The organism is Rhodococcus qingshengii JCM 15477, assembly GCF_023221595.1.
GTDB classification, from domain to species: Bacteria; Actinomycetota; Actinomycetes; order Mycobacteriales; family Mycobacteriaceae; genus Rhodococcus_F; species Rhodococcus_F qingshengii.
The window spans coordinates 1-230,686 of the sequence record NZ_CP096563.1 but is presented as its reverse complement, the minus strand read 5'-3'; the positions used below and the strand labels follow the sequence as shown (position 1 = coordinate 230,686).

Here is a 230,686-nt window from a genome sequence, read left to right as displayed (position 1 = left end):
GGAGAAAGGGCGTCACCGAGATCCTCGACGGCCGGGAATTCACCGCCGGAGCTGTAACCTCCTGTGGACGAGGAGAATTCGGTGGCAACGATCTTGCCGTCATGCGACAGAACGGCGCCGGCGGTGGACCGGACGGCTTCGGTGGTGCGGGGATCTTCCTTGCCCGCTCCGCCGTAGACCTGGCAGTCCTGAGTGTCGCAGGTGTCGGCGTACGAGCTGCGATGCTCGGTCGCAGCGTACGAGCGTGCTGCCACGGCTTGCGCCCGTAGCGCTTCGGCCCCACCGGAATCGGCCCATTCGGCCTTCGCTTCGACCGGCACCACGCCGAGCAGGTAGTCCTCCATGTCGAGGAGATTGACTGTCCGAGCCGAGCCGTTGTCGAGCACTACGCCGAGGGCGCCTCGATAGGGCGCGTCGTTGTTGCACAGCTTCAGGAACTGGTCGGCGGGTCGATCAGGACCGAGGTCCACCGGGTCCACCCACGGATGGTCGGTGACCGCTTCCCAGACAACCCCGCCACCGCACCCGCTGGTGACCACTACCTGCGCACCGCCACCGGGCAGTGCAGTGAGATGGGCAGCCTCGCCGGGCGCGGTGCGCTGACCGTTGACCACGAGGCCGGCGTCGGAGTAGACGTCGAGCGTCGAGTTGTCCTGGGCCGTGAGCCGCACACTCATCTGGGCGGGCGGCATCGAGTCCAGGACGGTTCCGCCGTAGTAGTGACTGAGGATTCGCTCGCCGGACCAGCCGTCGTTCTTGGCGTAGCCGTAAGCGCCCCACTGGCCCATTCCACGGCCATGTCCGTTGCCGTGACCGGAGAGCGTGAATTGCGTGTCGGCAGCGACGGCGTGCAGGATCGACGGCTCGTCAGCGCGGATTTGCGTGAAACCTCCGATCGCGACGCCGAGCGCAAGAGCCGGAACGAGACCGAGGACCGAGATCCGCATCAGCGAGGTTCGCCTCCCGGGCCCGCCCACCAGAAAGCGACCTGCGCGACCGGACACAGGCTTCTTACCTGCAGTTCCGCTTCTTCCGCTTCTCGCCATCAATGCTCTCCTCATCGCTACCGGCCTCACGAGTCCGCGAAGTCGGTACTTCGCGCGCAGGCCAGTCCACAACGATTTAACTAAAGTCTCACCCTAAGGTTGAGCGTTATGGACTTTTGTGACTAGTGTGGCAAGAGTGTTTGGAGTTAGCAACACCAGTCACACGAGTCACATCAGCATCACGAGTTGCAGACGTACGCGTCCGAAAACTGGAGTTCAACCCCAGAACATGGCATCCGACCTGCTCGGATCCGGTTTTGAAGGATTCCGTTCACGGCCGTCATCGGCCCTGAAGTTCGCTCGCAAGTAACTACAACCGAGGAGTAATCCCTTGCCACACCGTCGACCGAAGCCCTCGCTCGTACTCGGGGCTGTAGCCGCAGTGGCTGTCGCAAGTCCTTTTGCGGTCTACGGCTTCACGAGCACTACGTCCGATGTACGTTCCGCGAACGAGACGACGTCAGTAGCAGTGCCGACCCAGATCGCAGAGGTGCTCCTCGCGTCGGTGCCCGACATCATCATTCCGGTCAAGGAGCTGACCGGTCTCGATCTCCCCGACATCAACCTCGGTGATCTGAGAAACCTCAAGCTCCCGACCGAAATCCCGCTACCTCCCGGGATCACGCTGCCGACCGAGCTGTTCCCGGCACCCGCTGCTCCCGGCGCCCCGACCGAAACCGCTCCGGTTCCTTCCGAGGAAGAGCCAGGTGCCGTGGTCAAGGAAGTCACCCGCGACACTCCGTTCAGCATGGTCGCGTTGACCTCGGACACCATCGCCTCGGCGCAGTCCAAGGTCCGCGCCCTGGCCGAAGACGGCACCTGGGGCCCGTGGTTCACCCCTGACGCCATCGACTCCGCCAGCTCGGATCAGGCCACCAACGCCGGTACCGCCACCGAACCGGTCTTCGTCGGCGCCACCAAGTCCATCCAGATCCTCACGCCGCAGGGTGCCGCTGCTCCCGCAGCCGAGGTTGTGCCGGCCCCGGCTCCGGAAGCTGCCCCCGCGCCCGCTCCGGAAGCTGCCCCCGCTGAAGCACCCGCAGCCACCGGCGAACTCGGGTACACACCCGCTTCGGTGTCCAAGCCGCTTCGCCAGGTGACGACGGCAGCAGATGCCGTCACCGCCGTGTTGATCGACCCGGGTGCCAGCGAGGCAGACAGCAATCTGCAGGCCGTCGCAGCGCCGCTCGGCGGCAGCGGACCGTCCGTCATCACCCGTGCTCAGTGGGGAGCAGACGAGTCACTCCGCTGCGACTCCCCCACCTACGACGACTTCATCGGTGGCGCGACCGTTCACCACACCGCAGGTAGCAACAACTACACGAAGGCCGAATCGGCCGGCATCGTCCGCTCGATCTACGCCTACCACGCACAGACGCTCGGCTGGTGCGACGTCGGATACAACGTCCTCGTCGACAAGTACGGTCAGACCTTCGAAGGCCGCGCAGGCGGACTCGACAAGGCAGTTCAGGGTGCACACGCGGGTGGATTCAACGAGAACACCACCGGTATCGCGATGATGGGCGACTACTCCACCGTCGAGCCTTCGCAGGCGACGCTCAACGCCGTCGGCAAGTTCCTCGGTTGGAAGCTCGGCATGGCCGGACTCGATCCCAAGGGCCGAACGACGATGTACTCCGAGGGCACCGAGTTCACGCCGTACCCGCAGGGCGCAGCAGTCGATCTGCCGATCATCTTCGCCCACCGCGACGTCGGAAACACCGCGTGCCCGGGTGATGCCGCATACGCACACATGAACGACATCCGGAACATCGCGGCCGCGAACATCGGGGGAACGTTGAACCCCTCGAACCCTTCCAATCCGTCGACGCCTGCGCCCAAGCCGACCACTCCGGTCGACACGGTCACCGGTGGCACCGGTTCGTCGATCCCGGATCTGGTCACCCAGATTCTGCAGATCACCGACAATTCACCGCTCGCGCAGAAGTGGATCGCCGAAGGTGGCGAGATCGGACGCCTCGGCCAGGCACTGTCCGGAATTCTGCAGGCGAAGCTCGGCAACCAGGGTGCGCTGTTCCAGAACGGCGCTGTCTACACCTCGCCGAACGGCGGAGTGTTCACCGTGCTCGGCGAGATCTTCAAGTCGTGGCAGAGTTTCGGTTCCGACGCGGGTGAACTGGGATTGCCGATCTCGGACGAGTACTCGATCCCGGACGGCCTGCGCAGTGACTTCGAGAACGGTTCGCTGATCTTCAACCAGATCACCGGCATGGTCACGAAGGTCCTCAAGACCTACAACGAGACCTTTGCCCAGGAAATGGCCAACAGCGCGCCTGTCGGCTGACACTCGAGCAGTACACGTCCTCGGGCGCTGGTGGGTTCTACGACCACCAGCGCTCGAGGACTTTTGCGACCCCGTGTGCCGAATTGGTGTCGGTGACCTCGTCGGCTGCGGCTTTGGCTTCGGGGTGAGCGTTGCCCATGGCGACGCCGAGTCGAGCCATCCCCAGCATCGGGATGTCGTTGGGCATGTCTCCGAAGGCCACCAGACCCGACAGGTCGAAGCCGAACCTCTCCGCGGCAGCAACCAGGCCCGACGCCTTCGTGATGCCCGGCGCCGAGAGTTCGATCAGTCCGTTCTCGGTGGAGTACGTCATGTCGGCGAGCGCACCGACGTGCGGAGCGAGCGTGTCGTACATCGCCGTGCTGGTCATGCCTGGACGGCGAATCAGGAGTTTGACGGCCGGCGCCGCAAGCACTTCGTCCTCGGACATCTCGGTGTTGTCCGGGTTGAGCCAGGCATGTTCGTAGTCCGGTGAGCTGACGAACTGTGGGGTGGCGGCGTCATGTGCGCTCTCCCCCACTCGTTCCGCGGCCAAACCTGCGCCCGGGAGTGCAACCAGTGCCAGCTCGGAGAGTTCGGTGAGTGCGTCGACCGACAAGGTCGCGGCGCTGAGGACGCGGTCGGCGTAGCTGTCGTAGACAACGGCTCCATTGGCGCAGACGGCGAGTGGCGCGTATCCCAAGCCCTCGACGACGGGCGAAATCCATCGCGGAGGACGCCCGGTTGCCAGCAGGAACGGCGTGCCGGATTCGACGACGGCATGCACGGCGGCGCGGGTGCGGGCACTGACCAACTCGTCGTGATCGATGAGGGTGCCGTCGACATCGGTCGCAACCAAGGTTGGGCGGTCAGGGCTGATACGACGGTCTGGGCTCACACCGCCATTGTGCCTGCCCGGTACGACGGTCTCGCTCAGCGCGCCCGCTTCGGACATCGCGAAACCGCGAGAGATTCGCGCAAAACGCATTTCAGTCCGACCGGTCTGGTATCTATTGCGGGAGAACAAGACTTTCACAAAGGGAGAAACACCCATGTCCGTGCCGCCCGATCTGCCCCCGCCGCCCTATGGAAACTCCCAGCCTTACGGGAATTCCCAGCCCTATGGCAACTCACAGCCCCAATTCCAGGTGCCTTCGCCGCAACCGCAACCTGAGAAGAAGTCGAAGAAGTGGCCGTGGATTGCCGGTGGAGTCGTCGTGTTGCTTGTCGTCGCAGGCCTCCTCGGTGGACGAGATAAGGACGACTCGAAGTCCACCGCTGCACCGACCACCACCGCTGCACCGACTACCACTGCTTCTACGACGCCTGCAGCTGTCGCACCGATCGTCAGTGCGCCGCCCGCTGCTCCTGCCCCGTCGTCCAGCAAGGTGGCGGCGCCCACGACGACCACATACCAGGCGCCCGCACCTGTGGTCACTACGACAGTTGCGCCTGCCCCGGCCAGGCCGCAGGTCAGCTCCGGTCAGCGGAACGCCGTCCGATCCGCCCAGCAGTACATCGACATGACTGCCTTCTCCCGCAGCGGACTGATCGAACAGCTCGAGTACGAAGGTTTCTCCACGGAGGATGCGACGTACGCGGTAGACAATTTGAACGCCGATTGGAACAAGCAGGCTGCGCTGAGTGCCGAGCAGTACCTCGAGATGACGTCGTTCTCCAGGTCAGGACTGATCGAACAGCTCGAGTACGAGGGCTTCACGAGTGCGCAGGCCGAGTACGGAGCCAACGCCGTGTACTGACCGCATCAGCGCAAGCGCCGTCTATTCAGCGCGCCCGCTTCGCGCGTTCCTGTGCGTCCATGGCCGCAGCTTCCTCCGGCGTCGGTGCGCCACCGCCGAGTCGACGAGGCACCCAGTACGCCCCGGGCTCGTGCACGAACCCGTCCTGCACGTGGCGCAGGATTGCATCCATCTCGATGCGCAGAATCTCGCTCAACGCTTCGGCGGGCTCGACCGGATCGATCGGTGCACCCACCTCCACCGAGATCGGGAAATGATTGCGGCCCAGATTTTTCGGTCCGCCCTTGGTGACGATCCGCTGGGCGCCCCAGACGATCAGCGGAATTATCGGAACGCCGGCGTCGATGGCCATCCGAGCTGCTCCGGATTTCATTTCCTTGATCTCGAAGCTCCGGCTGATCGTCGCCTCCGGGTAGACGCCCACCAGTTCGCCCCGTTTCAGGGCGTCGACTCCGGCTCGATACGCCTGCGCTCCGGCAGAGCGATCGACTTCGATGACACCGCATCCACGCATGAGGAAGCCGAGGACCTTGTTGTCCGCCAACTCGGCCTTTGCCATCACCCTGAGCTTGCGTTTCGCGGTACCGACCGCCAGGGCCGCCGGTATGAAATCGAGGTAGCTCGTGTGGTTGATCGCGATGACGGCACCGCCGGACACCGGGACGTGTTCCGTCCCGGTGCGGGTGACTTTCACGCCCTGGAAACCGCTCAAACCACGCGCGACTACCTCGACAGCGGTGTAAACGGGTTCGAAGGACATCGGTCAGCCTTCGGACTTCCGCGCCTCGCGAGCCTTGGCTTTCGCCTCGGCCTCATCGGCATCCATCTTGTCGGCCTGCTCGAGCGTCGGCGCGCTGCCACCGAGGCGGGCCGGCACCCAGTACTCGCCAGCGGGATGGTCGTAGTTCTTCTGCAGATCGTGCAGCAACTCCTGCATCGTCGACCGCAGCTTCGCCGTCAGCTCACTCGCCGGCTCGAAAGGTGCAATCGGCTCGCCGACGGCAATGGAGATGGGAGTGTTGGTGCGGCCCAAACGCTTCGGATAACCCTTCGTCCACACGCGCTGAGCGCCCCAGATGACGACGGGAACGATCGGGACGCCCGCCTCGATCGCCATGCGGGCGGCGCCGGACTTGAATTCCTTGATCTCGAAGCTCCGACTGATCGTGGCTTCGGGGTACACGCCCACCAATTCGCCGCGCTTCAGGAAATCTACGGCCGCCTTGTAGGAGTCGGCGCCCGCGCCGCGGTCGACCGGGATGTGCTTGAGGGCCCGCATGATCGGTCCGGAGATCTTGTTGTCGAAGACCTCTTTCTTGGCCATGAACCGGATGTAGCGCTTCGGGGTCCGTGCCGGCAGTCCCGCATACGTGAAGTCCATGTACCCGGTGTGGTTGATCGCGATCACGGCGCCACCGGACGCCGGGATGTTCTGCTCTCCCTTGACGGAGAACTTCAGGCCCTCGAAAGCGAAGACGGTACGGGCGATGCCGATGACTGTTCTGTAAACGGGATCCACAGTTCGCTAGCGTAGACGGGAATCCGTGATCTGACCCGCAGCAGTTCTGGGGTGGATGTTGGTCAGAATGTCGCAAAAGGGGCGTACGAACGAATGAAGTCGGCAGGACGAGCGGCAGTGGGGGCAGTCGCACTCGCCATGACGTTGGCGATAACCGCATGTGAGGACGACGGACGGACGGGAATCCTGACGGACGAACCGTCTCCGCCGACGACTGAACCCACGACGACAACCACTCTCGCACCCACGACGACAATTGCGCCCGCTGCGCCGGCCGCGCCACCTCCGGTTGGTGACGTGCCCGGCAATCCGGCTGCTGCGCCGGCCTTGGCAGCTTGGGCAACGGACCTGGTGTCCTTGGACGTGGACGCGCTCACGAACGCATGCTGGACGATGCCGCCCACAACGATCGCCGACCGATACTCGGATGTTCCCGCCATCTTGACGGCCATCGCCGCACCAGGCGTCGACGGCCAGTACGCGGTCACCTGGAGCGGCGGCGGACTCTCCGTCGCCGCCAAGCGCTCGGAGATCGCTTCCGGCTATGCGTGCCCGTTCGTCTTCCCTGCGGGGCAATCAAACTTCTACACCGCGGCCGACGCTTCCCACGCCGTCGTCAGGTTTCTCTCACGCGCCACGGGACGGCCGGTCAATACCCGCGACGTCGAGACGTTCTATCCACTGATCTGCCCCGGCAACAGCCCGTGGGATCCGGACGGCACCGGCGCAACCGGCCAGCCGCCTCTCAAGCTCGATCCGAATCAGCTGGCCGGTATCAAGTCTTTCGACGCCGACGCTGCAACAGTCACTCCGGTTCGCGGCGACTACGTCCGTGTCACCCTGCCCGTCAGCGACGGAACCGGTAACTCGCGCTCGATGCAGTTCACCCTGTCGATCGGCCCCGAGGGATATTGCCTCGGGGCCGCGACCTGAACTGCTTCGGTCAGGAACCGAACGGAAGGAAATCGCTCGAGCCAGCGCTTCCTGAACCGAGGCTGCCCGTGCCACCGCCGGTTGCAGCCTTGATCTGAATTGCGTGGGCCGTCGAGGTGGATCCTGTGAATCCGGTTGCCCCGCTGTAGATTGCCGAAATCGAATGCGTGCCGGTTGTGGTGAAGGTGTGGTTCAGCGCCGCGATCCCGTTGACCACTGCAACAGCGTCACCGATCGGAGTATCCCCATCCATGAACTGAACCGTTCCACCGTTCTGCACCGAACTGACAGTCGCCGACAGCGTCACAGACTTGTTCACCACGGCATCACCAGGCACCGTCACCACAGTCTCCGTGGTGACATCCGAAGGCGCAGGGTCCGTTACATTCACCGTCCGCGCCTGGGCCGAGGATCCGACTACACCGGCTCCTCCCGAATAGACCGCAGTGATGCTGTGCGCACCCGCAGAGGTAAACGAATGCGTCAGGCCGGCAGCGCCGGCCGTAACCGCTTCAGGACCGCCGATCGCGACGCCACCGTCGTAGAACTGCACGGTTCCGACGCCGACAGCATCATCCGACGACGTTCGGACGGTTGCCCACAAGTCGGTCGCCACACCAGTTTTGGCGTCGGTCGGGATATTCAGTTCGACGACGGATTCCTGGTCGGCAACACTGACCTGAACTGACTTCGCACTCGCAACCGAGTTCTTGAATCCGGCACCAGCGGTGAAATCCGCGGTAATGCTCTGTGCACCAGCAGCATCGAAAGAATGTGAGAGGGTCGCGGTGCCACCGGACACCGTCACCGGGGAACCGATCGCAGTGCCATTTGACTTGAACTGCACCGAACCCACAGCGTTGTTCGGAGCTACCGTCGCGGTGAGATCAACAGCAGTACCCGTAACCGCCGTAGCCGGAACCGACAGCGACGTCGTCGTCACCACATCCACCGGAGCCGGATCAGAGACCGTCACCGCCTGAGCCGACGCCGACGAGCTGACAAACCCTGCACCAGCAGTGAAGTCAGCCGTAACACTCTGAGCACCAGCAGTATCGAACGTATGGCTCAATGTCGCAACACCGCCAGTCACCGTCACCGGTGAACCGATCGCCGTGCCGTTCGACTTGAACTGCACCGAACCGACAGCGTTGCTCGGAGCAACCGTCGCCGTCAGATCAACAGCAGTACCCGTAACCGCCGTCGCGGGAACCGAGAGTGACGTCGTGGTCACCACATCCACCGGAGCCGGATCCGACACCGTCACCGTCTGAGCCGACGCCGACGAGCTCACAAACCCTGCACCAGCTGTGAAGTCAGCCGTAACACTCTGAGCACCAGCAGCATCGAACGAATGGCTCAGTGTCGCAACACCCGCGGAGACTGTCACCGGCGAGCCGATCGCCGCACCGTTCGACTTGAACTGCACCGAACCCACAGCATTGTTCGGAGCAACCGTCGCGGTCAGATCAACAGCCGTACCCGTGATGGCAGTCGCGGGAACCGACAACGACGTCGTCGTCTCCACATCCACCGGAGCCGGATCAGACACCGTCACCGTCTGAGCAGGCGCCGACGAACTCACAAACCCTGCACCAGCTGTGAAGTCAGCCGTAACACTCTGAGCACCAGCAGTATCGAACGTATGGCTCAATGTCGCAACACCGCCAGTCACCGTCACCGGTGAACCGATCGCAGTGCCATTCGACTTGAACTGCACCGAACCCACAGCGTTGTTCGGAGCAACCGTCGCCGTCAGATCAACAACCGTACCCGTGACCGTCGTAGCCGGAACTTGAAGCGTTGTAGTCGTACTCAGCGCTGAGCTCGAGATCTCGATGGTCTGAGCTTGCGCGGTCGAACCACCAAAACCTGCAGTACCTGAGTAGACCGCAGTGATCGAGTGTGATCCCGTCGTGGTGAACGTGTGATCCAGGGTCGCCGCTCCGCCAGTCACCGCGATGGGTCCGCCGATGTCGATGCCACCGTCCTTGAACTGGACCGTTCCGCCGTTAGCTGCCGGTGAGATGTTTGCGGTCAGCGCGACCGAGGTCTGCTCGACGGCACTACTCGGCACTGTCAACGACGCAGTCGTCTGTACAACGGCAGCGGCCACGCTCACTGTGCGTGCCGGTGACGTGGATGTCAGAAACTCGAGAACACCGTCGTACACAGCGGTGATGGAGTGATCTCCCGCCGCGGTGAATGTATGTGGCAGTGTGGCAACGCCATTGACGACGGCCACCGGGGCGCCGATGTCAGTCCCGCCATCCTTGAACTGAACGGTGCCGCCTGTCGGCGCCGGGGAGACCTGCGCAATCAAATCCGTCGATTGACCGATCGTTGCCGACGCGCCGGACGTCACTGCGGTCGTGGTCGCCACCTGCGAGACGATGTTGACGGTGGCCAATGCCTGACCACCCGCATTCAATCCCGCGCTGCGTGAGTCATGCGGAGAGCAGTTGTACCTCTCCCAGTATGCGACGGTGAAGACGTCCTTCTCGCGCTGCAAGAAGGTGAAGGCATTTTTCGGAGAATCAAAGGATCCCGAATTGCCATCCGTCACCCTTAACTTCGGCTGCACAGTGCTACCCGCACCACCCGCAATCACCGTCACATCGATCGCCGGCAACCGGAAAGTCTTTCCAGCCTCCGCGCCGATTCCGCCATCATCGTTCTTACTTGCACTCGGACCGTTTCCACCACCGCCATTGGAGTCAGCAGTCTGATTGTTCCCCGAAATACGCAAGTGAGTGCCCGCAGCATCCGGCGAACCACCGTCGTTGATTCGAATTACCGAGGGCGCCGCACCCGACAAATTCGACGACGTACCCGCCACTACCTGAGCATCGACCAACGACACCCCCGTAGGAATGTCGAAGTCGTACTTCATCCGTGTCCACCTGATCGCCGAACGCCCCGCATGACCACTCGTGGGAACAGTCATCGCACCTGGCTGGACTCGGTAGGTGAACGTCGACCCCGCCGCGACCTTCTCCGGAGCCGAGATGGTCACGCCCGTGGAGTGGAATTCGTCGGAGATGCTGCCCAAGCCAGGGTGCTCGTAACCATCGCAACCCAGTTTGAACCCGATCGAGTTCTCCACCGCGGGAGATGACGTCGGAGCTGCCGAAGCAACGCCACCTGCCACCAGCACGCCACCGACCAACGCCGCCACCACGACCGCGGAACTTCTTCTCACCAACACGAACTCTCCTCAGCTAGCAACAGACGTGGATCGGGAACCGCACGGAAGGAGGTCACTCGAACAGAGCGGAAATCGGAATGGAGCTGGACGCTCGTACAGTACCCGTCAAAAGTAGTACTTGTATCAGTTATTTCAGACAAATATTCACGAATTGCCAATAGTTCAGCTAACGACCGATCAGCGATTCCCGAAGAGCAATGCCCCCTTGCACCTATGGGTGCAAGGGGGCATCACATCATCGGAGAATCATGAACCGAACGGCAGCGACAGTGAACCGAGCGAACCGGAGCCACCACCCCCGTTACCGACGTTCACAACCGATGCAGTCGACGTGGAACCCGTGACGCCCTGGGCTCCGCTGTAGACCGCGGTGATCGAATGGTTGCCGGTCGTGGTGAAGGTGTGGCTCAGCACGGCCTGCCCACCGACAACATCAACGGCAGTTCCGATCGGAGTCGTTCCGTCGAAGAACTGGACGGTTCCCGACGTCGCGCCGGAAGAACTGACCACAGCCTTCAGCTGCACCGCCGTGCCGACCTTTGCCGAGGACGGAGCCGTCAACGACGTAGAGCTTTCGACATCCGACGGGGTCGGAACCGTGACATTGACGTCGACAGACTCCGCAGTGGACGACGTGAACACACCGGATCCACTGAATACAGCCGAGACTGCAAAGGTGCCTTCTGCTCCGAACACGTGCGGCAGCTTGGCAACTCCGCCAACAACCGCGACCGGGGCGCCCTGATCGACTCCACCGATCTTGAACTGAACCGTTCCGCCGGACGGCACCAGGGCGTCCGAGGGATCTTCGGACACTGTCGCGAAGAGATCAACAGGCAGTCCGACCTTGGCTTCACCCTGAACACTCAGCACCGTCTTTGTCGCCTTGTCGACCGGAGCCGGATCAGAGACCGTCACCGTCTGAGCAGGCGCCGACGAGCTGACAAAGCCAGCACCGGCGGTGAAGTCAGCGGTAACACTTTGAGCACCAGCAGCATCGAACGCATGACTCAATGTCGCAACACCGCCACTCACCGTGACCGGAGTGCCGATCGCAGTGCCGTTCGACTTGAACTGCACCGTACCGACAGCGTTGTTCGGAGCAACCGTCGCGGTCAGATCAACCGCCGTACCCGTGATTGCCGTAGCCGGAACCGAGAGCGCCGTCGTGGTCTCGACATCCACCGGAGCCGGATCAGAAACGGTCACCGTCTGAGCCGACGCCGAGGAACTCACAAACCCTGCACCAGCAGTGAAGTCAGCCGTAACACTCTGAGCACCAGCAACATCGAACGAATGCGAGAGCGTCGCAACACCACCAGTCACCGTGACCGGGGAACCGATTGCAGTGCCGTTCGACTTGAACTGCACCGTACCGACAGCAGTATTCGGAGCCACCGTCGCCGTCAGATCAACCGCCGTACCCGTGATGGCAGTCGCCGGAACCGAGAGCGACGTCGTCGTCACCACATCCACCGGAGCCGGATCAGAAACGGTCACCGTCTGAGCAGGCGCCGACGAACTCACAAACCCTGCACCAGCGGTGAAGTCAGCCGTAACACTCTGAGCGCCAGCAACATCGAACGAATGCGACAGCGTCGCGGTTCCACCGGAAACCGTGACCGGCGAACCGATCACCGTGCCGTTCGACTTGAACTGCACCGTACCGACAGCGTTGTTCGGAGCAACCGTCGCGGTCAGATCAACCGCAGTACCCGTGATCGCCGTCGCCGGAACCGACAACGACGTCGTCGTTTCCACATCCACCGGAGCCGGATCAGAAACGGTCACCGTCTGAGCCGATGCCGACGAACTCACAAACCCTGCACCAGCGGTGAACTCAGCCGTAACACTCTGTGCACCAGCAGTATCGAACGCGTGCGACAGCGTCGCGGTTCCACCGGAAACCGTGACCGGCGAACCGATCACCGTGCCGTTCGACTTGAACTGCACCGTACCGACAGCAGTATTCGGAGCCACGGTAGCGGTCAGATCAACCGCAGTACCCGTGATCGCCGTCGCCGGAACCGAGAGTGACGTCGTGGTCTCCACATCCACCGGAGCCGGATCAGAAACGGTCACCGTCTGAGCCGACGCCGACGAACTCACAAACCCTGCACCAGCAGTGAAGTCAGCCGTAACACTCTGCGCACCAGCAACATCGAACGCGTGCGACAGAGTCGCAACACCACCAGTCACCGTCACCGGAGAACCGATCGCAGTGCCGTTCGACTTGAACTGCACCGTACCGACAGCAGTATTCGGAGCAACCGTCGCCGTCAGATCAACCGCCGTACCCGTGACGGCAGTAGCCGGAACCGAGAGTGACGTCGTCGTCTCGACATCCACCGGAGCCGGATCAGAAACGGTCACCGTCTGAGCCGGCGCCGACGAACTCACAAACCCTGCACCAGCAGTGAAGTCAGCCGTAACACTCTGCGCACCAGCAACATCGAACGCGTGCGACAGAGTCGCAACACCACCAGTCACCGTCACCGGAGAACCGATCGCAGTGCCGTTCGACTTGAACTGCACCGTACCGACAGCAGTATTCGGAGCCACCGTCGCCGTCAGATCAACCGCCGTACCCGTGACGGCAGTAGCCGGAACCGAGAGTGACGTCGTGGTCTCGACATCCACCGGAGCCGAAGCAATGCTGATCGTCGCGAGTGGACCTGCACCAGCGTTGAGAGGCGTGGTGTCCTTGTTCTCGCGAGGCGAGCACCGGGTCGGAGCCCACTGTGTACCAAGGAAACTCGCCTTTGCGAGCTGAGTGCTGAAGTTTTCGCTGGCACCGAGGTTGCCGGCCGCACCCGCGGTCCTCACCTTCGGCTGGATCACTCCCGTCGCACCAGCGACCATTGTTACGTCGACTGCGGGAAGTCGGAACCAGGTGTCTCCGTTGCCGTTTGTCGAGCCATCGAGGTTCTTCTTGGACTTCGGTACTCGAATTCCACCCTCCGAGTTCGTGCTCGTCGTCGGACTGTTGCCGATCACCTGGTTGTTTCCTGACAACCGCAGGATCCCGCCGCTGCCGTCGACATTGCCAGAATCGTTGACTCTGAGAACATTCGGTGCGACATTGTCGAGTCCGATGGAGGTACCTGCGACGACGGTAGCGGAAACGTACGTCGCATTGCTCGGGATGGCATAGTCGATTTTCAGACGAGACAAGTTCGTAGTAGTCGCTCCGGAGTCCTTGTCCGGATATGACGTTCCGCTCGGCTGAATTCGGTAGGTGAAAGTCTCGCCGGGCTGGACAGAAGCCGGGGCGTCGACCGTGATGAGGTTGTCGGTGACCTTGTGGACGTCTCCGATAATCGATCCGGCAACGCACGCTGTTTTGAAACCGGTGGTCGAGATAGCAGCTGACGCGGGCGTGCCGACCAGCAGCATTCCGGCGACCATGGCGGTTCCGGTTATGGGCACGGCGAATCGCCGCAACTGAGAGATTTGGGGCATGGGCACTTCCTTCGGAAGGGCAAACATGAGCAGTGGATTCGGACAAAACGTGTGCGCGCCGTCACAACATAACGAAAAAACTAGTACGTGTACTACTTTTGGCAAGACACTTGTCCAATTCACCCCGGACTCACCCTCGTATCACCAGACGCGAGATGGAAAAGCAGGGTATGGAAACTCGATTGAACGCAAAACTATCGCCAAAGCGGCCCATCGACAACGCTTTTGGTGGTCACCGCGCCAATCGGCGGGAAAAATTTGATATTTCGTCAGTTCAGAAAAAGTTCCAAACCTACCAGTACGAAAGTACGAAAAGGGCCGCGACGGAGTCCGTCGCGGCCCTGATTGTGTTGGTTCAGCGTGTCAGCGAAGCACATCCGTGCCGACAAACGGCACCAATGCCTCGGGCACTCGCACCGAGCCGTCGGCCTGCTGATGGTTCTCGAGAATCGACACGATCCAGCGCGTCGTAGCCAAGGTGCCGTTGAGAGTGGCGGCCGTCTGCGGCTTGCCGTTCTCGTCGCGGTACCGAACTCCGAGGCGGCGGGCCTGGAACGTCGTGCAGTTGGACGTCGATGTCAGCTCGCGGTAGGTGCCCTGCGTCGGGACCCATGCCTCGCAGTCGAACTTACGCGCAGCCGAAGAACCGAGGTCTCCGCCGGCGACGTCGATCACGCGGTACGGAACGTCGATGGCCGCCAACATGTCTCGCTCCCACCCTAGGAGACGCTGGTGTTCGGCGTCGGCGTCCTCGGGACGGCAGTACGTGAACATCTCGACCTTGTCGAACTGATGGACACGGATGATGCCGCGGGTGTCCTTGCCGTAGCTTCCGGCCTCGCGGCGGAAGCACGAGGACCAACCGGCGTAGCGCTTCGGGCCTTCGTTCAGTTCGAGGATCTCGCCCGAGTGGTAGCCGGCCATGGGTACCTCGGAAGTTCCGACGAGGTACAGGTCGTCATCTTGCAAGTGGTAGATCTCGTCCGAGTGAGCACCGAGGAAGCCGGTACCCGCCATGATTTCCGGACGTACGAGCACCGGCGGAATCATCATCGTGAATCCGTTGGCGATCGCCTTCTGCGCAGCCAACTGCAGCAGTCCGAGCTGGAGCATGGCCCCGTAGCCGGTCATGAAGTAGAAGCGCGAACCCGAAACCTTGGCGCCGCGTTCCATGTCGATCAGGCCGAGCGACTCGCCCAGCTCGAGGTGATCCTTCGGCTCGAAGTCGAACTTCGGAATCTCACCGACGTGTTCGAGAACGATGTAGTCGTCCTCGCCGCCGGCCGGCGCACCTTCTTGTACGACGTTGGAAATCGCGCGGTGTGCGGCGTCGAGCGCGGCCTGCGCCTCGTGCTGCGCGGCCTCGGCTTCCTTGACCTTTGCCGCCAGTTCCTTGGAACCTTCGAGCAGTGCGGGACGCTCCTCCGGAGATGCCTGTCCGACCTTCTTGCCGAAGGCCTTCTGCTCTGCGCGGAGGTTGTCTCCGGTCAGAACGGCAGCGCGTCGGGACGCGTCGGCTTCGAGCAGAGCGTCGACCAGTCCTGGATCTTCTCCACGGGTGCGCTGCGACTCGCGGACGATTTCGGGGTTCTCACGGAGAAACTTGAGGTCAATCACGACTTCGAACTTTACCCACTCACTGCAGCTCTCCGAAGGTCACGTCCACGTCGGAGAGGGGGAGATCACGATTCGAGCAGACTCAGGTAGTCCTCGCGTCCGAACATCCGAGCCGCGTCGACCGCCGTCGGGTGTCCACCTTTCGGGTCGGCTCCCCCGCTCACCAGCGCTTTCACCACCGCATCCTCGCCCTTGAAGACCGCTCCGGCAAGGGGCGTCTGGTTCTTGTCGTTGGGCCGGTTGACGTCGGCGCCGCGCTCGATCAGGGCAACGACGGCGTCAGCGTGACCGTGGTACGCCGCCAACATGACGAGCGTGTCGCCACTCTCGTTGGTCAGATTGACGGGAACTCCGGCATCGACGTACGACGCCAGCCCGGCTGCATCACCGGTTCGTGCCATGTCGAAGAGCCGGCCCGCCAGCTCGACAGCCTCGGGATCGAGTGGGGTGTTTTCGCTCATGACTACAAAATACTCACAGACGCGATTGTGAGTTTTGTAGTGAAGGTTCGATATCGCCACGGCAACAGGCATGATGGAATCGATGTCCGAAGACAAGATCGAGAAGTCGCCAGATCCGGCAGATCCCCAGGGGACGCCGGCGAAGAAAACTGTCTCCGCGAGTCGCACCCGTCGGGTCCTGGCTGCTGTGGCGGTAGGTGCGGTGGTCGCCGCGATCGCAACGATCGCGATTTCCGGTGGATTGAACAAGGACGACTCGTCCTCGGTCAGTGTCAGTGGTGGCGGTCCCGCAGCGACGGGATCTACTCGCGACGACGCCTTCACCGCGGCTGCGGCCGGCGACTGCCTCAACTGGACGCCTGCGACCGAGTCGGGCGGGGACCGCACGGACATGTCGAAGGTTCAGTGCGGAACTGAACACCGCTTCGAGGTTGCCGGACCACTCGACCTCTCGGTGTTCCCCGGCGCCGAGTTCGGCCCCGGTTCCCGGTACCCGGGCGCCCTTCGATTCGCCGAACTACGCGACGAGCACTGCACACCCATCGTCATGTCCTACCTCGATTCGAAATTCGATCCCAAGGGCAAGTTCAGCGTCGGCTTGATGTTCCCGAGCGAATCGGGTTGGGCTTCGGGCGAGCGCGCACTGCGTTGCGGGTTGCAGTTCTCGACCACGACCGGCGAGCTACAACCGTTCGTTGGCCGCGTGGCGGACCAGGACCAGTCGAACGTGTGGGACGTCGGCACTTGCATCGGCATCAACCAGAACCTCCCGACCGATCCGGTCGATTGCGCGAAACCGCATGCATACGAGGTTATTTCGGTGATAGACCTCGGCACTCAATTCCCGGGCGCAATGCCGTCGGTCGAAGATCAGGACCGCTATCTCGAGGGCGTCTGCACTCAGGCGTCCAACGAGTACCTTGGTTCCGCAGACGCGCTTCGCGACAAGACGCTGACACTGTTCTGGGACAACATTTCACTGGAAAGCTGGTTGGCCGGCAGCCGCCGAGTCAATTGTTCGATCGGCAAAGAGGTCGAAACCGGCGGGTTTGCCGCGATCACCGGAAGCGCCAAGGGCGACATCCTGATCAACGGCGCCGCTCCGGTCCCGCCACCCGCTGCACCGGAAGGTCGGTCGTTGCCGACGCCGTTGCCCGGCGCAGCTCCGCCGTCGTAAGCCATGACGGTAACTATGACGCCCGACCGGTTCGAGGAACTGGTCGGCGAGGCGCTCGATCTGATTCCGCCCGAACTTGCCAAGGCAATCGACAATGTCGTGGTGCTTGTCGAAGCACGTGACGAGGAAGAACCGGGGCTGCTCGGTTTGTATCAGGGCGTCGCTCTGACCGAGCGGGATTCTCATTACGGTGGGTACCTGCCGGACACGGTCACTATTTTCCGCGATTCGATACTCGACATCTGCGCATCCGAGGACGAGGTTGTTCACGAGGTTGCCGTGACCGTCATCCACGAGATCGCGCACTATTTCGGCATCGAAGAAGACAGATTGCACGAACTCGGCTGGGGCTGAGGGCAAAGTCGTCCGATTTCGGGGGGAACCAAAAGCGGGCGGTAGGCATCAAAGTATGTGCGGGGGGATATCGACGGCTGTGCGCACGGCCTCCCGACCACTTATCCGCCCTGGTCAGGAAGGAGTTCGGCACTATGCACGTCGACCCTCAAGCCCTAGTTGCCGCCGCAATGGAACTCGAGTCTGCGGCGACGCGATTGCGCGGAATCGTCTCTACTGCGCAGCCGACGCTACGCGTTCTCCCAGCGGGATCCGAAGAAGTGTCCGGTAGCGCGGCAAATTACTTCAACACCATCTCGGGCAGCCTTGCCTCGTCCACCGATCGGGCAATCGAGGAGCTCATCGCGGCTGCGGCAGCTCTGCGCAAGAATGCAGCTGCCTACGAGCTCGAAGACCAGCTCACCAAGTCCAGCCTGGCAGCCGCACCGATCTGATCGACAGAAATCGAGCTCGGTAACTCGGCAACACAGTCACACTTCCTGGGGGGAAGAACAATGGTCGGCATCACCGGCGTCATCTGGTATCCACGGGGCGCAGCACCCAACTCCGCAGCACTGGTCGCCGGAGCCGGGCCGGTCCCTCTCGGCGTGGCGGCCGGGGCCTGGTCCACCGTGTCGTCCGGACTGACCGACACCGCTGCATCAATCTCTCGCGTGATGGCGGACCTTCGCACCGGGTGGTCCGGAGAAGCAGCGGATGCCGCATTGAGCAAGTTCGCGCCGTTTCAGGAATGGGCTGCTGCTGCCGCGTTGCTCGCGGGAGAAACTGCAGGTAAGGCCCATGTGCAGTCCGGTTCGTACACGGTTGCCACCCTCGCCATGCCGTCCCTGGCCGAGATTGCAGCAGTTCAAGCGGCCAAGGTCGCCGCGTATTCCATCGGCGGGGCGCTGGTAGGCGGAGCCGCTGCAGCCGAGGCTGCCGAAGAAGCTCTCAAAATTCGAGCGGCGGTGACAATGGAAACGTACGACGCCGCAACGGCCCATCTGGCCGTGCAGCAGAACTTCGACTCACCACCGTCCATCGCGGAACCCACAGCTGGGGCATCCGCTTCGGCCGAAAGCCCAGGCAGCGCCGCACGACAGTCCGTCGTGCAAGCGGCATCCACGCTCGCTGACGCAATCGCGGATCCCGTGCGCGCCGCCACCGCTGCTGTCGCATCCGTAGTTTCCAACCCGGTATTTGCCGCCGCTGCCTCACAGGCCGGTGCCATCTCCGGTGGAGTTGCCACCGCAGCCAGCGCCACCACCACCGCAGTCACAGGCGCCACCACTGCCGCATCAGCTCTCGCGACGGCAGGAGCAGGACTCACCGGACTGGGCGGCGCGGGACTCGGCGGCGCAAGACTCGGCGCTTCCACACCATCACTGTTCGGCACCCCGTCGGCAAGCCAGGCACCGGCACAGGTCAGCGCAGCATCCGCGACTACAGGAGTCGGAGCAATCGCGGGCTCGTCGTCGAGCAGCAGCAGCACCGGTCGGCACGCTCTTCCTGATCCCTCCACCGGCCAGAGCGCCACGCGCCAGAACCCCGTGACCTCGCCGGTTCAGGGCACCGCGGATACCGTCAAGGTGGATCCGGCCCGAACCGCAGGCGGATCTGCGCCGATCGCCGGCGGCCGTCATGCGGCCCAATCTGAAGACGAGACCGAGCACGACACACCCGATTACCTGAAGCACTTCGAGCACTTCGCCGACGGCCGAACAGTCATCCCGTCCGTGATCGGTGGCGCACTCGAAACTGCAGAGCATTGATGGTGGACCTCGGCACCTCACCTGAGGGGTGGAATTTACCTGTCGTCGCCCTGTCACAGGACGAAATCGACTATGTACGTGAGCGACTCGGACTCGATGCGCTTCCCGTGGTTCTCGGTGGCGCGACGGTTCACGGTAGTGCGAGCGCTCACCGTACGGCGATGCAGTCCGCGGCAGATTCACTCTCCGAGCGCGATCTCCTCCCCGGCGGGGAGATCCATCACGACCTCAGTGCCCGCCTGCGCGTCCTGACCCACCCCAAGTGGGAGTTGGCGCTGCGTCGGCATGTCGGCGGAAGCATTTCACGCCTCTGCGTCGCGCAGGGCGAATTCCTTTGTGTCGAAGCGACTTCAACTGATTCTTCGTTCGCATTGCGCAGCGTCACCGCCGAACCGACTGCACCCGTTGTCACCGCGCTCGGCAGCGCCGAAGCAATGCCGATTGCCGTGATCAACGCACCGACCGAGATGCTCAGCCTGGCATTCGGCGCCGGCCCGGATGCAGGCAGCGTAACCTCGGCCTTGATCAACGCCGGAATACCCGAAGACGACGCGCGCCAACTGGGTAGCGCAATCGTCACATGCACCGCCTTCGCCGAATTGGTCGGAATACCACACAGTTTGGGAGCGACGACGCTCATGACCGGCGCAGTGACTGTGTACGACACCTTGTCGGGTCGGCTGGTCGGTTCGACCACTCGGGCCGCCGACGGCACCGAATGGACGTCCATCAGTTCCGGAACATCCCATCGCCTCCGACAAGCCGTGAACGCTCTGGTAACTGAACTCGAGGAATCGGCGCCGGAGACTTCCGGGTAACCTCGGGGCGTCCCTTCAACGCCCGGAGCCTTACTTCAGCATGCAGTTCTCGCGTCAACCGTCGTCACCGGGCGAACAAGGCTCGGTCGCCACGATCGACCGGCCGAACGAAGAACGGGCAACAACACCGCACCGACAAGACCTGAACGGACTGCGTGGCCTCGCCATCGGTTTGGTGGTCGTGTTCCACGTGTGGTTCGGACGGGTATCGGGCGGGGTGGACGTCTTCCTGGTTCTGTCCGGATACTTCTTCGTCGGCTCACTGGTTCGACGCGCCGAAGCCGGGGGTTCACTCAACCCGGTCCCGGCACTGCGGCGGGTGTTTCTGCGGCTGTTCCCCCTGATCGCGGTGGTCAGCATTTTGACCGCACTGGGGACCGCGTTGCTGCTGCCACGCACACGCTGGGCCGATCTGGGCGATCAACTGATCGCGGTGCTCGGGTTCTTCCAGAACTGGCAGCTCGCCAGCACCGCAAGCGACTACCTGGCCGCCGACGGCTCGGTCACTCCCCTGCAGCACCTGTGGTCGATGGCCGTACAAGGTCAGTTCTATCTCCTGGCCATCGCACTGGTCTCCGTGATCGCTTATGTCGCTTCACGCGTGAATCCCAACTATTTCCGCCCGTCACTCGCGGTCACCCTTCTGGTTCTGACCGCAGGATCTTTTCTCTACGCACTCGCCAAATCTTCGCGTCACCAAGCCTGGGCGTACTACGACTCCGGCGCCAGGTTGTGGGAATTGGCCCTCGGTGGTCTGCTGGCCGTTCTGATGACCAGCACACGCAGTCGGCAGATCGCATCCCTGCCGTTCTCGGTCAGAGCAACGATCGGCTGGGCGGGGCTTTCGTCGATCCTGTTGTGCGGCATAGTGCTCGACGGCGCCCAGCAGTTCCCCGGCCCGTGGGCGCTGGTGCCGGTGCTGGCCACTTTTGCGCTGATCCTGTCCGGAGTCGGCGACGACACGCCTTGGACGTCGAAGACTCTTGCCCATCCGGCACTGACGTGGCTCGGCTCGTTCGCATTCGCGCTGTACCTGATTCACTGGCCGATTCTGGTGTTTGCACTCGTGATCACCGGACGCCCCGAAGCCGGCCTGCTCGGTGGGGCACTGATCATCGCCCTCTCCGTCGCGGGGGCGCTTGCACTCCGGCGCCTGATCGAGGTTCCGGTGGAACGTGGAGGCCGCTCGCGCCGGTACACCGTCCTGGCATGCGTCGTCACCGCTGCCGTGGTCCTCGCCGCTTCGGTCGCCTGGCAGTCGTACGCGAGCAGCCAGACGACGGGCCAGCGGGCAGTCGACACCCTCGACCTCCCGACCCATCCCGGCGCACTCGCGCTCACCGACGGTGCCGAAGTACCCAAGGCGTCGATGGTTCCCTCGATCTTCGATGCGCCACTGGACCTTCCGGCCAGTACGCTCGACGGCTGTATCGCCGATTTTCTCGAGCGGGACGTCGTCCACTGCACCTACGGCGACGCCGATGCAGACAGAACCATCGCGCTCGCGGGTGGTTCGCACTCCGAGCACTGGCTCACTGCGCTCGACGAACTCGGCAAGAGTCACGGGTTCCGCGTCGACACGTATCTGAAGATGGGCTGCCCGCTCACCATCGACTCCATGCAGACGTTGTCGGACAACGACTATCCGGATTGCGTCGACTGGTCGCGTGGAGTACTGACCGAGTTGGCCGACGCCTCACCCGATTTCGTGTTCACGACGGCAACCAGGCCGAGTTCCGACGGCCCTGGCGACGTGACGCCCGAGTCTTACGTACACGTGTGGGAGGAACTGGAGCGCGACGGTATCGACGTACTCGCCATCCGCGATACCCCCTGGCTGCACCACGACGGCGTCGCCTACCGCGCGATCGACTGTCTGGCGACAACCACGTCACCCGATCACTGCGCGATGCCACGGTCCGAAATGCTCAGCGACGTCAATCCGGCGCCGTCGGCAATCGGCGATCTGACCAACGTCCGTCTACTCGACCTCAGCGACGGCGTGTGCGGACCGGAGCTGTGCCGCGTCGTGGAGGGAAATGTGTTGGTGTATCACGATTCCCACCACCTGACAGCCAGCTACGTGAGCACTCTGTCCGCTGAACTCGGGCGCCAACTGAGCGTCCAGACCGGTTGGTGGTGAAGCCGGCCGTCAGCCCATCACGTCGTCGGCACCGGGGATGAGTCGATGCTCGAACGGCGGGTTGACGGTTCCCCAGCGCAGGCACTCCCAACCGCCGTCGACCGAAGGCAACAGTTCGACGGTCTCGGTGTTGGCCAAGTGGTTGTTGGCTGCGAACAGACCGGGGACACCGGCAAGCTGGGCTGCGACAAGACGGATCGCCGCACCATGACTGACCACGACGATGTCGCCGCCGTCTCGTGAGCCTTCGAGAAATTCTTCGCGCAACGCATTGACGACGGGGACGTACCGCTCCAGGACGTCGTATCCCGTTTCACCACCGGGGATGCGAGCGCCGAGGTTGCCGGTGTGCCAGTGATGGAACGTCTCCATGAACAGTCGGTGCGCGGCCTCGTCGGTACGATCTTCGAGGTCACCGGCCTGCACCTCGTGCAATCCGTCCCGCACATCCAGAGTGACACCGGCGGCCTGCTCCACGAAACCTGCGGTCTGCCGGGCACGCAAAGCCAACGACGATACGAGTGCCAGCGGAGGCGCCGAAGCCAGGCCGATGCCCAACGTCTCGGCCTGCGCCAACCCTTCCGGCGTGAGCTTTGCTCCGGGTAGTGCGGTGTCGAGACGTTTGGCGACATTCGCCTCCGTCTGACCGTGCCGAACGAGGATGAGCCTTCCGGTCATCGTTCTCCCCCTCCATGCTTGAGTTCGTCGATCCACCGAATCGCTTCTTCGTCCGAAGGAGGTTGTGGCCCGGTCGAATTCGCTGTCGCCCACGACCCCAGGAAGCGGACTCCGGATTTACGATGCAGCGCACGCATCGCCTCGGCCACCAGCGAGTCCTCGACGTGTCCGACGCAGTCCACGAAGAACCGGTACGTGCCCAATTCCGTTCGCATCGGCCGTGATTCGATCCGAGTCAGATCGATACCGCGAGCGGCGAATTCGGAGAGTGCACGCACCAGGGAGCCGGGCGCGTTGTCGAGGTGAAGCACCAGCGCGGTGCGATCGGCACCGGTCCGCGCCGGAACCGGGGCCGGCTTGGTGACCAACACGAAACGTGTGCGGGCGCCGCCTACATCGGCGACGTTGTCCGCCAGGCTCTCGAGTCCGAGCATCTGACCGGCCAAAGCCGTGGACACACCGGCGTCGACGGTTCCGGCCTGCACATCCAGGGCCGCACCGGCGTTGGACGAGGCCAACACCACCTCGGCCTGGGGCAGGTTCTCGGCGATCCATCCGCGGACCTGCGCGCCCGCATGCGGGTACGCGCCGATCGTTCGGACCTGATCGGCGGTGGTCCCGGCCCGAACCAGGATGGAGAAACTCACGTCCAGATCGGTTTCGGCGACGATCTGCAGCGGCGAACCGAGAGCGAGTGAATCGAGCGTCGGAGCTACGCCGCCTTCCACCGAGTTCTCGAAGGGAACCACGGCTCCGTCCACGGAACCGTCGCGAACCATGTCGAGAGTCGCCGGCGGACTGCCGGCCGGTACTCGCTCGACGGTTTCGCCGAACGCGCCCTCAGCCTCCAACTGGGCGAGAGCTATCTCCGTGAAGGTTCCCGACGGACCGAAATACGCGATTCTTGGCACGCCTAAAAGATTACGCACCGACCCACGCCGGTCACTGCAAACCCGCGGCACGCAAAGCCGTTTCCACTGCAGGCAGATCCGCGACCTCGATCGTGAGCAGCACCTCACGCATGGCCGACGCGGCTTCGGGGATCAGCGTGGCAAGTTTTTCCGGCTTCGGATCGACCATCGCGGCGCGCACGTCGTCGCCGCGCAGTGCAGCGACGGTGCCACACAGCAGGGCGATCACCTCGTCGCCGTCGGCCGCGCGGGCTACGAAACCGACGGACTCGTGCGCGAGTACCGCCAGGAAATCAGCCACTTCGGTGGGCGTAAGACCGGCGGCGAGTCCGGGGATCCGGCCACCTTCGCACAGACGCAGCGCCGCTTCGGCGGGTGTCAGATCCTCTTCGCCGCCGTCGACGTACACAGCGAGCGGAGCGGGCAGGCGCAGCGCGATCGCGTCGTCGATCTGGTCGGTGGTGACGTCGACGTCGAAACGGACGGCCTCGTACGACGCTTCCGTGTCCGCACGCAGTTCTTCCGGATCGATATCGAGACGGACGACAACCCGGCCTGCTGCTTCGCCACCGATCAGAACCGACGCCGGAACAACCGGGAGAAAGAGTGCTTCGAGGAGTCCGCGCGAGTTTCTCGGGGCGGGCAGCCCGAGTGAGAGAGGAATGGCCACAGACAAACCGTAACCCCGGCGCAGGCGGCGGATTCCACGCGAGTTGCGCAAAAGTCTTGCGATTCACACCGAATCGCCTTAGGTTAGGGTTACCTCATCATCCGATGGAGTTCGAGAGAACACCCGCCAAGGGGGCAGCATGGCAACGAAGACCAGCACCGGCCCGTCCACCGCCGAACGCGTCCGCAGCGCCTGTGTGCGCGCACAAGACGCAGTTCTCGCCATCGAAGGCAGCGATCCCACCGTCACGTCGGTGCATCACCTGCGTTCGAACGGTGACGTCGTCGTTGCAGTCCCACATGCCTCCGCAGCTGCGGCCCTGGCCTGGAACTCCGGCGGCGGCGGCCTGCCTGCCGTCCTCGAGATCACCGATCACGCACCACTGCGTCTGCGTGAGCCCGTGCGCTCCCTCGTGTGGCTTCGCGGCTCGTTACACGCCGTGCCCGACTACGAGGCACGCGTTCTCGCCGACGACGTCGCATCCGAACATCCCCACCCGGGGCTCCTCGACATCGGCCACACCTCGGTTCTCCTTCGCTTGAGCCTGGCCTCGGCTGTAGTCGCTGATTCAACGGGGGCAGAACCCGTCGCCGTGGACGAACTGCTGAACGCCAGCCCCGATCCCTTCTGGGAAATGGAGACCGCATGGCTGCAGCATCTCGACGAAGACCACCGCGACCTCGTGGACCTGCTCGTGCGCAAGCTTCCCCCGTACATGCGCACCGGACGCGTTCGCCCACTCGGCATCGACCGCTACGGACTTCGCCTGCGGGTCGAGGATCACACCGGTGACCGCGACGTGTGGATGCCGTTCGCCAACCCCGTCGACGACGCTCCCGCGCTGAGCCGCGCCATCCGCATGCTGGTCGGGTGCCCTTTCCTCAACGGCCTCCGATCGGGCGGCGCATCAAACGGCTAGCGTTGCGCGGGTGAATGCCCGCGAAACCGTCCGCACCTGGTTACGGCCGCCGACTCCCGTCCCGGCCGGCCCGGCCCTCGATCCGGCCGCCAGACGCGGAGTCTGGATCGAGATCACGATCGTTCTGCTGGTCACGTTCGGACTCAGCGGATTGTCCGGGATCCTCTCGCTCGCCGAATCCCTGGCGACGCCGGTTGCGCTCTCGGATCAGACGGTTGCACTCAACCCGTCGCGGGCCGCCATCGACTGGATCGACCTGGCACGCCAATTGCTGGGCGTCGCAAAGCTTCTCGCGTGGGCAGCGCTGGGACTCTATCTACTGTGGCGTTCGGGGATCGGTCCACGTGCTGCGGGACTGACCCCCAAGCCTCGATTCGGGCGCGACATAGCACCGGGATTCGGCCTCGCCGCTGTGATCGGTCTCCCCGGTCTGCTGTTCTATCTCGTGGCTCAGGCACTGAGCATCAACCTCACCGTCCAGGCCAGTGCGCTCGACGATCACTGGTGGCGGGTGCCGATCCTCGTACTGTCCGCGATCGCGAACTCCGGTGCCGAAGAGGTGCTGGTCGTCGCCTACCTGATCACTCGCCTCCGAACGCTGGGTTGGAGCGAGAACAAATCACTGCTCGCGTCGTCACTCCTGCGCGGCAGTTACCACCTCTATCAGGGGTTCGGTGGCGGCGTCGGAAACGTGATCATGGGGCTCGTGTTCGGCCGGTACTGGCAGCGCACCGGGAAACTCTGGCCGCTGGTCATCGCCCACGCTCTCATCGACATGGTGGCGTTCATCGGTTACGCCCTCCTGCGCGATCACGTCTCCTGGCTGCCGTGACCGGTACCGTGAACTGGTGACCGGCGACTCCGAATATCCTCAGCGCCCTCCGCGGCGCCAGCCGCCAGGGCCACCTCCGCGTGGACCGATGCCTCCGAGGCAGAACCCTCCACGCCAGAATCCACCCCGTCAGGGCCCACCCCCGCAGCGGCGTCCACCGATGCCGCCGGAAGGGCCGACGGTCATTCGCCGCGACGGACGCCCGCAGCAGCAGAATCCGGCCAATCAGGCCTGGTCACAGGTCCCACCACACGCGCCGCAGCAGCCCAGGCGTGAGGACTGGGCGCCGACCCAGCGCCCGCAACCGTTTCAGGACGACCCGCGCAGGCAGGGGCCGCCGCGTCAGGATCCGCAGCGCCAGGCGAAGTATGCGCCCGCACCGCCGCGCCGAACCCCGCCGAACGCCCCGCCGCGCCCTCCAGAACCTCCGAAGCAGCGCCGCCCCCGCAAGCGTCGTAGCTGGGGTAGACGTATCGGCATCACGTTGTTGGTCTTGCTGCTCGCGCTGGCCGGCGCGATCTACTACGTCGACAGTTCCCTCAATCGAATCGACGCGCTGCCCGACTACGCGGGACGCGTCGCCGATACTCCGGGCACGAACTGGCTGATCGTCGGCTCCGACAGTCGTGAGGGGCTCACCCCCGAGCAGGAGCAAGCCCTTGCGACGGGCGGTGACACCGGTCCCAAGCGCACTGACACGGTCATCTTGGTCCACGTCCCCAAAAGTGGGAAGACGACCATGGTCAGCATCCCTCGCGATTCGTACGTTCCGATTCCCGGCTACGGCTCCGACAAGATCAACGCCGCCTTCGCCTTCGGTGGCGCTCCATTGCTCGTGCAGACCGTCGAAGAGGCAACGGGGCTTCGCATCGACCACTACGCCGAGATCGGATTCAGCGGGTTCGCCGGCATCGTCGACGCCGTCGGTGGCGTCAACGTGTGCCTGGCACAGCCGATCGACGATCCGCTGGCCGGGATCAACCTCCCCGCCGGATGCCAGGACTTGAAGGGTTCGGATGCACTCGGGTTCGTGCGAACTCGCGCGACGGCGCTCGCCGACCTCGACCGCATGAACAACCAGCGCCAGTTCATGTCGGCGTTGCTGTCGAAGGCGACGAGTCCGACCACGTTCCTCAATCCGTTCCGGTTGTGGCCACTCGTCTCCGATACCGCCAAGTCTCTACAGGTCGACGAAGGCGATCACATCTGGAATCTGGCCTCACTCGCCTGGGCGCTTCGCGGCGGGATGACCACCACGACGGTTCCGGTCGCCGGTTTCGAGGACGTGGACGGGTCGGGCAACGTGTTGTTGTGGGACAAGGCGCGCGCTTCGCAGTTCTTCGACGCCCTGGCCAACGATCAGCAGATTCCACAGGATCTGATCACGACGGGGTAATCGCCCTGAGTTCCGGTAGTACCGCGGGAGGACAAGCCCGGCGAACAAATCGCTTTCCGGCAGGACGCGGAATCGGCGGCCGAAAAATACCGTGAAGGTATGAACACAACACACCGCCGATTCCGCACTCTCGCCGTCGTTGCCGCCGCCGTCGGAGCTGCTGCACTCGTGACGTCCTGCTCCGGAACCTTCGAGAAGTTCGACGACTCCAAGGCGTACAAGAAAACCGAAACCTTCTCTTTTGCACAAGCATCCAACGGAATCGACACACTGCCGAGTTGGGTTCCCGCCGGCGCAACGGGTATCGACGAGGTCATCCGCACCACCGGCAACGAACGCATCCTGCGAATGACTGCGAACATCGCGGAGATAGATCACAACAGCTGCATCGCACGACCCACCGTCGAAACTCGTCCCGCATCGTTGTCCGCACAGTGGTGGCCGACGGGGGTCGAGAAGGGCAGTTCTTTTCAGTGCGGCGATTGGTACGTCGGCGAAAAGGACTCGTTCGTCTACGGGTACCGACCGGAAACTGTGGGCTTCGTCATCGATCAGCTCGACAAGAAGTAGCTCCCTCTCAGCGGCGACGACCCAGTAACCTGTTGGGATGACACAGGCGAAGAACTCGAGCGAATTCACCACTCTGCTGCGTCAGCAGATCCGTAACGAGTTCACTGCATCGCAGCAGTACATCGCGGTAGCGGTGTACTTCGATGCACACGATCTTCCGCAGATGGCCGCGCGCTTCTACAGCCAGGCCACCGAGGAACGCGGTCACGCGATGATGATGATCCAGTACCTGCTCGACAACGACCTCGACGTGGACGTTCCGGGCATCGACGACGTCGTGACGAAGTTCGACAGTGTCCGGGCTCCGGTCGAGTTGGCACTCGAGCAGGAGAAGACGGTCACGGAGCAGATCACGCAGCTGGCACGCACCGCGCGCGATACCGGCGACTACCTGGGCGAGCAGTTCATGCAGTGGTTCCTCAAGGAACAGGTCGAGGAAGTGGCAAGCATGACAACACTTCTCACCATCGTCGACCGCGCCGGCGACAACCTGTTCCACCTCGAAACATTTGTCGCACGCGAGATGAACACCCCGGCCGCTGCCGACGCAATGGCTCCGACGCCCGCCGGCGGCGGCGTCTGAGGGCCACCGGCCTACCGAGTCTCAGGCCGCTCGGCGGCGTTCAGTGATCTGAGGAAATTGTTGTACGCCTCCAGATCACTGTCGCCGTCGATCTCGGCGCGGCGGTCCAGGTCGGCATTCATCCGTTTGTCGTCGCGGTTCCAGCGCATCGCGAAGATCACGACCACCACCAGCGCGACGGGCTCTCCGTACGACCACGCGAGGGCGCCCGCCAGCTGCTGATCCTGCATCACGTCCACGCCCCACTCCGGAGGCGGATCCACGAACGTGGTCAGCAGCGGCTTTGTCGCCATCATGAGTACGACGCCGATGAACACGTGCAGCGGCATCTCCACGAACAGGTCGAAACACCGGCCGAGGTAGCTCTGTCGCACCGGCAGTGGGCCGGTGGCGAGCACCGGCATGATGAAGAGCAGACCGCTGGCGAGAAAGAAGATCTCGAGAAAGACGTGTCCAGCCGGTAACGCCGAGACGGTGTCGAAGATCGGCGACAGGTAGATCCCGTAGTAGCTGAACAGAAATACCGGGATCGTGAACCCGGGGTGCAGCATCCACCGCGCCGGCGGGCTGCGCAATGCCGAGAGGGCAAGCGCGAGAATGCCTTTTCCTATTCCTCGGTGCGGCGTCGAACGTAGTAGCAGCAGTCCCGGCGAGCCCAGTACCCAGAGCGGCGGGATCGCCATCGAGAGCGTCAGGTGTTGGAACATCCAGACGCTGAAGAGTTCGTAGCCGTAGCTCTCGACCTTCAGTCCGGTCACCGCGATCAGCAGCAGGCACCCACCGAGGAAACACGCTGTCCGATGCCACGGCCATGGTCGCCCACTCGCGCGAACTCGCTGAGCGCCAGTCCAATACCAGAGTGCAAGAACAACTCCCAGGGCAGGAAGAAGCGGGAGGGATGAGGTATCCCACTCCAGCATCTGCCCGATCGACGGCGGCGGCGTGTCATTCACGAACGCTTCACCGGCGGGTCCTCCTTCGTCTCCATGCGGGTACCGTCGACTCTACACCTAACTACTATGTTGGATAGTATTTAGGAATTCGACGGAAGGTACAGGTGCACAGCAGTGTCCAGAAGCATGAAGATATCCGCCGCCCTGATCGCGGTGTTCGCGGTAGCACTGATCACGTTCATCACCGTCGATCCGATTCGGGCAGACAACGAGAACGCCGATCGGGCAGCACAATCCACCGCCGTCCTCACCGACGACGCGTACCGATTGACCTCGGCCGCCGACGGCAAGGTGAACCTGGTCGAGTTCCTCGACTTCGAATGCGAAGCCTGCCTCGCGCTGTACCCGACGATGGAGCGGATCAGAGCGGAGTACGAGGATCGAATCACGTTCGGCATCAGATACTTTCCGATTCCGAGTCACACCAACAGCACTCTCGCGGCGCAGGTCGTCGAATCCGCATCTCGCCAGGGCAAATTCGTCGAGATGTACAAGCGAATGTACGAGACGCAGTCGCAATGGGGTGAATCCGCCGAATCACAGGAGGCGCTGTTCCGTTCCTACGCACAAGATCTCGGACTTGACATGGCCCGATTCGAATCCGACCTCGGCAGCCGCGGCGTCCGCGAGCGGGTCGAGCGCGACTTCGAAGAAGGCCGACGCCTCGGCGTCCAAGGTACTCCGACGCTGTTCCTCAACGACGTGAAGCTGGACCAGATGCCGAGCTACGAGCAGTTGAAAGCCCAGATCGATTCGGCCTTGGGAGAATGATCAGGTCAGAACAGCGCAGATCCCCGCGGAGACGGCCACCGTCACGGCTGCGGCAACGGCCGTCGTGACAGCGGCCGGCACACAGGCCGCCACCGCGCAGGTCAGTCGCCGAGGCGACGCCACGTCGCCGTCGACCAGGGAACTCAATCGCACCGCGGTCGCGCTGCCGCGATCGCTCAAGCTCCAGTCCGGCTGAGGAAGCGGCGATTTCGACACCACGGCAAGGGCGGAACGCACCGCAGCCGGGCTGGTGACGCGAGCGGCGTGTCTGTCCGCCGACAGTTCGACGATCGCGCCGACGGCAGCGGGTGCCGCCGCGAACAACGGCACTCGCGGAAGAACAGCGGCCAAGACTTCGCACGCACCGACAATTCGGTGATGACCGCCGCTCAGGTGTGCACGCTCGTGCGCGAGGACAGCATCCCGCTCGCCTCCACTGAGAGCGGATGACAAGCCTTGCGTCGCAACAACAAATCCAGGCTTTCCGGCGACGCTGTACGCCATAGGCAGCGGATGATCCAGCCACAACACGTCGGACTCCGAGTTGTCGCGGCGCGCGACGATCGAGAGAACATCACGATGGAAATCTCGGACCCTCGCGTGCTCACGTGCCTGCTTGCGGCCGGCCAGCACGATCCGAACAGCGATCACACCCACCACAGCAACGGCTGTGCCGGTGATCAGTTCACCCACCCATGAACTCGTGCCGTGCGCGAAGGCGCTGAAACACCGAGCGATACCGTCGACCAGCCCCTCGACCGGCGCGTGGCTCGGCCACACCAGAACCAAGACCGCGGAGAGAGCGAGATACAGAGCCGACGCCATGCTGCCGAGCCACGCCGCGAGCAGCACCGCCGGTGACAACGCCGAGGAAACGGCTCGCAACACTCTCGGAACCAGGAATCCCACGAGCATCGCACCGAGAAACATCGGCAACGCCAATGTCATTGCACACCTTCCCCGGAAAGACCCCGGCGCAGGGCCTCGTTCTCGGCATCTGTCATGGTCTTGGCGAAGTGCAACAGCACGGCAGCGGAATCGGAACTGCTGTCCAACAATTCGCGCAGTGCTCTGGATGTGGCCTCTTCACGGCTGCGACTCGGCCGATAGAAGTAGGCGCGACTCTTCTTCTCACGACTCACCCAGCCCTTGTCGAAGAGATGCGTCACGACGGTCAGGATGGTGGTGTACGCAAGTTGTCGACGCTCACCCAGGGTCTCGACCAGATCCTTGACCGAGAGCGCGTCGTCGGACTGCCAGAGCACATCCATGACCTCGGCTTCGAGTCCGCCAAGCCCCTGCATTGCTCCTCCATCGCGTCGTGACAGAACTTCAGTCGCCCGTGGTCATCTCCCCGAACGACACGCCCCGGGAATTCAGGTACGCGAGCGGATCGGTCTTCTGTCCGTCAGGTTGCCACACCTCGTAGTGCAGGTGTGGTCCTGTCGATTGTCCACGATTGCCCACGGTCGCGATCAGCTCACCCGCCCGCACCTTCTGACCCGCAACCACGAGCGCCTCGTTGATGTGTCCGTAGACGCCGACGGTCCCGTCGTCCTGCTGGATGCGGACCCAGAGCCCGAATCCCGCGGCGGGACCGGATTCGAGCACAACACCGTCGGTCGCCGACACGATGGGCGTTCCGATCGCGTTCGCGATGTCGAGACCGTAGTGGGTGGTTCCCCACCGTGGACCGAAGTTGGACGTCATCGTCCCGCTGACGGGGGCCATCACCTGTGGCTTTTCGGCCTCGTACACCAGCGCCGCTCGCTCGGATTCGAGTTGTCGCGTCTTGCCGAGTTGTTCGGCTATTCCGGCAAGATCCGTCGACCGGACAAGGTCGAGGATCTCCGGCGCCGACACCGCAGATGCATCCTCGACTACGACCGACGGCGGCGACGCGTGCCCGATGGAAGTGCCGGACGCGAGGATTGCACCCGTCGCCACGGAAACCGCGGCCATGCGCCCGCCGGGTCTGATCGGCTCGGATTTTCGATGTCTTCCCACTTCTCGGTCCTCGCGTCGATGACAAATGAAGGTCTACGCCGCCACCTTACAACTATGTTGCATAGTTTTTAAGACATGCACTATTGCGCATATATGCATATGTGTCTAGGCTGGCGTCGACGAAAGGACCTTCGATGTCACACGGACACGGGCACGGAATCTCCCCCGCCGAGGCTGCGACCAGCAACAGCGGCAAGCATGTCAACAAACTGTGGATCGCCGCCGGCCTCGGGTTGGTGACCTTCGTGCTGCAGGTGACGGTCGGCCTCTTCACCTCGTCACTGGCCCTGCTCTCGGACTCGGCGCACGTGTTCACAGACATCTTCGGCATCTTCATGGCGCTCGCCGCGATCCTCGTCGCACAGCGTGCCGCCCGGCGCCCCGACCGTACTTTCGGCATGTACCGCACGGAAGTGTTTGCGGCACTGGCCAATGCGATCCTGCTCTTCGCAGTCGCCGGGTGGGTGCTTTACGAGGCCGCCAGCCGCTTCACGGATCCGCCCGAGGTTCCCGGCCTTCCCGTCGCGACAGTCGCCGTCGTCGGTCTGGCGATGAACGTCATCGCCTTCCTCATGCTGCGCAGCGGCGCGAAGGAAAGCATCAACATCCGCGGCGCCTACCTCGAAGTCATGGCGGACATGGTCGGGTCCATCGGCGTCCTGGTCAGCGGCTTGGTCACGCTTGCGTTCGGTTGGCGCTACGCCGACCCCGTCATCGGCGTCGCGATCGGCCTCTTCGTCTTGCCACGTGCCTTCAACCTGGGCCGCCACGCCGTTCGCATCCTCCTCCAGCAGGCTCCCGACCGCATCGACGTCACCTCGATCATCGAGAAGATCAACGCTCTGCCGGGAGTCGTCGACGCGCACGATCTGCACGTCTGGACACTCACCTCGGGGATGGAAGTTGCTTCCGTTCACGTCACCGCGGTCAGTGACGCCGATCCCACAACGGTGCTCGCAGCAACCCGAACCTTGCTTGCCGAGGTATTCGAACTGGGGCACGCCACCGTACAGGTGGAACTACAGGGAAGCGACGGTAAATGCGCGGAACTCGCCTGGTGAAATGGACATTCCTAAATGAAACATTCGAATTCACCGGGCTCGATAACCTCACCGAATTCGAAGAAAAATTAGGTCTTCTTTAGTTTGGGAACGCTTACCACAATAAGGTCATACTGGGATGACAGGGCCTCTGACCTGCACTATCTTGGAATTCATGACTTCTGGGGAGACTCACATGACCAAATTCCACGCACTACTCCGAGACCAGATTCGCAACGAGTTCAACGCTTCGCATCAGTACATCGCGACAGCGGTTTACTTCGACAATGCGGATCTGCCACAGCTGGCAAAGCACTTCTACAAGCAGGCTGTGGAAGAGCGTAACCACGCAATGATGATCGTTCAGTATTTCCTCGATCGCGACATCAATGTCGAACTCACCGGCGTCGACGCCGCGAAGGCCGACTTCAAGGATGCCCGCGAGCCCATCGCTCTCGCGCTGACGCAGGAGAAGACGGTCACCGAGCAGATCGTCCAGCTCGCGAGCACTGCCCGCGAAGAAGGCGACTACCTCGGCGAGCAGTTCATGCAGTGGTTCCTCAAGGAGCAGGTCGAGGAAGTTGCAAGCATGACAACACTTCTCACCATCGCGGACCGCGCAGGCGCCAACCTGTTCGACCTCGAAGACTTCGTGTCCCGCGAGATGAGCACCGTCGGTGACACCACCGGTGCACCGAGCGCAGCCGGCGGAACCATCTAGCCTGCAGCACTCACGGATTTTGCCCTCGAGCCGAACGGTTCGCTTCCTGCCAGCAGGATCGAACTGATCAGCTCGGGGGCATCTGTCATCGGTACGTGCCCAAGGCCGGGCAGAACCATCAACTTTGCCTGCGGGAACGGCTTTTTCACGCGCTGCGCCTGATACACGGGCAGGATGAGATCGCGTCGACCCCACGCAACCGTCACCGGCACAGTGGGATCCACGATGGGCGGCAGCACGAAGTCCATCTCGAGACCGAGATCGACGAGTTCGTTCGACACGAGCGAACGGCAGTCGGCCAACGCCGCTGCATAACCGACATGACTCGGATGAGCGAAGAACGCGGCGAGCGCCGGATAGCGAATCAGCTTGTACCGCAATGCGCGTGGCAATCCGTCACCCATGAGCTTGGCTGTGCCGCGCAGTGCACGGAACGTGTTGATCGCTCGCACCTGATCGAGGTGATTGACAAAGAACCCGGCCGGCGAAAGAGCTGTCGCCGACGCGACATCGCCGCGCGCTGCCAGCGAGAGGGCAATCCAGCCGCCGAGGGAGTTTCCCGCGACGTGGGCACGCTCCCCCGCCGGCGTCACTTCCTTGACGAACTCACTGACATCGTCGATCAGCTGTCCCATGACGTCCGGACCGAGTTCGGGCAGCAGCGACTCTCCGTGACCCGGCAGGTCGACGGTGACGACGCGGCGGTACGGCGTCAGCTGGTCCAAAAGCGAATCCCACGCCTGCCGTCGATGGACGATGCCATGGACGAGCACAAGCGTGGGACCACTACCGGAGATGTCATGCGACAAGGTCATGTCACCAACATTAACCGTAACTTCGCGTAACGCCTATAGTTCGGGCGAAAAAATCAGCGCAGCGTGACCTGACGACCACGAAGTCCGTCGCGCGAGCGAAGCTCGGCCGAGGTCAGCGGAGCATCGACGGCCAGAGCCTCGGCAAGACGCTCACCGAGCTCGACGGTTGCCGCTACCCACTCGTTTGCATGCTTTTCGCGGTCGAGGTCGAAGACGGGAACCAACAGGCCGTGGGTGCGGAACGAGCCTGCGTAGCGCGAGCCCTCACCCAGATGCAGTCCACCGGTCGCGTGCACGCGCGCCAGCGCGAGCATCAGGTCGTCTTCGCTCTCGGGACGAACCCAACACAGGTGCGCCTTCTCGCCGGCGTCGACCCACCACGCGGCAACGAGGCCGTCGCCTTCGAGGCGTGCAGAGGGCATGATCGCCGAGTTGGCGTGCTGCACGGTGGCGGCAACCTCGGGATCGGTTTCGACGCCCTCGGGGATCCACCAGTTGAAGTTCTGGTGCACGGTGATGTCGAGCAGGGCCGAGGGATCGACGACAGCGGTGACTGCGGGGGTCTCGGAATCGGGGTTCGCGGCAGAAAGCGCGTCGCCGGGGGCCGCGTCCTTGATCCAGTTCACCGAAGCGGCGAGGTCTGCGCCGAGGTCGGCCGAGTGCGCCTGAACCTGGACACCGACAAATCCAGTGGCCGTCTCGCCCTCGTCGCGGACGAGTGCGGCAACAGCGCCGGGGAGGACCGTTGCCAACGTGACGGGACGGTCGGAGCCGATGACCGGCAACGGAGCCGTGGCGGACGGAACGAATTCACGCAGCGCGACCAGATCGCACTCGGCGGCAAGGCCCTCGAACGGGCGGCTGACTACGCCGGCAGCGGCTTCACGCTCTGCTTGGCGTGCCGCCAGCTTCTCTGCGCGTGCGCTGCCCTGCTTCGGTCCACTGTTTCTTTTGCTCTTCTTGGCCACGAGGGCAAAATCTACACGCTGCCCAGCCATTGCTTCGTGCGCCCGGGATGGTTGGTGGCAACCCAACTGACCCCGAGCTCACGACACAGGTCCACATCCGCCTTGTCGTCGACGGTCCAGCAGTACGTCGCGCGACCCGCAGCGGCGGCCCGATCGACCAGATCGGGATGTTCGCGCAGCGCCTTGATCGACGGCCCGATCGCCGTAGCGCCCACAGCCGTCGACGCACCGCCACCGAGGTACCGCGACGCGTCACCGAGCAGGACCGTCGGCAGCAGCGGTGCCGAACGACGCACCCGCCAGACCGCACTCGCCGAGAAAGACATGACCACTGCCCGCGAGTGATCGGCCGACGGCGGCGACGCGATCCCGAAGCGGTGCAGTTCCGCCAGGAGTTTGGCTTCGACCAATCCGCCGAACCTCACGGGGTGCTTGGTCTCGATGAACAGCTTCACCGGGCGCGCAAAATCCAGAGCGAGGGTGATGAGATCGGAGAGAGTCAGCAGTTCGGCCGGTTCGCTCGTCGACCCGTAGTCCAGAGCGGTCAGCGAATCGAGCGTCATCTCGCTGACGATCCCCGTCCCGCTGGAGGTGCGGTCGACCTTGCGGTCGTGAACGCAGACCAGGTGTCCGTCGCGGGTGAGCCGGACGTCGCATTCGAGCCCGTCGGCACCCTCCTCGAGGGCCAGTTCGTAGGCGGCGAGGGTGTGCTCCGGCCGCGCAGCCGACGCACCTCGGTGCGCAACGACGAGTGGACCTCGACGATCTGGGCTCACAGGGCAGCGGTCTCCTTCTCGTCCAGCACCGTCTTCTCGTCCAGCACCGTCTTCTCTTCCAGCACCGAGCGCGGCACTGGCACCCACCGGGTTTCCGATTCCGGTTCACCGCGCCAGCTCTTGCGCTCGATCCGGCGGATCACGACGAGTGTCAACGCCGCGGTGACGGCAGCGATCAGTGCGATGAAAGCGTTCAGCAGAACCCCGTCGGCCATTGCCTGAATCCCCGGGCGTGATCGCCAGTACGCGTTGACCACCAGCAGCAGAGCGCTGAATGCCCAGAAGCCCCACCAGATCTTGACCAACAGGGTTCCGCGCGGATCGCGGCGGACCAACTCGAAGAGATAAACGGCCGGCATCACCAGGTTGAGGATCGGCACAGCGCAGCCGACGACAACTTCCGACGCTGTGCGTGGATCGGATTCCCGGGCACCTGCGAAGTGTTCACGACGCCGACGAAGCAGCCAGCACACAGCGGCGATTGCCGCGAAGACCGAGATCAGCAGTCCACCCAACTGAGTGAAGTACACGGCGGCGTCGGAGACCGTGAGCAGCGGCTGCGGGATCAGCCTGGTGCGGTTGCGGACCAGGATCGCGTATCTGCCCAGTTCGGCGAACACCGCCAGTCCGTAGAGGATCGTTGCGAGCGTCAGCAACGGCCCGACTCGGTCGGCCATCCGGTCCGCTCGCGAGGGCGGCACCGGTGAGGTGTCGACGACGTCCTGGAGTCCCCACTGCGGGACAGCGTCGTAGCGCGGAGTGGAGAAGCTACGACGCACTGGTGCGTCCCCCACGCCGCGGGGGTCGGACGGGGAGCGCGCGATCCAGCGGAAGCCACGGCGGTTGGGCGGTTGGTAGATCTCGGTGCGGGTGGGGATCAGCAGGACGCCGCTGCAGCGCGGGCACCACTGCGTCGGGCCGCCGACGACAGGCCAGCGTGCGGCGCACCGGGCGCAGACCTGAACGACACTCACAACTTCGATTCTGTCACGCCGTATCGGTAACGGCAGCAAATGGATTCACTCCCGATTTGTGATCGAACCTCCACCGCGTTCACCTGCATTGTTCGAATAATGTGACCTCCGCCACTTAAAAACTCGAGTTATCCACAGTTTCCACAGGTTCATCCACAGTTCTGGATGAATGAATCGGGCTTTATCCACAGGTCACGGGCAAGACCCTGAGAATTTGCTGACAGGTGTTAGCGAACGATGCACAGGCTCGAGGATGAATTTGACACCGCAGGTCAGTGAACTTTCGGGCGTCGACGTCATTTATCCCGGCAAAGTTCACAATCCATTCAGAAATTGCTCCCGAAAAGACAGAAAAGACCGGTATCCCCTTTTTATGAGAAGTCGGTTTTTGACACACCTGGAAGCATGACCGTCGATGACTTCTCCACAGCCCGAGCCAACTCTGACGTTCACCCCGAGACGGGTCACGCAGCTCGCGTTCGTGTTGATCGGATGTCAGCTCGTCATTCGCATCTGGGTTGCCGCGAGCAATTACTTCTACTGGGACGACCTCATCCTGATGGGCCGCGGAGGACGCTTCCCACTCTTCTCGAGCGAACTCCTGCTCTACGACCACGACGGTCACTTCATGCCCGCGGCCTTCTTCTTCACCGGGTTGATCGCCCGTTTCGCGCCGTACAACTGGGCGCTGTCGGCGGCACTGCTCGTCGTCGGTCAGGCCGCCGCGTCGTTGGCGCTTCTGCGCACTCTTCGGTTGGTCCTCGGCCGGCGACCGGCACTGTTGATTCCGTTGATCCTGTATCTGTTCGTCCCGCTGACACTTCCGGCGTTCTCGTGGTGGGCAGCCGCGCTCAATGCATTGCCGCTCCAGATCGCGCTGGCCTGGGCATGCGGCGACGCGATCAAGCTGTACCGCACCGGGCAGGTGCGCTACGTGTTCTCGGGCACCGCGGTTTTTGTCGTCTCCTTGCTGTTCTTCGAGAAAGCAGTGCTCGTTCCGTTCGTCGCACTCGCTTTTCTGGTGCTGTACTTGCGCACACAAGGTGAAGGAACGCCGATACGAAGTGCGGTCACGAAGTGCCGACTCCTGTGGACGGCCTCCGCCGCCGTGCTCGCGTTCTGGATTCCGGTGTATCTGACAACTGTCGAATCTCCGATCACCGGATACGGCCGTTCGATGTCCACCGAACTGCTGCATCACGGAACGTCTTTGGGGATGCTTCCCACTCTTCTCGGCGGCCCCTGGCGCTGGGAGCGGTGGATCCCCAGCCCCGCCTGGGCCGATCCGCCGACGCTTTTGGTGGTCGCAGCCTGGGCCGCGCTGCTGACGACGGCCGTGATGACAGTGCGTGCCCGACGCGGCGCTGCCTGGATCTGGGCTGCCGCGGCGCTGTACTTCCTGGCCTCCGTGGTGGCGATGACCGCTACCCGATCCGACGCCGACACCACGTACGAGTTGGCGCAGACCTTGCGTTACTTCACGGATTCGGCGACGGTGTTCGCCCTCGCCGCCGCTCTTATTCTCGCTGCGCCTCGGCGACGTCCGGCCCGTTTGCCCGTCGCAGTCGCCGCCGGCCTGTCAGTGCTCTTCGTGATCAGTTCGCTCGTCTCGACCGTCACGTTCGTCGACATCTGGCGCGAGAACCCGACCCGCGACTACCTCGCGAACGCGCGAATGTCGTTGTCACAGAATCAGGATGCTCCACTGCTCGAGCAACCCGTCGCGATCGAAGTGCTCCTTCCCGTCGCCTTTCCGAACAATTTGGCAAGCAACGTTCTCGCGCCGCTGCCTGATCGCCCCGAATTCTCTTCCAGCACTCCGATTCTGCGCACCATCGACGACAGCGGTCAGATCGTCGATGCCGAAGTGACCTGGACGAGAAGGATTCCCGAAGGAACGGCGCCGAACTGCGGCACCCGTGCCGAAGGCCCGACCGAGCTCCCCCTCGACGGTCCCCTGGCCGGCTGGGAATGGACGGTTCAGCTCAATTTCCTCGCGAGCACCGACGGAACGATCGATGTTGCGTTGGAGTCCGGTGACGCAGTATCGGTACCCGTGACCCAAGGTTTGCACTCGGCATTCGTGCGCCTGGTCGGCCACGGAAACAGTGTGAAGATCACGCCGACAACGCCGGGACTGACGCTGTGTTTCGGCGCCGGACAAGTCGGTGCCGTCGTCCCGACCTCCACAAAATAGTGGCAGAGTGGAAGTCATGGAGCTGCGTATATTCACCGAACCCCAGCAGGGCGCTACCTACGAACAACTACTGACTGTTGCCCAGACCGCCGAAAAACTCGGCTACGGCGCATTTTTCCGCTCGGACCACTATCTCGCCATGAATTCCGACGGCCTTCCCGGGCCTACCGACGCGTGGATCACGCTCGCCGGAATCGCCCGCGAAACATCCACCATCCGCCTCGGCACTCTGGTGACGTCGGCTACGTTCCGTCACGCCGGACCGCTGGCCATCTCGGTCGCACAGGTCGATCAGATGAGTGGTGGCCGCGTAGACCTCGGCATCGGTGCCGGCTGGTACGAGGAAGAGCACCAGGCGTACGGCATCCCGTTCCCGGCGCTCAAGGATCGCTTCGAACTGCTCGAGGAAACTCTCGACGTCGTGACCGGTCTGTGGCGTACGACGGTCGGCGACACGTTCGACTACGACGGTAAGCACGTGCAGATCAAGAACTCTCCCGCGCTTCCCAAACCGCACCAGGTCGACGGTCCGCCGATCCTGATCGGTGGCACGGGCAAGAAGAAGACTCCAGCGCTCGCCGCTCGGTTCGCAAACGAGTTCAACATCCCGTTCAAGTCCCTCGAGGAAACGAAGGACATCTTTGCGCGGGTTCGTCAGGCTTGCGTCGAGCACGAGCGCGATCCGAACGAATTGGTGTACTCCAACGCTCTCGTCCTGTGCTGCGGCCGCGACGAGGCGGAGATCAAGAAGCGCGCCGAGGCTATCGGACGCGACGTCGACGAGCTACGTGAGAACGGTCTGGCCGGAACACCTTCGGAGCTGGTCGACAAGATCGGCACTTTCGCCGACGCCGGTTCACAGCGCGTGTATCTGCAGACTCTCGATCTCGCCGATCTGGATCATCTCGAACTCGTCGCAAGCGAGGTCATGCCCCAACTGCAGTAAGGAATGGGCCGGGATCTACAGCGCGTTCGCGTCGAGGAACGCGCGTAGGTCTCGGTCCCACTGGGCCGAGCGGGAACGGTCGAGAAAGACGCGCACCAGCATGAAAGCGATGACCAGCAGCGACATCACGCTGAACCAGGTGAAAACCCCGGTCACCACGGCTGCGACGTCGGCAGCGCTCTGAGTGATCGGAGCTACGGTCTTGTCGCCCTGATCATTGACGTAGATGGGGACCTCGGTGCCGGCGGGCGTCGCCGAGTCGACAGTGACATCACCCGTGTGAACCTGGCCGTTCCAGTTCCACTGCGCGCTGGCCATTTCGGTGGTCGGCGCAATGTAATCGGCTGTCGAGGCGGTGGTCTGCGTCGAATCTGCTGTCGTCGTCGCCGAAATACTGTGTAATTCGGCGGATTGTTTGGCGATCAGTGCGTTCTGGCTCGAAGCAGTCGCAGCCCCTGCCCATACCGCGAGAGGCAGGAGAAGAATCGCGAAAATGATCAGACCGAAGGACATGAACCCTTCGATCCGATCACTGCGGCGAACCATCGGATCGTGGCCTACATGAATTGTGCGTCGGAGCAGCGACGCAGTTCCTCGCGTACTACCTGACATTGTGAGCTCAGTTCTCTCGACGACACACTCTTACATCGAGATTCCCTTTGTTTCCATCTAGTTGCAAGTGTTAACGAGCTGAATCACATGTGTCCTCCAACACCTGTCCAGTTATTCGCTCGGCGGAAGGATGTCCGTCTGCGCCGGAACCTGATCCTGACGGAGCAATCCGACCGGGCAACTGACGCCCGTGGCATGCACCGGGCAGTAACCGCCGGGATTCTTCGCCAGATACTGCTGGTGGTAATCCTCCGCGTAGAAGAAGTCGCGCAGCGGACCGATTTCGGTGGTGATCGCTCCATATCCGGCTTCGGCAAGCCGTTCACCGAAAGCGACGGCCGACGCATGAGCGATTTCTTCCTGCTCCGCGGACGTCGTGAAGATCGCCGAACGGTACTGCGAGCCCTGGTCGTTACCCTGACGCATCCCCTGCGTCGGATCGTGGTTCTCCCAGAAGTGCGCCAGGATCTGCTCGTAGGAGATCACTGCGGGATCGAAGACCACCAGCACGACTTCGGTGTGACCCGTACGTCCGGAGCACGTCTCTTCGTACGTCGGGTTGGGCGTGAAGCCGCCCGCATAACCCGCAGCGGTCGTGTACACGCCGGGAAGCTGCCAGAACTCCTTCTCGGCGCCCCAGAAACAACCCATCCCTACGACGACGGTCTGCAGTTCGGCCGGAAACGGCGGCGTCAACGGATGCCCGTTGACGTAGTGCGCGGTCGGAACCGGCATTTTCTGCTCTCGGCCCGGGAGTGCGTCCTCAGGCGCGATCAGCGTGGATTTTGCGGACGCTCGTCCCAGAATGTCGTCGTACCAGCTCATGCTTCGATGCTACGCGCGAGCGACTGTTTCGCCACGCCGTGATCGCGCGGGCGCCGGGCAACTCCACCCACCGGTAGCCGATTTCTGCTACCGCGGCCGTGGCCAGAAGGAAGAGTGCAAACGCCAGCGTCGGTCCGACGTACAAAACGGTGTTCTCGACGACGCGGTACAGGATCAGGGTGTGCACGAGATAGATGACGTAACTACGCGTCGAGAGCCACTTCACGACCGGCCAGCGCGTCGGGACGCCGTCGTAGCGGCCGATGAGAACTACCGCTGCAGCGACTACCGAAATGGTCCACAGATAGTGCTCACCGGCCCAGTAGACGCGGAACTGGGTCGCCACGATGATGACGTGCATCTGGACGAGGACGGCCGCGATCAGCCAGCGGCCGGGAGCGAGCTTCGCCCACGCGAGGTACATGATCTGGCCGAGGAAGACGGCCGGCAGCGTCGCGGCGATCTTGGACAGCATCGGCACGGTGTACGGCAGCGGCGCGTAGACGTTGTAGAGCAGCACCAGCGAGCACAGCGCACCACCGGCGAGCGGCATGACGATCGGTCGCAGCCGCAGTATCGGGCGAGCCGCGACACATGCGAGATAAAAGAGGAATTGAACGGTGAGTGTCCAGGTCACTCCCAGAACTGCTACCTCGGGCTTGAGAAAGAATCCGCCGAGAAAAAAGCTCATCAACGCTTCGGTATCGGAAATACCTTCCTGACCGCTGAACATTCCGTTGATTCCGAGGCGGACCAGAAGAATGGCAATCGCGGTCGCCACCCAGAATGCGGGCAGCAGTCGACTGAATCGGTTGGTCAAGAACTTTCCGGGGCCGTCGCGAATCGCGGATCGCGTCACCAGAGCACCGGTAAGCATCATGAATACTGCGACGCCGACAAAAGAGAGGTGCTGGTTGAGTTCGGCAGGCTCGATCAAAACGCCGTAGACGACGTCGATCACCCACCAACCCGAGCCGAGATCGTCGATGACGTAGAAAGAGATGTGGGAGTAGATCACGGCGGCAACCGCCAGGGCTCGCAGCAGGTCAGCGCCCGGAAGATTCACCCGAGGCGCGGCCGCCTCTGGTGATTCCGGGAGGAAAACTGGTGCGGGCATCGCGCAAGTTTAAGGTTCCGTTCACCTTTACGACGAATTTGCGCATATTAGCTTACCCTTAGATCGGGGCAAGTTCGGTTTCCCAAACTTTATTCTTTGGTGATTACTACCTGAGCCGGACTGTTGCGGACGGTGTACGAATGTTATTGGGTGGAAACCCGAAGAATGATTTGCACATACGCGAGTGACGTCACGCCGTGACCGGTGATCGACGCACTCTAAAGCACCAGGGCTCACCAGCCCGCAAAGAAGGGACCCTCGTGTCTGTTTACACGCTGCCGGAACTCCCCTACGACTACGCAGCCCTCGAGCCGCACATCTCGGGCAAGATCATGGAGCTGCATCACGACAAGCACCACGCGGCTTACGTTGCCGGTGCCAACGCTGCACTCGAGAAGCTGGCCGAGGCTCGTGAGAACGACACCATCGCAGCGCAGGCCAACCTGCTCGAGAAGAACCTGGCGTTCCACCTCGGTGGCCACACCAACCACACCGTTTTCTGGAACAACCTCAGCGCTGACGGTGGCGACAAGCCCGAAGGTGAACTCGCCGCAGCGATCGACGACAACTTCGGTTCGTTCGATCTCTTCCGCGCTCACTTCTCCGCGAACGCCAACGCCATCCAGGGCTCCGGCTGGTCCATCCTCGCGTGGGACTCGATCGGACAGCGTCTGATCATCGTCCAGCTCTACGATCAGCAGGGCAACATCTCCATCGGCCTCACGCCGCTGCTGCTCCTCGACATGTGGGAGCACGCTTTCTACCTCGACTACCAGAACGTCAAGGGCGACTACGTCAAGGCATTCTGGAACATCGTCAACTGGAACGACGTTTCGGCTCGCTTCGACCGTGCACGTACCCAGACCGCAGGTCTGATCGTCTAGTCACGCTCTTCTTGCGAACGGCGGCGCCTCACCAGGGGCGCCGCCGTTCGTGTCAGCAGAGCACCACCGAGCAGGACCGTCGTGGCTCCGAAGACCAATGCCAGTGTGCGAGTTCCGGAGTCACCGCTGCCCGCGGTGGTCTGATTCACGGCCACCGGATCCGACAGCACCGAGGTCAGCTGAACCTGCTGCGGGGTGGTCATCGCGGGAATACCGGATTTTGCGCCGTCGAGGCCCGTGACCAGTGACTTGGCGATTCCTTGCAGCGTCGTGAATCCCTGGGTGATCTGATCGGTCACGTCACCGAGCATCTGCGGCGCCTGATCAGCGATGGGAATGAGGCCGTCGTTCAATTGTCCGGCAGCACTGCTCAGTTGATCGCTCGCGCCTTGCAGCTGCCCGACAGCGGTGCGGACTAGATCACCGAGCTCCGTATCGGGCCCGACCGAGCCACCCAACAGCGCCGGAACGGTGCCCAGTTGCGCATTCAGCGCACCGAGATCCGAACTCACACCGGCCAGTTGCGTTGTCACGTCAGGCGGGATCGGAAGGCCGTTCAGCGCAGTCTGCAGCGTGTCGATTCGTGTCTTCAGTTCCGCGGTCGAGGACGACGCCTCCCCAAGCGTCAGGCCCAGTGAGTCCGCGCGCGTGGCCAGCTCTTCCGCCGACCCCGACGCCTGATCGACAACACCGGACACCTGATCCGCGACGCTCATCAGCTCCAACGCCCCGGACCGTGCGGTCTCGAGGTACGGCAGCAGAGTGCCTGCGCCTGCTTTCACCTGATCGATGGACTTTCCGGCCTCGTTGGTTCCGGCGACCAGAATCTGTGCGGTGGTGAGGTTTTGATCGATCGAGCGTCTGGCGGCCGACGTCTGAGCCAGCAGGCCCTTGATGCCGTCCGCGCCGACCTGCGCCGACACGGCCCGAGTCAACTCGGCCGACTTCTCCGAATCCGAGCCCTTCACCTCGAGGTCGACGCTCGCCTGCCGTGGATCCATGCCGAACATCGACGCGACGGTTTCGCTGAAGTCCTCCGGCACGGTCAACGTCGCGAAGTAGTTCCCGCCGGGGTTGTCGACCACCTGGAAGTCGAAGTCTTCGTTCTTGCCCAACGTGTCCACCAGCGTGTCGCCGGCCCGAAGTTCCTTGCCGTCGAGCGTGGTTCCCGCGTCGGCGTTCACGATCGCGACGGTGTTCGAGGTGTCGGCACCGCCCGCGAAGATCACGAACCCGATCCCCGCCACCGCAGCCGCGACGATCGCGGCCACACCACCGACTGCCAGCCGTCGACCGAGTCGTGACGGCCGGCGATGGGAGTTTTCTGTGGTGTTCTCGGCGCTCATGGGCGAGACGATAAAGCAACAACTTGTAGAAACACTGAGAGCCCTAGCCTGCGGGCGTCGCCGGCTTCTCAGACTCCTCGGGTTCCTCCTTCGGCATGTCCCGAGGGCCACTGATCAGGATGTCGGCCCAGCGCGTGGCTGGGTCGATGTCGAGCAGGACGGCCTTCACCAACAACGAGAGCGGGATCGCCAGCAGCGCTCCGAGCGCCCCGAGAACCCACGACCAGAAGACAAGTGAGAGGAACGTCATCGTCACCGACAGTCCGACGGCGTCGCCGACGAACTTGGGTTGGATGATGGACTGGATCACGAAGTTGATGACGGAGTAGACGACGATCACCCACAGCATCAGCCACGGCCCGCCCTGCAACAGTCCCAGGAGCGCCGGTGGAATCACGCCGATGACGAACCCGATGTTGGGGATGTAGTTGGTGATGAAGGACAGCAACGCCCACAGGACGGGCAGCTGAATGCCCATGAGCCACAGCGCGCCACCGTCGAGTACCGCCACGATGAGGCCGAAGACCGTCGAGACCACCAGGTATTTGCGAGTTCCGGCGGCAAAGGTGGAGAGCGCGTAGGAGATTTCGGGACGTTGCTCGGACAGCACATGCAACCGCGAGCGGATGCTCATGCCGTCGAAGGCCATGAACAGCAACAACGCGAGAATGAACACCAGATCCGACAGGATGCCGAGCAGGCCCTCCAGCCCGCTTTCGAGTACGCCCACAACCTTCGTGAGATCGACACTGCTGAGCGTGCTTTGGATCTGTTCGGTACTCACTCCGAAGTCGGCCAACTTGTCGCGGCCCTCGTTGAGGAGGTTGGTCATCTCCTCGGAGTACTGCGGCAGGATCGTCGCCAACTGAGCCGTCGACACGATCAACGACGCCGCCAACCCGAGCAGGATCAAGTACACGGTGACCAGTGAGCCGAGCATCCCGACCCACTTGGGCCACCCTCGGCGCTGTGACCAATCCTGAATGGGCTGAACGGCAATCGTCAGCACCAGGGCCAGGAATACCGGTCCGAGGATGCCGCCGAACACCTTCATTCCGCCGACGGCGACCACGGTGGCGGCAATACCGAGCAGGACGATCAAACCGCGCGGGATCGACCAGTTCTCGCTACCGGACAGCGTGGGGATCGGAGTGGGAGCCTCGACGGCCGGCTTTCCCTTCTTAGAGAACACCGGCTTAGAGAACACCGGCTTCCTTTGCCCGGCTCCTGATCTGGAATGCTCCCACGATCATGAAGAGGCCGAACAGGATTGCGTACCAACCCAACAACCAGATGAGGCTGATGATGCCTTCGCCGGGCGCGATGAGAAGAATGATGCCGAAGATGACAGCAAGCACCGATGCGGCGAGCAACCATCCCCAACTGGATCCGGGCAGCGCCTTCATCTTGAAGGCGCCGACAATTCCGAAGATTCCGAACATGATGGCGTAGAAGGCAATTATGTACAGCAGCACCAGCGCAGTGATGCCCGGCCAGACCAGCGCGACGATGCCGGCTCCGACCGAGACGACGCCCGTGAACACCCACCAACCCCACGAGCTCAGATGCTCGCGGTCCCGGATGGCGCGAACTATCGTGATCAAACCGTCGGCGATGGAGTAGATACCGAACAGGAAAACCAAGGCCACCACGGTAATTCCCGGCCACACGAGCGCGATGATTCCGAAGATCACGCCGAAGATTCCGCGGATCAGGATCATCCACCAGATCTCTTTGCCGTACTGCACGAACGGATTCTGCGTGACCATCAGTAGCCTCCGAAACAAGCGGGTGTCTCTGACCGATTCAACAGCTCTTCAAACAGGGCAATACCGACAGATCGTATGACTCTTGTGACCTTTCCGCCCATCGAAACGCGCGGCTGATACCGAGTTGTGCTCTTCGGGTACGAAGCGAGGGGACTTTCAGCCTGCTTCTCGAATACTTGCTTCTCGAATACCGGGCGCAGTCCACGATCCCGACAGCACTGCCGCCTTCGGCCAGTACAGGCGCAGAAAGACGTTGAAGTCGCCGGACGGAGCCGGCAGCCAGTTCCGCTCCTTCTCACCACCAGGGGATTCGTGCTGGAGATAGATGTCAAGGGAACCGTCGTCGGCAAACACCAGATCGCTTCGATCGCCAATCGCGTATCGGTCGATCGGGTTGTCCACGAAGAACTGCCGCTCGTTCATCATCGTGAGCGACCAGAAGCCCTCGACCGGTGGCAGCTCGTCCTTCTCGAAGTGCAGGACGTACTTCTTCGCCCCGGTCAGCGGCTTCCCGTCGACGTCCGTCGTGGCATGCGGGTACACGGCATCAGCGTCGAGATTGGCCCCGAAACCGAGCCAGACGATCAGAGCCCGCTGAGCGTAATGGGTTCCGTAGTGCCCCAAGCCGCGGTGCATCGTCCAGCCGTTCTTCGGACTGCCCTCGGCCTCTTCGGCGATCTCGCTCAGCACGTCCATACCGGTTCGCGCAGCTCTATCGAGGGCATCACGTACCTCCTGCGGACGCGACCTCCAGGGCAAGGAGGAGCCGATTCCTATGTCGGACAGTTGTTTCATCATCTCGGTGTCCTCCGGACGCGGAGGATTGTCGTCGAGAAGTGCGTCGAGTCTGGTGAAGAATGCCTCGCCGTCCATGGCGGCCACCTGGTCCACCGGCGGCGTCCGCGTGTCGACGGCAGGGTTCACCGGCATTTCACCAGGCGTGTAGTCCTGCGGGTCACCCGTCCACTCCGACAGAGGAGTGAGTCGCGTCCGGTCCTGCAGGCTGTGCACTTCTGCCAGGTCTGTTCCCCCCGACGTCGCGTAGCGGGCGACTATCCAGTTCATCGCCGTCGGAGACCGCAGCAGCGTCAAACCCTTGGGCACGTTGCCTTTCCAATTCGGCCCGGCCACCAGGTACGGTCCCCCGGTCCGCCCGACTGTCCGAGATCCCGGAACCGTGAACACGTCGCTCCACGCGTCGAGGATGGGGACCAGCCAGTACCGCGTGCCGAAGTCCGGCAGTGCGAGCACCTGCGGTTCCGTCGAGACGTCCAGCCACCCCGACGAGTAGAGAGTGTCCGCGTTGGGTGAGACGACATCGGTGAAGGTCGCATCCGGCGTCGTACGCGCGTATGCGAACTGGTTGAGCGGGGCTTTCATCGCCACCGGCGAAGGCACCGCCGTCATGACATCCCGCGATACCGCAGCAATCAACAGGGGATATCCGAAGATCCACGCCTGCGTTGCCAGGTCTTCCAGCCGAGAACGGTTCTTCGACAGAGTCATGTCTGCGCATACCACCGCCCTCACCAGCGCAAACCTGGCTGGCACTCTCCCTCTCTTGTGTGCCAGTACCGAATGGGTGCATATTTCGATTACCCAACGAGGTGTGCCGGACCGACGCATGCGCGTCTGCCCGAGATTTGCCCCAGCACCGAGGGAGGAACAGAAATGAACAGAAACGAAGCAATAGGCATTTCTCCGTTCCAAGCCGCTGGGTCTTTGCAGGGGTTCGTCATTTCCGGTCGTTGGCCGGACACCACCCAGGAGTGGGCGCAGCTTCTCGCATTGGCTGTCCGCGTGGCCTCGATGCCAGGTTTGTTGCCGACCACGACGGTCTTCGGGGTCCGTGAAGACGTTCCCGAAGATCCGCAGCCGGGCACCGTCGGTCTGGTGGTTGCCGAAGGTCCGGTACTCGGCGATTTCGCCTTGACACCCGGCCGTTTCTCCGACCATCAGCCACCGGCGCTGATCATGCTGCACCCACCGTCGGAAACCACGCCCAGCCTGCCGGAATGCGAGGGCAGCGCGTCGGGGTGCGTACTGCTGCCAGGCCTTCCCTATCTGGGTTTGGAGCATCGTGCGGCGTGGGTCGAGGCTGAGCCGGACGGCACAGTCGTCTCCATGATCAGTCGTGTCGGCATCGATCCGATCAGCGATCCCGACACCGCTGTTTTGGCCATGCTCCTCGCCTCGTGACGGCCCCGGTAAGCGATAAGTTCGGACTCCCAAACTTGCTGTGCGCTTTGCCAATTCGTTTCAGGCGCGCTAACGTGGGCAGCAACGAAGGGGAGTAGCCCCCAATCGCCCGTGTCGACATACTGGTTCGACGCGCTCCGCCTGGTGCGGATCGCGAAGCACCCGGCCTGGCGAACCGAAGGTCCTGTGGCCTCGGTGGGCGAGACCTTCGGCCGGACAAGCGCACCCACTGCGCCTGCCCAGGCCGGAGGCTCGCATTTTTCCTCCGACCTACACCGACCGGAGGAGTAAATCTTGCTTGCCGCAATACTTTTGAGTTTCGGCGTCATTTTTGTCGCAGAACTCGGTGACAAGTCCCAACTGATGGCAATGACGTTTGCCTTGCGCTATCGCTGGTGGGTCGTCCTCGGCGGAATCACCGTCGCCACCACCCTTGTTCACCTCGTCTCGGTCGCCGTCGGCCACTACCTGGGCGTCGCCCTCCCCACCGCGGCGATTTCCATCGTCGGCGGTATCGCTTTCCTGATCTTCGGCCTCTGGACCTTGCGCGGTGACGATCTCACCGACGACGAGCAGAACAAGGCCGGTCGCGTCACGCGATCCGCCTTCATCGCCGTCGCCTCGGCCTTCTTCCTGGCAGAACTCGGCGACAAGACCATGCTCGCCACCATCACCCTTGCGACTGACAACGACTGGATCGGCGTCTGGATCGGGTCGACGGTAGGCATGGTGGCGGCCGACGCTCTCGCCATCATCGTCGGCTCGGTGCTGGGCAAGCACCTTCCGGACGGATTCATCAAGATCGGCGCCGCGGTGCTGTTCTTCGTCTTCGGTGTCTGGCTGCTGCTCGAGGGCATCTTCCCGGACTCGTCGGCCGGCATCATCGGCGGTGGCGTTGTCCTGGCAGTGTCCGTACTGGGTGCGCTGGCACGGATGATCTGGAAGCGCTCCCGTGCGACCGACTCCGCTACACACCTCGTCGACGACAATCGGACGCCGATCGACTGACGCTCAACGAATAACGTCGCCGGCACCCCAAATTGCGACCGGGACATGACCTTCCGCCACTCCGCTCGGTCCGAGTAGCTGCCCGAACCGCTTCATCGGGTACAGCGAGACACGTCGATCGAGGATCCGCACACTACCGATTCGGCGGAGTCGATCCTCGACGACAAGACTCTGCGCGAGGCCGCTCAGCCACACGCTGATCAACATGTTCGCTGTTCCGGTAGTCGCCACCAACAATCTGATCTCCGGCCAACTCGACACAAGATTGCCGAGTTCGTCGGTGGAACCGTCCACAGCGACATCGAAGATCACTTCGAACGGTGAACCGACAGCCTGTTGCGAGACATCGCAGCGGAAAATCAACTGTTGCGACGCAGTCAGTTGGGCCAAGCGCCGTCGAATCGCAGTCTCGTTCGTTCCACAAATCGCGGCGAGGCGCGCGTAGCTGGCACGTCCGTCACGGCCGAGCGCCTCCAACAGGGCACCGTCGGACTCGCGGAACTCTGTCGGATCTGCCGGCACCGCAGCGCCCTTTGTCGATGCCGTTGCCAGCCGAGCCCGACCCGCTTGCCCCAGAGCGCCCGGCTCCCAGCTGAACCCGTCCCGGTACACCTTCACCCCGACCCGGCTTCTGATCGACAGAATTCCAGGATCGGCGGCAAGGTGCTCACACACCAAGGCGTCCAAACTCTTGTGGTCGGCGGCCACGACTCCGACGAAGTACTCGTACTCGCCTTCCGTCCTGGCCAACAGATAGGCACAGGAGAGTTGACGTAACAGCTCCCCCACGTCGGCAACGGAATCCTGTGTGGTCCTGATCAGGAGATAGCCGAATATGTGGGTTCGACCGATTGCGACCGCGTTGACCCACGAATGACCGTTCGAGACGAGGCGACGCCACCGGCGGGCGATCGTCGTCGAATCCATGTCGAGCACTGACGACAACTGCGTCCACGACGCGCGGGGGTTGAGCTGAAGTGCATTGATGATCTCCAGATCAGATTCCGCGATCACGAATGTGTCGGATTCCGGCTTCATCAGGCCAGTATTGCCGGATTACTGCATTCTGGTCGGTGATCCCTGCCTGTTTGCCAAAGATGTGTGAATCACTTCACAGGTTCACCACTTGGAGGCCCAGTGCTTCGCTCCACCAAAGTCACGGTCGCGTTGCTGTTCGTCGCGTACGCGATCGACTACATAGATCGGCTGGCGATCAACCTCGCTCTCCCCTTGCTCGGTGAGGAGTTCGATCTCGACTACTCCCAGCGCGGATTGATCATCTCCACGTTCTTCATTGCATACACGCTGGCCCAACTGCCTGGTGGACTGCTCGCCGATCGATACGGCGCAGTCCGGATGGCTCTGATCGGATTGGTGGCGTGGAGTGTCTTCACCGGCCTCACTGCCCTTGCCTGGTCGTTCGGGACGCTTCTGGTTGTTCGCTTTCTCTTCGGTCTCGCGCAGGGCGTGTTTCCGGCAGCTGCAGTAAAGCTCGTTGCCGAGCGGAGCATCCCGGAGCAACGTGCCACTGCCACAGGATGGATGAACAGTTCCAACGCCGTCGGTACGCTTCTCGCCATCGTTGTTGCGGCAGCTCTTCTCCCGTTGATCGGCTGGCGTGGAATGTTTCTGGCCGTCGCGGCGCTCGGCGTACTCTCGCTCGTCAGCATCAAGTTGTGGCTCCCGCCGGCACTTCCGGCGGAGAACGACCACGGTCCGGATTCCTCCTGGGACAACATGCGCACCGTACTTCGCTCCCGCGCGATGTGGCTCTTCGCCTTGATGTTCTTCGGATACGACTTCGTGATCTGGGGGATGTCGTCGTGGGTTCCGTCCTACCTCCATGACGAACGTGGAATCGCCCTCTCGAGTGCAAGCCTCCTTCTGATTCCGGCTACCGTGGTGGCCGCCGTGACCACCGTCATCGGCGGGCGAATCTCCGATCGACTGGCTGGCAACAGTCGTGTCGTCGTGGTGCCGTCCATGCTCGCGTGCATCGTGATGCTCGTTTCGATTCCTTTCGTCTCCAACACGGCCTTGTTCGTCGTTCTCGTCACCCTCGGATCTGCCGCTGCCTCTTTCGCTTTCATGCCGTGTTTTGCACTTCCGCTTCGTAGCCTGCCTTCGTCGGTGGTCGGAGCAGCCTCGTCGATGATCATTTTCGGCGGCATGGTCGCCGGAATAGTCGCGCCGTTGGTATTCGGATTCATCGTGGACCACCTCTCCTGGTCAGCGGCGTTCGTATCTCTCGCGCTCGGGCCTGTCGTGGCGATCGTCGCGGTCATGGCAGCACCACAAACCCGGGAAAAGATGCTGAACCTGGTGCAACTGAAAACCGCCAACTGAAAGAAGATCAACCATGAATCAACTGCTTTCGAATCTCGAGTTCGGAGACCCGTCGCGGTTGCGAACCGTCGAGCCGCACTGGTTCGAGCTCTACCGGGACCTACACGCACACCCCGAGTTGTCCGGCGACGAAACTCGCACCGCCGCAATTGTTGCCGAGGAACTTCGGCGAATCGGTGGCTGGGACGTCACGGTCGGGGTCGGCGGTACGGGTGTCGTCGGTGTTCTCGAAGGGAGCAGCGGTCCGGTGATCCTGCTACGCGCCGACATGGACGCGTTGCCGGTGGCAGAAGACACCGGGCTGTCCTACGCCTCCAGAACTGATGGAGTCATGCATGCGTGTGGCCACGATGTCCACGTAACCGCGCTACTTGCCACGTGCGCAGCACTTTCCGCGGATCCGACATCGATCACCGGGACTGTTGTCGCGGTCTTCCAGCCTGCTGAGGAGACCGGCTCCGGCGCGCGTGCGATGGTCGACGACGGAATCTTCGACCGCTTCCCACGACCGGACCTCTGCCTGGGACAGCACGTGGGCCCGACTCCGGCGGGGATGTTGGTCAGCAAACCCGACATCTTGATGGCAGCATCCGACACGATACGAGTGGTCTTTCACGGCCGTGGTGGACACGCGTCATCACCGTACGCATGCATCGACCCTTTGTTGATGGCAGCGTCTTTCGCGCTGCGCATTCAAAGTCTGGTCGCTCATGAAGCGGCAACCCCGACAGCACCTGTGCTCACGGTGGGAGCCTTGCACGCCGGCACAGCTGCGAACATCATTGCCGACGACGCCGAACTGCTACTCAGCCTGCGAACTTTCAGTGCGTCGTCGCGAGATCACATGCTCGAATCGGTGGGCAGGATCGCTCGCGCAGAAGCTGACGGGGCAGGCGCCACCGACGCGCCGGACGTTCATGCGTACAACGGCTTTCCGGCCACGGTCAACACTCCGGACGCCACGTCCACGGTGATGTCCGACCTGCGACAGGCCGGCTTGGGAATGCATACTCTGTCACAACCACTTTCGGGTAGCGAGGACTTCGGCATCTTCGGCACCGCCGCCCAATGCCCCTCCGTATTCTGGCATTTCGGCGGAACGGCACTTCAAAGTTTCGACGGAACCGCCCTTGCCGCGCTCGCTGAGGGACGGATACCACCCGGCACGCCGTCCAATCATTCACCGCGCTTCGCCCCAGATCCCGCCGCGGCCCTACCCGAAGGTGTTACAGCCATGACCGCGGCCGCGCTGGGAGCCCTTGCGCGGAGCGCGTGATTCCCACACATACTGTCCCAGGGAGATAACGTCATGTCAGACGAACTGCACTACCTCAGCGCCACCGAAGCCATTGCTCACTTTCGCGCGCGGGAATTGTCTCCGGTCGAACTGCTAAAGGCAATCATCGACCGAACCCAGAAGCTCGAACCTCACATCAATGCCTTCACCGAAGAGATGTTCGACGAGGCACTCGCAGGCGCCCGGGATGCCGAGAGCCGGTATCGCGGCCAAGGACCCGACCCGCGGCCGCTGGAGGGAATTCCGGTAGCTGCCAAGGAAAAACACTCCATTGCCGGAAAGTCGCTGACCGAAGGCTCTCTGGCGGGACGCGGCAACATCGCCCGCGAGAACGCACCCGTGATCGACCGAGTTCTGGCAGCAGGCGGCCTGATTCACGCACGCACGACGACACCGGAATTCTGCGTCGCGGCGTTCACACACTCTCCTTTGTGGGGCGTGACCCGCAATCCCTGGAACCTCGATTACAGCCCCGGAGGTTCATCCGGAGGTGCGGGCGCCGCACTCGCCGCCGGAACTACCACTCTGGCAACAGCATCCGACATCGGCGGGTCGACACGAGGCCCGGCAGGCTTTACCGGCACCGTCGGCCTCAAGGCATCGTACGGGCGTATCGCCGGGGTCGCCCCGCTGTCCATGGATTCCTACCGTGGCGACGGTCCGATGGCCCGAACTGTCGACGACGCAATTCTCTTGGCCAACGTTCTGATCGGGCCGGACCCGCGTGACCATTCTTCCCTGAGGCCGGCGATCACGCTGCCACACGAGTACCCGTCGGTCGAGGGAATGCGAATTGCCCTGTGCCTGCGGCTCGGTGACTTCCCCATCGAGCCTGACATCGAGGCGAACACCCGGGCTCTCGCACAGTCGTTGGTCGATGCCGGCGCGATCGTCGAGGAGATCGAGTTGCCGTGGACTCGTGATTCGATGGCAGCAGCGGTGGAAGTCCATTTCGGAACGATCATGGGTGCATCCGTCGCGGAAGTTGCTCGCGTCCACGGTGATCTTCTTGCCGACTACACGCTCGACAACGTCGCGATCACGTCGAAGGGCGCTGCGGAAATGTCATTTCTGGACGGCCTTCGCAAGGAAACCCAAATGCAACGAGAGCTCGCCGAGGCGATGGCTCCCTTCGATGCGCTGATCTGCCCGACTTCGGGCACCATCGCCTTCCCGGCAGGCGAGTCTTTGCTCGACGGCCTCACCGTGGCGGGTCAGCACGTGAACACCACCGCCGAAGCACTTCTCACTTTGCCGTTCAACGTCGCCAATCGGTGTCCCGTACTAGCGGTGCCCAGTGGACACGCACACAACGGCGTTCCCACGGGCGTCCAGATCGTCGGCCATACGTACGACGAACCGACCGTGTTCCGGATCGGCAAAGCACTGGAGAAGATCCGCCCGTGGGCATACACCGACCAGCATCAACCGCGGCTGGATGTGGTGACACCGGCTTCCTCTTGATCGCTGAGGAGATCAGAGCTTGGCTCTGATCTCCTCAGCAATCGGCTGGAACTGCTCGAGGAACGTCAGGGCCCAACCGAAAGACGCGACGCCTTCGTAGTCGAACGAGTACACCTGATCGTTCTTGACGGCGCGCAGACGCTGGAAGATGGTGTCGTTCGCCAACTTCTCGTTGATGGGACCCTTGCCACTGTTGGTGATGATGACGTCGGCTTCGTCGAGTAGCTCCAACTGCTCCTTCGGGAACCACTCGTTGCTGCCGGCGGGAATTGCGAGTGAGCGGTCGTTGAACTGGAACCCGGCCTCGCTGATGACCGTCGTCTGATACTTGGTCGGCGAGTACAGCGAGAAACCACTCTCCTCGAAGTACGTGGTGTAGACGACCTTAACCTTGCTCAGCACATCAGCGTTGTCGCTGCGGAACTTGGCGATCCGCGCCTCGTACCGATCTGCCAACTCTTGAACCTTCGCGCTCTGGTTCAGCGCGTCCGCGACTCCGAAGGCGCGCTCCTTCCATGCGTACTGCCCGTCTTCGGCAAAAACCGCGGTCGGTGCGATCGACCGGATCTGCTCGTAAAGATCCGGGTTGTTCTCCGACAGCAGGTTGGTCATCACGATCAGGTCGGGAGACAAAGCCGCTATCGCCTCGGCGTTGGGCTCGTACCAGCGTCCCACCTTCGGGAGAGACCGCAGAGCGGACGCATAGGGTTCCGGGACGCCGTCGGCGTTCTCGTAGTCGACCGGCAATCCGACCGGTGTGAACCCGGCGTCGAACATCGCGGGGCCCGTGTAGTAATCGGCGCTGACCACCCGTTGCGGGTTGGTGGGCACTTCCACCTGCCCCAGAGCCGTGTTGATGGTGCGCATCGAACCCTCGGCCGATTCACCGGAGCTGGTTCCACAGGCCGTGAGCAATCCGATCCCCGCCAAGGCACCGGCTCCGAGGAAACCGCGTCGGGTAAGTGCTGCGGTGATGCGAGCGAATTCGGCATCGGTGTCAGCGGTGGGCAATAGAAGTGATGTCATGAAAGTGCCTCCAAGGCGCCGGTTTCGAGTTCGTTGAGCCAGTTGATTGCAGTGCCGTAGTCGGTGACCTGAGTGCTGATTCCGAATACCCGGCCCGAAGCTGCTGCCGGAATGCGGCTCCACAGCGGGCTGGCGAAGACGGATTTCATTCCTGCAGAATCAGTTCCGTTCGGCTGCTTCGGGTAGATGACGACGGTGACGTCCCGCAGCATTTCGAGTTGTTCGAGCGGGAAGGCTTCGAAGCCGGTGGCTGGGCGCAGGTCCGGGATGAATTCGCCGCGGGTCACGTTCAGGTCGGCGAGCATCGCGCCGGTCACTCCGGTTGGATACAGGATGGAGAAGAGCCCTTCGGAACCACCGATAGCAACCTGGGCCCAACGATTCTCGCCAAGCTGCGCGGCGTATTCGGTGCGGATTCGCTCTTGCATCGCCTGATACTTCTCACGATTCGACGTCAATGCCGAACCCTTGTTGACCGCGTCTGCGACACCCTCGGCGACAGCGCGCCAATCCGATCGGTTCGTGCCCGAATACACCGCTGTCGGAGCAATTTTCGAGAGCTCGCGGAACATGTCCTCGTCGATCTCGTACGCATCGCCGACGATGAGATCAGGCGCGGCAGCCACGACGGCTTCGCGGTTGACCTCGAGGAAAACCCCCACCGTGGACAAGCCGTCGATGAACTTCTGCTGTGTCGGGGTGAACTGGTCGATGTACGCGCTGTAGTCGAGCGTCGCGACGGGTCGGGCGCCGACGGCTTGCAACTGCCACGGGGTGTTGTATGAGACGGCGACGATGCGCTGCGGATCGACGGGAACATCCACGGATCCGTAGTGCGTCTGCACAGTACGAGTTGCGCCGTCCGCACCGTCACCGCCCTCCCCACTACTGCATCCGACGAGAGCAAGTGTGGACAGCGGTGATGCGAGCGAACTCTGCATCGGTATCTGGAGTCGGTAACAGGAGCGATGTCATGGGTTTCCTGACGGTTATCCGAATTAGGGCTACCTAAAATTACTCTCACCTGCGCCGTTACGGTGAAGCCTCTTGGCCAAGACGTATCTCTTTCGCGCCAAGCCGCCAATCGTTGAACTGGTATTACCACTTGACCTCTTACCGATACGCGCGTTACGGTCGGTACATGTTTCAACCCGTTGCACGTACCTCGGCCTCCGGCGCAGTCTTTGACCAGATTTCGGTGAAAGTGCTGGCCGGAGAGCTGGCTGCGGGTGAGGCACTACCCAGCGAGCGCAAGCTCGCCGAGGCATTCGGCGTCTCGCGGCCCGCAGTCCGCGAGGCAATTCAGAAGCTCGCCCAAGCCGGACTCGTCGAGGTCCGCCAGGGCGAGTCCACGTCGGTGCGCGATTTTCGACGCCAGGCCGGACCCGAACTTCTCCCCCAGCTGCTGGTGCGCGACGGCGTCCCCGACCTGAGCGTGGTGCGCAGCGTCCTGGAAACTCGCGAGTTGATGGGACCGCAGATCGCTGTGCTGGCCGCCCGACGCATCTCCGCGGAATCCGCCCGAGAACTCGACACGGCCGTTGATCAACTAGGCGCCACCGAAGATCCAGTGGAGTTGCAAGACCGCGCTCTGGCGTTCTGGGACGTCGTCGTCGACAGCGCAGATTCCATTGCCTTCCGTTTGATCTTCAACAGCCTTCGGGCCGCATACGAGCCGGCTATGACTGCACTTGCATCCGTCATGGTCGGCGAAGTCGGCCAGACCGACCTGTATCGAAAACTGGCCTCCGCCATCACTTCACACGACGAGCCAACTGCCGAGACGTCAGCCGCACAGCTCCTTCACACCGGCACGACGGCAATCGGCGACGCTCTCACCTTCCTGGAAGGACTGAAACCATGAGCAAGCCTCTCACTCTCGCCGATGCCGCACGGACGTTCCGCAAGTCACCGACGCCGTGGATGATCGGCACCATGCTGCTGGCCGCCGCGGCGGCGCGCATCGCAGTGGGCAACTGGCAGATCACCGACGCCCTCGTTCCGCTCGTGATGCTTGCCGCATTCCCCTTCGTGGAGTGGATCATTCACGTCTTCGTTCTCCATTGGAAGCCGCGAACCATTGCCGGCGTCACACTCGATTCACGGCTGGCGCGCAGCCATCGGGAACACCACTTTGCGCCGCGAACCGTCTCACTCATCTTCATCCCGTGGCAGACGCTCCTGATCGTGATTCCCGTTCTGACAGCCGTCGCCCTCCTGGCATTTCCCCGCGTCGAACTCGGTCTGACGTTCCTGACCTTCATTTCCGTGCTCGGCCTCGGTTACGAGTGGACACATTTCCTCATCCACAGTGACTACAAGCCGAAAACTGCTCTCTACCGGTCGGTTTGGCGCAATCACCGCAACCACCACTTCAAGAACGAGCACTACTGGTTCACCGTCACCACCGCGGGAACTGCCGATCGCGTACTGGGCACGTACCCCGATCCCAAATCCGTCGAGACCTCCCCGACAGCCAAGAACCTGCACGGCGCAGCGTCCAAGCTGTGAAGGAAGACCGATTCCTGGCCCCCAGCTGGCAATGAACTTGAACTTGACTGTGTATCAGTGATTTTCGTTGAAACTCGCCAGAACTGTGCTTAGTGTCGATGGAGTCAGAAGTTCGAAAAACGCTGTAACCGAAGGACACAACACATGTTCAACGATGTATTCAACAACGTCATCCACCCGATGGTCACGAACTTCCAGCAGTTGGGCCCCCAGCAGTTCATTCCGCAGCAGTTCATCCCCCAGGGAGTGTTCCAGCAGGCGCCGCAGGCGGCCGAGCAGGCAGTGACGATCTTCGGTAGCTGATACCGCAATCCACAGATAGCGCCACTCAGGGGTCGTCCGTCCAATATGCTGGACGGACGACCTGAGTGCCTCCGCCTGACAAGGATCCCCATGACCGCGAACACCCCCATCCACGCTTTCACCGACGACGCCCTGGGCGACCTCGACGCCACCGCCGTCGCCGCCCGGATCGAATCAGGCGAGGTGACCGCACGGGAAGTCATGGAGGCATCGATCGCCCGCGCCGAGGCAGTGCAGGGGCAATTGAACGGTCTAGCCTGCACTGATTTCGATCGTGCCCTCGCCAGGAGCAACCGGCCCGCCAAGGGCGTCTTTGCCGGTGTCCCCACCGCGATCAAGGACAACACCGACAGCGCCGGCCTTCCCACCCAGCAGGGCAGTACCGCCTTCACCGCGATCCCCGCCAAAGCCGACAGCGATTTTGCGAAGCAGTTCCTCTCCACCGGGGCCATTTCGATCGGCAAGACCCGACTGCCCGAGTTCGGATTCAGTGCGTCCACCGAATACATGACGGAAGAACCCGTCCACAACCCGTGGAATCCGGCGTACTCGTCGGGCGCTTCCTCGGGAGGCGCAGCCGCGCTTGTTGCTGCCGGCGTACTCCCGATCGCGCACGCCAACGACGGCGGTGGATCGATTCGCATTCCCGCCGCTGCCTGCGGACTCGTCGGACTCAAACCCACTCGCGGACGCACCATCGCCGATCCAGCCGACAAGTCGATGCCGATCCGGTTGATCGCCCAGGGCGCCGTTACTCGCACTGTTCGCGACACTGCACGATGGATGTCTGCGGCTGAGAACTACTACCGCAATCCGCGACTCGCACCGGTTCGCTTGATCGAAGGACCCAGCTCAACCCGCCTGCGCGTCGGCGTGATCGCCGATTCCGTCACCGTCACCAAGACGGACGACGAGACGCGCAAGTCCGTCGAAGCTACGGCCGAACTCCTTGCAAGCCTTGGCCATCATGTCGAGGACGCGGCACTGCCCGTCGGCCCCGAATTCATCGACGACTTCAGCATTTACTGGGGCTTTCTGTCGTTTGCCATCTCCACCGGTGGCAAACAAATGCTCGGACCCGACTTCGACAAGTCCGGCACCGACAATCTCACCAAGGGCCTCTACACGCTGTACCGGAAGAACCTGGTGAAGACGCCGCGCGTGCTCTACCGTCTGCGACGGCTCCAGCAGCAATACAGCGCCATGTTCTTGAAGTACGACGTCGTGCTCTCGCCGGCTCTGGGGCACACCACCCCCGAGCTCGGATACCTCTCTCCCGCTCAGCCTTTCGAGGAGCTTTTCGACAAGTTGATCGCGTACACGTCGTTCACACCGCTCAACAACATCTCCGGTGGTCCCGCGATTTCGCTACCGATGCATCAGACCAGCAACGGTTTGCCGTTGGCTGCGCATTTCTCCGCCGATCTCGGCGACGAGCGCACGCTCCTCGAATTGGCCTTCGAACTGGAAGAGGCTCAGCCCTGGAGAAGAATCCAGGACTGAGCCTCACCGGTAAGTACCCTCAGTCTCGCGGCAATCCGAGCATGCGCTCACCGATCACGTTGAGTTGCACCTCGGTTGTGCCGCCGTAGATGGTGGTGGCACGGCCCGAAATGAGCTGCTCCATCGCCTTGTCGCTTGGCTGACCTGGGATGCTGACCGCTCCGGCAGCACCCAGTTCGGCGACGACGAACTCGGCGATCGACTGGCTGATCTTCATCGCCAACAGCTTGCCGACGCTCGACGTCGTACTCACGTCGATCCCCGAAAGTTGCTTGAGCACAACGCGGGAGCCGATGAGGTCGATCGCCTGACTCTCCGCAACCAGCTCGCCGACACGGTAGCGTCCGATCGGGCTCAGGTCTGCCGACTTCGCGAACTTCAGCAGATCGGAGTCCGAGGCGTACGCCTCCATCTTCTGGCTGAGCGCGACGCGCTCGCCGGCCAGCGTCGTCCGGGCGACGTTCCAACCGTCGTTGACCTCGCCGACCACGTTCTCGTCGGGGATGAACACGTCGTCGAGGAACACCTCGTTGAACAACGCCGAACCCGTCATCTCACGCAGCGGGCGGACGGTGATGCCCGGTGTCGACATATCGAGCACGAAGTAGGTGATGCCCTGATGCTTCGGCTTGCCGGCGTCCGTACGGGCGATCAGCATCGCCCAGTCGGAAAACTGAGCAACCGTGGTCCAGATCTTCTGACCGGTGATCTTCCAACCGCCGTCGACCTTTTCGGCCTTCGTCGACAGTGATGCGAGGTCGGAACCAGCACCGGGCTCACTGAAGAGCTGGCACCACACCAGCTCACCCTGCAGGGTCGGTACTGCCAATTCCTGCTTCTGCTTGTCCGAACCATGCGCTACGACGGCCTGCACGGCCCAGGTGCCCATCAGGAGCTGCGGCATCGAGATACCCGCAGCCTTGATCTCCTGGGAGATGACGATCTGCTCGAGCGGAGCGGCGCTGCGCCCGTACGGCTTCGGCAGGTGCGGCTGAACCCAGCCGCCGTCGCCGAGCGCGATCAGCTGGTCGTCCTCGTCGAGCTCGACCAACTTGGCAAGCTCGGCCGCGATGCCGCCGCGGATCTCCTCTGCCTCCGGCGGCAGTTCGAGAACCGAAGCCCGGCTGACACCGTCAAGTGCTTGCTGCGCAACACGATTGGCTCGATCCTCGCGGGTGCCGAGAATGCCGCGGATCGAGAGCGCGCGGCGGTAGTACAGGTGTGCGTCGTGCTCCCACGTGAATCCGATGCCGCCGTGAACCTGCACGCAGTCCTGCGCTACCTGCACTGCGGCGTCCGGCACGATGACTGCGGCGATGTCGGCGGCAAAATCTGCCGTGTCGTCGCCCTTGTCCAATGCGCTTGCCGCATCCCACACAACGGCGCGTGCCTGCTCGAGCGCAATGCCCATCTGCGCACACTTGTGCTTGACGCCCTGGAACTGGCCGATGGGTCGCCCGAACTGCACGCGTGTCTTGGCGTACTCCGACGCAGTGGAAACACACCAGGACATGACGCCGACGTCTTCGGCGCCGAGAACGACTGCGGCAATGGACCGTACCCGCGCCTCGGTGAGACCGTCGAGTATCCGTTCGGCGCTGATCTGAACATTGTCAGCTTCGATCCGCGCACTACCGCGCAGCACGTCGATGCTGTCCTGCACGGTGATCGAGACTGCGCTGCTCTCGAGCACGGCGTAGCGAACGCCCTCGGGCAACTGGATCGGAACCAGCAGTACGTCGGCATGTTCACCGCCGAGCACACCGTCGAGTGCGCCCGTGATCTTGTACCCACCGTCCGACGACTCGGCCGCCAACGGTGCACCCAAGGCGACTGCTGCCGTACGACTTCCGTCGATCAGACCGGGCAGGAACTCGGGTCCCGCCTTGGAATCGGCGACACCGAGAACGGCACTTGCCAATACCGTCGGAACGAACGGGCCGGGAGAGACTGTGCGGCCCAATGCTTCCAGTGCCACCGCCAAGGTCAGCAGGCCGGCGCCGTGACCACCTTGCTCTTCCGGAACCGCGAGCCCGAGAAGGTCCTGCCCGACGAGTGCCGTCCAGAACTGGGGGAACTTGTCCTCGGTCCGCGACTCCACGGCCGCGCGCACCTGCTCGGTGGTGATGGTGCGCTCGGCGAAGGAGCGCACCGAATCTGCAAGCGCGGTGTGCTCCTCACTCAGCCCGAGGCCGAGTTCGTATGCGTTGCGTGCCATGCGCTTACAGTCGTTCTGCGAGGTCAGCGGTGGTCCAGGGACCCTCGCTCTCGATGGTGTTCACACCGTGCCAGCCGGCGAGTTCCGTGATGGCCCCACCCTGAACGGCATACACCTTGCCGGTGAGCTTGCAGTCCGCCGCCGCGAGATAGACCACGAGCGGCGAGATGTTGGACGGCGCAAACGCGTCGAACTCACCCTCGGGGACCTCGGCCGCGAAGAGCGCACCCATACCGGGTGTCGCCAGCGTCAGTCGAGTACGCGCGATCGGCGCAATTGCGTTGACGCGCACGCCGTATCGATCGAGCTCGTCAGCGGCCACCAAAGTCAGAGCTGCGATGCCCGCCTTGGCGGCACCGTAGTTGCCCTGGCCCGCATTGGGCATGAAGGTACCCGAAGCCGAAGCAGTGTTGATGACCGAAGCGTTGACGGTCTCGCCTGCCTTGCTCTGGTCCTTCCAGTATGCGGCAGCGTGGTGCAGTGTCGCTGCGTGCCCTTTGAGGTGCACGGCAATGACTGCGTCCCACTGGCTCTCGTCCATACCCGCGATGAAGGCGTCACGAAGAATGCCGGCGTTGTTGACCAGGACGTCGAGTCGGCCGAACTCACTGACGGCCTGCTTGACGAGGCCCTCGGCACCGTCCCAGGTGGCGATGTTGTCGGTGTTGGCAACGGCCTTGCCGCCTGCGGCAACGATCTCGTCGACTACCTGCTGCGCGGGGCCGGCATCTGCACCGGAACCGTCGTTTGCGCCGCCGAGGTCGTTGACCACGACGCTCGCACCCTCACGAGCGAAGAGCAGCGCATGCTCACGGCCGATGCCGCGTCCTGCTCCGGTGATGATCGCTACGCGACCGTCGAGACTTCCCATCAGTTCAGATTCCCATCAGTTCAGTTGTCGGACATGAAGACTCATTTGTCGGCGATGACCGCGAGGCCGTCCTTGATCACGAGGTCACCGACCGCACTGGTTTCGTACGAGTACGACGTGGCTCCGTCTGCCGAACTCGACTTGTAGAACACCGTCTCGATGTCCTGTGTCGGGAGTACGGGTTTCGCGAATCGCACTGCGAGACGGCGCAACCGCTCGGTCTCGCCGCCTGCCAGTTCGGTCAGGGCTCCCCACGACGTGAACGCCATCGTGCACAGTCCGTGGTTGATGATTCCGGGGAGCCCGGACATCCGAGCGATCTCCTCGTCAAGGTGGATCGGCATCGGATCGCCGGAAGCCGGTGAGTACCGGAACGTCTGGTCCTCGTCGATATGCTGGTTCACCACCGCTGCGGGACTACCAGCGCGAAGAGCGTCGTCGAATCGGTGTTCGGGAGCCTTCTCGCCAAGTCCGGGGCCCGCGTCGACCTTGCGGAAGAAGGCCGTCATCCACTGCTCGTTGACCAATTCACCCTTGTCGGTTTTGGTTTCGACGTAGATGACAACGGTGGATCCGTTGTCCCGGCCCTCGAATCCGATGGGCTTGGCGCGAGCGACCAGATGGTCGCCAGGGTAGATCGGACGGTGGAACAGGAAGTCCTGCTCACCGTGAACGAGCTTCATCAGCAGTTCGACCGGCGCCACCGACAGCGCAGCGGGTGCCATCGACATGAAGACGGGTACCACCGCGAAGACCGGTGGAGCGATCTCGCCTTTCAGGTGTCGCTCGATGGGGTCGTTTGTGGCAGCGGCATATTCGGCGATGCGCTCGGCTGTCACCTCGAAGTGCTCCGGATCGGTCCATACGTCCAGCCCGGACGTATCGAATTCGACCGCGTTGGTCTTCGGTGTCGTCATCGAGCCGTTACCCGACCAGCTCGGCGAACTTGGCCAGCGAGGCCTCGAGATCAGCCTTGGCGTTCTTGGCAACTGCCTTGCCGATCGGCCCGACGATCATGGTGCCCTTGAAGCTGGCGTCGACGGTTGCCTTCGAACCCGCACCGTCGGCCTCGACCGAGAGAACGAATTCGACGGTGACGCCGGCCATTCCGGTACCGGCAATCTTGACCATCTTCGGCACCTCGACCTCTTCGACGGTCCACTCGATCTTGTTGGCCATACCCATCACGGAGACGACCTCGGTGAACTTGGCGCCCAACGCGACCTCGGTGGGGAGTTCACTCTTCCAGCCCTGGTGAATGGTGAGCCACTCCTCCCAGCGCGACAGGTCGGAGAGCGCATCCCAGGTCTTCTCGGGGGATGCGGGCAGTACGGCGGAGACGGAAACGGAAGCCATGATGAAACTCCTAGTGGGTAGCTAGCGGGTTGAGGGTGTGATTCAGCGTGCGTAGGGCTTGTATGCGGTCACGACAACTGCACCGCCGAGTCCGATGTTGTGCTGGAGGGCGACCTTCGCGCCGTCGACCTGACGCTTGTCCGCGGTTCCGCGGAGCTGCCAGGTGAGTTCGGCGCACTGCGCGAGGCCTGTTGCTCCGAGGGGGTGGCCCTTCGAGATGAGGCCGCCGGACGGGTTGACCACCCAGCGTCCGCCGTAGGTGGTGTCGTCGGCGTCGACGAGCTTGCCGCCGTCACCTTCTGCGCACAGTCCGAGCGCCTCGTAGGTCAGCAACTCGTTGGTGGAGAAGCAGTCGTGGAGTTCGATGACGTCGACGTCGTCGGCGGTGATCCCGGCCTGCGCGTACACCTTCTCAGCGGCCTTACGGGTCATGTCCGCGCCGACGAGACTGATCGCGCTTTTGTCCTCGAAGGTGCTGTTCATGTCGGTGACCATGGCCTGCCCGACGATCTCGATCGCCTGAGCAGTGAGCCCGTGCTTCTCGACGAATGCTTCGCTGGCGATGATCGCCGCGCCGGATCCGTCCGAGGTAGGCGAGCACTGGAGCTTGGTGAGCGGGCCGTGGATCTGGCGTGCTTCGAGGATCTGCTCGAGGGTGTACTCGTCCTGGAACTGGGCATACGGGTTGTTCAGTGAGTGCTTGTGGTTCTTGACGGCGATCTTCGCGAACTGCTCTGCAGTGGTCCCGAAGCGTTCCATGTGCTCGACGCCCGCGGCGCCGAACATGTACGGAGCGGGCGGCATCGCGAACTCCTGCAGCTCGGCGAGAGCGAGGAGGTGCCGCATGAGTGGCTGTTCACGGTCGTCGTAGGTGGATCCGAGCGACCCGGATTGCATCTTCTCGAAGCCCAGCGCGAGTGCGCAGTCGGCCTGACCACTCTTGACCGCCTGCGTGGCGAGGTAGAGCGCGGTCGATCCCGTCGAACAGTTGTTGTTCACGTTGACGATGGGGATACCTGTCAGACCGAGCTCGTAGACAGCGCGCTGACCTGCGGTGGACTCGCCGTAGACGTAGCCGACGTATGCCTGCTCGACCTCGGTGTAGTCGATACCCGCGTCTTCGAGCGCCTTGGTACCCGACTCGCGTGCCATGTCGGGGTAGTCCCACTCGCGGGCTCCCGGCTTCTCGAACTTCGTCATGCCGACGCCGACGACAAAAACCCTGTTACTCATTGCCACTCCTGAAGAGAACGGTATCTGTGTGTGACACGCTGTCCCACCAAAGTATGTGAGACATCTTGTCCAGTCAATGGCGGGGTGAGTATCGTTCGATTTATGACAAAAACAGCCGAGTCGGCGCAGCCCGACGGGCGCAGCACTCGCTGGAACGATCACAAGGAGCAGCGCAAAGCGCGGATCCTCGACGCAGCACTCGATGCAGTCAACGAAGGTGGCGCCGACGTCGGCGTCCAGCAGATCGCCGAGCGCGCCGACGTCCCCCGTTCCGTTGTCTACCGGATCTTCAAGGATCGAGCCGACCTCGACGAGCAGCTGCGAGTCCGCATCCTCGAGATGATGATGACCGACCTGACCCCCACCCTCACGCCACAAGGCACCGTCGGCGAGGCCATCTCACGGGCCGTCGAGACCTACCTCCAGTGGATTGTGAAATATCCACGACTGCACCACTTTTTAGGCAAGGGCTCGCCGAGTACGCGGGCCACCGGTTCGAAAGTGGTGACCGGAACCAAGACGGCAATCGCCGTCCAATTGGGAAATTTGTTGGGCACGATCCTCACCAGCCGTGGCAAACCGTCGAAGATGGCTGAGCCCTTGGCTTTCGGCGTCATCGGATTGGTCGACGTCAGCGTCAACCGTTGGCTCAGCCAGCCGGGTTCCGATGTGACCAGCGCAGAATTGGCCGAGTTCCTCGAACGCTCCATCTGGCAGGTTCTCGACGGCAACCTCCGGAGCATCGGCGTCGACATAACGCTGTCGACGCCGATCGCCGACCTGTGACAGTCACCGAACTACCCTGGACACTCGGCGGACGTGGACTTCAACTGGTCCAGGTTCCATCACTCGCCCTCCACGCACTTGGTGAAGACAACGCCACTCTTGCAATGGAACTCGCACCCGACCTCCTGACCCCGTATCTCCTCGGCGAAGAATGCCAGGGCTTGTGGCGCTACCGTAGCAAGCAGATAGCAGAGAATCCCCTCGACAGCTCGTGGATCACCCGCATCGCAGTCGATGCCCGCACCTCGACGCCGGTGGGGTTGGCCGGATTCCACGGTCGCCCCGATGCGCGCGGGATGGTGGAGGTCGGATATCGCATCGACCCGGCGTTCCGGCGCCAGGGCTACGCACGGGCCGCCCTCGAGATACTTCTCGACGTCGCGAGTCGCGAATCCGAAGTACACACCGTTCGAGCGACCATCAGTCCGGACAACATCGCATCACGAAATCTGATCAGCCAGTACAATTTTTGCGAAGTCGGTGAGCAGTGGGACGAGGAAGACGGTCTGGAGACCATCTTCGAAGTCAGATCCTCTCCGGAACCGTGACAGCCGTCAACCCGCGGGTTTTATCGGTCCAGTGAATGGCACGGTCCTCCAGCATCACCGGCGTCCACAACCTGTATGTCTTCACCTGATGGTGATGACGACACAGGCATTGGAGGTTGCTCGCAATGGTCCACCCACCGCGTCTCGGATCGGAAGGATCGAACTCGGTGATGTGGTCGAGTTGGCACCTGTTCGCGGGCACCGAACAACCAGGGAACCGGCAGTGACCGTCGACGGCCCGCACCAATGCGGCCAGAGCCGCTCCCGGAGCATAGGTCAGCGCGCCGGGAGGCGGATCGGGTTGGGTGCCATGCCCATCCGATCTTCGAACGATGTCCGGGGATCGCGCGACCAACCGTTGCATCGCCCGAATCCGATCCCCGCAGCCGTTCGGTTCGCGACTTGGGCGATCACGTCGGGTGACAAGCGGCAGGACAGTCGGAGCATGCTGCCGACGCGGTCGGTTCCCCGCGGCCTGGGCGCGGAAATCGACGAACAAGGCCTGCCAGGTGGAATCAGCGGCGAGCTCGCGAGCAAAATCAGGATCGATCGGCCCGTATCCGTCGATGCTCGCGGGATCTGACGTCAATCCGAGGAGCGTCGCCAGATCACACACGATGTGCAACACCGGCTTCCGACGTGAGGGCGCAGTCGATCGAGCTGCTGGGGATACTGCCTCGCACGTTTCGCTGCCACACTGGCACGTCAGCCCCTGTTCGCCGTGCAGCAGAGCGACCAGTGCGTCGGCCCTACGGGTCGAGACATTTCGTGGATCGTGGTTGCAGACGCTTCCGGCGGCCTCGTTGATCAGGCCAAGCGCTTCGACGGCCTCGGTCGCGCTGAGTGTTGCCTGCAACTGGGCGAGTCCGTGACGGTCTGCACGCGTGCGAACATCGCGGTGTTCCAGCATCTTCCGGCGACGTTCGGCGGCAGCATCCGGATCGTAGGCAAAGAGCTGGCGCTCGATGTCGCGCTCCAGTTGCCCGGGCGGAAGACGGTGCGCCGAGGCAAGTACCCGGCGCTCGAGTGCTGCGATCGCCTCCGGGTCGGCCCCGGTGAGTCCGTCGACAATCTTGCGCACGCGCGCATAGTCCAGCTCGCCGGCAGCGAAGGCGGCCTTGGTGAACGGAAGGAACTCCCGCAGGGCATCACCGATCTCGATGTGGACTTCGGCAGTACGACGCGAGCACGTGAGCATGACCGCGATCTCGTTGCATGCGATCCGCCACGCCTTGTCGACATCACCGGACACGTCGAGTTCGGCGTTGAATCTCGACTCCGACAACATGGATGCACCGAGCACCTTTTGCGCGGCAAGCATGTTCTCGCTCTGCGCCGTCGCAAAGAGCATGTCCGGCAACACGAGTGGGTCGACGACAGGACAGCCGTCATCGACGGATGTCCCCACACCGCTCGTCAATCCCTTATCGAACATACATTCGACAATAGACCTGCCCACCGACAAGAAAGCTAGAGTGCCGGTTTGTATCCCTTACCCTGCATCCACGCCAGCACGTCCAACACCCTGATGACCGGAACGGATTCGTCGAGACCTGCTCGTGCACGTAGATCGAGGAGTCGACTCTGCAACTCGTCTTCCCGCATGGCTACGCGAACGGGTTCCAGGTGGGCCGACTTCGTTCCCAACTCCCGCCCGACGACGTCGTCGTAGATCGGGAAGAGTCGCGGACGCTTGCGCGCGATCAGTTTGGACGCCGTGGTTCGCCCGACACCGTGAATCTCTCGAAGCGCCGTCTCCAACCGCCACACCGGAGATTCCGGAGTGAAGGGATCGGGTTCGTTCGACAGATCGCGATCCGGGCCCACGTCCGCCAGGAGTCGGTTCAGTTCGGCATTGTTCTCCCCGAGCAGGAAGAAGGCTCCTTGCGCCGGAACCTGAACCGACAGAAGCGTCACCGCAACAAGATCTTCCGCGGTGAAGATGTTCGCATCACGATCGCGATTGCCACTGGGATCCCAGGAATCCCACAACGCACCGGTTCGGAGATAACCGGTCTTTCGGAGCGGCCTCGTGAAATATTCCTGCAGCACGTCGACCGCGCCGTCATCGTCCCCGTCTCGCAGCACACGCGGGAGTCGGATGGGCAACTGATCAAGCATGGTCGAGCGACCTTTCCAGTACATATTTGGCGAACCCGGCGTTGTGATACTGCCGAAATGGGCCCTTGCCCTTGGCAACAAGATGCTCCGCGAGCGGACGAACCGTCGTCACGTCGACGGGCAGTTGGGCGAACTGTTCCAACGCATCCGAGTCCTCGAGACTGCAGTCGATCACGGTCCCGTCGCCGTCGGCGGACGCCAACTCGGTGCGTCTGATGGCGACCAGATCGTGCTTGGCGTCGAGTTCTTCGATGCTGCATCCGGTTCGCGATTCCAGTGCCGAACTGGATACGTACACGGACATGACGTGCTCGATCGGCTTACCGCCGACCAGATGGCACTCGACGCTCAGAATCTCCATCGGACCGATATTGAGCGTGAACAAGCGATGGCGCTCCGCCGATCGGTTGGTCGACGGCAGGCAACTGATCGTCCACTGTTCGATCTCGACGGCGGCCGGAGCGTCGAACGCGTAGGAGAGAACCTCGGCAATCAGTTCGGCAAGATCTTCGAAGAGAGGGTCGCGCTGCAACCGCTCGAAATTCTCGACAGAAGCGGCGGGACGCACAGGCGCCTTGCTCACGCAGGTCCCCTCTCGTCCGGTGCTTTGCTCTCAGACCTCGCGTCCAAGGTACCCAGCCCTACGCGGGTCTCGCGCGTTCGCCCTCACATACACCCTCGCGTTATGGTTCTCGACACGTACCACCGCCTTACCGATCGCTAACTCGAGGAGCACACGAAGTGGAAATCAAGGGAACCGCAGCACTGGTCACCGGAGCGGCATCAGGCCTCGGCGCCGCAACAGCCAAGCGCCTCGCCGACGCCGGCGCTACCGTCTTCGGCCTGGATCTGCCCGCGTCGATCGAGCGCGCAGGCGACAACGTCCCCGCCGGCGTCACCCTCATCCCCACCGACGTGACCAGCGGCGAAGAGGTCGAAGCAGCGATCAACCAGATCGTCGAGTCGGGCTCCCCGCTGCGCATCGTCGTCAACTGTGCCGGTGTCGGCTGGGCCGGACGCATCCTGTCCAAGAAGGGTCCGCACGACCTCGAGCTGTTCCGCACGGTCATCACCGTCAACCTGCTCGGCACCTTCAACGTCATGCGCCTGGCCGCCGACGCCATCGCCAAGACCGAGGCCGTCGACGAGTCGGGCCAGCGCGGCGTTGTCATCAACACCGCTTCCGTTGCTGCCTTCGAAGGCCAGATCGGCCAGATCGCGTACTCCGCCTCCAAGGGCGGCGTGCACGGCATGACGGTTCCGGCTGCCCGTGACCTTGCGCAGTTCGGCATCCGCGTCAACACGATCGCTCCCGGCATCATCGACACCCCGATGCTCGCAGGCGTCACCGACGAGTACCGCAAGGGCCTCGAGGCCGGCGTTCCGTTCCCGTCCCGCCTGGGCCAGCCGTCCGAGTACGCGCAGCTCGCGCAGATGATCGTCGAGCACGACTACCTCAACGGCGAGACCATCCGCATGGACGGCGCACTGCGCATGGCGCCGCGCTAACCTCCCTGCTGTGCGCCTTTATTAACCGCCCGCGGTTAATAAAGGCGCACAGTTGTCAGAACGAATGAAAATACCCACCGTTGGAGTGGGCAGTTGCGCTGAGGTACTCGGCCACTTCCTTCGCCGGCATCGGTCGGCTGACGTAGTAACCCTGAACCAATTCGCAACCGGCGGTAAGCAAGAGCCTCAGCTGGTCGGCCGTCTCCACGCCTTCCGCCAATGACTGCATACCGAGCGCCTTCGCCACCTCGACCACCGAAGTGACAACTGCCGAATCACCCTCGCTCAGTTCGGTGATGAACGACCGGTCGATCTTGAGGATGTCCAACGGCAGTTTCTTCAAACTCTCGAAAGACGAATAGCCGGTTCCGAAGTCGTCCAGGGCAATCGCAATTCCGGTGGCACGCAGGCGATCCAACTCGGCGACGGCAAGCTCCTCCACTGCTCCCGTCTCTGTGATTTCCAGCTGAAGCCGTTTGCCGGACAGACCGCTTGCCTCCAGCGCATCGTTCACGGCCGATCCGAAGCCGGACGACATCAGTTGCACCGGAGAGACGTTCACCGTCACGTAAGTGTCGTCGGGCCACGTCGCGGCTTCGGCGCACGCCATGTTCAGTACCTGAAGCCCCAGAGGGACTATCAGGCCGGTCTCCTCCGCGACATCGATGAAAATGTGCGGTGCAAGCACGCCCCGCACCGGGTGATTCCAGCGAAGCAGTGCCTCGAAACCCTCGACGCGGCCGGTGTCCGCACGAACCTGCGGTTGGTAGTACAGCTCGAACTGCCGAGACTCGATCGCAAGCCCAAGTTCTTGCAGGGCCGATGCTCGCTCCCTGGCCCGCGCCCGCAGCACCGGCGAGTATCTTCCTACCCGGTTCTTGCCGGCGGATTTTGCCGCATACAGCGCCAGGTCGGCGGACATGACAAGCGTGTCCGCATCTTCGGAATCTGCGGGTGCGCCGGCATAGCCGATCGATGCACGAACCTCGATGCGATTCCCCCGCACGTAAAACGGCTCACGCAATGCATCCAGATAGCGAGCGAACACCTCTCCGCCGTCCCCTGTTCCCCGCAAGACGACGCCGAATTCGTCACCACCGATTCGCGCGCACATGGCGCCGTCGACCACCCGATTGAGCCGTGCAGCAACGGAAATCAACAATTTGTCACCGACAGGGTGCCCTAACGTGTCGTTCACCGACTTGAAATTGTCCAGGTCGAGGATTCCGACAAGGACTTCCTCGCCGGTTCGGACGGTGCCGAGCGCGTCGGACAGCTCCGAGCCGAACGTCCGGCGATTCGGGAGCCCGGTCAGTCCGTCGGTTGCAGCAAGCCACAGAATTCGCCGCTCGTAGTTGTACTTCTCGGTGATGTCCGAGCCCACGCCTCGCCAACCCACGAACTCCGTGGCCTCGGATAGCCTGGGATGACCCGACAGAGACCACCATCGGTCGACGCCGTCGACACGAACGGGAATGACGACCTCTCGAAACGGCATGAGGCGGTCGAGGTGATCTCCGATGACCTGGACCGCGGCTCGGCCACTCTTCGTCGAACCCACGTCGAGCCGATCCAACAATCCGCGCAGCGACAGGGTTTGCAGGTCGGAGACGGGAACTCCCGAGATCTGCGACAGCCGAGCGGAGGTGTGCGACAACGTCCCGGTGGTGTCGACTTCCCACAGCCAGTCGCGTGACCCACCCTCGAAATCGTCGAGAAGCAAACTGACCGTCTGGCGCTCGGCAGCAGCCTCGAACTCGGCGAGACAACGACTTCGGAACGACGCCCAGAGGTACACGACGCCGATAATCAGTGTCACCGAGTAAACGACCAACTGGAACGAGAGGACAGCATATTCTGTAGTTCTCTTGGGCAGGATAACGACGAGCAATCCGATGCTGTGCACCAGAATCCACGCTACCGCTATCGACCGAACCGTCGACAACGCTACGGCGCCGGCGCCCATGACTCCGGCGAATGTCGCTAGAAGCACAAGCTTTCGCGAGTTGTCCGTCACGGGAAGCATCGCGGCGGCGAGAACGACAAGCAGAAGCCCGAGCAGGATCACCTCGAGCATGAGCGCCCAGTAGTCGTACCTCGTCGTATGTTTGGGCGTGTACCGGCCCTTCAGGACGACTCGCGGTATCCAGACGCGCACCGAATTGAGGACGACCAAGAAGGCCGCAGAACCCCAGATCACCCGAAACTCGTTGTGACCGGGGGGTATGACATACACAAGCAAAGCGCACACGCTGAGTACATTGACCATGTTGGCCAGTGGCGCGACCGTCGTCACCTGCAGTATCTGGCGTGCGAAGAGGTCGCGCCGCTCGACGTCAGACAGTTCGGCGTCACTCGCACTCGAAGCCAGCCTGCTCAGCATGCAACACCCTCCATCGTGGAGCCGACCAGATGAAGGTAGCGCGGATGCGGGTTCCGGACACACGATGACGAGAAACTACGAGTTGAAACATACTGTTAAATAGGATGTTTCAGACAATCGCGACAGAACGGATCAGCGCTACAACTCGGAAGCCAGCGGAATTTCCTTCTCCGCGCGGTCCGTCATCCACTCACGGAGGACCTTGGTGGCAATGACGTCGTCCTCGTTGTACTGCAGGATGCGAGTCCGCTGCGTCTCGTCCGGCTCACCGTCGTAGCCGACCGCCTCGCGGTACCACGCCATCGACGCTTCACCCCCGGCCTCGGCGTCACGCCAGTTGAAGCCGGCGACGGGAGCAATCTTCTTGAGTCCCTTGCCGTTCGGGCAGATGAACTGATCACTCACCGCTTGATAGATGTCGACCCACTGCGGACTGTCGATGAACTCGCGGATCTCGTCCTTACTCGGAATCCCGGGTTCACCGGCAAACCTGCGCGCCGAGTCCAACAACCACTTGTCCTCGGCCGAACGCGAATAGCAGTACGCGGCAAAGGTTTTACCCGAAGCGGCGGCCGCGGCACGTTCCGCCATCAGCCAGCCCCAGAACTCTGCGAACGACCGCGCCTCGTCACGTGTCGGCAACGGATCCCACGTCGCAAATCCTCGATACATCGAGAAGCCACCGACATTGAGCAACGTCCCCCACAGGTAGGCGCCGTGCTCCTGATAGCTCTCCATGTCGACGTCGATCTCGATGTCCGCCCGAGTCACCGAGATTTTCTCGAACCGCCGCACCAACGGAGCATCCACCAACCACGCCTTGGCGATCACGACTGCGTCGTCGAAATTTCCGTGCGGCCAATCCTCGAGCGGCTCACCGTCCCAGGCGGCCAGCTGATCGATCGTGTTGCAGCCCACGTCGCGCAGAAGCTCGGCCCGCGATCCGACAGCGACGAGGCTGACGTCGCGGTTGCGAACCAACTCCTGCTTGCATTCGGTCCACCACGGGCACGACTTGCACTCGCTCACCTGTGACGGAGACGTCAGCACCTCACCGCGGGCCACAGCGATACGGTCGGCGAAACGCTTGTCGTAATCGTCGAGAATCGCGCTGAGGTCGTGGACGAGGATGCAGTCTCCGTTGTATCCGATCGCGCCTGCCGTCAGCGACGGGCTCGCCAGCCCACGACGCTCGAGCATCCGATAGACCTGCGCGACGCGCATCTGATCGCGGACCTGACTGCGGACCTTGCGTTTGGGATCGGCCGCGGGCTCCCATTCGAAGAGCCCCGAGGTGATCGCGCCCTGGCCGGGATCGGTCACCTTGTGATTGACGACAATGACGGGGATGTACCCGCCACCCTCGTCGTCACGGATGAGCATTTCGCAGCGACCCTTGCGTCCGGTGTCGCGCTCGACCGGCAAGACCGCGCCCCAGATCCGGTCCGCGCCGGCCTCACAGGCAGCCAAGGTGTCGCGAGCCTGAGCCGACGCCGATTGGTCGGGGTTGATCTTCACCCAACGCTCGGGAGCAGCACCGATCACGAGTTCGGCGATCTCCGCGCGCTTCGCGATCGCGGCATCCTGGCGCTGCTTGACGCCGGTGTCGACGGGTTCCGAAGCCGATTTCCCGGGAAACAACCCGTCCAGACGCACCCGATGACGGCATCGGGTCAACGCCCCCGAATCGATGATCGGGAGCTGGGGCGCGGGGTTGTTAACGGAACACACGATGACGAAGATTATGTGCTCCCCTAGGCTGAAGCCGAAGCGCAGGTACCTGGCAACACACAAACACCTGGAAACGGGGTCCTTTTCGATGGGGTTGTTCAAGAAGCGAAAGTCTCGTGCCACCCGCAAGGCGGAGGCAAAGGCTCTCAAGCACAAGGCTGAGGTCGAGGCGAAGCTCAACGCCAAGAGCCAGCGTAAGCGCGACAAGGTCGAGACCAAGTCGCTCAAGAAGCTGGAGAAAGCCGAGATCGAGTCACAGCACAAGATCGAAAAGGCGCAGATCGCGACCCTGAAGGCGCAGGAGAAGGCCGCTGCGAATCAGGGCCTGACCGTCGCCAAGGTGCGTAAGTACCTGGGAGTGGCACGTCTGCTTGCCCCCGTTCTCCTGCCGATCGCTTACCGCGCAGCCACGGCGGTGCGCGCCCAGCTCGACACCACGCGTGCACAGAAGATGGGCATCGCCGTCGACCAGCTCGGTGACTACACCGGTCACGGCGCGAAGTTGAGCGCTCGTATCGCCGGCGCCGAGAGCTCGGTCACCGAGATCCTCAGCCGCAAGCCCGACGACGCGGAGACGCAGCGTTTCGCCGCCGCCATCCGTGAGCGCCTCGGCGACCTCAGCACGGCAGTTCGCGCTGCCGAGCAGATGCCGCAGGCTCGCCGTAAAGCAGCTCACCAGGCGATTTCTTCCGAACTCGACGGCGTCGAAGCAGATCTGCTCGCACGTCTCGGCGTGCGCTAGACCTGAGAACGCCAGTGAGAGCAGCCGAGCAGACCTCGACCCTCCGGGGGACAGCTGTCGGTTCCGCTTCGGCTGCTCTCGCTGTCGCCGCGCACGGGATCGGCGGAGGCGAGCTGCCACAGTCGTCGTCGCTGACCCTGTTGCTCGCCGTCTGCGCAACCGTCGGCGCCGTGACGGCCACCCTTCCCGCCCTCTCACGGGGGCCCGCTGCCTTGATCGTTGCTCTGGGTCTGGGTCAGTTGGCCGCGCACACCACCATGACGCTCTCCGAGCACGCTCATTCGCCCGCTCCGGGATTGGTGATGCTCGGTGCTCACGCCAGTGCCACCGTCGCTTGTGCGGTGGCGGTCCTGGCCGCCGAGCGCCTCTACCGAGTTGTCACCCACGCTCTCCACGTCGTCCTGGCGTCTCTGGCTCCCGCCGCTGTCACTTCCCGCGGCCACACCGTCTCGACCGGAATCCATCACGGACCTGTCGACGCTCTACTTCGCGCCAGCATCTCGCGGCGCGGTCCTCCTGCCCTGGTCTGAAGATTCGTAGAATGCCCCCCTTCACCAGACCAAGAGGACACTTCCCGACATGAAGAACACCCTGATTTCGCGCGCGGTTGTCACGACCGTCGCTACCGGCAGCGCCGTGCTGCTGGCCGCCGGAATTGCTTCAGCACACGTCAGCGTCGTCGCACCAGGAGCTGCGCAGGGCGGATACTCCGTTCTCACGTTCCGCGTGCCCACCGAATCCGACACCGCTTCGACCACCAAACTGACGGTGGCGCTCCCCGACCTCAAGTCGGCACGCACCGAACCGATGCCCGGCTGGACCGCCGTCGTGGAGAAGGACCCCACCTCGTTGGTCGCCAAGTCCGTGACGTGGACCGCCGACCCCGGCGTCGGAATCGCCCCCGGCCAGTTCCAGCAGTTCGTCCTTTCTGCCGGCCCGCTGCCGGAGCAGGAAGAGGTCGAGTTCAAGGCCGTCCAGACGTACAGCGACGGCAACGTCGTCAACTGGGATCAGGAAGAGCTTGCCGACGGCAGCGAGCCGGACAAGCCCGCCCCGACGCTGACTCTCGCCGCGTCCACCGGCGATGCCCACGGAGCCCCCTCTGCCGATAACACTGCCGAGACGTCCGCCGCATCCGAAGCCTCTGACTCTTCGTCGGACAACACCGCCCGCTGGCTCGGCGGCGTCGGCCTGGTGCTCGGCGCGTTGGGCGCTGCACTCGGCCTCGGCGCACTGGTCAGGAGCAAGCGCTGATGAGTACCCGGATCAAGGTCATCACCGTCGGCATGCTCGCGATGCTGGCCACGATGCTCGGAATGGGCACGGCCAGTGCACACTCCGCGGTGGTCGGCTCCAACCCGGAAAACGGTGCGTCCATTCAGGTTGCGCCTGACACGGTTTCGGTCACGTTCAACGAGGCTCTGCAGGCACAGTTCGCGGCGCTGACCGTCACCGGTCCGGACGGCAACCTCTGGACCAAGAGCGATCCGTCCGTCGAAGGACCCACTGTCAGTGCAGACCTCGGCGATCTCGGGCCGACCGGCGTCTACACCATCGCGTACCGCGTCACCTCCGCTGACGGTCACCCCGTCAACGGAACTCTGACCTTCACCCTCACCGAGGCGGGGTCGGGCACTCCCGGCGCTGCTGCTGCGTCGAGTACGGGTGAGTCGGAGTCCGGCAGCATGCCGGTGTGGATCTTCATCGTCGCCGGCGTCGTCGTGTTCGGCGGTGCGCTGTTCTTCGTGCTGCGTAAGCCGAAGTCGAGCTGATCGCGTGACGGGTACGGCAAACAGGTGGTGGTTGCTGTTTGCCGTACCCACAGCTCTGCTGGGAGTCCTCATCGCCTGGGGCCTCGCGAGCCCCTCGGGACCCGAATCGTCGAGCACTGTCCGCGTTCTCGCGATCGGATGCGGCTCGTTGACGCTCGGCATCGCGACGCTTGCCTGGATGGGCCGCAGTGAACGCCGCCCGGCAACAACCCCCGCGATCATGTGGACTCAGCTCACCGCGGCGGCAGCGGTTTGGCTCGTCGCCGAGATCACGCTCCTCGTGCTCAATGCCGCAGCCGCAGACGGCGCCCCGGTCACCTCACTGACCATCGGGCACTTCGGCGCATTCGTCTCCGAGGTCAACGTCGGCCGCGTCGGTGTCGCGATCATCGCGTGCGCGTTTGCCGTGGTCTGTTACGGCATCTACGGGTTCACCAATCCCGAGACGGTGCCCGTCGCACCGGCATTGGTCGTCTCCGCGTTGGCGCTCGCTGCCCGCCCGATCACCGGGCACATGGCGCAGCAGAGCTTCGGATCGATCCTCGACGCCGTTCACGTCCTCGCTGCGGCCTTGTGGTTCGGCGTGCTCGCCGCACTCGCGCTTGCCGTACCGTCGCGCGGTGCCTGGGCGATCTGGTTGCCCAAGTACTCCGCTCTCGCCTGGCGATGCGTCCTCGCGCTGGTCGTCACCGGTATCGTCAACGCCGTCGTGCGACTCGACTCACTCTCCGCCTTCTACGACACCGCATACGGCCGGGTGATCCTCGCCAAGATCGTGGCGATCGGACTGCTCGTCGCCCTGGGATGGTGGTGGCGCCGGACATGGGTGGTCGCGAGCGCTGCACACCGCATGAGTTCGGACGGATCCCTGCGTCGCGCCATCGGTGAAGTTGTCTTCATGGCCATCGCATTCGGGCTTGCCGCGGCCCTTGCGACAACTGCGTAAGACGTGCCTCAGCGCGACATTTCGTGACCCGCACATTTAACGTTTCACGTCGAGATTTAACCTCTACGTGAGTTTATTTTCCCAGCTTGCGGCGGTTTCCGGCCCCCCTTAGCGTTGCTCGCATGACGGAGGCCCAACGCTCGTTTCTCGTCTGCGCTTCGCAGCGCAGCGGCAGTACTTTGCTGGTCGAATCCCTGCGAGCAACCGGGGTCGCGGGTGAGCCGGAAGAGTTCTTCCAGTACCTCCCCGAGACCTCGCGATCGCCGCAACCGAGGCAGTGGTTCGAAGACGTCACGGACGAGTCCGTCCTGGGTCTGCTCGCCCCGTTCCACCCGGGCACGCCGGACACTCGCACCTCCGAACAGTGGCGCACACAACTTCTCGAACTCGGCCGAACCCCCAACGGAGTCTGGGGTGGCAAGCTGATGTGGAACCAGACGCCGCTCCTACTCGATCGCGCGGCCGGATTGCCCTGGCGCAGTGGGACGGACCTACGTTCCGCACTCCACGACACCCTCGATCACGACCTGCAGTTCATCCACGTCTATCGAGAAGATGTCGTCGCTCAAGCTGTGTCGATGTGGCGCGCCGTGCAGACACAGGTTTGGCGCGACGACGCGACTCCACCGAATCTCTCGGACGGTGCGCAGTACAACGCAGTCGGAATCGCGCACCTGGTGACGATTCTCGGTGAGCAGGAACGCCAATGGAAGCGCTGGTTCGAGGAAGAGGACATCTCTCCCATCGAAGTCGGGTTCCGCGATCTCACCGAAGACCCGCAATCCGTGGTCGCAAAAACCCTCATCTCCCTCGGCCTCGACGGACAACTGGCCCCGCCACCGCCGCTGCGTCGTCAGAGCGACGGACGATCCCGCGAATGGGTGCAGCGTTATCGCATCGACGCCGAACAGAACGGATATCCCGTCACATGAGCACCGTCACCGATGTCGTCGACGAACTCCGAGTTCTCGAATCCGAAGCGGTTCACATCATTCGAGAGGTGGTGGCAGAACTCGAGAGACCGGTCCTGCTCTTCTCGGCCGGCAAGGACTCGATAGTCCTGCTTCGTCTGGCCGAGAAGGCGTTTCGGCCCTCCCCACTCCCTTTCCCGGTCCTGCACGTCGACACCGGTCACAATTTCGAGGAGGTCATCGAATTTCGCGACCGTCGAATCAAGGAGGGCGGGCACACACTTCTGGTTGCTTCCGTTCAGGATTCGATCGACCAGGGCAGAGTGCAGGAGTCGACCGAGACCAGCGGATCGCGAAACCGCCTGCAGACCAGAACCCTGCTCGACGCTCTCGAAGCTGGAAGGTTCGACGCCGCGTTCGGCGGCGCCCGCCGGGACGAGGAACGTGCGCGCGCCAAGGAAAGAGTCCTCAGCTTCCGTGACGAGTTCGGCCAGTGGGACCCGCGAGCGCAACGGGCCGAACCGTGGTCGCTCTACAACGGTCGGATCAGACGCGGCGAGTCCGTTCGTGTCTTTCCGCTGAGCAACTGGACCGAGCTCGACATCTGGCGCTACATAGCCCAGGAGGAACTGGAACTGCCGTCCATCTATTTCGCGCACCAGCGGAGGGTATTCGAGCGCGACGGAATGCTCCTCGCTGCTTCCGAATTCAGCACCGACGCCGAGAACGCCGCGGCAACGACCGAGTGGGTGCGATATCGAACCGTCGGCGATCTGACCATCACCGGCGCCGTTCGATCGCACGCCACCACTATCGACGACGTCGTCACCGAAATCTCGGCCGCGACGGTTTCCGAACGAGGCGAGACTCGCGCAGACGACCGAACGTCGGTCGCCGCGATGGAAGACCGAAAGCGTGAGGGCTACTTCTGATGACGACCACCATCACTCGCCAACTCCTGCGGCTGGCAACGGCGGGTAGCGTCGACGACGGCAAGAGCACGCTGATCGGACGACTGTTGCACGACACCGACAGCCTGCCAACCGATCACCTCGATTCCGTGACCGACGAGCACGGTGTCGCCGACCTGGCTGCACTCTCCGACGGACTACGTGCCGAGCGTGAACAGGGCATCACGATCGACGTCGCGTACCGATTCTTCTCCACCCCGACAAGAAGTTACGTACTCGCCGACACCCCGGGGCACGAACGCTACACGCGCAACATGTTCACCGGAGCATCCAACGCTCACGTAGCGGTCCTGCTGGTCGACGCGAGGACCGGCGTGTTGCGTCAGACGCGCCGGCACGCCAGAATCGCCGCACTGCTCGGTGTTCCGAACCTTGTAGCCGTGGTGAACAAGATCGATCTGGTGGACTTCGACGAAGCGAGATTCGCTCAGGTGCAGGAAGAATTGCGGGCCTTGGCACGGCAAGTCGGACGCGAGGACGTACTCGCCATACCGGTCTCCGCGAAAGCCGGCGACAATGTCGTGACGCGGTCCGAGAACACCGCGTGGTACGAGGGGCCGACGCTCCTCGAGTACCTCGAAGGCGTCGAACTCCATGCGCCCGCGACGCACATCGAGGAGCTTCGGCTTCCCGTGCAATGGGTTTCGCGCCCCGATCCGCAGAATCGTCGCCGGTACACCGGCCGGATCTCGGCAGGCACACTGAGCGTCGGAGACGAGGTAGTGGTCCTGCCGTCCGGATCGAAGAGCACCGTGATCAGTCTGGACACTCTCGACGACAACCGCAGTACTGCCGTTGCACCACTGTCGGTTTCGGTGGAACTGGCCGACGACATCGACGTCGGACGTGGCGACGTTCTGGTCAGTGGCGGTGCGCAGGCTCATTTGCCGGTTCTGGCCCGAGAACTCGAAGCCACCATCTGCTGGTTGTCCAACACACCGTTGCGCGCGGGCGATCGGATAGCGCTCAAACACACGTCCCGGACCGTGCGAGCGACCGTCCAAGAACTGCACACCCGTCTCGATCCTGAAACGCTCGACGAGCAGGACAGCCCAGTCGAATTGGGACTCAACGACATCGGAACGGTCACGCTCCGAACCAGTTCCGTGGTGGTCGCCGACACCTACGACCACAATCGGGACTCTGGCGCCTTCATCCTGATCGACGAGCAGAGCAACGACACCGTCGGCGCCGGCACCATTCTCGAACCACGCGTCGTCGTTCCCGGCGAGCAGACCCGCAACGACATCAAGTGGCATCCGTCCTCACTCGAACGTCAACGGCGATGGGCGTCTACCACCCAGAGGGGCGCGACGATCTGGCTGACCGGCCTTCCTGCCTCCGGAAAATCCACCGTCGCTGTGGCTGTCGAACGTGCGCTCGTCGACGCGGGACGCACCGCGTATCTCCTGGACGGTGACAACGTCCGCCACGGTATCTCCGACGATCTCGGGTTCTCGCCGGGAGACCGGGCCGAGAACATCCGGCGCGTCGGGCATCTCACTCGACTGTTCGCCGACGCCGGCGTCGTGGCCATCGCGTCGATGGTTTCGCCGCTGCGTTCGGATCGAGCAATTGCGCGCGCTCTCAACGAAGCTGCCGGGCTCACTTTCCTCGAAGTTGCCGTCACCACTCCCGTCGAAGAATGCGAACGCCGCGATCCCAAGGGCCTGTACGCACGTGCGCGGGCGGGTGAACTGAAGGGGCTCACCGGAATCGACGCGCCTTACGAGACGCCGGAGGACCCGGACCTGGCATTCGACACAACCGGCGCTGACATCAACGAGCTGGTCGAGCGGGTCATCGCATTGTTGGAAGAGCGCGAAGCCGCGAGGCCCTAGGGGTTTTCGGTGTCCGACTCGAGGTAACCGCGGTCCGCACTGTAGGCGGACCGCACGTTGGGTCGGACACCGATCTTCTCGAGGTACGCCGCCATGCGGTGCACCGCCATCGCGCTTCCCAATGCCTCGTCCGGGAGACGATCGTCGGTTTCGGCGCGCCACGTGTGAAGCTGCGAGGACAATTCCGCCTGTATTGCCGAGACTTCCGGTCGATCGATCAGATTGATCTTCTCGTCCGGGTCGGCACGGAGGTCGTACAGCTCCCGGGGTGCGCGTACCGCAAGATGCTCGGTGCCGAGCGCTTTTCCGGAAAGACTGTCCTCGATGTCGAGCGGTAGATCCAGAGCGGGGCGGACGGCGTAGTTCTCGATGTAGCTGTAGTCCTTGGTACGCACCGCTCGAATGGGATCGAAGCTGTCGTGAAAGGTCTTCTCCGTGAACAGGGAAGTACGAACGGGTTCGGACGGTTCAGTTCCGCGGTCGACGAGGGCATCGGCGTGCGAGCGCCCTTCCACCTCGGTGGGGACGTCGATTCCGAGCAGATCGAGAATGGTCGGAACAAGATCCACACCACTGAACAGTGTCTCGTATTCCTTTCCGCCACTGCGATACCGCGCGGGAGGCCGAGCGATCAAGGCAATACCGGTACCCGGGGCGTAGAGCGTCGACTTGGCACGCGGGAACGCCGCGCCGTGATCAGTGAGGAAGAAGACCCAGGTGTTCTCGTCGAGCCCCTCTTCCTCGAGGGTCGCGAGCAGTTCCCCCACCGCGGCGTCGGCCACCTCTACGCTGCCGTGGAATTCGGCCAGATCCTCGCGCACCTGTGGCACGTCCGGAAGGTATCCGGGGACCTCCAGGGCTGCGGTGTCCGCCGGGGTATAGCGATCGGCGGGGTACGGGCGATGCGTTTCGAAGAATCCCGTGGTGAGCAGGAACGGCTCGGGCGGGAAGCGTCGTAGCCAGTTCTGGGCACGCGGAACCACGTAGTCGCAGAACGAGTTGGTGACGTCGTACTCGTGGTAGCCCAGTCGCTTCGGATACGCAGTCTCGTGCTGCATGCCGAAGAGCGAGGTGTACCAACCGTGGTCGGAGAGGATCTGCGGGAGCGTCTGCACCTCAGCGTGGTACTCCCAGCCGTGGTGCGCCAACCCGATCAGACCGTTGTTGTGCGGATACCTGCCCGAGAAGAGCGATCCGCGCGAAGGCGAGCACAGCGGCGCCGTCGCGTGTGCGTCGGTGAACCGGATGCCTTCTGCCGCCAGCCGGTCGAGATGGGGGCTGTTGACCCCGGCGACACCGTAACTCGCGAGGTGCCGCCCCAGGTCGTGCCAATGAATGATCAGGACGTTATCTCGCGCAGCCGACACGTGGGCAAGGCTAGTTGCCCCGCCCACGTGCGGCAACAGCTCGAATCAGCAGGATCTCAACTGTTTCTGCAGAGTTGTCTGATCCATCCGCGGGTATCGGCCGGATCGATGACGTCGTCCAGTTCGAACGTGGTCGCCGCCATCAGCGCCTTGCCCTGTGCGTAGGCCAGTTCCACGAACTGACCGAACAGCGTTTCCCGAGCCACCGGATCTTCGACGGACTCGAGTTCCTTGCGGAAACCGAGACGCACAGCACCTTCCAGACCCATCGGCCCGATCTCGCCCGTCGGCCACGCGACCGTGAACTCGGGGGCGTGGAAGGAACCACCGGCCATTGCCATAGCGCCCAACCCGTAACCCTTGCGCAGGATGATCGTTCCGAACGGCACGGTGAGGCGAGCACCGGCAACGAAGAACCTGCCGAACCTTCGAACCGTCGCCTCCTCCTCCGAATCCGGGCCCACCATGAATCCCGGTGTGTCGCACAGCGTCACCAGAGGGATGCGGTGCGCTTCGAGCAGTTCCAGGAAATCCGAAGCCTTGTCCGAGGCTTCCGCGTCGATCGCGCCGCCGAGATGCTCGCTGCTGTTCGCCAGCACACCGTACGGAACTCCTTCGACACGAACGAGTGCGGTTACTACACCGCGTCCGTAGTCTCGACGCAGTTCCAGGACGCTGTCGACGTCCGCGATTGCGTCGATCGCTCCACGAACGTCGTACGAGCGCAGGCGATTCTCCGGCACCACATGCCGCGAGAGCCGCGGATCCGGAGCGGTCCACTCTCCGCTCGCACCCTGGAAGTAGCCGAGGTACTGCTTGGCCAGCGCCACCGCATGAGCGTCGTCGTCAGCGACCAGGTGTACGACGCCGTTGCGGCGCTGCACGTCGATGGGGCCGATGTCCTCGGGGCGAAAGTTTCCGAGCCCGCCGCCCTCGACCATGGCAGGACCACCCATCCCGATGTTGGCGTCCGGTGTCGCGATCAGGACGTCGCACGCGCCGGCCAGGGCCGCGTTGCCCGCGAAACAGCGCCCGGACACGACGGCGACCATGGGCACCCGCCCGCTCAGCGCCGCCATGGCGCGGAAGGTTCCCAGCTCGAGGCCCGCCCCGGCGCCGGCGTCGGTGTCACCGGGGCGACCGCCGCCACCTTCCGCGAACAGCACCACCGGAACTCGCTTGCGATCGGCGATCTCGAGCAGGCGGTCGGTCTTGGCGTGATTGCGCATGCCCTGGGTACCGGCGAGCACCGAGTAGTCGTACGAGATCACGACGCTCTCGCCGCCGCTGATGGTCGCCACTCCGCCGATCAACCCGTCGGCAGGAGTGTTGGCGATCAGGTCTTCCTCGCTGCGTCGACTGCGCTGCGCCGCCAGCGCGAGCGCGCCGTACTCGACCAGGCTGTCGTCGTCGACCAGGTCGTAGACGTTCTCGCGAGCAGTCCGGCGTCCCAGCTTGTGACGCTTCGCCACGGCTGCGGGCCGGGCCGGGTCCAGGGTCACCTCGTGGCGAGCGATGATTTCGGCGAGGTCGGGACGGACGTCGTCGAGGTCCACCTCGTCGACCTCGGCGAGCTTCGATCCTGCGCTTGCACTACGGACGACGAGCAACGGTTCGCCCGCGCCCACCGACCTGCCCGGTGACGACAGGACCCGGACCACTTCGAGATCACCGGGCGCCGAGAGAACATGCTGCATCTTCATCGCCTCGAGGACGGCAACCTGGCCACCCGCATGGATACCGTCACCGACTGCCGCGAGTTCGACGACGATGCCCGCCATCTGTGCACGGACCACATCCTCGTCCGGTGCCACGTCCACAGACGAGGAGGGCGTTTGTGGGCCCACTTCGGGGACAAGGTCCGCCAATCGAGAACCCAACCAGTCGACGTCGACCAGGCCGTCGCGGAAGTCCTTGTCCGACAGTATTGCCTGCAGAAATTCGAGGTTGGTCGCTACACCGTCGATGGCGAACTCACTGAGAGCAGCAATCGACTTACGCACCGCGGCAGGGAAATCCGCTCGACGCGTGTGGGTGATCACCTTTGCCAGCAGCGAATCGTAACGCGCACTCGGCGAGAGTCCGACCGTACCGAAGGTATCCACGCGCACGCCGGGTCCGCCCGGAGGAGTGAAGTTGTCGAGCGTGCCGGAGGACGGCAGCGCATTGCCGTCCGGCGTCATGGTTTCCATGTTGACGCGGGCCTGTATCGCAATCCCCGAAGCGTTTGCCACGGATCCGACTGTCTCCGAGCCCTTCTCGACAGCGATGATCCCTGTTGGCAGGTCCAGGTTCTCGAACGGAACTCCGTCCGCGATCGCGAGCTGCACGGCGACGAGATCGACTCCGGTGACCTCCTCGGTCACCGTGTGCTCCACCTGAATTCGGGGATTGACCTCGAGGAAGACGAACCCGCGTTCCTCGACCAGGAACTCGACCGTCGCGATGCCTCGATAGCCGACCTCGGCGCACAGCCTCGCCGCCGCAGCGTGAAGACGCTCGCGCAGGGCCCCCGACAGCCCCTGCGCGGGCGCAACCTCGATCAACTTCTGATGGCGACGTTGGACGCTGCAATCGCGGTCACCCAGAGCGAGCGCGTGGGTTCCACCTTGCCCCGGTGCCGCCACGATCTGCACTTCGATGTGCCGAGCGTGCTCACTGAGTACCTCGGCGAACAGTGCCGAACTGCCGAATCCCGACTGGGCTTCGGCCGCACACACACGGTACGCGTCGTCGAGCGCTTTCGGGTCGCGCACCGCGCGCATGCCGCGGCCACCGCCGCCGCTGAGCGCCTTGATCATGATGCCGCGGGAGTTGCGCTCGAAGAATTCACGCACCTCGTCGAGGTCGGCGTTCGCCGATGTCGACGGCAGGACCGGCACTCCTGAGTCGACCGCCGCAGTGCGGGCGCTGGCCTTGTCGCCGAAAGTCCGGAGAACCTGGGCGTCCGGGCCGACGAAGACGATGCCCGCCTCGGTACACGCCTGCGCGAATTCGGCATTCTCACTGAGGAATCCGTAGCCCGGGTGCACGTGCGTGGCGCCCGTTTCGGCCGCGATCTTCAGCAGTGCGCTCTGATCCAGGTACGCGGATGCGCCCGACGCTCCGAGCGGCACCGACTCCGTGGCCGCCGCGACGTGCGGACTGGACGCGTCGTCCTCGGCGTACACCGACACCGTCTCGATCCCGAGTTCACGGGCAGTTCGAATGATCCGCAGCGCAATTTCGCCGCGGTTCGCAATCAGCAGTCTCACTTGTCCCCCTGAGTGCGCTCGAACAGATCGCCCTTGCGCACCTTTCCTGTCGCTGTCATCGGAAGCGCCTCGAGCACTTCCACTTCGGGCACCTTGTACGTGGCCATGTTCTCCTTGGCCCACGAGACGATCTCGTCGGCCGCAGTGTCGGAACCCTCGACCAGTTGGACAAACGCAAAAGCCACCTGCCCCTTGTCCGGGTCCGGTTTCGGCACCACCGCAGCCTTTTCGATCGCCGGGTGCAGCATGAGCAGCGCTTCCACCTCGGAGGGAAAGACACTCATGCCGTTGGTCTTGATCATTTCCTTGTTCCGCGCCAAATAGTGCAAACCGCCACGCTCACTGAACTTTCCGACGTCACCGGTCTGCAGCCAGCCGTCACGGATGGCGTCGGCGGTGGCCGCCTCGTTGCGGTAGTACGCGGAAAGGATGGACGGGCTGCGCACGATGATCTGCCCGTGCTCGCCGACGGGAACCGGCCTGCCGTCGTGATCGACGATCAGAACGTCGGTGCCGGGCACCGGAATTCCGCAGAACACCGGCTCGCTTTTCAGGTCGTAGTCGCCGTCCTGGAAGCCGAGGGTGATCGTGTCCGCGGTGTGGGTTTCGGTCATGCCGTAGCTCGCTTCGCGCAGAACGCCGCCGGTAGCCTCGCGCCACCGCTGGCGCGTGGCCGGATCGAGTTTGAGAACGAACGAAACTGCCATGACGTTCTGGAGTGTCGAGAGATTTCGCTCCGCGAATCCTGGCGTGTCCATCAGTTCGACGTAATTGTCGACAGTTCCGACCAGCGAGGTCACGCCGTAAGCCTCGACAGCGTCGAGCGTGGTCTCCGCATCCCAACGATTCAGCAGGACCACGGTTCCGCCGTTGACGAGCGGAACCAGGATGCCGAAGTCCTCACCTGCGATCCAGAAGATCGGCAAGAACACCAGGGACACCGGCGGATTGGCACCCACCTGGTCGCCGCCCGCAAGCGTCGCGGTGGCCGCGGTGTAAACCATGTGGCGCTGAGTGTGCTCACAGCCCTTGGGCATTCCCGTCGTTCCGCCCGTGTAGTTCAGGGCGGCGAGGGAATCGAGTTCGGTGGCGACAGGAGTCGCCCGCTCACTGGTGATGATCGACTGCCAGTCGCTCAGGCGCGGATCGTCGACCTCGAAGGGCAGTTCGACGGTCGGGATCGCCGTCAGCATGTCCGACACTGCAGTCTTCGCGACGTGTTCGAGTGGAGTCTGTGAGCGAACCTTCTTCACCAACTTCGAGAAGGTGTTCTGCGTCAGTAGGACCTTGACGCCGGCATCGTTGAGTTCGTGAATCAATTCATGTTCACGGAAGAGTGGATTGATCGGCACGTGAACCGCACCGACCTTGAGAATGCCGAGCATCGCGATATGGAACTGAGGGCAATTGACCAGGTGAACGCCGACGCGATCGCCGCGTTCGACTCCGAGTGACAGCAGCCATCCGGCAAAACGATCCGAAAGCTCGTCGTATTCGGAATACGTAATGACCCGGCCGTAGAAGACGATGGCAGGAGTATCCGGCCGCTCGATCGCCCAATGCCGCAAGTAATCGACAAGTCCCCCACCTTCGAGCGGATACTCGACGGCGCGGGGAATGCCGGCGGGCCAATGCGCGTGTTGCAGCGCAGAGATCTCCGCCAGAGCCGCTTCGAGCACGTCTTGTTCTGCCACCGATCACTCCATTCGTAAAAAAATCTATTTCGACTCTTCGAACCCGATCAACCGCTCGGACATCGTCGTCATATCTGCAATGAACTGGTTCTGCTCTTCGACACTCGCCTTACTCAGTCGTGCTCCACCGGCCATCTGTGCGTCCGAGATCATCTGAACGAGCACCGGGGGCGAAACACAGGGATCTACGTCGTGAACCTGTCGAATCCGTTCGACAAAGCGGACGTAGCGGCTCACGAGCTTTTCGCGAACCGCCGACCAACTGCGCTCGACCTCGGAATCCACCCGCGCCCGATGCTCGATCACCGCGAGCAGGTCACCGTAGGTGTACACGGCCGTGATGAACGCCGACGTGGTCGTTCGGAGAACTTCGCGTAGATCCTCGGCCGCCGGGCCCTCCATGTGCTGAGCGTCGAGGAAGCGTCGGCACATCATTTCGGCGACGGCGCGGAAGACCTCGTCCTTCGACGAGAAGTACGCGTAGAAGGTCGCCCGGGACACATCAGCCCTGGTCGTGATCGTCTCGACCGTCACGGCGTCGTATCCGAGTTCGCCGAAGCAGAGGGCAGCGGTGTCGAGCAGTCCGGCACGGCGTGGACCGTCGCCGAGTTTGCGGGCTGTCCGCGCTCGCTCCTGCGTTTCACTGGTGGTCACCGTCACAGTGTGTGTTGACGTTGACGTCAATGTCAAGAATCGTGAGCCCGGCGCCCCACTTCGGCTTTTTGTTCGGGTCACCCTTTCACACCCCGCATATCGGGTGTAAGACTCTGCCTCTAATGTTTTTCGCCTTTCCCAGAAGGAGTCAATTCCGTGCCGGAAGAATCCGCCTCGCCCTCCTATTTCACAATCAAGGAAACAGTTGCAGCTTTGATGCCGGCACTGGAGTCGGAACTCGTCGAACTTGTTCGTATTCCGTCGATAGCAACAGAAGGTTTCCCCAGCGAGCCCCTGTTCGAGGCTCACGACCTGATCGTTTCTCTATTGGAGAAGTCCGGAGTCACGAAGATAGAGAAACTCGAAATAACAGGTAAAACTGCGCCGGTCATCATTGCAACAGTTCCCGGTCCAGAGGGAGCCCCGACCGTATTGATGTATTCGCATTACGACGTCGTTCCCGCCGACGACGTCGAACTCTGGGATTCACCGCCTTTCGAACCGAGCAAGCGTGACGGCGCGATTTACGGCCGCGGTACGGCAGATTCGAAGGCAAACGTCATCGGCATGATCGGCGCGCTTCGCGTCTTCGACGGAAAGCCGCCAGTGACGGTCAAGCTCGTCATCGAAGGCCAGGAAGAATTCGGCAGCCCCTCTTCGACAACTATCCTCCGGAAGCCCCCGAATTGTTTGCGGCCGACGCAATGGTCATCGCCGACGTCGGGAGCGTTCGACCCGGATCACCGACCCTGACCGTCGCACTGCGCGGATCGGCCCAGGTGATCGTCGAACTCACCACTCTCGGAGCCGACAAGCACAACGGCCTCTACGGCGGCGCCGCACCGGACGCCCGCCTCGCGCTCATCCGCGCACTGGCGTCGCTGCACGACGACAACGGCGACGTGGCGGTCGACGGCCTCATGCGCGAACCGTGGACCGGCAGTTCATACACCGAGGACGAGTTCCGCACCCTCGCCGAGATCCGTGACGGGCTTCCGCTGCTCGGAACCGGCGGCATCGGCGAACGCATCTGGTCGGGCCCGGCCATCACCGTGACGGGAATCGACGCTCCCCCTGTGGACGGTGCGGTCAACGCCGTCGCAAGCACGGCCCGCGCCGTGATCAATCTGCGCGTACACCCGCGCCAACCTGCCACCGAGGCGCAGGCTGCTCTGGTCCGGCACCTGGAAGCCCTGCGCCCCTTCGGTTTGCAACTGACCGTCACCGCGGGAGAAACCGGCGACGGGTTTGCGGCAGCCGAAGGTGGACCGGCCTTCGACGCGGCATTGTCTGCACTATCGCAGTCGTGGGGTGAGCCGGCCGGGCTGATGGCAGGCGGCGGCTCGATCCCCCTCGTGATGGCCTTGGATACAGCAGTGCCCACCGCCGAGAAGCTGTTGTTCGGCGCCACCGACGGTTACGCGAACATCCACGGCCCCAACGAACGCGTCCTGCTCGACGAGCTCGAGAAGGCCGTCGTCGCCAAAGCACTGTTCTTCCAGGAGTACGCCGACACCTTCGAGGGGAAGAAATGAGCACCGAAACCGACACGGGGTCCGCACCTACTCCGGCCAAGAAGAAGTTCGAGTTCCCCGGCGCGGTCACGATGCTCGCGATCGTCACCGTCCTGGTATGGATTGCAGCACTGTTCATTCCGGCCGGACGCTTCGGCGTCGACGTGGACGGCTCACCCGTTCCCGGCAGCTTCGAAACCGTCACGTCTCCGCTGTCGTTCTGGGAACGAATCCAGCAACTGATCCTCTCCCCCGTCAACGGCCTCTACGGCGTACAGGATTCGATCACCGGGTTCGTCGACACCGACAACATCGGACGGCTCTTCGGTTCGGTCGGCGTAGTCCTCTTCATCATGGCGCTCGGTGCGTTCATCTCGGTCAGCTTTGCCACCCGCAGTCTCGAAACCGCTGTCTCCCAACTCGCTACCAAGCTCAGCGACAAGGGCTGGTTGCTCATCACCGTCATCATGGTGCTGTTCTCACTGCTCGGTTCGACAATGGGCTTCTCGGTCGAGACGTTCGGCTTCTACGCCCTGCTCATACCGCTGATGACGGCACTGGGCTACGACCGCATGGTCGCGGCCACCATGATCATCCTCGGCGCTCTGGTCGGAAACATGGCGTCGACCGTCAATCCGTTCTCGATCGGCGTCGCCTCCGGTGAGGCAGGCGTCTCCATCGGTGACGGCATCGTGCTGCGCGTGATCCTGTGGATCGTATTGACCGCTGTGGCAGTGGTATTCGTTCTCCGCTACGCCGCAAAGGTGAAGAAGGATCCGTCCAAGTCGCTTGTCGGCTTCGACATCGCGGACGACGAAGACGAAGAGCCGGCCGAGCCGGTGGACATCGACGGCAAGCTCACCGGAACTCAGAAGCTGGTACTGCTCATCACCGGACTCACCTTCGGACTGATGATCTTCTCCGTCATCCCGTGGTCGAGCATCTTCGGCGCCACCACCGGTCCGGCCGAGTACGACGCGTATCACGTCACGGCAACCGAGCCCTACTGGTTCGAGTTGAACTGGTGGTTCCCGCAATTGGCGATGCTGTTCATCCTCGCCGCCGTTCTCGTCGGCATAGTCGCGAAGATGGGTGAGAAGAAGATCGTCTCCCTGATCACGCGTGGAGCCGGCGACATGGTCGGACCGGCGATCGTCATCCTGCTCGCTCGCGGCGTCTCGGTGATCATGACCAACACCGAAACCCTCGACACCATCCTCAACGCGATGGAGCAATTGGTCAGCGGCGCTTCGGCGGGGGTCTTCGCGATCCTGGTGATGCTCGTCAACATCCCGCTGGCGTTCCTGATCCCGTCCAGTTCCGGTCACGCCACCCTGGCGATGCCGCTGCTCGCGCCGCTGGGCGACTTTGCCGGAGTCAGCCGAGCACTCGTCATCACCGCCTTCCAGATGGGCCACGGCCTGATGCTGATGGTTGCCCCGACCAACGTCGTCGTTGTCGGCGGGTTGGCCATGGCGAAGGTCGGCTACGACAAGTTCCTGCGCTTCGTCTGGCCACTGCTACTGATCAACTTCGTGATCGTTGTCGTGGTGATCGGCGCAGCAGCGGTATTCGAGTAGTTCAGGCGTGGTGGGCCTCGCGTGCCGCCGTCTCCAGACGGTCGGTGTACTCGGCCCACCACGCCTCATCACCGGGAGCCAGATTGTTGTCGCCCGCCTTCATCCCAGCGGCGCCGTCGATCAGCTCCCGCACGATGTCCGCGTGGCCGGCGTGCCGATGGATCTCGGTGACAACGTGAACGAGTATCCGGTGCAGTGTGACGTCGCGACGATCCTCCGGCCAGTGCTTCACGAAGCCGGGGGCGTCCAGATCGTGCTCCTCGATCGTGGCGTCGGCGAAAGCCCAGGTGCGGCGATAGGTTTCGACGATGTCGGCAGTGGACTCGTCGGCGCGGGCCCACATGTCGACGTTGAGTTCCTCCGAACGCAACCACGCGGGGAGATCGGGAACCCGACGGCCGAACGTAGGACCGAAATACCCGAGCTCGACGCCGATCATGTGTTTGACCAGACCCAACAAGTTGGTCCCTGTCCGGGTCATCGGGCGCCGAATGTCATACTCCGACAGCCCGTCGAGCTTCCAGACGAGCGCATCACGTGCTGCCTGCAGGTACCGCTGGAGATCTTCCTTTTCCGAGTTGGTGGTCATGAAACCAACCTAAACCGAGTGGAGCAGACATTGACAGCGGTCGAGGATCTGACCGAGGTTGCCTCCCGGGCCGTCGCCGCCGAGCGTGACGCCCGGTCGGTGCGCTGGCACAACCCGGCAGCCGTCCGCAAGGCTGTCGCGGCCGTCCGTGATTCGCTCGACGACGAACGATCAGCGCTGAGCCGACCGTCGTACAGCGGGTTGTCACCGTCGCCGCACATGGCGCGTCAACTCGAACTGATCACGACGTTGCAGCCGCCACTGCCCGCCGACGCCGGCATCGGCACCGCCACGCAGGCCGAGGCCGACGCCGTCGCCGCGGTGACCACCGCACGGATAGCCTTGCGCGCCGCCCACCTTGCGGTTCTCGAAGCACGCGTCGCCGCGCTCGATGCCGGTGACACCGATACCGTCGCCGCCGCGATCCGCGGTTACGTCCCGCTGAACTCGGGCAACCCCGTCGTCCGGCACGTGCAGGATCTCGGCTCCCGGATCCGTGAGGAAGCACGGCACGTGGTGAGTGGTAAGCCTCGGTCGATCGCATTTCGGCTGGGGCTGAGCCTCGGAATGGGCTTGGCGTACCTGGCATTCATTCGCCTCTTCCAGTGGGACGCCAAGGAAGATCGACTGCCTTATCTTGCGCTGTACGCACTCTCGGGTGTGGTCGGAAGCGTCGTGTGCACCAATGCGCTCAGCTTCGACGCCGGCCGCGTGCGCGCTGCGTTGTCCGGTGGAACGAGGCTCTGGCACGTGCTCGTCGCGAAAAACGCGGTGATGCTGCTCCTCGTCGGCAGCGCCGGGTTCCTGCTCAGCGCCGTCCTCGCGTGGCGCTCCGGAAGCAGTGCCGACCTGGTGAAGGCGTGCGGCCAGGTGCTGACCATGATCCTGCTCTGGTTGGGGGTCGCGAACGTGATGTCGGTGAGCTTGCCGCTGCGGGCAGAACCGATGACGGCGCGGCGCCACGACGGCACGTGGAAGCAGTTCCTGCTGTCCTTCGTCATCTCGTACGGTGTCGGACTGATCGTCAATCTGATGCTCTACTGGCGCGTCTGGGCAAAGACGACGCTGCTCGAGCAGATGGGCGGTCCGTGGATTCCGGTCCTGCTGCTCCTCGCGAGCGCGGCCGCGACGTGGCTGTTGCTGACCGTGCTGGCGGTACTGCTGGCCGAGCAACCGCGCTTCCGGCGCGCCTTGCACCGGGAGATGGTGGTCTACCGCGAAGAAACCAACCACTTGCAGGCGACCATTCAGCACAATTCCGGCTAATGTAGCCGTGCGTGGCTGATCCGGGCACGTCGCGAGTACACGCAGTGTCGAGGAAGGCGTGACCCATCATGTCCGTAAAGCCTGGCGCGGCCGCCACAACGGCCGCCGTGAGCACCGCCTCCTGGCTACCACTCATCGTGGTGGTCCTCACCCAGATTCAGGCGTCGTTCGCCGTCAACGCCCTGACCGTCTCGATGGCCGGCATCACCACCGATCTCGACACGCCCGCAACAAGTGTCGGCACCGCGATCACCGCGGGCACCTTCGCCATGGCTGCCTTCATTCTGTTGGGGGCCAAGATCGGCGCCCGTTACGGAACGCGTCTGGTCTTCCAGATTGCCGTCGCGATTCACGGCCTCGCAATGGCCGCGGTCGCCCTGAGTCAGAGCCCGGCAATGCTGTTCGTGGCCCAAGCTGCATCCGGCGCCGTGATCGCCCTCATCGCTCCTGCGTTGACGGTCTTCATCGCCACGAACTTCAGTGGCGATCAGCAGGCAAAGGCCATCGGTTACCTGGCAGCAGCAATCCCGGCGGCCGGTGTGCTGGCGCTGCTCATCGCCGGTTCCTTCGCGACGACGATCGGGTGGCGATACTCGTTCGCCCTCGTCGTGGCTCTCGCGGTGGTCAACCTGATCCTGAGCTTCCGGGTCAAACCTGTTCCCCCGCAGAAGGACATCACCATCGACTGGGCCGGCGCCGCCATTGCTGCCGTTGCCGTCATCCTGCTCAGCTTCGGTTTCAGCGGCCTGAACTCGTGGGGCGTCATCCTGGCCACCGACGCTGCGCCGTTCTCGGTCATCGGTGTTTCACCCGCGGCCATCCTGATCGTCCTCGGCACCATCTGCGCGCAGGGATTCTTCCAGTGGACGCGAAGCCGCAAGGCGCAAAACAAGCCTCAGCTCTTCAACCTCGACGTCCTCAAGACCGGCGCCGAGCGCGCCACCACGATTTGCATGGCGACGATGATGTTCGTGGGAACCGCGGCCAACTTCCTCATTCCGCTGTACATGCAGATCATCCAGGGCCGCAGCAGCTTGCAGACGTCGTTCTCGATCATCCCGTACACACTTTCGATCTTCATCGCGAGCACCGTCGTCGCGCGTCTGTACAAGACGTACTCCCCGCGTCTGATCGCACGAGCCGGGTTCGTCGTCGTTGCCGCTGGACTCATCTTGTTGGCCTTCACCATTCGTGGCGACTGGCATCAGATCTTTGTCGTCATCGGACTGATCACCCTCGGCCTCGGGCAGGGCGCCATCGTTGCGCTGGTGTTCAACACCCTCCTCACCGCAGCTCCCAAGGAACTGGCCGGCGACGTCGGTGCCTGGCGGGGACTGGTACACAACATGTCCGGCAGCGTCGGCATCGCGGTGGCCAGCGTCTTCGCCGTCGGAATCCTCGGTTCCCTCGTCAGCTCGCAGCTGATCGACAACCCCACCATCCCGGCATCACTCAAGGTCGAGTCCGGGATCAATCTCGACCAGGTCAACTTCGTCCCCAACGATCAACTCGTCGTGACGCTCGAAAACACCTCGGCGACACAAGCACAGATCGACGAAGCCATCCGGATCAACACCGAAGCGCGCTTGCGCGCCCTGCGAACCTCGCTACTCGTCCTCGCCGGACTCTCCCTGCTCGCCATCATTCCGGCCGGCCGCATGCCCGACGAAGTACCTGCTCTGGAAGAACCGCAACCCACGAAGGGCAAGAAGTAACCGATGTCCAACCAAGACCAATTCGGTCCGATCGAATACGTTGCCGTCGAGTTTCCCGGCGGTGCACCGACTTCCGCAGGATTCGAGCAGCTGCTCACTCTCGTCGACTCCGGCGTGATCCGCATCCTCGACCTCGAGTTCGTCACCAAAGCCGCCGATGGATCAGTGGCCGTCGTACCGGCATCGACCTTCGAACTCGCAGATTTCGATCTGGCGCAGTTCGACGGCGCAGCCTCCGGACTGCTCGACGCCGGCGACCTCGCTGCCGTTGGTGACGAGTTGGCCGCCGGAAGTGTTGCCACCGTACTCGTCTACGAGGAACTGGCAATACTGCCGGTGATCGACGCGTGGACCCGCAGCGGCGCAAAGATTGTCACCGAAGGTCACCTGAGCTTGGACGAACTGGCTGCTGCACTGGACAACACCGCACCAGGCAATACGGAGAAGGACGCATGAGTTTCTTGAGGCGAGCCGGCCGGGTAGCCGTCGCAAGCTCCATTCACGGCAATGTTCAGCGCCGTCAGCGGACCCGTTGGGCCGCCGAAGATCAGGCTCGCGCAGCGCAGGCCCAGCCGGTGCCACCGATTCCCGATCTACCACCCCTGCCACCGCAGGCAGCTCCGGCAGCATCGATGGACTTGAAGCTCGAACAGCTCACCAAGCTGGGCGAACTCAAGAATGCGGGAGTATTGACCGAGGCCGAGTTCGAGACCCAGAAGGCACGTATTCTCGCCTGACCTAGCTGCGCCTCCCGAGTGCAAAAGCCATGACGGGAAGCTGCGTCGTCGCGAGATTCAACAGAGATGCCACTCGCGTATCCGTGAATCCTGCGATGGCGCAGCCCGCAAGTCCCATCGCCTCGGTCACGAGGTACAGATTCTGAACCAGCACACCGGCATCCACGTGCATCGTGCGGTAGTGCCGCATCGCGTACTTCTCGAGCGGCGCTTCAACGTCGGCGACCACAAACAAAAGAACCGGGAACACGTCGACGAACTCGGGTTGGAGAAGGCTCGCTCGAAGGTGCTCTCGCACGTCGCCTGGCCGGACAGCTTCGGCACGGCCTCGGGCATATCGGTATACCCCGGCTCCGAGCTCGTCTCCGGGTCGGCTGAGAACAAACGACAGCGTCAGTTCGCGCATCCCGCCCGCCGTCGGGCTGCTGACAACACTGTGGTGCAACACGTTTGACAGCTCGCCTGCTCGGAGTGCCGTCTGTGCGGGGTCGTAGCGGCTCCGCCGTGCCTGCAAGACGTCCGCGAACCCGCAGGCCGGCAGTGGCGTCGCGGCCGGCAGTTCCACGGATTCACACGTCACCGGCGGCAGTGCGTGCTCGTCGAACGGTAGCTCCGACGGACTCACCGTCCGGTCCAACACTGCATGCAGCGATACGACGGCCTCGATTCGCTCGAGTGCAGTCACGAACCCGGGTGCAGCAGGCGAGACACCTCGCCGGCCCCGTCGATCGAGACCAACTCGCCGGCGAACCACGCCTCCGGAACGGCAAAGATCGCATTCGATGTCGCGGCGGGGGTTCCGGCAAATGCCGTCCGCGCAGCATCCAGGGTGGATTCCCGAGCCGACTCGGTGGAGTAGACGACGAGGACAGCCTTCGGCGACTTCGCGAGCACCGATTCCGTGGCTACCTGGCCGAAGTACTTTCCGTCGGGAAGGTCGTTCTCGAAAAGATTGCTTCCCCCGGCGGCCTCGAGCACACTGCTGTAGAGGCCCCTGGCCAGAGCATAGGACTGTCCCTCCGAAACCTGAACCATCACAGTGGGAACCGGCTCCTGCCCGGCGACAGATGCCTCGGTTGCTGCGAGGGACTTCTTGCCGTCGGCCAGGAGGGTTGCTGCCGCCTCACTTGTTCCGGTCAAGGCGCCGAGACCGTCGAGGTCGGACCAGACGTCGTCGATCCGCCCCTCGGTGACGGCCTTGTGGCAGTAGCCGCTGTTCACGAAGATCGGGATGCCGAGGTCACGCAATTCGTCCATGGTCTGCAATCGGTCACCGTCGAACCAGTATTCCCCGTCGGAGACGATCAGATCCGGACGGGCGTCGAGCAATGCTTCTTTCGCGGGAACTCCGGTGCTCAGTACCGGCACGGCCGCGAACTGATCAGCGAGTTCGGGGCTGGGAGGAGAGAGGTCGGTATTCGATTGTCCGACAATGCGGTCGGCGGCGCCGAGCTGAATGAGAAGTTCCGTCATCGACGGATACAGCGAGACAATCCGCTCCGCCGTCTTGGGCACCGTGACCTCGCGATCACAATTGGTGACGGTGATCTTCTCGGACGACGACGCCGCCGAATCCGCCGTGGAGTTTCCGCATGCGGTCAGTACTGCGGTGGCGGTAACGGCCGAGCACAACAGCGCGGCAGTACGTATCGAGGATTTCAAGACACTGCTTCTTTCGTGTGTAGGAGCGGAGGGGCGAACGAGAGCAGGGGGCGCCCGGTCAACGGATGAGTGCCGAGATGCACCTGAACCCCGAATACTTCGGACAGCAGGTCCTCGGTGAGGACCTCGGCCGTCGGTCCTGTCGCGACAACTACCCCGCCGGAGAGCAGACAGACGTAGTCGCAATACGCTGCGGCCAAGGCGAGTTCATGGATCGCGACAATCGTCGTGGTACCGAGTTCGGCGACCAATTCCATCAATTCGAGTTGAGCACGGATGTCGAGGTGGTTGGTGGGCTCGTCCAGGACCAGCACCGACGGTTGTTGAGCGATCGCCCGGGCCAACATCACACGCTGTTTTTCTCCGCCGGACAGTTCGGCGAAGAGACGTGATCCAAAGCCCTGCATGCCGGTTCGCACCAGTGCGGCGCTGACGATGTCTCGGTCGATCTCGCCGAGTCGAGAGAACGCGCTGTGATGCGGCGTCCGACCCGTTGCAACCACCTCGCGGACACTGAACGAGAAATCGGATGAATGCTCCTGCCCCACAACACCGATGATGCGTGCCGCCGATCGAGGCGAGAGATCGTCCCAAACATTCACCTCGTCCACCTTCACGATTCCGCTTCGAGGCTTCATCGAGCGATACAACGCGCGCAGGAGGGAGGACTTTCCACTGCCGTTCGGTCCGACGAGTCCGACCACGCTTCCCTCGGGCGCTTCGAGGTCTACACCCGAAACCACGAGGCGTCCGCCCCGAACGACGTGAATTCCGCTGGCCGACAATCTCATGACTGCGCACCGCCGTCCCGTCGAAGCAACCAGAGGAAGAACGGTGCACCCAATCCGGCGGTGATGATCCCGAGTGGTAATTCGTTGGGCGCATCCAACATCCGAGCCGCAAGATCGACGATCACCAGGAAGGTGGCACCAACCAACGCGGTCGCGGGGAGCAGCTTGCCGTGATCGGAACCGACCAGAAGTCGTACGGCGTGCGGCACGAGCAGCCCCACGAAACCGATTCCCCCGGCGACGGATACGACAACCGCGGTCAGCAACGACGCGATCACCAGTAGTAGCAACCTGGTACGGCGCACGTCCACGCCGACCGATTGCGCGCTCTCGTCTCCCATGGCCAACGCGTTGAGTTGGCGCGATTGTGTCAACAGAATTGCCGCACAGACGGTGATCACCGCGGCGGGCACACCGAGATCCGACCAACTGGCCCCGCTCACCGAGCCCAGCAACCAGAAGAGCACTCCCGAAAGCTGACTCGGATCGGCGCGCAACTGCACAAAACTTGTTGCAGCCGAGAGCAGATAGCCGATGGCAACTCCGGCCAGGACCATGCGCAGCGGGACGAGCATTCCCTCTCGCCGACCCAGGACGAGAACCGCGATCAGGGAGATCATGGCCCCCAGGAAGGCTGCCACCGGGACACCGATCGACAGGCCGGTGCCGATGCCGGTCGTCATGATCAGTACTGCACCGAAGGATGCTCCGGAACCCACGCCCAGAATGTACGGATCGGCAATCGGGTTGCGCACCAACGCTTGCAGCACGGCGCCGGCCAACGACAATCCGGCGCCCGCCAATGCCGCAATCAGAATGCGCGGTACCCGCAATCCCCACACGATCCGATCGAGCAGCGGGTCGACCGGCGGACCGCCGACGTGTGCGTACAACACCGCGAACACGTCGGCAAAGGACACCGACGCGGCACCCGACCACACCGCGACGGTGGAGACCGCGACAAGCACAACCGCCGTGGCCAACAGAAACGGGACGTACCCGCGCTCGCCGACGGGATGTGGACGCGACGGCACTCGTGGTGCTGCCTCGCTGGTCAGCGTCATCGCACTCCTGAGTCGGTGGGGTTCGCAGTCATGAACAGGTGGATCTAACCATAACGACAGTCGTTTTCATTAATAGTCACATGCTCATCTGTGCGGGTAAGGGTCGGTCCGCAGCGCGCTCGCCCACGCGAAGAGCGCCCCGACCAGCGCAAAGATGCACGCAACGAGGTAGGCGGTGCCGATGTCCCAGCGTCCTGCGATTGCCCCGGCAATCAAGGCGCCGACCGGCGAACCACCCCAGGCGACCATCCTCGCCGTGGTGTTCACGCGCCCCTGCAGACGATCCGGAGTCAGGCGCTGACGTGCACCGATGCCATTGAGGATGGTGACGGTCGCACAGCCGGAGTAGACGACGAGCGCCGTGATCGCGGCGCCGGTGTTGCCGGTTGTCGCAACGACGAACAGCACCACCGGGGCGATGGTCAGCGCCCCGACAGTGATCGCCCCGACCGGCCACTGCGCCGGTAGGCGTGGAAGCACGAGCGCCCCGACCACTCCACCCACGGAGACGGCCGTCCACACGGCGCCGATCATCGGACTCGACGTCGAAATCCCAAGCCTCTCGGATGCGTACACCACCAGGAGCGCCGTAACCGCACCCTGCGTCAGGGAATTGACGAAGCCGACGCCGGTCAAGGCTCGCAGAAGCGGCGACCGCCAGAGGAAGCTGAGGCCCTCGCGTATGTCACGCGCAATTCCGGTTCCCGACTTCTTCGGCGCCGCAGGAGTAATCGAAAACGAGGCTCCGATCGAGGCCATGGCCAGCCCGGCCAGTACGTAAGCCAGTGCATCAGCACCCAATGCGTAGGCCGGGCCGATCGAGGCCACAAGCACGCCGGCTATCGCCGGAAAGACAACATCGATCAGCGTGCTGGACGTCCACAGCGCGCTGTTGGCCGCCGGTATCCTCTGCCGACCGACCAGAGCAGGCAGCGCTCCGAAAGCAGCGGCGTCGAACCACACGAAACACGTTCCGATGCACATCGATACGCCGACGGAATGCCACGCCGTCAATACGCCGAGTGCCTGCGCTGCCGGAATACTCGCCAAAGCAAGTGCAGCTACGGCCTGCGCACACAGGATGACCGTCCGCCGGTTGACTCGGTCTGCCACGGCGCCGGCGAACAAGCCGAACACGATATACGGCAGAACCGTCCCCGCAGCCGCGAGCGAGGTGAGAAACGGAGACCGGCTGATGTCGAACACCAGGATCGGCATGGCCACTCCGGTGACCGCCGCACCGGCTACGGCAATCGTACGAGCCGTGAAGAACAATCGAAACGATCTGTCCCGAAAGACATGTGGTTGCGCTTCGACGGATCCCGTCGTCGGGGTCTCGCTCATGTATGCACTCTCTTGTACCTGTTGCTCTCCGTGGCGATCTTTCGTACGGTGGCATCGTAATGGAAATGGTTTCCATTACGGAAGGGATGACAATGAGCAACATTTCGTTCGACAGCGTCTCCAACTCGGCTCCGGCCAATGCACTCCAGGGCGTCGGCACCAACGCTCTCGTCGACAACCCGTTCACCTTCGAGCCGGTTGCCGAGGCAACGTCCGCACACGCCCTGCAGGGTGTGGGCACCAACGCCCTCGTCGACAACCCGTTCAGCTTCCAGAGCTGAAACCTCCCCTGATCCAGACTGTTTCGACAGTCTGATCAGCCGATGACCCCGCCCGCATCCGACTCGTCGGGTGCGGGCACCGACAAGGAGATCCGTGTACGCCCTCGCCGACGGACACCAGCTGTATCCGACCCCGGACGGTGTTTGGCATTACCTGACACCGGACGAGAACGCGGTCACGATCGGCGCGCCGGCCGAAGACCTCGCGGAACTCGACAACTTTCTCAGGCGCTCTGGTTCGGTGCTCGGCCCGGGAGCTATCGAGATCGCCGACGCCCTCGTCTCTCGCGGCGTGCTGGCTGTTCCAGGTCAAGTGCCAGAGATTCCGCGCCCACAGCGTGTGCTGATGGACGGGATCGGGCCCGTTGCCGATGCTTGCATCGCCCTGCTCTCCAAGGCTCTTCCGCATCTCGAGGTCGTATCCACCACTGCGCCAATCGAAGACGATGTTGCGTCGTCGGACCTCGTACTGTCGGTTGCCGACGCTCCTCCTCACGACGCGTGGTCGGAACTCGATACCTGGTGCCGCCACAGCCGAACTCCGTGGCAACGCGTCCACACGGAGCTGGGTGAGATCTGCATCGGTCCCTTCTTCGACGGCATCGACAGCGCAAGCTACCGGGACGTCTGCGGTCGACGGCTTGCTGCGTCGCGCGTCCCGGATCATCTGCAGGCACTGTGGAATCACCTCGCCGGCAGCGAACCTCGCCCGCTCGAACTTTCACCCACCGCAGCCGCAATGGCCAGTGCGCTTGCATGTTCGGACGTCGTGGCTGGTGTGCATGGCGCACCGCCATCACACCTTCACCACCAGATCCGGATGAATCCGCGAACCCTCATGATGACTCGCCATCCCGTGCTACCACTGCCCGGCGGCGTTCTCGAACCCGCGCCGACGCTCCGGTGATCTCACTCGGCGTGAAGATCCCGGCAGCAGACGGTTCTTCGTTGGCTACGGATGTGCTTCTCCCACCGGATTCTTCACCGCGGGGACTGATCGTGATCCGCACCCCGTACGGGCGTGGATGGCATCTGGCGGAGGGGATCGAATGGCGATCACGAGGAATTGCATTCATCTCGCAGGACGTACGCGGACGGCACGATTCCACCGGCTCTTGGGTACCGTACGTCCACGAGCGCGAGGACGCCGCCGCCCTGGCCGAGTGGCTGCAGGATCAGCCGTGGACACCGGAGTGCGTCATCGCGAGCGGGGCTTCGTATGCGGCCGGAACCGCCTGGGCATTTGCTGCCGAGACCAACAGCGCCGATCGGTCATTTCGTGTAGACGGCGTCGTCTCCAAGGTGCCGACCATCGGAAGCGACCGCGTCAAACGTGATCCCTCGGGGATACTCCTCCTCGCCGAGCATCTGGCGTGGTGGGGCGAGCACGGAGATTCGTCTTCCTCCCGTGAGGGTTTCATCCCTGAACTGATGCGTTCGGATTCAGCTTTGCTGGAACACCTCCCGGTGCAGTCGATGATCGAGAAAGTCGGTCTGACCTCCGATTCACCGGGCTGGTTGACGCCGATCCTTCGCGCTCGTAAACGCGAAGACTTCGGTGGCGATGATCTGGTGTCCGCGGACGAACTCTCCGAACTCGACATCGCCGGGCTGCACATCGGCGGTTGGGACGATGCGATGATTCGGGAGACACTGCGGCACTTCACGTCCGTGGGGCGCGGGCCGCAGAGTTTGATCGTGGGCCCCTGGGCGCACGACCTCCGCCCGGGAAGGGTCGGCGAGACAAGTTTCGGCCGCCTTCAGGTCGAGTGGATGGAATCGGTATTCGCTGCGCGGCCCCTGACCATCAATCGGGTATTCGACCGGGGTGTCGGCGAATGGTCGACCGAACCGTTTGTCACGGGTGCGAATCGCGTTCATCTCGAACCAGATCGGAAGGATGCGGCCTACAGCTTCCTGTATGACGCCTTACGGGACCGAAACAACTGTGTTGTCTTGACTTTCGATATCAAGCACGACTCCGTACTCTCCGGAACACCATCGGTGGAGCTGAAAGTGTATTCACCCGAGGGCGAAGCCGATTGGATCGCCGAACTGAGCGTCGTCGATCCCGCTGGAGTTACCAGATCGATCGCACGGGGCGCGGGTGTCAGCCTGCAGCCGACGATGGTGACCATCGATCTGGATCCCGTGTTGCACACTGTGCGCGCGGGTGATGTCTTGACGCTGCGGATCGCCGGCTCGGACTTCCCACGACTCGCACGCAATCTCGGAGACGGTGATCGCTATCGAGGAACACGCAGTACCGCACTGCACCAATCATTTTCCGGGTCGTTGACCCTGCCGATACTCGGAGGAACTGCCGGTGGATGACTTGCTGGTCGACGCCCGGAGCGGCGTGCTGACCTCACTGGAACCACACATTCGCTCGGACATGCCGACAGGCTGGGTCGGTTGGGCCGCGAGGGTGGCCGACACCAGAAACTTCGGCGGCAGCGGTTCACTGTTTCGCGCGGACCCTTACGGATTCGGGGCTTCGATACGCGACGATGCAGCAGCTCGCGGGGCGGCGACCGGTGAGGCCGTCGAAAGATATTGCGGCAACGTGGTCCCCGAGGATCTGGTCCGCAGCAGTGCATCAGCGCTGGAACTGGCCGGCTCACGGGTCGTCGATCCCGCTGAATTTGCGTTGTACAGCGAGGATCAGTACCGCCTTCCCGGATTCCCCTTTGTTCCCTTCACCTCTGATCTGAACATTCGCTGGGCATTGGGTCACACCATGGACGAAAAGGTGCCCACCTACGTGCCTGCGGCCCTGACTTATCTCGGGTACTACACAGGCACCCGTCGCTGCGAGCCACCGATCGCGTCGTTGCAGTACGCCGGAATCGCAGCGGGACGCTCACGCGACGAGGCCGAGATGTCAGCTCTGCTGGAACTTCTCGAACGCGATGCCACCGCGCTGTGGTGGTGCGGGGACCGGTCACAGCCGGCGATCGAGCTTTCCGACTGGGAGCGGTTGCCTGCGCACCGCCAACTCGGGGATCTGGAGAGCCAGACCCGGAGCGTTCGAGTGCTTCTGCTTCCCTCCCCCTTCGGCATTCCCGTCGCCGCAGCGTGGATCCGCGATGACCGACGTGGACTGGTCGCGCTGGGCACAGCTTGTCGACCGACGGTGGAGGCGGCAGTCTCGAAGGCGCTTGTCGAGGCGTGTGCCGTACTTGCCATCACGATCGACCTCGCCGACCCCGACGGGCCGACCTGGCGCAGCGTGGCGGACGGAACGCTGCCGGCGCACCTGTACAAACCCTTTCGGGCCGACCGTCGTTACCGGGACGAGTTCGATCCGCAATGGAAAGACGTCGTCGATCTGCCGACCGTTGCCCAGCTTTATCTTGATCCCACGATGGCCCTGGCCGCGGAGGAACATCTCTTCGACTACACCGAAACACTCTCGGTATCAAAGATTCCCGACGAAGCGCCGTTGGATCTGGCTTCTCTCGTAGCGCTTCTGACGTCACGGGGACACCAGCCGATTTCCGTCGATCTCACCACCGGCGACATCTCGATTGCCGGGTTGCACGTCGTCCGCATCCTGACTCCGGGCCTGTACAACAACGCCCCGGCAGCCTTTCCCCTTCTTGGAGGTAGCAGATTGACCAGCGCATCGACCACCCATCTGCATCTGCCGGTCCCCCTCGCATGACATCTTCGCTCGTCGACCGCCGAACTGGGATCATTCGAGAGCTGGTCGACGCCGTTGTTCCCCAGCACTTTCCGCCCGAGTTCAAGCTGATTCACTCGTATGTCAGTGATTCAGCACGCTTTACACCCTGGTCCAGTGACTCGGCCGGCGCCGGATATTGCTTCGATCTGGGTGACCGTGCGCGGCCTACCGCAGCTGCGATAGGCGAAGCGGTGGAACGGTATTGCGGCAACATCGTCGCCAAACCGATCGTCCGCGGGTCCGCCGAAGCGTTGATCGGAGCAAGCATCGAGCTGTCACAACTCGCGCGTTTCGACGCTGCCCAGTACGCGCGGCCACAGTTCCCGTTCGTCGAACCAACCGACGATCTGGAGATGGACTGGACTCGCGGAGCCGACCTGATCACGGGTTCGGATATCTGGGTACCGGCCGAACTCGTCTGGGGTTCGTATCCTCATTTCGTCGCCCGGACGGGTCCGGCGATCTCTCCGGTGGCTCAGGCGGGTCTCGCCGCCGGTCCCACGACGGAATTCGCGATACGGAATGCACTGCGCGAGATAGTCGAGCGCGACGCGATGACGTTGTCCTGGACCGGAAGACGCGGCGTTCGGATCGTCACCGGCATTCCCGAGGTGCTTCGGCGACTGGGGAATCACGGCACCCTCTCGACCAGGTGGTTGTCATTCGACAGCGATTTCGGGATCCCGGTGCTCGGCGCCCTCGTCCACGACGGACTCACCGGATACTCGACCATCGGTACCGCCTGCCACGAAGAAGCGCAGACGGCTGCGTTCAAGTCACTCGGCGAAGCGCTTCAGCTGCAGCTGCTTTCCGCCGACTACGACAACCCGGAGAGCGGCATCGGTCGAGCCGCGGCCTCCCCGACCAGTCCGCTTGCGCCGTGGCGAGCTGACCGAAGCTACGCAGGCGCCTACCGATCGGATTTTGCCGACGTGATGGACTACGGATGCCACTTGCAACTTCACCTGGACCCGGAGATCCAAGCACGATTCGAGAGTGAGCTGGTCGGTGCCGTCGTCGGCGAGGTGGGACTCGACTCTCTGACATCAGCCGCCGGCACCGAAAGCGCTCTGACGGCAGCCGGTTTCCGGCCGGCATGGGTCGATCTCACCACAACTGATGTTCTCCACGCCGGCCTGCACGTCGTCCGCGTCGTCGTACCCGGTTGTCTCACCAATGCGGCCGCCGGATTGCCGTTTCTCGGCTCGCCCCGACTAGTGGACTGTCTTGCCGGACGATCGGCTCGCACCATCCCATTGCCGCACTGACAGTTCGGGAACCGCCGCTTGCAACGACTCGGTGGTTTCCACCGCGTGGAACCACGTCGGCTTCGAGATCGCGGCATCCCGAATCACCTGCACGGCGCGCGCGGCGATAGCTGCCGTCGCGACCGACTGGCTACGCCCCGAAACCCACAGCGCCGGGCCGGCATCCGCTCGGGCCATCGCTACCCAACGATCCGAGCCCCACAGCTTCTTCGGCACGACCTTCTGTAGCGCGGGTGCCCACGTCATGGCCGCAAGTCCGAGCGTCGCGGTGGACGTGTCCAATCGCAGGTACGTCCTGACCGGAACACCGAGGTCTCGCGTCAACGCATGCTGGTCCGAAAAGTCGGCCCGCACAGCAGGACCGGTGCGGTAGCCGGTCACATCGGCCGGTATTCGAAACGTCTCCATCCCGGTGTAGTTGCGGACCGATCGTCCGTCGGGATCAGGAAACCTCGTGCCCAACATCCCGTACGTCCACGCCGTTGCGGCCGGCCCGTGTAGTTCTCCACCGCCGAGGCCGATCAGGATGTCCACGGGTCGGTCGCCGAGTCGATGCGCCTCGGTTGCAAGGACACTGGTCAATCCCGGCGCCAACCCGACGCCCATCAGAACGGGTCCGTCGACCGCTTCCAATTCTTCGCAGTAGCTCGAGGTCGCCGTGATGTCGACGAATGCCGCCCCACCGCGTACCGCTTCGTCTGCCAGGCCAACGTCCTCGAAACCCGACGCATTCACCACCACATCGAAGTCTCGAACCACAGTCGAATACGCGCCTGGTTCTTTAAGATCAACGACGACGTCCGCGCGGGCAGGATCACGGCCGGCGGAGTACGCGGAGATTTCGGGGACCTTCGCGAGTTGTTTCATCAGGGGAATCCCGACGGCACCGTAGCCACCGAGTACAAGAACCTTCGTCATTATTTCGCCTCCCGAGTCGCTAGAGTTCGACTCTAGAGTTAAACTCTAATCATGACTGAGGTTCTTCGGGAAGACACGTCGGCGCGGCGCAAGATCATCGAGGCAGCGCGTGAGGTTTTTGTCGATCCCGGCTACGCGGCCGCCACGATCAAGCAGCTTGCCGCGGCGGCGGGCGTGTCGGTGCAGAGTGTCTATTTCGTGTTCGGCAACAAGCCGAGCGTGCTGTCAGCACTACTCGACGTGGCCGTTGCGGGCGACGAGGAAAAGACGGCAACTCTCGACCGTCCGTGGGTGGCGGCAGCACTCGGCGCCCCACATCCACTCGGGCAACTCCGGATTCAGGTTCACCACGGACGGCTCATTCTGGAACGCACCGCAGACATCCTGCTGGCACTGCGGGCCGCCGCTTCCGCCGACGAGGACGCCGCCCGTCTGTGGCAAATCAACCGCACTCAGAGACGCACGGTGCAGGAACATCTGATGGTCGGCATCGTCGAAAAAGCGCCAACCGTCGACCTCGAAACAGCCGTGAACGTCGCACTCACGCTGCTCAGTCCCGAGACCTACACAGACCTCGTGGTCGGCGCGGGTTGGACCGGCCAACAGTACGAAGAATGGGTGGTCAACACCCTTGCCGCCACCCTCGGTCTGGACCGAACCGTCAAATCCCGGAAGTAGCTGGGATTACTTGGTGGGCTTGTCGTCGATGTGCCGTGGGTTGTTCCACAGGCGCTCCGTCAGATCGTGGAGGACGGCAAGGGTGATCGTGTCGTCGTCCCGTCGGAGCAGAGACTGACTGACCGTCGCGCGCACCAACGTGGAGTCGGAGTGCACGAACTCCTTGACCGAGCCCGGCTCGGAACTCAGTTCACGATGGGCCTGCTCTGCACTGACGTCGTCGGCATCCTTGTCGTAGAGGATGTCCTGCAAACGCAACGCCGAGACGGCCTTCTTGGGATATCCCAGCATGTCAGCGAAGGACGGATTGGCAAAAACGATGCTGCCGTCGCGGTGAACGGCCATGACCGGCACCGGAAGCCTGTCGAGGAGAATCAGGGCAGGCATCTGCTCCAGATCCGCAATCGGCGATTGTGGCGGCTGCGCAACGTTGCGGCGGCGTTCCATAACACGTCCTCTCAAGTTGCCCGAGTCGACAACAGTCTAACTGCCCAGCAAATCGCGGGTTGACTTCCCGCCCGGATGCAGTGACGAATGCCCGAATCGTGCCCGCCTGAGTCACGCCGCGAGCGCCTCCTGATCCTCCGCCAAGGAACCGTCAACAACACGATAGACAGTATCCATCCGAGACAGGTGACTTCGGTCGTGTGTCACGAGAAGGGTTGCCGCCTCGCGTTCCCGCACCACCCCGATGATCAGATCCATGACAGCGGCACCGCGCTCCTGATCGAGCGCACTCGTGGGCTCGTCGACCACGAGAAGCTGCGGATCGTTCATCAATGCTCGCGCGAGATTGACGCGCTGTCGCTGTCCGCCCGACAGCTGGGACGGCCGTTTTCCGCTCTGATCCGCGAGCCCGACAGCGTCCAGCAAATCCATCGCTTTTGATTTCACGGCCTTGCGACGGGTCCGTGACGTGAACACGGACTGCCCCAGATGCGCCATCACCTCGAGCTGCTCCAGTGCAGTCAGCGAAGACACGAGGTTCGACTGTTGGAAGACGATGCCGATCGACGAGCGTCGCAGCTCCGACGCCGCCCGCCGACTCAGCGCAGCGATGTCGGTGCTGCCTTCCGGCGTCCGGAGATAGACGTGCCCGGAATCCGGACGGATCAGCGTCGACGCCACCGCCAACAGGCTGGACTTGCCCGAACCCGAGGGCCCGGTGATCGCGGCGATCTCGCCGCGGTGCAGTCGCAGAGACACGTCGTCCAGCGCCGTCACCCGCGATTGCCCATCGGGAAACGTCAGATCGACGTTCTGGATGTCGAGAACTGTGGTGCCGGTTGTCATGGTCATCGTGCGCTCCCCAATGCTGTGAGTGGATCGGTGGTCGAGAGGAATCGAAGTGCAAAGGCCGCGCCGAGCAGACCGAGCCCGATCAATGCCACGGCAGGTACGACGGTGGTGGATGCGTCCAGGACAAACGGCATGGCGTCACCGATCAGCGATCCGGCCACGGCCGTCAGCCCGATTCCGACGGTGACACCGGCAATCAGAACGATGAGCGCCTGACCCAGTGCGTCGCGCACCAGCGAACCGGTAGTCGCACCGAGCGCTTTCAGCGTCGCGATGTCCGGAGTTCGCTGGATCGTCCACACCGTGAAGAACGCACCGATCACCAAGGCTGAGATCGCGAACAACATGAGCGTCATCAACGTCAACGACCCGTTCTCCGACTTGTACGAACCGATCGCGTCGAGCGAACCGCTGACCGTCGTCGACGTCGTCGCAGCCGCCTTGTCCGTTGCGGAAGCGTCGGAGGCTCCGGTGACAGCCAGTACTGTCGCAACTCCGCCGCGCGGATTGGCCGCCTGCCAGTCGTCGAGCGTCATCCAGACGACGGGCGAATGGCTGTACCAGTCGTCACCGCGAACGGCGCTGACGGTGAACTGCTGCGTACCGACACTCACCTGATCGCCGGCGCCCGCCCCCAGATCGCGAGCGGCACCTTCGCTCAACACCACCGTGCCTGACGCCGACGGCGTCACGTCACCGAAACCGCCATCAGCGCCGAACAGGGCCACCGACTTCTGATTTCCGTCGGCCAATCCCGCTTTCCCGCGACCGATTCCGATGGGATCGACGTCCTTCGACGTGGAGGTCCAAGCGTTGACCTGGTCCTGCGTGAGCGCCGACTCGTCGAACGACGCCCCGGCTCCGGTGTCGGCGAACACCACCGTGTCGGCATTCATGGCCTCGATGGCCGACACGTTCTGATGGCGAAGTCCTGCAGTCAACCCGCTGAGAAAACTGACCAGAAGTGCAACCAACAGAACCACGACGGAGATCAGCGCGAAACGACCTCGCGCTGCCCGTAAGTCCCTCATTGCGACAAACACTGTGAATTCCTTTCCTGTGCTTGCCTCTACGCTCTCGCGGATGCAGACTCTTTCCATCGCACCTCGGATCGACATTCCAGCGCTCGAAAGAACCATCCCGGTTTACAACTTTTGATGGATGAACGAGGCCCGAACCTCGCTAAGCTGGGCGAGATGCACCGATCTCCGCTCACGCCTGTCTTCGCCGGCCTACAACTGGGCCTGCATGTCCTTGTCATGGCGCTGGCCGGTGTGGTGTTTCTTCGAGCGCTGCTCGACGAATCCGACCTGACCGCAACAATCATCGCGTTGGCCGTGATCTTTGTTGCCGTCTATCTTTTCGGGGTCGCCAAAAGGCTGCGCGGCAACGCTGCCCGCTGGTGGCTGGCCGTGCTGACCCTCGTCTGGATCGCGACGATGGCGGTATCCGCCGACGCCGCCTACCTCGCGTTCGGACTCTTCTTCCTCTATCTCCATATTCTGCGACGCCCCTGGAGTCTTCTCGCCGTCACCGCGGCAACGGCTGTCGCCGTGGTCGGCACCGGCCTGCATCGTGGATGGACGATTGCCGGCGCCGTCGGCCCGATCATCGGCGCTGCCGTAGCGGTTGCAATCGGCCTCGGATATCAAGCGCTGTACCGCGAGGCAGCCGAGCGCGGTCGTCTCATCGACGAGTTGATGAATACTCGTGAAGAATTGGCGTCGACGTCTCGCGACGCCGGAAAATTCGCGGAACGTGAAAGACTCGCCGCCGAGATTCACGACACCGTGGCCCAGGGACTTTCGAGCATCCAGATGCTCCTTCACGCTGCCGAACGCGCCGATCCGGACAGCCCGGCCATCCGTCAGATCAGCCTCGCACGGGAAACTGCCGCGGACAGTCTTGCCGAAACCCGCCAACTCATAGCCGAATTGACGCCCGCGGCCTTGGACGGTCAGTCGCTCGCCGACGCGCTTCGTCGAATCTGCGAACGCGCGAGCAGTCCTGAACTGGAAGCGCGCTCCGTGGTCGAAGGCGAGGCAGTGCGGCTGCCGATGCCCCTCGAAGCAACATTGGTACGCATCGCTCAGGGCGCGGTGTCCAATGTTCTCCGCCATGCCGATGCAACCAGAATGGCTGTGACACTGACCTATTCCGATGACACCGTCAGCCTCGACGTGGTCGACAACGGTCACGGTTTCGACGTGGCAGTTCTCGAACGTGGCCCGGCGGAATCTTTCGGCCTCAATGCAATTCGCCGGCGCGTCGAACTGCAGGGCGGGACTTTCTCCATCGAGTCCGAGCCGGGACACACGGCCGTCGCAGTGACGTTTCCTCTCGAAGTCGGCGAACCGTGATCCGCCTGCTGCTCGCCGACGATCACGCGATCGTGCGCGCCGGGCTACGAGCGCTGCTCGAAAGCGAAGCCGACATCGAGGTAGTCGGCGAAGCGGGCACCGCCGAGGAAGCCATAGCCTTCTGCGCCACCACGCCGGTCGACCTCGTGCTCATGGACCTGCGATTCGGCCCCGGGAAGACGGGCGTCGACGCCACCCGCGCGGTGTGCGCGCTGCCGAATCCGCCGCACGTACTCGTCGTGACCAACTACGACACGGATGCAGACATCTTGAGCGCTGTCGAGGCCGGGGCCAGCGGGTACCTACTCAAGGACACACCACCGGTCGAGTTGCTGTCAGCCGTCCGCGCCGCTGCGAGCGGGGACAGCGTTCTCTCCCCCGCCATCGCGTCGAAGCTCATGACTCGGGTACGCAAACCCGAAACCAGCCTCAGCCCAAGGGAAATCGAAGTTCTGAAGTTGGTGGCGGCGGGTCGCTCCAACCGAGAGATCGGCAAAGAACTGTTCCTGAGTGAGACCACGGTCAAGTCGCACCTGGTTCACATCTTCGGCAAGTTGGGAGTGAAGTCGCGGACGTCGGCGGTAGCTCGTGCGCGCGAGTTGGGTTCAATCTGACATTTGCCCGAATTGTCGAAAGTAGCTGGACAGCAGCAATTTTCGCCTGCGATTCTCTTGTGTTCGAAACTTTGTTCGATTAGACTTTTAGCATGGACAGTCGGGAAGCGTGGCAACTGGATGGCGAGGACCTCAAGAGTGAGGTTCTGGATCTGGTGCGTGTCCGGCACGAGTTGCAGTCGCGGATGGTGTTGCTGATCGTGGAGATGTTTTCCCGGGAGGTTCTCGGTGGGAAGGGTTTTCGGGCGATCGCGCAGTGGTTGCATGGTTCGACGAATCTGGAGATCGGTGAGTGCAGTCTGCTGGTCGGGTTGGCGCGGTTGTTGATGCTCGAACCTGTTGTCGCGGATGCGTTTCACCGTGGTGATGTGGATGCGTTGAAGGCGCGGCAGGTTGCGTCGTTTTGTCAGCATCCGCCGAAGAACATGACCCTGGCAGATGTGGACAAGGCTCGCGGGATTCTGTTGGGGTTGGCGTCGAAGAACATCGCTGATTGTGATGCGGTGCGGGCGGCGATCCGGCGGATCGAGAAGCAGTACGGCAAGCGTGAGGACGGTGTTCCGGTGGGTGAGGATTCGGAGCGCAACGAGTTCTATGCCTCGAAAGGTTTGTACGGGCGGGTGTCGGTGAAGGGTGATCTGGATGCTGTGAACGGGGCGCGTCTGATCACGTTGTTGTCGAGTCTGTCTGCTCCGACGCCGGAGAAGGACGGCGTCAAGGACACCCGTACGCCGGCGCTACGGCGGGCGGACGGGTTCTGCGAATTACTGCGGCGGTGCGAGCGGGCGGGGTTGGGTCCGATCGAAGGCGGGGTGAAACCGCACATCACGGTCACCGCGTCCGCGAAAGACATGACGGATCTGCAGGCTTTGAAAGACCTCCTGCCGTCGACGGAGGAACTCGGGTTCGCGTGGGCGGATTGGGTGGGCCCGATCAGCATCGACACCGCACGGATGTTGGCCTGCGACTGCACCGTGACGCGGATTTTGTTGGATGAGAACGGGGTTCCGCTCGACTGCGGCAAAGAAGCAAGGACCGCGACGGTACCCCAACGGCGGGCGTTGGCGGTTCGTGATGGTGGGTGCGCGTTTCCGGGGTGCGGAACGCCGTCGGGGTGGTGCGATGCCCATCATATTGTTCACTGGAACGATGGCGGCCCAACAGATCTCGACAATCTGATCTTGTTGTGCGGTCATCACCACCGGACGCTGCACCACACGGAGTGGCGGGTGGAGATCGGGCCGGATCGGAAATCGGTGTTCTATCCACCGATGTCGATCGATCCGTATCAACAGCCGATCGGTGGGAACAGCCCACCGACAGCGGCGTGAACCGACATAACTGAAAAGGCCAGCGTGTACACCAGGGAAGAATCATGCCCCGGGGCATACGCTGGCCTTTTCGGCTGCGCTCGATGTCCGTCTTGCGACAGCATCTGTCTCCACTTCGACACGCCGGACCCATAGGGTCGAGGCATGTCTTTCTGCGAACCCGCCCGCGTTGTCACCGTCACGTCCCTGACCCCGCACATGCGGCGAATCAGCATCGAGGCAGAAGGCGACTGGCACTGGCCGACCGGCGGACAAGGCGACGAGCGCATCGACCTCGCGTTCCCGAAACCCGGTGAAACAGAAGCAGAATACGACTACTTCAACAATCCCGACTACGGCAAGGCCGATCTCGGAACCGAGCCACCGTGGCGGCACTACACCGTGCGCAAGGTGCACGACGGCGGCCGACGTCTGGAAATCGACTTCGTCGTGCACCCTGGCGGTATTGCAGCGGATTGGGCCCTGCGGGCCGAACCAGGTCACCTACTAGGCGTCTTCTGGTCGGACAGTTCGCGGTCCCACTACCAAGCACCGGCGGGTCCTCGCTGGCAGCTGCTGGTCGCAGACGCCACGGGTCTCCCCGGACTGGGCAGGATTGTCGAAGAACTTCGTGAAGGCGATGTCGCACAGGCGATCATCGAGGTCGAAACCGAAGAGGATCGACAGGAATTTGTCACTCGCGGCGACGTCACGTACACGTGGCTCGTGGGGAGTGGCCTCGGAAAGGCGCCGAGCGCGCTGTTCGAAGCTGTGGAGAAGGTCGAGTTTCCCGAATCCGAAACGGCCGACGTCTACGCGTGGGTGGCGTGCGAAAGCGCAACCAGCCGTCGTATTCGCAAGCACCTGAGGGAAGTTCGAGGAATTGCTCGCGACAAGCACAATGTTGTCGGGTACTGGCGAGAGGGCGCCGACGGCCACGTTTCCGGCATGAACAGCGAGGAAGTCACCGTCGGCGCCTGAGCGCCGTGATCACTCTGCCGGCAGCGTGTCGGTAGATTCTGTGTGAGCCTGCTGCGCGTCAGCCGACTTTTCCGCCAGCATCTCGAACAGTGCTCGGCGTGCCTCGGCGAGAATTGCCTCGGCCTTGGCTACCTGCTCAGCGGTCCCACCTGCGGCTACCGCGACAGCGGCACCTCGGAGTAGGCCCATCGCGGGACGGAGCGCTGCGCCGGCTTCACCGAAACCCGGCCGACCGTGTCCGCGCTGGTCAGGTCGACCGAATCCGCGCTGGTCAAGTCGACCGCGCCGGCCTTCGGGGCGTCCTTCTGCTCGATCTTCGAAGCGACCCTCGGGTCGCTCTCCCTCGAATCCTCGACGGAAACCGTGTCCACGATGCGGGCCTCGGCGGCCATGCTCGCGACGTTCTTGCATTTCTGGGTTGTTGTGTGGGGCGTACATGTTGTCCTCCTGGACTGTCTGTGTTTATTTGACATATCGACGATATATCGACAATAGATCGAACGCAAGGGTTCGTAGAATAATTCCCGCACCCTCGTCCGGATACGCTGAAGCCGTGAACACGGATCTACAAGCCCAGGCCGCGGACGTCCTACGCCGCCTCGCACTCGACGAATCCCTGAAAGAACGCACCATGGCGGACGCCGCGACGGCAGCACTCGCACGGAAAGTCGCCGCTCGCTACATCGGCGGCGAAACCATCGACGACGCTTTCGACCGACTCCCCTCGATCTTCGCGCGAGGACACAAGGCGAGCATCGAATACACCGGGGAAAGCGTCCGGGATCCCGAACTCGCGAACGCCGAAACCGATGTGTTCGTGGAATTGGCGGAACGGATCGGAACGTCGGGCGTCGACAGCACCGTGTCGTTCGACCTCTCGCACATCGGCTTGGTCATCGATCCGGAGCAGTGCTTTCGCAATGTCGTGCGCCTGGCCGAGACCACGGAACGCGCAGGTGCCGAGCTGATCATCTCTGCCGAAGCGTCCGACCGCACCGACCTGGTCCTCGACATGCACGCGCGACTGGCCGAGCGCTTCACTCATGTGGGGATCACCGTTCAGGCCCGACTGCACCGCACGGCAAAGGATCTCGCCGCTCTGCTGGACCGACCCGGCCGCATCCGTCTCGTGAAGGGCGCCTTCCTCGAAGCCGAGTCCGTCGCCTACCCACGCGGTAGTGCCGAACTGCGCAGCGCGTATCTCGACTACGCAGCCCGAATCGTCGACTCGGGTCACCAGGTCTCCATCGCGACACATGACCGCGACATCCTCGAAGCACTACGCGCCGAACATGATTCGAAGCTCAGAGGCGAGCACGTCGAGTTCGAGATGCTGCTCGGCCTCGGTACCGAGCAGTTGGACGCCCTCCGAGCAGAGGGCTTCACCACACGCGAATACGTCATCTTCGGAACACAGTGGTGGCTGTACGTACTCAATCGCATCGCCGAAGAACCAGAGCGTGTCTACACCGCGCTCATCGACGCTGCGCTCATCAGCACTGCAAACTAGATCTCCAACAACACAAGTGGGGCCGCACTCGATTCGAGTGCAGCCCCACTTGTGTAAGTTTCTAGCTCTCCAGAAACGCCTTGATGCGCGCCAGAGTGGTTTCCATTCCGGTCTGCATCAGCTGATCTCGACCCCGACCGAGTAGGCCGCTACCCGACATCATGCGCACGTAAAGCGCTGGCGTCGCATAGATCTCACGAGTCTCGGTAAGCACGGTGCCCGTTCCCGAAGGCTCGAGCACAAAGGTCCACCGCGCTTTCGGCTCGTCCGATTCGAAGGAGAACCTCCGGCAGTCGACCACGTCGACCACCGTGCAGTGCGTGCTCCACCGAATCAGACCATGCTTGTTGGTGCCCTTGAACTTTGCACCCACAGTGCCCGGAGTTCCGGAAGTCCATGTTCCACCGGTGTTTTCAGGGCTGAAGCGACCCATACCTTCGATGTCGCTGACAACCTTCCACACCGATACCGGCGTTGCCTCGATGTACGCGCTGGCGGTTTCCACCCGTTACCGGCCCGGAACCCAGGACATGATCTTGATGGCGTGAGGCATGAGCTTTGCCCACACCTTGGCCGGAAGTCCGCGCGGTCCACCGAGATTCATGACGCGAGTGGTGGCAACGGTCTGCGGTTCGGTGTACTTGATCAGCCCCTCGGCGCCGTGACGACGACCGACGCCCGAGACACCCATACCGCCCATCGGTGCTGCGGTGCTGCCCCAGGTGGGTGCGTAACCCTCGTCGACGTTGACAGTGCCGGCGTGGATGCGCGCTGCGATGGCTTCGCCGGCAGCCTTGCTTCCCGCCCACACACTGGCGTTGAGGCCGTACTCGGTGTCGTTGGCCGCAGCGATGGCCTCTTCGACGTCCTTGACGGGGTAGATCGAGACGAGCGGCCCGAAGGTCTCGTCGCGGTAGCACTCGGCGTCTTCGGGAACCCCGGTGAGCAGGGTGGGCTCGTAGAACAGCGGTCCGATGTCCGGCCGAGCCTTGCCACCGGCAATGACGGTGGCGCCCTTGACCACTGCGTCGTCGACATGAGCAGAGATTGCCTTGACCTGCGCCTCGGAGACGAGGCTGCCCATCTCGATTCCGAATTCGTATCCGGCGGCGAGGTTCATCTTCTTGACGCGGTCACCGAACATGCGGATGAACTCGGGTGCGATGGACTCTTCGACGTAGATGCGCTCGATGGAGATGCACAGCTGACCGGAGTTGGAGAAGCACGCACGCACAGCGGCGTCGGTGACCTCGCGCAGGTCTGCGCCGGCGGCAACGATCATCGGGTTCTTGCCACCGAGTTCGGCGGAGAAGCCGATCAGTCGACGGCCGGCCTGCTCGGCGAGGAGCTGACCGGTCGCGGTGGAACCGGTGAACATGAGGTAGTCGGTGTTCTCGACCAGGGCGGTGCCGACGACGGAGCCCGGCCCGGGAACCACGGCGAAGAGGTCGCGAGGCAGACCCGCCTTGTAGAGCAGTTCGACGCAGGCGAGCGCGCAGTACGGCGTCTGGCTGTCCGGCTTGAGGACAACGGCGTTACCGGCGAGCAGCGCGGCGATGGCGTCGGACACGGCCAGCGTCATCGGGTAGTTCCACGGCGAGATGACGCCGACTACGCCCTTGGGCTGGTAGCGGACGACGGTCTTCGTCAGACCCGGGAGCATGCCGGAGACGCGACGCGGACGCAGCAGCTTCGGAGCCACACGTGCGTAGTGCCGCGACGTCATCGAGATGTCGAGGACTTCTTCCTGAGCTGCGGTACGCGACTTTCCGGTCTCGGCCTGAGCCATGTCCATGAGGGCGTCGCGGTTCTCGAGGATGAGATCGCGGTAGCGGTGGAAGACGGCAGCGCGGTCGAGGACGGAGCGCTTGGCCCATTCCTTCTGGGCGACGCGGGCACGGGCGATGGCCGCAAGTGCGTCGTCGGCGGTGCCGACGGGGATGGTCGCCAGCTCCTTGCCGGTGAACACCTCGGTGATGGACTTCGTCGGGCGGTCGGCAACATTGTCGATGGCGATCAGATCGGCGAGCCGCGAGAAGGTCGCAGCGGACGGAGCAGGCATTTCAGCACCCCTACTGGTGAGTAGTTCTTGGAGTTACACACAACTTACCCCGTCGGTGGTACCGATCACAGTGCCGAATCAGACAGAGTCAACCAATACTGCCTCTTTCGGACGTTTTGCGATCAACAACGACATGACTGCGGCGATCGCGCAGAGCGCGCCGGCCACCAAGAAGGCAGCGTCGTACGAGCCGATCTGATCACGAACGAGACCGGCCAAGAAGGCCACCAGACCCGCACCGATCTGGTGCGATGCCAGCACCCAACCGAACACGATGGGGGCGTCGGCGCCGAAGTGTTGACGGCACAGCGCGACGGTCGGCGGAACCGTCGCCACCCAGTCGAGCCCGTAGAAGATGACAAACGCGATCATCGGTGGATTCACAGTGTTCGCGAGCAGCAGCGGCAGGAAGAGCAGCGAGATTCCGCGGAACAGGTAGTAGATGCCGAGAAGTTTTCGCGAGTCCATCCGGTCGGTGAACCAACCCGAAGCGATGGTGCCGACCATGTCGAGGATTCCGATCAACGCCAACAGGGACGCGGCCGTGGTGATCGGCATTCCGTGGTCGTGCGACGCCGGGACGAAGTGCGTGCCGATCAGGCCGTTGGTGCTCGCGCCGCAGATCGCGAAGGTACCGGCGAGAAGCCAGAACACCTTGGTCTTCGACGCCATCACCAGCACCGAGATCGCCCGGCCTCCGGCGCCGCCGCGCTGGTAGACAGGCTTGGCGGGTGGGGCGTAATCGCCGGGCGCGCCGTACGGCGTCGTACCCACGTCTGACGGATAGTTACGCAGGAACAGCAGAACGAACGGCACAACGGCCAGTGCGGCAAACGAAACTGTGAAGGCGACGCTCTTCCAGTCGTACGTTTCGGCGATCTTCGCCAGGACCGGGAGGAACACCAGCTGACCGGCAGCACCACCGGCCGTCAGGATGCCGGTCACGAGACCACGCTTCTCGACGAACCAGCGATCGACGACGGTGGCGACAAACGCCAGCGCCATCGAACCGGTACCGAGACCGACGAAGACACCCCACAGCAGAATGAGCTGCCAACTCGAGGTCATGAAGATCGTGAGACCACTGCCGAGCGAGATGAGCGCCAACGCCGAGGTGACGACCGCCCGGATACCGAACCTCTCCATCAAGGCAGCAGCGAACGGCGAGGTCAACCCGTACAGAATCAGGTTGACCGAGACGGCCGCCGAGATGCTGGCGCGCGACCACCCGAAATCTTCGTGCAGCGGATCGATCAGCACCGATGGGGCAGCGCGGAAGCTCGCCGCACCGACCAACGCCAGGAATGCCACGATCGCGACGGACCAGGCGCGGTGAAAGCGCGGCGGGCTCACCTGCTGTTGGCCTGATTCGGGGAGAGCGGTCTCAGAAGTCACAGAGAGAATTCTGCAGTTCGGATTCGATCGAGAACAGTGGCCAGATTGCCAATATATGAAAGAATCAAGCCATGTCTGGTCCGCATCGCGTCGTCGTACTGGCTCTGAATGGAGTCATCCCCTTCGAACTCGGCATCCCGGCGCGCATCTTCGGACGTGCCCTCGACGTCGAGGATCGGCCGCTGTACGAGATCCTGACGTGCACCGTCGACGGCAATCCCGTGCAGACCGACGCAGACTTCAGCATCTCGGTCGACCACGGGAGCGAGTTGCTCGCCACCGCCGACACCGTCGTCATCCCCGCGTCGTACGAGTTGGGTCCGGCCTACGAAGACGGCTACCTCTCCCCCGAGTTGGCCGCAGCTTTCCAACACATCCAGCCGGGCACTCGGCTGGTCTCGATCTGCACCGGTTCGTACATCCTCGCCGCGGCGGGTCTGCTCGACGGACTCCGCGCCACGACGCACTGGCGCAACACCGACCATTTCCAGCGTGTCTATCCCAAGGTGAACGTGGATCCGGACGTGCTGTTCGTCGACGAAGGCCACATCCTGACCTCGGCCGGGGTGGCGTCGGGAGTCGACCTCTGCCTGCATATCGTCAGGCGTGACCACGGCATGGAAGTGGCGAACACCGTCGCGAGGCGTTGCGTCGTACCGCCGTGGCGCGACGGTGGCCAAGCTCAGTACATCCGACGCCCCCTGGCCGACAAGCCTTCGGAATCGACTGCCGACGCTCGGCACTGGGCCCTCGAACATCTCGACGACCCGATCACCCTGGCGGACCTGGCGACGCGCGCCAACATGAGCGTCCGCACGTTCAGCCGTCGATTCCGCGACGAAGTCGGAACCACACCGAACCGCTGGTTGACCAGCAGACGTGTCGATCGGGCGCGGGAACTACTGGAGGAATCCGATCTGTCGATCGATGCGATTGCTGCTCGAACCGGCTTCGGGACCGCGACATCCATGCGTCAACACATGAACGAGGCGCTCGGCGTTTCACCGAGCACCTACCGACGCACGTTCAAGGCACCGGTGTAAGCGGCAGTACCAGGCACTATCCTGGATGCCATGGCCGAACAGACTCGCCCGAACTTTCCTCAGTACTGCGGATACCTCCTGGGGAAGACGCTCCCCGACCGGTACCAGGACTGGGTGCGGAACGATCTGGTCGGACCGGGTGCCCAGGCCCGCTACATCATCCGCTTCACCGTGCCGGCGACGCTGATTCTTCTGCTGTTCCTCTTGATCCCGGGACCGATCTGGATTCCCTTGGCCATGATGGCCTTGTTGCTCATCCCGCTCGCGTACTTCGTCGTGGCGCTCGGGACGATCTACCGCCGTCACCGCCTGCTGAGCCACGGACTCGATCCCGAACTGCTCGACGAGAAGGCCCAGCGCCGTGCCGATCGCACTCGCGAGGACTACGAGAAGCGGCACGGTCGCTGAGCACCCCTCAGCGGAACATCGTCACTGCGGCCTTGGCGAGGACCTTCGGATCCTTCTCGTAGTGATGCATCTTGGTGAGCTTGTCTTCTGGAATCCCCAGGAACTTGTAGACGGCTACCTGAGCGCAGCGCACCGAGTACTGCTCGGTGAACACCATGTCGAACGGCAGCTCCGCGAACTGACTGATGAACGCCAGGTTCTTGGAGTGCTTCGGCACCACCAGCGGCCGGTCGCCGACGGCGTGCCGATTGAACAGCGCACTGGCGTAAGGCATATGGCTGGGAATCGAATTCACGACGCTGTCCATAATCTCTTGTCGACGCGCGGCGAGCGCACCGCTCTCGTCGAGCGCCTCGAGGTGTCCGAGCGTCTCTTCCAGCATTTCCCGCCCGGTCATCTCGATGAACGGCTTCTTCACGTAGTCGCCGTCCTTGCGCGGGAACAGACAGTAACCCCAGAAGACTCCTTCGTTCTCCTTCTGCGCGTGGTAGTGCGGCTGATGGTGGACCACGATCGAGAGAAGCACGTTCGAGTCCACGAATGTGTTGAGCGCATTTCCGGGGAGTTGCTTGGTGATTCGGGAAATCTCGTTGATGAGCTCGTGTGACGAAGTGGTGACGGTGAAGCTGGTCCACTCACTCTGCGCCCGGTCCCCGAAGAACTTGTCGGGATTCCCGAGATCGTAGAAATGCTCGGTGGCCTGCTTCCACAGCAGCGCACTCGGTGCGTATCCCATGTCTTCGACGATCGGGGTGTCGAGATCGCCGATCGAAGAACTGTCGGTGATGCTGCCGTTGGTGTCGAAGACGAAATCGCCCTCCGCCACGTCGATTCGGCCCTTCTCACCGGTGCGGACGTTTTCGTAATCGAGTCCCGTCACGATGATCTCGTCTCGTAGCGGGGTGTCCTTGAACACGAACTCCGTGATCTTCAGTTCGTTGACGAACTTCACGCCCTTGCCTTCGAGGAAGGCCCGCATCGGCAAGATGATGCTCTCGTACTGGTTGTACGGGGATCTGGTGACACCGGCAAGAGTTTGAATGCGACTGAACTCGAGAATCATTCGGTTCATGTACCGGCGCAGCTCCATCGCCGAACTCACCCGCTTGAAAGCAAATGTGGTCTCCCACATGTACCAGAAGTTGGTGGTGAAGAAGTGCGGAGTGTCCTCGAACCACTGCTCGATACTGATGTCGTCGAGTTTTGCCTCGTCCGACTCCGGCATCGTCATCAGCTTCGTCAACAAGTACCGATCCTTGTTGTCGAATTGCATGTGCTTGTAGTCGTTTTCACCCTTGTTGCGAATGCCGTCGCGATCGATCAATCGTGCGACGTCGTGCGTTGGATGCGCGTGGTCGAAATCGAGAATGTCATCCGTCACCGATTTTCCCGGGTTGTCCAGCGACGGAACCACACTCAGCACGTCCCAGAGGTTCTCATAGGTCTCCTCGTTGAGCATGCGACCGCCACGATTGATGAAGCCCGCGTCGTTGCCCAGCTCGCGATGACCGTACTGGTGCTGGAAGGTAGCGGCAGATTCGCCGTCGTTCGCTCCATGCATGTCCAGCCCCATGATGGTGATGTCCTCACCGCTCCCCTCACCGTCTCGAATCAAATAGACGGCAGCCGAGAGGTTTCCGATGCCGGCACCGATCATGTAGGCCTTGTGAGACAGCTTGGAAGACATTGGGTTTCGTTCCTTACTCGAGTCGCGGTACGGATACCTTCCAAGCATGGACCCCTTTGCCCGCTGGCGCATCACCCGAACCGGATGACGTCCGTCACGGTCGCTGAAGGCGCACCAGATCCAGTGCAAAACGCGCGTAGTCGCGTGCAATTTCCTCGGGCGTTTGTGGTCCGCTCGGCCGATACCATTGCGCGACAGAGACACACATCACGACTATTGCACGCGCGGCCTGTCGCGGCCGATCCGTCCCGAACACACCGGCAGCGATTCCGTCGTCCACCTGCTTCGTCATCAACCATTGCTGGTAGTTGCGTGATTCCGTGATGCGCAACCTGTTCTCGGCTGTGAGACTGCGCATTTCGCTGGCGCCGAGGAATCCTTGATCACGCCGATAGATATGGAACAAGGTCACACATTCGACGAGGAAAGCCAGCCTTTCGGAGGGACTTTCGCCCTCGTCGATAGCCGCCAACGATCTCGTGTTCAGTTCAGCCATGGTGAGGTCGAGAATTTCGGCCAACATCTGTTGCTTGCTGGAATAGTGGTGATACAGACCCGGAACACTCATCTGCGCACGTTTGGCGATCTCACGCATCGCAGCGCCGTGATATCCGGTCTTCACCATCTCCGCGAGCGCTGCAGCCAACACCGGATCGAACGAACTCGGACCGAACCTTCGCCACTCGTTCGGGCGAAAATGTGCGTCCGGGTCGGCGTCGTCGCCTCCCCATCGCGGCTGTTCCGGCGGACGCACTATCGCAGCCGGGAGCAGAGCGTCGAAACGCACTCCGAGAATCCCGCCGATTGCCGCCAACCGGTCGACGCTGACTCTGGTCTTTCCGGTCTCGACAGCGCTGAGGGTAGCCGGGCTGACATCGAGACGCCTGGCCAATTCACGCAGCGAGAGCCCGCTGTGACGCCGCGCTTGCCGGATCGACGCTCCGATCAGGACGGCATTCTCGAATTCGGTCACAGTGTTCAGTATTCCCGAACATTGGATTTCCAACAATGCGATGACCACGGCAATCGGTGAACCTGTTGACTACTGATTATCGGCCTGAACATGATGTGGATCACAAAGACCCAGGTCCGCCCGAGCGATCGTTCGGTGTCGGTAGCGAGAGGATCGAATCACCATGACCGAGGCGCCATATCTTGGAGAACTCCTGCGCGACGCACCCAGCAACTGGGGCAAGTGGGGAGAGTCCGACGAGGTCGGTTCACTGAACTACCTCGACGCCGGACAGGTGCTTCGTGGCGTCGGAACCATCAAGCAGGGTTCCGTGTTCACACTCCAACGTCTTATCGGCGATCCCAAGGGTGATCCGGTCTGGCCGGGCCGGAGCCCCGCCGAGCGCACACAGATCTTCGACGAGAGCAGCTGGGACGGCGACGACGCACCCAACTTCCCCGGCGGCCTGCATTACGCGGACGACAAGATCGACGCGTTCCTGCAGGGTTCGACGCAGTACGACGCGCTCGGACACGTCTGGTACGACGGCGCCCTGTGGAACGGATACTCCGCTGACACGACAGTCGGCGGCCTCGAGAAGGCCAGCGTCGAACCGATTGCCGACCGTGGCGTCGTCGGACGCGCAGTACTTCTCGACATGGCAAAGTTCCGCGGCAAGGAAAACCTCGACAAGGCCGAAACATTCACGCACCATGATCTTTTGGCCTGCGCCGAAGCGCAGGGCGTCACCATCGAGAAGCGTGACATCCTCGTCATCCGCACCAACTTCCTCAAGCTGTTCTTCGACCAGGGCGAAGCCTTCTACGAGGGCTTCTGCGAGCCCGGCCTGATCTACAGCCCCGAACTCGTCCAGTGGTTCCAGGACATGGAGATCCCCAACCTTGTCACTGACACCATTGCCAACGAGGTCACCACCGACCCCGAAAACGGTGTGGCACTGGTTCTCCACAACGCATTGATGCGCAACCTCGGAGTGGTGTTCACCGAGATCTGCGATCTGGAGAAGTTGGCCGCGGACTGCGCGGCCGACGGCCAGTACACGTTCCTGTACGTCGCCGCGCCACTCAAGGTCGCAAAGGCCAGCGGCTCTCCCGTGAATCCGGTTGCCATCAAATGACATACGAAGATCGCCCTTGGTTGGCGTTGTACCGCAACGACGTTCCCCCCGACATCGACGTCGAGCACCCCACGATGCTCGAAATGTTGGCAGCGGCGGTCCGCTCTGATCCGGACGCCACGGCTGTGAAGTACTTCGACGGTCAACTCAGTTTCGCCGAACTGGATCAGCAGAGTGACGCCCTGGCCCGAGCACTCCGAGCCGGTGGACTGGTGAAGGGTGACCGCGTCGCTCTGTTCCTCCAGAACGTTCCGCAGTTCGTGCTTGCGCTCGCCGGAATCTGGAAAGCCGGCGGCGTCGCAGTCTCGATCAATCCCATGAGCCGTGAACGAGAACTGGGATACCAACTCGAAGATTCCGGAGCAGCGGTTCTGATCGCTCTCGAGGGGCTCTACGAGTCCGTCGGCCGCAATGTCGTCTCCGACTCGCCGGTCAGGCGAGTTATCACCACCTCGGAACTCGAGTACCAAAGTCGCAACGATCCGAGGATTTTCGACGGAATCGTCAAGAAGGATCTCGGTACCGACGATCTTGCGACGCTGATCGACGAACATCGTCTCGGCGATCCGATCACCACTGACGCTGCACCGGAAGACATTGCGGTACTGACGTATACGTCGGGAACCACGGGTCCGCCGAAGGGAGCGATGACCTCTCACGCGAATATGACCTTCAACGCCCAGGTCTACCGGGACTGGCTGGAGCTCACCCCGAAAGACACGGTTCTCGGAGTTGCACCGCTCTTCCACATCACGGGGTTGATCGGTCACATCGCGGTGTCCGTCCTGGCGAGAATGCCGCTGGTGCTTGCCTATCGCTTCCACCCCGAGGTGATGCTCGACGCGATTCGTGAGCACCAACCGACATTCACAGTCGGCGCCATCACTGCTTTTACGGCACTGCTCAACACTCCGGGTTGCGCGCCGGAAGACTTCACCTCCATACGGTTGCTCTACTCCGGCGGCGCACCCATCTCGCCGACTGCCGCCGAGGCCGTCCGCGCCATGACCGGTGCTGCGCTGCACAACATCTACGGGCTGACCGAGACCACGTCGCCGACCCATGCCGTTCCCGTTGGTGCGGATACGCCGGTCGACCCCACATCCGGAGCACTGTCTGTCGGCGTTCCCGTACCCAACACCGTGGTCCGCATCGAAGACGAGGGCGGTGCGATCCTGCCGATCGGAGAGATCGGCGAACTGGTCGTCCGAGGTCCACAGGTGGTGCGCGGTTACTGGAACAAGCCGGAGGAGAGTGCGTCGGCCATTCGCGACGGGTGGTTCCACACCGGCGACGTGGGGTTCATGGACGAAGCCGGCTGGTTCTACGTCGTCGACCGTAAGAAGGACATGATCATCGCGTCCGGCTACAAGGTGTGGCCACGCGAGGTCGAGGACGTTCTTGCCGAGCACCCCGCAGTCCGTGAGGCGGCAGTCGTCGGGATCGCCGACGAATACCGCGGTGAGACGGTGAAGGCGTTTGTCAGCCTCGTCGCGGGGGCGTCCGTCACCCCGGAAGATCTGATCGATCACTGCAAGCAGCGGATGGCGGCGTACAAGTACCCACGCTCCGTGGTGCTGGTGGAGGAACTGCCCAAGACCGTCACCGGCAAGATACTGCGACGGGAACTGCGCACGATCTCTTGATCGCGGGGCAGCGGGCGGACTTCGCGGTCCGCCTGCTGTCTGATCGCGCACAGTTTCCGGTCGACCGCGCCATTGGGGTAATGGAACAGTAATATGTGCTGAGTACCCACGGACAAACGGGAGACATCAGTGAGCAAGTTCGGACGTAAGAAGCAGCCCACGCCCAAGAGCTACCAGTGGCTGGCCATGACCCTCATCGCGTTGTCGCTCTCCGTGTCGATCGGGATTGCCGCCAAACCCTCCTGAGCTCCGCGAATCCGAAACTTGTAACCCCGCGTCCATCTGCACATGGGCAAATAGGTGCAATTCGGACGCTTAGCTGTTCTAACTTTCCTTCCGTCGTGTCACCTCGGCACCGACGGAGAGGATCAACTCACCATGCGAAGCTCACGCTTCGGCGTGCTGGCCGCTGCCGGCGCTGTCGGACTAGTGCTTGTCACCAGCAGCGTCCAGTCCATCGCCACGGCGTCACCGTTCGGTTCGCTCGACGCCGGTTCGAGCTCCGGTTCGACAGAGATACCAACCGTCAGCGACGGCGGCTTCACGTCCAAGACGCCCTACACTCCCGGCCAGCGCATCGCCGACTATCAGGCGCCGCCGACGGGATACTCCCCCGTGTACACGGAAAGTGTTGCGCGCCATGGTTCCAGAGCACTGTCGAGCCTGAAGTACGACGACCTGAGCCTGCAGCTGTGGGAAATCGCCGAAGCCGAGAACGCATTGACTCCCGTCGGCAAGGAATTCGGCCCGGCCCTCCGTGATCTCATGGCCGCCAACAAGAAGCTGGGGTACGGCAACCTCAGCGGACGCGGGATCACCGAACACAGACAGCTCGGCGCGCGGGTCACTGAACGCCTCCCCCAACTGTTCGACGCCATCGCAGCGCAACAGGGCACCATCACCTTGACCTCGTCGGGTGTGGACCGTGCCGTGGACAGCGCCGAGAACTTCGCGCAAGGGCTGACCGGTGCGTTTCCAGCCGTCGCCGGCGATGTTGCACCGGTGACCACGGATGCCGACCTTCTCTACTTCCACGACTCGGATGCAAACGCCGACTACAAGGACTACGAAGAGTCCGATCCTCGACTGAAAGCCGTCGACGACCAGATCGCCGATCTTCCCCGCACCCGCGAGGTCTCGCGGCACATGATGCTCAGGCTCTACTCGGAGGACTTCGTGAACCGGCTGAGTGCGGGCGAGTTCTCACTCGTCGACCGTGGCAAGGGTTCCAGCACGATCGACAACGAAGTCGACGCCGCGTACATGCTGTACAACACGTACATCATCACTCCGGGCATGGCCGAAGAAGGCAAGTGGAATTTCGAGCGGTTCATCGAACCTGCTGACGCGCAGTGGCTCGCATACACGAACGATGCCGAGGACTTCTACGCCAAGGGCCCGGGCTTCACCGGTGAAGACGTCACCTACCGGATGGCAACTGTCCTGCGCGACGAGTTCCTGCGCGGCCTGCAGAAACATACCGGCGACGACGCCGTCCCGGGAGCGGATTTCCGGTTTGCACACGCAGAAACGATCATCCCCTTCGCAGCACTCTTGAAACTGCCGGGAAGCACCGTCTCGCAGGCGGAGGGCGACCTCTACACCTATGCGAACAACCCCTGGCGCGGATCACAGGTCAGCCCGATGGCTGCGAACGTGCAGTGGGACGTCTACGCCGGACCGGAGGGTAAGCGTCTGGTCCGAATGCTCTACAACGAGCGCGAGACAGCATTTGCTGCCCCGTGCGCTCCGGTGAGCGCCGGGAGTTTCTTCTACACGCCGGACGAACTGGCCCGCTGCCTGCCGGAGATTTCACCGGCAGCCTGAGATCCGGCAACTCGGGATCCAGCCAGCGGTCGACGAGGGCGCGCCCATACCTGGTGCAATGCCAGCATGCGCGCCTTCTCGTCGTCTTCCATCAACAAGGCGTCGCAGATCCTCACGATAACCGGAGCCGAAACACCAACGGACGTACCCTGTTCCAGCCGCTGATAGTGATTGAAGCTGATGTCGGCAATCTGCGCGACATCGCGCCGACTGAGGCCGTGCATTCGGCGAGCACCCTCGCAGCGCATGCCGACCTTTTCGGGCGCAAGACTGTTTCGTTTTTCGACGAGCATCTGGCTCATCAACTGACGCGCGCTCGACCCGTTCACGTCGCCACCTTTTCCATCCCTGAAATATGCTTTCACCTAACATGTTTCAGAATATGGGATGGGACGGACCCGGCGGTATCTCCGAGATGACAGATAATCACGCGATACCGCCAACCCTGTGCCCGTCCAGGCTGTGACGATCAGGCTCAAGATCAGGCTATGAACCTGCCGATCGTCGGATTCGACTGGCAGATGGGACTACTGCCCCAGTTGATCGAACCGAACGCCGTCGCAACGACATTGCCGACGCCGGTGTTCACCGTCGCGGACAGGTACGGATAGGTACCGACCAGGTCGACGATTCCGGACTTGCCCGTGTCGGTGTTGACCCACGCAACAGTCACCTGACCCGCCGCCGGGATGGGTGCAGCGGCCGGGAACGAATCGAAGCGAATGTCACCCTTGGCGATGGGCGGATTGGATTCTGGCCCGGACTGGCCGGTGAGCCCGGTCAACGAGGCCAGCGACCCCTGATTCGGACACCCGATAGTGACGGCGGCGCCGCCGAAAGGGTGGGGCGGATCAGCCGAGGCGACTCCGGCGAACATGACGCTCGCGGCAATCGGTAGTCCGATGGCCGCAAAAACCCCGGCCGTGCGTGTGACGCTCATAGCTGCTCCTCGGGTCGACAACACTTTCCGGATACCCCTGGTACAACGCCCGAAACGAAGGAAAGACGACTATTCACACCCCCTAGACAACGCGTGTTGTCAGAACTACAGTCGGTGGTGCAGCTCACACCTATCTCTGCCGCGCGCAGACCAGTCCCAGGGAGTGTTCAGATGAAGCGCTACGACCTCCGCAGTCGCACGGATCAACTCGATCCCGAAACCGATTACGAAGAGATGTCGCGCATTCTCGCGGCGCAAGAGTTTCCCTGGGACATCAATCAGGCGCTCAGCTTCGCACTGTTTCGTACATACGCTGTCCCCTCGATCGGCAAGCTCCTCTTCTCCACGGGCGAGTTCACCGACAAGGTTCAGAAGCGCTACGACGACACCAGCCTGATCCTCGACGCCATCCTCGAGCACGGCCTCAGCAGCACCGAAGGCCGCAAGAGCGTGCGTCGAATGAATCAGATGCACGGCTCGTACGACATCTCCAACGACGACATGCTCTATGTCCTGGCCACCTTCGTCGTCACGCCGGTCAGATGGCTCGACGAGTACGGCTGGCGGAAGATGACCGACAACGAGATCGTCGGGTCGACGAATTATTACCGCCACCTGGGTCGGTACATGAACATCAAAGACACGCCGGACACCTACGAGGGCTTCGTCAAACTTCTCGACGACTATGAGCGCGAACACTTTTCATTCGATCCCGGCGCCCGAGCCGTCGCTGATTCCACCCTCGACCTGATGTGCACCTTCCCGCCCAACAACCTGGCACCGAAGGCTCTGGTCAAGGGATTCGCCTTCGCTCTCATGGACGATCACCTACTCGACGCCTTCCACTACAGGCACCCGAGCACTGCGATGCGCGTCGTCTCACGCGGTGCGCTGAAGGTCCGCGCGCGCCTGCTGCGGTTCTTCCCCGTGCGTACGAAGCGGAAATTCGCCCGCGAGCTGCCCAACATCCGCAGCTACCCGAACGGTTACAAGGTCGAAGACCTCGGCACCTTCCCCACGGGATGCCCGGTCAAGCACCTGCAGGCAGACCAGCAGGCCCAAGCGTAAGCACCTGGGATACTTGCACGGTGGCGCAACTCTGGATGCTCGAGGATCTCGAACCGTGGCGCGACACCCCCATGCCTGGCGATACTTGCGAACCGACGACCTATTGGGCCAGTCCCGAAATGTTGGACCTTCCCGCCGAGGTCTGCTGCGAAATCGATGCACGCATCGCGACCGTGACAATCGACGGCCGCACTGAGCACATAGCCCATCTCGGAAACGGATTTACGACACTGATCGGCGACGATGTCGGAGCCGTCGGCAAGACGCGGTTGAGAGGCTGCCTGGTGTGGGATCGCTACCTCTGGACTCGATACCGCACTCAGCCCACCGGGCGCGTGCGGGTGAAAGAGCGGCCCGGCCACCTCGTTCAACACGAAACACTCTTGACGACAATTCATCCCGGTCTCTTCAACGTCGTCTTCGACGGGCCGACGGTGTACTGCGAGACGAGTTGGGTACCTACCGATTTCGGCGTCCGCTGGAACACGCTGGTAGTCGAACTCGAGACTTGGAAGTGATCGGGCGTCAGTGCCAATACGGCGGATCGATATCCGGGTCGTCGAGCACGGCGTCGATCCGCGAATCAGCCACAATTCGAATGATGGCCTCCTCGGGGGCCGCAATGGTCGCGAAATGTGGATCGACATCATTGGTTATGCACCAGGAATGATCAGCCGGCCAGATGAAGGCCGGATCAGGGGAAGAACCCCACGGCCAACGAGCTGAGTTTTCCACGCTCCAATCGGCGTAGTCGGCAAGCGTTCCACGAAAGAGCCAGTAGTCACGATTGGGGATCTCGAACCGCGGAACGTCATCACCGACTGCCGACCCCCACCCGGTCCACATGCAGAAATAGCACTCGTCGGGTGTGGTTGTGTAACTGGACAACACATCCAGGGCGAAGCCGATCAGCACTTTCTCTTCCGGCCCGGTTTGATCGAAGTCGACATCATTGGATTTCTGACCGGGAAAGCTCGGATCGGGGATGAACCGTAAGCGCGCATACTTCGGAAATCCGATCGGGCCGCGCCCCGCCAACTGATACCAAGGAAGATCCTGATCGACCAGCCAATCGGTAGCCGCCAGATCTGTGCACAATGTCAGGCCCGTGCTGGGCTGATCCGTAATTCTCATGCCTGGGAAAGGGAAGAGCCTCGACCCGCGCGACGCAGGGTGATCAATTCATGGTTCGTCTCGGCGTCGTGTCGACGCCCCTCTTCTTCGAACTCCATCAGCGCATAGAACCTGCGGGCGCGATCGTTGAGCGTGTAGACCTCCAGTGTCACCTCGCCGTGCATGGTTGTGGCGTGTTCGACCAACGCCCGCCCGACGCCCAACCCTTGTGACGCCGGCGCGACGAACAGTCCCCCGATTTCGGAGCCGATCATTCCCAACAGTCCAACGACAGCGGAGTTGTGCTCAGCGACCCAATTGTCGGCCTGAATCAGATAGACCTCTCGCATCTTCTGCTCGCGTTCGCCCGTCCCCTCACCCGCAAGGAACGGATGGGCTTCACGGGCAGCGCGTGACCACAGGTCGACGACCACGTCCTCATCCGAGGGCTGGTAGCGGCGAATGATCAGATCCTGGTTCACAATCCGACCATACCCTCAGACATTAGAGGACTGGCTGGCGCCGAAAATGTTCAATTCGCGGATCTACGCACGACGACCCCGACGTATATCAGTGGACGATTCCGTTCGTTGCCGCTCCGCAGTTACTGCGGTGTGCAAGGGTTGTCCGATGACTGACGGTGATCCGACAACTGAGCGTGGAGGTCCGGCATCTTGGTGGAAGGTGACAGCGATTGTCGCCGCAGTGCTTGTCGCCCTCACGTGCGGCGTCATCGTCTGGTCCTTCATGCCGCCGGTTGTGTACTTTCCGTTCTTTGCGCTCGCAGCCTCAGTACTGCTCGGTTTGGGCGGAGTGTGGTTGATACTCAGCCTGATTGGCTGGATGAAGTACAAAACTCTGCGTTTGAGCACGATCGCGCCGGTGATCGTGCTCGTCACCGGTGCGCTCGTGACCTTGTCCGTCCCTTCGCGTGCTGCGTTTGCATTGTCGAAAGATTCGCTCGAAGCAGTGGCCGCGGATTGCCAGAAGTCGATGGACAACCAAACAATTGGCGTCTACCGGGTCCTGCAGGTCTGGCCCGTCGGCAACGGGTGCCGCTTCCACATCGAGGGTGGTCTAATCGATTCGATCGGATTGGCGTACTTACCTGACGGCGCACCATATCTCGGCAAGCCCCGCCGCGACGGCGAGATCGGATACCAGGAGTTCGACGGCGACTGGTACTCGTTCGTTCAAGCGTTTTAGCAGCGAGAAACTAGCCGACCAGCTTGGCCTTCAGAAGCGCGATCGTGTCCGGAGTGAGTCCGAGACCTTCGGTGAGATAACCGTCGACGGTTCCGTAATCGCTGGCTACCTGCGCGAGTCCAGCTTCCAGGTACGAAGCGTCGACACCGAGGGCCGGCTCGAGATTGGTCGCCACCTGCGGGCTCAGGGCCTGAGAGATCTGCGCAAGGATCTTCTCGTTGGTCGCCTGAAGGTAGGTGTTGCTCAACAGATAGTCGTCCATGATCGTCTGGGCGGGGACACCGGCGATGGACTGCAGCAACATCGCGGTCCAACCCGTGCGGTCCTTGCCTGAGGTGCAATGGAACAACTGCACCCCGTCACTCGCAGCGATGTCCGAGAGGACCTGCTTGAAGCCGGCACGGCGAACGGGATCGGTGACAAAACTGCGGTTGGTGTCGACCAAGAACTGCTTGGCCTCCTCCGGCGACTTGATCGTCGTCGCGAGCTGGGTGAGATCCTTGAACTCGATGGGGATGTTCGTGTACGTCACACCGTCCGGGAGTTTGTCCGCGCCACCGATGAACGGGTTGGAGATCTCGGTTGCGCCGCGCAGGTCATAGGCGTCGGCAAGCCCGAGGCCGGTGAGTGTCGTCTTGTCTGCGTCGGTGGTAGCGGTCAGCGCATTGGACCGGTAGATGACGCCGCGCTTGAGGTGTGAGCCGTCGACGGTGGCGTATCCCCTACCGTCGTTGCCGGCAACGTCGCGAAAGTTGGCCACGGAGGCCAAATTCGGTGTCGGCGCGAGGACAGGATCGAGCGAGCCGAGATCGACCGCTCCAAGCGAGCCTGTGTTGAGAGAGCCCAGGTCGAGCGGGATTGCCGTGGCGGGAGCAGCAAACATCAGACCACCTGTAACAACTAATGCGGCGGCCTTTGCAGTGCGAGCGAACAACATTCGTGTGCGTGTGGACATGTGGCAGTGCCTTTCTCTGCAGTTTGGGATTTGTGGTGTGGTGATCTGGAGTTACGGAGCGACATCACCGATGCCGGTAAATCCGTATCGCTGGTGAGGTCCGATGACTGCTACCTCGAACAGGCCTGTCCCGGTGCGGGTTACGCCGTCCTCGACGAGGGTGAACCGAGCCAGGTTGTCGACCGGGCACAGCATCTTCTTCCACGATTCGATGTCCGAAACCTTTTCCCGCAGGCCTTGAACCACCAGTTCGCCCTGCCACATCCCGTGGCGCCAATCCTGCTCGAGTCCGTAGCCCGTGCCGACACCGATGTAGTTGGGCAGTATCGGTTCGCAGGTGATCTCCAGGATGTGGTCGGATTCGCCTGGTGCACCGGGGCGCCGGAAGTACAGAGTTCCGCTCTTCACCTCGCGAGTACCGGAAATGAACGTGAGCTGGTGGTCCGGTCGACCCAACCACTCCGGCTCGCGCGAGCGGTCCGCCCAGACGCGAGTCGCATCTTCGAGGATTCGGCGTCCCTGCTGATCTTCTTGAACGATCGTGACGATGGTGAAGTCGCCGAATTGCATGATCGAGTAAATCCAGAAGAAGTTCTGACTGCCGGCTATCGCCGGATCTGCCTTGCGTCCAGGCGGTTCCGCTTCGCCGACCGGTCGCACACCCCAGGACCGATCGCGATTACCCCGCCACGTCTCCGGGGTGACCGGGATGACGTCGCCGTCGACGGTCAGGGATCCGGACCATGTTCCGGTCTGCACGAATCGTTGCGTGTCGAAGGTGACTCGTTCGAGCTGGCGATGGAAATGTCTGGCCTCGAGATTGGCGGGGCCGTCGGACTCGAAGGTGAGGTCGAAGCTCAGGTCCGGCGCTTCGGGACTCGGGTCCAACACCACACGTAGGCGGTGCAGACCCTCGATGATTTCGATTCGCAGCGGGCCTACTGACAGGTCCATACGATCGTCACCCAAGGCTCGGGATGCCCGGAAGACAATATGGTCTTCGCCGCGCCGAAGAACCGCAAAGCCGTCGCATACACCAAGATTGGGGTACTGACCGAGACCGATGATGAGAAACAGCGGCTCGGTGTCGCCGTCGACGCCGGCATGGCAGTTGAAGTAGTAGCGGTCGTAGAAGTTTCGATCCGAGGTGCCCACGTGGCGGATGGTCTCGGCGATCTGATGTACCGGGTAGTCGTCGAGCGGGGACAGTGTCATCGTGCATCTCCTGTTGTGAGCGGGGATGTTGCGAGCGACTCCCAATAGGTGCCGTCGAGCATGGCTTCGAGTGTTTTGTGGTGCAGGATCATCTCGTCCGGGTTGTCGGGGAATTCGGCCTGACCGAAAGCCACTGCGCGGCTTTGGACTCGGAACATGATCACCGCGTGCCGCAGCGCGGCGTAAAGGATGTAGAAATCTAGATCCGCAACCTGGTGGCCGGAAAGCGAGCCGTAGGCCTCTGCCACGTCCTCGCGACGAAGGAAGTCCGGCATTCCGGGGAGTCCGGCCATGGCAGCGAGATCCTCGAAGAACCTGTGCTGGAAGATCATCCAGCCGAGGTCCAGCTCACGCGGCCCCAGTGTGGCCATCTCCCAATCGAGGACCGCCGCCGGCTCGAAGTCGCGGTAGATGACATTTCCGATCCGCGAGTCACCCCAGCAGAGCACTGCGGAACCGGAATCGACGGGAAAGTTCGCTTCGATCCAGTCGAAACCGCGCTCGATCAAAGGAGATCCTGGTCCGTCGGCTGTTGCCCACTCGTAATAGCGCCGCTGGTCCTCGAGGTGCGCGCGAAGTGCTTCTGCCCCAGTCGGTTCGGCACCATCGCGGCACAACTCGGGGAGTGCGAGGTGCGGATCGGCCATAGCGTGTAGCTCGGCGAGCACCCGGACCGATGACTGCTGGAGTCGAGAACAGTCGTCGGCCGAAGCTTCCGAGAGCCAGGATCCGAACGTGTACGGCATGACATCGGGCGGGATTTCGCCCTCACGCCGTTCCATCACGAAGAACTCGCCGCCGAGCGCGTCCGGGTTGCTCTCGGACCAGTACACCCGCGGGATCGGCACCGACGTGTGAGCGGCGACGGCGCTCATGACCCGAAACTGCTGGTCCAGGTTGTAAGACGGAAAGATCGGTACCGCACTGTCCCGCGGGGCGATACGGGCGACCAAGCGATGCTCGGCTCGAATCCCGTCCTCGATCCACGTCGCATCGAAAAGCACAGTTTCGTTGGACATGCCGTTCGCGGCCGGCACCTCGACCGAGGTCACGGAAGGTTTCGAACCTCGCCACAGCACGGTCGCGAGCCAGCCTTCGAGGCTGCGCCGCATCTCCGCCGGGTCGTTGCGGGATTCGCCGGGCCTGGCAAATTCGGCGTAGTCGGGATCTTCGCCGGAGGTTTCTGTTTCGGTTCGAAGGTTCATCACCACTCCTCGTGGTTCGGTGGCGCCGATGCGCACGTGCCGATTGTCGATACAATATGTATCGACTAAAGCCGTGACAGAATGTAACGGCCATCACAGCGATACCGCAAGGGATTTGCCCAAAATGTCCAAAGATTCCGAAACTCAGCACCGCCTGGGCCCGCAGCGAAACCCTGCAATCGACGACGCAGTACTGGACGCGACCAGGCAACTGTTGGAAGAAAAGGGGTACGCGGGCACGTCCATCGACGCCATAGCCACGCGTGCGGGAGTAGGACGTCCAGCCATCTACCGTCGGTGGCCGTCGAAGGCACACATCGTCAACGACGCGATCTACCCCGTACTCGACGTCGAACAGGGCGCGGACATCGACACCGAACTCGGCACCGAGGGCACGATCACGGATCAGATCCGCGCGCTGGTGCACGGCGCGGTTGCTCTGTTCGCAGCTCCCGCCACACGAGCCGCTGCTCCCGGATTGATGAGCGAAGTGCGAACAAACGCGGAATTACGCGACGTTCTCGTGGTGCGGCAACTGGCCGGAGTCCGCGTCGAGCTGAACCGTCGACTCGAGGCGGCGAGAGAGCGCGGCGACATCCGAAGCGGCGTCGACGCCGACGCTCTTCTCGACATCATGGCGGGCGCGGCCATCTTCGCGCTGTCGGTTCGTGACGTCTCGGACCCGGGACCGTTTGCTGATTCTCTTGCCGACATAGTGCTGAACGGCATACTCCCCGACGACAACTAGGCGCCAACCTCGCCGACTATCCTGTGGGGCATGACCGAGCCTGTAGCGACCGCTGACCTTGCCGACGAGATCGGACCCGACATCCGTAGCTGCGACACGCAGTTCACCCAGTTCGGTGGACGTGAAGTGTTTGCCGGCCCCATCACGACCATCAAGTGCTTCCAGGACAACCTGCTCGTGAAGCAGACCCTCAGTGAACCGGGCAACGGCGGAGTCCTCGTCGTCGACGGTGACGCGAGCATCCACACCGCGCTGGTCGGCGACATCATTGCCGGCCGCGGCGTCGACAACGGCTGGGCCGGCGTCATCGTCAACGGAGCCGTCCGCGACTCCGCGATCCTGCGCACCCTCGACATCGGCGTCAAGGCTTTGGGCACCAACCCGCGCAAGAGCACGCAAACCGGTTCGGGCGAGAAGAACGTGCCGATCGAAATCGGCGGAGTCACCTTCAACCCCGGCGAGATCGTCTACAGCGACCAGGACGGCGTCGTCGTTCGCGAGAGCTAGTCAGAAGTCGCGGGATCAGGCGGGGGCTTCCACTTTGGCGGCCATCCCGCCGATCTCGACGACGTCGCCGTCACGAAGCTGGCGGCCCCGACGATCTTCGACCTCACCGTTGACCGAAACCATGCCGTCGGCGATCACTTCCTTCGCCTCCGCGCCCGATTCGATGAGGTTCGCGAGCTTGAGAAACTGACCGAGCCGAATCATTTCGTCGCGGATGGGTACTGCTGGAATGTTGTCGGTCATGTCAATCATCTTCCTCCTCCCACAAAACTGGACACGACAGACCACACTTAGCGTGAGGATCTGATCGACCGGTAGGAGAGGAAGCTCGATGGCACCATTGACCGAGGTATCGGACACCACTGCAGAGTTGGTGGAATCGCCACCCGAAAATCCGCGCCAGGCGCGTCGATTCCGCAAAGGGCGGTTCAGCCAGGTTCCCCATATCTCGGGACTGATCCTCGGAGTCTTCTCCGTACTGGTGTTCCTGTGGAGCATCTCGCCGGTACTGCGGCACATCCTCCGCGTCCCACGCGAATACATCGACAGCTACTACTTCGACGCACCGGATACGAGCCTGTCGTGGGCGCTCGTCGTCGCCCTGCTCGCCGCCGCCCTCGCGAGCCGCAAGCGCATCGCCTGGTGGCTGTTGACGATCTACCTGTCACTGATCACCCTCACCAACATCGCCTCCGCGATCGTCGACAAGAACCCGAACAACGCCGTGGCGGTTGTCGTTCTGCTTGTCGTGATCGGAATCCTCATCGCGGCGAGGCCCGAGTTCTACACACGCGTACGGCGCGGCGCCGGCTGGAAAGCACTCGGCGTACTGATCGGCGGCATGGCTGTAGCGACCGTGATCGGTTGGGGCCTTGTCGAACTCTTCCCAGGTGACCTACCGCAGAACCAGCGATTCCTCTGGGCCCTGAACCGCGTCACCGCTGCAGCTTCGGTCGACAACGAGGTGTTCGACGGCCACCCGCGTGTCTTCGTCAACACGGTCCTCGGTCTCCTCGGTGCCATCGCGCTACTCGCAGCCGTCATGACGCTCTTCCGCGCGCAACGCTCCAACAACGCGCTCACCGGAAACGACGAGTCCGCGATCCGCGGGTTGATCCAGAACTTCGGCGCCGACGATTCGCTCGCCTACTTCGCCACCCGCCGCGACAAGGCCGTCATCTTCGCACCGAGCGGCAAGGCCGCGATCACGTACCGCGTCGAGATCGGCGTCTGCCTCGCCAGTGGTGATCCCATCGGTGATCCTGAAGCGTGGCCGCACGCCATCGAAGCGTGGCAGGGGCTCGCATCGCAGTACGGCTGGGCGACGGCCGTCATGGGCGCCAGCGAAACCGGGGCGACGGCATACAAGAAGGCGGGCCTGAGCGTCCTGCAGCTCGGCGACGAAGCGATCCTGCGCACCCGCGAATTCAATCTCAACGGACGCGACATGCGCCCGGTGCGCCAGGCCGTCACTCGCGTGAGGCGTCACGGCGTCACCGTGCGGATGCGACGCCATCGCGACATCCCGCCCGAGGACATGGCAGCCGTCATCATCCGCGCCGACGACTGGCGCGACACCGACACCGAGCGCGGCTTCTCCATGGCGCTCGGCCGACTGGGCGATCACCTCGACGGCGATTGCCTCCTCGTCGAAGCCGTCATGGGTGAAGGCACCGAGGACGAAAGCGTCGTCGGCATGCTCTCGCTCGTGCCGTGGGGACCGAACGGTGTTTCGCTCGACCTGATGCGCCGTAAGCCGACGGCGCCCAACGGTGTCGTCGAATTGATGGTCTCGGAGTTGGCCACACGTTCGGACGAGATCGGCGTCGTGCGAGTTTCGCTCAACTTCGCCGTGTTCCGCTCGGTGTTCGAGGAAGGTTCGCGCATCGGCGCGGGCCCGATCCTCCGCATCTGGCGCTCGGTGCTCGTCTTCTTCTCCCGCTGGTGGCAGCTCGAAGCGCTGTACCGCTCGAACGTGAAATACCAGCCGGATTGGGCGCCGCGCTTCCTCTGCTTCGAGGACAACCGCGAACTGCCGCGCGTCGGATTCGCGTCGGCCATCGCCGAAGGCTTTGTGGTGCTGCCCAGTTTCGGGCGCAAGTCCAGCCAGGTCGTCAAGCACACCGGCACGCATGCGGCGGTGCCGGCAGCTCTGGTGACTTCCGAAGGACTGCATGCCGACGGCAGCCCGCCGGACTCGGCTCCGACGTTCACGACCAACGGTCCGCGTCGACCCGAGCAGGTCCGCGTGCGCATGAACAAGCTCGCGCAACTGGCCGACGAAGGGATCGCCGCCTACCCCGTCGCCTATCCACCGACGCACACGATCGCGGCCGCAGCGAAGTCACCGGAGGGCACCCGCGTGCGAATCGCGGGACGCCTCCTGCGGGTCCGCGACTACGGCGGAGTGGTGTTCACGGACGTGCGCGACTGGTCCGGCGACATCCAGGTTCTGGTCGACCAGGACAACGTCGGCCGCGAGAAGTTGGCGGAGTTCGCTGCCGAGTTCGATCTCGGTGACCTGATCGAAGTCAGCGGAACCATCGGGCGCAGCCGCAAGGGCGAGCTGTCGCTCGTCGCCGTCGAGTGGCGCATGAACGGCAAGTGCCTGCACCCGCTGCCGGACAAGTGGAAGGGCCTCTCGGATCCCGAGACCCGTGTCCGCCAGCGGTACCTCGACATCGCCCTCAACCCGAAGGCCCGCGAACTTCTCGAGGCTAGAAGCGACGTCGTGAAGTCGCTGCGCGATTCACTCGGTGGTCGCGGATACCTCGAAGTCGAGACCCCGATTCTGCAGCAGGTGCACGGCGGAGCGAATGCCGCTCCGTTCCTGACACACATCAACGCGTACAACCTCGACCTCTATCTCCGCATCGCACCCGAGCTGTACCTGAAGCGGTTGTGCGTCGCCGGTATGGAGAAGGTGTTCGAGATCGGCCGCGTGTTCCGCAACGAGGGCGTCGACTTCAAACACAATCCCGAATTCACGATCCTCGAGGCCTACGAAGCCCACAGCGACTACGAGGGCATGATGCAGATGTGCCGCGAGCTGATCCAGGCGGCGGCCGTCGCAGCATTCGGTCGCGAGATCATCATGCGTCCCGGCCCGGACGGCGAACTGGTCGAGGTCGACATCTCCGGTGAGTGGCCGGTGAAGACGATGCACGGCGCCGTCGCCGAAAAACTTGGTGTCGACGTCTCCCCCGAGACAAGTCTCGAAGACCTGCAGAAGTTGTGCGACGCCAACGAGATCCCGTACCAGTCCAGCTGGGATACCGGCGCCATCGCGCAGGAAATGTACGAGCACCTGGTCGAGGACTACACGGAGTTCCCGACGTTCTACACCAACTTCCCCACCTCGATGTCGCCGCTCACCCGGCCGCACCGCAGCATCCCCGGCGTCGCCGAGAAGTGGGACCTGGTGGCGTGGGGCGTCGAACTCGGAACCGCATACAGCGAGCTGACCGACCCTGTGGATCAGCGCAACCGGCTCACCGAGCAGTCGATGCTCGCGGCCGGCGGCGACCCGGAAGCGATGGAATTGGACGAAGACTTCCTCCAAGCCCTCGAACACGCGATGCCGCCGACGGGTGGTCTCGGGATGGGCGTCGACCGAATCGTCATGCTGATCACGGGTGGCAGCATCCGCGAGACGCTGGCCTTCCCCCTCGCGAAACCGCGTCAGTAGTCCGGATTCTCGCGTGCCGGAATTGTTCCACGTGAAACCACCGGGCGAGATCTTGCAGGTCGGCGAGAGCCGACTGCATGTTCTTGCCGAGGGCGACGGCCCCGTCGTCGTCCTGTGCGGTGGGCTGGCGGGCAATTGGTTCGACTGGGATGACTGCGCGCGTCATCTTCAGTCGGACCACACCGTCGTCCGCTTCGATCGCCCGGGCTTCGGGCTCAGCGAGCCTACTTCCGAAGTTCCGACCGTCCGCGGCGAAGCTGAGCGGATCCGCGACGTGCTCGACATTCTGGGACTGAGTGGTCCGGCCGTGGTGGTCGGCCACTCCATCGCCGGCTTCTACGTCGAAGGCTTCGCGCGCCTGTTCCCCGATCGGGCGGCGGGGATGCTCCTCCTCGATTCCAGTGCCGAGAAGGAGCCGAAACGTCTTTTCCCCCGCGACCTGCTGCTGATCGCCTCCCGAGCCGCCGCGGCTTCGTTCAGCACCACCGGGCTCCAACGACTCCTCGGTACGACGACGCGCAAAATCCTCAACCAGTCCGTGCCGCCGAGCGGGTCGTCCGAAGCCACTCTCGAATGGGTGCGGAAGATCTACCGCGAGCCTCATTATCTGGAAGCGGCGATGATCGAATACGTCGCGTACACCGATATGGCGCTGGAGCTCACCGCTTTACGACGCTCGAGCAAGCATCCACTGCCCGACATCGACCTCAGCGTCGTTGCTGCACACACTGGCCACACCACTCCCTGGTCCATCGCCTGGATGGCAAAGCAGCAGAAACTCGCCACCTACCTCGGCGGGAGTTTTCACGTCCTGCGCCCGGCGCATCACCACGCGATGATCGATCAACCCGAGGAGTTGGCGAACTTGATTCGGCGCCTCACGCAGCCGAACCGTCGGGGATGACACTTAAAGTTACAACTCGGACAGTAGCCGGATCATTGCTAGTCTCGGACAGCTTCTGCTTTCTACGACAGGCTGACCATGGACCGTTCGACACGTCGGGTGCGCTCGTGCCTGATTTTCGTGGCGATCCTCGTTGTCGCCCTGGCGGGCATCGCCGCCCGTCCGCCCGGTTTTCTGTCGACCTTCTGGCCCGCCAACGCGATCCTTCTGGGCATTCTCCTCCGTAACCCACGCTCGTTTGCGCCGATCGGACTCGCTGTCGGCGGCGCAGCGCTGCTGACGGCGGATCTTGCGACCGGAAGCCCCGTGCAGAGGGCCTTCGAACTGAATGCGATCAATCTGGTCGGCGTCACGACAGGATTGATCGCCGCGAACTTGCTCGGCTGCTTTCCACGGCGAATCTCCGAGACGAAGTACACGGCCAGAATCTTCCTCATCTCGGTTCTGGCGTCGTTCACGGCCGGGTCCGCCAGCGCACTACGCACTCAACTCCACGAAGGAAGCGGTGCGGCAACGGAATTGGTGGGGTGGTTCTTCGCCGACCTGTGTACGTATCTGATCGTGCTGCCGATCGTTCTGTCGGCACCGACGCTCGAACACATTCGAAGAACCTGCGGGCCGTCCGTGCGGCAGAGTCTGCGCTTGAGGCGGCTCGCACAGATCCTGGCACCTCTGGCCGCTCTCCTGGCCTGTCTGCCACTCGCCCTGGAGGTCCAGGGAGCCCTTGCGCTGCTGCTGCCGATGCCGGCGCTCCTGTGGTGCGCAATGCGTGTCTCACTGTTCAGCACTTCGCTCCTGGCAGCCGGATGGAGCGCGTGGGCACTGGTCATGGCGGGTAAGGGACGTCTGGCACTGGCAGATCCGGTGCACCTACTCAGTGAGGGGGTGACCACCCGGATCTCCGTCATCTTGATGGCACTCTCCCCCATCGCCGTAGCCGTCGCCACTGGCGCACAGCGGCGCGCTGAGCGAGAACTCCAACGCATCGCCGAATGCGACGCCCTCACCGGAACGCTGAGTCGCCACGCGTTCTGGACCCAATCGCAGGAACTCCTCGACGCCCAGCACGCGGCGCAACGACCGATCGCCGTCATGATGCTCGATCTCGACCACTTCAAATCGATCAACGACAACCTCGGCCACCTCACCGGCGATTCCGTCCTCGAACAGTTCGGAAACACCCTCCTCGCCGCTACCGAAGGGCTGGGACTCTCCGGCCGACTGGGTGGTGAAGAATTTGCCGTCGCCGCCGCCGACTGCACCTTCGAGGAAGCCATCCAGCTCGCGGAGCGCATCAGAGAGGCGCAAGAGGCCCACGCGCGATCCATTCGCGGTTTCGCGGGAACGGTCAGTATCGGCGTCGCCTGGGCCGATCGCGCGATGCCGGGCATGGAGACTCTGCTCGATATCGCCGACAACGCGATGTACCAGGCAAAACGCGACGGCCGAAACCTCGTGGTGGCGTTCGATCTCTACATGGCAAGGTGACGTAGGTGCAACTACTCCTGATCCGACACGCGCTCCCCGAACTGGCCGAGGTCACCGAAGGCCGCGCAGATCCCTCGCTGACCGACGAAGGTCGTGCCCAGGCACTACGGCTGCCCGCAGCACTGGCGCCGTACCGGATCACCGGACTCTTCAGCAGCCCGCAAAAGCGCGCACTCGAGACCGCAGCCCCGGTAGCGCAGATATTGGGCCTTCCGGTCACCCAGCGCGAGGGTCTGGCGGAATACGACTACGAGCAGCCGCACTACATCCCGATGCACGAGGTCCTGGAGCGGGCGCCGGAAACCTATGCGCGCATCAAAGCCGGCTGGCTCCCCGAGTCGGTGGACGGCGACGCCTTTCGTGCGCGAGTCCTCGGTGCGATCGACGAGATAGTCGCGGCAACGGACAACGACGCCACCGTGGCGATCTTCTGCCACGGCGGCGTCGTCAACATCGTTCTGCAGGAACTGCTCGGACTGGAGCGCCCGTTGACCTTCCCGATCGAGTACGTGTCCGTCACGCGCATTCTCGTGTCGCGAAACGGAAGCCGCAGGGTCGGGTCGATCAACGAAACCGGTCACGTACGCAACATGCTTCGCGTGTAGTCACACGTGGTGGCACGCCACCTGATGGCCGCCCTCGACGAGACGCAGCTCGGGAACTACCTCGGCGCAGAGATCAGTAGCCAGCGGGCACCGCGTGCGGAAGCGGCAGCCACTGGGCGGATTGAGCGGCGAGGGCAGTTCGATGACCTTCTGCTCGACGTTCTGCGCCGCGGTGACGGTGGCGTCGGGATCGGGAATCGACGCCAGCAGTAGCTGCGTGTACGGGTGAAGCGCGCGGTTCTGCATGTCTTCTGCGGGAACGATTTCGCAGACGCGGCCCAAGTACATGATCATCACGCGGTCGCTGATGTTCTTCACTACGGCCATGTTGTGCGCGATGAACAGCAAAGACAGCCCGTGACGCTTCTTCGCATCCTCGAGCAGGTTCAGAATCTGCGCCTGCACGGACACGTCGAGGCTCGAGACCGGCTCGTCACAGATCAGGACCTTGGGGTCGAGCATCAATGCGCGGGCGATGCACACGCGCTGGCACTGACCACCCGAGAGTTCGCGTGGGGTTCGATCCCACACCATGTCCGGGTCCAGCCCGACCTCGGCAAGAACCTCGCGCGCCCGAGCTTCGATGGCGGCCTTGTCTTTTCCACCCCAGATCGACGGACCCTCGGTGATGAGAGCCTTGACCTTGCGACGGGGATTCAGGGAGGAGATGGGATCCTGAAAGATCATCTGCAACTGAGTGCGGCTGCGACGCAATTCTTCCGCGCCCAGTGCCGTCATTTCCGTCTCTCCGAGGCGGATCGAGCCCGACGTCGGTGAGGGCAACTGCATGATCGCCCGGCCCGCCGTGGACTTGCCACAGCCGGATTCACCGACCACGCCCAAGGTTTCGCCCGGCGCGACGGTGAAGCTGATTCCGGACACGGCGTGAACGGTCTGGCCCTTGCCGACGTTGAATTCGACGACCAAGTCCTCGACCGTCAGGGCCGCGTCCACCGTCTCGGGCTTCCTGGTATCGGTTGCTGCAGTCATCAGACCATCTCCTTCACCGCGAGCGTCAGGCCCGCTGCGGTAGTGCCGGCCTTCTCGTTGGCGACCAATGCCGTTGTGCCTTCGGGGGTGTCGACCGGGTAGTGGCACGCGAACGTGTGGCCTTCGGTTGTGTTGTCCCCCGGTCCGCCGGGAGCCAGGGCCGGGTCGCCGGTCAGGCAGTCGTCCTGGGCGTAACGGCAGCGGGCGGCGAAGCGGCAGCCGGTGATCGGCTTCGTCATGTCCGGGAGACCGCCCGGAATTGTCTGCAGCACTGTGTGCGTCGGTGACTCGAGTCGCGGAATCGCGGCCATCAGCGCTTCGGTGTACGGGTGGCGAGGACGAGTGAACAACTCTTCGGTCGCCGACGTTTCCACGACGGAACCGGCGTACATGACCGCAACACGGTCCGATCGACCCGAGACCACACCGAGGTCGTGGCTGATCAGAATGACGGCCATGTTGAGCTTGTCGTTGAGTGAGGCGAGCAGATCGAGAATCTGCTTCTGCACCGTCACGTCGAGAGCGGTGGTCGGCTCGTCGGCGATCAGCAGTTTCGGCTCGCAAGCCAGCGCCATCGCGATGACCACGCGCTGTCGCATACCTCCCGAAAGTTCGTGGGGGTACTGGTCGAGCCGACGCTTGGGCTCGGGGATACCCACCATCGACAGGAGTTCCGCTGCGCGATCGCGGGCCGCGTCCTTCTTCAGACCCAGGTGGAACTTCAAGGATTCGGTGATGTGGGTACCGATGCGCTTGAACGGATTGAGCGAGGTCATCGGATCCTGGAAGACCATGGCGATCTCGGGTCCCCAGAAGTGCTTCATCTCCGACTTCTTCATCGTCGACATGTCGCGGCCGGCAAACGTCACCGTCCCGCTGATGTCGAGAGCCGGGCCCTTCTGGAGCAGTCCCATGATAGTGCGCCCGAGAACCGACTTGCCGGAACCGGATTCACCCACGATGCCGAGAGTTTCGCCGGCGGAGACGTGGATCGAGACACCGTCGACTGCTCGCAACTGGCCACGGGGAGTGGCGAATACGGTTCTGATATTGTCCGCCTGCAGCAGCGGAACGCCGTTCTGAGCTGAAGTGGTCACAGCTTACTCCGATACTTCTCGCCGATGAGGTTGAAGGAGAACACCGTAAGGAAGAGGAAGACGCCTGGTACCAGGACGATGAACGGATGCTTCTCCACGATCCCGCCCTGACCTTCCGCAATCATGTTGCCCCAGGTCGGATCAGGTTGTGCGATACCGAGTCCGAGGAAGCTCAGTGATGCTTCCGCGACGATCAGGCCGGAAACGGCCACCAGTCCGAGCGCGGCGACGGGAACGAGGACGTTGGGAACCAACTCGCGCCAGATGACGCGCCATTTGGTGGCGCCCATGGCTCTCGCGGCAAGCACGAACTCCCGTTGGGCGACGACGATGGTGTTTGCCCTGGCGATTCGAACCATGCTGGGAATGCAGAGAATCGACAGTGCGAGGGTGATGTTGCGCAGGTTCGACGTGAGCACCGCGGCCAGTGCGATGAGCAGCACCAGAGAAGGAATGGCCAGCAGCGAGTTGGTCAGGATTCCGACCACGGCGTCGACCTTGCCACGGAAATAGCCGGCCATGACGCCGATGGTGCCACCGATGATCATGCCGATCAGCACGGCGCAGATGGCGACAGTCAAGGAGGCGCGAGCACCGAACAGGGCGCGGGCGAGGAGGTCGAGACCGAAGTTGTTGGTACCCAACGGATGATCGGAGAGCAGGCTCGGCGAGGCGAAGCCCGGCTCGGCCAAGGTCTTGACCGTGTCCTTGTACTCACCGAGTGGCAGCAGCGGCGCGAAGATCGCGGCCAGGATCAGCGCGCCCAGCCAGATGCACGCCAACCAGTACGAGAGATCGAACTGACTGCCCCACTTGGACGTACCGAGTTTGCCGAGACCCTTGAAGAGGAAAACCAGGGCAACGAGCGCGAGCACGATGCGGACGGTCATCATGATCGCTGAACCGAAGAGTGCGGTGCCGAGCAGCGCAACGCCGACCACTGTGAGAATCGATCCGATCAGGACCAGATTCTTGGGCTGTTCCAGCGTCTCGACGGGACCGGGAGCCAGCAGGACTGTCTGCTGCCGGTATGTCATCACCTCGGACGGGGCCGGCGACGGGGCCGCTCCGTCTGGCGTCACTTCAGACATGGACACGACGACTCCTCGGGTCAAGATAGGTGTACAGAACATCGATCGCACTGTTGACGAGGACGTAGATGACCGCGATCACGACCACCGCGCCCAGCAGCATCGGCGAATCACCCTGCTGCGCTGCGCGGACGATGAGCGTGCCCATTCCGGGCAGTGAGAACAGCGTCTCGACGATCACGGTGCTGCCGATCATGCCGCCGAGAGCCAGACCCATCATCGTGATGAGCGAGAACGACGACGGGCGGAGCGCGTCGCTGAAAAGCACTCGCAGCGTGGGCATTCCCTTGGCCTTCGACGCGAGGATGTAATCCTCACGGAGCGTCGTCACCAGGTCGGATCGGAGAACGCGAGTGAACATCGCCATCTCGAGGAGGCTGATGGTGATCGCGGGAAGTATTGCGTGTGAGAGGTTTCCGGACAGGCTGTCGCCGATGCGCACCCACTGTGATCGCGGGAACCAGCCGAGCCAGTTGACGGTGACCATGATCAGCAACAGACCGGCGAGGAAGCTCGGGACGGAAAGAACACCGAACGTCGCGGCGCTGATGACGCGGTCGATGACGCCGCCTTCGTGGTGCGCCGACCAGAGTGCGAGCGGAACTGCGACGACGAGTGCGATGACCAGACCCATCACTGCCAACTGAACGCTGACGGGGAGAGCGGAACTGATCGCGGTGAGGACGTCCTGCTGCGGGGGAACGAGCGAGTTGCCGAGGTCGCCCTGGAGAGCGCTGGTCAGCCAGTCCCAATAGCGAACCAGGAGTGGATCGTTGAGTCCGAGCTGCTGCCGAACTTCCTCGTACTCGGCAGGCGTTCGGCCTTCACCGAGAACGGAGACAGCGGGATCGCCGGGGATCAGTGATGCCAGCACGAAGGTTCCGAAGCTGACGATCAGGATCACAATGACGAGCTGGCCCAATTTCTTACCTATTGCGCCGATGTTCATCGATTTCGTCTCCTTCGGACAGCGAGCTCGCAATACACAGCAGTTCCTCTGATTTCATTTCTTCGTTCGCAGCCGGCCCCGATCCGCTGCAATACGGGCGCGGGGCCGGCTGTGAACTTCAGGCTCTCTAGGACTTCCAAGCTCCGTCGAAGAGCACGATTCCGTCGAGGCTCTGCTCGAGTCCGTGAACGTTCTGGTTCCACACGTCGAGTGCGGCGACGTTGCCCCACACCTGCCACGGGACGGTCTCGTTGGCGCGTTCCTGGATCTGGGCCAGGACTGCCTTCTTGTCCTCGTCGGTGGTTGCGACGCCCAACTTGTCCAGGAGAGCATCCATTTCGGCGTCGGAGTAGCCGGTCGCGTTGTTACGGCCACCGGACTTGATGCCCGTGTACAGACGCTCGTAGGGATCGGCCTCGGCGAGGCTCAGTGCTGCGGTGCTCATGTCGTAGTCGTGATCGGCGTACATCCGCTTGACCAGATCACCTGCACCGGTGACGTATTCGATCTGAGCGTCGAAGCCGACTGCGTTGAGCATCGCCTGGATGGCCAGAGCCGTTGCCTGTGCGGACGGTTCCTGGATGGAGAGGAAGGTGATCTTTCCGTCGTAGCCGTCGGCCTTGGCCTGATCGAGCAGTTCCTTCGCCTTGGCGGGATCGACGCCGATCGGTGCGACGTCGTTGTGCCAGCGCGAGGTGTCCTGGAAGATCTCCTGGCCGGGCAGTCCCTTGCCGTTGTTGACGCGGGTGTTGAGCGTCTCCGGATCGACGGCCAGCGCCATCGCCTGGCGGACACGGACATCCGAGCCCGGGCGGCCCGGGGCCATGTTCACGTTGGCGATGTAACCGAGCGACGGGATGTCGACGAAGCCGGGGTAACCCGACTCGATCAGATCCAGGATCGGGGTGAGCGTACGCATGTACGCGGCGTCGATGCCGCCCGTCTTGAGTGCTTCGGCGGTGGGCTGAGCGCCGACGATGCTGATCAGCTTGAGCTTGTCGATGTTCGGTGCGCCGTCGTAGTAGTCGGGGCGAGCAGCCAACAGCAGTTCCTCGTTGGGAGCGAACTTCTCGAGGGTGAAGGCGCCGGCGCCGATCGGGGTGAACTGGTCACCCTGCTGGGCGCTCGGGGCGACGATCATGCCGGGTCCGGTGGCGAGCATCGACTGGATGCCTGTCCACGGATCAACGAGGTTGAAGACTACGGTCGTCGCGTCGGGGGTGTCGATCGAGGCAACCTTGGAAGCCCACAGGCTCGACTGAGGTCCCTTGTTGGTGACGTAGCGGTTGATGCTGTCGGCGACGGCCTTCGCGTCGAGAGCTGTGCCATCGCTGAACTTCACACCGTCGCGGAGCTTCAGCGTCCAGGTCTTGCTGTCCGAACTCGCTTCCAGCGACTGAGCGAGCTTGGGCTCGAACCTCTGCCCGATGGGGTCGTAACGCATGAGCACGTCGTAGATGGCGCTGAGCTCGCTGCCACCGGTGGCGCCGGCAACCTGAGCCTTCGCGGGATCGAGAGTCGTGACCGCCGAGTAACCGCTGAACGTCAGCGTGCCGCCCTTGGTGGGAGTGCCGGGATCGGCCTGCTCGTTGACCATGCCGATCTTCAGTGAGGAACCGGAATCAGCGGATTCGCCGCCGCCATTGCTCGAGCCGTTGTCGGCGCACGACGCCAGGAACATACTTGCGGTGATCGCCAGCGCAGCCGCAGCCAATCTGCGACTTCCGCGGCGGGAACTACGACTCATTCGAATGCCTCCAAGGCGGGGTAAGACCGTGACGTGATGTTGAACACGAAACAGTCTGTGATGGGAGGCACAGAAAATTGGATCGAGTCTCGCTCAGTGGAATCGGTTAAGTTGCAGGCCTCAACAGTCAGGTAAACCGACCCTGGCCAGCGGTTACCTTCGTGGACAGCAGACCAGCCGGTCTAGTCCCGGTCGAGCGTCGCTTCCTCGAGATCGAGCTCGCGAAGCACCTTCCGGAGGACCTCGTCGTCGATCCGGCCGGCATCGCGTTCGGCGATGAAGACGCCTCGCTCGGCATCGATCATCTCGAGGCGCAGCGAGCGGAAGGCGTTCGACGGGCTCTCCCCCAGATCCTCGTCGCTGCGTCCCAGTCGCTCCCACGCCGAGTTCGCGCGGTGGGTGTTCCAGCTTCGCAAGATGTCCGCGGCACGATTGCGGACCTGAGGGACGTCGTCGGCGTCGGCTCCGACCAATTCGTCCAGCCGCGCCGCAGCGGCCCGTGCAGCCTTGTCCTGGGCTGCCGCCTCGGCGCGGGCGTCGGACTGCTCTTCGTCCCCCTGCACGCCGAGGACACGGATCACCCACGGCAACGTCAGGCCGTGCAGCAACAGTGTGCCGACCACGACGACAAACGTCAGGAAGAGGATCAGCGAACGGCCCGGGAAGTCCTCCCCACTGTTGACCGTCAGCGGAATGGCGAAGGCAGCTGCCAGCGACACGACCCCTCGCATACCGGCCCACGACACGACGAACACCGCCCGCGCCGAAATCTCCGGCTCCCTCGCTCGAATACGCGGCGACAGCCAGCGCGGTACGTACGTGAACGGGAACACCCAGGCGATTCGGACCACCACGACGGTCACGAGAACGGCAACCGACGCCCAGACGACGATCGAAGTGCTGTACCCCTGCAATCCGTTGACGACACTGGGCAATTGGAGACCGATCAACAGGAAGACGAACGACTCCAGGATCAGGTCGACGGCCCTCCACACTGCCGTGTCCTGCAAACGCGTCGCATAACTCGCGCGAGTGGAGCGCTGGCCGAGGAACAATCCGGCTACGACGACCGCGATGACGCCCGACGCGTGGACCTCTTCCGCAGCGAGGTAGGTAAAGAACGGCACCACCAATCCGATTCCGCTCTCCATCACCGGATCCTGGAGCTTGCCGCGAACCTTCGAGATGACGAACCCCACCGCGAGGCCGATCACCGTTCCACCGACCGCCGCGACGAGGAAGGTCTCGAAGCCGCCGATCAGCGTCGCACCCGTACCGACGGCAGCCGCGAGAGCGACCTTGTACGCCGTCAGAGCGGTGGCGTCGTTGAGCAGGCTCTCCCCGCCCAGCAGGGTCATGATTCGGCGCGGCAGGCCGAGCTTGCGTCCGATTGCGCTCGCGGACACCGCGTCCGGCGGCGCCACGATGGCGCCGAGAACCAGAGCAGCCGCTATCGAGAACTCCGGCACGATCAGGTAGGCGACAAAGCCCACCGCAGCCGTCGTCGCCAGGGGAAGCCCCACCGCGAGAAATCCGATCGGACGCAGATTCGAGCGCAAAGCCAGGTATGAACTGTCCAGTGCTGCCGAGTACAGAAGTGGAGGCAACACGACGAACAGGACGAGGTCGGGATCGAGTTCCAATTCCGGAACACCCGGTATCTGACAGGCGATCAAACCGACCAGGACGAGGATCAGCGGCGAAGACAGCCCGAACCTTCGCGCGACCGCCGCCACCAGCAACGCCGCTACTACAACCCCCAGTAATATGCCGTTCACCCTGGCAGCATGCAGTATGGAAGGCGATGAAGAAAATCCTGAAGCGAGCAGCAGCTCGCACACAGCAGCCCGCACCCGCTCCCACCGGTTGCGAGGAACTAACCAACGCGCCCGAAACGGACCCGGCGGCGCTGACGCCCGGCGTCTGCCAGGAGTGCGCCGAGTTGGGCGAGGATAACTGGTCTCACCTGCGCATGTGCCTGTCCTGCGGCCACGTCGGATGCTGCGATTCCAGCCCTCATCAGCACGCCACCAACCACTACCGCGAAACCGGGCACCCGGTCATGCGCTCACACGAGCCCGGCGAATCCTGGCGCTGGTGCTACGTCCACGACCTGATGGACTGACCGCGCGCGACTGGCGGTGCACTGCGCATAGTGCCCACCTGTCACGGCGCACAGGCCTCGGTGTTGCGCACATTGCTCAATCCACTGGGTAGCTATTGCCCAATCTGTATGCCGATGATGGACTTTGACGCAGAATCTGCACAACAGATCGACAGGTGCGGCTGGACTTTGCCGCACCGAACGGTTCGGCCTCAGGAAGTCCTGCCAAACATCACAACCACATCGTCGGCCCCACGATCTGGGGTACAGGCGGTGCGGTGATCGATGTCCACTACTGAAGGCAGGACCGGCCGTGAACAGCCCCAACATCGACCAGAACGCTCCCGAGTCACTGGCGGAGATCGAGAAGCGCGTTCTGTGGTTGTCGACCGCGATGATCCATCACGCCAACCGTGTTCGACCGAACCCCAGCGGGCTCAAGGTCGGCGGCCATCAGGCCTCGTGCGCGTCGATGGTCTCGATCATGACGTCCCTGTGGTTCGGCCAACTTCGTTCCGGCGACCGGGTTTCCGTCAAGCCGCATGCGGCGCCGGTGCTCCACGGCATCAACTATCTGCTTGGTGAACTCGACGAGTCCTACCTGACGACTCTGCGCGAATTCGGGGGCCTGCAGAGCTACCCGAGTCGATCGAAAGATCCTGATCCGGTGGATTATTCGACCGGTTCGGTGGGCATCGGCGCGACGGCTCCCATCTGGGGCGCCATCGCTCGCCGATACGTCGACGCCTCCCTCGGCGGCGCCGGAACCGGGCGCCAGTACTCCCTGGTCGGTGACGCCGAACTCGACGAGGGCGCTGTGTGGGAAGCAGTTCTCGATCATTCGGTTGCCGAACTGGGTGAGATCGTGTGGATAGTCGACCTCAACCGCCAATCACTCGACCGGGTGGTGCCGAACATCGCGGCAACCCGCCTGGAGCGCATGTTCTCGGGTGCCGGCTGGCAGGTCATCACCGTGAAGTTCGGTGCGCTGCTGGAATCACTGTTCACCCGGCCGGGCGGCACCGCGTTGCGCGAACGAATCCTGGACATGCCGAATCCGGAGTACCAGCGCCTGCTGCGATGCACGGCCGACGAGGTACGTCTGAGACTGCCCGGCGACGCGGCGGACGCCGACGCGATCACGGCGCTGATCGACGACCTCGACGACGCCACGGTGCTCGAGGCCATCCGCAATCTCGGTGGCCACGACCTCGACGCTCTGCGAGAGGCGTACGCACAGATCGACGACACCCGTCCCACCGTGATCATCGCGTACACGATCAAGGGTCGGGGTCTGCCGACGCAGGGTCATCCGCAGAACCACTCGTCGCTGCTCACCGCCGAGCAGTTCGAGCACCTGGCGGCGGAACTCGGCATGGATCCGTCGAAGCCCTGGGAACGGTTCGAGACCGACAGCCCGTCCGGCCGCATCTGCGCCGAAACCGCTGGGCGCCTGACTCGCCCGAAGGTGGAGCATCTGGTGCCCCCGGCAGTTCCGAAAGACATCGGCCGTACGCCCTCCGGCACGTCCACCACTCAGGCAGCTCTCGGCCGGGTACTACTCGACCTCAGCCGCGAAGCGCCGGACGCCGCGAAACGTGTTGTCACACTGAGCCCGGACGTCAGTTCCACCACCAACCTCGCAGGCTGGCTGAACAAGGTCGGGGTCTGGTCCCCCGACGAGCGGCACAACTGGTTTGCCGACGACGCCGAAACGATCATGCACTGGCGTGAGAAGCCCACCGGTCAGCACATGGAACTCGGTATCGCCGAGACCAACCTGGTCGGACTGATGGGCGAACTCGGTGCAACCTGGAGTCGTTGGGGCCAGCCACTCTTCCCTATCGGCGTGATGTACGACCCCTTCATCGAGCGGGCTCTCGAACCGTGGTCGTACGGCATCTACGCCGGTGGACAGTCGATCATGGTCGGCACTCCGTCGGGCGTCACCTTGGCCGCCGAAGGTGGTGCGCACCAGTCGATCAAGACCCCATCCATCGGACTGGAACAGCCGGGATGCGTCAGTTTCGAACCGGCATTCGCCGTCGACGTCGAGTGGACGCTCCTCGACAGCATCGGACGCCTGGGCCGACCAGACGGCAGCTCGTCGTACCTGCGTCTGTCGACCCGTCCGGTCGACCAGGCCCTGGCCGCGGTACCGACCGATCCGGCTGCGCGAGAACGCCGTCGACGTCAGGTGGTGGCCGGCGCGTACACACTGCGGCACAACCCTGATCCGGCCGTCACCCTGGTCGGCATGGGTGCCACCGTCACCGAAACACTGGTCGCAGCCGAAAGACTGGGCGAGCAAGGTATTTCCGCCGACGTCGTGTGCGTGACCAGCCCCGGCTTGCTCTTCGAAGCACTCCAGTCTCGGCGCGGTCTCGCGGACGGTCCGTCGTGGATCCTGGATCAGGTCTTTCCGAGCAGCCGGTCCGCGCCGATGGTCACCGTTCTCGACGGGCACCCGCACACCCTCGCGTTCCTGACGGGAATCAACAACGTTCCGGGTGCTGCGCTCGGAGTGAGCCGGTTCGGTCAGGTCGGTTCGCTCGAGGACGTCTACCGGTACCACGGCCTCGACTCCGACAGCATCGTCCGCGCCGCCCTCGATCTCACTTCTTGATCTATCACACTCTCTGATGCCGAGAAGCGTCCCCGCGGGGACGCTTCTCGGGTCCAGTCAGTTCTTCAGCTGTCTAGTTCTTCCAGGCCTTGTCGAAGAACATGATTCCGTCCAGGCTCTGCTGAATGCCGTGGACGTTCTGTCCCCACACACCGAGCCACGGGGTGTTGCCGTAAACCTGCCACGGCACAACCTCGTTGGCCCGCTCTTGAATCTTGGCGAGCACCTCGATCTTCGCGTCGGTCGACGTCGCGACACCCAACTGGTCGAGAAGCGAATCGATCTCGGGGTCGGAGAAGCTCGTGGCGTTGTTTCGTCCACCCGACTTGAGATTGGAGTACAGACGCTCGAACGGATCGGCTTCCGCGAGGTTGGCGGAACCTGTTGCCATGTCGAAGTCGCGGTCGGCGTACAAACGCTTGACGACGTCGGCAACCGAGTTGACGTACTCGATCTGGAAATCGAAACCGACGGCGTTGGCCATCGACTGCAGTGCCAGAGCCATCGCCTGCGCCGAATTCTCCTGCAGCGTCAGGTATGTGATCTTGCCGTCGTAACCGTCGGCCTTGGCCTCGTCGAGAAGCTGCTTCGCCTTGGCGGTGTCGACGCCGATCGGAGCGACGTCGTTGTGCCAGCGGGAGGTGTCCTGGAAGATGACCTGCCCGGGCAGACCCTTGCCCTCGTTGAGTCGGTTGTCGAGTGCGACGGGATCGGTTGCGAGCGCCAATGCCTGACGGATGCGCACGTCGGCACCGGGACGACCGGGTGCCGTGTTCACCAGCGACAGGTACGACAGCGACGGAATGTCGACGAAGCCCGGGTAGCCGGAGTCGATCAGATCCAGCACGTTCGGTAGCGACCGCATGTACGCGACGTCCGTGCCGCCGCTCTTGAGCGATTCGGTGGTGGACTGCGAACCGACGATGCTGATCAACCGCAGCTTGTCCACGTTCGGGGCACCGTCGAAGTAGTCCTCCCGAGCGTCGAGGATCAATTCCTCGTTGGGAGCGAACTTCTCGAGGGTGAAGGCACCCGCGCCGATCGGGGTGAACTGATCACCTTGCTGGGCGCTCGGCGCGACAATCATGCCGGGGCCGGTGGAGAGCAGTGACTCGATACCGGTCCACGGGTCGACGAGATTGAAGACGACCGTCGACGGATCCGGAGTGTCTACCGACGCGACCTTCGACGCGTACAGACTCGACTGCGGTCCCTTGTTGGTGACGTAGCGATTGAGGCTCGCCGAGACGGCCGCCGAATCCACCGGCGTCCCGTCGCTGAACTTCACACCGTCACGCAGTTCGAGGGTCCACGTCTTGAAGTCGGAACTCGGCTCCATCGACTCTGCGAGCTTCGGAACGAATTCCTTGGATGCCGGGTCGTACCGCAGGAGCGTGTCGTAGATCGCGCCCAACTCCGAACCGGCGACCGAACCGGCGATCTGAGTCTTCGCCGGATCGAGATTGGTGACGGCGGAGTACCCGCTGAACGTGAGGGTGCCGCCCTTGACCGGATCGCCCTCGCCGGACTGCTCGTTGACCGGGCCGATGGACAATCCCGAACCGGAGTCCGGTGCGTCGCCGCTCCCACCCCCGTTCCCGCTGTCAGCGCACGACGAGACGAACAGGCCGGCGGAGACTGCCAGCGCGACGGCGGCAACCTTGCGGTGACCGCGCCGAGAACTGCGACTCATTCAAAACCTCCAGGTCAGAAACTGTGATGTGAAGCATTGTCGAGACAGTTTGTGACTTAAGGCACAGGTATTAGTCGCAGGTCCCGCTCAGTGGAATGGAGCGCGACGATTGGTCAGTTTTCGAGCGACATTCGCAGGTCAGACCCTTAGCGAAGGTCAGGAATTCATTCTGATTCAGGCGCCTTTCAACGGATGAATCGCCGGAGCGCCGTCGAGAAGTGGTCCGGCGGCGGCCAGCGCGGCCTGCAGATGCGGGGACTGCATGTGAGCGTCCAACTCCTCCTGCCCGCGCCAAGTTTCGATCGTGACGAACGTGCCGGGCGCAGCCGCTGACTCGAACAACTCGTACGACACACAGCCGTCCTCGGACCGACTCGCCTCCGCGAGAGTTGTCAGAGCCGATCGGACGTCGTCCTCGGAACCGGACTTGGCCGGGATGGTTGCAACTACACGAAGCTCGCTCATCGGATACCTTTCGCAGAGGGGAAGTCAGCTAGAGACACACGCCACAAACGTACACACGAAAAGGGCAACCAATGGGGCTACTCAAGGACGTCACCGGCTGGCGACGCGGAACGAAGTTGCAGCGTCGACTGCGCGATCTCACCGGCACGCTGGTGGTGATCACCGGTGCGGGCAGCGGCATCGGGCGTGAAACGGCCCTCGCCTTCGCCGCCCAGGGAGCTATCGTCGTGGTCTCCGACATCAATCTCGAAAGCGCGCAGGACACTGCGGCACTTGTAAACATCCCTTCGCAAGCGGGCGGCGCCGAAGCAGTGTTCGGTGGCGGCGCCCACGCCTATCAGGTGGACGTGTCCGACGAACAGGCCGTGATTCGGTTCGCGGAGACCGTCGCGGCACATCACGGCGTACCGGACATCGTCGTCAACAACGCCGGAATCGGGTTCTCGGGAACGTTCGCCGACACCGAGCAGCGCCAGTTCGAGCGCGTCATGGACATCAACTTCTGGGGAGTTGTCTACGGCTGCCGGGCATTCACCCCGATGATGATCGACCGCGGAACAGGTGGGCACGTCGTCAACCTGTCCTCGGCCGCCGCGTACACACCACAGAAGGCCCTCACCGCGTATTCGACAAGCAAAGCAGCGGTATTCATGCTCTCGGATTGCCTACGGGCAGAGCTGCTTCCACACGGCATCGGCGTCAGCACCATCTGTCCCGGCCTCGTTCACACGAACATCCTCAAGACCACCGAGTTCGCCGGCACGACCGCCGAGGAGCAGCTCGAGAACCAGACCAAGGTCGACAACTTCTACCGCAAGCGGAACTTCACTCCTGATCGAGTGGCCAGTGCCATCGTGAAAGCCGTTCGCACGAACAAGGCCGTCGTACCCGTGACCGTCGAAGCCAAGCTCGGACGCACCATCAGCCGGTTGTCTCCCGGGTCGATGCGCGTCGGAGCTCGGTTCGAGATCTAGGTCAGCTTCCGAAACTCAGGCTGCCCGTGAAACCCTGCTGCACATCGGCTTCCGAGCGGGGAAGAACCTCGTAGGTGCTGGCGTACTGGCCACTGAAACCGGTGACGGTGATCGGGCGTCCGACGGCGACGGCATCGACGTCGATTCCCGTCTGTGTGTTGACGAAGATGACGGTGTTTCCCTCGGCGCCCGAGACCAGGATCTTGTGGCCGTACGGCAGATCGTCGACGACGGGTCCGCTCACGATTCCGGACACCGTCACGAGACGACCTTCACTGCCCTCACCGATTGCATTGAGGGGCAGTCGCGCCGGGCTGATCTGGGTAGTCGTGCCGATTACCTCGACGGTAGTCGGGCGGACGACGAGCAGGCCTTCCTGATCCGCGAGGACTCCGGTGACCTGAACCCGATCGCCGAGAACAACCCCGGAATTGTTCGGATCGCTGATGTAAATGCCCGAATTGCCACTCTGGAGACCAAAGCCCTTGTCGTAGAAGCTGGATTCGAACACTCCGGACGGCGTAGTCGCGGTTCCCACGACGGTGACCGTCGTTCCGATGGCCTGCGCACGGGCTGCCGCGATGGAGTCCGCGGACACCTCACCTACAACTGCTGCCGGCTCCGCCGTCGCTGCAGTACCGACAAACATGGTGGCTGCGGCCGCAACTGCCAGTGCCGTCACACCCCGGCGCAGGACCGGACCGGCAAGAACGCTGTCTCGAAACATGTTTGAGGACTCCCCTGTGATTTCGTGGCCGCGCAGGTGCTCCTGATGGAGTGCCGCCTTCGCCCACCCTGAGGCACAGGTTATTACAGGTCGGACGCCGCAGCGGATTTTTCAGGAACCGGAGCTTCCGGACGAACCGCTCGAGCCACTGGAACCGCTGGATCCTGTTCCGCCGCCGAGATCGTCGAGAGGATCGCTACCGGTGAGGCCGCCCGGGTACAGGTAGGCGTCGGAGATCGTGCTGAGCGAGGTTCCCGACGTGGCCGGTACCTTTGCTCGCCAGTTGACGATCGGGTTCAGCACTCCGAACGGTCCGCAACCACTGGCGGCGGGCAGCGCGAAGCCGGTGGCCTGGTTCCCGACCGGGCTCACCTTCAGTGCATTGTCCGGGAGCACCGTGTAGGTCGGTACCACCGACGGGTCAGGCGCGAGACGAAGATTCACCGGCGCAGCCGCGGAGCCCAGGTAGCAGTTGTCACCGAGGAACGCGTTGTTGATCTTCATCCGCACCGGGATGCTCAGATCCATGTCGGTGATGATGCCGTTGAGGGTCGGGGCAGCGGTCGCCTCCACCTCGGCGGTGACTGCGGCGAGGCCGAACAGATTGCCGAACGGCAGGTCGATTCCGAGGACTCCACCCGGAACGGTCAACGGCTTGGAGTAGACACCGTGATGTCCGTCGTCTCGCGGGAGAAGAACGGTGGACTCACCTTCACCGGAGCCGGCCTCGGCGGCGATGATCATGTCGCCTTTTCCGATCGGGAGGTTGAAGCCGTTGTTGTCGAAGGTTCCGCTCTGAACCACAACCGACACACAGGATTCGGCAGTAGCCGGACACACTGCGGCACCGGGTATCGAATTGTCGACCGGATCCTGAGCCGAGGCCATCGGCGCCGCGAACGCGAGGACCGCACCTGCGGTACCTGCAATGACGGCCACGCGCGTGCCGAGACGTCTGTTGCCGTTCTTGTGAGATTTCTGCACTGATTTCTCCCTGCCGTTTATGTGATGGGGGACGAAACTCGCAGTCATTGCTTGTGTTTCGACCGCCGCCGACAAGGTCTTTGCGGTGTGCTCCTACTCACAAGTAACAACTGAACAGATGTATATCACAGGACTTCGACTTAAAAACAGGGCAAAAGGGAGTTTCCTTAAAACGGACAAAATAAGCGGTACGGTATGTAACACTCACGGGGATGAACACGAACAGACTGGTCCTCTGCGTCGCGGCAGCGGGCCTACTCCTCAGCGGCTGCAGCAGCCAATCCGACAGCGACGCATCGGAATCCACTTCTGCGGCCACCAGCACGTCGGTTGCGGCGACGTCGAGTTCGACTGCCCCCAGTTCGCTCCCCGAATTGCCGACCAGCCCACTCGCCGCACCTGCGGAAGCAGCGCCGAGCATCGTCGAATCGACTCCGCCGGCGGTGTCACTACCGGTAGCGCCTCCGGCGAACGCACCGATCGACGCACGCTCACCGGAAGAGATCGTCGCGAACGCCGGCGAGAAGGGGCAGCGGTACATCGCCGCTCTGCGTCTGGCCGGGATCCCTCCCGCCGGAATGGATTCCGCAGAGATCCTCTACGCCGACGGCACCTGCAAGGCTCTCGCTGACGGTATGCCTCGGTCCGAAGTGCTGGCGGAGTTCAACTCCGTCGGCGAGGTGTACTCACAGATCACGCCGATGTCCTCGCAGCGCATTGCCGAGATCTACGTCGACACGGCGGAGCAGACGTACTGCTGATCAGGCCTTGCCGGCCAACCAGCCGTGCAGCCAGGATGTAGCCGAATTGCCTGCGCCGTCAACGACGTAACGCGTGTAGTCGGTGTGGACCTGCGAGCCGTAGAAGTCGACCAGCTGATCGATGCGACGCGAATTCGCGCCCGGATCGAGCTGGGCCATCAGAGCGGGGAGCCCGCCTGCGGTGATCAGATCGTTGACGATCACGGCCGCTTCGTCGCGCAGCGCGAGCGCACTGGCCGGAGTGGGATCGGACGCCTGAGCCATGAATCCGGCCAGGCGCATCACAAAATCGTCCTTCGGCGTCGAGCAGTACAGGTCACCGACCGCGCACAGCGTCACCGTTTTGCCTGACAGCCAACCGAATCCACCGATGCGAGGGCCGCTGGCACCGTTACCGCCGACAGCGGGGCCGATCAGGACGTCGGACTCGGAACGACGGGGATCGGACAGCAAGCCGACGCCCTCGACGCGAGTCGGGGGGACCACGCCGATGCCGGTTCCGATCTCGGCGGCGAGATCGCCTGCCGCGTCGGCGCCCTGGCTGTATCCGACGATGGCGAAGCGAGTGTCACCGCACGAGGCGGCCATGGCGCCGATCATGCCGCGGGCATTGTCGACGGCCTGCTGCTTCGACTTGGCGTAGACGTTGGACTCCCACGGGAAGGCCGTCGCCGAGTAGGTGACGTAATCGGTGCGTACGGAGCCCGGAAGCCCGTTGGTCACCGGGGCGAGCATGCCGGCGCCGGGCCTGGTGCCCGAGGGCTCCCAGGTTCCCGGGATGGCCACGACGTACAGGCTGGGGCAGGGATCAGCCGACGCCACGGGAGCACTGACAACCGGTACCACTACTGCCGCAGCAAGTGCCGACAACACCGCAACGAGACGCCTCGCACGCATGAAACTCCCCTGTTTTACCTTCAGCAACCCATACACCACTATCGGTGCTCCGGAATCATACTGTCTGGGCGTTGTGTCTGTCCGATGCACGATTGATGAAGGTTTGTTACAGATCGTGCGAATTGCTTGCAGAAACAAAGCCGCACCCCACCGAATGCGGTGGGGTGCGGCTTTGTGAGAGCCTCTAGCGCTGCGGAGCCGCTGTCGGGTGGATCGGTGACGGAAGGGCCGTGACACCCTCGAGGTAGGTGTCCACAGCGGCTGCTGCGGAACGTCCCTCGGCGATGGCCCAGACGATCAGGGACTGACCGCGGCCCATGTCGCCGGCCACGAACACGCCGTCGACGTTGGTGTTCCACTTCGACGTGCGGGCGACGTTGCCACGCTCGTTCAAGTCGACACCGAGATCGGTGAGCAGACCCGGCTTCTCGGGACCGACGAAGCCCATTGCCAGGAGCACGAGATCGGCTTCGAGCTCGAAGTCCGAGCCCTCGACCTTCTCGAAGCGACCCGACTTCATCTCGACCTCGTGAGCCTTGAGTCCGGTGACCTTGCCGTTTTCACCGACGAAGTTCTCGGTGTTGACGGAGAACAGACGCTCGCCGCCCTCCTCGTGAGCCGAAGCCACGCGGAACATGAGCGGGTACGTCGGCCACGGAGTCTGCTCGGCGCGAGTCTCCGGCGGACGCGGCATGATCTCGAACTGGTGGACGCTGGCCGCACCCTGACGGTGCGAGGTGCCGAGGCAGTCCGCTCCGGTGTCGCCGCCGCCGATGATGACAACCTTCTTGCCCTCAGCGGTGATGGTGGGAGCGTCGAGGTCACCCAACTGCACGCGGTTGGCGATCGGCAGGAACTCCATCGCCTGGTGGATGCCGTCCAGTTCGCGGCCCGGGATCGGAAGATCGCGAGCTGCGGTGGCGCCGCCGGCCAGAACCACTGCGTCGAACTGCTCACGCAGCTCGTCCGCGGTGATGTCCACGCCGACATTGACGTTGGTCTTGAAGACGGTGCCTTCGGCTTCCATCTGCTCGAGACGGCGGTCGATGTGCCGCTTCTCCATCTTGAACTCGGGGATGCCGTAGCGCAGCAGGCCGCCGATGCGGTCTGCCCGCTCGAAGACCGTCACTGCGTGACCGGCGCGGGTCAGCTGCTGCGCTGCAGCCAGACCGGCCGGACCACTGCCGACAACCGCAACCTTCTTGTTGGTGGCGTGCGCGGCGCGAACCGGCTTGACCCACCCTTCGTCGAAGGCCTTGTCGATGATCTCGACCTCGACCTGCTTGATGGTGACCGGATCCTGGTTGATGCCCAGGACACAGGACGCCTCACAGGGTGCGGGGCACAGACGACCGGTGAACTCCGGGAAGTTGTTGGTCGCGTGCAGACGCTCGATGGCGTCGTGCCAGTGGTCCTTGTAGACCAGGTCGTTCCACTCGGGAATCAAGTTTCCGAGAGGGCAACCGTTGTGGCAGAAAGGAATTCCGCAGTCCATGCAACGGCTGGCCTGGGTCTTGAGGGTTTCCTTCGGGAACTCCTCGTAGACCTCTTTCCAGTCGAGCAGGCGCAACGGCACCGGCCGGCGAACCGGAAGTTCGCGCGACGTGTGCTTCAGGAAGCCGCTTGGATCACCCACGAGCTGCCTCCATAACTGCCTCGTCCACGTTCTTGCCATCCTTCTCTGCGGCCGCGATGGCCAAAAGAACCTTCTTGTAGTCGCGGGGCATCACCTTTGCGAAGTGACCCACCTGCTGCGACCAGTCAGCGAGGATGCGCGTTGCAACCTCGGAGCCGGTTTCGTCGCGATGACGTTCGATGGCGCCCTTCAACCAGGTGAAGTCGTCGCCCGAAAGATCCTCGAGGTCCACCAGTTCGGTGTTGAGGTTCTTCTCGAATGCCTTGTCGGGGTTGTAGATGTACGCGACGCCACCGGACATGCCGGCGCCGAAGTTACGTCCGGTGGCTCCGAGGATGACCACCTTTCCACCCGTCATGTACTCGCAACCATGATCGCCCACACCCTCGACGACGGCAGTGGCGCCGGAGTTACGGACTGCGAAGCGTTCGCCGACGACACCGCGAAGCAGAGCCTCGCCGCTGGTGGCGCCGAACAGGATGACGTTGCCACCGATGATGTTGTCCTCGGCGACAAAGCCTTCCGCTGCATCGAGCGGCGGGCGTACGACGATGCGTCCGCCCGAAAGGCCCTTGCCGACGAAGTCGTTGGCGTCGCCGTGCAGGCGCAAGGTCATACCGCTGGGCACGAAAGCACCGAAGCTGTTACCGGCGGAACCGGTGAACGTGATGTCGATGGTGCCCTCGGGCAAGCCCTCTCCACCGAACGCCTTGGTGACCTCGTGGCCGAGCATGGTGCCGACCGTGCGGTTGACGTTGGTGATCGCGGACTCGAAGGAGACCGCCTCACCCTTGTCGAGTGCGTTGCGGGCCGAGACGATCAACTGCTGATCGAGCGCCTTGTCGAGACCGTGATCCTGCGTGCCGGTGCAGTGGACGTCCTGGTCCATGAACGCGGACTCGACCTGGGTCAGGATCGGCGACAGATCGAGATTGCCTGCCTTGCTTCCCTTCCAGTGATCGAGAGCGCGCGTGGTGTCCAGCATGTCGACCTGGCCGACTGCTTCGAGCAGCGTGCGGAAACCGAGTTCGGCGAGAAGCTCGCGAACCTCTTCGGCGATGAACATGAAGAAGTTCTCGACGAATTCCGGCTTGCCACTGAAACGCTGACGCAGCAACGGGTTCTGCGTCGCGACACCGACGGGGCAGGTGTCGAGGTGGCAGACGCGCATCATGATGCAGCCCGAGACAACCAGCGGTGCGGTGGCGAAACCGAACTCCTCGCCGCCGAGCAGGGCAGCGACGACGACGTCGCGACCCGTCTTGAGCTGGCCGTCGACCTGCACGACGATGCGGTCACGAAGACCGTTGAGCAGCAACGTCTGCTGGGTCTCGGCCAGGCCGAGCTCCCACGGAGCGCCCGCGTGCTTGACGGAGGTCAGCGGGGTGGCACCGGTGCCACCGTCGTGACCGGAGATCAGAACGACGTCGGCATGTGCCTTGGAGACACCGGCCGCGACGGTTCCGACGCCGACCTCGGAGACCAGCTTCACGTGAATGCGGGCCTGCGGGTTGGCGTTCTTCAGGTCGTGGATCAGCTGAGCGAGATCCTCGATCGAGTAGATGTCGTGGTGCGGCGGCGGCGAAATCAGGCCGACGCCAGGCGTGGAGTGCCGAACCTCGGCCACCCACGGGTACACCTTGTGAGCCGGAAGCTGGCCGCCCTCACCGGGCTTGGCTCCCTGCGCCATCTTGATCTGGATGTCGGTGCAGTTGCTCAGGTAGTGCGAGGTGACACCGAAGCGTCCCGACGCGACCTGCTTGATGGCACTGCGACGCAGATCGCCGTTCTCGTCCGGCGTGAAGCGCGACGGATGTTCGCCGCCCTCACCGGAATTGGAGCGGGCGCCCAGACGGTTCATCGCGATGGCGAGAGTCTCGTGAGCCTCGGCGGAGATGGAGCCGTAGCTCATCGCACCCGTCGAGAAACGCTTGACGATCTCGCTGGCCGGCTCGACCTCGTCGATCGAGATCGACGGCCGCTTGCCGATGTTGAAGTCGAACAGACCACGCAGAGCGGCAAGGCGCTCCGACTGGTCGTTGACCATGGTCGTGTACTCCTTGAACACCTCGTACTGACCTGTGCGAGTTGCGTGCTGGAGCTTGAAGACGGTGTCCGGGTTGAACAGGTGGTACTCGCCTTCACGACGCCACTGGTACTCGCCGCCGACCTCGAGCTCGCGGTGAGCGCGCTCTTCGGGGCGATCGAGGTATGCGACGGCGTGACGTGCCTGGACGTCGACTGCGATCTGGTCGAGGCCGATGCCACCGAGCTGCGACTGCAGACCGGTGAAGTACTCGTCCGTCAGCTCCTGCGAGAGGCCGATGACCTGGAACAACTGAGCACCGGTGTACGACGCGAGCGTCGAGATGCCCATCTTGGACATCACCTTCAGGACACCCTTGCCGGCTGCCTTGATGTAGTTCGCGATGCCCTTCTCGAGGGTCAGACCCTCGAGCTCGCCGTTCTGCAGGAACTCGTCGATGGTCTCGAAAGCCATGTACGGGTTGACCGCTGCGGCACCGAAGCCGATGAGGAGCGCCATGTGGTGCACCTCGCGGGCGTCGCCGGCCTCGACGATGAGGCCGACCTTGGTGCGCGACTTCTCACGAACCAGGTGGTGGTGCACGGCCGAGGTGAGGAGCAGCGACGGGATCGGCGCGTAGTCCTCGGTGGACTCACGGTCCGAGAGCACGACGATGCGTGCGCCACCCTCGATTGCCTGCGAGACCTGGTACTTGATGCCCTCGAGCGCACGACGGATACCGTCGCCGCCTTCCTTGACGGGGTACAGGCCGCGGATCACGACGCTGCGGAAGCCCGGGAATTCGCCGTCGTCGTTGACGTGAACGAGCTTCGACAGGTCGTCGTTGTGCAGGATCGGCTGCGGGAGCGCAATCTGCTTGCAGGAGTCCGCATTCGGGTGCAGCAGGTCACCCTCGGGGCCGATGGTCGCGCCGAGGCTGGTGACAACCTCTTCACGGATCGCGTCGAGAGGCGGGTTGGTGACCTGAGCGAAGAGCTGCGAGAAGTAGTCGAACAGCATCCGGGGACGTGACGAGAGCACGGCGATCGGAGTGTCGGTACCCATCGAGCCCAGTGCCTCGGCACCGGAGAGAGCCATCGGCTTGACCAGCAGGTTGACCTCTTCGTTGGTGAAACCGAAGAGCTGCTGACGCAGGACGACGCGCTCGTGCGACATGTACGTGTACGGACGGTCCGGCAGGTCGTCCATGTGGATCAGACCTTCGTCGATCCACTGCTGGTACGGGTGCTCGGCAGCGAGTTCGTTCTTCAGTTCCTCGTCGCTGATGACCCGGCCCTGCGCGGTGTCCACGAGGAACATGCGGCCGGGCTGGAGGCGGACCTTGCGGACAACGGTGGACGGATCGATCGGCAGGACGCCGACCTCCGACGCCATGACGACGAGGCCGTCTTCGGTGATCCACAGACGCGACGGACGCAGACCGTTGCGGTCCAGCACGGCGCCGATGACGGTGCCGTCGGTGAAGCACACCGACGCCGGTCCGTCCCAGGGCTCCATGAGAGCCGAGTGGTACTCGTAGAACGCCCGACGAGCGGGGTCCATGCTCTCGTGCTTCTCCCAGGCTTCGGGGATCATCATGAGAACTGCGTGCGGCAGGCTGCGACCGGCGAGGTGCAGCATCTCGAGCACCTCGTCGAAACGAGCGGTGTCACTGGCGCCCTGGGTGCAGATCGGGAAGATCTTGTCCAGGTTCTCGCGGCCACCGAAGACGTCACTGTCGATCAGGGACTCGCGAGCGCGCATCCAGTTCTCGTTGCCGGTGACGGTGTTGATCTCACCGTTGTGAGCGACCCGGCGGAACGGGTGCGCCAGCGGCCACGACGGGAACGTGTTGGTGGAGAAGCGCGAGTGGACCAGGCCCAGTGCGCTCTCGACACGATCGTCCTGCAGGTCGAGGTAGAAACCCTTGAGCTGCGGGGTGGTGAGCATGCCCTTGTAGACGAACGTCTGGCCGGACAGGCTGGGGAAGTACACGGTCTCGCTACCCGGGCCACCCTTGCCGGCGCCTTCGGAGCCGAGTTCGTGCTCGGTGCGCTTACGCACCACGTATGCACGACGCTCGAGATCCATGCCGGTGTACTTGTCACCCTCGGAGCCGATGAAGATCTGACGGAACGTCGGCATCGCGTCGCGCGCCAGTGCGCCCAGCGAGGAGTCGTCGGTTCCGACCTCGCGCCAGCCGAGAACCTTCAGGCCCTCTTCGACGACGATCTTCTCGACTGCAGCAGCAGCCTCGTGTGCATCGGCGTCGCCCTGCGGGAGGAATGCGATACCGGTTGCGTACGCGCCTTCGGCGGGCAGCGCGAAGTCCACGACAGCTCGGAAGAACTTGTCGGGAACCTGCAGCAGAATGCCCGCACCGTCACCCGTGTTGGGTTCTGATCCGGCAGCGCCGCGATGCTCGAGGTTGACCAGAGCGGTGATCGCCTTTTCGACGATGTCCCTGCTGCGGCGACCATGCATGTCGACAACAAATGCGACTCCACAGGAGTCGTGCTCATTGGACGGGTGATAGAGGCCCTGGGGGCCTGGAAGTTGCTTCATACCCAGCCTTCGTATGCCATAAAGATGCACCGACGACCAGCAGCGCTGATGGCCATCAACTTGCAATGCAAGTCCTTCAAAGCACCGACACGACGATGTGTTCGGTACCACCGAAGTAGCCGCCCTGCGCAGACGCGATGGTGTGCGTTCTGGCACCCGGCGACGTGAGTCTTCGGTCGGTTGAAACTTTTGTGAGTCAACCGTGTAACGAAAACGATAATTCAGAACCCCGGCACGGGCGCAACTAAGGTAGCCCTATAATTGCTCTGAACTGCGGCGATGCAGGGAGCCAGAAGGCCCCTCGACAGATTTCGGAGCTGCGTCTGTGCAGAGAAGTTCCGATTCACAGGATACCGAATCCGCAGGAAACAGGCGCGATGGGCGATGAATGCAACAACTGGCCGCAGCGATGAAAATCAGCTGCGGCCAGTGCGCCTCGAACTGTAACAAAAGTTGATCGATCAACCAAGGTCTAGGCCTGAATTGTTTGCTCGCAGAATGCCATCGCTGTAATTTCCGTAGGCTCACCCTTGAGAAGACGGGTGGCGAAGAGCAAATGACAACAGCAGTAGTGGTAGGCAGTGGTCCCAACGGTCTCGCGGCGGCGATCGAACTCGCCCGCGCCGGAATCGACGTCCATGTCATCGAGGGTGCGGACAAGATCGGCGGTGGCACCCGCAGTAGCGAATACATAGTCGACGGACTCGTCCACGACGATTGCTCCGCCTTCCATCCCACCGCTTTGGCTTCTCCTTACTTCAAGGCCCTCGACCGCGAATTCGGGCTCGCCAAACATGGCCTGACGTGGCTGTGGCCCGAGATCGATCTGGTCCATCCACTCGACGACGGCACCGCCGGGGTTCTGTGGCGCGACATCAACCGGACCGCTGAGGGACTGGGTGTCGACGGCAAGCGCTGGCTCGACGTCTTCGGATACCTCGCCGAGAACTTCGACGAGTTGGTGCAAGACGTCTTCAAGCCGATCGTGCATCTCCCGAAGCACCCGCTGATGCTCGCCCGTTTCGGGACAGGTGCTCTGCTTCCCGCGACGGGTTTCGCTCGGATGTTCAAGACCCCACAGGCGCGGGCACTGTTCGGTGGCGTCGCGGCGCACATGTTCGGGACGCTGACCCTTCCACTCTCCAGTGCTGTCGGCTCGATGCTCACTGCGGCCGCTCATGCTCACGGTTGGCCTGTGGCGCAGGGTGGTTCAGGATCAATTGCTGCGGCGCTCGCGTCGATTCTGCGCAGCCTCGGTGGCACCATCGAAACCGGGAACTGGGTCACCAACTACTCCCAGATCGCCGACTACGACATCGTCATGCTCGACATCGCCCCCGATGCGGCCGGGCGCCTGCTCGACGGCCGGCAGCCCGACCGCATTGCCCGGGCCTACCGCAAATTCCGCTACGGCACCGCCGCCTACAAGGTCGACTACGCCGTGCGTGGTGATTCCGACGGAAGCGTCGTGCCGTGGACGAATCCGCACGCCCGCAAGGCCGGCACCCTGCATCTGTCCGGGACGATTTCGCAAACTGCTGCTGTCGAACGCCAGACCGTGCGGGGTCAGATGCCGGACAAGCCCTTCATTCTGTTGGGCCAGCAATTCTTGGCCGACCCCTCCCGTTCCGTCGGAGACATCCATCCCGTGTGGGCGTATGCGCATGTGCCGCACGGATATCCGGGTGACGCCACAGAAGCGATCACCCGTCAGATCGAGCGCTTTGCGCCGGGGTTCCGGGACCGGATCGTGGGCGTCCACGTGCGCAATGTGCCGCAGATGCAGGCGTACAACCCCAACTACGTGGGTGGCGACATCTCCGCTGGGGCGAACACTGCGCGGCAGATCATCGCGCGCCCCCGGTTCGGGCTGGACCCCTATGCCACCGGCGCCCCGGGCGTGTACCTCTGCTCGTCCGCAACTCCCCCGGGCGGCGGGGTCCACGGGATGGGTGGGTTCAATGCTGCGCGGGCGGCGCTGAAGGCGCGGGGTTGAGGCGTCCCCGATGGGGACGACATTTCGGACACATACGAATCCTGTGTATTCACCTTAATGTGGCTGAGAGATTGTTCGCGGGCTGCTTCTAGTCACTTTCAATCGGCAAAGTTGATGACCGACCGGCGCCAAAATCGACTACGCCGCACGGATGCCAAGGGGGCCCGAGAGCTCCCGCCCGTGGATCGATCCGACCTCGCCGATCGACTCTGTGCACCAGCAGCGCGTAGGTAGATCGTACTCGTCAGGTCGAGGACACAATGTCGACAACCGATCCGTCTCTGTTAACGGGTGGCGAGCCGACGGAGCTCAATACCATCCCTCATTCGCCGCCGAACGTGCACCTCTATGCGACGAATCCCACCAATGCTAGAGATTCAAGTAGATCAGCATCCTCGACGGTATGCCCGTGCTCAAGGCTCTTTAGCACCGCAATCCCGCCATTAATCTTGTCTATGTGGAAGATTGAAAGGTCTCGACATGTGGGGCATTCTCGGCCGATAAGATGCGGTCTCATGAGGTGAAGTCGATGGTCAGAATCCCGAATATACAAGCTTCCCTTCTCAATTACCGAGTCCGTAACCTTCATCGTCTGTTGCCGTACAACGGTGTGGTCCCCCGTCAACTGGCGGTAACTAGCAGTTCCTTTACTCGCCAACGAATCCCATTGGGTGGAGACGATCAGCAGTAACGGGAGGTCGGCAATGAATTCCGCAGCTCGCATGAGAATCAGCAGTTCCTGGACTGCTCGCTCACACACCTGAGGTAGATCAATGGAATCGACGCGGCGATGATGGGCTTCGTCGTTGCGTCGTGCGCTGAGCCAGCGCTGCGCATCGCGAACGTCGGAGTGCGCGAAGAACTCACGAATCTCTGGGATACCGAATCGCTCATCGAGTGCGGTAAACCCTTTTCCAGTGATCTCATTCAGGACAGCGACCCAGTCACCCATCCCCGGGCCTTGGCCCGCGGTAAGCTTTTTTCGAATCCCATCGATGGAACCGGCAGTGATTCCTGCTGCGTGGGCCAGCGCGAGCGCCACATTTGCTGTGTAGGCAAGGAGTACCTCTGCCGCTTCGAGGACTGCGCGGTAGCCGTCGGCATTAGGTCCTGTCGATAACAGAGCTTCGGCAACTCGCCAGCGATATGCGACAGGATGCGGGAATCGTGTCCGTATTTGGTGTCCGAAATCGTTTATCGCTTCTGCGGCATCGATACGCCACCGCACGGTTCGGCTCGCGCGCAAAACTCGGTTCTTCGATACAGCGGCCGTATCCTCGTCGAAGATCGAATCAAGCAATTCACTGGCCTCTGATTGCCATTCCCCCGCGCGATCACGCGCATACTGCACCGACTCAAGGGCCGTGCGCATTGACTCATCAGGGATCGGAACCTGCAGTGCGCCTACATCATTACGATTCAGATACAGCCCAGCTGTCCTGAAGTCAATAAGTTCAGTGGCCTGCCTCGAAGACAAGAACCGAAGTATGAAGTCCTCGACGACAGGCTCAACCATTTCGCGAGGCCGAAGGACGAGAACGGTGTGGCTGCTCGCCACCGGAAGGTCTTCTTTGGTGACTCTGGCCCACACCAAACCTGGACGGACGGTAGGTATATGCAGTGCACGCATCACGATATCGCCCGCTCTGAGTCGCGCTTCTGACTCTACCGACGACCATAGCGATGCTTCGTCGCCGAATGCGATTCGGCCGCCGCGCTGAATATCACGTCCTGTCAGGATTCGGGTCGCACCCTCGAAGTTGCGGTCAACCTGATGAGCTTTCGCCATCGTTTGATTGATACCGAGCGGGCGAATCTCAAATACCTCATCGAGCCGAGTTGCTTGTCCGAAGTCCGCTAGTTGCTTCCTGCGTGCTGCGATCCTGGGGTCATTGCGCCGGAAGCCCAGTCCTGCGCCACTGTCCGGGGCGGATTGAAGGACGTAGCCGAAGTCCCGACTACCGCCTTTCATCCGTAGGAGTCGCCGAAAGTCTTCGATTACGTCGGAAGACTCCATCGTTGGTCGTCTTGGCGTTTCAAATAGTCGCACCGGACCAGCTGCATCTTCGGGTCTCCTCAAGACCAGGATGGCAGTCTCGAACTGGCGGTGTACGCCTTCGATCCCACCCTTGACGTAGGCGATCACCGTGGGATGCCATCGCGTGAACAGTTGCTCTCGAAAGGATTCACCGCGTTGGGAATCGAGGCAGGCGGCCGGAATCAGAGTTATTAGCGGAAACTCTGCATGACTTGGATCGCAGTCCAGAAGGACCTGCTCATAAGAATCGTATTGTCCGTTCCGCTGACCCCGTTCCCACGGCGGGATCAGTACAACGGGCCTTGCCTGGAGTTCCTCGCTAGCTGAGGCTGCTAGTTCGATCATGTTGGGCACCAATCGCATTGGCCATCCCTCGGGTGTGGGCGATTCAATCGTCGTGGCTTCCGGCCCATCTGCCACCAAAACAGCAGGATGGGTATCGGCTCCGTCTATCAGGATCGCGGTGAGGAGTTCCTCGATGATGCCTGGGCTTCGATGCCCCTGCGGCCTGCTACTCGAGGGGCCAGTTTCTGAAGATGCGACCTCAAGTTCCGGCGCGGTTCCGCTCGCCTGAGGTACCTGTTCATCCGGCATGGCGAGGCCCTTCTCCTGCCGGAACCTCGGCCAACGATTCCCAACCTGTTCCGCCTCGGGCGATCGCGGTCGCCATTCGGTCGTAGGCTTCCAGGACTAAACGACGGGTGCGGTATTCGCCGTGATCGCGCTCCTCGTATTTACGGACAACGGGGAATGAGTCGAGAACGTGCTCAGATTCTGATCGGGTGAGGCCGTAGACGTGGAGGAATGCCGCGTCAAGGTCAGCCCGGAGCAATGATCGGCGCTCGGGATCCCAGTGGAACGGTGCGCCGTTGTCGCCCATCTCCTGCGCGTAGGGCCGTATGCGCCATGATGCATACGACAGTTCGAGAATGTATGGGGTAACCCACGCAGCGAGAGACCTTTCCGATTGCCAAGCAGCGCGTTCCTCGAAGATGGACGGGGTAGGGCATGCGAGCTGTTTGACGATGAAGTACTTCATCCCGGTTCCACTGATCTTCTGCCTCGCAACGTAGTCAAAAGCGAGGGTTGACCACACTGTGTGAAGTAGCGGGCCATGCGCACTGTTCTTAGGGAAAGCCAGCAGAAACTTATCACCCACCGCAGAAGCCGGGAGCGCTGAGGGAACGAACGTGCGCTGATTACTTGCGTTGGTAATGTCGCGCCAGCCGAGCAACCACTGCCGGTCCCATTTCTCGTGAAGCGCCTCTGCGACTTTGGGTCTGTCTATCCAATAACGGGCGAGGGGCTCGAGGCTAGGGTCCTGATGCTGGTCGTCATCCAGCCGCGGCAGGGTTCCTTTATTTAAATTGGCCTGGGTTGCATCGCGGTAGGTGGAGAAGCGGTGGTCGAAGTGGCTGAGCATTTTCGCCTCGTACAGGGGCACATACTCACGGTCATCTCGTTCGTAGGACCATCCGTTGAATTCTGCGTCGGCCAGGTCCTCCGGCTGGTGGAACAGTCCCGAGTCGTTAGCCATGTCGAAGAGTCGCGTGAAGCTCAGGCCCCAGGGGTTTCCGTCGGGTGCGTCGTCTCGGATGAGCGCGGGGTGACGGCGGTAGATGCCGAGGGTGATGTCGGCGTCGATACGGGTGCGGAAAATTGGAACAGTTCCTGTATTGGGATTCAACAGTTTCACCTCGCTAGGCGAAAGGTCGAAGCGCCTGGCAGCCACGTCAGACAGGTAGCGAGTATAGAAGGCGAACCTGGCACGTGCTGCTGTGCGTCTGCTGCCGGACATTGCCGTGATGGCGAACCGAAACTGATTGTGCACACCAGCGAAGATCTTTGCTTCGTTCTCGAAATCATAAAACGCAAGGAGCCGTTCACTGCTGAGCGTGTCGGAGAAGAAGGGTGCGGTTGTCTTGTCGGTGGCGAGTCCGGTGGGAGTGATGACTCCGGCGGTCCCGTCGGGCGCGGTGATGGTGCGCATAGTTTCGGCGAACACGCTATAGGTATTGACGTCGCCTTGACCTGTAAGCGGGTAGCGTCCACCACGCAATAGGAGGTGAGTGGTGCCGTCGGATTGCCGGAGCACATCATGGTAGGCCTGGTGCAGGTTTGGGTCTTGTTCGGCGAGCGCGTCGATCATCTTCTTGCGGAGGGCCGCTGTCTTCGAGTCGGCAATATCGATACGGCCGATGTTGGTGAAGAATTCCTTGTCCTGGATCTTCACGCGTTCCCACGGCGGGTTGCCGACGACGCAAGAAAACCCGCCGGTCCAACCCGTTTCTGGGTCGGCTGCGGTGCCGTCGTCGGGGACGGTGAAGATCCCGGGGAATTCTAGGTGCCAGTGGAAGAAACGGTATTGGCGAGCAAGCTTCCGCACCGATGGGACGATAGTTTCGGGAACGACGTCAGGGTTTTCGACGATGTTCCGGAGAGTGTTGTGGGTGATGCCCTGCCCGGAGGACGCGAAGTTCTCCGGTTGCGGTCCCACCGTTTTCGTCTTGGGTTGAACGAATGCGGCACACCAGGCGTCGGCTGCTAGTTTCGCAGCAACAAGGTCGGGGTCTGCTTCGAGAGTGCGCCATGCATCGGCTCGGGCCCGCATTCGCCTGAGGTCGGCGGCGCGGCCGGTGTCAGCTTCGCGTGCTGCTTTGGTGAACTTCGTGGTCTCGACGTTCAAGGTTTCCGGCCCGAAGCTGAAGGTCAGCTGGTCCTCGTTCGCGGCGCGTTCGGCTTTGTTGCGGGCTTTGAGTTTGCTGGTCCATTGTTTGTCGTCGTCGCCGAGAGCAGTGAATGCTGTGTCGGGGATGTTGTGGCGCAACAGTTCCGGGGTGGTGCCGAGGAGTGCGTTGCCGACCTTGAAGTGTGCGTCGAGGAACGGGAAGGGCCGCTGTGCGTCGAAGGCTTCGAGCCAGAGGGCGACTTTGGTGATCTCGATGGCGAGATCGTTGAGGTCGACACCGTAGATGCAGCGTTCGATGACATCGGCGGTGGCGGCCCGTAGGTCGATCGGGTTGGGTTCGGTGTCTCCTGTGCGCACCGTGGCGACGGCTGCGGCCAGACGGCGGGCCGCGGCGACAACGAAATGGCCTGAGCCTACTGCCGGGTCCACGACGGTGAGAGCAAGTAGCGCCGCTTCCGGGTCGGGTGTGCGCATGGCTTCGTCGATCAGCGGGTTGAGTGCCTCGTCGAGGACGAGTGCGATGAGATCGGAAGGGGTGTAGTAGGAGCCGGACTTCTTGCGGTCGTTACCGGCGGCGATCTCGAGGCTGAATGTACGGGCCGCGGCGTCGTAGCGGGGAGTGAAAGCCAGCAACCCCTCGTACATTCCGCCGAGTTCTTCGCTGTCGAGGTTGCGGTAGTCGACCGGCCGTGGGGTACCTGTTGCCGGGTCGTCGATCTCGGCCAAAGCTTTGATGGCGGCCAGGAAACTGTTGTTGGGTAGTTTCGCGCCTCCGAGCACGCTGAGGTTCTCGCGCGCGAACAGAGTCGCGCCCAATCCGTTCAGCCCGAGTACCGGTAGCCCTTCGCCGGAGAGGGCGTCGGTGACGATTTGGTGTGCTTCCCACAGATCGGTGTGGCGGCTACCGCCCCGTGTGCTGGCCATGCGGCGCAATCGTGCTGTGGAAAAGTGCTCGGTGTAAAGCACACGGGCATCGGATTCGGTGGACAGGGTGTGGAGTAGGTCCCGGTCTTCGGCGACGAACAGGACGATGAGCCGGTAAGCGATGCGCAGTAGTGCGCGGTGCAGGTCGCGGTCGGCGTCCTGGGCGTGCGCGAGGGTGTCGCGGAGTGCAGTGTTCGCCGGGTGGCTCACGAAGCCTGTTCCGAGGTGTTGCAATGCGGTCGCGACGCCTTGCTGAAGGGTGAGTAGTGCCCGAGCGCCGTCTTCGATCGCGGTGGTGCGCCAGGTTTCGAGCCAGCAGTCCTCTGGTTTGAGCCCGGAGTCCGCAGGTTCGATGTCACTCTCGGCCAGTTCCGTTGCGGGACTTTCGAAGAGTGGGGCGAATCTGCTCGCGTGAGCGGTGAGGAAGAGAAGCCGGAAATCTGCGTAGCGCTGATTGGTGAAGATGTCGTCGAGGTCGAACTCGACGTAGGACTGTTTGGCCAGTGTCGATGCGTCGCGCAGCAGTCGCAGCGATCGACCGTTGGACAGCACTGCCCACAATGCGCGGTCCTCGCGGTTGAGGTAGTCCTGCACCATCGACTGGGGTGCCCTCGCGGTCACACCCTCGGTTCTGCTGTCGAGCGAGACACCGGCACCCAGCAGGTGCAACGGCACCCACACTGTGGGTTGTGTGGAGTTGGGCCAGGTCAGGCGGTGGGATATCGGGAAGTGCGGTGGAGCAGTTTCCCCGAGCCCGGGTTCCACGTCGAGACCGCCGCCGACCACCTCGGGGCGTCCCCACCCGAGTTCGTAGAGCAGCGGGAGCATCCACTTCTCGCGGGTGAGTTTGGTCGCCGGATCTCCCGGTGGCAGACGATCGAGTGACTGGGTCCACTCGCGGTGGGCTGCGAGCATCGCCTCCCAGCCGCGGGCGATGGCCGCATTGACTGCCATTCCGGGTGGGAGTTGGTAGTCGGCGGCCTTCTGGCCTGGCATGCGCAGGTCAACGGCCCGAGTGAGTGCCTCGCTCGGCAGGACGGTGCCGACGGTCCGTACGGATTTGAAGGCGGACAGCCCACTCACGATGCGCTCCGATCGGGGAGGTAGACGTAGACGCCGAGGACGTCCGGGGGTGGGAGTAGTCGTGCTCGTAGCCCCTTGATCCCGGTTTTGCTGCTCTTACGTACCTTGCGGTGATCCGCCACGGCGGCGGCAGCGATTGCCTCGCCTCGGTTGGTCAGGTGGCCGACGGTGCCGTCGAGGCGGCCCAGAACTCGGTCGAGTTGGGTGCGGGCGAGCTCGTCCGCGACGTTTCCGGTGGGGCGTGCGGCAAGCAGGTTTTCGACGGCGGATTCCTCGAGCCAGGACAGGGTGTCGCCACTGTTGGTGAAGGCCAGGAACTGGGCGTCCTCGGCGACCTGGGTGATCGTGGTCTTGGCCCCGGGGATGATCAGTTCGAGCCGGAATCGGACGACGAGCAGTGTCGTGACCTTCTCGACACTGGTGGTGCGGATGACGCCGGCTCGGCGGGCGGGCCGCTGGGTGGGGGGCAATTCGGGATCGAGAGCCGCGTCGAGGACGTAGCGTGCGATGGATTCGACGGTCGGGTCAGTGCGACTCAGCACGTGATCGCCGGCCGGGACCGGGAAGGACCGGTGGAACTGCAGGATCGGCTTCTTCGAGGGGGGTAGTTGTTCGCGGACCGCCGGCGGAAGGGTGTCGATGCGGGCAGAGAACCCGTCGGCGGTCTCGCTCAGCTGCCCGGAGAGCAAGGTCAGGGCGTCACGGACGAACACTTCGGCGTCGGCGGGGCCGCCGAGGGAGCGTCGGACGTCGGCGAGTGTCTCGGCGACAGCATCGGGGCTCAGGGATGCCTGCCGGAACCGTGAGCGGGATACCTTCTCACGTTCCGCAGCATCGATCCACTGCATGTCCACGGCATCGGTGACCGCACTCGAGGTGGCTGACCCCAAATCCAAAGTGAGTTGGTCGGTCTCGTTGCCGCGCAACAGGAGAGACTCCCAAATCGCGGTCATGACGGTGGTCGAGTCGACTGGGATCGGCACCGACACCCCGGTGCTGCGGCGGATACGTTCGTGCCGGCGGATCAGGACGTCGAGTACCACTCCGTCGATGCCGTTGTCGACGCCGTAGTAGGTGATCGCGCGGACGACATCGGCGCGTTGACCGAATCGGTCGACGCGGCCTTCGCGTTGTTCGTGTCGGGTGGGGTTCCACGCGAGGTCGTAGTGCACCACTGCTGTGAATCCGTCTTGCAGGTTCACTCCCTCGGAGAGGCAGTCGGTGGCGATCAGCAGCCTGGGTCCGTCGTGAGCGGTGAGCTCGGAGACCCGCGCTTGCCGCTCTTCCGGAGGCAGGTTGCCGGTGACCGATTCGACTCGCAGGGTGCGGTGTTTTTTCGTCAATGCCGCGCCGAGGTGTTCGGCCAGGTATTCGGCAGTGGGGATGTATCGGCAGAAGACGATCGGGTGATAGCCCTCGACGAGGAGTTCCGTCAGAAGCACGATCAGGCGTTTGAGCTTCGCATCACCCTTGACGCCCTTCAATGACTTTGCGATGGCGGCGAATTCGCGCAGTCGACGGCGGGCCGACCCGTCCGGTCCGTCACTGTCGAAGGTATCGGCGCCGAGGGCGGTGTCGTCGCCTTCGACGGCGTCGTCGAGGTCCACATCGAGGACGCGGGGGGCGGCGATGGAGTCCGCGTCTTCCTTCGTTTCGCTGGCGCTGAGTTCGGAGCGGTTGAGCAGGGTCTGCTCGGCAGCTGCGGGACTCGAGGCGATCGAGCGCAGCAGTGCGATCGCGGACCACCACCGCACACGTTGACGCACCGTGTTCAGCGACGGATCGGAGACTTGTTCGCGGGCGAAGCGCATGACCTTGTCGAACAGGGCCCGATATTCGGGGGTCAGCTTGTAGCTTTCCTCGGCTCGTTCTCGCTTCGGAAAGGGGGTGTCCTCGTCCAAATATTCGCGGATGTCGGCGCGTTGACGCTGGATGAGAAACTGAGCGAGCAGTTTCCGGTCCTCGTCACGATGGGGTCCGGACAGATCGGCGGGGAGCTCCCCGAGCCTGTTGTCGAGCAACCCGACAAGCGATTGCCAGGCCCCGTCGTCCCCGCTGTGCGGGGTAGCGGTGAGCAGCAACAAATGCCGGGTGGGGTCGTCGGCGAGTTTACGGAGCAACGTGTACCGCTGGTGGGCCTGACTCGACCCGGCAGTACTCGGCGCGATGCAGGTGTGAGCTTCGTCGACGATGACCAGTTCGGGGCACTTCAATGCGAATTCGTCGCGGCGGCTGCGCTGTTTGATGAAGTCGGTGGAGATGATCAGGTACGGGTAGTGCTCGTAGACGGTCGAACCCCACGGCACCTTGAGTCGGTTCACCGTCGAGGGCAGCAGCAGCTCGGCGTTGATCCCGAACTTGCTGCGCAGTTCCGCCTGCCATTGGGGGGCGAGCTGCGGGGAGCAGAGAACCACGAGGCGCTGTGCGTCGCCGGTCGCGAGAAGTTCCGCGGCGATCAGTCCGGCTTCGACGGTCTTGCCGACACCGACACCGTCTGCGATGAGCAGTCGGGTCGTGTCCTGTGCGGTGGCCATCATCAGCGGCACGAGCTGGTAGTTGCGGGGGGTGACGGCCAGCTGAGCGAACGATCGGAATGGACCCGAGGTGACGCGGAAGGAGAGCCGTAGAGCATCCCGGAGCAGTCGGGCGCGGGCAGCGTCACCACGATCCTCGACTGTGGGGGCGTCGAAGACTGCCGCTTTCGGATCGTCGAATTGCGGTAGCAGCAGGGTTGTTTCGTCGTCGCGTCCGCCGAGGGGTCGGGCGAGGATCGTTCCCTCAGTTGCTCCGGGGAGGACGAGCCAGTCGCGGCCGCGGGCGTTGATGAGGGTTCCGGGAGGGAAGTCGGTGACGGTCATGCGCCTGCCCTGCCCTGCCCGAATACGGAGGGATGACGAGAGACTGTCTCACGCCATCCGCCTTCTGCGTCTGCGTGGTGGAAGCGCAGTACCAGCCAGCCTGCTTCGTCTTCGAGCTTCATGCGTGCTTGCTCGTCTTTCTCGCTCTGATGATCGGAATCGTGGATCGGCCCGTCCACGAAGATCGCGACGTCGCCGCCGTCGGTGTGGAACGCGAAATCCGGTCGGACGTAGTAGCCGTCGACAAGTTGTTGCGCGGTATCGGGTAGGCGGTAGCCGTGTTCTTCGAGGAACCGCAGGAATTGTTTTTCGAGGCTGTTGCTGGGTTCTTCGAGGCGGGTCAATCGGTCGGTGCGTTCCTCGCCGCCGCCGCCGACTACCAGAGTTGCGGTTGCCAACTGCCCGAGCAGTTCGATCACGCAGTGCCGGTCGAGCAGTTGGTGGTCCCATTGATTGCCGTAGGACAGTAGGCAGTCGTAGCAGGCCTGGGCGCAGGCTTCGGCGGCATGTTTCGCTTTGCCGAGGTCCTTACCGGTGTCGGGGTCGTAGTGCAGGATTTCCATTGCTTTGCGGGCGACTGCGTGCATCTGCTGCTCTTCGGTGGCGAGGCGCCGAAGTACGCCGGCACCGCCCTCGGCGGCTTCGAAGAACAGCAGCCGCGACCAGGCGTCTGGGGTGGAGCCGCCGGGCATCGGTTCGACGGCGAGTTCGTTGCTTTCAAGCTGGAATACGGCCTCGACGGCTCGTTTGAGCGCATACATCGCTGCCATCCGCTGTTCGTCCGGAATAGTGGCCGAGAGGTGCATGAGCAGCGCATTGCGGTGGTCCTCGACGTACGGGACGACACGCTGGACACGATCACCGCCAGTCGTGTCGGATGCCCCGTCATTTTTGGCGAGGTCGGCTTCGCGCGCCCATTTACCTTCGACGGTATCGAGCAGGTGACCTTTGATGTCTTTGTCTTTGCGGCGACGCAAACCCACGTTCATGCGGCGGATCAACGCGGTGTCCCCGTAGGTCATGGTGGCCAAGGTGTCGCCGCCGGCGGTCAGCGTGCTGGTGAGCTGACCAGCACGTTCGCCATGGGGTTCGAATCGGATCGAGGTGACGATCTCGTGGCCGGCGCGTTGCCGCTCTTCCTCGTCGGCGCTGATCCGGTCGCGGCGCCGGGTTTTGACCGCGAGGAGCCGCATCATCCGGCTCAGCGTCAGCAGGGAAGCGGAGCCGCAGTGATCGCACACCTCGTAGCTGGTGGGCCCGTTCAGGTCATGCAGATAGCCGCAGGATTCGCATCGTTTAATCTCGGTGATGCTCACACCGCTCCCGTCCTCGCGGGCGGGCAGGCTTACTCGGTTGACCTCGTAGCGGGCGCCCTCGTGGTAGATGAACGCGCCTGGCCCGAACTCGCTGATCGCGAGGAATCGGGGCCGTTGCACGTAGTCGCCCTGCCCGTTCTTGGTTCTGCGTTCGGCGGGAATGAACGCCGACAACGGCAGGCGGGGGAACGAATAGCCTGGTAGGAACCCTTCCGAGGCGAAGTAGCGGTAGGTGTAGAAGTCGCCCTGGTTGACGTCGTCGATCTGACCTTTGAGCAAGTCGAGGGCAGCGCGTGCCTCGGAGATCCGCCCGCGGGCTTGCCGTTTCGAAGGCTCCGAAGCCCCAATGTTCTTGAGGATGTCGTTGGCGCTGTCGAGTTCGACCAAAGATTCACGGTAGAGACCCCGCCAGCGGTCCGCAGCCCGATCGAACCGGATAGGTGCACGTTTGACGGTCTCCTCGATCCAGTCATCGCTCCACCACGGGGCGCTGGTGACCTCAGTAGTAGCGGTCAACACCGCACTGATAGCGGCGACGGCGCGGGCGGCATGGGTTGTCGAGTCGATCTTGGAGCGCACCTCATCGCGCAGCGGCTGTCCGGCTGCATCGACCTCGAGAAGATCGACCATGCTGGATTTCAGATCCAGATCGCAGATCACCAGCCAGATGGCATGTGCATGCGCGCGGACGAGGTCCTGGTTTCCCAGTTCGAGCCGCGGCGGGGCCACGGCGCCCGCGACCATGTCCTGGCTGCGCCCGAAGTAGTAGGCGTCATGCGCGTTGCCGGTGGAGCAGTAGGTCAGGACGACGGCAGGCTGACCGCTCCGGCCTGCGCGCCCGGAGCGTTGCGCGTAGTTGGCGGGCGTCGGGGGGACGTTACGCATCCCCACCACGTTCAGGCTCTTGATGTCGACGCCGAGTTCCATCGTCGGTGAGCAGTACAGCACCGGCAACGCGGCATCGCTGAACCGGTCCTCCCGGTCCTGGCGGAGCTCGGCGGTGACCTGCGCGGTGTGCTCGCGTGCCTCGAGGCCGACGAGACCGGAGGCTGTTTCGGCGTAGAAACGGCGGAAGAAGGGGTTGACCCGGCCCTGCGTCTGGTTTCCGCGGATCGGGTCTGGGGCGCGGTACTCACCGTCCCCGGCATGCCATTCGATGATGCCCGCATGCACACGGTATCCGACGGGACGGTTCTTCTCGACGATCTTCGCCAAGATCCCCACCCTAGCCATCAGGGCGAGCAGGCTCGAAATCAACGTATCGGCGTCCGCAGGTTTGAGCGGGTGATCGTGCAAGGGGAAGCGGTCCGGTCGGCGAAGCCACCGACCGTAATTGCCGAGACCGGAAATATGCAGGTCCGCGCCGGTACCGGCAACAAATTTGGGTCTGCTGCCCGGGTATGCGGTTCCGGCGTAGATACCGGTTTCATCGGTCAACGCCCACGGCGGACGGAGCCATTCCTGGCTCGCCCGCTTGATGCTGTCGTACCGCTCCTCGGTGAGGTAGTCCGATTCGATGCAGATATGGCGACGCAGCTCATCGAGCAATACCCCCATGAGCTGAAGACGGGTCGCCGGTTCCGCACCGGCCAGCGGCTGGCCCAAATCCGCCCATTTCGGCTCATCGGCAGCGAGCTCGTCGATACCCGCGTACGAGAGGCGCAGCTGGCCGGTCTGCTCGAGGTTCGGCATGGTGATGCGCCAGCCCCGCTGCAGATCCGCCCACATCCGATATGCAACCGAATCGCGCAGGGCGCTGGCGACTTTCTTTTTCGCCGCGTATTCCACGTCGGGGTTTTTCGCGAAGTCGGCGGGAGTTCCGCCGAGAACCTTGACCACCCGTGGCCCCAGATCTTCGTCGGTCAGCGGCTCGTCCGGATACTTCTCCTGCTGATCACGTGCCGCCCGGTACAGGGCGGATCGAATCATGCCCACCGAGACGAAATCGTTGAAGTGCCCTGCCTGCAGGCTCGTGTCCTGCCGGTTATCCGAAAATGCCAAGAACTTGCGAGCCTCGTCGTCGAGATCTGTTTCCGCCTTCAACGTGCGGACCACGGCCTGCGACAACACGGTCACCGCGCTCGCGCGCCCCTCGGTGCCCAGGCTCGATACCCGGGAGAACTCGGACTGGCGCGAGCTTTCGTAACTGGTTTTGCAGCTCGGGCAAAAGTGCAACGTCTCAAAGAACGCCGCAGTCAGTCCGTCGTCGGTGATCGTTCCGAACACATCGACACGAACACCGCGTGGAAGACGGGTGCGCCGAGCCTTGTCCAGAGTACGGGTGCCGGCGGTTTCGATGACCCAGTCGTCCGGAACCAATTCCCGGAGCGCCGGGTCATGCATATCCGGCCACGGTGTATCTGTGATCAGGAGTAGACCTGTTGCCTCAGCCTGCTCGCCGCGCCCACCGTTTAGGGTGCGGGGGCTGAAGTTCTCGCCGCCCCTGTCGAGGTTGACGACCAGATAGTCCTGGCCGCACTCGCGGCAAAATGCTAGCGGGAACAGGGGCTTACCTGCGGTTCCTTCCGGTGCGCTGCGCTGATATTGGGTGGTCAGATAGCGAGCATCCGGGCGCTCGAGGGTGGCGTACGCAGTGTCGCCCTTTCCGATGAACTGGTGGAGCTTGAACGCGAACAGTGGTCGGCCGCTGTCATCGCGAGCCTTCGATCCCGTAAGCAGCAACTCTCGGAGGCGGTCCTCGCACAGCGCGACGTCCACACCGGTCTTCTCGGCCAGTGCCGACGCTGCGGCCTGAAGTCGGGTCGGTACTTGCCGCGCGAGTTTTCCTTCGTCGTCCTCCCGGAGACCGAAGGTTTCCTCCGTCCAGATCGCCAACGGATCGCGGTGCAATTCTTCCCAGGTTGTCGGCGCAGGCGTAGCGAGTCGAGCTGCCAGTTCGGTGTTGTCTACCTGGCCTTTTGTTGCGCGGCGCAAGGTTTCGCCGATGATATTTTCAGCTGGGATCTGGGTGCCGAAGATTCTCGTGGCGAGTTCCGCCACCTCCTGACGCTGTTCCGCTCTGGTTCCGGGCCCAGCCAGGGTGGCGCTGGTTCCGATGCACTGAAGATCACTCACTCCTACCGCTCCACGCAGGCGACGAATCAGCATCGCGACATCGGCGCCCTGCCGGCCACGGTAGGTGTGCAGTTCGTCGAGCACGAGGTACGACAGATTCGCGGCACTCGTGATCAAAGCGGATCGTTCCCGCGGACGGGTCAGCATCAGTTCGAGCATCACGTAATTGGTGAGAAGGATATCGGGTGGGCTGGCCAGGATCGCCTCGCGCTCGGTGCGCTTTTCTTGACCGGTGTAGCGGCCGAACGTGACCTTAGGTTTGTCCCTGCCGAGGAACTTCTCCAGTTCCCCGCGCTGACTGTTGGCCAGTGCGTTCATCGGATACACGACGATCGCACGGACACCCTTGCCGCTGCCTTCACGTAGTACCCGGTCCACGATCGGGACGATGTAGGACATCGATTTACCTGAGCCTGTGCCGGTGGTCAGGACGTACGACTCGTCGCGTTGGGCGATGGTGAACGCGTCGCTCTGGTGCCGGTGGAAGGCGATTTCGCGACCGAATGGGTCGCCGTCGGTGCGGGCGCGGAAGATCTCGCGATTCGCGGGGTGCAGCACGTTGGAGTCGACGAGCTCGCTGACCGTCCCACCCGGTTCGAAAGCGGGGTTCAAGGCCAGCCAGGGTTCCGGCCATAGGAGGCCGTTCTTGATTTCGCTCTCGACTTTCGCCTTGACTTCGGGATCCTTGATATTCAGGAACCCCGAGACAAAAGACTGATAGTCGCCCAACACTTTTCCGAGCACACCGAACGCGTCCACAAGACTCCTCATACGTACTCGTCTACAACTGCTCATATTAGCTGGGGACTATCCTGAGCGGATGGCGGAATGGACAATCCGATCACCGGCCGCAGGCGGACATGTTCACCTTGGGTATGTGCCTGGATCCGCAAGCGGAGTCGGGCAGCCGAACCAAGTGTCACTTTTCATCTGACCTGGCAAATTTCCTCGATAGAAATTTCGCCATTCCTTCCTCCAACAAAGTCTATCGGCCGTACAGACGAGGATCGGCAAGCATTCCAAAGTAGTAGCGCTGATCATTTTCGAGGTCTGTCTGCAAAGCAGGTGTCACCGTTGTACCTAACGATCTGGCGGACGGAGGCTCCATGGAGAACCTGCTCGACGAACCTTGGCGGTTGGGTTTCATATACGTACCCGGTTCGGAGCATCCTGCCGGCGTTGGTCAACTAGTATTGACCGACAACGCGATCACGCTGGAAGTTCCATTTCACGACTTGGTTGGGGAATGCCAAAAGTGGCTCAGAGATAGGCGGATCCCTCGAAGCATTCTCTTCGTCGACGGTTCGAATCGCATCGTCCTGAGCGACTTTCGTTTCCGTCAGCATGTCGATCAAAGTCACGGCAAAGGGCGAGTTGTCGCATCGTCGGCGGTCGTCGCCCCACGAACCGCCTCTGCTTTTTCGACAGTGAATGGACTGCGATCAGAGGTCATGGGTCTGCTGCGTGGACTGGACTGCCGGCCGTCACAGCTCCGAAGCGTGGATTCGATGAAAAGGGTTGATCAAAAGCGCATCATTCTCAGCTGAGTCGAGCCCGAAAGTCGTTATCGACCGGGGATCCAGTTGTCGCTCTTCCCACATTTCCGCACGAATTCGTTACTTTCGAACGGTGTTCACACAATCACGGAGTAGGTGTTCATCCAGACACCTACTGCGGAGCTTTCGGATTGGAACCATCATCTGAGGGCACACCAACTCGTCCAAGATTTGATAACGGTCGTCTACTGGTCGCCCTGCGCGCTGGCTGTCGAAGAGGTCAGTCGTGACGATGCCGATCCTCGATCCGATCGAAAAGTATCCGGTCGGACAGCGCTGGAACACTTCTCGCACAGTGTGGAGGGGACGTGGAACGCTCAAACTCCAAAGGCGATTCCGGAACGGGACAAGGTCTTGTCTACCTTCGACGACATCGGGGCGAAAGGCGTCAAGCGATGGATTGAGGAGGGTGAGCGGTGGAAGGAAATCGTCGGTCCACTCGTCAGTAGTCGGTACCAACCCGATGCCACTATTGAGGTCGTCGTGTTCCAAATTGCCATAGCGATGGAATCTTTGGGTCACCTGATCGCCGTCAGAAACGGTGAAATTGAGAGCACAGGAAGTTTGCAGGTCTTGGGTTCTCGCGGAATCCGCGATGTTGTGGCTTCGGCTCAGGATCGCCCGCGAGTTCGGTGTATCCGGAGAAGTGTTGGAGCCGAATACCAGGCGCCACTGACCGCGACCTCCATGTGAGCCCTCGCGATCCTGTTGCGTGGCAAGCCTTTGTGATTCGTGGCGGAGGGTCCCGTTCGCCAATTCGGCGAAGATCTGCGAGCTATCAGACTCTGAGGGCCGAGGGTGTCTGTCGGTACCGAGTGGTCGAATGGTCGGTATGGACGGAGCGAAAGTCGGATTGGTTGCATACGGGGCCCGTCTACTGACCGGGCATCTGCAGGCCAAGGGTGAGCGGTTCGCTGGCCTGGTCACGACAGCCGCGAGCGAGGATATTCAACGAGGCGCCGATGGTCTTGTTGCGGTCACTGCCACGCTCCTGCTCATATACGCACGAGAGTCAGATCAGGATGCACGAGATGCGATGGCTGAAGCGGCGCTTGGGATAGAAGAAGGCACCGACACACAAGAGTTTGCCGACGTAGTTCGCTTAATACTGGAGGTCAACGAAGGTGTTGTCGCACCTCAGGCCGTCCAAGCGAACGCCGAAGCGGTTGGGGCTGTCGCTGAAGGCCTCGCAGCCAGGCTTGCTAGCTTGATCGCAGTCGTACAGAAGGTGCATCCGAACAAGATCGTGGCACAACTGTCGAAGCAGAGCCGTACGGATCCTGCAGGGCTGCAGATGTCGGACAGTGATTCGTTGAGGAAGGCGAGTATGGAAGCGGCGTCAGATCAATCACTCCAGAAGTTACGACTTGATGCACTGAACACACTTATGTATGCAATGCGATGTTCGGCTTTTCGACTAGGCAGACTAGGGGAGAGTAGAACCGGGAATCCCGAAGGTTTGATTTTCGTAGCTGTGGCGAATGTCGCGATCACGGCTCAGCAGCTTGCTCAGGGTGCTGGCAACCTTGTTGAGCTCCGAAACTACTATTCAGCCGCCGCGCTGGCACGTCAATTGGTTGAATTCGAATACTTGATGTGGGCATTTGACGACGACCCAGGGTCAATAGGCGATTGGGTTCAATCGGATCGCGATGCACGAGAAGCTCGCTGGGGTCCGAAGGCGATTTATGCTCGGGACGGCAACCACTTTCGACGGAGCGACTACGGACGCCATTGCGAACAAGGCGGCCACCCGACTCCAGCTGGGATCCAACTATCCCTGCCCGATCCAGATCGCGGTACAGCCATCTTCGCGCTGCAGTTGAGCGATCTCATCTTCCATGTCGCGGCGATATGGTCATCACAGCAATCGCTACTCACCAAACTCGCACATTCATATGGCTTCGAAGAATCGAAGATCGTCCACGTGGATGAGCGCGATCGAGCACGGTCATGCCTGGACAAATGGAAAGAGTTCGATCGGCTGGGGCATATTTCTTCACACTATTCAGATCCGACTGGCCGAGTTGAGTGAGATGCTCGCCCTCTGGGAATCCGGGGGTCGCCGGGCGGTCGACATTGTTGCCGAAACCGGAATACTACGATAAGTAGACATTATCGAGTATTCGCGCGGCCTTTTTCGGTGGAGCGCTCGCGACCGGGCACGGTCGGTTGAACCGAGCCTCGTGCTGACCGGCGCTGACGGCCCGACGTGTGCCACCCCGAGAATTCGGCCAGGAAAGTCAGCCCCTGCCGTTAGGGTTCGGAAAGGCACTTCTCGCAAGTGGACAACAGATCGGAGCGCGCGATGACCGGGAACGTCATGGCCAGCCCCAGACCTGACGTAGCCGCGCCGAACCTAGTGCCCAGAGCCAACGAGTCGTTCAATCAGCTTGCCGTGATGGATCATTCGGAGTTCACCAGTCGATACAGGGCCTTCGTTCACGCGAAAACCCGCGCGCAGGCCTCGGTCGACTTGCGAATCGACTCAGATCCGTTGGCCAAGCAATCGGTGTCGAACCACCCCGCCATGGGGTGAATGTCCGTTATCTTCCTCGATAGTGGTTGCAATCTCCTGGCTGCTTCGCATCCCGCGCACGGATGCTGTCACCACGAAAGGGAGCACATCTGTGAATGGACTCGAAACGCCTACTCGTTTGTCCCGGACCACCGCGGCCCTCGGTGTCGGCGCGCTCGCTGCCGCGATCACCTTCGGCAGTGCAGTTGGTACTGCATCAGCCGATAGTCCAGTCGTCGACTTCGGCAGTATCTCGTTCTCGGTGACCAACGGCCCCGACAACACCATCTACGACATCAACGCAATCATCAATCTCCCACCCGGCACACTGCCGCCAGGGATGATGAACCCGCAGATCACTACTCCCGCCGCGACCCCTCAACCAGTCGGCAACCCGTTTGCGGGCACCGCATTGGACTTCGTTCTGAGCTTCATTCAGGCTGCGGCCAGATAGCCGACAACAAAAAACGAGGCCACCAACTCTTGTGAGTTCGTGGCCTCGTCTTGTGGTGGGCGAAGGGGGACTTGAACCCCCACGTCCCGAAGGACACTGGCACCTGAAGCCAGCGCGTCTGCCATTCCGCCACTCGCCCGAGCAACGCCGAAACATTATCACGACAAACTTTGAAAGTTCTATTCGTGCAGTTCAGGGCACGAATCGATGAACACCGAGCACCCAAAAGCCCAGAACCGATACCATGCTGAAACAGCGGCCAGGTACTGCCGAAGCGACATTTGACAGTACCGTGGAACCTGTACAGCAGTTTGGACGACACGCGACAAGGCGGTGCCGGCGCTACTTGCCGAGCATTTTGCCGTCGTAGATGCGAGGCGAGAGGAGGGCCCGATGGGCATCGTGCAGCGTTTCGAACGAAAGCTCCAAGGAGCTGTCGGCGACGCATTCGCGCGGGTCTTCGGTGGTGGTGTTGTGCCGCAGGAAGTAGAGGCGGCGCTCCAGCAGGAGGCACGTGACCGCGTCGAGCACCTCGGCGGCGGAATCCTTCTCGCCCCCAACAACTACGTGATCACCATCAACAACTCCGATCACGAAGAGTTGGCAGCTGATCGCGAACTGACGACCAAAGCTTTCAGCCGACACCTGCAGGATTTCATCCGCGATCAGGGTTGGCAGACGTACGGCGACATCTCGGTCACCTTCGAGCCTTCGCCTACGCTCCACACCGGTCAGTTCCGCACCCGCGGAACCGTCGACCCGGATGGTGACGCCGAGCAGGCATCGCCGCCGTCGCATGTTCCGCAGGTTTCGTCGCGGCCTCCACAACGGCCGCCTCAGCGACCCGCACCGATTGTTCCCCCTGTTTCCAATCCAGTCCCGTCACAACCAGGAGCCGGCCCCATGACGCAGAACTCAGGCTACGAACCAAGCCGCGAACCGGCGGGTCGCCAGCCCGAACCGCAGCAGCCGGCACGGAACGGGTACTCCCACGACGACGGCGGTTACGCCGCTCCGCAGGGCCAGGAAGCGCCGTACCAGAACGGTTACGACCGCGGCGACGGTTACCGCACGGGCGACGACCAGCAGGGCTACAACCAGCAGCAGGGTGGCTACGACCAGCAGGCGTACCCGAACCAGCAGCAGCCGTACGAGCAGGCCGGTTACGACCAGCAGGGCTATGACCAGCAGGGCGGCGGCTACGACCAGCAGGGTTACCAGCAGCAGCCGTACGACCAGCAGGGCTACGGCCAGCAGGCGTACCAGGGTGGGTACGACCAGCAGGGCTACCAGCAGGGTGGCTACGACCAGCAGGGTTACCAGCAGCCGTACAACGGCCAGTCCTACGATCAGCCGGGCTACGACCAGCAGAGCTACCAGCAGGGCGGCTACGACCAGCAGGCGTACACACAGCAGCCGTACGAGCAGGCCGGCTACGAGCAGGGCGGCAACTTCGAGCAGACGCAGGCCTACCCGCAGCAGGGCTACGCCCAGCCGCAGGGCGGTTACGCACCGACGGCCCAGAGCCTGACGGCAACCCTGCAGCTCGAGGACGGCAGCGGACGCCACTTCCAGCTTCGCGACGGCAGCAATGTCATCGGCCGCGGCCAGGAAGCTCAGTTCCGCCTCCCGGACACCGGCGTCTCACGTCGCCACATCGACATCCGTTGGGACGGCCGCACCGCGATGCTGTCGGATTTGGGATCCACGAACGGCACCACCGTCAACGGAGCACCGGTCCAGGACTGGCAGCTGGCAGACGGCGACATCATTCGTGCAGGTCACTCGGAGATTCTGGTTCGCATTCTCTGAGCTGAGAAACGGACGCCAGGATTTTTCCGATAACAATCGAACATTCGGCGGTCCGTCGGCGCGCCGCCGTCACGCGGCTGTCAGTATCGTGATCTTCGGGGCCCAGAGCCCCCTATGATGCTGCCAGTCGACAATGCTCGAACCCCGCTGCGGCGGGGCTCGAGCCATAGAAGGAGGTGGACAGCCGTGCAGGGCCTGATTCTGCAACTCACACGGGCGGGCTTCCTGCTCCTACTGTGGCTGTTCGTCTGGGCAGTCCTCCGCACTCTCCGCTCCGACATCTATGCCGGCTCCGGGGTCAGGGTTCCGCCGCGGTACACCCGCGCCGGAAAGGTCCTGCCCTCACTGGGCAAGGCGAAGGTGCCTCGGTATCTGGTGGTCACGCAGGGCGCCCTCGCCGGTACCCGCATCACCCTGGGTTCTCAGCCGGTCATGATCGGCCGCGCCGATGATTCGACGCTCGTTCTCACCGACGATTACGCGTCGACGCGCCATGCGAGGCTCTCGCAGCGCGGCGCTGATTGGTACGTCGAGGATCTCGGTTCGACCAATGGCACCTATCTGGACCGCGCCAAGGTCACCACTGCGGTGCGCGTGCCGCTGGGCACTCCGGTTCGCGTCGGCAAGACGGTAATCGAGCTACGCCCGTGACCCTTGTTCTCCGCTACGCGGCGCGCAGCGACCGCGGTCTCGTGCGCTCCAACAACGAAGATTCCGTGTACGCCGGTGCACGCCTGTTGGCTTTGGCCGACGGTATGGGCGGGCACGCGGCCGGTGAGGTCGCGTCGCAGTTGATGATTGCCGCTCTGGCGCATCTCGACGACGACGAGCCTGGCGAGGATCTGCTCGGCAAGCTCGAGGCAGCCACCCGCGAGGGCAACGATTCCATCGCCGATCATGTCGAGGAAGAACCCGAACTCGACGGCATGGGCACCACGCTCACCGCGATCCTCTTCTCCGGCAGCAAGCTCGGTCTCGTGCACATCGGCGACTCGCGCGCCTACCTGCTGCGCGACGATCACCTGACGCAGATCACCCGCGACGACACGTTCGTTCAGTCGCTGGTCGACGAGGGCAGGATCACCGCCGAACAGGCACACACGCACCCGCAGCGATCCCTGATCATGCGGGCGTTGACCGGCAACGAGATCGAGCCGACGCTCACCGTGCGCGAAGCCCGCGCCGGCGATCGTTACCTGCTCTGCTCCGACGGCCTCTCCGACGTGGTCAGTGACGAGACCATCGAGAACACGATGCGCGAAGGCTCGCAGGAGCAGTGCGCCGACCGTCTCATCGAATTGGCGCTGCGCAGCGGCGGTCCCGACAACGTCACCGTCGTCGTCGCCGATGTCATCGACCTCGACTACGGCCAGTCGCATCCCATCGTCGCGGGCGCCGCGTCGACGGAAGAGGAAGAGGACTCCCCTCCCCCCAACACCGCTGCCGGCCGCGCCGCCGCCATGCGTCCGCCGCGCGCGACGCCCAAGCGAGTTGTCTCACAACCCGAACCGGAACCGAAGAAAAAGCGGAACCGATTGTGGTGGGTGGTCCTCGCCGTGGTGCTGATCGCACTGGTCGGCGTCGGCGCCGTGATCGGCCGCGCCGTCATCCGCAACAACTACTACGTCGGCGAAGACAACGGCCGCGTGACGGTGCTGCGCGGAATCCCCGGTTCGGTGCTCGGTTACTCGCTGCAAGACGCGGATCTGGTGGGTTGCGTCGGCAACGACGACGTCCTCACTCTCGTCTCCCCTGACGCGATTCCCAGCAACTGCAACATCCTCGAGGTGACGGATCTGCAGCCGTCGGCGCAGGAGCAGGTGCGCGCCGGGCTGCCGTCCGGCAAGCGTGAAGATGCGCAGAGCCAGATGATCCGTCTCATCGGCGGCGATCTGCTGCCTCGTTGTGAGCCGGTTCCGACGACGACGGCCACGCCCACTCCCCCGCCGGCACCGGAGACCACGCCGCCCCCCGCACCGCCCGCGGATCCTGCTGCGCCGACGACGGCAGCACCCACGACTACGCCTACGCCGACCGAAGTTCCCGGTCAGACTTGCAGGACGGTCAACTGATGTCGTCCAACGCAGCTGCGGGGACGGCTTTTCCGAGTCCGCCCGGAGGTTTTGCCCCGGCGCCGGTCCAGTCGACCCGTCGAAACATGGAGCTGCTGCTCCTGGGCTTTGCCGTCATCATCACGACGGTCTCGCTTCTGCTCGTCGAGGCGAGCCAGGAACAGAAGATCACTCTCGATCTGGCCAAGTACGCGCTGGCGTACACGGGCTTGTTCCTGATCGCGCACTTGGCAATTCGACGGTATGCGCCGTACGCAGATCCGCTGCTACTGCCGATCGTCGCCCTGCTCAACGGCCTGGGGTTGGTGCTCATCCACCGACTCGACCTCGCCGACGAACAGACAGCGCTCTACAACGGCGTCGAGGCACCGTCACCGGATGCGAACCAGCAGGTCATGTGGACTGCACTGGCGATCACCGGTTTTGTGCTGCTGCTCGTGTTCTTGAAGGACTACCGCCTGATGGCGCGGTTCAGCTACACACTCGGCCTCGCAGGCCTGGTGTTCCTGGCGATTCCCGCGATCCTGCCGGCGAAGTTCTCGAGCGTGAACGGCGCAAAAATCTGGATTCGCCTGCCCGGATTCAGCATTCAGCCAGGTGAGTTCGCGAAGATCCTGCTCATCATCTTCTTCGCCTCCGTGCTCGTCGCCAAGCGCGACCTGTTCACCTCGGCCGGTAAACACTTCCTGGGCATGGACTTTCCGCGTGCCCGCGACCTCGGTCCGATCCTGCTCGCCTGGATCGTCTCGGTGGGCGTGCTCGTCTTCGAAACGGACCTCGGTACGTCGCTGCTGCTTTTCAGCACCGTGCTGGTGATGCTCTACATCGCGACCGAACGTGTGGGCTGGCTGGTGATCGGCGGCGGACTGCTCGCCATCGGATTCTTCTTCGCCTACAAGATGTTCGGCCACGTGCGGGTGCGCGTCGACACCTGGCTCGATCCGCTCGGCGACTACGCCAATACCGGATATCAGATCTCGCAATCGCTGTTCGGCCTGGCCACCGGTGGTATCGCCGGAACAGGTCTTGGCAGTGGCCGGCCCAACCAGGTTCCGTTCGCGAAGACGGACTTCATCATCGCGACGATCGGCGAAGAGCTCGGCTTGATCGGCCTGGCCGCTGTGTTGATGCTGTTCCTGCTTCTCATCGTGCGCGGCCTACGTACGGCGTTGGCAGTGCGCGACAGCTTCGGCAAACTGCTCGCCGCCGGTCTGTCGTTCACCATCGCGATCCAGATTTTCGTTGTCGTCGGCGGCGTCACCAAGCTGATCCCGCTGACGGGTCTGACAACACCGTTCATGTCGTACGGCGGCTCGTCGCTGCTCGCGAACTACCTACTGCTGGCCATCCTCGTCCGGATCTCGGACGCGGCTCGTGCGCCGGTAGTGACGAAGAAGAAAGGTCCGCCCCCAATCGCTGACGCCAATACCGAGATGATGCCGCGCGTATGAACACTCCACTGCGCCGCGTCGCGATGGCCGTCATGGTGATGGTCGTCGCGCTCCTCGCCAACGCCACGTACGTACAGGTCATCAAAGCTGACGACCTGCGAGCCGACCCGCGCAACTCGCGGGTGCTGCTCGACGAGTACTCACGCCAGCGAGGTCAGATCTCGGCTTCCGGTCAGGTGCTTGCCGCCTCCCGCGCCACCGACGACCGGTACAAGTACCTGCGCGAGTATCCGAATCCGTACCCGTACGCACCGGTCACGGGCTTCTACTCGATGCAGTACGGCAGCGCCGGCCTCGAGCGCACCGAGGATCCGATTCTCAACGGCTCGGACAACCGGTTGTTCAGCCAGCGCTTCTTCGACCTGGTGTCCGGACGCGATCCGCGCGGCGGCAACGTCGTCACGACGCTCAATCCGGCCATGCAGCAGGTGGCCTACGACCAGCTGACCAGCAAGGGCTACACCGGTTCCGTCGTCGCCATCGAGCCGAGCACCGGACGCATCCTGACGATGGTCAGCACTCCGAGCTACGACCCGAACCTGCTTGCCAGCCACGACGGCGCCGAAACCACGAAGGCGTGGGACGAGCTCAATGCCGATCCCAACGATCCGTTGGTCAACCGCGCTATCTCGCAGACCTACCCACCCGGCTCGACGTTCAAGGTGCTCACCACGGCCGCAGCTCTTGGCAACGGTGCGACGCCGGACGACCAGCTGACCGCGGCTCCGCAGATCACGCTGCCCGGCACCAGCACGACCCTCGAGAACTACAACGGCAGCACGTGCGGCCCCAACCCGACGGCGTCGTTGCGCGACGCGTTTGCGCGCTCGTGCAACACGGCGTTCGTCGAACTGGGCATCAAAGACGGCGCCGACGCCATCAAGGACGAGGCCAGCGCCTTCGGTATCGGACCCAACACTCCCGCGATCCCGCTGCCGGTTGCAGACAGCACGGTCGGCGACATCTCCGACGACGCGGCTCTCGGCCAGACCAGCATCGGCCAGCGCGACGTCGCGGTGACCCCGCTCGAGAATGCAGTGATCGCCGCGACCGTCGCCAACGGTGGTGTGCGGATGCAGCCCAACCTGATCTCCCAGTTGCAGGCACCGGATCTGACCGATCTCAGTACGCCGTCACCGGTGTCGATGGGTCAGGCGATCTCGCCGGCAGTGGCGGCAACGCTGACCGATCTGATGATCGGCTCGGAGAACTTCACCGGCGGCGACGGCAAGATCCCCGGCGTTCAGATCGCGTCCAAGACCGGTACCGCCGAGCACGGCGTGAACCCGCGGGAAACTCCGCCGCACGCCTGGTACATCGCTTTTGCACCGGCGCAGAATCCGACGGTCGCCGTGGCCGTCATCGTCGAGAACGGTGGTGACCGCGGACTTGCCGCTACCGGTGGCTCGGTTGCTGCGCCGATCGGTCGTGCAGTCATCGCAGCCGGAATCCAAGGGGGCTGAACCGTGGCGTTGAACAACGGCGCTTTGATCGCCGATCGTTACCGATTGATCCGTCTCATCGCCACCGGTGGGATGGGTCAGGTGTGGGAAGCCACCGACTCCCGGCTCAACCGTCGCGTCGCCGTCAAGGTACTCAAGTCCGAGTTCTCTTCCGATCCGGAGTTCTTGGAGCGCTTCCGCTTCGAGGCCCGCACCACCGCGCAGCTCAACCATCCCGGTATCGCCGGAATCTACGACTACGGCGAGACACGCGACAGCTCGGGCGATTCCACGGCGTACCTGGTGATGGAACTCGTCAACGGTGAGCCGCTCAACGCCGTCCTGGCACGCGTCGGCCGCCTGGCGGTTCCGCATGCCCTCGACATGCTCGAGCAGACCGGCCGCGCCCTGCAGGTCGCACACGACGCCGGTGTCGTGCACCGCGACGTGAAGCCGGGCAATATCCTCATCACGCCTACTGGCCAGGTGAAGATCACGGATTTCGGCATCGCCAAGGCCGTCGAGAACTCTCCTGTCACGCGCACGGGAATGGTGATGGGCACCGCCCAGTACATCGCGCCCGAGCAGGCTCTCGGTCAGGACGCGACCGCGGCGAGTGACGTGTACTCGCTGGGAATCGTCGGATACGAAGCACTTTCGGGTCGACGCCCGTTCACCGGTGACGGCGCGCTGACCGTCGCGATGAAGCACGTGCAGGAAACCCCGGCACCGATGCCGGCCGACCTGCCGCCGAACATCCGCGAGCTCATCGACATCACGTTGACCAAGGATCCGGCCGGCCGCTACGCCAGTGGCGGCGAGTTCGCCGACGCCGTTGCAGCCGTTCGGGCAGGAAGGCGTCCACCGCCACCCGGTCTGCTCGCCACCGGTGCCGCGAGCGCGTTGCCGGCGACGGGTGCCACGCAGGTCATGCCGCCGACGTACGCGGGTCCGGTGACGGGCGCAGCTGTTGCGGACGACGCGGCAGCCGGCGGAATGACCAGTGGGCAGAAGGCCGTGGCGTGGGCCGGTGGCGGATTGATCTTGTTGGCGTTGATCATCGGCGGAGTCTGGATCGCGACCGATGGTCCCAGCGACCCGACGCCGCCCGTCGTCACGTCCACGACGTTGCCGACCACCACGACGACCAAGCCCACCACGACGACGACTCGGCCGACAACGACGACCACCGAGCCGACAACAACGACGACTCGGCCGACGACAACCACGACCGAGCCGACAACCACCACGACAACGCCGACCACGACCACAACAACTCCGACGACCACAACCACCACCACGACGACAACGACGACCACAACGACCACTGAGCCGTTGGCGGATCCCGGAGACGCTGAAGAACCGCTAGGACAAGACCAATGACGACACCCCGCAATCTCTCCTCCCGCTACGAGCTGGGTGAGATTCTCGGCTTCGGCGGAATGTCCGAGGTTCACCTGGCGCGCGACCTCCGACTCAGCCGCGACGTCGCGATCAAGGTGCTGCGTGCAGACCTCGCGCGCGATCCCACGTTCTACTTGCGGTTCCGTCGTGAGGCGCAGAACGCTGCAGCGCTGAACCATCCGGCGATCGTGGCCGTCTACGACACCGGTGAAGCCGAGACCGACGCCGGGCCGCTGCCGTACATCGTCATGGAGTACGTCGACGGCGACACGTTGCGTGACATCGTGCGCAGCACCGGGCCGATGACTCCGCGCAAGGCGATGGAAGTGATCGCGGACGTCTGTGCCGCTTTGGACTTCAGCCACCGCAACGGCATCGTGCACCGCGACGTCAAGCCCGCCAACATCATGATCAACCGTGCCGGCGCCGTGAAGGTGATGGACTTCGGTATCGCCCGTGCCATTTCCGACGCGTCGAGCCCGATGACGCAGACGGCCGCCGTGATCGGCACCGCTCAGTACCTCTCGCCGGAGCAGGCGCGAGGTGAGCAGGTCGACGCGCGTTCGGACGTGTACTCGCTCGGTTGTGTGCTGTTCGAGATCCTGACGGGCGAGCCGCCGTTCAAGGGTGATTCACCGGTCGCCGTGGCGTACCAGCATGTTCGTGAAGATCCGCAGACGCCGTCGGAGATCAATCCCGACATTCCGCGCGAGCTGGATTCGATCATTCTCAAGGCGATGAGCAAGAACCCGGCCAACCGCTACCAGAGCGCCGGCGACATGCGCAGCGACTTGGTACGTGTCCTGGGCGGTCAGCGTCCGAGTGCTCCGATGGTGATGAACGACGAGGACCGCACCACCATCCTCGGCGCCGTCGGCTCCGACACCGGGAACTACCGCACTGCGCCTGATCCGGTCGAGCCGGTTGCTACGAGGACAACTCGCGCTGCCGAGCCGCCTGCCAAGAAGAAGGGCGGACGCTACGCCCTGATGGGCATCGCGGCGCTTCTGGTGATCGGTCTGGTGACGTTCTTCCTCATTCGGGTGAACTCGCCGAAGGTCGAGATGGTGACCGTTCCGGGTGACCTCACCAACCAGCCCGCCGACGTCGCCGAGGCGACGCTGACAAACGCCGGATTCCAAGTGGAGCGTCAGCAGAAGACGGACAAGGTGATCGCCGCCGGAAACGTCATCACGACGCGTCCGGTTGCCGGGGTGCGCATCGAGAAGGGCAGCACCGTCACCATCGACGTGTCCACCGGACCCGAGCAGGTCGCGATCCCGCGCCTGACCGGCCTGAGCCAGGACGACGCCGAGAAGAAGCTCAACTCCGTCGGACTCCGACTTGATCCGACCATCGGCAAGGCCGCGTCGACCATTGCCGAGGTCGACAAGATCGTCAATCAGGATCCTGCCGTCGGAGTGTCGGTTGTTCTCGACTCCGCGGTCTCGATCACCGTCGGCACCGGTCCGGAGCAGGTTCGTGTCCCGGATGTGACCGGTCAGCGTGAAGAGGTGGCGAGGCCCAACATCGAAGGTGCCGGGTTCGTCGTCCAGATCACGGAGATCGATTCGGGTCTGCCGAAGGGACAGGTTGTTTCGACCGACCCGACTGGCGGCACGTCGGCCACCAAGGGTTCGACCGTGACGCTGCGAGTGTCCAACGGCAACCAGGTCGCGATGCCTGATCTGACCAACAAGACGGTGTCGGAGGCGTTGAGCACGCTTCGCGCAGCCGGCTGGGCGGGAACCGCATCGCAGCTGGTGCAGAACCAGAGCACGACGCTCACCCCGGAAATGGTGGGCAAGATCGTCTCGCAGACCCAGCCTCCGGGCTCGGAGATCTCCAAGGACGCGGTCATCACCGTCAGCGTCGGAGCGCTCGGAATCCCCGGCCGCTAGAGAGAGCGAATAAAAGTGCCTCCCGGAGATTTCCGGGAGGCACTTTTTTGTGGACAGGTGTCAGAGAATTGCGGGTAGCGCTCCACCGAGCGCCGACGCGACCTCGGCCTCGAGGGCTGCGACGAGTCCTTCCGGAGGCGCCTCACCGCAGACTGCGAGCCAGTTCGCGAGCATCCGGTGCCCACCCTGAGTGAGGACGGATTCGGGGTGGAACTGGACGCCGTGAATCGGCAGTTCGCGGTGACGCATCGCCATCACGACGCCGCTCTCGGTGTGTGCGGTCACCTCGAGTTCCTCGGGAATGGTGTCCTCGAGAACCGTCAGCGAGTGGTAGCGGGTAGCGGTGAACGGATCGGGCAGTCCGGCCAGGACGCCGACGTCCTTGTGGTGCACCAGACTCGTCTTGCCGTGAAGCAGTTCGGGAGCGCGGTCGACGGTTCCGCCGAAAGCCGCACCGATCGCCTGGTGTCCGAGGCAGACGCCGAGCAGCGGGGTCTTGGTGTCGGCACAGACCTTCACCAGATCCAAAGTCGCTCCCGCGCGCTGTGGAGTTCCGGGGCCCGGGCTCAGGAGAATGCCGTCGAACTGCGCTACTGCACCTTCGAGGTCGGCCGTCAGTTGTGGATCGTCGTTGCGCCAGACCACGGCTTCGGTTCCGAGCTGGCCGAGGTACTGCACCAGGTTGAACACAAAGCTGTCGTAGTTGTCGACGACGAGAATCCTCATGAGAGCAGGGTAAACGCCCGTGCTATCCGCCGGTATAGGCGGGGACCGTGATCTGCGACGGCGTTGCCTGCGTGTACCCGAGGCCGAAGCGGGTCGCGTACTGCTTGTAGATCCGAATGCCCGGTTCGGCAGCGAGGGCCGCCTCGAGGCGCGCAACGTCACCGATGGCGCTCATCACGTATGGCGGGCTGTAGGTACGTCCGTGAAGAAGAAGAGTGTTTCCGATGCACCGCGGCGCCGACGTACTGATGATCCGTTGGTCCTGCATGCCCACCGCTTCGGCACCGCCCGCCCACAGTGCGTTCAGGACGCTCTGGACGTCCTGCTGATGCACGACGAGGTCGTCCGGGGTGGCGTCGACCGGGTACTTGCCGTCGGCGTTGCGTGGGGCGTCCGTCATCGTGACCACGACGCCGGGGCCGGTCATCTCCGTCAGTCCCGCGTCGGCGGAGATGTTCTTGATGTCACCGAGCGCGGCGGCCACTCCGGCGTCGGACCGAGCCGCGTCTTGCTGCAGCGAATCGAGCTGAGCGGCAAGTTCGTCCCGGTCGGCCGAAACTTTTTCGGCATTGGCCTGGGCGCTGCGGACCAGATCGGAGAGCCTGGTGCTTTCGGTGACCTGCAGCTGGTTTTCCTCGGCGGATCGTTGCGCCGTGGCGACCATCAGACCGGCTACCAGGCAGACGGCAAGTACACCGATGTGCCAGACGGTTCGTGAAGATTCACCCGAAGACACGTGGCTCCTCCCGGATTGTGCAGGTCGGCCGGTGACCAACTGGACACAGCTACGTTAGCGTGTAGGTAACACATGCAGGTCACACCGTAGAGCGAGGACGTCATGCCCAAGTCGAAGGTCCGTAAGAAGAACGACTACACAGTCAACCCGGCAAACCGCACTCCGGTGAAGGTGAAGATGGGTCCGTCGAGCACGTTGTACGTCTCGGTGATGCTCGGATTCATGCTCGTCGGCCTGGCGTGGCTGATTGTGTACTACTTGGCCGCGGATTCGATCACGTGGATGAACGACTTGGGAAACTATAACTTCCTCGTCGGCTTCGGCTTCATGGTTGTGGGCCTTGTGATGACCATGAGATGGCGCTGACCAGCGAGTATCTGATTCGACCCGGATCGTGACCGTCATTCAATTACATGGGTGTCATTCATCCCCATTGTGGATAACTCCTGTGGACAACCTAGGAAGTTATCCACATGCTCGAGGATGAATTTCATCCACAGCCTCGTGACAACGCCACGGAGGTGATCTCGTGGGCCACTCCGATGGGTGTTGTCTACGCGATGTTCGGCGGCGGAATTGCCCTCGCGATCGCCTCGATAATCGCGCCCACGGAACCTGCCGGGCGCTTCCTGCTCGCCCTCGCGGTGATCGGGCTGTTCGTGATGGGCGGACTCGCCCTGCGTCAGCGTCCCCGCCTGGCTGTGATCGAAGACGCGGGAACCAAGTCGATCGCGGTGCAGCGACTGCGCGCCCGCCACGAGTTCACCCGCGAACAGATCGACCGGGTCCGTCTCGTCCGCTACCCGCGTCTGGGTCGACGCGTCCCGATGCTCGAGATCGACATCGTCGACCGTCCCACCGACACGGAGAAGCTGTTGATCTTCGGACGCTGGGATCTCGGCACATCACCGGAGGACGTCCTGGACGTGCTCGCCGTTCACGGTTTGGTGCCGCCCGAGAAATAAGCGCGGGTTACATGGCCAGTGCCGCGAGGTCCGGCTGCACGATGTCGAGAGCCTGCTGCGGCACCGCGACTGCGTCGCTCGACCATCCCCAGATCGAGTACAGCTCGCGGCCGGGGTCGGTGTACCCGTCGCGGCCGTGAAGCACCCGGTAGTTGTCGATGCAGATCATCTCGCCGGCTTCGGCACGGAACATCGGCCCGCTGTCTCGCACGTGAATCACGGCCTCACTCCACTGCTTCACCAGCGGCCACTGCGCTTCTTCCGATTCGCCGGCGATCGGCGCGAGATATGGGTGATACCGAACCTGGTTGCGTCCACTCGGCACCGTCCGGGCGATCGGCGCGAATGTGTTCTGCGGGAAGTTCGGTTCCGAATGGTCGATGTCTGTGCTCCAACAGAATTCGGCCAGCTCCGCTGTTGCGGGATCGAAGGCGAGCAATTGGGTCAGTTTGACCGCGTCGATGAGAAACGAGTCGCCGCCACTCGGGTACGCCGGGCGCTTGCACCACAGAAACAGGTAATCGGGAGCGTAATCGCCGAACGCGAAACCGTCGTTGTGGGCGGTCATTCGCTCGCCGGAGATACCGAACGAGCGCTTGCGGCCGCGTTCGTCCACTGGTTGCGTGTCGACGACAGCTGCTTCGGCATCCTGACTCTTGGCACTCGCCTCGAACTGGCGGCCGACGCGAATGCACTTCTCACCGAGCAACTTCGACGCGAAGGCAATGGCATCTTCCTCGGTGTGCAGGCCACCGAAGACCGCGGCGCCGTCGAGAGCGATAGCCGCCCGGACGGCCTCGACCGTCTCCACGCGCCGCGGAACAACACTTGCCAGCGTCAAATCGGAAGCGAACATTCATGACTCCATACGTCGAGTTGGCCAAACGGTTCAACTCGAGCGTAGGAACTCGTCATTTCGACGGCGTAACTCCGGAAACCGATTCGGTTACGGAGCCAGCCTTCAGATCACCCGGCCTTTCAGATCACCTTGCCGGGGTTCATGATTCCGTGGGGGTCGAGTGCGCCCTTGATCGCGTGATGCATCGCGACGACGGCCGGTGACAGTTCTTGCGCCAGGCCACCCATCTTCAGCAGGCCGACGCCGTGCTCGCCGGTGACGGTTCCGCCCAACTCGAGGGCGTTGTCGATGATCTCGGCAAAAGCGGCCTGAGCGCGCCTCCGCGCCGCTTCGTCGTCGTGTGGCGTGATCAGCAGCGGGTGCAGGTTGCCGTCACCCGCGTGCGCGATATTCGCGATGTGCGTGTCGTGCCGGGCCGAAATGGCCTCGATGCGCGCCAACATCTCCGGGACCGCTGCCTTGGGGACGCAGATGTCCTCGGTGAGCACCGGGCCGAGACGCTCGAGGGCGGGGTATGCCAGACGCCGGGCGGAGAACAGGGCGTCGGCTTCCTCCTGGTCCGTGGATCTGGCGCTCCAGGTAGCTCCAGAGCGGTTGAAGCAGGCCAACATTCGCTCGGCTTCGGTGTCGCCGATCTCGCCAGGTGTGTCGATGCGGCCGAGCAGGACCACCTCGGCGTCAGCCGAGAGGCCCATGTTCTTCCAGGCATCGACGGCAAGGAGACACTGCCGATCGATCAACTCGAGGGCCGACGGCGTGAGCCCGTCTGCGGCGACGGCCTCGACGGCCTTGCCCGCAGCAACGATGGAGTCGAAATATCCGACGATGGTGCGTTCGGGATCGCGCTGAGGACGAAGCTTGACGGTCACCTCGGTGATCACCCCGAGAGTGCCTTCGGAGCCGACCATGAGCGCCGAGAGATCAAACCCAGCCACTCCCTTGGCAGTTCGACGCCCGAGCCGAACCAGCTCACCGGTTCCGGTGACCACCTGCATGCCCAGTACGTAGTCCTTGGTGACGCCGTACTTGACGCAACACAGGCCGCCGGCATTGGTCGCGACGTTGCCGCCGATCGTCGACCAGGGTGCGCTCGCCGGATCGGGTGGATACCAGAGGCCGTGCTCGGCGCAGGCGTCGCGAAGGTGATCGTTGACCACTCCGGGTTCGACCACGGCCAAACGCTCGAGGGTGTTGATCTCCTTGATGGCGTTCATCGCGTCGAAGGCGATCACTACGCCACCGGCGACTGCGTTGGCTCCACCCGACAGACCGGTGCCGGCGCCGCGCGTGACGACGGGCGCACCGTGGGCGATGCACGCCTGCACAACTGTCTGTACCTGCTCGGCTGTGCGCGGGCGGACCACCGCGACGGGCATCTCGTATGGAGCCCACTCGGCGTCGTCGTGGATGTAGCTCGCCATGATGTCGGGGTCGGTGATCAGTCGATCCGCATCGATCTGCGAGCCGAGCGCCTCGAAGAGTGTCATGTCTCCACGATAGTGACGGCCGCTACACCACCCCATGTAGATTTACTCCGAGAAACCGGAAACTGTATGGACATTCTCTCCATACTCATCATTGGTCTGACGAGTTGGTCTGACAAGTTGGTCTGACAAGGGAGCGCGGATGCACGAGAACTGGCTACAGCTTCTCCTGGCCGAGGCATCCACCGAGGAACTGATCGAACACCGCGATCAGTTGGCCGCTGGGTCAGCCCCCGAGGCCGCTGCCGAAATCGAGCGAGAAGCCCGATCGGCACTTCAACTACGAAGTCTCCTGGCTCAGCGCCGACAGCGCGCCACCGAACTCGGGGCACTCAACGACATCGCGTCGCTGCTCACCACGATGCACGATCACCACGCCCTCCTGCAGGAGATCGTGGATCAGGCCAAACGACTACTCGGGGTCGACCTTTCGTACCTGGCTCTCATTCACGACGACATCTTGATCATCGAAGTCACGAGCGGTGCGTACACGTCCCAACTGCTCGGCCTCACGGTTCCCTTCCGCGAAGGTCTGATCGGTCGAGTGGTCGAGAACTCTTCTCCTGCTTGGTCGTCCGACTATCGCAACGATCCCTCGTTTGCACATATCGGACCGGCCGACGACGCAGCACGAGCCGAGAACATGCGCGGCCTGTTGGCCGTTCCGCTGACTTTGAACGGCAAGATCCTGGGTGCCCTCTGCGCGTGCAAGCGTCAGGAGCGTCGATTCGGCAACGAGGAAGTTGCGTTGCTGTCCGCCCTCGCAGCTCATGCCTCGGTAGCCATCGAGAATGCCCGCTCTCTCGAACGCTATCGCGCGACGGTTGCGGAAGTGAACGCCGCGAACACCGAACTTGCCAAGCGCACAGCACTTCTCGAACAGACACTGACCTGGGACCGATCGCTCACACAAGTTGTCCTGCGCGGCGGTGGAGTCCGTGAACTCGTGGAGGAAACCTCGGCGTCGACGGGTTCGCCGGTGTTCTTCGTGACCGGAACATCCGAGATCCCACCGGGACTGCAACGGGTGAGCGAGAGCGTTCATCGGGTTTTCGACATCCTTGCTGCCGACCGACGCGAGCAGGAAGTGACGCTGATCGTCGGTGAGCAGTTCCTGTTCGCCACCGAAGTGCGCAGTGCCGGTGACCAACTCGGAGTTCTGTTCCTACTCTCGCGTCATGAACCCACCGCCGCCATGAGATTGGCACTCGAAAGGTCTGCTCCCGCCATTGCGCTGGCACTGGTCGGCGAACGGGCAGCCCGGGAAGCCACCCGCCGAGCACGCGATGCATTTCTGGTCGATCTGATCACCAGGCCTGCGCCGACGCCTGCCGAAGTCACCGGTCAGTTCCGCCTGGCCGGGCTCAATCCTGACCGCTCGTACACCGTCGTGGTGGCCCGCCCGGCAGACGCCGTCGACCGTGCGCGTCGCAGTATCGAGGAAATTGCATTCCCGTCAGGAACCGTTGTTGCCGAACATGGTTCACGAGTCATCGCACTGATTCCCGGAATGTCACCGGCAGCAGTTGCGACGGCGTGGGTTCAGCCGGCGGAGAACCCGACCGTCGGAATCGCCGATCCGGCGGTGGGAGCGGAAGGTCTGGCGCGGGCGTATGTCGAGGCACAGCACACCGTCGACGTCCTCGAGACTCTCGGTCGGGCCTCCCACGTGGAACCGGCAAGTTCACTCGGCATCTACCGAATTCTCCTCAGCCGCACCGGTCGCGAAGAACTCGAAGCGCTGACGCAGCGGGCCCTCGGTCCTCTCCTGGAGGAGGAGCAACGACGCGGCGTTCCGCTATTGGACACCCTCGCGTCGTACCTGTCGCACAACTGCAAGCACTCCGCGACCGCCGCCGCGCTCGCGATTCACGCCAACACCCTGTACCAACGGCTCGAGTCGATCGACAGGTTGATCGGTACACAGTGGCGTCAGCCGGACCAGGCGCTCGATCTTGCGCTCCTGATCCGGCTGCGTGCCAGTGCGGGGAAACTCGGTCAGATCTGAGCGGGCTTGCTCGATCGCTTTGCCAGCGCCACCACAAGGATTGCGGCACAGAGCATCACGGCGCCCACCACCCACAGTCCTGCCTTGGCATTTCCGGTCACATCGGTGAGCCAGCCGGTGATGTACGGAGCACCGAAGCCCGACGCATTGCCGATCGAGTTGATCATGGCGATGCCCGCGGCCGCGCTGGCACCCGTCAGGAACGTGGTGGGCAGGTACCAGAAGACGGGCAGCGCACAGAGCACGCCGACGGCGGTGAGCGAGACCGCGATCATGACGGTGAACGGTGAATCCAGATACAGCGCAATCGGAATGGATACCGCGCCCAGGAGCGTCGGGGCTGCAACGTGCCACATTCGTTCACCGGTCTTGTCGGAATGGCGGCTCCACAGCACCATCGCGACAGCGCCGATCGCGTAGGGGACGGCCACGATCAGGCCTGTCTCGACGAGCGAGAAATCGGTGTCGAACGTCTGCTTGAATCCCGCGACGATGCTGGGCAGGAAGAAGCTCAAAGCGTAGAGCCCGTATGTAATTCCGAAGTAGACCAGACCGAAACCGATGACGCGGGGATCACGCAGGGTTTTGCCGGCCGACTGGTGACCGGCGTCGCCGAGTTCTTTCTCCTCGTCGGCCATCGACTTCATCAGCCAGGTGCGCTCCTCGAGGGTCAACCACTTCGCGTCGGCGGGACGGTCGGTGAGGTAGAACCAGACGACAAACGCCAAGATCACGGCGGGCAGACCCTCGATCAGGTACATCACGCGCCATCCGGCCAACCCGAACAGGCCGTCGCCGTACTGGATGATGGCCGCCGAGAGCGGGGCACCGAGCGCCGACGAGAGCGGAAGTGTCAGCAGGAACAAGCCCATCAGGCGTACGCGGTACTTCTTCGGGAACCAGAAGGTCAGGTAGAGAAGAACTCCGGGGAAGAAGCCGGCCTCGGCGATTCCCAGCAGAATGCGGAGGAAATAGAGGCTGCCCACGTTGGGCACGAATGCCAGCGCAGCGGCGAGGATGCCCCAGGTGAGCATGATCCGCGCGATCCACAGCCGGGCGCCGAAGCGGTGCAGGGCCAGGTTGCTCGGCACCTCGAACAACAGATAGCCGACGAAGAAGAGTCCGGATGCGAGCCCGAACATCGTCTCGGTCATACCGAGGTCGGCGCTCATGGTGAGCTTGGCGAAAGCGATGTTCGTACGATCCAGATAGTTCACGAAATAGAGCAGGATCAGGAAGGGAATCAGCCGGCGCGCTACCTTCTTCACCACGCGAGTTTCGATCTCGCTCGGCGCAACCCCACCGTCAGTGGTGGTGCTATCGGTGGAGGTCATTGCAGGGGTACTCCTCGGAAAAGGTCAGCGTTGCTATCTACGAAGTGACTCAAGCCACAGTAGAAGCACGACCGAGCCCAACCTATGTGGACAATCTCTACAGAAGCCGTCTCTGCATGTGCGATTGCTCCCAAAGATCCGACAGATGATCCCGGGCAGCCCGACGAACGTCCCTGAACAGTCGAAGGCGACAAACCCGTCTGAGCTGGGGGTTTAGAGCTACGAGCACCAAGTCACTGGCTAGTGTTGTCGGCGAAACAGCCAGAGCAAGTGCGGACGCACCGCGTGACTTGAAGGACAGAACATGACGAAGTTGGTTCGGACCACGATGACCCGCCGGTCCTCCACCGCAGTCGCTGCCACCATCGCGGCGGTCGCTCTATTCGCCTCCGCCTGCGGCAGCGACTCCGACAAGACCAACTCCGACAAGAGCGCTGCCGGCGCCTCGTCCGCTACATCCTCGGCCACCGTCGGCGGGAAGACACTCGACGCCAAATTCGAGACGAAGTGCGCAAAGGACGGCGGCAGGACAGTTATGACACTGCTCGACGCGGAAAATGCCACCTACGGCATGTTGACCGTCTCGGCCATCGTCGATGAATCCGGCACGGTTCAGACTGCTGGAATCGCCGGAAGCGAGGGTGGATCGAACGGTCTGCCGTACACCGCCGGATACGCACCAGGCCTGCCCGGCGGATCTGCCAGTGCCAAGCAGGACGGCAGTACCTTCGTGGTGACGGGCGAGGGAATCGGCGCCCGGGACAAGGGCAACCCGACGGCGACGTCGAGCTTCGAGATCACATTCGCCTGCGAGTCCATCATCGGCGGCTGATCCATAGAACGGCTGGGCCCTAGGATTCTTGCTAGCTGATTCCCAGCTGTTCGCGCAGTTGGACGACGCGGAGCACGATGACTCCCAACGTCACCACTGTGACGGCACCAAAAGCGATCCAGCCGATCCGCACCGCCTTCACGCGGTTCTCACCGGCGCCCAACCACTGTGGGGCGTACAGGAAGGCAGCGGCCGTTGCAGCACCTGCCACCAGACCTCCCGCGTGACCCCAGAACGAGATCCCGGGCAGCGAAATGCTGATGATCACATTGATCGCGATCACCGAGATGATCGGGACCGGGCTTCGACGCAAACGCAGTAGAAGGACGGCCTGTGCGCCCATGATGCCGAAGATTGCACCCGACGCTCCAGCGGTCCAGGACAGGGCCGTGAGCGAGGAGAACACCGGCTGGAACGCCATCACCGAGGCGGAACCGCCGAGGAGCGAAACCAGGTAGATGCCGACGTACCGGGAGCGGCCCATCACGATTTCGGTGTCGCGCCCCAGGATGTAGAGGGCGTACATGTTGACCGCGAGGTGCAAGATGCCGAAGTGCAAGAACCCGGAGCCGATGAGCCGGAACCAGTCACCGCTGGCGACCAGACCCGGATTGAGTGCCCAGTTCGCGAAGATCGACGAGCCGACCTGATTGTTCATGATGCTTCGCGACTGCGCGAAGGTGGCGAGGAACGCCAGGACGTTGAGCCCCATCAAGGTGTACGTCACGATCGGGATCGCACGGGCGGGGCTCACGGTGTTTCCGGCGACGCCCCGAACGGGGCGGACATCGCGTTGGCCGGCAGCTACACAGTCAACACATTGGTATCCCACCGCCGCCTCGCGGAGGCAGTCCGGGCACGCCGGACGTCCACAACGATTGCAGGAAAGTGCGGTGGGTCGATCTGGATGGCGGACGCACCGCGGTTGGGGCGGGATGCCCTCACTCGCACCGCCGCCCCAACCGGGGTTCGTCATCTGCTTGTTTTACCTGTTCAGGAGATGGTGATGCTGTTGATCACGACGGGCTCGACCGGACGATCGCCACGATCGACGGCGGTGGAGGAGATAGCGTCGACAACCTTCTTGGAATCGTCGTCGAGAACCTCACCGAAGATGGTGTGGCGACGGTTCAGGTGCGGCGTCGGGCCGGTGGTGATGAAGAACTGCGAGCCGTTGGTTCCCGGGCCTGCGTTGGCCATGGCCAGCAGGTAGGAGCGGTCGAACTGCAGTTCCGGGTGGAACTCGTCACCGAACTTGTAGCCCGGGCCGCCGGTGCCGGTTCCGGTGGGGTCGCCACCCTGGATCATGAAGCCGTCGATGACGCGGTGGAAGATGGCACCGTCGTAGAACGGGCCGGTCTTGGTGCCGGCGGCGTTTGCGGTGGTGTACTCCTTCGAGCCGTCGGCGAGGCCGACGAAGTTCTCGACGGTCTTCGGCGCATGGTTGCCGAACAGAGCGATCTTGATGTCGCCGCGGTTCGTGTGCAGCGTTGCGGTTGCGGTCTGATGAGTTGAAGTCACACCACCATCGTGCCATTGCCGGCGTTCTCGCGGATGTCGCCCCGCAAAAGTCTCCCTGTCCTCGCCCCACTGTTATGGCACAGTGAAGTCATGACACGAGTGACCGAGTCCCTCAGCACGCAGTTGCCCGACACCTTCGATCACGCGCGCGCCCGCGTCGAGGACACCTTCGACGAGACTGCCGCCTACCTCGAAGAGACAGCGGCTCGCATCAAAGAGTCCGAGGCAGCCGACAACGCTCGCCGCATCGCTGCGGTGGTCGCCACGTCGGTCGCTCGCGGCGCTGGGCAGGTCGGGTTGTTCCTGGGCCGTCAGGGCAAAGTCCTCGCCAAGAAGGGCGTCGAGCGCGCAAAGGCTATCCCTACGAAGTCCGCGGAACGCACCGAGAAGCCTCGCGGCCGCAAGCGCGTCACGGTGTTCGTCATCGCCGGTGTTGCGGTGATCGGTGGCGCGGTGTTCTTCAAGAGCCGCCGACGCGAGCATCCGCCGGTCGCTTCCGCACCCCCGCGCCTCGAGGAGAACTCGGCCGAGAAGACCGCGTAGTCGACATACAAGAGCCCCGGAACACACTGTGTTCCGGGGCTTTTCGATGCCTGGCCGTCAGCAGTTGGACGGCGCCGGGACATTGTTGAAGCGATCGATCATGTATCCGATGGATTCGGGGGTACCCACCAGGTACGGCGTCGCGTGATTGATTGCCAGTCCCGGAATGATCGGGGGCAGTTCGTTGACGGAGAACTGCACCGTCGCGCCCTTGCCGCACCAGTCTCGCGCCAGTTGCTGTCCCTGGCCGAACGGAACGATGTCGTCGGAGCGGCCATGCTGAATGAGCACGGGCGACTCCGGCGTCAGCTTGCCGATCTTCTGCTCGTCGAGGATTGCCTGCGCCATGGGTAGACGCGCCAGAACTGCGGAGAGTGATTCACCGGAATTGGTGAAGCTCGACGACTGCTGGAAGCCGAACTGCAATCCACTTTCGGCGACACACTGGTTCTTGGTGGCGGCCAACATCTGTCGGCCGCGATCGTTGATCTCGGCGTCGAGCAGCGACTGAACCTCGGGGTACTGGGCAAGGATCCCGTTGAGCGCGTATCCGATCACTCCGGTGAGGAACGTGCCGTCGACCTGCTGCAGCGTCGCCGCCAGATCGGCGGGCGGAGCGCCTGCATACGTGCCCTTGAGATCAAGCTCGGGAGCATATGACGGCTTCAATTCCGTTGCGGCAGCGGCAGCTCCACCACCTTGCGAGTAACCCCACAGTCCGATGGGGCCGTCGGCGGGAATGCTCGTGTTCGGGAGTTGCTGAGCGGCTCGCACTGAGTCCAGAACCGCGTGTGCTTCGGCTTCACGGTTGACGTAGGTGTGATCGCCCGGAGTTCCGAGGCCCTCGTAATCGGTGACGACGACGGCAATGCCGTTGAGCAGCAACGTGTTCACCCAGATGGACTCGTAGCCGACCATGACGTCCGTCGGGAACTGGTACTCGATACCGGTGTTGAACAGCTTGGATGGTGCGCATTGATCGCCCTGCCCATGCGTTCCTACCGCTGCGGCAACCAGTGGACGCGCCCCCTGCCCGGTCCACGGGTTCGACGGTTCGAGATAGGTGCCCGTCACGGCAACGGGGGCGCCCTTGGCGTCCTCGCTTCGGTACATGATCTTGGTGGCGGTTGCCGGCCACGCACCGTTCGATCCGGGCACGCTCAGCAGCAGTGGTGACGGCTCACTCTTGATGAGATCTCCGTTGGCACCTGCCGGAAGCTCCGACGGCGGCGTGTAGAAATCCGCCGGCTCCGCCGTTGCGGCAGGGGCCGTCACAGCACCCATGACCAGTGCCGCGACGGAGACCCCGGCCGCCCACCATGCTCTGCTCTTCACGTTTCGATCTCCCCACGTTCGCTTGCGCTGTGGCTTGGCACACAGCGAACGCAGAGTAACACATACCTCACGTAACACTTTTTCGTGAGGTTTTCGCCTTAACAGGCTGAATTACAACCGTTTACGACTACTTCGTGGGCTCCAGATTGGTGGTCAGCAGCGAACGAAGCTTGTCGGTATCAGCCGAGGTCCAGGCCTCGGGGTGCAGGATCTTGGCCCACATGTCCGCTGCATCCTCGCCGTAATTGTGACCGTGCCCGGACGGGACGTCAGCCGAGAAGACCATGTCGAGGGTGACCTGCCAGAAGGTCACGAGAGGAACCCATGTCATTCCCGGATCCACGTCGCGACCCAGCGGTTCCTTGAGCCAGTCCGGCTTGTTGAGCAGCAGGTCGAAGGACCACCACGTGATCGGGTCGCTGGCGTGCTGCCAGTACACGATGCGATCGTCGTCCCAGTCCGACTTCAGCTCCAGATCTTCCGGATCACCGGCAAACCGAATTGCCTGGCCACCGTCGATCACCGGCAGAATCTCCGGTGAGCCCGAGTCACGACTGTCCGTGATTTCCTGCCACTGAGCAGTGAAGTTGGGGGTTCCGACCCACAGTGCGCCGTCGACGCGCGTCATCATGTCCTGAGCGCCGGCGAATGCGGCCTGGCCACCGTAGGAGCCGAGGCTCTCACCGAAGACAACCAGTTCGGGTCGCGTCTCAACGGGCAAGTCGATCCACTTGGCGTAGACCGCGTTGAACAGCGCGCGGCCGGCGATCATCGGCGTCTCACGGTCGGCGATGAAGGCCAACGGACTCGGAAGGAACGAGTACTGCATCGACGCGATCGCCGTGTCCCCGCCCTCGACGTACTCGAACGCCGACGCGACGTCCTCGTTCACCCAACCGCGACCGGTGGTCGTGACAACTGCGAGAGTTCCGCGGTCGAATCCGCCGGTGCGCTCCAACTCGTCGACGACCCGCTGTGCGACACCGTTGATCGAGTCCGAGGATTCACGTCCGGCATACACCCGGATCGGTTGCTTCGCTTCACGTCCGGTCAATGCAGAGATCTCGGCTGCGGTGGGACCGCTACCCATGAAGGTGCGCCCCTCCTGGCCGAGAGAATCCCAAGCCTCGGCGGACATCGGCGAACCGCTGCGCTCTGCAATCATGGGCTGTTCGATGCCGTCCGGTGTTTCGTGATCCGCACCGGAGAAACTCCAGTTCGCGAAGGCGATCAGCCCGTTGTACAGCGCACCGTTCACGATGAAGATGCCGAGGGCGAAGATGACGATCAAGCTGCCGACCTTCGCCGCCTCGAGGGGAACGAACCGTAGTGCGACGGCGGTGAGCTTGTTGGTGGTGAACCGAAGACCACGGCCTGCCTCGAGCAGGATGAACCAGATTCCGAGCGAAATCATCAGCACCAGAAGATAATTCGCTTGATTGGTGCGTGGAGCTTCCACGAGATCGCGAACGATCTGCTGCCACCACGAACCGAGGACCAAGAACGTCGGCACCAGAATGACGGCCGCGACCAACAGGATTCGCCAGCCGATCTTCTTGGTGCGATCCGACCACTGCGGTTCGACGCCGCACTTGCGGATCATCCAGGCAACCGTCACGCCGACGCCGTATCCCATGGCGAGCGAGATGCCCGTCGCAACGCCCTGCAGGTACCACGCGCGCGGCAACAGGGACGGACTCATCGACCAGGTGAAGAAGACCAGAGCAAAGGCAAGCCCGACCGGGTGCAGCGTCTTGCAATAGAGGCGCAGCCGTTCCCACACACGTTTCATGCCGGAATCGTATGCGCCCCGTGCCCGAATCAGGTCACGAGGCGCACACGCGTCCAGTCTGTTTACGGGGCGAAGCGCAAAATCGCGGCAACTGCGCCGCCGCCCGGAATGTCCTCCGCGCGAACAGCGAGCACCCGCGCACCCGTCAGGAGCGCACGACGAGCGATCTCGTCGACGACCCCGTAGGTGCTTCCGTTGGTCGACTCACCGGTCGTGAGAGCGCCCGTCTGGGGATCGAGACTTCCGGGTACGACGGAATCTATGTCGATGAAAACGGTGTCGACCTGTCCGTACGTCGCGGCTGTTGCCACGTCGGCGACGTCGGTTTGAGTGCGACCTTGTTCCGTGCGCACATTGAAGGTGTCCCGCACCGCCGCCAGCTGCTCGGCATGGAAGTCGTCGAGCGCCGGACGCGAACCGTCCGCCACTTCCTGCGTCGACAAGGCTTCGGGGTTTCCCTCGACGGTTTTGTCGACCAGGTGGCGGTACGAATTCACGGAGCGATACACCGACGCGATGGGTTCCGCAGCGGCCAGAATCAAGGGGACGTCACGGCCGGCGAGCACACCGCGGACCTCGTGATCGACTGCGCGGGCGTACTGATTGACGCGCAGCTTTCGGCTGTCCGAACCCGAGAGCCGACCCGCCTCGGTGCGACTGTTGATCGACGACTTGCCCGCGTGATCCGCAGCGTTCTTCGGCATTCCCTGAACACGAACCTCGTCGGCCGGTTGATCGGCGGCGATCTCGATCAGTCGCACCGAACCCTCTGCCAGAGCGAGAACAAACGCCGTCTGGGGGAACGTCACCGAACGGAGCAGTGGCTTGAGATGGAACCGATCGCTGACCGTTTCGAGCGCCTGCAGACGGTTGGGGAGGCGGAAGGTCACCAGACGGTCCGGCGTCGCGTACGTGACCAATGAGCGCGACTGGAAGCGCCAGAAATCGTCGTCGTCGTCGAGTTCTGCGTATTCGGCCTCGAACTGCTTGCGCTCGGCCGGATCCTCCACCGATGCGAGTGCCGAGCGGACCTGGTCCTTGAAGGCGATGCGCGCTTTGTCGTAATCCTGAGGCGCATCTTCAGTCGGAGTCACGATGGTGATGCAGGTGGGCCCCTCCACCTCCGCGAGTGCGGCAATTTCACCGTGGCTGGGAATGTCGTTGTGAAGCACTACGAACCTCCTGAAATTGGGTTCTCCTCACGCTACGCCCGGCTGGTTATGACCACTAGACTTTCCGGAGAATTCGGGACGAACGGTCCATAGTGGGCGCGGTTCCGGCCACCCCACTCCGAGCGAACGGCATGTTCATCGCCTCCAGTGCGCCGAAAGTGCCGTTCGCTCAAGAAGGGGTGGGGTGGAACCACACAAGTCGGGCACCGGCCGGGGCGAGCAGAGATCGGGTACATCGGCATACAAAAACACCCTCCCGGATCCCGGGAGGGTGTTTTCTTACTGTGGAGCCTAGGAGATTCGAACTCCTGACATCTGCCTTGCAAAGGCAGCGCTCTACCAACTGAGCTAAGGCCCCGTTCGGTTTTCTGACCGGAGTCAGAGTACCTAGGTTCTATCCTGTTTCCAAATCGTGCCAAACCTTGTCTCCGCGCTGACTTTTGATCAGCTTGGTGACCCCGAGAGCTACCAGAATTCCGGCCCCGACAAGCAGGAAAACCTTCATTCCAGCAACCCTTCTTCGGCACATGGGAGTGGGCCTAGGAGGACTTGAACCTCCGACCTCTTCATTATCAGTAAAGCGCTCTAACCACCTGAGCTATAGGCCCCTGAACCGATTCCAAAGATTACCCCACCGGGCCGCTGACACCAAAACGGGCCCGGCGGAGCAATGTTTTCGCAGGTCAGTCGCGGTCGGCGAGAGTTACCTCTACGCCGCCAACCAGGTCGCTGCAGAGGTTGTAGATGAACGATCCGATCGTGACGAGTGCCGTGAAAAGCACCATGTTCGCGATACCGATCAGTGCGGCGTAGCCGAAGACCTGGCCGGCCGTCACCAGACCGTCGGAGCCGCCATCGGCAACGATGTCGGTGAACGCGTTGTTCAGGCGATCCCAGACGCCCATGCCGTCGAGAACGACGTAGAGCAGTCCGACGGCCACCATCCACACGAAGAACAGCGACACCGAGATCACGGATGTGATCTTGAGCGTGGACCACGGGTCGATACGACGGATCTGGACCGTTGCGCGCAGCGGCGCACCGTCCACGACCGAAGCCGATACGGCGTGAGTTTTCTCACCCTTCACCGCAGCAGGCAACGGATGCTTGGCCTCGGAGAGGTCAGGCATGTCCTTCGGTAGATCCTTGCGATCGATGTGCCGAGTCGGCCCGTCGATCGCGGCGGCTTTTGCTTTCGGATTAGCGACCGTGGGATTGGCGACCGTGGCGTTTGCAGCCTTGGGATTTGCGCCCGAGGGTGCAACAGCCTTGGCTGCTGCCGCGCCGGCGACGCCACCGGAAGCTGCGGCAGCCGCCGTTCCTGTCACGACGGGACGTGCCGACGGGTTGCCGGCAGGACGACCCGTCTGTGCACCGGCAGCGGGGCGACCCGCCTGTGGCTGTCCCTTCGGCGCACCACCCTGCGCGGGGTTTTTGGCCGGACCACCCTGCACCGGACCACCCTGCGCCGGGCCGGCCGCGGCAGGACGCTGCGGACCCGCAGGCGGCTTACCCCCGGCAGGAGCTGCCGGTCGACCCGCAGGAGCACCAGCGCCGGCTGGGCGCGTGATGTTGGTCTGCGGCTGACTTTGCGGAGCCTGATTCTGCGGTGGCTGAGCCTTCGACGCCGGGGCCTTGGACGCCGGGTTCTGAGCAGCCGGGTTCTGAGCTGGCTGCCCCTGCGGCTGACCCGACGGCTGGGGTCCGCGTTGCCACGGCGGCGCCTGGCTGCCACGAGCCTGATTGGCAACCGGTTGCGGCGGAGCCTGACCGTCACCCTTTGCCGAAGTTACCGGCGCAGCCGGAGCCACTGAAGGAGCGGAAGGAGCTTGACCCTTGGCCGCACCCGCGGCGTCGGAAGCCCCACCCGCCGGCTTCTGAGCCGACGGGCCGCGAGGCGGCTCCGGTGCCTTGGGCGCCGGAGCTGCCTCGGAAGCTTTGGGTCCGCCGTCCGCTGGAGCTGCAGGTTTCGAGGTCTGCGGCCCCGCCGGAGCAGTTGCCTGCTCCGGCTTCGGTGGCGTCGAACCTGAAGTGCTTTCGCTCTTCTGGTCACTGCCCGGCTGGTTGGGAGTGCTCACTAGGACTCCTTAGCTCCATCGGCATTGTCTGCGTTGTCGGTGGTCTCTGCAGCGAGCTCTTCGGGCTCGTCGGCGTTGCGCGCAATCGCGAGCAGTGTGTCGCCTTCGCCGAGGTTCATCAGACGCACGCCCTTGGTCTGGCGTCCCGCCTTACGAACCTGCTTGGCAGCCGTCCTGATGACGCCGCCGCCCGAGGTGATCGCGTACAGCTCGTCGTCGTCGTCGACGATGAGCGCACCGACCAGAGTGCCACGTTTCTTGTCGTACTGAATCGTGAGCACGCCCTTGCCGCCGCGACCCTGCACCGGGTAATCCTCCATGCCGGTTCGCTTGGAGTAACCGCCCGAGGTGGCGACCAGGAGGAACGTTCCTTCACGAACGACGTTGAGCGAGAGCAGCTCGTCGTCACCGTTGAAACGCATGCCCTGGACACCGGAAGTGGCGCGGCCCATCGGACGAAGTGCCTCGTCGGTGGCCGAGAAGCGGATCGACTGGCCCTGTGCCGAGACGAGAAGGAGGTCGTCTTCGGCGGAGCAGAGGACAGCGCCGACCAGTTCGTCTTCACCGCGCAGGTTGATGGCGACGATGCCACCGCTGCGGTTGGAGTCGAAGTCGGTGAGCTTGGACTTCTTGACCAGACCGTTGCGAGTGGCGAGCACCAGGTAGGGCGCGTCTTCGTACGTCTTGATCTGGATGACGGACTGAATGCGCTCGTCCGGCTGGAATGCCAGCAGGTTGGCAACGTGCTGACCGCGAGCTGTACGGCTCGCCTCGGGCAGTTCGTAAGCCTTGGCGCGGTAGACGCGGCCCTTCGTGGTGAAGAACAGCAGCCAGTCGTGCGTCGACGTGACGAAGAAGTGCGAGACGATGTCGTCCTGCTTGAGGCCGGCACCCTGAACACCCTTGCCGCCGCGCTTCTGCGAGCGGTACAGGTCGGTCTTGGTGCGCTTGGCGTAACCGGTCTCGGTGATCGTGACGACGACGTCTTCGCGGGCGATCAGATCCTCGTCGTTGACGTCTCCGTCGGCGGCGATGATGCGGGTACGACGGTCGTCGCCGTACTTGTCGACGATTTCCTTGAGCTCGTCACGAACGATCGCGCGCTGACGCTCCGGGCGAGCCAGAATGTCTTCGAGGTCCGCGATTTCGAGTTCGATCTCGGCCAACTCGTCGACGATCTTCTGACGCTCGAGGGCGGCCAGACGACGCAGCTGCATGCCGAGGATGGCGTCGGCCTGGATCTCGTCGACGTCGAGGAGTTCCATCAATCCGGCGCGAGCGATGTCGACGGTCTGCGACGCACGGATCAAGGCGATGACCTCGTCGAGAGCGTCGAGGGCCTTGACCAGACCGCGCAGGATGTGGGCGCGCTCCTGTGCCTTGCGAAGCAGGTACCTGGTACGACGAACGATGACCTCGAGCTGATGCGCCGTGTACAGACGGATCATCTGGTCGAGGCGCAGAGTGCGCGGCACTCCGTCGACGATGGAGAGCATGTTGCAGCCGAAGCTGGTCTGCAGCTGGGTGTGCTTGTAAAGGTTGTTCAGCACGACCTTGGCAACGGCGTCACGCTTGACGGTGACGACGATGCGCATGCCGACGCGGTCCGAGGACTCGTCGTGGATGTCGGAGATGCCACCGATCTTGGCGTCACGAACCTGCTCCGCGATGGAGGTGATCAGGTTGTCCGGGTTGACCTGGTAGGGCAGCTCGGTGATGACGATTGTGGTGCGGCCCTTGGCATCTTCTTCGATCTCGACGACGCCGCGCATACGAACGGAGCCACGGCCGGTGGTGTAGGCGTCCTGGATGCCCTGTCCACCGACGATGAGCCCGTGCGTGGGGAAGTCGGGTCCCTTGATGCGCTCCATGACGGCCGCGAGGGTGGCTTCCTCGTCCGCTTCGAAGTTGTCGAGCGCCCAGTAGATGGCCTCGGCAACTTCACGCAGGTTGTGCGGCGGAATGTTGGTGGCCATACCGACGGCGATGCCGTTGGAACCGTTGATCAGCAGGTTCGGGATACGGCTGGGCAGAACCGTCGGTTCCTGCGTCTTGCCGTCGTAGTTCGGGGTGAAATCGACTGTCTCGTGGTCGATTTCGCGCAGCATTTCCATCGCGAGCGGCGTGAGCCTGCACTCGGTGTAACGCATGGCGGCTGCGCCGTCGTTGCCGCGGGAGCCGAAGTTTCCCTGACCGTCGACGAGCGGGTAACGCAGCGACCACGGCTGGGCCATACGAACCAACGTGTCGTAGATCGAGGAGTCGCCGTGGGGGTGGTAGTTACCCATGGTCTCGGCGACCGGTCGGGCAGACTTCACGTATCCGCGGTCGGGGCGATATCCGTTGTCGTACATCGCGTAGAGCACGCGGCGGTGCACCGGCTTGAGTCCGTCGCGGACATCCGGCAGAGCGCGACCGACGATGACGCTCATGGCGTAGTCGATGTAGCTGTTCTGCATTTCCTGCTGGATGTCGACCGGTTCGATCCGGTCGTGTTGTGGACCGTCCGGTGGCAACGTGGTGTCGGTCATGAGCTCACTTTCTTAAAAGAGGGGGCAAGCCCCTGTGCGCGGAAAGGGAGTCCGGGGACTCCTCAACCGCGCACAGGGCTGCAGGCCCTACACGTCGAGGAAACGAACGTCCCGGGCATTGCGGGTGATGAAGCTGCGTCGTGCTTCGACGTCTTCGCCCATCAGCACGCTGAACAGCTCGTCGGCAGCAGCCGCGTCGTCGAGCGTGACGAGACGCAGAACGCGCACCGTCGGGTCCATCGTGGTTTCCCACAGCTCCTTGGCGTTCATCTCGCCGAGGCCTTTGTAGCGCTGGATGCCGTCGTCCTTGTTGATCTTCTTGCCGGACTCGAGGCCGGCCTTGACCATCGCGTCGCGTTCGCGGTCGGAGTACGCGAATTCCGGCTGCGCACCCTTCTGCCACTTGAGCTTGTACAGCGGCGGCTGCGCAAGGTAGACCTTGCCGTGCTCGACGAGCGGCCGCATGAAGCGGAACAGCAGCGTGAGCAGCAGCGTTGCGATGTGCTGACCGTCGACGTCGGCGTCGGCCATGAGCACGATCTTGTGATAGCGCAGCTTGGCGATGTCGAACTCGTCGTGGATGCCCGTGCCGAACGCGGTGATGATCGACTGGACTTCGGTGTTCTTGAGGACGCGATCGATACGCGCCTTCTCGACGTTGATGATCTTTCCGCGGAGCGGGAGGATCGCCTGGTACATCGAGTCTCGGCCGGACTTGGCCGAGCCGCCTGCGGAGTCGCCCTCCACGATGTAGATCTCGGACTTCTCTGGATCGTTGGAGCGGCAATCGGCGAGCTTGCCTGGCAGGCCACCGAGGTCGGTCGCACTCTTACGACGGACCAGCTCACGCGCCTTACGTGCGGCGACGCGGGCCTGCGCCGACGAAACAGCCTTGTTCACAATGGTTTTCGCGTCGGCGGGGTTCGCCTCGAACCAGTGCGCGAGGTGCTCGTTGCACGCCTTCTGCACGAAGGACTTGACCTCGGTATTGCCGAGCTTGGTCTTGGTCTGACCCTCGAACTGGGGTTCACCGACCTTCACCGAGATGATGGCCGCGAGTCCTTCACGGATGTCGTCGCCGGTGAGCTTGGGATCCTTGTCCTTGAGCAGCTTCTTTTCGAGCGCGTACTTGTTGACCGTTGCGGTCAGTGCGGCGCGGAAGCCCTCTTCGTGGGTACCACCCTCGTGGGTGTTGATGGTGTTGGCGAAGGTGTGCACGGACTCCGAGTATCCGGAGTTCCACTGCATTGCGACCTCGAGCTCGTGGCCGGTGCCCTTGGCGGTGAATCCGACGACCGAGTTGTGGATCGGGGTCTTGCTCTTGTTGATGTGCCGGACGTAGTCCTCGAGTCCACCGGGGTAGTGGTAGATACGGGTCTTGGACTTACGCGGCGCTGCCTGAGCAGCTTCTTCGGCTTCTTCGGCAGCAGACTTGGGAGCCTCGGCCACCTCGGCAGCTTCGTCGTCGATGACCTCGGCGCGCTCGTCGGTCAGCGTGATGGTCAGGCCCTTGTTGAGGAAGGCCATTTCCTGCAGACGACGCGCAACGGTCTCGAAGTTGTAGCGGGTGGTCTCGAAGATCTCGGGATCCGCCCAGAAACTGACGGTGGTGCCGGTCTCCTTCGTCGGGTCGCCCTGTACGAGCTCTCCCGGCTTGGAATCGGTGTACGTCTGCTGCCACCGGTAGCCGTCGACCTTGATGTCGACGTCGAGCCGGGTGGAAAGAGCGTTGACCACCGAGATACCGACGCCGTGCAGACCACCGGAGACGGCGTAAGAGTCGGAGTCGAACTTGCCGCCGGCGTGCAGCTGGGTCAGCACGACCTCGACGGTGGGGACTCCGGAGGCGTGCATGCCGACCGGGATGCCACGGCCGTCGTCGATGACGCGGATTCCGCCGTCTTCGAGGAGGGTGACCTCGACCTTGGTGGCGTGTCCGGCCATCGCCTCGTCGACCGAGTTGTCGACGACCTCCCAAATGAGGTGGTGCAGGCCGCGTTCACCGGTGGAACCGATGTACATGCCTGGACGCTTACGTACCGCCTCGAGTCCTTCGAGGACGGTGATGGACGACGCGTTGTAGTCCTTGCTGGAAGTGCTTGTATCTGACTTCTGGGCAGCCACGGGTGGGTAGCTCTCCTTCTCCGTCAATACTCGAGCGCAGCCGTCAGCAAGCCCTTGCGGGTGTCGTCGGAGCGGGTTCGAGAATGTTGCCGCTAGTTACCGTTGACCATCTTACTGGTAAGCACCGACTAGAAGCGGCCAATGACACCCCTGGCTGCGCCGCAGACGAATTTTTACGATCCCCGGAAGGTGAAACGCTAGGAACTTTGCTTCTCCGAGCGACGCTCTCTCAGGCTCGCGATAAATGCCCGCGCATGTTCGGCAACCTCGCCCGGATGTGAAAACGGTGACCAGTGTCCCGCGGCAATTTCACGTCGCTGCAGGTCGGAGACCCATTTTTCGGTGTCTTCGTATCCCACCGGACGAACGGCTTTGTCGTACTTGTTCAGAATGAGCTGAACAGGCACGTCCGTGTACCGATCCCGCGGCTTGCCGAGAGACGGCCGGATGTTAGCGCGATAAAGCTTGAGTCCGTTCACCATGTCGTCGGCGATGGTGGGCGCGGTGTTGACCACACGGGAGTCCAGACCGTCGAAGAAGCCCAGAAATGCCGGCCAGTGCTTGGAGAACCACAGACGCAACGGAAGGGTGCACAGCCCGGGAATCTGGAACAGAACGGTGTAGGCCGACGCAATTCCCTGCGCCGCCGGGCCGAGGAAACGACGCTTGGACGCGCTCGCCCGGATCCACTTGCCGAGATGATCGAGATTGGGGCCCGAGATGGACGAGAACGACGCGATCTTCTCTTCGGCACCCGGCTCGCAGACCGCTTCCCACGTTTCGACGGATCCCCAGTCGTGCGCGAGGACGTGCACCGGCTTGCCCGGGCTGACCGCGTCGATGACGGCAAAAAGATCGCCGGCCAGTGCGCTCAGTTGGTAGTCCTGCACCCTCGAGGGGATTGTGCTCTCACCGGCCCCGCGGCTGTCGTAGCTGACGACGCGGAAGTCGTCTGCCAGCAAAGGCACGATGCGGTTCCACAGTTCATGGGTGTCGGGCCAACCATGCACCAGGACGATGGTCTCGCCGTCCGCCTTGCCCTGCTCGAACACGGCCAGGCTGACGGAACCGTTGGTCACGCGACGCGCGGTCACGGCATGGACAGGAGAGTGCTTCGACATTGTCGAACCCTTCGGAGTCGGGAAATATCTAGAGATCGAGAACGAGACGTCCACCGTCGGAACGGGATACGCAGATGAGCATCTCCGTTTCCTGTTCGGTGTCGGTCAGACGCCTTTCGCGGTGATCGGGTTTACCCGCGAGCACCTTCACACGACAGGTTCCGCAGAAACCCTGCTGACACGAGTACCCGACACCGGGCAATGCCTTCTTGATGACGTCGAGCGCGGACTCGTCGGCGGGCACGGCGAGTACCTGACCCGAATTGACAAGCTGCACTTCGAATTCCTTGCCGTCGATCACCGGCGGAGCCCCGAACCGCTCGAAATGCAAAGCGGTGGAGGGTGTATCGCGGAAACCGCGGCGGACGGCATCGAGCATCGGCGTCGGGCCACAGCAGTACACGGCGCCGCCGACCGGCGCTCGTCCGAGAAGGTCTGTGGTGGTGGGCAATCCGAACTCGTCGTCCGGGCGCACGAAGACACGCTCGGGATCCCAGGTTGCGATCTCGTCGAGGAACGGCATGGATTCACGGGAGCGGCCCGAGTACACGAAGTACCAGTCCATCCCCAATTCTCTTGCTGCACGGACCATTGCGATGATCGGCGTGATACCGATGCCGCCGGCGACGAACAACGCGCTGCCTTCTCCGACAAACGGGAAGCCGTTGCGTGGTCCGCGTACCGTGACGTGCTCACCGGGCTGGAGAGCGTGCATCTCGATGGAACCGCCACCGCCGTCGGGGATCCGGCGCACCGCGACGCTGTACCCCGTGCGGTCGGCAGGGTCGCCGCACAGCGAATACTGACGCCGCAGACCCGAAGGTAGATGGAAGTCCAGGTGCGAACCCGGATGCCACGGCGGAATCGGTGAGCCGTCCGCGGATTCGAAGCGCAGGCGAACGACGTTCTCGTCGGTCGCCACCACCTCACGCGTACTGACCACCATGTTCATGGCCGTGTCGGGGTTGTGGCCAGCGATCTCGGGGTTGTAGTCGTAGGCCGTCAACACCCGAAGGTACTTGTCCGCCAATAACTCCGTGATGCGCATGGCACGGTCGGGACGGTTCTTTCCGGACAAATCGGGTGGCGCCGGAAAACGCGGCAACCCGTCGTGCCCGGAGATGACGTCCTTGACCCTCGAGAGTGAAATCACCGTGCAGCCGCCTGAGCTGCGGGTGACGACGCCAGGTACTGCACCGCCTGGGCGGTCGAGCCCTCGTTACTGGGGTGATAGGACTTGCTGAAGTAGGTCGACATCCGCTTGACCAGCTCGAACGACGTGGGAACTGTGCCGCGCTTACCGGCCGCGATGAAATCGGACAGGTGGGGGCGTCGACGGCTGGGGGCCTGAGCGGCAAGTTCGGGATCGTTGCGCATCAGGAACCTGGTGCCACGAATCCACAGCCACACCAGTACCGGCGTGACGACGATCTGGGTTCGGATGCGGCGTGTCTCGCGCTTGTCGAAGTAGCGCATCACGTCGTACGCGACGGAGCGGTGTTCTACCTCCTCGGCACCGTGCCAGCGGAGCAGATCGAGCATGGTCGGGTGCATACCGGCTTTGTCGAGTCCCTTGGCGTTGAGCACCCAGTCGCCGAGAAAAGCCGTGATGTGTTCGATTGCCGCGATGATCGCCAAGCGCTCCACCAGGTGATTCTCGGCACGCAGTCCTGTCATCGGACGCGGTCCGAGCAGTTTCGAAAAGGTCCATTCCATCTGCTGGGTGTACGGCGTCGGATCGAGGCCGTTCTCCTTGAGATGGACCAGGACGCCCGAGTGCGCGTTGGAGTGCATCGCCTCTTGGCCGATGAATCCGACGACGTCTTCACGGAGCTTCTCGTCCTCGATGAGGGGAAGAGCTTCCTTGAAGGTCTCGACAAACCATTCCTCACCGGCAGGGAGGAGCAGATGGAGCACGTTGAGAACGTGTGTGCTGAACGGATCGCCCGGAATCCAGTGCATGGGCAGATCGGACCAGTCGAACTCGACATTGCGAGCCTGCAACAGGATGTGATCCGGCTCGGCGAACGACGAAGCGGGTGTCGATATCTTCTGCGACATCTAGCTACTCCTTCATGCCTGCCGATCGGTGGGGAACGACAGCCTTGTGACACAGTTCACTCACTAGCGAGTTTTAACTGTAACACGAAGTAATAGGTAGAACCAGGGCCTGGTTGAGTTTTCCTCAGCCGTACGTATCGCGAGGTCCGCGGCCTTTCACATGCCTTTCTCCCTTGCGCCAGCTAGGCGCACTCGGACCGGTGATCCGCAGTGTCTTCACGACGCCGTCACCGACGGCAGCAGCGATCTTGGCCAGAATCTGGGACTGCATCATGCGCAACTGGGTAGCCCACGCCGTCGACTCGGCGGAGATGCTGAGAACACCTTCTTTCAGAGAGATCGGCTCGGCGTGCGCGGAGATGTCTTCTCCGACGACCTGCGGCCACCGACCGAGGACCGTGCCCTCGGACACCTTGGGGGACCACCCACGCGATTTGGAGATAGCGCTGGTGAGAGCACCGAACGGCTGAGGGTCCCGCGCATCCGGGCCGGGGCCGGACCAACCGCTGCGTCGACGCGGACGGCCACTTCCGTATTTGGGCGACGAGCGCCCCTGCCCGACGGCCTTGCCGTTGGCTTTGGCTGTCGCGCGTGCCTCCTCGAGGGCACGGCGCGCCAGATCGATCCCCTTGAGCTCGGGCTCCGGAGCCGCGCTGCTGTCTTCAGTCATCGAACTCGACCTCCTGATCCGTCGAGCCTACGGGCACTATCCGGGATATCCGACCGTCTCCGGTATCGGAGGCTTCGACGCCGAACTTGGCCGCCTCGAGTTCGTCCGGTACATCCTCGGGAACGGCGGCCGTGATCAGCACCTGTTCGGCGGTGGCTGCAACGGTGGCGAGCGCACGACGCCGACGACGGTCCAACTCCGCGAATACGTCGTCGAGCATCAGGACCGGGTCGCTGCCGTCGGCGCGCAACAGGGCAAAACCTGCCAGCCGCAGCGAAAGCGCAAAAGACCACGATTCACCATGGCTTGCAAAGCCTTTCGCCGGGCTGTCACCGAGAATCAGCTCCAGATCGTCCCGATGCGGACCGACCAGACACACTCCGCGATCGATTTCCTTCGACCTCATCTGTGCCAACTCGAGATGGAATCTCTCCTCGAGGTACGCAACGTCGTCGATACCGGAAATCCTTGCAGGGTCGGTGAATTCGGGATCCAACGAGGACCCCAGACTGCTCTTGTATCGAATCGACGCCGGCCGGGATTCGGGTGCGATGGAACGATACGACTCCGCCAGGTGGGGCGCCAGATCATGGACCAACTCGAGGCGCCCGGCCAACAATTGTGCGCCGTGAGCGGCCAGATGCCCGTCCCACACCTCGAGGGTGGAGAGGACGTTGTCGGACTCGCCACCACGAGAACCGCGACGCAAAGCCGCACCGGCAGTTTTGAGTAGGGCTGAGCGCTGACGCAGAACTTTGTCGTAATCCGCACGGACAGCAGCCATTCGGGGTATCCGGGACGTCAACAACTCGTCGAGATAGCGTCGACGATCGCCAGGATCTCCGCGAACCAACGACAGGTCTTCCGGCGCGAACATCACCGACTGCAGAATCCCCAGCACTTCCCGCGGACGACGCGTCGGAGACTGATTTATCCTGGCGCGGTTGGACTTTCCCTCGATCAGTTCGACGTCGATGGTCAGTTCGCGTCCGTTGTTGACCACCGTTGCACCGGCAAAAGCACTGGCGGAACCGCTGCGGATCATCGGTGCGTCCGTGGACACTCGATGAGAGGACAGCGTCGACAGATACCCGAGCGACTCGAGGACGTTCGTTTTACCGTGCCCGTTGGAACCGAGGAACACGGTTGTTCCCGGCGTGAGGTCAAGCGTCAGCGAATCCCAGGATCGGAAGTCCCGCAGCGAAAATCTACGAACGAACACTTAGCTTCCAGAAGCCGAATTCTTGGGCGAAGCGCTCTTGACCGCGTGACCACCGAACTGATTGCGCAAGGCCGACACCGCCTTCATGGCCGGTGAATCATCCTGTCGTGAAGCAAATCTCGCGAACAGAGCAGCGGAGATGACGGGAGCGGGGACAGCGTGCTTGATGGCTTCCTCGACCGTCCAGCGGCCCTCACCGGAATCCTCGGTATAGCCCGTGATCTGCGCAAGCTCCGGATCCTCCTCGAGGGCGTCGACAAGCAGATCGAGCAACCACGAACGTACGACGGTTCCCTTCGACCAGGCTCGAAGCACACCGGGAACGTCCGCGATCAGGCTTTCCGCCTCGAGGAGCTCGTACCCCTCGGCATACGCCTGCATCAGGCCGTATTCGATGCCGTTGTGCACCATCTTCGCGTAATGACCAGCACCGACGGGGCCGGCGTGGACAAAACCGTCTGCAGCGTCGCCGTCGGGGCGAAGGGCGTCGAAGATCGGCATTGCCTTTGCCACGTCGGGCTCGGATCCGCCCACCATCAGGCCGTATCCGTTCTCACGGCCCCAGATGCCACCGGAGACACCGCAGTCGAGGAAACCGATCCCACGGGCGCCCAGAAGCTCGGCATGGACAGCATCGTCGGTGTAACGCGAGTTCCCACCGTCGATGACCAGATCGCCACCCTCGAGGGCATCCGCCAGCTCGGCAATGGTGCTCTGGGTGATGTCACCGGCCGGAACCATCACCCAGACGACTCGAGGTCCCTCGAGGGAAGCAGCGAGTTCGGCAAGTGACCCGACATCGGTGACTTCCGGTCGAGGGTCGTATCCGATCACCTCGAGGCCATGCGCGCGCAAGCGCTCACGCATGTTGAAGCCCATCTTGCCGAGACCTACGAGTCCGATCTTCATACTGTTCTCCCTGGTCAGGCGCGAACTGAAGTGCGGGGTTCCACTCAGCCCGGAAGGCGAACCGGCATCAGCAGGTACGTGTACTCGCTCGAGGGCGCAGCGAAGTTACCGGACTCGTCTGCCGTGGGCTCTTCCTCGGCCGCGGGGCGAAGAACAGCCGGACGGCTGGGAGTGGTGAAGCCGAACAGAACGTTTTCGCTGTGAAGCGAGTTCAACCCGTCGATCAGGTAACCGGGGTTGAACGCAATGGTGAGTGCTTCGCCCTGGAACGACGCGTTGAGCGTCTCTTCCGCGCGGCCGGCGTCGTCGCCACCCGCAGAGAGGAGCAGGCCGTCAGCGGAGAACTGCATGCGAACCTGTGCGCCACGCTCGGCGACGAGTGCTACACGCTTGATGGCTTCGATGAGAGGCGTGACCTCGACCGTTGCCATCGCGGTGTGCTGAGCAGGCAGCAACTGACGGAACTTCGGGAACTCGGCGTCGAGGAGGCGCGTCGTGGTGCGGCGTCCGTCGTTGACGATGCCGAGGAGTCCGTCGTTTCCGATGGTCGTACCGGAGCCGAGAGCCAACTCGACCGGCGAATTTGCATTGCCGGCAAGCGTTTTCGCGGACTCGGACAAAGTCTTGGCCGGGATGAGAACAGCAGCCTGGACGTCGGGATTGGCCGGAGTCCACTCGAGTTCACGTACGGCGAGACGGAAGCGGTCGGTAGCGGCGAGGACGATCGAATTCTGTTCGATCTCGACACGGATACCCGTGAGCATCGGAAGGGTGTCGTCCTTGCCGGCTGCAACAGCTACCTGGCTGATGGCTTCGGAGAACAGGTCGACGGGAATGGACCCGGACTGCTGCGGAAGCGTCGGAAGCTGGGGGTAGTCCTCGACCGGCATCGTGGGCAGGGAGAACTTGGCGCTTCCGCACGAGATGAGCACGCGAGTGCCCTCGAGGGTCACATCGACCGGCTTGTTGGGAAGCGACTTGGTGATATCTGCGAGGAGGCGACCGGAGACGAGTGCCTGACCTGCAGTTGTGACATCTGCCGAGACGCGGACCTGCGCGGATACCTCGTAGTCGAACCCGGAAACGGTGAGGCCGGCTTCGGTTGCGTCGAGAAGAACTCCGCCGAGAACCGGCACGGGCGGCCTCGAGGGCAGGCTACGAGCAACCCACGCTACTGAATCAGCGAACTCTTCCCGGGAAACGCGAAACTTCAGGCTTCCAAGCTCCATCGCCGGGTTATTCCTCTCGGTAGGCATGTTCGTCTGCTGCGGATCTGCATCAGCTCACTTGAAGTCTGACACAGACCAAGCGATGCCCACCGTATGCCCTCGAGGGCGCAAGTGGAAAGCCGAAGCCGCGGCGAGCGCAGCCTGAGGCGAGGTTCTCAACAGGAGTTGTCCCCAGAACTATTTTCAAAGAGCTTTTCCTAGGAAATTCTCAGTAGTAGTAATAAGTCCTGTGCAATCTGTGGAGCAACGGTTGTCGACGCTGGTAGGTCCCCTCGAGGGCCTGTGCACTTCTCGAGGACAGACTCGAGGACCAATCGACCCCCTCTGTGCACTCTCTGAAAGTTTTCGGATTCCTCCTCGAGAACTCCACAGACTTTCGGAGTTATCAACACACTTATCCACAGATGTGAATACTTTTCACAAGAAACGAAGAGTTTGTTCTCATCGGCGTGTCTGACTCCGGCGTGTCGTCCCTCGAGGTGGACAACCGCCCTCGAGGGGACCGCACGTGGAACCCTTCGAATACACCGATGCCGCTCGAGGGAACCTCTGCCTCGAGCGGCATCGATCGAAATAAGTGCAGGTCAACGCTTGGAGCGCTGCTTGATCCTTGCGGTCAACTCCTGAACCTGGTCGTACACCTTGCGGCGTTCCGTCATTTCCTTACGGATCTTCTTGTCGGCGTACATGACCGTCGTGTGGTCACGGCCGAACGTCTGACCGATCTTCGGCAAGGACAAATCAGTGAGCTCACGGCACAAATACATCGAGATCTGGCGGGCCTGAGCGAGTGGCCGGGCCTTACCCGGCCCACACAGGTCGTCGATCGACATGTTGAAGTATTCGGCCGTCACCGCCATGATCGTCGCCGCGTTGATCTCGAGGCTCGACGAATCGGGCATCAGATCGCGCAGGACCACCTCGGCCAACGTCAGATCCAACGGCTGGCGGTTGAGCGAGGCAAAAGCGGTGACGCGGATCAACGCGCCCTCGAGTTCACGAATGTTGCGCTCGATACGGCTGGCGATCAACTCGAGGACGTCGTGCGGGACCTCGAGGCGATCCATCCTCGCCTTCTTGCTCAGAATCGCGATACGCGTCTCGAGCTCAGGCGGCTGAACGTCGGTGATCAGGCCCCATTCGAAGCGCGTCCGCAGACGCTCCTCGAGGGTTGCCAACTGTTTGGGCGGACGGTCCGAGGAAACGACGATCTGCTTGTTCGCGTTGTGCAAGGTGTTGAAGGTATGGAAGAACTCCTCCTGAATACCTTCCTTGCCTTCGATGAACTGGATGTCGTCGACCAGCAGGACATCCGTTTCCCGGTAGCGACGCTTGAACGCGACCTTGCGGTCGTCACGAAGACTGTTGATGAAGTCGTTGGTGAATTCTTCGGTCGAGACGTACTTGACCCGCATGCCGGGGAACAGTCGCTGTGCGTAGTGGCCGGCGGCGTGAAGAAGGTGCGTCTTGCCCAGGCCCGAAGCTCCCCAGATGAACAAGGGGTTGTAGGCACGCGCCGGCGCCTCCGCGATCGCGACGGCAGCGGCATGAGCGAATCGGTTGGACGATCCGATCACAAAAGTGTCGAAGGTGTACTTCGCATTGAGGCTGTTGGCGCCGGACCCCGAAGCAGAAGGAGTAGCGGGCGGCTTCGTGAAGTACGACGGCCACGATTCGTGAACGCTCGCGAGTGCTTCGCGGTCGTCGTCGACTTCTTCGGTCTCGGCAGTCTCGGAGTCCGAAGGTTCGCCGTCGCCTTCGGTGAATCTGCGCCGACGGTATGCGCCTGATGAGCTGACCGACTCGAACTGACGGCTGCCCGTGCGCTCCTCGACCGGTTCGGCGGGTGCGTCGGCATCGTCTTCGAGTGCAATGCGGACACCGAGTCCCTCGACCTGGCCGCCGAGATGGCGTCCGAGTGCCTGCAGGATCGGCTCGCGTAGATCGCGCTCGATCGTCTCTTGAGCAAATGGCGATGGAACCGAGAGGAGTGCAAAACCCTGAGCAAGTGTGAGAGGCCTCACCAGACGGACAAATGCCTTCTGCTTGCTGCTCAAAGCCGGAAGATTACTTCCGGGGTCATCACTCGTGAGTTCTGCAACCACGTCGACCCAGACCCGTGCGAGCGCGTTGGGATCGTCGTTCACGTGGTTCCTTCCCGTGTTT

Annotated in this window: 198 protein-coding genes and 3 tRNA genes (1 of these 201 cut by a window edge); 93 read left to right on the top strand and 108 right to left on the bottom strand. The window is 62.9% G+C overall.

What is annotated here, in order from left to right; translation table 11 throughout:
- Positions 1-1,046, bottom strand: partial view of a SpoIID/LytB domain-containing protein gene (locus tag M0639_RS01005; RefSeq protein WP_064073595.1) — the 5' portion only. The gene continues 517 nt to the left of window position 1, outside the view; only the first 1,046 of its 1,563 coding nucleotides appear in the window; the start codon lies at positions 1,044-1,046; its stop codon lies off the left edge, out of view.
- 331 nt (positions 1,047-1,377) lie between these two features.
- Between M0639_RS01005 and M0639_RS01000 the strand changes: the two genes are divergently transcribed.
- The gene (locus tag M0639_RS01000; RefSeq protein ID WP_064073596.1) at positions 1,378-3,351 is read left to right on the top strand and encodes an N-acetylmuramoyl-L-alanine amidase; all 1,974 of its coding nucleotides are present in this window, start codon (positions 1,378-1,380) and stop codon (positions 3,349-3,351) included.
- A 37-nt stretch (positions 3,352-3,388) separates the two neighbouring features.
- Here the strand turns inward: M0639_RS01000 and M0639_RS00995 are convergent, their stop codons facing one another.
- Positions 3,389-4,210: a Cof-type HAD-IIB family hydrolase gene (locus tag M0639_RS00995; protein ID WP_037131235.1), complete on the bottom strand. Its 822-nt coding sequence runs from the start codon at positions 4,208-4,210 to the stop codon at positions 3,389-3,391.
- A 172-nt stretch (positions 4,211-4,382) separates the two neighbouring features.
- Here M0639_RS00995 and M0639_RS00990 point away from each other — a divergent pair, with 172 nt between their 5' ends.
- Positions 4,383-5,090: an Ltp family lipoprotein gene (locus M0639_RS00990; RefSeq protein ID WP_081305320.1), complete on the top strand. Its 708-nt coding sequence runs from the start codon at positions 4,383-4,385 to the stop codon at positions 5,088-5,090.
- 25 nt (positions 5,091-5,115) lie between these two features.
- Here the strand turns inward: M0639_RS00990 and M0639_RS00985 are convergent, their stop codons facing one another.
- Both M0639_RS00985 and M0639_RS00980 read right to left on the bottom strand, forming a co-directional pair.
- Complete coding sequence (locus M0639_RS00985; RefSeq protein WP_058038054.1) at positions 5,116-5,850, bottom strand: lysophospholipid acyltransferase family protein; 735 nt, start codon at positions 5,848-5,850, stop codon at positions 5,116-5,118.
- A 3-nt stretch (positions 5,851-5,853) separates the two neighbouring features.
- Positions 5,854-6,609, bottom strand: coding sequence for a lysophospholipid acyltransferase family protein (locus tag M0639_RS00980; RefSeq protein WP_064073597.1), 756 nt, complete (start codon positions 6,607-6,609; stop codon positions 5,854-5,856).
- Positions 6,610-6,702: 93 nt separating this feature from the next.
- Here M0639_RS00980 and M0639_RS00975 point away from each other — a divergent pair, with 93 nt between their 5' ends.
- Complete coding sequence (locus M0639_RS00975; RefSeq protein ID WP_064073598.1) at positions 6,703-7,542, top strand: hypothetical protein; 840 nt, start codon at positions 6,703-6,705, stop codon at positions 7,540-7,542.
- 10 nt (positions 7,543-7,552) lie between these two features.
- On the opposite strand, the gene M0639_RS00970 is transcribed toward M0639_RS00975, so the two are convergent.
- From M0639_RS00970 to M0639_RS00955, 4 genes are all read right to left on the bottom strand, one after another.
- On the bottom strand, positions 7,553-10,744 hold the full coding sequence (locus M0639_RS00970) for a beta strand repeat-containing protein (protein ID WP_064073661.1): 3,192 nt from the start codon (positions 10,742-10,744) through the stop codon (positions 7,553-7,555).
- Between the two features lie 252 nt (positions 10,745-10,996).
- Entirely contained in the window at positions 10,997-14,212 is a 3,216-nt protein-coding gene (locus M0639_RS00965) for a beta strand repeat-containing protein (RefSeq protein ID WP_064073662.1), read from the bottom strand.
- 363 nt (positions 14,213-14,575) lie between these two features.
- Positions 14,576-15,829 carry a serine--tRNA ligase gene (gene serS / locus M0639_RS00960; RefSeq protein WP_007736032.1) on the bottom strand — a complete coding sequence of 418 codons (1,254 nt, stop codon included), beginning with the start codon at positions 15,827-15,829 and terminating at the stop codon, positions 14,576-14,578.
- Between the two features lie 65 nt (positions 15,830-15,894).
- Entirely contained in the window at positions 15,895-16,290 is a 396-nt protein-coding gene (locus tag M0639_RS00955) for an ankyrin repeat domain-containing protein (protein ID WP_003945404.1), read from the bottom strand.
- Positions 16,291-16,360: 70 nt separating this feature from the next.
- On the opposite strand from M0639_RS00955, the gene M0639_RS00950 reads away from it, so the two are divergent.
- From M0639_RS00950 to M0639_RS00925, 6 genes are all read left to right on the top strand, one after another.
- The gene (locus tag M0639_RS00950; RefSeq protein ID WP_003945397.1) at positions 16,361-17,467 is read left to right on the top strand and encodes a septum formation family protein; all 1,107 of its coding nucleotides are present in this window, start codon (positions 16,361-16,363) and stop codon (positions 17,465-17,467) included.
- 3 nt (positions 17,468-17,470) lie between these two features.
- The gene (locus M0639_RS00945; protein WP_007736028.1) at positions 17,471-17,821 is read left to right on the top strand and encodes a metallopeptidase family protein; all 351 of its coding nucleotides are present in this window, start codon (positions 17,471-17,473) and stop codon (positions 17,819-17,821) included.
- Positions 17,822-17,955: 134 nt separating this feature from the next.
- Positions 17,956-18,255 (top strand): PE family protein, encoded by a 300-nt coding sequence (locus M0639_RS00940; RefSeq protein ID WP_042920574.1) that lies wholly within the window; start codon positions 17,956-17,958, stop codon positions 18,253-18,255.
- Between the two features lie 60 nt (positions 18,256-18,315).
- On the top strand, positions 18,316-19,572 hold the full coding sequence (locus M0639_RS00935; protein WP_064073599.1) for a PPE domain-containing protein: 1,257 nt from the start codon (positions 18,316-18,318) through the stop codon (positions 19,570-19,572).
- Positions 19,572-20,390 carry an ESX secretion-associated protein EspG gene (locus tag M0639_RS00930; RefSeq protein ID WP_003945407.1) on the top strand — a complete coding sequence of 273 codons (819 nt, stop codon included), beginning with the start codon at positions 19,572-19,574 and terminating at the stop codon, positions 20,388-20,390. Before M0639_RS00935 ends, M0639_RS00930 begins: the two co-directional genes overlap by 1 nt.
- A gap of 40 nt (positions 20,391-20,430) precedes the next feature.
- Positions 20,431-22,533 carry an acyltransferase family protein gene (locus tag M0639_RS00925; protein ID WP_064073600.1) on the top strand — a complete coding sequence of 701 codons (2,103 nt, stop codon included), beginning with the start codon at positions 20,431-20,433 and terminating at the stop codon, positions 22,531-22,533.
- Between the two features lie 9 nt (positions 22,534-22,542).
- On the opposite strand, the gene M0639_RS00920 is transcribed toward M0639_RS00925, so the two are convergent.
- From M0639_RS00920 to M0639_RS00910, 3 genes are read right to left on the bottom strand one after another with little or no spacing between them, the layout of a single operon-like run.
- A complete protein-coding gene (locus tag M0639_RS00920; protein ID WP_064073601.1) occupies positions 22,543-23,211 on the bottom strand; it encodes a histidine phosphatase family protein in 669 nt (222 codons plus the stop codon).
- Positions 23,208-24,122, bottom strand: a complete 915-nt coding sequence (gene pheA, locus M0639_RS00915) for a prephenate dehydratase (protein WP_007736017.1) — start codon at positions 24,120-24,122, stop codon at positions 23,208-23,210. Before pheA ends, M0639_RS00920 begins: the two co-directional genes overlap by 4 nt.
- A 31-nt stretch (positions 24,123-24,153) precedes the next feature.
- The gene (locus tag M0639_RS00910) at positions 24,154-24,792 is read right to left on the bottom strand and encodes a hypothetical protein (protein WP_064073602.1); all 639 of its coding nucleotides are present in this window, start codon (positions 24,790-24,792) and stop codon (positions 24,154-24,156) included.
- Positions 24,793-24,931: 139 nt separating this feature from the next.
- On the opposite strand from M0639_RS00910, the gene M0639_RS00905 reads away from it, so the two are divergent.
- The 5 genes from M0639_RS00905 to M0639_RS00885 all read left to right on the top strand — a co-directional run bounded on the left by M0639_RS00905 (position 24,932) and on the right by M0639_RS00885 (position 29,092).
- Complete coding sequence (locus tag M0639_RS00905; protein ID WP_003945406.1) at positions 24,932-25,711, top strand: DUF2470 domain-containing protein; 780 nt, start codon at positions 24,932-24,934, stop codon at positions 25,709-25,711.
- A gap of 10 nt (positions 25,712-25,721) precedes the next feature.
- Positions 25,722-26,543, top strand: a complete 822-nt coding sequence (locus M0639_RS00900; RefSeq protein WP_003945405.1) for a CPBP family intramembrane glutamic endopeptidase — start codon at positions 25,722-25,724, stop codon at positions 26,541-26,543.
- 160 nt (positions 26,544-26,703) lie between these two features.
- Positions 26,704-27,939 carry an LCP family protein gene (locus tag M0639_RS00895; RefSeq protein ID WP_231915073.1) on the top strand — a complete coding sequence of 412 codons (1,236 nt, stop codon included), beginning with the start codon at positions 26,704-26,706 and terminating at the stop codon, positions 27,937-27,939.
- 99 nt (positions 27,940-28,038) lie between these two features.
- Entirely contained in the window at positions 28,039-28,509 is a 471-nt protein-coding gene (locus tag M0639_RS00890) for a hypothetical protein (protein WP_042453189.1), read from the top strand.
- 37 nt (positions 28,510-28,546) lie between these two features.
- Complete coding sequence (locus M0639_RS00885; RefSeq protein WP_003944176.1) at positions 28,547-29,092, top strand: ferritin; 546 nt, start codon at positions 28,547-28,549, stop codon at positions 29,090-29,092.
- 11 nt (positions 29,093-29,103) lie between these two features.
- Here M0639_RS00885 and M0639_RS00880 read toward each other — a convergent pair whose 3' ends face one another.
- Positions 29,104-30,045, bottom strand: coding sequence for a cytochrome c oxidase assembly protein (locus M0639_RS00880; protein ID WP_042920585.1), 942 nt, complete (start codon positions 30,043-30,045; stop codon positions 29,104-29,106).
- 126 nt (positions 30,046-30,171) lie between these two features.
- On the opposite strand from M0639_RS00880, the gene M0639_RS00875 reads away from it, so the two are divergent.
- Positions 30,172-30,816, top strand: a complete 645-nt coding sequence (locus M0639_RS00875) for a DsbA family protein (protein ID WP_030535837.1) — start codon at positions 30,172-30,174, stop codon at positions 30,814-30,816.
- On the opposite strand, the gene M0639_RS00870 is transcribed toward M0639_RS00875, so the two are convergent.
- Genes M0639_RS00870 through M0639_RS00860 form a run of 3 tightly spaced genes read right to left on the bottom strand, consistent with a single transcriptional unit; the run spans position 30,817 to position 32,778 of the window.
- Complete coding sequence (locus tag M0639_RS00870; RefSeq protein WP_007736002.1) at positions 30,817-31,764, bottom strand: M56 family metallopeptidase; 948 nt, start codon at positions 31,762-31,764, stop codon at positions 30,817-30,819.
- Positions 31,761-32,120 carry a BlaI/MecI/CopY family transcriptional regulator gene (locus M0639_RS00865; RefSeq protein ID WP_030535838.1) on the bottom strand — a complete coding sequence of 120 codons (360 nt, stop codon included), beginning with the start codon at positions 32,118-32,120 and terminating at the stop codon, positions 31,761-31,763. The genes M0639_RS00870 and M0639_RS00865 overlap by 4 nt, the downstream gene beginning before the upstream one ends.
- A gap of 28 nt (positions 32,121-32,148) precedes the next feature.
- The gene (locus M0639_RS00860) at positions 32,149-32,778 is read right to left on the bottom strand and encodes a M23 family metallopeptidase (RefSeq protein WP_064073603.1); all 630 of its coding nucleotides are present in this window, start codon (positions 32,776-32,778) and stop codon (positions 32,149-32,151) included.
- Between the two features lie 179 nt (positions 32,779-32,957).
- On the opposite strand from M0639_RS00860, the gene M0639_RS00855 reads away from it, so the two are divergent.
- Together M0639_RS00855 and M0639_RS00850 are read left to right on the top strand one after the other, a co-directional pair.
- Positions 32,958-33,884: a cation diffusion facilitator family transporter gene (locus M0639_RS00855; RefSeq protein WP_007735998.1), complete on the top strand. Its 927-nt coding sequence runs from the start codon at positions 32,958-32,960 to the stop codon at positions 33,882-33,884.
- 154 nt (positions 33,885-34,038) lie between these two features.
- Entirely contained in the window at positions 34,039-34,584 is a 546-nt protein-coding gene (locus tag M0639_RS00850; RefSeq protein WP_030535839.1) for a ferritin, read from the top strand.
- Here the strand turns inward: M0639_RS00850 and M0639_RS00845 are convergent.
- The 4 genes from M0639_RS00845 to M0639_RS00830 are packed head-to-tail and all read right to left on the bottom strand — an operon-like array spanning position 34,581 to position 38,117.
- Complete coding sequence (locus M0639_RS00845) at positions 34,581-35,399, bottom strand: alpha/beta fold hydrolase (protein ID WP_003944129.1); 819 nt, start codon at positions 35,397-35,399, stop codon at positions 34,581-34,583. The genes M0639_RS00850 and M0639_RS00845 overlap by 4 nt on opposite strands.
- A gap of 53 nt (positions 35,400-35,452) precedes the next feature.
- On the bottom strand, positions 35,453-36,367 hold the full coding sequence (locus M0639_RS00840) for a DUF5926 family protein (RefSeq protein ID WP_064073663.1): 915 nt from the start codon (positions 36,365-36,367) through the stop codon (positions 35,453-35,455).
- Positions 36,368-36,378: 11 nt separating this feature from the next.
- Complete coding sequence (locus M0639_RS00835) at positions 36,379-37,143, bottom strand: glycerophosphodiester phosphodiesterase (protein ID WP_042920594.1); 765 nt, start codon at positions 37,141-37,143, stop codon at positions 36,379-36,381.
- Positions 37,140-38,117, bottom strand: coding sequence for a DUF4328 domain-containing protein (locus M0639_RS00830; RefSeq protein WP_063315271.1), 978 nt, complete (start codon positions 38,115-38,117; stop codon positions 37,140-37,142). Before M0639_RS00830 ends, M0639_RS00835 begins: the two co-directional genes overlap by 4 nt.
- 415 nt (positions 38,118-38,532) lie before the next feature.
- Between M0639_RS00830 and M0639_RS00825 the strand changes: the two genes are divergently transcribed.
- Together M0639_RS00825 and M0639_RS00820 are read left to right on the top strand one after the other, a co-directional pair.
- Positions 38,533-40,314 carry a hypothetical protein gene (locus M0639_RS00825; protein WP_064073604.1) on the top strand — a complete coding sequence of 594 codons (1,782 nt, stop codon included), beginning with the start codon at positions 38,533-38,535 and terminating at the stop codon, positions 40,312-40,314.
- Between the two features lie 16 nt (positions 40,315-40,330).
- The gene (locus M0639_RS00820) at positions 40,331-41,260 is read left to right on the top strand and encodes an LLM class F420-dependent oxidoreductase (protein WP_003944174.1); all 930 of its coding nucleotides are present in this window, start codon (positions 40,331-40,333) and stop codon (positions 41,258-41,260) included.
- Positions 41,261-41,275: 15 nt separating this feature from the next.
- Here the strand turns inward: M0639_RS00820 and M0639_RS00815 are convergent, their stop codons facing one another.
- The 3 genes from M0639_RS00815 to M0639_RS00805 all read right to left on the bottom strand — a co-directional run bounded on the left by M0639_RS00815 (position 41,276) and on the right by M0639_RS00805 (position 43,814).
- On the bottom strand, positions 41,276-41,872 hold the full coding sequence (locus tag M0639_RS00815) for an Rv1733c family protein (protein WP_223304488.1): 597 nt from the start codon (positions 41,870-41,872) through the stop codon (positions 41,276-41,278).
- Between the two features lie 111 nt (positions 41,873-41,983).
- Positions 41,984-42,697, bottom strand: a complete 714-nt coding sequence (gene msrA, locus M0639_RS00810) for a peptide-methionine (S)-S-oxide reductase MsrA (protein WP_020905733.1) — start codon at positions 42,695-42,697, stop codon at positions 41,984-41,986.
- The gene (locus M0639_RS00805; protein ID WP_047272742.1) at positions 42,636-43,814 is read right to left on the bottom strand and encodes an acyltransferase family protein; all 1,179 of its coding nucleotides are present in this window, start codon (positions 43,812-43,814) and stop codon (positions 42,636-42,638) included. The genes msrA and M0639_RS00805 overlap by 62 nt, the downstream gene beginning before the upstream one ends.
- Positions 43,815-44,074: 260 nt before the next feature.
- Here M0639_RS00805 and M0639_RS00800 point away from each other — a divergent pair, with 260 nt between their 5' ends.
- Positions 44,075-44,698, top strand: coding sequence for a superoxide dismutase (locus M0639_RS00800; protein ID WP_003944189.1), 624 nt, complete (start codon positions 44,075-44,077; stop codon positions 44,696-44,698).
- Here the strand turns inward: M0639_RS00800 and M0639_RS00795 are convergent.
- The 4 genes from M0639_RS00795 to M0639_RS00780 form a co-directional block, all read right to left on the bottom strand.
- On the bottom strand, positions 44,695-46,044 hold the full coding sequence (locus M0639_RS00795) for a YhgE/Pip domain-containing protein (protein WP_064073605.1): 1,350 nt from the start codon (positions 46,042-46,044) through the stop codon (positions 44,695-44,697). The two genes, M0639_RS00800 and M0639_RS00795, sit on opposite strands and share 4 nt — an antisense overlap.
- 43 nt (positions 46,045-46,087) lie before the next feature.
- The gene (locus M0639_RS00790; RefSeq protein ID WP_042453218.1) at positions 46,088-47,236 is read right to left on the bottom strand and encodes an AI-2E family transporter; all 1,149 of its coding nucleotides are present in this window, start codon (positions 47,234-47,236) and stop codon (positions 46,088-46,090) included.
- Positions 47,237-47,240: 4 nt separating this feature from the next.
- The gene (locus M0639_RS00785) at positions 47,241-47,813 is read right to left on the bottom strand and encodes an HdeD family acid-resistance protein (RefSeq protein WP_003944155.1); all 573 of its coding nucleotides are present in this window, start codon (positions 47,811-47,813) and stop codon (positions 47,241-47,243) included.
- Positions 47,814-47,969: 156 nt separating this feature from the next.
- Positions 47,970-49,319 (bottom strand): DUF1254 domain-containing protein, encoded by a 1,350-nt coding sequence (locus M0639_RS00780; RefSeq protein WP_064073606.1) that lies wholly within the window; start codon positions 49,317-49,319, stop codon positions 47,970-47,972.
- Positions 49,320-49,484: 165 nt separating this feature from the next.
- Between M0639_RS00780 and M0639_RS00775 the strand changes: the two genes are divergently transcribed.
- Positions 49,485-50,012: a hypothetical protein gene (locus tag M0639_RS00775; protein ID WP_003944138.1), complete on the top strand. Its 528-nt coding sequence runs from the start codon at positions 49,485-49,487 to the stop codon at positions 50,010-50,012.
- A 294-nt stretch (positions 50,013-50,306) separates the two neighbouring features.
- Positions 50,307-51,020 carry a TMEM165/GDT1 family protein gene (locus tag M0639_RS00770; protein ID WP_058227350.1) on the top strand — a complete coding sequence of 238 codons (714 nt, stop codon included), beginning with the start codon at positions 50,307-50,309 and terminating at the stop codon, positions 51,018-51,020.
- Positions 51,021-51,023: 3 nt separating this feature from the next.
- Here the strand turns inward: M0639_RS00770 and M0639_RS00765 are convergent, their stop codons facing one another.
- Positions 51,024-52,058: an Lrp/AsnC family transcriptional regulator gene (locus M0639_RS00765; RefSeq protein ID WP_064073607.1), complete on the bottom strand. Its 1,035-nt coding sequence runs from the start codon at positions 52,056-52,058 to the stop codon at positions 51,024-51,026.
- A gap of 99 nt (positions 52,059-52,157) precedes the next feature.
- Between M0639_RS00765 and M0639_RS00760 the strand changes: the two genes are divergently transcribed.
- Genes M0639_RS00760 through M0639_RS00750 form a run of 3 tightly spaced genes read left to right on the top strand, consistent with a single transcriptional unit; the run spans position 52,158 to position 56,127 of the window.
- A complete protein-coding gene (locus M0639_RS00760) occupies positions 52,158-53,366 on the top strand; it encodes an MFS transporter (RefSeq protein ID WP_030535848.1) in 1,209 nt (402 codons plus the stop codon).
- Positions 53,367-53,379: 13 nt separating this feature from the next.
- Entirely contained in the window at positions 53,380-54,642 is a 1,263-nt protein-coding gene (locus M0639_RS00755) for an amidohydrolase (protein ID WP_042920611.1), read from the top strand.
- Positions 54,643-54,675: 33 nt separating this feature from the next.
- The gene (locus tag M0639_RS00750) at positions 54,676-56,127 is read left to right on the top strand and encodes an amidase (protein WP_064073608.1); all 1,452 of its coding nucleotides are present in this window, start codon (positions 54,676-54,678) and stop codon (positions 56,125-56,127) included.
- Between the two features lie 12 nt (positions 56,128-56,139).
- On the opposite strand, the gene M0639_RS00745 is transcribed toward M0639_RS00750, so the two are convergent.
- Entirely contained in the window at positions 56,140-57,153 is a 1,014-nt protein-coding gene (locus tag M0639_RS00745) for an ABC transporter substrate-binding protein (protein WP_054831752.1), read from the bottom strand.
- Entirely contained in the window at positions 57,150-58,094 is a 945-nt protein-coding gene (locus tag M0639_RS00740; protein WP_064073609.1) for an ABC transporter substrate-binding protein, read from the bottom strand. The genes M0639_RS00745 and M0639_RS00740 overlap by 4 nt, the downstream gene beginning before the upstream one ends.
- A gap of 200 nt (positions 58,095-58,294) precedes the next feature.
- Here M0639_RS00740 and M0639_RS00735 point away from each other — a divergent pair, with 200 nt between their 5' ends.
- The 4 genes from M0639_RS00735 to M0639_RS00720 all read left to right on the top strand — a co-directional run bounded on the left by M0639_RS00735 (position 58,295) and on the right by M0639_RS00720 (position 61,470).
- A complete protein-coding gene (locus tag M0639_RS00735; protein WP_064073610.1) occupies positions 58,295-59,017 on the top strand; it encodes a FadR/GntR family transcriptional regulator in 723 nt (240 codons plus the stop codon).
- A complete protein-coding gene (locus M0639_RS00730; RefSeq protein WP_003944185.1) occupies positions 59,014-59,664 on the top strand; it encodes a sterol desaturase family protein in 651 nt (216 codons plus the stop codon). The genes M0639_RS00735 and M0639_RS00730 overlap by 4 nt, the downstream gene beginning before the upstream one ends.
- 144 nt (positions 59,665-59,808) lie before the next feature.
- The gene (locus M0639_RS00725) at positions 59,809-59,967 is read left to right on the top strand and encodes a hypothetical protein (RefSeq protein ID WP_003944172.1); all 159 of its coding nucleotides are present in this window, start codon (positions 59,809-59,811) and stop codon (positions 59,965-59,967) included.
- Positions 59,968-60,057: 90 nt separating this feature from the next.
- The gene (locus M0639_RS00720; RefSeq protein ID WP_064073611.1) at positions 60,058-61,470 is read left to right on the top strand and encodes an amidase; all 1,413 of its coding nucleotides are present in this window, start codon (positions 60,058-60,060) and stop codon (positions 61,468-61,470) included.
- Between the two features lie 19 nt (positions 61,471-61,489).
- On the opposite strand, the gene M0639_RS00715 is transcribed toward M0639_RS00720, so the two are convergent.
- The 5 genes from M0639_RS00715 to M0639_RS00695 are packed head-to-tail and all read right to left on the bottom strand — an operon-like array spanning position 61,490 to position 67,148.
- Positions 61,490-63,688, bottom strand: coding sequence for an acyl-CoA dehydrogenase family protein (locus tag M0639_RS00715; protein WP_064073612.1), 2,199 nt, complete (start codon positions 63,686-63,688; stop codon positions 61,490-61,492).
- 4 nt (positions 63,689-63,692) lie between these two features.
- Complete coding sequence (locus tag M0639_RS00710; protein ID WP_064073613.1) at positions 63,693-64,559, bottom strand: SDR family oxidoreductase; 867 nt, start codon at positions 64,557-64,559, stop codon at positions 63,693-63,695.
- A gap of 41 nt (positions 64,560-64,600) precedes the next feature.
- Positions 64,601-65,476 (bottom strand): MaoC/PaaZ C-terminal domain-containing protein, encoded by an 876-nt coding sequence (locus tag M0639_RS00705; protein ID WP_050655961.1) that lies wholly within the window; start codon positions 65,474-65,476, stop codon positions 64,601-64,603.
- Between the two features lie 7 nt (positions 65,477-65,483).
- Positions 65,484-65,915: a type II toxin-antitoxin system Rv0910 family toxin gene (locus M0639_RS00700; protein ID WP_003944139.1), complete on the bottom strand. Its 432-nt coding sequence runs from the start codon at positions 65,913-65,915 to the stop codon at positions 65,484-65,486.
- A gap of 42 nt (positions 65,916-65,957) precedes the next feature.
- Complete coding sequence (locus tag M0639_RS00695) at positions 65,958-67,148, bottom strand: lipid-transfer protein (RefSeq protein WP_064073614.1); 1,191 nt, start codon at positions 67,146-67,148, stop codon at positions 65,958-65,960.
- A gap of 102 nt (positions 67,149-67,250) precedes the next feature.
- Here M0639_RS00695 and M0639_RS00690 point away from each other — a divergent pair, with 102 nt between their 5' ends.
- The gene (locus M0639_RS00690; RefSeq protein ID WP_007735953.1) at positions 67,251-67,934 is read left to right on the top strand and encodes a TetR/AcrR family transcriptional regulator; all 684 of its coding nucleotides are present in this window, start codon (positions 67,251-67,253) and stop codon (positions 67,932-67,934) included.
- Entirely contained in the window at positions 67,931-68,482 is a 552-nt protein-coding gene (locus M0639_RS00685; protein WP_064073615.1) for a GNAT family N-acetyltransferase, read from the top strand. Before M0639_RS00690 ends, M0639_RS00685 begins: the two co-directional genes overlap by 4 nt.
- On the opposite strand, the gene M0639_RS00680 is transcribed toward M0639_RS00685, so the two are convergent.
- Genes M0639_RS00680 through M0639_RS00670 form a run of 3 tightly spaced genes read right to left on the bottom strand, consistent with a single transcriptional unit; the run spans position 68,460 to position 71,186 of the window.
- Positions 68,460-69,917: an HNH endonuclease signature motif containing protein gene (locus tag M0639_RS00680; protein ID WP_064073616.1), complete on the bottom strand. Its 1,458-nt coding sequence runs from the start codon at positions 69,915-69,917 to the stop codon at positions 68,460-68,462. The genes M0639_RS00685 and M0639_RS00680 overlap by 23 nt on opposite strands.
- A gap of 35 nt (positions 69,918-69,952) precedes the next feature.
- The gene (locus M0639_RS00675; RefSeq protein ID WP_054781280.1) at positions 69,953-70,603 is read right to left on the bottom strand and encodes a DUF6308 family protein; all 651 of its coding nucleotides are present in this window, start codon (positions 70,601-70,603) and stop codon (positions 69,953-69,955) included.
- Entirely contained in the window at positions 70,596-71,186 is a 591-nt protein-coding gene (locus M0639_RS00670; RefSeq protein WP_054781279.1) for a hypothetical protein, read from the bottom strand. The genes M0639_RS00675 and M0639_RS00670 overlap by 8 nt, the downstream gene beginning before the upstream one ends.
- Before the next feature lie 158 nt (positions 71,187-71,344).
- Here M0639_RS00670 and M0639_RS00665 point away from each other — a divergent pair, with 158 nt between their 5' ends.
- Positions 71,345-72,112 (top strand): SDR family NAD(P)-dependent oxidoreductase, encoded by a 768-nt coding sequence (locus M0639_RS00665; protein ID WP_003944195.1) that lies wholly within the window; start codon positions 71,345-71,347, stop codon positions 72,110-72,112.
- Between the two features lie 55 nt (positions 72,113-72,167).
- On the opposite strand, the gene M0639_RS00660 is transcribed toward M0639_RS00665, so the two are convergent.
- Both M0639_RS00660 and M0639_RS00655 read right to left on the bottom strand, forming a co-directional pair.
- Positions 72,168-74,495 carry a putative bifunctional diguanylate cyclase/phosphodiesterase gene (locus M0639_RS00660; RefSeq protein WP_064073617.1) on the bottom strand — a complete coding sequence of 776 codons (2,328 nt, stop codon included), beginning with the start codon at positions 74,493-74,495 and terminating at the stop codon, positions 72,168-72,170.
- 138 nt (positions 74,496-74,633) lie between these two features.
- Positions 74,634-76,190 (bottom strand): TM0106 family RecB-like putative nuclease, encoded by a 1,557-nt coding sequence (locus M0639_RS00655; RefSeq protein WP_054827774.1) that lies wholly within the window; start codon positions 76,188-76,190, stop codon positions 74,634-74,636.
- Positions 76,191-76,314: 124 nt separating this feature from the next.
- Between M0639_RS00655 and M0639_RS00650 the strand changes: the two genes are divergently transcribed.
- From M0639_RS00650 to cysC, 8 genes are all read left to right on the top strand, one after another.
- Complete coding sequence (locus tag M0639_RS00650) at positions 76,315-76,968, top strand: DUF6474 family protein (protein ID WP_003944178.1); 654 nt, start codon at positions 76,315-76,317, stop codon at positions 76,966-76,968.
- Positions 76,969-76,982: 14 nt separating this feature from the next.
- Complete coding sequence (locus M0639_RS00645) at positions 76,983-77,498, top strand: hypothetical protein (RefSeq protein ID WP_064073618.1); 516 nt, start codon at positions 76,983-76,985, stop codon at positions 77,496-77,498.
- 49 nt (positions 77,499-77,547) lie between these two features.
- The gene (locus M0639_RS00640; protein ID WP_064073619.1) at positions 77,548-78,222 is read left to right on the top strand and encodes a YcnI family copper-binding membrane protein; all 675 of its coding nucleotides are present in this window, start codon (positions 77,548-77,550) and stop codon (positions 78,220-78,222) included.
- Positions 78,222-78,740, top strand: a complete 519-nt coding sequence (locus tag M0639_RS00635; RefSeq protein WP_064073620.1) for a copper resistance CopC family protein — start codon at positions 78,222-78,224, stop codon at positions 78,738-78,740. Before M0639_RS00640 ends, M0639_RS00635 begins: the two co-directional genes overlap by 1 nt.
- 4 nt (positions 78,741-78,744) lie before the next feature.
- Entirely contained in the window at positions 78,745-79,686 is a 942-nt protein-coding gene (locus tag M0639_RS00630; RefSeq protein WP_058038086.1) for a copper resistance D family protein, read from the top strand.
- Between the two features lie 122 nt (positions 79,687-79,808).
- Positions 79,809-80,618, top strand: a complete 810-nt coding sequence (gene stf0 / locus M0639_RS00625) for a trehalose 2-sulfotransferase (RefSeq protein WP_007735934.1) — start codon at positions 79,809-79,811, stop codon at positions 80,616-80,618.
- Complete coding sequence (gene cysD, locus M0639_RS00620) at positions 80,615-81,529, top strand: sulfate adenylyltransferase subunit CysD (protein WP_047272728.1); 915 nt, start codon at positions 80,615-80,617, stop codon at positions 81,527-81,529. The genes stf0 and cysD overlap by 4 nt, the downstream gene beginning before the upstream one ends.
- Positions 81,529-83,409: an adenylyl-sulfate kinase gene (gene cysC, locus M0639_RS00615; RefSeq protein WP_058038087.1), complete on the top strand. Its 1,881-nt coding sequence runs from the start codon at positions 81,529-81,531 to the stop codon at positions 83,407-83,409. The genes cysD and cysC overlap by 1 nt, the downstream gene beginning before the upstream one ends.
- On the opposite strand, the gene M0639_RS00610 is transcribed toward cysC, so the two are convergent.
- From M0639_RS00610 to M0639_RS00595, 4 genes are read right to left on the bottom strand one after another with little or no spacing between them, the layout of a single operon-like run.
- On the bottom strand, positions 83,406-84,776 hold the full coding sequence (locus M0639_RS00610) for a sulfatase family protein (protein WP_058038088.1): 1,371 nt from the start codon (positions 84,774-84,776) through the stop codon (positions 83,406-83,408). The genes cysC and M0639_RS00610 overlap by 4 nt on opposite strands.
- A 56-nt stretch (positions 84,777-84,832) precedes the next feature.
- The gene (locus M0639_RS00605; protein ID WP_058038089.1) at positions 84,833-88,030 is read right to left on the bottom strand and encodes a carboxyl transferase domain-containing protein; all 3,198 of its coding nucleotides are present in this window, start codon (positions 88,028-88,030) and stop codon (positions 84,833-84,835) included.
- Positions 88,027-89,724, bottom strand: coding sequence for an AMP-binding protein (locus M0639_RS00600; protein WP_064073621.1), 1,698 nt, complete (start codon positions 89,722-89,724; stop codon positions 88,027-88,029). The genes M0639_RS00605 and M0639_RS00600 overlap by 4 nt, the downstream gene beginning before the upstream one ends.
- A 24-nt stretch (positions 89,725-89,748) precedes the next feature.
- On the bottom strand, positions 89,749-90,384 hold the full coding sequence (locus M0639_RS00595; protein WP_019746323.1) for a TetR/AcrR family transcriptional regulator: 636 nt from the start codon (positions 90,382-90,384) through the stop codon (positions 89,749-89,751).
- A gap of 150 nt (positions 90,385-90,534) precedes the next feature.
- On the opposite strand from M0639_RS00595, the gene M0639_RS00590 reads away from it, so the two are divergent.
- Genes M0639_RS00590 through M0639_RS00580 form a run of 3 tightly spaced genes read left to right on the top strand, consistent with a single transcriptional unit; the run spans position 90,535 to position 93,472 of the window.
- Positions 90,535-91,131, top strand: a complete 597-nt coding sequence (locus tag M0639_RS00590) for a M20/M25/M40 family metallo-hydrolase (RefSeq protein ID WP_231915075.1) — start codon at positions 90,535-90,537, stop codon at positions 91,129-91,131.
- Positions 91,065-91,913, top strand: a complete 849-nt coding sequence (locus M0639_RS00585) for a peptidase dimerization domain-containing protein (protein ID WP_231915076.1) — start codon at positions 91,065-91,067, stop codon at positions 91,911-91,913. The genes M0639_RS00590 and M0639_RS00585 overlap by 67 nt, the downstream gene beginning before the upstream one ends.
- A complete protein-coding gene (locus M0639_RS00580) occupies positions 91,910-93,472 on the top strand; it encodes a YfcC family protein (RefSeq protein WP_050657054.1) in 1,563 nt (520 codons plus the stop codon). Before M0639_RS00585 ends, M0639_RS00580 begins: the two co-directional genes overlap by 4 nt.
- A gap of 1 nt (position 93,473) precedes the next feature.
- Here M0639_RS00580 and M0639_RS00575 read toward each other — a convergent pair whose 3' ends face one another.
- Positions 93,474-94,061 carry a DinB family protein gene (locus M0639_RS00575; RefSeq protein WP_003944177.1) on the bottom strand — a complete coding sequence of 196 codons (588 nt, stop codon included), beginning with the start codon at positions 94,059-94,061 and terminating at the stop codon, positions 93,474-93,476.
- An 18-nt stretch (positions 94,062-94,079) separates the two neighbouring features.
- On the opposite strand from M0639_RS00575, the gene M0639_RS00570 reads away from it, so the two are divergent.
- The 4 genes from M0639_RS00570 (at position 94,080) to M0639_RS00555 (ending at position 97,779) form a co-directional block, all read left to right on the top strand.
- Positions 94,080-95,327 carry a hypothetical protein gene (locus tag M0639_RS00570; RefSeq protein ID WP_231915077.1) on the top strand — a complete coding sequence of 416 codons (1,248 nt, stop codon included), beginning with the start codon at positions 94,080-94,082 and terminating at the stop codon, positions 95,325-95,327.
- Between the two features lie 68 nt (positions 95,328-95,395).
- A complete protein-coding gene (locus M0639_RS00565; RefSeq protein WP_050657053.1) occupies positions 95,396-97,042 on the top strand; it encodes an MFS transporter in 1,647 nt (548 codons plus the stop codon).
- A 3-nt stretch (positions 97,043-97,045) separates the two neighbouring features.
- The gene (locus tag M0639_RS00560) at positions 97,046-97,498 is read left to right on the top strand and encodes a DUF6325 family protein (RefSeq protein WP_064073622.1); all 453 of its coding nucleotides are present in this window, start codon (positions 97,046-97,048) and stop codon (positions 97,496-97,498) included.
- On the top strand, positions 97,495-97,779 hold the full coding sequence (locus M0639_RS00555) for an SHOCT domain-containing protein (protein ID WP_007735909.1): 285 nt from the start codon (positions 97,495-97,497) through the stop codon (positions 97,777-97,779). The genes M0639_RS00560 and M0639_RS00555 overlap by 4 nt, the downstream gene beginning before the upstream one ends.
- A 1-nt stretch (position 97,780) precedes the next feature.
- On the opposite strand, the gene M0639_RS00550 is transcribed toward M0639_RS00555, so the two are convergent.
- The 5 genes from M0639_RS00550 to M0639_RS00530 form a co-directional block, all read right to left on the bottom strand.
- On the bottom strand, positions 97,781-98,464 hold the full coding sequence (locus M0639_RS00550) for a SagB family peptide dehydrogenase (protein WP_064073623.1): 684 nt from the start codon (positions 98,462-98,464) through the stop codon (positions 97,781-97,783).
- Positions 98,461-99,441: an ABC transporter substrate-binding protein gene (locus M0639_RS00545; protein WP_064073624.1), complete on the bottom strand. Its 981-nt coding sequence runs from the start codon at positions 99,439-99,441 to the stop codon at positions 98,461-98,463. The genes M0639_RS00550 and M0639_RS00545 overlap by 4 nt, the downstream gene beginning before the upstream one ends.
- Positions 99,438-100,232 (bottom strand): ABC transporter ATP-binding protein, encoded by a 795-nt coding sequence (locus M0639_RS00540; RefSeq protein WP_042453274.1) that lies wholly within the window; start codon positions 100,230-100,232, stop codon positions 99,438-99,440. Before M0639_RS00540 ends, M0639_RS00545 begins: the two co-directional genes overlap by 4 nt.
- Entirely contained in the window at positions 100,229-101,296 is a 1,068-nt protein-coding gene (locus tag M0639_RS00535; RefSeq protein ID WP_042453275.1) for a FecCD family ABC transporter permease, read from the bottom strand. The genes M0639_RS00540 and M0639_RS00535 overlap by 4 nt, the downstream gene beginning before the upstream one ends.
- 84 nt (positions 101,297-101,380) lie before the next feature.
- Positions 101,381-102,640: an MFS transporter gene (locus M0639_RS00530; RefSeq protein WP_064073625.1), complete on the bottom strand. Its 1,260-nt coding sequence runs from the start codon at positions 102,638-102,640 to the stop codon at positions 101,381-101,383.
- 92 nt (positions 102,641-102,732) lie between these two features.
- Between M0639_RS00530 and M0639_RS00525 the strand changes: the two genes are divergently transcribed.
- From M0639_RS00525 to M0639_RS00505, 5 genes are all read left to right on the top strand, one after another.
- A complete protein-coding gene (locus M0639_RS00525; protein ID WP_003943543.1) occupies positions 102,733-102,921 on the top strand; it encodes a streptamidine-related RiPP repeat protein in 189 nt (62 codons plus the stop codon).
- A 94-nt stretch (positions 102,922-103,015) separates the two neighbouring features.
- Positions 103,016-103,828 carry a hypothetical protein gene (locus M0639_RS00520; protein ID WP_042453280.1) on the top strand — a complete coding sequence of 271 codons (813 nt, stop codon included), beginning with the start codon at positions 103,016-103,018 and terminating at the stop codon, positions 103,826-103,828.
- Positions 103,825-105,255, top strand: coding sequence for a CocE/NonD family hydrolase (locus tag M0639_RS00515; protein ID WP_064073626.1), 1,431 nt, complete (start codon positions 103,825-103,827; stop codon positions 105,253-105,255). Before M0639_RS00520 ends, M0639_RS00515 begins: the two co-directional genes overlap by 4 nt.
- Positions 105,248-106,588 carry a YcaO-like family protein gene (locus tag M0639_RS00510; RefSeq protein WP_064073627.1) on the top strand — a complete coding sequence of 447 codons (1,341 nt, stop codon included), beginning with the start codon at positions 105,248-105,250 and terminating at the stop codon, positions 106,586-106,588. The genes M0639_RS00515 and M0639_RS00510 overlap by 8 nt, the downstream gene beginning before the upstream one ends.
- Positions 106,585-107,877, top strand: coding sequence for a YcaO-like family protein (locus M0639_RS00505; protein WP_064073628.1), 1,293 nt, complete (start codon positions 106,585-106,587; stop codon positions 107,875-107,877). The genes M0639_RS00510 and M0639_RS00505 overlap by 4 nt, the downstream gene beginning before the upstream one ends.
- On the opposite strand, the gene M0639_RS00500 is transcribed toward M0639_RS00505, so the two are convergent.
- On the bottom strand, positions 107,824-108,795 hold the full coding sequence (locus M0639_RS00500; protein WP_064073629.1) for a saccharopine dehydrogenase family protein: 972 nt from the start codon (positions 108,793-108,795) through the stop codon (positions 107,824-107,826). The two genes, M0639_RS00505 and M0639_RS00500, sit on opposite strands and share 54 nt — an antisense overlap.
- A 51-nt stretch (positions 108,796-108,846) precedes the next feature.
- On the opposite strand from M0639_RS00500, the gene M0639_RS00495 reads away from it, so the two are divergent.
- Positions 108,847-109,473 (top strand): TetR/AcrR family transcriptional regulator, encoded by a 627-nt coding sequence (locus M0639_RS00495; protein ID WP_003943606.1) that lies wholly within the window; start codon positions 108,847-108,849, stop codon positions 109,471-109,473.
- 6 nt (positions 109,474-109,479) lie between these two features.
- Here the strand turns inward: M0639_RS00495 and M0639_RS00490 are convergent, their stop codons facing one another.
- The 3 genes from M0639_RS00490 to M0639_RS00480 all read right to left on the bottom strand — a co-directional run bounded on the left by M0639_RS00490 (position 109,480) and on the right by M0639_RS00480 (position 111,815).
- Positions 109,480-109,920: a PAS domain S-box protein gene (locus M0639_RS00490; protein ID WP_003943598.1), complete on the bottom strand. Its 441-nt coding sequence runs from the start codon at positions 109,918-109,920 to the stop codon at positions 109,480-109,482.
- 111 nt (positions 109,921-110,031) lie between these two features.
- The gene (locus M0639_RS00485) at positions 110,032-110,772 is read right to left on the bottom strand and encodes an ABC transporter ATP-binding protein (protein ID WP_007735886.1); all 741 of its coding nucleotides are present in this window, start codon (positions 110,770-110,772) and stop codon (positions 110,032-110,034) included.
- Positions 110,769-111,815, bottom strand: coding sequence for an ABC transporter permease (locus M0639_RS00480; RefSeq protein WP_039973533.1), 1,047 nt, complete (start codon positions 111,813-111,815; stop codon positions 110,769-110,771). Before M0639_RS00480 ends, M0639_RS00485 begins: the two co-directional genes overlap by 4 nt.
- Positions 111,816-111,929: 114 nt before the next feature.
- On the opposite strand from M0639_RS00480, the gene M0639_RS00475 reads away from it, so the two are divergent.
- The 4 genes from M0639_RS00475 (at position 111,930) to M0639_RS00460 (ending at position 116,037) form a co-directional block, all read left to right on the top strand.
- Entirely contained in the window at positions 111,930-113,132 is a 1,203-nt protein-coding gene (locus tag M0639_RS00475; RefSeq protein ID WP_064073630.1) for a sensor histidine kinase, read from the top strand.
- Positions 113,129-113,746 (top strand): response regulator, encoded by a 618-nt coding sequence (locus M0639_RS00470; RefSeq protein ID WP_003943536.1) that lies wholly within the window; start codon positions 113,129-113,131, stop codon positions 113,744-113,746. The genes M0639_RS00475 and M0639_RS00470 overlap by 4 nt, the downstream gene beginning before the upstream one ends.
- Before the next feature lie 92 nt (positions 113,747-113,838).
- Positions 113,839-115,077: an HNH endonuclease signature motif containing protein gene (locus M0639_RS00465; protein ID WP_064073631.1), complete on the top strand. Its 1,239-nt coding sequence runs from the start codon at positions 113,839-113,841 to the stop codon at positions 115,075-115,077.
- A 144-nt stretch (positions 115,078-115,221) separates the two neighbouring features.
- Positions 115,222-116,037, top strand: a complete 816-nt coding sequence (locus tag M0639_RS00460; protein WP_064073632.1) for a siderophore-interacting protein — start codon at positions 115,222-115,224, stop codon at positions 116,035-116,037.
- A 9-nt stretch (positions 116,038-116,046) separates the two neighbouring features.
- On the opposite strand, the gene M0639_RS00455 is transcribed toward M0639_RS00460, so the two are convergent.
- Positions 116,047-116,475: a hypothetical protein gene (locus tag M0639_RS00455; protein WP_231915078.1), complete on the bottom strand. Its 429-nt coding sequence runs from the start codon at positions 116,473-116,475 to the stop codon at positions 116,047-116,049.
- Positions 116,476-116,590: 115 nt separating this feature from the next.
- Here M0639_RS00455 and M0639_RS00450 point away from each other — a divergent pair, with 115 nt between their 5' ends.
- The gene (locus tag M0639_RS00450) at positions 116,591-117,547 is read left to right on the top strand and encodes a proline dehydrogenase family protein (RefSeq protein ID WP_064073633.1); all 957 of its coding nucleotides are present in this window, start codon (positions 116,591-116,593) and stop codon (positions 117,545-117,547) included.
- Between the two features lie 61 nt (positions 117,548-117,608).
- Here the strand turns inward: M0639_RS00450 and M0639_RS00445 are convergent, their stop codons facing one another.
- The 3 genes from M0639_RS00445 to M0639_RS00435 all read right to left on the bottom strand — a co-directional run bounded on the left by M0639_RS00445 (position 117,609) and on the right by M0639_RS00435 (position 121,004).
- The gene (locus tag M0639_RS00445) at positions 117,609-118,052 is read right to left on the bottom strand and encodes an SRPBCC family protein (RefSeq protein ID WP_003943564.1); all 444 of its coding nucleotides are present in this window, start codon (positions 118,050-118,052) and stop codon (positions 117,609-117,611) included.
- 3 nt (positions 118,053-118,055) lie between these two features.
- The gene (locus M0639_RS00440) at positions 118,056-119,609 is read right to left on the bottom strand and encodes a succinic semialdehyde dehydrogenase (protein ID WP_003943578.1); all 1,554 of its coding nucleotides are present in this window, start codon (positions 119,607-119,609) and stop codon (positions 118,056-118,058) included.
- Positions 119,610-119,687: 78 nt separating this feature from the next.
- Entirely contained in the window at positions 119,688-121,004 is a 1,317-nt protein-coding gene (locus M0639_RS00435) for an MFS transporter (RefSeq protein WP_064073634.1), read from the bottom strand.
- Between the two features lie 71 nt (positions 121,005-121,075).
- Here M0639_RS00435 and M0639_RS00430 point away from each other — a divergent pair, with 71 nt between their 5' ends.
- Complete coding sequence (locus M0639_RS00430; RefSeq protein WP_064073635.1) at positions 121,076-122,047, top strand: GlxA family transcriptional regulator; 972 nt, start codon at positions 121,076-121,078, stop codon at positions 122,045-122,047.
- Between the two features lie 30 nt (positions 122,048-122,077).
- The gene (locus M0639_RS00425; RefSeq protein WP_003943558.1) at positions 122,078-122,455 is read left to right on the top strand and encodes a DUF5313 family protein; all 378 of its coding nucleotides are present in this window, start codon (positions 122,078-122,080) and stop codon (positions 122,453-122,455) included.
- Between the two features lie 7 nt (positions 122,456-122,462).
- On the opposite strand, the gene M0639_RS00420 is transcribed toward M0639_RS00425, so the two are convergent.
- Positions 122,463-124,190: an oleate hydratase gene (locus M0639_RS00420; protein ID WP_082893099.1), complete on the bottom strand. Its 1,728-nt coding sequence runs from the start codon at positions 124,188-124,190 to the stop codon at positions 122,463-122,465.
- 46 nt (positions 124,191-124,236) lie between these two features.
- Entirely contained in the window at positions 124,237-125,115 is an 879-nt protein-coding gene (locus M0639_RS00415) for a TetR-type transcription factor C-terminal domain-containing protein (protein WP_231782780.1), read from the bottom strand.
- A 163-nt stretch (positions 125,116-125,278) separates the two neighbouring features.
- On the opposite strand from M0639_RS00415, the gene M0639_RS00410 reads away from it, so the two are divergent.
- The 3 genes from M0639_RS00410 to M0639_RS00400 all read left to right on the top strand — a co-directional run bounded on the left by M0639_RS00410 (position 125,279) and on the right by M0639_RS00400 (position 129,705).
- On the top strand, positions 125,279-126,232 hold the full coding sequence (locus M0639_RS00410) for a cyclase family protein (protein WP_007735859.1): 954 nt from the start codon (positions 125,279-125,281) through the stop codon (positions 126,230-126,232).
- Positions 126,229-127,878, top strand: coding sequence for a class I adenylate-forming enzyme family protein (locus M0639_RS00405; RefSeq protein ID WP_058037001.1), 1,650 nt, complete (start codon positions 126,229-126,231; stop codon positions 127,876-127,878). Before M0639_RS00410 ends, M0639_RS00405 begins: the two co-directional genes overlap by 4 nt.
- Before the next feature lie 378 nt (positions 127,879-128,256).
- A complete protein-coding gene (locus M0639_RS00400; RefSeq protein ID WP_003943593.1) occupies positions 128,257-129,705 on the top strand; it encodes a histidine-type phosphatase in 1,449 nt (482 codons plus the stop codon).
- Here M0639_RS00400 and M0639_RS00395 read toward each other — a convergent pair.
- Both M0639_RS00395 and M0639_RS00390 read right to left on the bottom strand, forming a co-directional pair.
- Positions 129,651-130,034: a helix-turn-helix domain-containing protein gene (locus tag M0639_RS00395; protein ID WP_058227381.1), complete on the bottom strand. Its 384-nt coding sequence runs from the start codon at positions 130,032-130,034 to the stop codon at positions 129,651-129,653. The genes M0639_RS00400 and M0639_RS00395 overlap by 55 nt on opposite strands.
- Positions 130,035-130,186: 152 nt before the next feature.
- Positions 130,187-130,645, bottom strand: coding sequence for a hypothetical protein (locus M0639_RS00390; RefSeq protein WP_003943607.1), 459 nt, complete (start codon positions 130,643-130,645; stop codon positions 130,187-130,189).
- A 171-nt stretch (positions 130,646-130,816) separates the two neighbouring features.
- On the opposite strand from M0639_RS00390, the gene M0639_RS00385 reads away from it, so the two are divergent.
- Positions 130,817-131,713, top strand: a complete 897-nt coding sequence (locus M0639_RS00385; protein WP_003943533.1) for an oxygenase MpaB family protein — start codon at positions 130,817-130,819, stop codon at positions 131,711-131,713.
- 20 nt (positions 131,714-131,733) lie between these two features.
- Complete coding sequence (locus M0639_RS00380; protein ID WP_058036999.1) at positions 131,734-132,231, top strand: hypothetical protein; 498 nt, start codon at positions 131,734-131,736, stop codon at positions 132,229-132,231.
- A gap of 7 nt (positions 132,232-132,238) precedes the next feature.
- Here the strand turns inward: M0639_RS00380 and M0639_RS00375 are convergent, their stop codons facing one another.
- A complete protein-coding gene (locus M0639_RS00375; RefSeq protein WP_003943589.1) occupies positions 132,239-132,847 on the bottom strand; it encodes a hypothetical protein in 609 nt (202 codons plus the stop codon).
- Complete coding sequence (locus M0639_RS00370) at positions 132,844-133,308, bottom strand: GNAT family N-acetyltransferase (protein ID WP_003943603.1); 465 nt, start codon at positions 133,306-133,308, stop codon at positions 132,844-132,846. Before M0639_RS00370 ends, M0639_RS00375 begins: the two co-directional genes overlap by 4 nt.
- Before the next feature lie 148 nt (positions 133,309-133,456).
- On the opposite strand from M0639_RS00370, the gene M0639_RS00365 reads away from it, so the two are divergent.
- Entirely contained in the window at positions 133,457-134,032 is a 576-nt protein-coding gene (locus M0639_RS00365; RefSeq protein ID WP_064073637.1) for a hypothetical protein, read from the top strand.
- Positions 134,033-134,042: 10 nt separating this feature from the next.
- On the opposite strand, the gene M0639_RS00360 is transcribed toward M0639_RS00365, so the two are convergent.
- From M0639_RS00360 to M0639_RS00350, 3 genes are read right to left on the bottom strand one after another with little or no spacing between them, the layout of a single operon-like run.
- Positions 134,043-134,987, bottom strand: coding sequence for a tyrosine-protein phosphatase (locus tag M0639_RS00360; RefSeq protein ID WP_054780978.1), 945 nt, complete (start codon positions 134,985-134,987; stop codon positions 134,043-134,045).
- 51 nt (positions 134,988-135,038) lie between these two features.
- The gene (locus M0639_RS00355) at positions 135,039-136,202 is read right to left on the bottom strand and encodes an Rv3169 family protein (RefSeq protein ID WP_003943541.1); all 1,164 of its coding nucleotides are present in this window, start codon (positions 136,200-136,202) and stop codon (positions 135,039-135,041) included.
- Positions 136,199-137,407 carry a phosphotransferase family protein gene (locus M0639_RS00350; protein WP_050656388.1) on the bottom strand — a complete coding sequence of 403 codons (1,209 nt, stop codon included), beginning with the start codon at positions 137,405-137,407 and terminating at the stop codon, positions 136,199-136,201. Before M0639_RS00350 ends, M0639_RS00355 begins: the two co-directional genes overlap by 4 nt.
- Positions 137,408-137,531: 124 nt before the next feature.
- Here M0639_RS00350 and M0639_RS00345 point away from each other — a divergent pair, with 124 nt between their 5' ends.
- On the top strand, positions 137,532-138,155 hold the full coding sequence (locus M0639_RS00345) for a TetR/AcrR family transcriptional regulator (protein ID WP_003943532.1): 624 nt from the start codon (positions 137,532-137,534) through the stop codon (positions 138,153-138,155).
- 30 nt (positions 138,156-138,185) lie between these two features.
- Positions 138,186-138,662, top strand: a complete 477-nt coding sequence (gene rraA / locus M0639_RS00340; RefSeq protein ID WP_003943552.1) for a ribonuclease E activity regulator RraA — start codon at positions 138,186-138,188, stop codon at positions 138,660-138,662.
- A gap of 15 nt (positions 138,663-138,677) precedes the next feature.
- Here the strand turns inward: rraA and M0639_RS00335 are convergent, their stop codons facing one another.
- On the bottom strand, positions 138,678-138,905 hold the full coding sequence (locus tag M0639_RS00335) for an RNA-binding S4 domain-containing protein (RefSeq protein WP_003943569.1): 228 nt from the start codon (positions 138,903-138,905) through the stop codon (positions 138,678-138,680).
- A gap of 88 nt (positions 138,906-138,993) precedes the next feature.
- Between M0639_RS00335 and lysX the strand changes: the two genes are divergently transcribed.
- The 4 genes from lysX (at position 138,994) to M0639_RS00315 (ending at position 145,347) form a co-directional block, all read left to right on the top strand.
- On the top strand, positions 138,994-142,350 hold the full coding sequence (gene lysX, locus M0639_RS00330) for a bifunctional lysylphosphatidylglycerol synthetase/lysine--tRNA ligase LysX (protein ID WP_064073638.1): 3,357 nt from the start codon (positions 138,994-138,996) through the stop codon (positions 142,348-142,350).
- A 13-nt stretch (positions 142,351-142,363) separates the two neighbouring features.
- On the top strand, positions 142,364-143,254 hold the full coding sequence (locus M0639_RS00325) for an alpha/beta fold hydrolase (protein WP_003943576.1): 891 nt from the start codon (positions 142,364-142,366) through the stop codon (positions 143,252-143,254).
- Positions 143,255-143,332: 78 nt separating this feature from the next.
- Entirely contained in the window at positions 143,333-144,742 is a 1,410-nt protein-coding gene (locus M0639_RS00320; RefSeq protein WP_003943555.1) for a GGDEF domain-containing protein, read from the top strand.
- 5 nt (positions 144,743-144,747) lie between these two features.
- Positions 144,748-145,347 (top strand): histidine phosphatase family protein, encoded by a 600-nt coding sequence (locus tag M0639_RS00315; RefSeq protein ID WP_003943544.1) that lies wholly within the window; start codon positions 144,748-144,750, stop codon positions 145,345-145,347.
- Here M0639_RS00315 and M0639_RS00310 read toward each other — a convergent pair whose 3' ends face one another.
- From M0639_RS00310 to M0639_RS00285, 6 genes are all read right to left on the bottom strand, one after another.
- A complete protein-coding gene (locus M0639_RS00310) occupies positions 145,348-146,337 on the bottom strand; it encodes an ABC transporter ATP-binding protein (protein WP_042453339.1) in 990 nt (329 codons plus the stop codon). It abuts the gene before it with no gap.
- Positions 146,337-147,434 carry an ABC transporter ATP-binding protein gene (locus tag M0639_RS00305; protein ID WP_064073639.1) on the bottom strand — a complete coding sequence of 366 codons (1,098 nt, stop codon included), beginning with the start codon at positions 147,432-147,434 and terminating at the stop codon, positions 146,337-146,339. The genes M0639_RS00310 and M0639_RS00305 overlap by 1 nt, the downstream gene beginning before the upstream one ends.
- Complete coding sequence (locus M0639_RS00300; RefSeq protein ID WP_230359944.1) at positions 147,431-148,525, bottom strand: ABC transporter permease; 1,095 nt, start codon at positions 148,523-148,525, stop codon at positions 147,431-147,433. The genes M0639_RS00305 and M0639_RS00300 overlap by 4 nt, the downstream gene beginning before the upstream one ends.
- Positions 148,518-149,474 (bottom strand): ABC transporter permease, encoded by a 957-nt coding sequence (locus tag M0639_RS00295; RefSeq protein WP_003943571.1) that lies wholly within the window; start codon positions 149,472-149,474, stop codon positions 148,518-148,520. The genes M0639_RS00300 and M0639_RS00295 overlap by 8 nt, the downstream gene beginning before the upstream one ends.
- Before the next feature lie 127 nt (positions 149,475-149,601).
- Complete coding sequence (locus M0639_RS00290; protein ID WP_058036995.1) at positions 149,602-151,221, bottom strand: ABC transporter substrate-binding protein; 1,620 nt, start codon at positions 151,219-151,221, stop codon at positions 149,602-149,604.
- A gap of 182 nt (positions 151,222-151,403) precedes the next feature.
- On the bottom strand, positions 151,404-152,999 hold the full coding sequence (locus tag M0639_RS00285) for a Na+/H+ antiporter (RefSeq protein WP_030536674.1): 1,596 nt from the start codon (positions 152,997-152,999) through the stop codon (positions 151,404-151,406).
- A gap of 26 nt (positions 153,000-153,025) precedes the next feature.
- Here M0639_RS00285 and M0639_RS00280 point away from each other — a divergent pair, with 26 nt between their 5' ends.
- Positions 153,026-153,346: a UBP-type zinc finger domain-containing protein gene (locus M0639_RS00280; protein ID WP_003943615.1), complete on the top strand. Its 321-nt coding sequence runs from the start codon at positions 153,026-153,028 to the stop codon at positions 153,344-153,346.
- A 292-nt stretch (positions 153,347-153,638) separates the two neighbouring features.
- Positions 153,639-155,951 (top strand): transketolase-like TK C-terminal-containing protein, encoded by a 2,313-nt coding sequence (locus M0639_RS00275; RefSeq protein ID WP_058036994.1) that lies wholly within the window; start codon positions 153,639-153,641, stop codon positions 155,949-155,951.
- 73 nt (positions 155,952-156,024) lie between these two features.
- On the opposite strand, the gene M0639_RS00270 is transcribed toward M0639_RS00275, so the two are convergent.
- Positions 156,025-157,644, bottom strand: a complete 1,620-nt coding sequence (locus tag M0639_RS00270; protein WP_003943604.1) for an ABC transporter substrate-binding protein — start codon at positions 157,642-157,644, stop codon at positions 156,025-156,027.
- 174 nt (positions 157,645-157,818) lie between these two features.
- Positions 157,819-158,109 (bottom strand): putative quinol monooxygenase, encoded by a 291-nt coding sequence (locus tag M0639_RS00265; RefSeq protein WP_003943546.1) that lies wholly within the window; start codon positions 158,107-158,109, stop codon positions 157,819-157,821.
- 71 nt (positions 158,110-158,180) lie between these two features.
- Here M0639_RS00265 and M0639_RS00260 point away from each other — a divergent pair, with 71 nt between their 5' ends.
- The gene (locus M0639_RS00260) at positions 158,181-159,083 is read left to right on the top strand and encodes an SDR family NAD(P)-dependent oxidoreductase (protein WP_003943614.1); all 903 of its coding nucleotides are present in this window, start codon (positions 158,181-158,183) and stop codon (positions 159,081-159,083) included.
- A gap of 1 nt (position 159,084) precedes the next feature.
- Here M0639_RS00260 and M0639_RS00255 read toward each other — a convergent pair whose 3' ends face one another.
- Entirely contained in the window at positions 159,085-159,810 is a 726-nt protein-coding gene (locus M0639_RS00255; RefSeq protein ID WP_064073640.1) for a hypothetical protein, read from the bottom strand.
- Between the two features lie 111 nt (positions 159,811-159,921).
- Positions 159,922-160,794, bottom strand: a complete 873-nt coding sequence (locus M0639_RS00250; RefSeq protein ID WP_003943530.1) for a hypothetical protein — start codon at positions 160,792-160,794, stop codon at positions 159,922-159,924.
- Between the two features lie 212 nt (positions 160,795-161,006).
- Between M0639_RS00250 and M0639_RS00245 the strand changes: the two genes are divergently transcribed.
- A complete protein-coding gene (locus tag M0639_RS00245; protein ID WP_064073641.1) occupies positions 161,007-161,555 on the top strand; it encodes a DUF732 domain-containing protein in 549 nt (182 codons plus the stop codon).
- Here the strand turns inward: M0639_RS00245 and M0639_RS00240 are convergent, their stop codons facing one another.
- From M0639_RS00240 to gltB, 3 genes are all read right to left on the bottom strand, one after another.
- Positions 161,556-162,452, bottom strand: coding sequence for a cutinase family protein (locus M0639_RS00240; RefSeq protein WP_007735797.1), 897 nt, complete (start codon positions 162,450-162,452; stop codon positions 161,556-161,558).
- Between the two features lie 184 nt (positions 162,453-162,636).
- Positions 162,637-164,088, bottom strand: coding sequence for a glutamate synthase subunit beta (locus M0639_RS00235; protein WP_003943594.1), 1,452 nt, complete (start codon positions 164,086-164,088; stop codon positions 162,637-162,639).
- The gene (gltB, locus tag M0639_RS00230) at positions 164,081-168,679 is read right to left on the bottom strand and encodes a glutamate synthase large subunit (protein ID WP_064073642.1); all 4,599 of its coding nucleotides are present in this window, start codon (positions 168,677-168,679) and stop codon (positions 164,081-164,083) included. The genes M0639_RS00235 and gltB overlap by 8 nt, the downstream gene beginning before the upstream one ends.
- Positions 168,680-169,235: 556 nt before the next feature.
- On the opposite strand from gltB, the gene M0639_RS00225 reads away from it, so the two are divergent.
- Entirely contained in the window at positions 169,236-170,675 is a 1,440-nt protein-coding gene (locus M0639_RS00225; protein WP_064073643.1) for a phytoene desaturase family protein, read from the top strand.
- Positions 170,676-171,021: 346 nt separating this feature from the next.
- Here the strand turns inward: M0639_RS00225 and M0639_RS00220 are convergent, their stop codons facing one another.
- The 4 genes from M0639_RS00220 to M0639_RS00205 all read right to left on the bottom strand — a co-directional run bounded on the left by M0639_RS00220 (position 171,022) and on the right by M0639_RS00205 (position 185,429).
- On the bottom strand, positions 171,022-173,058 hold the full coding sequence (locus M0639_RS00220) for a restriction endonuclease subunit S domain-containing protein (protein ID WP_156524993.1): 2,037 nt from the start codon (positions 173,056-173,058) through the stop codon (positions 171,022-171,024).
- Positions 173,059-173,296: 238 nt separating this feature from the next.
- Entirely contained in the window at positions 173,297-177,409 is a 4,113-nt protein-coding gene (locus tag M0639_RS00215; protein WP_064073645.1) for an Eco57I restriction-modification methylase domain-containing protein, read from the bottom strand.
- The gene (locus M0639_RS00210; protein ID WP_064073646.1) at positions 177,406-180,267 is read right to left on the bottom strand and encodes a helicase-related protein; all 2,862 of its coding nucleotides are present in this window, start codon (positions 180,265-180,267) and stop codon (positions 177,406-177,408) included. The genes M0639_RS00215 and M0639_RS00210 overlap by 4 nt, the downstream gene beginning before the upstream one ends.
- Positions 180,264-185,429, bottom strand: coding sequence for a DEAD/DEAH box helicase (locus tag M0639_RS00205; protein ID WP_231915188.1), 5,166 nt, complete (start codon positions 185,427-185,429; stop codon positions 180,264-180,266). Before M0639_RS00205 ends, M0639_RS00210 begins: the two co-directional genes overlap by 4 nt.
- 335 nt (positions 185,430-185,764) lie before the next feature.
- Between M0639_RS00205 and M0639_RS00200 the strand changes: the two genes are divergently transcribed.
- From M0639_RS00200 to M0639_RS00185, 4 genes are all read left to right on the top strand, one after another.
- Positions 185,765-186,205, top strand: coding sequence for a hypothetical protein (locus tag M0639_RS00200; protein WP_064073648.1), 441 nt, complete (start codon positions 185,765-185,767; stop codon positions 186,203-186,205).
- A gap of 841 nt (positions 186,206-187,046) precedes the next feature.
- A complete protein-coding gene (locus M0639_RS00195) occupies positions 187,047-188,249 on the top strand; it encodes a hypothetical protein (RefSeq protein ID WP_064233767.1) in 1,203 nt (400 codons plus the stop codon).
- Between the two features lie 273 nt (positions 188,250-188,522).
- Positions 188,523-188,753 (top strand): hypothetical protein, encoded by a 231-nt coding sequence (locus M0639_RS00190; protein ID WP_151097422.1) that lies wholly within the window; start codon positions 188,523-188,525, stop codon positions 188,751-188,753.
- A 91-nt stretch (positions 188,754-188,844) separates the two neighbouring features.
- The gene (locus M0639_RS00185) at positions 188,845-189,186 is read left to right on the top strand and encodes a hypothetical protein (protein WP_064075279.1); all 342 of its coding nucleotides are present in this window, start codon (positions 188,845-188,847) and stop codon (positions 189,184-189,186) included.
- A 53-nt stretch (positions 189,187-189,239) separates the two neighbouring features.
- Here M0639_RS00185 and M0639_RS00180 read toward each other — a convergent pair.
- Positions 189,240-189,325, bottom strand: a tRNA-Leu gene (locus M0639_RS00180).
- Between the two features lie 254 nt (positions 189,326-189,579).
- Between M0639_RS00180 and M0639_RS00175 the strand changes: the two genes are divergently transcribed.
- The 7 genes from M0639_RS00175 to pknB all read left to right on the top strand — a co-directional run bounded on the left by M0639_RS00175 (position 189,580) and on the right by pknB (position 199,268).
- Positions 189,580-190,998, top strand: a complete 1,419-nt coding sequence (locus M0639_RS00175; protein ID WP_020905627.1) for an FHA domain-containing protein — start codon at positions 189,580-189,582, stop codon at positions 190,996-190,998.
- 186 nt (positions 190,999-191,184) lie between these two features.
- Complete coding sequence (locus M0639_RS00170) at positions 191,185-191,649, top strand: FHA domain-containing protein FhaB/FipA (RefSeq protein WP_003943418.1); 465 nt, start codon at positions 191,185-191,187, stop codon at positions 191,647-191,649.
- Positions 191,646-193,070, top strand: a complete 1,425-nt coding sequence (locus tag M0639_RS00165; RefSeq protein WP_064075271.1) for a PP2C family protein-serine/threonine phosphatase — start codon at positions 191,646-191,648, stop codon at positions 193,068-193,070. Before M0639_RS00170 ends, M0639_RS00165 begins: the two co-directional genes overlap by 4 nt.
- Positions 193,070-194,521 carry an FtsW/RodA/SpoVE family cell cycle protein gene (locus M0639_RS00160; RefSeq protein WP_007735775.1) on the top strand — a complete coding sequence of 484 codons (1,452 nt, stop codon included), beginning with the start codon at positions 193,070-193,072 and terminating at the stop codon, positions 194,519-194,521. Before M0639_RS00165 ends, M0639_RS00160 begins: the two co-directional genes overlap by 1 nt.
- Positions 194,518-195,984 carry a peptidoglycan D,D-transpeptidase FtsI family protein gene (locus M0639_RS00155; RefSeq protein WP_007735774.1) on the top strand — a complete coding sequence of 489 codons (1,467 nt, stop codon included), beginning with the start codon at positions 194,518-194,520 and terminating at the stop codon, positions 195,982-195,984. Before M0639_RS00160 ends, M0639_RS00155 begins: the two co-directional genes overlap by 4 nt.
- A 3-nt stretch (positions 195,985-195,987) precedes the next feature.
- Positions 195,988-197,346 carry a protein kinase domain-containing protein gene (locus M0639_RS00150; protein WP_019746232.1) on the top strand — a complete coding sequence of 453 codons (1,359 nt, stop codon included), beginning with the start codon at positions 195,988-195,990 and terminating at the stop codon, positions 197,344-197,346.
- Positions 197,343-199,268, top strand: a complete 1,926-nt coding sequence (gene pknB, locus M0639_RS00145) for a Stk1 family PASTA domain-containing Ser/Thr kinase (protein WP_064075272.1) — start codon at positions 197,343-197,345, stop codon at positions 199,266-199,268. The genes M0639_RS00150 and pknB overlap by 4 nt, the downstream gene beginning before the upstream one ends.
- Before the next feature lie 60 nt (positions 199,269-199,328).
- Here pknB and M0639_RS00140 read toward each other — a convergent pair whose 3' ends face one another.
- Both M0639_RS00140 and M0639_RS00135 read right to left on the bottom strand, forming a co-directional pair.
- Positions 199,329-199,994, bottom strand: a complete 666-nt coding sequence (locus M0639_RS00140) for an aminodeoxychorismate/anthranilate synthase component II (protein ID WP_064075273.1) — start codon at positions 199,992-199,994, stop codon at positions 199,329-199,331.
- 22 nt (positions 199,995-200,016) lie between these two features.
- Complete coding sequence (locus M0639_RS00135) at positions 200,017-200,730, bottom strand: DUF881 domain-containing protein (protein WP_003942461.1); 714 nt, start codon at positions 200,728-200,730, stop codon at positions 200,017-200,019.
- Between the two features lie 102 nt (positions 200,731-200,832).
- On the opposite strand from M0639_RS00135, the gene crgA reads away from it, so the two are divergent.
- The gene (crgA, locus tag M0639_RS00130; protein WP_003942576.1) at positions 200,833-201,096 is read left to right on the top strand and encodes a cell division protein CrgA; all 264 of its coding nucleotides are present in this window, start codon (positions 200,833-200,835) and stop codon (positions 201,094-201,096) included.
- A gap of 107 nt (positions 201,097-201,203) precedes the next feature.
- A complete protein-coding gene (locus M0639_RS00125; RefSeq protein ID WP_064075274.1) occupies positions 201,204-201,695 on the top strand; it encodes a PH domain-containing protein in 492 nt (163 codons plus the stop codon).
- A gap of 7 nt (positions 201,696-201,702) precedes the next feature.
- Here M0639_RS00125 and M0639_RS00120 read toward each other — a convergent pair whose 3' ends face one another.
- Together M0639_RS00120 and M0639_RS00115 are read right to left on the bottom strand one after the other, a co-directional pair.
- Positions 201,703-202,551, bottom strand: coding sequence for a TauD/TfdA family dioxygenase (locus M0639_RS00120; RefSeq protein WP_064075275.1), 849 nt, complete (start codon positions 202,549-202,551; stop codon positions 201,703-201,705).
- A gap of 122 nt (positions 202,552-202,673) precedes the next feature.
- Positions 202,674-204,041 (bottom strand): FAD-binding oxidoreductase, encoded by a 1,368-nt coding sequence (locus M0639_RS00115; protein ID WP_231915095.1) that lies wholly within the window; start codon positions 204,039-204,041, stop codon positions 202,674-202,676.
- Positions 204,042-204,180: 139 nt separating this feature from the next.
- Here M0639_RS00115 and M0639_RS00110 point away from each other — a divergent pair, with 139 nt between their 5' ends.
- A complete protein-coding gene (locus tag M0639_RS00110; protein WP_064075277.1) occupies positions 204,181-206,046 on the top strand; it encodes a helix-turn-helix domain-containing protein in 1,866 nt (621 codons plus the stop codon).
- Here the strand turns inward: M0639_RS00110 and M0639_RS00105 are convergent.
- Positions 206,037-207,380: an MFS transporter gene (locus M0639_RS00105; protein WP_064075278.1), complete on the bottom strand. Its 1,344-nt coding sequence runs from the start codon at positions 207,378-207,380 to the stop codon at positions 206,037-206,039. The genes M0639_RS00110 and M0639_RS00105 overlap by 10 nt on opposite strands.
- Before the next feature lie 304 nt (positions 207,381-207,684).
- Here M0639_RS00105 and M0639_RS00100 point away from each other — a divergent pair, with 304 nt between their 5' ends.
- A complete protein-coding gene (locus M0639_RS00100; RefSeq protein ID WP_208721999.1) occupies positions 207,685-208,212 on the top strand; it encodes a lipoprotein LpqH in 528 nt (175 codons plus the stop codon).
- Between the two features lie 31 nt (positions 208,213-208,243).
- Here M0639_RS00100 and M0639_RS00095 read toward each other — a convergent pair whose 3' ends face one another.
- A complete protein-coding gene (locus M0639_RS00095) occupies positions 208,244-209,188 on the bottom strand; it encodes a rhomboid family intramembrane serine protease (protein ID WP_064075687.1) in 945 nt (314 codons plus the stop codon).
- A 17-nt stretch (positions 209,189-209,205) separates the two neighbouring features.
- Complete coding sequence (locus M0639_RS00090; RefSeq protein WP_007729190.1) at positions 209,206-209,733, bottom strand: peptidylprolyl isomerase; 528 nt, start codon at positions 209,731-209,733, stop codon at positions 209,206-209,208.
- Between the two features lie 90 nt (positions 209,734-209,823).
- On the opposite strand from M0639_RS00090, the gene M0639_RS00085 reads away from it, so the two are divergent.
- Positions 209,824-210,276: a hypothetical protein gene (locus tag M0639_RS00085; RefSeq protein ID WP_042453366.1), complete on the top strand. Its 453-nt coding sequence runs from the start codon at positions 209,824-209,826 to the stop codon at positions 210,274-210,276.
- Between the two features lie 57 nt (positions 210,277-210,333).
- On the opposite strand, the gene M0639_RS00080 is transcribed toward M0639_RS00085, so the two are convergent.
- The 16 genes from M0639_RS00080 to dnaA all read right to left on the bottom strand — a co-directional run bounded on the left by M0639_RS00080 (position 210,334) and on the right by dnaA (position 230,667).
- Positions 210,334-211,611, bottom strand: coding sequence for a lipase family protein (locus tag M0639_RS00080; RefSeq protein ID WP_064075688.1), 1,278 nt, complete (start codon positions 211,609-211,611; stop codon positions 210,334-210,336).
- A 127-nt stretch (positions 211,612-211,738) separates the two neighbouring features.
- Positions 211,739-213,403, bottom strand: a complete 1,665-nt coding sequence (locus M0639_RS00075; protein WP_003942500.1) for an alpha/beta hydrolase — start codon at positions 213,401-213,403, stop codon at positions 211,739-211,741.
- Between the two features lie 62 nt (positions 213,404-213,465).
- Complete coding sequence (locus tag M0639_RS00070) at positions 213,466-214,575, bottom strand: baeRF11 domain-containing protein (RefSeq protein WP_054828211.1); 1,110 nt, start codon at positions 214,573-214,575, stop codon at positions 213,466-213,468.
- A gap of 285 nt (positions 214,576-214,860) precedes the next feature.
- Positions 214,861-214,933: transfer RNA gene (locus M0639_RS00065), tRNA-Ala, on the bottom strand.
- Between the two features lie 176 nt (positions 214,934-215,109).
- Positions 215,110-215,183, bottom strand: a tRNA-Ile gene (locus M0639_RS00060).
- A gap of 75 nt (positions 215,184-215,258) precedes the next feature.
- Positions 215,259-216,653 carry a DUF3566 domain-containing protein gene (locus tag M0639_RS00055; protein ID WP_064075689.1) on the bottom strand — a complete coding sequence of 465 codons (1,395 nt, stop codon included), beginning with the start codon at positions 216,651-216,653 and terminating at the stop codon, positions 215,259-215,261.
- A complete protein-coding gene (gene gyrA, locus M0639_RS00050) occupies positions 216,653-219,184 on the bottom strand; it encodes a DNA gyrase subunit A (RefSeq protein WP_047272672.1) in 2,532 nt (843 codons plus the stop codon). Before gyrA ends, M0639_RS00055 begins: the two co-directional genes overlap by 1 nt.
- 87 nt (positions 219,185-219,271) lie before the next feature.
- Positions 219,272-221,308 carry a DNA topoisomerase (ATP-hydrolyzing) subunit B gene (gene gyrB / locus M0639_RS00045; protein WP_003942515.1) on the bottom strand — a complete coding sequence of 679 codons (2,037 nt, stop codon included), beginning with the start codon at positions 221,306-221,308 and terminating at the stop codon, positions 219,272-219,274.
- Between the two features lie 197 nt (positions 221,309-221,505).
- A complete protein-coding gene (locus M0639_RS00040) occupies positions 221,506-222,429 on the bottom strand; it encodes an alpha/beta fold hydrolase (RefSeq protein ID WP_064075690.1) in 924 nt (307 codons plus the stop codon).
- A 28-nt stretch (positions 222,430-222,457) separates the two neighbouring features.
- On the bottom strand, positions 222,458-223,579 hold the full coding sequence (locus tag M0639_RS00035; protein ID WP_064075711.1) for a PDR/VanB family oxidoreductase: 1,122 nt from the start codon (positions 223,577-223,579) through the stop codon (positions 222,458-222,460).
- On the bottom strand, positions 223,579-224,490 hold the full coding sequence (locus tag M0639_RS00030; protein ID WP_064075691.1) for a metal-dependent hydrolase: 912 nt from the start codon (positions 224,488-224,490) through the stop codon (positions 223,579-223,581). The genes M0639_RS00035 and M0639_RS00030 overlap by 1 nt, the downstream gene beginning before the upstream one ends.
- Positions 224,491-224,614: 124 nt before the next feature.
- Positions 224,615-225,160, bottom strand: a complete 546-nt coding sequence (locus M0639_RS00025) for a DUF721 family protein (RefSeq protein ID WP_003942471.1) — start codon at positions 225,158-225,160, stop codon at positions 224,615-224,617.
- Positions 225,153-226,382, bottom strand: coding sequence for a DNA replication/repair protein RecF (gene recF, locus M0639_RS00020; RefSeq protein WP_054828073.1), 1,230 nt, complete (start codon positions 226,380-226,382; stop codon positions 225,153-225,155). Before recF ends, M0639_RS00025 begins: the two co-directional genes overlap by 8 nt.
- Positions 226,383-227,291 (bottom strand): phosphogluconate dehydrogenase (NAD(+)-dependent, decarboxylating), encoded by a 909-nt coding sequence (gene gnd, locus M0639_RS00015; protein WP_042920749.1) that lies wholly within the window; start codon positions 227,289-227,291, stop codon positions 226,383-226,385.
- A 44-nt stretch (positions 227,292-227,335) separates the two neighbouring features.
- Positions 227,336-228,520, bottom strand: coding sequence for a DNA polymerase III subunit beta (gene dnaN / locus M0639_RS00010; protein ID WP_007729165.1), 1,185 nt, complete (start codon positions 228,518-228,520; stop codon positions 227,336-227,338).
- 584 nt (positions 228,521-229,104) lie between these two features.
- Positions 229,105-230,667, bottom strand: coding sequence for a chromosomal replication initiator protein DnaA (gene dnaA / locus M0639_RS00005; RefSeq protein ID WP_064075692.1), 1,563 nt, complete (start codon positions 230,665-230,667; stop codon positions 229,105-229,107).
- Positions 230,668-230,686 lie beyond the last annotated feature (19 nt).

What these genes read in the sequence shown, in the direction of transcription:
- M0639_RS00990 (WP_081305320.1), top strand. Translation starts at nt 4,383, where the DNA reads ATGTCCGTGCCGCCCGATCTGCCCCCGCCGCCCTATGGAAACTCCCAG.
- M0639_RS00985 (WP_058038054.1), bottom strand. Translation starts at nt 5,850, where the DNA reads ATGTCCTTCGAACCCGTTTACACCGCTGTCGAGGTAGTCGCGCGTGGT.
- M0639_RS00975 (WP_064073598.1), top strand. Translation starts at nt 6,703, where the DNA reads ATGAAGTCGGCAGGACGAGCGGCAGTGGGGGCAGTCGCACTCGCCATG.
- M0639_RS00965 (WP_064073662.1), bottom strand. Translation starts at nt 14,212, where the DNA reads ATGCCCCAAATCTCTCAGTTGCGGCGATTCGCCGTGCCCATAACCGGA.
- M0639_RS00955 (WP_003945404.1), bottom strand. Translation starts at nt 16,290, where the DNA reads ATGAGCGAAAACACCCCACTCGATCCCGAGGCTGTCGAGCTGGCGGGC.
- M0639_RS00950 (WP_003945397.1), top strand. Translation starts at nt 16,361, where the DNA reads ATGATGGAATCGATGTCCGAAGACAAGATCGAGAAGTCGCCAGATCCG.
- M0639_RS00945 (WP_007736028.1), top strand. Translation starts at nt 17,471, where the DNA reads ATGACGGTAACTATGACGCCCGACCGGTTCGAGGAACTGGTCGGCGAG.
- M0639_RS00940 (WP_042920574.1), top strand. Translation starts at nt 17,956, where the DNA reads ATGCACGTCGACCCTCAAGCCCTAGTTGCCGCCGCAATGGAACTCGAG.
- M0639_RS00935 (WP_064073599.1), top strand. Translation starts at nt 18,316, where the DNA reads ATGGTCGGCATCACCGGCGTCATCTGGTATCCACGGGGCGCAGCACCC.
- M0639_RS00930 (WP_003945407.1), top strand. Translation starts at nt 19,572, where the DNA reads ATGGTGGACCTCGGCACCTCACCTGAGGGGTGGAATTTACCTGTCGTC.
- M0639_RS00925 (WP_064073600.1), top strand. Translation starts at nt 20,431, where the DNA reads ATGCAGTTCTCGCGTCAACCGTCGTCACCGGGCGAACAAGGCTCGGTC.
- M0639_RS00920 (WP_064073601.1), bottom strand. Translation starts at nt 23,211, where the DNA reads ATGACCGGAAGGCTCATCCTCGTTCGGCACGGTCAGACGGAGGCGAAT.
- M0639_RS00905 (WP_003945406.1), top strand. Translation starts at nt 24,932, where the DNA reads ATGGCAACGAAGACCAGCACCGGCCCGTCCACCGCCGAACGCGTCCGC.
- M0639_RS00895 (WP_231915073.1), top strand. Translation starts at nt 26,704, where the DNA reads ATGCCGCCGGAAGGGCCGACGGTCATTCGCCGCGACGGACGCCCGCAG.
- M0639_RS00890 (WP_042453189.1), top strand. Translation starts at nt 28,039, where the DNA reads ATGAACACAACACACCGCCGATTCCGCACTCTCGCCGTCGTTGCCGCC.
- M0639_RS00885 (WP_003944176.1), top strand. Translation starts at nt 28,547, where the DNA reads ATGACACAGGCGAAGAACTCGAGCGAATTCACCACTCTGCTGCGTCAG.
- M0639_RS00875 (WP_030535837.1), top strand. Translation starts at nt 30,172, where the DNA reads ATGAAGATATCCGCCGCCCTGATCGCGGTGTTCGCGGTAGCACTGATC.
- M0639_RS00870 (WP_007736002.1), bottom strand. Translation starts at nt 31,764, where the DNA reads ATGACATTGGCGTTGCCGATGTTTCTCGGTGCGATGCTCGTGGGATTC.
- M0639_RS00865 (WP_030535838.1), bottom strand. Translation starts at nt 32,120, where the DNA reads ATGCAGGGGCTTGGCGGACTCGAAGCCGAGGTCATGGATGTGCTCTGG.
- M0639_RS00860 (WP_064073603.1), bottom strand. Translation starts at nt 32,778, where the DNA reads ATGGCCGCGGTTTCCGTGGCGACGGGTGCAATCCTCGCGTCCGGCACT.
- M0639_RS00855 (WP_007735998.1), top strand. Translation starts at nt 32,958, where the DNA reads ATGTCACACGGACACGGGCACGGAATCTCCCCCGCCGAGGCTGCGACC.
- M0639_RS00850 (WP_030535839.1), top strand. Translation starts at nt 34,039, where the DNA reads ATGACTTCTGGGGAGACTCACATGACCAAATTCCACGCACTACTCCGA.
- M0639_RS00845 (WP_003944129.1), bottom strand. Translation starts at nt 35,399, where the DNA reads ATGACCTTGTCGCATGACATCTCCGGTAGTGGTCCCACGCTTGTGCTC.
- M0639_RS00825 (WP_064073604.1), top strand. Translation starts at nt 38,533, where the DNA reads ATGACTTCTCCACAGCCCGAGCCAACTCTGACGTTCACCCCGAGACGG.
- M0639_RS00820 (WP_003944174.1), top strand. Translation starts at nt 40,331, where the DNA reads ATGGAGCTGCGTATATTCACCGAACCCCAGCAGGGCGCTACCTACGAA.
- M0639_RS00815 (WP_223304488.1), bottom strand. Translation starts at nt 41,872, where the DNA reads ATGTCAGGTAGTACGCGAGGAACTGCGTCGCTGCTCCGACGCACAATT.
- msrA (WP_020905733.1), bottom strand. Translation starts at nt 42,697, where the DNA reads ATGAGCTGGTACGACGACATTCTGGGACGAGCGTCCGCAAAATCCACG.
- M0639_RS00805 (WP_047272742.1), bottom strand. Translation starts at nt 43,814, where the DNA reads ATGCCCGCACCAGTTTTCCTCCCGGAATCACCAGAGGCGGCCGCGCCT.
- M0639_RS00795 (WP_064073605.1), bottom strand. Translation starts at nt 46,044, where the DNA reads ATGAGCGCCGAGAACACCACAGAAAACTCCCATCGCCGGCCGTCACGA.
- M0639_RS00785 (WP_003944155.1), bottom strand. Translation starts at nt 47,813, where the DNA reads ATGGTCACGCAGAATCCGTTCGTGCAGTACGGCAAAGAGATCTGGTGG.
- M0639_RS00780 (WP_064073606.1), bottom strand. Translation starts at nt 49,319, where the DNA reads ATGACTCTGTCGAAGAACCGTTCTCGGCTGGAAGACCTGGCAACGCAG.
- M0639_RS00775 (WP_003944138.1), top strand. Translation starts at nt 49,485, where the DNA reads ATGAACAGAAACGAAGCAATAGGCATTTCTCCGTTCCAAGCCGCTGGG.
- M0639_RS00765 (WP_064073607.1), bottom strand. Translation starts at nt 52,058, where the DNA reads ATGAAGCCGGAATCCGACACATTCGTGATCGCGGAATCTGATCTGGAG.
- M0639_RS00755 (WP_042920611.1), top strand. Translation starts at nt 53,380, where the DNA reads ATGAATCAACTGCTTTCGAATCTCGAGTTCGGAGACCCGTCGCGGTTG.
- M0639_RS00750 (WP_064073608.1), top strand. Translation starts at nt 54,676, where the DNA reads ATGTCAGACGAACTGCACTACCTCAGCGCCACCGAAGCCATTGCTCAC.
- M0639_RS00745 (WP_054831752.1), bottom strand. Translation starts at nt 57,153, where the DNA reads ATGACATCACTTCTATTGCCCACCGCTGACACCGATGCCGAATTCGCT.
- M0639_RS00740 (WP_064073609.1), bottom strand. Translation starts at nt 58,094, where the DNA reads ATGCAGAGTTCGCTCGCATCACCGCTGTCCACACTTGCTCTCGTCGGA.
- M0639_RS00735 (WP_064073610.1), top strand. Translation starts at nt 58,295, where the DNA reads ATGTTTCAACCCGTTGCACGTACCTCGGCCTCCGGCGCAGTCTTTGAC.
- M0639_RS00730 (WP_003944185.1), top strand. Translation starts at nt 59,014, where the DNA reads ATGAGCAAGCCTCTCACTCTCGCCGATGCCGCACGGACGTTCCGCAAG.
- M0639_RS00725 (WP_003944172.1), top strand. Translation starts at nt 59,809, where the DNA reads ATGTTCAACGATGTATTCAACAACGTCATCCACCCGATGGTCACGAAC.
- M0639_RS00720 (WP_064073611.1), top strand. Translation starts at nt 60,058, where the DNA reads ATGACCGCGAACACCCCCATCCACGCTTTCACCGACGACGCCCTGGGC.
- M0639_RS00715 (WP_064073612.1), bottom strand. Translation starts at nt 63,688, where the DNA reads ATGGCACGCAACGCATACGAACTCGGCCTCGGGCTGAGTGAGGAGCAC.
- M0639_RS00710 (WP_064073613.1), bottom strand. Translation starts at nt 64,559, where the DNA reads ATGGGAAGTCTCGACGGTCGCGTAGCGATCATCACCGGAGCAGGACGC.
- M0639_RS00705 (WP_050655961.1), bottom strand. Translation starts at nt 65,476, where the DNA reads ATGACGACACCGAAGACCAACGCGGTCGAATTCGATACGTCCGGGCTG.
- M0639_RS00700 (WP_003944139.1), bottom strand. Translation starts at nt 65,915, where the DNA reads ATGGCTTCCGTTTCCGTCTCCGCCGTACTGCCCGCATCCCCCGAGAAG.
- M0639_RS00695 (WP_064073614.1), bottom strand. Translation starts at nt 67,148, where the DNA reads ATGAGTAACAGGGTTTTTGTCGTCGGCGTCGGCATGACGAAGTTCGAG.
- M0639_RS00690 (WP_007735953.1), top strand. Translation starts at nt 67,251, where the DNA reads ATGACAAAAACAGCCGAGTCGGCGCAGCCCGACGGGCGCAGCACTCGC.
- M0639_RS00680 (WP_064073616.1), bottom strand. Translation starts at nt 69,917, where the DNA reads ATGTTCGATAAGGGATTGACGAGCGGTGTGGGGACATCCGTCGATGAC.
- M0639_RS00675 (WP_054781280.1), bottom strand. Translation starts at nt 70,603, where the DNA reads ATGCTTGATCAGTTGCCCATCCGACTCCCGCGTGTGCTGCGAGACGGG.
- M0639_RS00660 (WP_064073617.1), bottom strand. Translation starts at nt 74,495, where the DNA reads ATGCTGAGCAGGCTGGCTTCGAGTGCGAGTGACGCCGAACTGTCTGAC.
- M0639_RS00650 (WP_003944178.1), top strand. Translation starts at nt 76,315, where the DNA reads ATGGGGTTGTTCAAGAAGCGAAAGTCTCGTGCCACCCGCAAGGCGGAG.
- M0639_RS00640 (WP_064073619.1), top strand. Translation starts at nt 77,548, where the DNA reads ATGAAGAACACCCTGATTTCGCGCGCGGTTGTCACGACCGTCGCTACC.
- M0639_RS00635 (WP_064073620.1), top strand. Translation starts at nt 78,222, where the DNA reads ATGAGTACCCGGATCAAGGTCATCACCGTCGGCATGCTCGCGATGCTG.
- stf0 (WP_007735934.1), top strand. Translation starts at nt 79,809, where the DNA reads ATGACGGAGGCCCAACGCTCGTTTCTCGTCTGCGCTTCGCAGCGCAGC.
- cysD (WP_047272728.1), top strand. Translation starts at nt 80,615, where the DNA reads ATGAGCACCGTCACCGATGTCGTCGACGAACTCCGAGTTCTCGAATCC.
- cysC (WP_058038087.1), top strand. Translation starts at nt 81,529, where the DNA reads ATGACGACCACCATCACTCGCCAACTCCTGCGGCTGGCAACGGCGGGT.
- M0639_RS00580 (WP_050657054.1), top strand. Translation starts at nt 91,910, where the DNA reads ATGAGCACCGAAACCGACACGGGGTCCGCACCTACTCCGGCCAAGAAG.
- M0639_RS00575 (WP_003944177.1), bottom strand. Translation starts at nt 94,061, where the DNA reads ATGACCACCAACTCGGAAAAGGAAGATCTCCAGCGGTACCTGCAGGCA.
- M0639_RS00565 (WP_050657053.1), top strand. Translation starts at nt 95,396, where the DNA reads ATGTCCGTAAAGCCTGGCGCGGCCGCCACAACGGCCGCCGTGAGCACC.
- M0639_RS00560 (WP_064073622.1), top strand. Translation starts at nt 97,046, where the DNA reads ATGTCCAACCAAGACCAATTCGGTCCGATCGAATACGTTGCCGTCGAG.
- M0639_RS00555 (WP_007735909.1), top strand. Translation starts at nt 97,495, where the DNA reads ATGAGTTTCTTGAGGCGAGCCGGCCGGGTAGCCGTCGCAAGCTCCATT.
- M0639_RS00540 (WP_042453274.1), bottom strand. Translation starts at nt 100,232, where the DNA reads ATGAGATTGTCGGCCAGCGGAATTCACGTCGTTCGGGGCGGACGCCTC.
- M0639_RS00535 (WP_042453275.1), bottom strand. Translation starts at nt 101,296, where the DNA reads ATGACGCTGACCAGCGAGGCAGCACCACGAGTGCCGTCGCGTCCACAT.
- M0639_RS00530 (WP_064073625.1), bottom strand. Translation starts at nt 102,640, where the DNA reads ATGAGCGAGACCCCGACGACGGGATCCGTCGAAGCGCAACCACATGTC.
- M0639_RS00525 (WP_003943543.1), top strand. Translation starts at nt 102,733, where the DNA reads ATGAGCAACATTTCGTTCGACAGCGTCTCCAACTCGGCTCCGGCCAAT.
- M0639_RS00505 (WP_064073628.1), top strand. Translation starts at nt 106,585, where the DNA reads ATGACATCTTCGCTCGTCGACCGCCGAACTGGGATCATTCGAGAGCTG.
- M0639_RS00500 (WP_064073629.1), bottom strand. Translation starts at nt 108,795, where the DNA reads ATGACGAAGGTTCTTGTACTCGGTGGCTACGGTGCCGTCGGGATTCCC.
- M0639_RS00495 (WP_003943606.1), top strand. Translation starts at nt 108,847, where the DNA reads ATGACTGAGGTTCTTCGGGAAGACACGTCGGCGCGGCGCAAGATCATC.
- M0639_RS00490 (WP_003943598.1), bottom strand. Translation starts at nt 109,920, where the DNA reads ATGGAACGCCGCCGCAACGTTGCGCAGCCGCCACAATCGCCGATTGCG.
- M0639_RS00485 (WP_007735886.1), bottom strand. Translation starts at nt 110,772, where the DNA reads ATGACCATGACAACCGGCACCACAGTTCTCGACATCCAGAACGTCGAT.
- M0639_RS00475 (WP_064073630.1), top strand. Translation starts at nt 111,930, where the DNA reads ATGGATGAACGAGGCCCGAACCTCGCTAAGCTGGGCGAGATGCACCGA.
- M0639_RS00465 (WP_064073631.1), top strand. Translation starts at nt 113,839, where the DNA reads ATGGACAGTCGGGAAGCGTGGCAACTGGATGGCGAGGACCTCAAGAGT.
- M0639_RS00460 (WP_064073632.1), top strand. Translation starts at nt 115,222, where the DNA reads ATGTCTTTCTGCGAACCCGCCCGCGTTGTCACCGTCACGTCCCTGACC.
- M0639_RS00455 (WP_231915078.1), bottom strand. Translation starts at nt 116,475, where the DNA reads ATGTACGCCCCACACAACAACCCAGAAATGCAAGAACGTCGCGAGCAT.
- M0639_RS00440 (WP_003943578.1), bottom strand. Translation starts at nt 119,609, where the DNA reads ATGCCTGCTCCGTCCGCTGCGACCTTCTCGCGGCTCGCCGATCTGATC.
- M0639_RS00430 (WP_064073635.1), top strand. Translation starts at nt 121,076, where the DNA reads ATGTCTGGTCCGCATCGCGTCGTCGTACTGGCTCTGAATGGAGTCATC.
- M0639_RS00425 (WP_003943558.1), top strand. Translation starts at nt 122,078, where the DNA reads ATGGCCGAACAGACTCGCCCGAACTTTCCTCAGTACTGCGGATACCTC.
- M0639_RS00420 (WP_082893099.1), bottom strand. Translation starts at nt 124,190, where the DNA reads ATGCTTGGAAGGTATCCGTACCGCGACTCGAGTAAGGAACGAAACCCA.
- M0639_RS00410 (WP_007735859.1), top strand. Translation starts at nt 125,279, where the DNA reads ATGACCGAGGCGCCATATCTTGGAGAACTCCTGCGCGACGCACCCAGC.
- M0639_RS00405 (WP_058037001.1), top strand. Translation starts at nt 126,229, where the DNA reads ATGACATACGAAGATCGCCCTTGGTTGGCGTTGTACCGCAACGACGTT.
- M0639_RS00400 (WP_003943593.1), top strand. Translation starts at nt 128,257, where the DNA reads ATGCGAAGCTCACGCTTCGGCGTGCTGGCCGCTGCCGGCGCTGTCGGA.
- M0639_RS00390 (WP_003943607.1), bottom strand. Translation starts at nt 130,645, where the DNA reads ATGAGCGTCACACGCACGGCCGGGGTTTTTGCGGCCATCGGACTACCG.
- M0639_RS00385 (WP_003943533.1), top strand. Translation starts at nt 130,817, where the DNA reads ATGAAGCGCTACGACCTCCGCAGTCGCACGGATCAACTCGATCCCGAA.
- M0639_RS00375 (WP_003943589.1), bottom strand. Translation starts at nt 132,847, where the DNA reads ATGAGAATTACGGATCAGCCCAGCACGGGCCTGACATTGTGCACAGAT.
- M0639_RS00365 (WP_064073637.1), top strand. Translation starts at nt 133,457, where the DNA reads ATGACTGACGGTGATCCGACAACTGAGCGTGGAGGTCCGGCATCTTGG.
- M0639_RS00360 (WP_054780978.1), bottom strand. Translation starts at nt 134,987, where the DNA reads ATGTCCACACGCACACGAATGTTGTTCGCTCGCACTGCAAAGGCCGCC.
- M0639_RS00355 (WP_003943541.1), bottom strand. Translation starts at nt 136,202, where the DNA reads ATGACACTGTCCCCGCTCGACGACTACCCGGTACATCAGATCGCCGAG.
- M0639_RS00350 (WP_050656388.1), bottom strand. Translation starts at nt 137,407, where the DNA reads ATGAACCTTCGAACCGAAACAGAAACCTCCGGCGAAGATCCCGACTAC.
- M0639_RS00345 (WP_003943532.1), top strand. Translation starts at nt 137,532, where the DNA reads ATGTCCAAAGATTCCGAAACTCAGCACCGCCTGGGCCCGCAGCGAAAC.
- rraA (WP_003943552.1), top strand. Translation starts at nt 138,186, where the DNA reads ATGACCGAGCCTGTAGCGACCGCTGACCTTGCCGACGAGATCGGACCC.
- M0639_RS00335 (WP_003943569.1), bottom strand. Translation starts at nt 138,905, where the DNA reads ATGACCGACAACATTCCAGCAGTACCCATCCGCGACGAAATGATTCGG.
- lysX (WP_064073638.1), top strand. Translation starts at nt 138,994, where the DNA reads ATGGCACCATTGACCGAGGTATCGGACACCACTGCAGAGTTGGTGGAA.
- M0639_RS00320 (WP_003943555.1), top strand. Translation starts at nt 143,333, where the DNA reads ATGGACCGTTCGACACGTCGGGTGCGCTCGTGCCTGATTTTCGTGGCG.
- M0639_RS00310 (WP_042453339.1), bottom strand. Translation starts at nt 146,337, where the DNA reads ATGACTGCAGCAACCGATACCAGGAAGCCCGAGACGGTGGACGCGGCC.
- M0639_RS00300 (WP_230359944.1), bottom strand. Translation starts at nt 148,525, where the DNA reads ATGTCTGAAGTGACGCCAGACGGAGCGGCCCCGTCGCCGGCCCCGTCC.
- M0639_RS00295 (WP_003943571.1), bottom strand. Translation starts at nt 149,474, where the DNA reads ATGAACATCGGCGCAATAGGTAAGAAATTGGGCCAGCTCGTCATTGTG.
- M0639_RS00290 (WP_058036995.1), bottom strand. Translation starts at nt 151,221, where the DNA reads ATGAGTCGTAGTTCCCGCCGCGGAAGTCGCAGATTGGCTGCGGCTGCG.
- M0639_RS00280 (WP_003943615.1), top strand. Translation starts at nt 153,026, where the DNA reads ATGAAGAAAATCCTGAAGCGAGCAGCAGCTCGCACACAGCAGCCCGCA.
- M0639_RS00270 (WP_003943604.1), bottom strand. Translation starts at nt 157,644, where the DNA reads ATGAGTCGCAGTTCTCGGCGCGGTCACCGCAAGGTTGCCGCCGTCGCG.
- M0639_RS00265 (WP_003943546.1), bottom strand. Translation starts at nt 158,109, where the DNA reads ATGAGCGAGCTTCGTGTAGTTGCAACCATCCCGGCCAAGTCCGGTTCC.
- M0639_RS00260 (WP_003943614.1), top strand. Translation starts at nt 158,181, where the DNA reads ATGGGGCTACTCAAGGACGTCACCGGCTGGCGACGCGGAACGAAGTTG.
- M0639_RS00255 (WP_064073640.1), bottom strand. Translation starts at nt 159,810, where the DNA reads ATGTTTCGAGACAGCGTTCTTGCCGGTCCGGTCCTGCGCCGGGGTGTG.
- M0639_RS00245 (WP_064073641.1), top strand. Translation starts at nt 161,007, where the DNA reads ATGAACACGAACAGACTGGTCCTCTGCGTCGCGGCAGCGGGCCTACTC.
- M0639_RS00240 (WP_007735797.1), bottom strand. Translation starts at nt 162,452, where the DNA reads ATGCGTGCGAGGCGTCTCGTTGCGGTGTTGTCGGCACTTGCTGCGGCA.
- gltB (WP_064073642.1), bottom strand. Translation starts at nt 168,679, where the DNA reads ATGAAGCAACTTCCAGGCCCCCAGGGCCTCTATCACCCGTCCAATGAG.
- M0639_RS00225 (WP_064073643.1), top strand. Translation starts at nt 169,236, where the DNA reads ATGACAACAGCAGTAGTGGTAGGCAGTGGTCCCAACGGTCTCGCGGCG.
- M0639_RS00220 (WP_156524993.1), bottom strand. Translation starts at nt 173,058, where the DNA reads ATGATCGAACTAGCAGCCTCAGCTAGCGAGGAACTCCAGGCAAGGCCC.
- M0639_RS00210 (WP_064073646.1), bottom strand. Translation starts at nt 180,267, where the DNA reads ATGACCGTCACCGACTTCCCTCCCGGAACCCTCATCAACGCCCGCGGC.
- M0639_RS00205 (WP_231915188.1), bottom strand. Translation starts at nt 185,429, where the DNA reads ATGAGGAGTCTTGTGGACGCGTTCGGTGTGCTCGGAAAAGTGTTGGGC.
- M0639_RS00200 (WP_064073648.1), top strand. Translation starts at nt 185,765, where the DNA reads ATGGAGAACCTGCTCGACGAACCTTGGCGGTTGGGTTTCATATACGTA.
- M0639_RS00195 (WP_064233767.1), top strand. Translation starts at nt 187,047, where the DNA reads ATGGACGGAGCGAAAGTCGGATTGGTTGCATACGGGGCCCGTCTACTG.
- M0639_RS00190 (WP_151097422.1), top strand. Translation starts at nt 188,523, where the DNA reads ATGACCGGGAACGTCATGGCCAGCCCCAGACCTGACGTAGCCGCGCCG.
- M0639_RS00175 (WP_020905627.1), top strand. Translation starts at nt 189,580, where the DNA reads ATGGGCATCGTGCAGCGTTTCGAACGAAAGCTCCAAGGAGCTGTCGGC.
- M0639_RS00160 (WP_007735775.1), top strand. Translation starts at nt 193,070, where the DNA reads ATGTCGTCCAACGCAGCTGCGGGGACGGCTTTTCCGAGTCCGCCCGGA.
- M0639_RS00155 (WP_007735774.1), top strand. Translation starts at nt 194,518, where the DNA reads ATGAACACTCCACTGCGCCGCGTCGCGATGGCCGTCATGGTGATGGTC.
- pknB (WP_064075272.1), top strand. Translation starts at nt 197,343, where the DNA reads ATGACGACACCCCGCAATCTCTCCTCCCGCTACGAGCTGGGTGAGATT.
- M0639_RS00140 (WP_064075273.1), bottom strand. Translation starts at nt 199,994, where the DNA reads ATGAGGATTCTCGTCGTCGACAACTACGACAGCTTTGTGTTCAACCTG.
- crgA (WP_003942576.1), top strand. Translation starts at nt 200,833, where the DNA reads ATGCCCAAGTCGAAGGTCCGTAAGAAGAACGACTACACAGTCAACCCG.
- M0639_RS00125 (WP_064075274.1), top strand. Translation starts at nt 201,204, where the DNA reads ATGCTCGAGGATGAATTTCATCCACAGCCTCGTGACAACGCCACGGAG.
- M0639_RS00120 (WP_064075275.1), bottom strand. Translation starts at nt 202,551, where the DNA reads ATGTTCGCTTCCGATTTGACGCTGGCAAGTGTTGTTCCGCGGCGCGTG.
- M0639_RS00115 (WP_231915095.1), bottom strand. Translation starts at nt 204,041, where the DNA reads ATGACACTCTTCGAGGCGCTCGGCTCGCAGATCGATGCGGATCGACTG.
- M0639_RS00110 (WP_064075277.1), top strand. Translation starts at nt 204,181, where the DNA reads ATGCACGAGAACTGGCTACAGCTTCTCCTGGCCGAGGCATCCACCGAG.
- M0639_RS00105 (WP_064075278.1), bottom strand. Translation starts at nt 207,380, where the DNA reads ATGACCTCCACCGATAGCACCACCACTGACGGTGGGGTTGCGCCGAGC.
- M0639_RS00100 (WP_208721999.1), top strand. Translation starts at nt 207,685, where the DNA reads ATGACGAAGTTGGTTCGGACCACGATGACCCGCCGGTCCTCCACCGCA.
- M0639_RS00095 (WP_064075687.1), bottom strand. Translation starts at nt 209,188, where the DNA reads ATGACGAACCCCGGTTGGGGCGGCGGTGCGAGTGAGGGCATCCCGCCC.
- M0639_RS00085 (WP_042453366.1), top strand. Translation starts at nt 209,824, where the DNA reads ATGACACGAGTGACCGAGTCCCTCAGCACGCAGTTGCCCGACACCTTC.
- M0639_RS00075 (WP_003942500.1), bottom strand. Translation starts at nt 213,403, where the DNA reads ATGAAACGTGTGTGGGAACGGCTGCGCCTCTATTGCAAGACGCTGCAC.
- gyrA (WP_047272672.1), bottom strand. Translation starts at nt 219,184, where the DNA reads ATGACCGACACCACGTTGCCACCGGACGGTCCACAACACGACCGGATC.
- M0639_RS00040 (WP_064075690.1), bottom strand. Translation starts at nt 222,429, where the DNA reads ATGTCGAAGCACTCTCCTGTCCATGCCGTGACCGCGCGTCGCGTGACC.
- M0639_RS00030 (WP_064075691.1), bottom strand. Translation starts at nt 224,490, where the DNA reads ATGTCGCAGAAGATATCGACACCCGCTTCGTCGTTCGCCGAGCCGGAT.
- M0639_RS00025 (WP_003942471.1), bottom strand. Translation starts at nt 225,160, where the DNA reads ATGACTGAAGACAGCAGCGCGGCTCCGGAGCCCGAGCTCAAGGGGATC.
- gnd (WP_042920749.1), bottom strand. Translation starts at nt 227,291, where the DNA reads ATGAAGATCGGACTCGTAGGTCTCGGCAAGATGGGCTTCAACATGCGT.
- dnaN (WP_007729165.1), bottom strand. Translation starts at nt 228,520, where the DNA reads ATGGAGCTTGGAAGCCTGAAGTTTCGCGTTTCCCGGGAAGAGTTCGCT.